This window comes from Roseibium algae (assembly GCF_037783265.1).
GTDB lineage: Bacteria > Pseudomonadota > Alphaproteobacteria > Rhizobiales > Stappiaceae > Roseibium > Roseibium algae.
Genome location: NZ_JBAKIA010000002.1, coordinates 1 through 230,686, shown reverse-complemented (window position 1 = coordinate 230,686; position 230,686 = coordinate 1). Strand labels below are relative to the sequence as shown.

Sequence of the window (230,686 nt, the reverse complement as noted above, 5' to 3'; positions counted from 1 at the left end):
CACAGTCCTCCGGGGGGAAACCGTCTCGGAAGTCGCCTGGCTGAGGCAACGTTTGCGGATCGTGTGTTCTTTACAAACTCTGGGGCTGAGGCGATGGAAGCTGCGATCAAAACCGCGCGCCGCTATCAGTATGACAAGGGACACCCTGATCGATATCACATCGTGACCTTTGAAGGTGCTTTCCATGGGCGGACCATCGCGACAATCGCAGCTGGTGGTCAGGCAAAGTATATGGAGGGTTTTGGCCCAAAGGCTCCTGGTTTTGACCAGGTTCCAGCTGGTGATCTGGAGGCCTTAAAAGAGATCGTTGGTCCGCAAACAGCAGCCATTGCAATTGAACCAATCCAAGGTGAAGGCGGCATCCGCGAGATCCCAACTGAGTTTTTACGTCAGCTTCGTAAGCTCTGCGACGATGAAGGCATCTTGCTGATCTTTGACGAAATCCAAACGGGTGTTGGTCGGACAGGTAAGTTGTTTGCGCATGAATGGTCCGGTGTGATGCCGGACATCATGGCGGTTGCCAAGGGCATCGGCGGCGGTTTCCCAATGGGTGCGTGTCTCGCAACGGAAGAGGCCTCGTCGGGCATGGTGCCTGGAACGCACGGCACGACCTTCGGCGGTAATCCTCTTGCGATGGCTGTCGGCAATGCAGTGCTTGATGTGATCCTGGCCGATGAATTCCTGGATACGGTGAAGTCGAAGGGTCTCAACTTCAAGCAGAAGCTGGCCGGTCTCGTCGATGGGCATCCTGATGTCCTGGAGGAAGTGCGCGGTTCTGGTTTGATGCTCGGTCTGAAGTGCGTTGTACCCGCTGGAGATTTCGTCGCAATGGCACGCGAACAAGGGCTTCTGGCGATCCCCGCTGGCGATAATGTGGTGCGGATCATGCCTCCGCTGACGATCTCGGATGAAGAGATTGCAGAGGCTGTTAAGCGGCTCGAGGCCGCTGCCACGTCACTTGAACAAACATTGAAACTTGAAGGGGCGGCAGAATGACCAGCACCGGTATGTCGCGGAATTTTCTGGATCTGACCGAATTTGGCGGAGACGAACTGCGCCACATTCTAGACGTCAGCAAGCGTCTTAAAAAAGACCGCAATGGTATTCGTCGGGGCGAGGGGCCTTTGGCGGGTAAAGTCCTGGCGATGATTTTTGAGCAGCCATCGACCCGTACACGTATTTCCTTTGACGTTGGCATGCGCGAGCTTGGCGGCGAAACCTTGATGCTCACGGGTGCAGAAATGCAGCTCGGGCGGGGCGAGACAATCGCGGACACAGCCAAGGTTCTGTCGCGATTTGTTGATGCGGTTATGATCCGGATCCTGAGTCATGACGATCTGACAGAACTTGCGGCCAATGCGACCATTCCTGTTATCAATGGTTTGACCAAAGTGTCTCATCCTTGTCAGATCATGGCAGATCTTTTGACGTTTGAAGAGCATCGTGGCTCAATCAAAGGCAAGTCGATTGCCTGGAGCGGCGACAGCAACAATGTGCTGGCGTCCTGGGTGCATGCGGCTCCGCGCCTCGACTTTGAACTGCGCATTGCAACACCTTCGGAATTGGCCCCGCCAACCGATCTGATTGAGAAGGCGCGCGCAGAAGGGGCGTCGATCGTTGTGACTGACGATCCATTTGAAGCGGTCAAAGGCACCGATTGTGTGGTGACAGATTGTTGGGTTTCCATGGGCGACGACGATGACACAACGCGGCACAATCTGCTTGGTGCCTATCAGGTCAACCAGCGTTTGATGTCGGAAGCCAATGACAAGGCACTCTTCATGCATTGTTTGCCCGCGCACCGCGGCGAAGAAGTGAGCACTGAAGTTATGGATGGTCCGAACTCAGTGGTTTTTGACGGCGCAGAAAATCGTCTACACGCACAAAAGGGCATTCTTGCCTGGTGTTTTGACGCTGTGTGAAAGGCGTAAGAACTTGGCATTAGATCTTGAGGAATTCGGCGTAACCCCTGCCGGGCAGGATGCGGTGCGCCCGTTTGCTGTCGAAGGGCTGGATGTTCGTGGCCGCGCGGTGACGCTTGGACCCGTCGTCGACGCCATTTTGGAACGTCATGGATATCCTGAGCCGGTCTCACGCCTTCTTGCAGAAGCGATTGTTCTGACAAGTCTGCTCGGCACCTCCCTGAAGTTTGAAGGCAGGTTTACCCTGCAGACACAGACGGATGGTCCGGTGTCGATGCTTGTGGTTGATTTCGTTTCGCCAGATGCAATTCGCGCTTATGCAAGCTTTGATGAGGCCAAGGTTGATGTCTTGGTCGAAGCCGGGCATGCCCGTCCCGAAGAGCTTCTTGGCCGGGGGCATCTGGCCATGACGATTGATCAGGGCAAGCACATGCAGCGCTACCAGGGGCTGGTTGAACTTGACGGCATATCGCTTGAAGAGGTGGCGCGGCGCTATTTTGCCAGATCCGAGCAGATCCCGACTGAAGTTCGCCTCGCTGTTGGCGAGCTTTTCACTCGCACTGACGGCAGTGCCCCAAACCACCGTTGGACGGCAGGCGGCATCATGGTGCAGTTTCTGCCAGAGGCCCCTGAGCGTATGCGACAGGCTGATCTTGACCCTGGTGATGCGCCCAAGGGCGCTAGGCCCCATGAGTTTGATATTGACGATGCATGGGTTGAAGCCCGTGCACTTGTCGAAACAGTCAAGGATGTGGAGCTTACGGATCCTGAAATTACCGTCGAGCAGCTTTTGTTCCGCTTGTTCCATGAACGTGGCGTGAGGCTCTTTGATCCTCAAGGGATCTCTGACAAATGTCGTTGCTCCCGGGATCGGGTTGCTGGGATTATGTCGAACTTCAGCGCGGAAGAAGTCGAGCAGATGAAGGTCGACGACAAGATTGTCGTGAAATGCGAGTTTTGCAGCGCAATCTACGAATTCGACGCGACTTGAGGTGCCGCATCTTGGGTAAGCTTTTGTTTCCATGTGTATCTAGGCTTCATCTTGCGACGGTTCGTTACAAATACCTACTTGCCAACGGCGCATAACCGTTGAATATCAGACTATGGTATATTGTGCGGTGCAAGGTGAGCCAGCAGGCTCCGTGAACCGTAGATGATACGTGTTTGATTTGAGGGAACTCTATGTTGCAGTCCGTTGAACCTACCGACAGCGAGAACAAGGCGCCCGTGGATTATGGAGAGCTGCCTGCTCAAAAAACTGCTGTTGGTCGCGCCAGATTGGTGGCAAAGGCAATTCTTCAGGCTGTTCTGGCTCTCGTTGTGCTGTTTGTGGCCTTCAAGGGTATGGATTATTTGGTAAATACAAAGCCAGAGGTCCCCAAGCGCCCAATTACCGAGAAGTCTTACGCGGTTGAAACTGAGGCTGTGGCGCAGAAGGACTATACGCCGCTTATCAATGTTTACGGTGAGGTCACAGCTGGCCGCCAAGTGGACTTGCGTTCACTCGTTGCCGGAGAAGTTGTCTCCGTAAGTGATCAGCTCAAGGCAGGTGGGATTGTCTCAAAGGGAGACGTGCTCGTCTCCATTGATCGGTTTGAATATGAAGGCGCGCTGACAGAAGCTGAGGCAAACTTGGCTGAAGCGAAGGCCGGTTTGATTGAAAATCGCGGCCGCGTCGAGTTGGAAAAGGCCAATGTTGTCCGCGCACGTGAGCAGTTGGAATTCGCTCAAAAGGATCTTGAGCGTGCACAGGACTTGCTGAAGCGGGGCTCTGTCACGGAACGGACGGCTGATGACCGCAAATTGCTCGTTTCGCAACGCCAGCAGATCATGGAGCAGCGGCTCAACGCACTTGCGCTTGAACAGGCGAACGTCGAGCAACAAGAGGCCGTGATTGAACGCTTGAATTGGCGTTTGGAAGATGCTCGCCGCAAGCTCGCTAATACAGTTTTGAAAGCGCCCTTCGATGCAGTCGTGCGCACAGAAGGCGCTCAGATTGGACGTCTCACAAATGCCAACGACGTTGTGGCTTCCATTTATAGTCGGGATGAGCTCGAAGTTCGCTTCACGCTGTCAGACAATCAGTACGGCCGTCTTGTTGCGGAAAATGGAACTGTGGTCGGACGACCCGTCGAAGTCATGTGGTATTTGGGCAATCAGCCACTGACATATATGGCTGTGGTTGACCGGGTGGGGGCTGATGTTGCTAGCAGTCGCGGCGGGGTTGATGTCTTTGCCCGGATTTCCGTAACACCAGAAAAAACGCCTCTAAGGCCGGGTGCGTTTGTTGAAGTAAGTGTTCCTGATAAGACTTATTCGGGCAGCTTTAGAATCCCTGAAACAGCGTTTTATGGGGATGGGTTGGTCTATGTTGTCGACAGCGAGAGTCGGCTCGCCGAACGCCAGGTCAAGCCACTTGCCTTTGATAATGGCTACATTATCGTCCAGGGCGACCTGAAGGATGGTGAGACCATATTGGCGACCCGAATCCCAGAAGCTGGAACCGGGCTTCTTGTTCGTCCGGTCGGAGGCGATGCGAAAGCTGCTGCTGCCCCACCTGCTTCTGCAAGCAATTAGGGGAACTGGATATGCCACTCAGAGCAGAGCCCCTAGGTTTCCTGCAAACCGTCGTTCGCCATCCCAATGCTGCCAATTTGATCATGGTTGTCATGATCCTGTTTGGCGCTTTTGGTCTGTCGAAATTGAACACGCAATTCTTTCCCACTGTCAAAACAGATCGCGTTACTGTGTCAATCAACTGGCCAGGTGCCAGTGCTGAGGATGTGACCTCCAATATTCTGGAAGTCATCGAACCGGAACTTCGCTTTATCGACGGTCTGGATGAGATCGTTTCTTATGGTCGCGAAGGTGCGGCGACTGCGATGCTCGAGTTTGTTGATGGCTCTGATATGCAAACCGCATTGTCCGATGTTGAGAAGGCTGTTGCGAATGTGACAACCTTGCCGGAGGATTCAGAAACCCCTGTCATTACAGCCTCAACCTTTACCGACAGCGTGGCGACGCTGGCGATTCGCGGACCATTCTCCGAACAGGCACTGAAAGTTTTCGCCAGACAAATTCGGGATGATTTGCTGGAGCGTGGCATCGACAAGGTTAGCTTGGGCGGGTTTCGTGCACCTGAGTTCGTTGTCGAAATTCCGGAACGAGAGCTAAGGCGTCTTGATCTGACCGTTGCGAAAGTGGCCGGGCTGGTTTCCGACAACACGGTGAATGTTCCTGCAGGCAACCTTGACGGTACTGTTGAGCGGCAGATCCGCGCTATGGTTGAGACGAAAACGCCGGAGAGCATCGGGCGGATTGAGGTTCAGTCTTTGGCGTCTGGTGAAAAAACCACGATTGCTGACATCGGGCGTGTCTATCGTGATTTCGATGATGGCGCTTTACAGGGCTTCTCTGATGGCACCAGAGCCATTGAGATTGAAGTTCAGCGTGTGGAAACAACCGATACCTTGAAGGCTGCCGCCATTCTTGATGATTATCTCAAGGAAATTCGGCTGCAGTTGCCACCTACGCTGGAAATTCTGAAGTATGACGTTAGGGCCGATGCGGTGAAAGGCCGTATTGCACTCCTTTTGGAAAATGGATTGTCGGGTCTTATTTTGGTTGTTGGGATACTGTTCTTGTTTCTCAACGCTCGTATCGCGCTTTGGGTTGCACTAGGAATCCCGGTTGCAATGATGGCGACGCTTGGCATCATGTGGATGGCGGGTGAGAGCATCAACATGATCTCCATGTTTGCTTTGATCATGATGTTGGGCGTGATCGTTGATGATGCTATTGTGGTGGGCGAGCATACAGCCACGCGTCTTGCGCTTGGAGATACGCCAGAAGAGGCCGCGATAAATGGTGCCAACACCATGTTCGCGCCGGTTATTGCCGCTGGTGCAACAACTGTTGCGGCCTTCCTGCCGATCTTGCTCATCAGCGATGTCTTGGGCCAGATCATGGGAACGCTGCCGATTGTGGTGATTGCCGTTGTCATCGCATCCTTGATCGAATGTTTCTTCATCCTTCCCGGTCATCTAGCGCATTCCCTGGGAAGTCGTTCGGGCTGGACCTGGTGGCGCGTGATAATCCTCGCCGGTGCGCCAGCGTTGTTTCTGTCAGGACTTGCAAGTCGCCCGGATCTTTCGGTTCCACCCTATCTTGATGCCTTCGCTGTACCTCTTCGTTCAATGCGCGAAGCGCTTGGCACCATTGGCTTCGAGAGTGTTCTCATTCTCCTTTGTTTCGCTGCCGCTGTGCTTGTCGAGGCTCTGTTGCAGCAGCTTCGCAGGCGCAAGCATAATAGAAACTCTGACGGAAAACCTGGTTGGTTCCGGCAGAACTTCGATGCCGGTTTTGACTGGGTGCGTGATTACCCGTTCCACAGCGTGATCAGGCTTGCCGTGAATTGGCGCTATGTCACACTTGCTCTTGCTGTGGCTTGTTTGATACTGACAGCAGGCCTCTTGCGCGGTGGCCGTGTTGGATTCACCTTCTTTCCGTCCCCAGAGGCGGAAAATCTGTCTGCGTCGATTTTCTTCCATGCTGGAATTCCCGAAGCCGATGCCATCGCGGCTGTTGACCGCATCGAGGCTGCCCTTAGGCAAGCTGAGGCTGAGATCTTTGAGAGAACGGGAGAAGATCTGGTATTGGCGAGCTATGTCACACTGGGACAGAGCGGCAACAACCGTGGAGACAATGTTGCCAGCATCAATGTGCAATTGACCCCTTCAGAAGAGCGAACCGTTCGCACACCTGAAATCGTTCGCGCATGGAGAAAAGCTGTTCCGGAAATTCCGGGCACTTCACGTGTGGCTATCGCAGAGCGACGCGGTGGCCCTCCGGGCCGAGATCTGGACATCCGCTTGTCTGGAGCATCGCTGCAGGAATTGAAGTTTGCAGCGCTTGAATTGCAGGAAGAGTTGTCGGGATATCCGGGCACTAGCGGCGTGACCGACGACTTGCCCTATGGAAAGCCAGAGCTTTTGATGGAGCTGACCCCACGTGGCCGTGCGCTTGGGTTCACAGTAGAAAGCGCAGCGCGCCAGATTCGCAATGCATTTCAAGGCATGATTGCCCGACGGTTTGCCGAAGGCGATGAAGAGGTGACACTCCGCGTCCGCCAGGACCTGGCTACCGGCGGCAGTGAGACCTTACGGCGCTTGTCCCTACGCACTGATGCCGGCGAGTTCGTACCTTTGACTGAGGTCGTAAAGCTGACGGATGCACAGGGCTTTTCTGTCATTTTGCGCCGCGACGGGAAAACGGTTGTGACCGTGGTCGCCGATGTTGATGCTAAAGTGACCTCGAACAATGAGATCGTTCAGGAATTGAGCAAAAAATTCTTGCCCAATCTGGCTGATAAATACGGGCTGACTTATTCCTTCGCGGGCAAGGCCGAGGAGCAGTCGACCGCATTTAACGATCTCATGACGGGCGTGGCGATGGCCGTTGTTGCAATTTACATCATTTTGGCTGCGATCTTTGCCAGTTATTCGCGCCCGATTGTTGTGATGTCGATCATTCCATTCGGGATCGTTGGTGCGATCACGGGGCACTATCTGATGGGCTTCAGCGTGACCATCTTGAGTCTGATCGGGCTGCTTGGGTTGGCGGGAATTCTGGTCAATAACTCGATCATTCTGGTGGCTCGCTTTGAAGAAAGGCGTGCAACGGGGGAGGACCTGACAGAGGCCGCGATCCGATCCAGCTGTGATCGCCTGCGCGCGGTGTTTCTGACGTCTCTTACAACGGTCGGTGGGCTTTTACCGTTGATGTTCGAGACCAGTCTTCAGGCCCAGTTCCTGCTGCCAATGGCGATTACCATTGTCTTCGGTCTGGCGACCGCGACCGTTCTTGTGCTGGTTTTGGTGCCCTCGCTCTTGAAGGTCGGTGACGATATTTCCAGTCTGATACTGCAGCGCAAGGCGCATAATGACGGCGGTCCAGATACCCATTCCACCGCGATCACGCCTGCAGAATAAAACCAATTATTCTCGTCTTATCTCAACGGCTCTCGGCACTTAGGTGACGAGGGCCGTTCTCGTTGATTTAAAATTTACCTGTATCTGCGAAAGCTTACGTCCGTTGAAGTATAATTTCGAGGCTAGGCATGTATTTGAGTTTATTATTTCTGATGCTCATGGTGACGTTGATCTGGGCAGCTTATGGCTCCTTGCGCGGGGCCAGCGTTTTGACAGCAGCAACGTTTGTTGTGGCTGTTCTCGTGTACTTGCATCATGCAACTGATACCCTTCCCCTGTCATTTTGAGGCGCGCCGTGATTTCTCAACGCAATGAATTGCTCTTGAATGCCTTTGGGCTATTGGGCATCTCGGTCACTCTGGCAGTGGCTTTTCTTTTTCAGATCCTTGGCGGCGAACTTCCCTGTCCCTTGTGCTTGCTGCAGCGGGCAGGCTTTCTGCTGTTGGCAGTTGGGCCTGTTCTGAATATCTGCAAAGGGCCAAAGTCCGCTCACTACGGGATCACAATTCTGGCCGCTATCGTGGGAGCTGGCTTCGCTGTACGACAGGTTCTGCTTCACATCGTTCCAGGTGATGGCGGATACGGGTCAACAGTTATGGGACTCCATATGTACACTTGGTCCCTGATTATCTTCTTGGGCGGGATTGTCGCTTGCGCTGTAATGCTGTTGTTCAGGTCGCCGGAAAATGATGCTGCTGTTGAAACGAAAGCAACAGTGCTGCGTGTTTCCGTTATCGGCAGCATTGCCGTTGCCAGTGTGATTGGTCTGGCAGGGCTGAATTTTGCAAGCACCGTCGTTGAATGCGGGTTTGCGACCTGTCCAGATAATCCAGTCAGCTACATTTTGCTGAAGTAGATCATTTCACGTTATATCCTGATAAAACGTGTGAAAGTACTCTGACGCGTTAAAACGATAAGTGAATTTGTCCGCCATTGTTGAAGCAGCAGATTCAACAATGGCGGGCTTTTCTAGATCCGTGCCTCAGGCACCTGTCAACTTCCTTGCGAAGGTCGCAGTCGCTTTCGCAGCGTCCTGGATGTTGCTGGCAAGCGTTGCTGGTGATTTTCCTCTTGGGCCAAAGTCATGGTTGCCGTCTTCCAGATAGTGAATGGCCACATGATCGGGCAGAGTGATCCCGTCGAGCTCTTTCTTTGAACCAAAGGGATCACGATCACCCTGCAGAAGCTGGATTGGACGTTTTGACTCTTGAAGGGGGGCAAGGCGCCATTCTCCCTCAGGTTTTCCATCCGGGTGGAATGGAAAGCCAAAACAGGTAACGCCAAGAACGCGGGGGGGCAGGGATGAGCCTCCAGCAAGCATGGCTGCAACACGTCCACCCATGGATTTACCACCAACCAAAATCGGACCCGGGGTATCCTTGAGGATGCCTTGCAGAGCCGTTTGGAATTCACCGATCAGTTTATCCGCCTTAGGGGGCGGGCGTTTTGCGCCTCCGGTCCGGCGGGCGGCCATATAGGCGAACTCGAAACGCGCCACCGCGATGCCTTCGGCTTCCAAAGACGTTGCCAGCCGTGTCATGAACGCTGAATCCATGGTCGCTCCGGCTCCATGGGCAAGCAGTAGGGTTGCCACTGGATCGCTGTCCGGTCGCGTCCAAAGGTAGTCAGTCATGGTGAGGTCATCCGTATGGGCAAATGGGTCGGCGGAAAGCCATCTTGATATCTTGTATGATTGTCTGGCGTAGTATGTTTCGTTCTCGACTGCAATGGCAGGCGCACCGCGAGCGCGACCGGGGCAAGTAACGAGGCACAGGAACAGGGTCAATCAACGGAAAAGGACCGACAGGTGGCAGAATTGGATGTTGGAACGCTTCGGCTGGTCTTTTTTCTCAGTATATTTACCGTAATGGCTTGCATTGAGCTTCTGCTGCCTTATCGCGAGCTCTCTGTTGATCGTGTCTCTCGCTGGCCGACCAATTGGGGCATCGTGGTTCTTGATGCAGTCCTTGTTCGCCTGATCTTCCCCATCGGCGGTGTTGGCCTTGCCTATTGGGCGCAGTCGCAAGGGTTTGGTGTTTTAAATTGGGTTGGTTGGCACGGTTGGAGCGCAGCAGTCTTGGCATTTCTGATCCTTGATCTTGCCGTCTGGTTTCAGCATTGGGCGGCGCACAAGGTTCCGTTGCTTTGGCGCTTGCACCAGGTTCATCACGCTGATGGAGACATGGACGTCACGACAGCGCTCAGATTTCATCCATTTGAGATCTTGTTGTCTTTTGTTTGGAAGGCACTTGTGATCGTTCTGTTGGGCGCGCCAGTGGAGGCAGTGCTGGTGTTCGAGATTGTCTTGAATGGTGCAGCTATGTTCAATCACGCCAACGCCTCCTTGCCCAAGGGGCTGGACCGTGTCTTGCGTTGGGGCATTGTGACCCCGGATATGCACCGGGTCCATCATTCAGCAGAACCGTGTGAAACAGATTCCAACTACGGCTTCAACCTTTCCATATGGGACAGAATTTTCAACACCTATACTCAACAGCCTGCCAAGGGACATCTCGGCATGACAGTTGGCCTGTCAAAGGATATGGCTGTTGGTGCGCGCAAGTTTCATTGGAGCTTGGCATTGCCGTTTCGACCTCTCGAAATGCGCAGACGCCGTAAATCCTCTGACGGCAAGTGAATACCGCTCAGTAAAAGCTCAGCGGGAAATAGCGCAAATAGAGTTCACGGAAGGTGCCTTTTTGAACCAGAAGCCTCAATGCATATTCAATGGCTTCTGCGCGTTCAATGTCTTGCTTGCGAACGGCGATCGACAAGCCTGTATCGAAATATCCAGGTTCCAACCACGGTCCTCCGGAGAAAGAACAACAATCCTGCGAGGTTTCGCTGTTCAGCCAGAAGGCGAGTGATAGGCCATCGCCAAAATGGGCGTCGGCCGTTCCATCCTTGACGGCTTTGCGCGCTTCCGTGGCCGTTTGATAGGATTGTAAAAGCGCGCTGGGGAAGAATTTCAAGGCAAAGGCTTCATGGCGGGAGCCCGCTGCGACAGAAATCCTGACGCCGGCAAGTGCGTTTTCATCGAAGGTGGAGGCGCCATCGCGCCTGACAATAAAGCGTGCGGGGAGTTTAAGATAATCCGGCGAAAACTGCACTGTGTCGCTCAAGGCTGTGGAGGGCCCCAGCCCGGAGATGATTGCATCGCCTTCGCCTTCCTCCAGTGCTGGCACAAGTGCGTCAAATTCTTTGATCCTCAGAGAACAGGAGCTGCCGAGCTCAAGGCAAATAGCTCTTGAGAGATCGACGTTGAAACCTGTGAGACGGCCAGTGGCATCGCGAAAGACGAAGGGCGGATAGGCGTCAGTTGCCAGGAACTGGATTTTCTCAGGGAAGCTCTCTGGCCTGTCCTGAATGCCCTTTGGATCACCAAAAACAGGAATGACTGGCTTATCTTGATTAGCCTGGGCATGTACGCTTGGAAATATATGCGCAACTATAAGTAATAATAATATTGAAATATATACTATTGCGAGAATTGCTTTCATGTGGCCAAATGTTCCCCAGGGGCAAAGATTTTGGCGAGCGCGAACTCGCATCAGTCAATAACGTGCTGGGGGTATGATAGTGCAAGAACAATATTCAGGCGAGTTAGAGATCCTGCGTTTAAGAGGGATTGCTGATGGTATTTTGCAAACGGCCAGCCGCGAGGCTGAGAAACTCGGTATCTCCCCCGCTGAATATCTGGTGAGCCAGTCAATCGTCAGCGAAGCTGCTGTCTATAGTGCCCTTGCAGAGCACTGCCGCGTTCCTTTCGTTCCGGAAATGGGGTTTCGGCCCCAGTCAGTGAACGGCATTCCGCTTGGCTTTGGCAGTCTGGATAATGGTCCGTTGTTGATTGGCATGAGCCCGACAAGTCCCCAATACATCATCGCGCCGGAATTCGATCAGTTCGAACAGGTGACAGCGCATTTACATAACAGCCCTGAATTGACAGATCAGGTTAGGATTTCGACACCGAACGCCATTCGATATGCAAGTACGGTTCTGAACGCGCCGTCGGGAGATCTTGAGAGCCGGTTTCCTGAATTCAGTGCGAAAGCAAGGTTTTCAAAGACGCAGCTGGGAACGCTGGTGGGTGTGGCTGCTGCCTTTCTTGTTGGTTTTTTAGTACCGAAAGATTTTCTTTTTTATAGCCTTTCCTCTTTATTTTCATTGGCTTGCGCCTTGGCTGGAATTGCAAGGTGGACGAGTGCGAAATCCACTGAACGGGATCAGATGGATCTTATCTTGCCTGTTGCATTCCAAGCTCCGGAAATTCGGTGGCCGACCTACACGGTCCTGGTGCCTCTATACCGGGAAGCGGCTAGTGTGTCTGACTTGGTCCAGGGGCTTCGCCAGATTGATTATCCGACAGATAAATTGGACATCAAATTCTTGCTTGAGTGCGATGACCTGGAGACGAGGAAAGCGTTTCGGGGAAATCTGGACGATCACATGGAAGTGGTGATTGTGCCGGAAGGCTTTCCGAGAACCAAGCCGAGGGCATTGGCCTATGGTTTGGAAAACGCTGCTGGTGAGTTCATCACCGTTTATGATGCAGAAGATAGGCCACAGCCTGACCAGCTTAAAAAGGCAGCGCTGTTTTTCACCCTGGGGCCTGAGAATCTGGCCTGCCTTCAAGCACGCCTTGCAATTGATAATGCCGATGAAAGCTTTTTCACGCGGCAGTATGCTCTGGAATACGCCTGCCTGTTTGATCAGGTTCTGCCTTGGTTTTATCAGCAGGAATGGCCATTTCCACTGGGAGGCACATCCAATCATTTCCGGCGTGCTGTGCTTGATAGCATTGGCGGTTGGGACAAGTATAACGTTACAGAGGATGCGGATTTGGGTATTCGGCTGGCCCGGTTTGGATATCTATGTGGCGTCTTTCCCAGCACGACTTATGAGGAAGCCCCGATAAGCTTCAAGGCTTGGCTTCATCAAAGGTCCAGGTGGTACAAGGGCTGGTTGCAAACCCTCTGTGTTCATCTGCGGGAGCCAGCCAGAACACTGCGTGAGGTCGGCGCAACGCGCTTTGCAGTTCTGACGGCCATGATTGGCGGAAGCTTCGTCATGATGGCCTCGCACCCGTTCATTGTGCTTGCATTCCTGGGATATATTTCAGGACTTCTTGCCTTTCCAAACAGCGACAATTTTGCACGGGATATTTTCTTGGCTCTGTGTCTTTGTGGAGCTGTTCTTGGCTATGTCGGCGCTGCAATGGCGATGATCAGAGCTGGGCGACGCCGTAATTACCGCCCGAACATCGCTGACTTGATCTTGCTTCCAGCCTATTGGCTTTGTGGAAGTGTTGCCTTCTACCGTTCTGTCTGGGAATTCTTCATGCAACCATATGTCTGGAACAAGACGGAGCATGGTGTATCTCAAGGAAGGCGAGATGACGCAACGTAGATTTCGCAGATCGCGTCTGTCAAACTTGAGGTTCTGGCGGTTTATTGAGTGATTTTGGAGCGGGTGAAGGGAATCGAACCCTCGTCATCAGCTTGGGAAGCTGCTTCTCTACCATTGAGATACACCCGCTCAGCTCTCAGCTTTTTTGCGCTCTTGCCCGCTGACTGTCAAGTTGGAACTCCCTGCAAAAGACCCTGTGCTTCTGTTAAAATGCTCTTGCGATTACGGCGTGAAAAGACCATTTTCCGCCAGTCGAACAACGAAGTGAAGCACGAGACCAAAGGGCAATGACGACCATGCGTGAAAGAATGCGGACGCTTATTGAATCGCAGGCATGGGAAACGGTAATCATCGCCATTATTGTCTTGAATGCGATCACTCTTGGACTGGAAACAGCGCCCAGTGTGACAGCCCACATCGGCGGCCTTTTGACATTGGCTGACCGGATTATTCTGGCCGTTTTCGTGGTCGAATTGCTGATCCGTATCTACGCTTATCGAGGGGCCTTCTTCAAGGATCCGTGGAGTCTTTTTGACTTTACCATCGTCGGAATTGCACTCCTGCCTGCCAGCGGGTCCCTGTCGGTACTCAGGGCGCTCAGGATCTTGAGGGCATTGCGCCTGATCTCCGTGGTGCCATCGTTGCGGCGCGTTGTGGGGGGATTGGTCGCCGCGCTGCCAGGCATGGGGGCCATTGTAATCTTGATGGCACTGGTTTTTTATGTTTTTGCCGTGATGGCAACCAAGCTTTACGGTGCGGCTTTTCCTGAGTGGTTTGGGTCGCTTGCGCTGTCCCTTTACACACTTTTCCAGATCATGACGCTGGAAAGCTGGTCAATGGGGATCGTTCGCCCGGTGATGGAAGTGTTTCCAAATGCCTGGCTCTTCTTTGTGCCCTTTATCCTATGCACGGCCTTCACGGTCCTCAACCTCTTTATCGGTATTATTGTCGCTGCCATGCAGGAAGAGCATGACCAGGACGCTGATGCGGAACGCAAGAAGATCCACATCGAAACGGAAATTATTCTCGCTGAAGTGCGTCAACTCAGGGCCGAGTTGGCCTCTTACAAACGCGATCTAGGCTGAAGGAATTTTGCTGCAATAAGCGAAATCGGATCACGCATTTGCAAGTCTGAACGTCCTGCTATGTGAAGCGGGTATGTGGATGCAAGTGGATGAGGGAACGCGAGCTTTCAAGACGATTACGCAGTATACTGGAAAGGGCGATGCGTGGGCTGATCCTTGCGCATTCGTTCTTGGTTGGCCTTAAGACATTCGAAGACCAATTCGTTGCCTGGCACGATCTGATTAACGCCCTCCAAACTGCAGTTCTTGCGATCTGTGTTCTGGAAATCATCTTACGAGTGGCGTTGGACCGGCTGCGGTTTTTCTATGATTTCTGGAATATCTTTGAAGCGTCAGTGGTGATTGTTGCTGTCCTTTCGAACACGCCAGCAGTGATTGTTCTGCGTCTGCTGAAGGAACTGCAAGCTCTTTCTGCCTGGGGGCCGTTGCCCGGATTTTTGCGCCGTACTTTAAGAGGGGCTCGACATGTCGGCATCGCACTCCTGCTGACAGCGCTTGTGTTTTATGTCTTTGCCATTCTGTCTCGTGAATTCATGAGTGAGACAATGCCTGACCGGTTCGGCAATGTCGCAGATGCGTTTCAAACACTGATGCGCATGGCTGTTTTGGAAATCCGGACCATGGATCTTCTGCAAGACATTGCGCAGCAGGAACCGTTGGTGTGGCTATTGATGCTCAGCCTCTGGGGATGCATGGCCTTCATCCTGCTGAATTTCCTTCTATCGCTGTTTCCACTGCCTGTTGCAGAACGTGTTGAAATTGAAGTCACAGAAGTCCAGGTGTCGCCAACGCAGTTGATGCAAATGGAGACCGAGCTGGTCGAGGAGGAGTTTGCAGTGGAAGCAGAGGCCGAGAGGCTGTTGATCCGCGCGGAGACTGCAAGGATACTCGACGAAGTGCGTGGCTTACGAGAAGAGATGATCAGTTATCGCGAACGTTACAGGCGTCGGATCTAAAAAAGCCGGTTAATAAAAGAATGTGAAAAAGGGCAGCTCTTGAGGCCGCCCCTTTGTCTGTCATTTCGTGCCATTGGCCGTTTTATACGACGAGGTCTTCCCTCAAAGCTTTTGCGATCAAGGCCCGCGTTTCTGTAATGCCGTAGAGTGCAACGAAAGACCCGAACCGTGGGCCACGCTCCTGGCCAAGCAGGAGTTGATACAGCGCCTGGAACCAGACCACTGAAACGCCAGGCCCACCGTCCGGGCTTTTCTTCTTCAGGTCCTGATAACGTTCAATGGCACGGGCAACATCCAGCGCCGCATCCTGAATTGTTGCACCGTCAGCATCTGCCGGAAGGGCGGCAAGGCTTGCGTCCAGTGTCTCCAGCGCAGTCCGCTCTACGTCATCCGGCGCGCGGAAAGATTTGGCGGGTTTGACGAAATCGTCGAAGTAGCGAATTGCATAGCCGACCAGGCCATCGAGCTGGGGGTGCGTCTGCGCAGTCACGCCCGGAGCATAGCGGGTGATGAATGCCCACAACACGTCCTTGTTCTCCGCGTTCGAGGCAGAGACAAGGTTGAGTAGCATGGCGAAAGGCACGGGCATGTCGATTGCTGGCACATTGCCGGAGTGGATATGCCAGGCCGGGTTTGTCAATTTTTGGTCGGGCGCCATGTCAGCGAACTTGGAGGCGAATGTATAATATTCGTCCACTGCCTTCGGAATGACGTCGAAATGGAGTTTCTTGGCCGACTTTGGCTTCTGGAACATGTAGAGAGACAAGCTCTCAGGCGCAGCATAAGTCAGCCACTCGTCAATCGTCAGGCCGTTGCCCTTGGATTTGGAGATCTTTGACCCGTCATCCGCCAGGAACAGCTCATAGACGAAATGGTCCGGTGCCTTGCCGCCGAGGATCTTGCAGATCTTGTCGTATATCGGCGCGTTCGTCATGTGATCCTTGCCGAACATCTCAAAATCAACGTCAAGAGCTGCCCAACGCGCGCTAAAGTCTGGCTTCCACTGAAGCTTCACATTGCCGCCGGTCACCGGCATGGTGATGTCGGTTCCGTCTTCGCCTTCGAATGTGATCGTGCCGTCCTTGGCATTCACATCCTTCATCGGCACATAGAGCACGCGACCTGATGTCGGGGAAATCGGCAGGAACGGGCTGTAGGTCGCCTGACGCTCTTCGCCCAGGGTCGGCAGCATCACATCCATGATTGCCTGGTACTTTTCGACCGCCTTCAGCAGGATCGCATCCAGTTTTCCGGACTTGTAGTATTCTGTCGAGCTGGCGAACTCATAATCAAAGCCGAAAGTATCCAGAAAACGGCACAGGATGGCATTGTTGTGATCGCCAAAGCTCTTGTATTCGCTTCCGAACGGATTGGGAACGACACTGAGAGGCTTGTGCAGGTGCGGTTCCAGGAACGATTTGTCTGGCACGTTGTCCGGGATCTTGCGCATGCCGTCCATGTCATCGGAAAAGCATAGAAGGCGCGTCGGGATCTTGTCCTCGGTCAGCAGCCGGAAGGCGGTGCGGACCATGGTCGTGCGCGCAACTTCACCGAAGGTTCCAATGTGGGGCAGGCCTGATGGGCCATAGCCTGTTTCAAACAGAACAGGCTGAGCCGGATCCCGCTTCTCGATCCGCTTGACCAGTTTTCGCGCTTCTTCAAAAGGCCAGGCTTTTGTAGTCTGGGCGGCTTCAATAAGGTCCGCAGAGAAGTCCAGCGATGGCAGAGAGCGGTCGGTCATGATTGGGATCTGTTCTTGTTATCTTGAAAATGAAAGATGGCGTGGATCACCGTGTCGGTAGATCTGCGACTTTGGGGCGACACTAGAAAAGCAGCAGCCTTCCGTCAACGAGGTTATGGGAAGATATGAGAAGTTGTGGCAGGCTTATGTCTTGAAGGTAAACACACAACAGCTTAACTGTCAGCGTGTTGGTCGTGAAATCGGCTGAGCGGCGTATGAAAGGCAATGGCAGACTATGAGCGATACAATCAGCATTCAGGAAGCCCTCATTTATGTGATGGTGATTACATCGGCTTCTGATGCCAGCATGACGGACAGTGAACTGGCGACCATGGGAGAAGTGGTCAAGACCCTTCCGGTGTTCAAAGGGTATGAAAGTGCCAATGTCCTGCCTGCAGCGCAGCGGTGCGGCGAGCGTCTTCAGGCGGAGACTGGCTTGACCGATGTCCTTGGGTTGATCGCCGACATTCTGCCTGTGCATCTGTTCGACACAGCCTATGCGCTGGCTGTGGAAGTTGCAGCTGCTGACTTGGGTGTGTCGAAGGAAGAGCTGCGTATCCTTCAGCTCCTGCGGGATCGCTTTTCTCTCGACAAGCTGACGGTCGCAGCTATCGAACGTGGTGCTATTGCCCGTCACAAGACGGCTTGATGGCCAAGCTTCACTCAGCCTAGTTCAGGCTTCTTATACCGTCTGGTAGATCCAGGGAAAATGCGGGAATGGCGATATCGAACGGGTCGCCTTCTTCCCGCTCCATGCCATAGCTGCCCTGCATGATGCCGGATGGCGTCTTCAGCGGACAGCCTGAGGAATATTCATAGGTTTCGCCGGGCTCTATCCAGGGTTCTTCTCCCACGACCCCGGCACCACGGACTTCTTCGACCCGGCCCAGAGCATCCATGATCTTCCAGTAGCGCGTGCGCAGTTGAACAGGAACATCTGAATCGTTGCGGATCTCGACCATATAGGCCCAAACGTAATGATGGCGGGCCGGATCGGATTCGTCGTCCAGATAGTAAGGTTCGACTGAAACCTCAATGCGGTTTGTGGTGGCGCGATACATGCCTGACAACTCAATTCACCTGTCTTTTTCTAGCCCGTAATGGCCAGCCTTTTGCGGAGCTTATAGAGCGGTTGACGCAGACGTGAAAGAGAAGAGCTTGCCGGGGCCGCTTAGTTTTCGCATTTAATGTGACCAATCCATCCGTTCCAGACAAGATGTCAGCCCAAATGTTCGATGCACGCCTTCGCCCTCTGATTGACCCTACCTTGAACAAGGGCGGGCGCTGGCTTGCCGAAATGGGGATCCGCGCCAATCATGTGACCTTCATCGGGTTCGGTTTTGGCGTCGCAGCCGCCTTGTTCATCGCGCTGGGCAGCCTATGGCTCGGTCTTCTATGCGTTGCGCTCAACCGTCTGTGCGACGGACTGGATGGGGCGGTCGCGCGGATCAACGGCAAGACGGATCTCGGCGGTTATCTTGATATTGTGCTGGACTTCTTTTTCTACGGTGCAGTGCCGCTGGCCTTTGCCGTGATGAACCCGGGTGCCAACGCATTGGCCGCGGCTATGCTTCTGTTCAGCTTCTACGCCAACGGATCAACCTTTCTGGCCTTTTCGACCATGGCTGAGAAACGTGGGCTTGAGACGGACCGGCAGGGATCAAAGTCTCTCTATTATCTAGGAGGTCTTGCCGAAGGCGGTGAGACGATCGCGGTGTTTTGTGTAATGTGCCTGTGGCCGTCCGGCTTTGCGATCCTGGCCTATGGCTTTGCTGCCATATGTGTCTTGTCGGCAGCGGCCCGCGTCATTGGCAGTGCGAAGCTGTTGTCCTGAAGGGGAGGATCACTAGCCGGTGGGTAACACCGACCATACCGCCAAGTCCTACCGTCGGCTATCGTGCGTAGAACCGGTGCTGATCAAATGTCTTCCTTTGCCTCAACCTCACCCGCAAGCAGATCCAGCAGACCAGGGAACTTCGTCTCCAGTTCGGAACGTCGCAATGTTGCGGCCCGGCTGTTGCCACGGTTGACCTGACGTACCAATCCAGCTTGTCTCAATATGCGGAAGTGATGGGTCAATGTCGCCTTGCTGACCGGCAAGTTGAAGGACGCGCAGGTTCGCTCCGTGCCAGCCTTTGCCAGAACAAGCTCTCTAATGACTTTACGGCGCATCGGGTCAGCCAGCGCCGATAAAACACTGCCGAGCGACATTTCTGCAAGCTCCGGATGGCCTTCCTCATCGGGCATGGTCTTCTTCCTGACGTGACTTGGAGGGAAATATTTAAGGTACGCCTTGCGTCATACCTTAAACTTCAATAGGTATGGTAAAAATCATACCATAGGAGTTACCCCATGTCGAACACGTCTTTTGATCTTCCGCTGCCTGAGGACGGAGAAACAGCGCCTTATTCACTTGTCGGATCTGCCCGTGCATTGCCTGGAAAGGCTGATGAGCTTGAAGCGGCTTTGCTGGCCATGGTGTCACCGACCCGCAAGGAAGAAGGTGTTTTGCAGTACCATGTTCATCGTGATCGCCATGACCCTGATCTCTTCATTTTTTATGAAGCCTGGCGGACGGTGGGCGATCTGAAAGAGCATCTCGCCATGCCCTACATACAGTCTTTCCTGTCCCGCCACAAAGAGCTGGTTGATGGCGATCTTCAGGTGACCTGGTTAAAGATGCTAAGTTCCTATGAGAGTTGAGTGATCGTCCGCCAACCCACTGATGGTCGAGACGGGTTGCAGACAAGGCATGGTATGTGAAGGCTCAGTGTCCAAAGTCGCAGCTTTCACAATACTTCCAGAACAACTCGGCAATGCTTGAGCGCAGGGCTGCTTGCGGGCGGGCAAAGAAAATCTGTCTCCGGGCCGGGGGATGGAGTGGGCATGCTGTCACACCGGATATCCAGGACGGGACAGCTAATTCAGCAATAACCGAGATCCCGAGCCCAGCCCGGACCGAGGCCACAATGGAGCTGACTTGCATGATCTGGTGGTGAATGCGGGGGACCTGACCGGAGTTGGCAAACCACTGCAGCACCTGCGGGGCGCTTCCACCTTTCGTTAGGATGAAGGGAAGACTTGCAAGCTCCTTCGCAGTCAGGTTCGCCTTAAGGGTCAGTGGATGGGTCTCGGGTAAAAGGGCAACAAGGCGGTCTGAGGCGATGGGTAGGACGTCCAGTTCTTCCTGGGGCGGATCAGACAGAACGGCGCAATCCACCAGTCCTTCGCGCAGTGCCTCCAGAACGTCCTGATCTGTGTATTCGTAAACCTCCAGGCCAATCTCGGAGTGTTTTGCAGAGAATGCCTTGAGCAGTCTTGGGAGGATGTGCGTGGACGCAGAGGCTCCGAATGAGCCGACGCGGACGACGCCTTTGAGGTTTCGCCGGACCTCTTCCAATTCGTGCAGGGTGTTGGCTCGAAGCTGATCCATCTTGACCGCATAGAGCGCGATGGTACGGCCTTCTTCGGTCAGCGTCAGGGGGCGTGTGCCTCTGCGCAGAAGAGGTAGCTTGAGGCGTTTTTCCAGCTGGGCAATGCCTTTGCTGAGTGCAGGTTGGCTGATGCCCAGCGATCTTGCTGCATCCGAAACACTGCCGGTCGTTTCGACCCGGTGAAGCCCGCGGGCCACCGAGGCAGGAATATCGCCGAATAGATCTTTGGGTATGGATTTGTCTGAATTCATAGCTTCAGGTTATTAGTCTATTCCCGCAGAGTTTTCTAGAGAGCACATGTATCGGAGCTTTTAGGAACACTCGTCATGACAATTGAAACATGGGCGGCCTTCGCCATCGCGTCGTTAATTCTGACGATGACGCCTGGGCCGAGTATTTTGCTGGGTGTGGTGCATGCCTTGAAATTCGGAGTTCGCCGAACGACCTTCACCGCTCTGGGAGATATCACCGCCAACATGCTGCAAATGCTGATCGTCGCCATTGGTTTGGGTGTGGTGATCGCCCATTCGCCCATGACGTTTCAGGCCATCAAATGGTCCGGAGTGGCCACTCTGGCTTACATGAGCGCGAAAATGATGTTCGGACGCCAAGCTCCTGTGGAGATGACAGAGCAGGGGCTCAATGTCTCACGGGCGCAGCTTTATTCTGAAGGTTTTATGGTGGCGTTCTGCAATCCGAAGGCACTTGTGTTTTTCACCGCCTTCTTTCCTCAGTTCCTGGATCCGGCAGAGCCAATCTGGTCACAGCTTGCGCTGATGTGCCCGACCATGGCCATTCTGGATTTTACTCTGGTGATGACCTATGCGTTGACTGCCAATCAGTTTTTAGGCTTTTTGCGCCGACATCCAAATGTTCTGAACAGGGCAGGGGGAACAGCCCTTCTGGGAGCCGCTGGCTATCTGTCGCTGGCATAGAAAGAAAAAAGGGAGGCCGTCTTGACCTCCCTCGATTTGATGGCTTTTTAGGAGACCGCCTGCATCGCTTGTTCAATATCTTCCAGAAGATCCAATGGGTCTTCAAGGCCGACCGAGAACCGAAGAAGACCGTCGGAAATGTCCAGCTCCGCGCGGGCTTCTTCGCCCAGAGACTGATGCGTCGTGGTGGCGGGGTGGGTGATCAGGCTTTTCGCATCGCCAAGGTTGTTGGAGAGCTGGATGATCTCCAAAGCATTGGCAAACCGGAAGGCTGCTTCCTTGCCGCCAGCCAATTCAAAGGCGAGCATCGTCGAACCGCCGGTCATTTGCCGTTTGGCAATTTCGGCCTGCGGATGGTCATCCCGTCCTGGGTAAATCAAACGCGACACGGCGCTCTGGCCTGCCAGGAAATCTGCAATCTTGCCAGCGCTTGATGTCTGACGTTCGACACGCAGGGGCAAAGTCTCCAGACCCTTGAGCAGCACCCAGGCACTGAAAGGGCTCATGTGCGGTCCGGTGTGCTTGACGAAAGGCATGACCTCATCAACGATCCAAGCCTCATCTGACAGCACGACGCCGCCCAGACAACGGCCCTGACCATCGATATGCTTCGTAGCTGAATAGATGACCACATCCGCACCAAGCGAGAGAGGGGACTGAAACATCGGCGTGGCAAACACATTATCAACGATCAGGCGCGCGCCGACGGAATGTGCAATGTCCGCAACTGCGGCAATGTCGATGATTTCCAGTGTTGGATTGGTCGGGCTTTCCAAAAACAGCGCGGCAGTGTTTGGCTTTACCGCAGCCTTCCATTGATCGAGGTCCGTACCGTCAACCAGAGTGGATTCAACGCCAAAGCGTGGCAGCAGCGTTTCAACGATATAGCGGCAGGACCCGAACAGAGCCTTGGCCGCGACCACATGGTCGCCAGCTTTGACAGATGCCATCAGCGCCAGATTGACGGCCGCCATGCCACTGGCTGTTGCACGGGCGGCTTCGGCGCCTTCCAGGATCCTGATCCTGTCTTCGAACATGGCAACGGTCGGGTTTGCGTAGCGGGAATAGACGAAGCCTGGCTCCTCGCCGTTAAACCGTGCTTCAGCGGCCTCGGCACTGCTGTAAACAAAGCCTTGGGTGAGGAACATGGCTTCCGATGTCTCGCCGTGCTGCGACCGTGTGGTGCCGCCATGGACAAGCTCTGTCGCCGGTCGCCGTGCCTTGCGAGAATTGTTCTTTTCTGTCATCGAATGGTGCTCCACATAGCAAAAAACCCCAGCATTGGCCGGGGTTTTGCAACCCGGCCTTTTTAGCTACTTGTTTAACGTAGCTGCAAGCCGGCCGGCCCAAATCACCACGAGTTCGCAGTTTAATTACGCCAAAATATTATAACGGTCAATATTTGCGGACGGAAACTGGTTGGCGAGTGAGGTCCGATCCGCTAATCACGTGGAAAGCATTTGAGATTAAGGGCGCGGTACAGGATATGACGCAAGCATCGACAGGCATTTTGCCAGCGCACACAATTGAGCAGATGTTCTCTGAGGGCACGATCTTTTCTGAGCTGCCCCCGGTGACTGGGCAGATCCAGCCGGCAAGTCTTGATCTGCGGCTTGGCCATTCAGCATACCGTGTCCGCGCCAGCTTTCTGACCGGTCCAAACAGCACGGTTCTGGACAAGCTTGAAAGCCTCAAGCTGCACCGTTTTGACCTTACAGAAGGGGCCGTGCTGGAGACCGGTTGCGTTTACATCGTGCCTCTGCAGGAAAACCTGGCATTGCCTGCCGATATATCGGCGACGGCAAATCCCAAAAGTTCGACTGGGCGGCTTGATGTGTTTACCCGTGTGATTACAGATCACGGGCTTGCTTTCGACACGGTGCCAGCCGGTTACAGCGGGCCGCTCTATGCTGAAATTTCACCGCTGACATTTCCGATTCTTGCACGCGCAGGGTCTCGGTTGAGCCAGATCAGGTTCCGCAATGGGGTGTCTGTCGTGAGCGATGCTGAGCTTGAAAAGGTTCACAAGGCTCACACGCTGATGAGTGGCGGAAATGAACGGATCGGCGGCGGTGTGCAATTGTCTATCGATCTGGAAGGGCAGGGCGATGGAAAGCTTGTCGGTTACCGTGCCAAACAGCACTCGGGTCTCATTGATGTTGATAAGCCTGGAGAGCACGAGCCGCTCGATTTCTGGGAACCAATTTATCGTCGCGGTGCTGCTGAACTGATCCTTGATCCAAATGAATTTTATATTCTGGTCAGCCAGGAGGCGGTCCATGTTCCGCCCGATTATGCTGCGGAAATGGTGCCGTTTGATGCGCTGGTTGGTGAGTTCCGCGTTCATTATGCGGGTTTCTTTGATCCCGGGTTCGGCCATGCTGGTGTCGGCGGCATAGGTTCGCGTGCGGTGCTGGAAGTCCGCTCTCACGACGTGCCGTTTATTTTGGAACATGGCCAGACGGTTGGCCGATTGGTCTATGAAAACATGGCCGAGCGCCCGCAGCAGCTTTATGGCGAAGGCATAGGTTCAAACTATCAGGGGCAGGCTCTCAAGTTGTCGAAGCACTTCAAGACGCCAGCCTGACCATTCATGGATTTCCAGACCATCGAATCTGAATTCTGCGGTGTCCTTGAAGATCGCAAGTCGCGGTTTCTGGCTCACCTTGTACCGATAGCTGAGTTTGAGGGCCGGTTGGAGGTGCTGCGCAAGGAGCATCGCAAGGCCAATCACTTTGTTACGGCACATCGGCGTTTGCTGGAAGATGACCGTGTTGAGGAGAGTGGCAAGGATGACGGCGAGCCGTCGGGTACGTCCGGCATGCCGACACTCAAGGTCTTGCAAGGCAACAGGCTGATCGAGGCAGCCGTTATTGTCGTGCGCTATTTCGGCGGCATAAAACTTGGCGGGGGTGGGTTGGCTCGCGGCTATTCAGGAGCGGCTGTTGACGCAATTGCTAAGGCTCAGCTTATTCCTTTCGTCAAGCGCGGTTCCAAAGTCATCGAGGTTGGTTTTCCTGAAAGTGCTGAGGCAGAGCTGCGCGTGTCAGCTTTAGGTCTGTCCGTTGCAGCACGAAATTACACGGAGAGCGGTGTCACCTTAACGGTGGAAGGTCCTGAAGCCGCGTTGCGGGAGCTATAGGATCAGCACCAAAATTGGATGGCTGAGTGACGTCGGTGTCTGCCGGTATATCAAACGGATTGTAAGGCTCGGGGCTGTCCGAGCCAAGGTCCAAGTCTGCCAGGCCGGGTAACAGGTCTTCCAGGTTTGTTTCATTGCGTAATTCGGCTGACGGCTCTGTCGATGGCTCTACGCGCCACTCAGATTGCCATTTTCCGATTTTTTGATCACGTGCGGCCTGAGCCAATTCGCGGTATTCTTCGGGGGCATCCTCGCTCGGATCGGCCCAGCCGTATTGGACCAGCCATGAGCCCAGACTGATGGTTCTGCGAGAGCATACAGCTGAAATCTCCCGAGGTCCAAGGTCGTCAACCTTGTCGCATGTAATGGTGTAAATTCGGACAAGCCCGCGCAGGGCTGTGCGGGCGCGTGCTCCGCAAGGCCATAGGCCGCCAAGTCTTGAAACGCAGGTCTCATCGGCCTTCAAGGCATTCACATAGGCAATACGGACTGTCAGGTCTTCGGTGCGCAAAGTGCCGGCATCCAGAACTTGCGGACGGCGCAATTCAAGAGGCCCATCGGGCAGCGCCTTGACTGGCGGATCCTTGAGTTCCAGATATCGTTTCGATGGCGCGACCCGTGTCAGGGGAGCCGTGATTTGTGGCGCCGTGACGCCTTCCGGCGAGACGTTCCTTAGTTGGTTAGGCAAAGGGACATCTGCGATTTCCCTGGACAGACCTGCCACCAAGTCGGGCGTTGCTTTGGATATTGCCGTGTCTGCCGTGCTGACTTTCTCATGAGACGGCTTAGGCCTGACGGGCGGCGCAGGAGGTTCTGCGAGGAGAAGAAACGCCACAGAACCGCCAGCAAAATTGAGCAGCAATAGAGGAACGAGGAATGGACGAAGCTGCATTCGGTCTCCGGTGGCAGGCTATTGGCTCGCCCAGATAATGCGGCCAACCCAATCAATATCTGCGTGCTTGAAGTGAAGGCGCGAGGCGCGCTTGTCAAGCGGTTGGAATTCCATGGCGCTGTCTGTGCGCTTATGCAACAGCAGAACCGATAGAGCCTGCAGTTTGGACTTGACCACCACCCGGTCGCCTCGCCGAATTGGAGCATCCGGGGCGACAATAATGATATCGCCGTCTCGGTATAGAGGGAGCATGTCGTCGCCTGTGACTTCCAGTGCAAAGATTTCCTTGGCTTTCGGATCAGGAAAAGACATCTGGTTCCAGGTCATGCCGGTTGGCGCGCCCAATTGATCAAAAGTGCCTTCGTGCCCAGCATCGCAGAGTCCTTTCAACGGTACAATCCGGCTTGCGGCCTCGGTTGAAGCGGTGGGTTCTTGAACGGTAATGCTGGCGACGAACGCGTTGAGTGTTTCGCCAGTGGCTTCGAGGATTTTCGCAAGCGATTCTGTCGAGGGCCAGCGTGGTCTCTCGTCAACGGAAAACCGCTTGGAGGGATTGAAGGTGGTTGGGTCCAGCCCGGCCCGCTTGGCCAGACCCGAAGGCGATAGCTCATGACGTTTGGCCAGTTTGTCGATGGCTGCCCAGACTTGCGCATGTGACAGCATACGGCGTCTCCGTTTCATGTGTGGCGGACAGGAACAAATTCCTCTCAAGGGATTATGTTCGGCGGAAAAATCTCTGTCAAAGCGTAATTCACTGGCCCATTGTCGTGGTTTTCTATTCTGGCCGCTTGTTCCCGTTTCTCACGGACGATAGGGTCCGCCACAAACGCATTGCCCTGTGCATTGCGCCTGTGATGCAGCTGATAGAAACGGACCTCCATGGCTTTGATTTACAAAATACTTCCGCGCGAGCTTTGGCAGACAGCGCAGGTCGAGGGTGTTTTCAAGGGAGCTCCGGTTGATCTGGCTGACGGATATATTCATTTCTCTACGGCTACGCAGGCCTTGGAAACCGCAGCCAAGCACTTCAAAGGCCAGGACAACCTGTTGCTGGCAGCGTTTGAAGCCGAGAGCTTTGGTGATGCGATGAAATGGGAGCCCTCGCGTGGGGGGGCGCTCTTTCCGCATCTTTATGACACCTTGCCGGTTGCATCGGCTCTGTGGGTTAGTGAGCTGACACTTGGCGAAGATGGCACTCATATTTTCCCGGATCTTGACCAATGACTTTTCCTTTTCTTGAAAAAATTGCCATGGCTGGCTTGCATCAACTGGACGCAGAGACAGCCCATGGCGTGACAATCAAGGCTCTGAAGTCCGGGCTGCTGCCGAAGTCGCGCGTGCCGAATGACCCGCGTCTTAGCTCAAGAATCTGGGATCTTGAGTTTGCAAATCCGCTTGGAATGGCTGCTGGCTTCGACAAGGACGGTGAGGTTCCAGATGCTGTCCTGAAACTTGGCTTTGGGTACACTGAGGTCGGGTCGGTGACGCCAAAGCCGCAGCCGGGTAATCCACGTCCGCGTGCTTTTCGTCTGTCAGCGGATCAAGCCATCATCAATCGGTATGGCTTTAACAATCAGGGCCATGCCGCCCTCAGACGACGTCTGGATGCGCGGCGTTCCCAAGTCGGGATTGTCGGCATAAATGTTGGTGCCAACAAGGACGCAACAGATCGGGTTGCCGACTACGTCGCCGGTATTCATGAGTTTTCTGATTTGGCGTCTTATTTCACTGTCAATGTGTCCTCGCCGAACACGCCTGGCCTGCGCAATTTGCAAGGGCGCGCGGCCTTGTCAGAGCTGTTGACTGCTGTCATCAGCGCCCGGGATGAACGGACAAATCTTGTCGGGCGCAAGGTGCCAGTGCTTTTGAAGATCGCGCCTGATGTAAGTCTCAGTGAACTTGAGGAAATTGTTGAAGAAGTGCTGGCAAAGGGTGTCGATGGCCTGATTGTCTCCAACACGACTCTTTCTCGGACAGGTTTGCGCTCAGCCTCACATTGCGATGAAGCGGGTGGGCTGTCCGGAACACCCTTGTTCCGTCGGTCGACGATTGTTTTGGCCAAGGCGCGAAAACTGGCGGGTGCTGATTTGCCGATCATCGGCGTGGGCGGCATCGACAGCGCCGAAACGGCCTGGGTCAAGATCACGGCTGGCGCTTCGCTCTTGCAGTTGTATTCCGCATTGGTGTTTCAGGGCATTGGCTTGGCCGGGCAGATTTTGAAAGGTCTGTCGCGTGAACTCGATAAGGCTGGACTGAACAGTCTGGAAGAAGCGCGAGGCGTTAATACCGAAGCTTGGTCAGGTCTGGATCCGGACTAGGCTTAGGCCCCATAAAATTGTATGAACTGGTCGATCTGGAACAGGTCGAATGCGAAGTGCTAAAAGGATGGAAACTTGGATGGTTTTCGAGTTCGAATCCAAAACCAAGCAGGTTAGGCAACGGCAAAGAACTGATCCGTGCGGCGTCGGCAAATGACCGTAAGGCTGATGCCGCGCAGACCCAGAAAGATCTCCAGTGATAACCACAGCCCGTGGTTCTGCAGCAGCGGAAACAGGCTGTAGTAGGCGGCAATAAAGACGGCCAGAGATAGCAACATCATGTTGCGCATGTCTTTGGACCAGGTCGCGCCGATGAAAATCCCGTCCATCTGAAATGCAAGCACTCCAAAGACCGGCGTCATGGCGGCCCATGGCAGGTAGATCCGGCCGATTTCCCGGACATTGGCCGAGACCGTCATGAGATCGAAAAGCGCTGGGCCGAATATAAAAAACACAACAGCCAGCGCCCCGGCCAGCAAAAAGCTCCACATTGCGGTGAGGCGGATTGTTTTCTCGAACGCAATGCGGCTCCGGGCACCAATTGCGCGGCCTGCGAGCTGCTCGGCAGCCGTTGCAATGCCATCGAGAAAGTACCCTCCAACGATGAAAAATTTCTGCAAAATAGCATTTGCGGCGAGCATGGTATCGCCTTGTTCTGCCGAGCGCGCCGTAAAAAAGGCAAAGGCAAACAGCAGCGAGAACGACCGGATCATGATGTCCCGGTTAACCGCCATCATGCGCATCAAAAGCCGCCTGTCGAAAACGACCTTAAAGCTCGGCCAGCGCGTTCCTCTGACGCTCAGAAGGATCATGATGAGTCCAAGGAGGGTGGCAGCCGCCTCACTCAGAACTGTGGCGACAGCAACGCCTTCAATGCTCCAGCCAGCCAATACGACGAGGAGGACCGATAAGCCGATATTGAGGCCATTCAGGAAAAGCTGGAGCAGTAGCCCGGTTCCGGCGCGCCCAAGGCCAAGGAACCAGCCAAGGATCGCGTAATTGGCCAGCAAAAATGGCGCGCTGTAAATTCGAATGTCGAAATAGCGTTGTGTCGCGGACTGAACGTCTGGGCTGCCGCCTAGAAAATTCAGCCCGATGCTGAGAAAGGGCCTCTGCAACAAGATCACGGCAAGTCCGGCTGCGGCAGCGATTATCAGAGCTCTGAGGAATGTCGCTTTGATTTCGCTCTGGTCATTTGCGCCTAGCGCTTGTGCGGTAAGTCCAGTGGTGCCGGAGCGCAGAAAACTGAAAGTCGCGAAGACCAGGTCAAAGATGACGCTGCCCACGGCAATTCCGCCCAAGAGGGCCGCGTTGCCAAGATGCCCGATTACAGCTGTATCCACCACACCCAGGAGCGGCGTGGAAAGATAGGCAAGTGTCATCGGGATGGCAATCACGAGCACGCTGCGGTGAGTAACGGAAAGCGCGTGTGTTTGGGAAAGGGCAGCTTTAGTCATTTAGATCCTTGGCGTTTTTTCCTGCTTGATCTTCAAAGTCGCTTTCGTCAAGGCTGTTAAAGCCATGTTTGGGGGGGCTTCCTCAATTGGCTTGACGAGCTATATGATCTTCTCATGTGTCCAGACATAAATATCCCGATTGTCCATCATCCTGCATATTGCGCGGATCTTCCCGCTGATCATCGGTTTCCTATGGACAAGTATCGTGCTGTGGCTGCGCAGGTCGTCTCAGAGGGCTTTCTGGGGGGCAAAGCCTTTCATCGGCCAAGACCTGCTCCGTTTGAATGGATCGCTTTGGCGCATGATTCTGCCTATGTCGATCAGGTGTTTACAAGCAGCGTGCCGTCTGTAATTACACGAGAAATTGGTTTTCCGATGAAGGAAGACATTGCGTTGAGAGCGCGTTGCGCGACAGGTGGAACCGTGCTGACCGGCTATCTAGCAATGGAGCATGGGCTTGCCTGCAATACAGCAGGAGGCAGCCATCATGCGCGCCGGGCTCATGGTGCGGGGTTCTGTGTGTTCAATGATGTGGCTGTCGCCATTCGGGTCATGCAGGCTGATGGCGTGATTCGGCGCGCTCTGGTGATCGACCTTGATGTGCATCAGGGCGATGGAACAGCTGATATTTTCAAGGACGACGAAAGCGTCTTCACGTTCTCCATGCATGCAGAAAAGAACTATCCCGTTCGCAAAGTGCCCTCGGATCTGGATGTCGCGCTTGCAGATAACATGGTTGATGCTGCCTATTTGGCGGAGCTAGTCGCAATTCTCCCAGGCCTTCTCAGATCGCAGGAGTTCGACATCGTCTTTTATAATGCTGGCGTGGACCCGTATGAAGGCGACCGCCTTGGGCGTCTTGCGCTCACGCGACAAGGCCTGGCCCAAAGGGATGAATATGTCATTCAGGCTGTGCGAGCGGCAGGCATACCTGCAGCAGGCGTGCTCGGAGGGGGGTATTCACGCGATATCGAAGATCTGACCCAACGGCATATGTCGCTTTTCAGGGCAGCTCAGAGTAGTTACGTGTTCGAAACCTAGCGGGTACTTAGCCGTTCTTTCCCATTTTCAGCAGACGGGATACGAGCCAGAGCGGCACCACGATCACGGCACCAAGCAGGAAGTAACGAATGATGTTGCCGAAAGCTGCAAAGCCCATTTCCCAGAGACGCTCCACAAAGCGAATGGCAATATTGACGATTTCCAGTGGGTCAAGGTTGAGGGCAGACAGAATGACGCCAACGACAAGAGAGAGAAAAATCAGACGCAGCACTACTTGTCCGGGGGATCCGCCCATGAATCGGCTTAAATTATGATCGGACATGGAAGCTCCTGTCGAGGCATGGTTATGTGTCTATTGCTTTACTTAAGGGCTGACAGGCAGTCCTACAACAGGGGATGATGTCTGCGCGCGGGTTGAGCGCGTTATGGTTCTATTTATTTTGTCTTAAGGCTTATTTCGAAAATTTATTGAAATCGACATTGAGAATGCTTACGCGTTCAAAATTGGCATGAATTGCAAAACTTACGACGACTAAGGGTAACTACATAGCACTAGGCCTCCTCTATAATTCTATCAAGAAGGGGTAAGTGTGAAAAGAACTCACTCTCAGAGCATCACATTTGATCCCTTTGGCCCAAGGAGCCGATGATCTCGACAGGGACTATTACAAATCAGATGCACGCGCCCCATCGACTGCCTTTGATTTTGTCCTGTTCGTAATCGTTTGGATCGATTTGGAACAGGCCGTTTGCAGTGTTGCAAAAACATGAAAACCATAAAGGTTTCCATCCTTTTCGCGCCTCTCATCCAGCCTGTTCCAGATCGATCAGTACATTAAATTTTATGGGTCTGAACCCTAAGGCAACATTGTTGGCGGACAAGACGTTGCGGGAAAGACCAGTTTTTGATGAAGATGATGGATCTCATTATGTTCAGTCCCTCGCTTGCTGAAGACGCAGGGGCGCCAAGAGGTCAATTTTGTTATTCCGTGTTTTCTAACCTGACTAAGAAAAGGCGACTGTTTGGCAGAAAAAAATTCTCTTCGCGGGTTGCTCGATTTGTAGTTCGACTATTTCCAACCGGATGTCTTGCCACTGGCTGTGGGGGCACTTTGGCTATGACGTTTGTCTGTCAGAGATTGCCGCTGTCTTCGTAGAGCGCTGACGAAGTGCGCGCGGGGCAACACCAAACCAATTTCTGACAGCGCGGGAAAATGCGCTGACTTCGGAGAAGCCCAGAAGGAATGCGATTTCTTTCATGGGTCTATCTGTATCCACCAAATGACGATGGGCAATCGAACGCCTGACGTCATCCAGAACTTTGCGATAACTGGTGCCTTCGCTTTCCAGGGTACGTTGAAGGCTCCGGTGTGACATTGCCATGGCAGAGGCGACGTAGTCCATTGAGCAATCGCCAGCGCGGAGCCCTTGGCTGATCTTGGCCGCGATAATGGAGGTCTGGGACTCTACTTGATCCATCTGGGTGAGCTCCTGCAAAGCGGCGATTTCTATAATTCTGAACAGGCTTGGGTCAGCGCCTTCTGGAATTCTATCCAGAAAACGCGATGGAACGAGGATGCGACTTTCGTCAGCATCGAAGGTGATCCGGTTTCCATGTCTTGCCTGAAACTTGGATGCCTTTTTGGGGCGTTTTGCGGCGATCTCAAGCTGAAACAAGATAGGATCTTCGCCGGTTGTCCGCTCTATTCGACTGCAAAGAAACCCCAGGGAGGCAAAAAGAAACTGTGACTGGGGCCCAAGATGATCCGGCAGAGAAAAATTAAGCATGCCGAATTGATCTGTCTCGCGGTAGCCAAAGTTCAGACAGTTGCTTCTGGTTTGATGGAACCGTGCCCAGTTTTTCATACCCTCTCGGAGGGTTGCTGCGCATAGGAATAAGTACTCAAAAATACTTCCATAACTAACCGGTGATTGACTGAAAACATCAAACGTCAGTGCGTCGTTTCCAGCCGCTGTGGCAAATAATTCGAAAACCTCTAGACAGGACCGAGCGTCGACCCTGCCTTCTGAATCGCTACAATCATCTTCAGTCATGCCTGCAGATTTGAGCAACTCGGTCCAATTGACGCCATGCTGGCTCGCGAGCTCACCCAAAACCATAACAGGTCTTGAAACGACCCATTCGCTTTCTTGTTGGTTGATTGCGAGTCTCTCCAAAGTCGTGGCCTCATTTCATGCTCTTTAAGATAAATACGAAATTTTATGATAAGTAATTACGTATATATGTCGAATATTTAGTTGAATATATTGTAGATAAATCACAATATTTGATGTTGAGTTGATATTTCCCTCAAGGTTATTTTTGTTAATTTATAATTAGGAATTACACTTGACAGTGCTTTTTATGCTGAAGATTCGAAATATTCGCTTCACCTGTTGTTATTGGGGTCCCGATTTATGGTGCCGTGTTGTTAAATTCATGATTGTCGAAACTAGGGTTCAACGCCAGAGGGTCGATCTAAAGCAAGCCGTCCACAGTGTTGCAAAAAATCGAAAACCATCCAGATTTCCATCCTTTTTGCGCCTGCATGCGCCGCCTCCCAGATTGACCAGTGCATACAATTTTATAAGCCTGAGCCTAGATTGAAGCCCGAGAGGCAGGGGTAACGAATTCATCTTCCCTAAGCGTGCGCCGGATTTCTTTTGGGGGGGATCCGAACCACGTTTTGACGGCGCGCGAAAATGTGCTGATTTCAGAAAAACCAAGCAGAAAAGCAATCTCTTTCATCGGAAGGTTGGTTTCTTTGAGGTACCGGTTCGCTGCAGCACGTCTGATGTCTTCCATCATGCTCCTGAACGATGTGCCCTCTTCAGTGAGTAGACGCTGAACGGACCTTTGAGACATGCTGAGATTGGCAGAGACCTGCGCCAGGCTGCAGGTGCCGGTTTTCATGGTTTCGGAAATTTCATCTGCGATTAAAAAGAGAGGTGAGTCTCTTCGAGCAAACAGATCAAGTTCCTCGATGGCAGCTTTCTGGATGATTGAGTAGAGGTTGCAGTCGTTTTTTTGCGGAGCTGTTGCCAATTGCTGTTTGGTGAAGAGGATGCGGTTTCCGGATTGTTCGAACGCAATGTTGTTGCGGTAAATGTTCAGAAAATTGGAAGGCGTTTTGGGTTTTGGAGAGGCCAGTTCAATGCGAACCGGAGCTGGGCTGATTCCCAATGCTGTTTCTACCCGTCTGATGGCCCAGCCAATTCGTGCGAAGGTGAATTGTACTGGCTGTTCCCGATGTGGAGGGGTTTTCCATTCAATGCTCCCACCATCTTCATGTTCGTTAAAAACCATCAAGGTCACGCTGTTCCGCATGGGCATGAATCTTTGCCAAGCCATGCATCCATCCCTGATAGATGGTGCGCAAACGAACAGGTAGTCGAAAAGCGTAAACTGGCCAAGTTTCATATTGTAAAAAACATCCAGCATGGCTGCGTCATCGTTCATGACTTGTGCCGCATGTTCGAAGGCGGCATGGACCGCTTCAATTGACAAAACCCCTTCTGGATCATCAATCACTCTGGTGTCATAGCCGTAACGTGCGGCAAAGGCTGGCCAGTCAAATGCGCCTTTGGGAAGCGCCAATTGAAGCCCTTTCACGATTTCAGAACGTGCCCATTCTGCGCTCTTCTTCATGATGTTCCTCTTTCGTCACGACCATAAAGTAATTATGTCGAGACTAAAGTCTCATGCTTGGCGTAAATCGTCAAATTTTTGGCTCATTTTGCTAAAAACATAAATTTAAGAGCACAGTTAGCAGATGTTGATGCCGTCAATCTTCTTGAGATCAGAAATCGATGGCAGCTCAGCAGTTGGCCCCGAATCCTAAGCAACTTGATCTTTTTCCTTGCGGCCATTGGGCGGCGGAAAGCGGCCATAGAAACTCTCGTCGGCCTTGGCCATTTCACGAAGGAGTTTGTTCGGTTTGAAGCGCGGGCCCCATTTGCGTGAGAACTTCCTGCAAGTCTCGACGAAAGTAGCCGTTCCCATCATGTCGATGTAGCTCAGTGTTCCGCCGGAATAAGGCGCAAAGCCGAAGCCAAGGATCGAACCAACGTCAGCTTCTCGAACGTCATTTAGGCATTTTTCTTCAAAAATGCGGGCTGTTTCGAGCGCCTGCATCACCAGAAGGCGTTGCTTGAGTTCTTCAATGTCGAAGCTCTCAGCGGGCTTTGGCTGTCCGACGACGCCTGGAATGCCCGGCCATAGTTTCTTGTCTCGGCCTGCGTAATCATAAAAACCCTTGGCATTCTTGCGGCCGAAGCGTTCCTGTTTGACGACCATCTCTTCCAGGATGCTGTCCAGTGGGCTTTCCTCGTATTTGTTACCCAGATCCTTACGGGTGGCCGATACGATTTTCCAGGCCAGATCCAGAGCGACTTCATCGCCAAGAGAAAGCGGTCCGACAGGCATGCCGGCCATGCGGCCAGCATTTTCGACCATCGCAGCGGGTACACCATCTGCCAACATCATCAGGCCTTCGCGGATGTAGGTCATCACAACACGGGATGTGTAGAAGCCTCGGCTGTCGTTGACGACTATCGGCGTTTTCTTGATGGCTTTGATGTAATCCAGGGCCATGGCAAGTGCGCCGTCGGAGGTCTTCTTGCCCAAAATCACTTCCACCAGCATCATTTTCTCAACCGGTGAGAAAAAATGAATGCCGACGAAATTCTTCGGTCGGCTGGATGCCTCGGCCAGGGAGGTGATCGGCAGAGTAGACGTGTTTGACGCATAAATCGCCGTGCTTTTCATCGCTGCTTCGGCTTTTTCGGTCACCGCTTTCTTGATGTCGCGATCTTCGAATACAGCCTCAATCACAAGATCACAGTCAGCCAGAAGGTCATAGTCCGGTGTGGCGTGGATCCGCGCCAGTAGCTGGTCTTTTCGCTCTTGTGTTGACCGTCCGCGCTGGATTTCCTTGGTCTGGAGGCCATCGGAATAGCTCTTGCCCTTGTCAGCGGCCTCTTGATCGCGGTCAATCAGAACAACGTCAATGCCGGCTTGGGCCGTGACATAGGCAATGCCTGCACCCATGAAGCCTGCGCCGAGAATGCCGACTTTCTTGATTTTGTTGGGGCTCTGGTCAGCGGGACGACGAGCCCCCTTGTTCAGCTCCTGCATCGAGATAAACAGTGAGCGGATCATGTTGGCAGCTTCCGGGCTCTTCATCACCTTCGCGAAGTAGCGGCTTTCCACCTGCAACGCGAGGTCCATCGGCAACTGCAGCCCCTCGACGACGGAATGCATCAGGTAGCGGGGCCCTGGGTAATTATCGTATGTTTCGCGGCGGTAAATCGCATTTGCAGCGGGCCAGAACTGAAACCCTTCCGGCGAGTAGATCTTGCCATTGGGGGCCCTGAACCCTTTTTTATCCCAGGGCTTGATCGGATCCACTCCGGCTTTCAGCATTGCCTTGGCAGACGCCAAAAGGTTTTCAGTGGCCGCAATCTCATCAACGAGTTTCATTTGCTTGGCTTGTGGTGCGCGCAATGTCCTGCCCTGCAGCAGGAACTGCATGCTTTGCTGGCCGTCGGTCATGCGCATGACGCGCTGGGTACCGCCAGCGCCTGGAAACAGGCCAACCTTGACCTCGGGCAGGCCCATTTTAAGGCCTTCATCGCCCACACGTGCGTGGCAGGCCAGCGCCAATTCCGTTCCGCCACCCATGCAGGTCCCAGGGATTGCTGCAACAAAGGGTTTGCCGCAGACTTCCAGCTTCCGGTAAATCTGGCTCAGTCTGCGGGACCCATCAAACAGGGCCTTCGCGGCAGCTTCCGGATCATTGTTACGCTGAGCGTGAAAGTCCTTCAAAAGGCCATCCAGCATGGTCAGGTCGGCACCGCCGGTAAAAGACGTCTTACCTGATGTGATGATGGCGCCTTTAATCGCTTCATCCTTGGCAACATGATCAATCAGCGCATCGAGTTCGTCCATCACCGACATATCAATGATGTTCATCGATTTTCCCGGCATGTCCCATGTGATGACGGCCAGGCCGTCGGCGTCGGCTTCGATGGTGAAGTTCTTGTAAGTCATTATGTTGTCTCCTCCGTCTGGCCTTAAACGCGCTCGATGATTGTTGCTGTGCCCATGCCTGCGCCAATGCACAGGGTGACCAGCGCCGTGTTGAGATCGCGTCTTTCCAACTCGTCCAGAACCGTGCCCAGGATCATCGCACCGGTTGCGCCGAGCGGATGCCCCATGGCGATCGCGCCGCCATTGACGTTGACCTTGTCGGCACCAAGCTCGAAGGCTTGCTGGTAGCGAAGCACGACAGAGGCAAAGGCTTCATTGATCTCGAAAAGATCAATATCACCCAGTGTCATTCTGGCGTTTTTGAGGAGCTTCTCGGTCACGTCCACCGGTCCTGTCAGCATCAGGGCTGGTTCTGAACCGATGTTGGCAAACGCCTTGATCCGGGCGCGCGGCCTCATGCCGATTGCCCGGCCAGCGGTACGCGAGCCGATCAGGACTGCAGCTGCGCCATCAACGATGCCGGAGGAGTTACCTGCGTGATGGACGTGGCTGATCTCTTCGATTTCCGGATGGGCCTGAATGCCGACCGCATTGAAACCGCCCATGCTTCCCATCAACCCGAATGACGGGTTCAAGGCGGCGAGAGACTGCATATCGGTTTCGGGCCGCATATGCTCATCCCGGTCCAAAATGGTGATGCCGTTGATGTCTTTGACTGGCACAACCGAATTTTTAAACCGGCCGTCAGCCCAGGATTTTTGAGCGCGCGTCTGGCTTTCAACTGCATAGGCGTCACACTCATCGCGGCTGAAGCCATATTTCGTGGCGATCAGATCCGCAGAGACGCCTTGAGGCATGAAATAGGACGGCAAAGCCACTTGAGGCTCAATCGGCCAGGCTCCGCCGGACGCGCCAAGACCAACACGGCTCATGCTTTCGACACCGCCAGCAATCACCAGCTTGTGCTGACCGGCCATGACCTGTGCCGAGGCCATATTGACCGCATCTAGGCCTGAGGCGCAGAACCGGTTGATCTGGATGCCTGGAACAGAGACATCATAACCCGATGCAAAGACGGCAGCGCGGGCGACGTCACCGCCGGCTTCCCCGACTGGGTCGACACAGCCAAGGACAACGTCGTCGACCTTGGCTGTGTCGAGGCTGTTGCGATCCCGGAGGGCTTCAAGCGCAGTCGCTGCGAGGCGCACGGTTGGCACCTCATGGAGCGCACCGTCTTTTTTTCCTCGTCCACGGGGTGTTCGAACGTGGTCGAAAATATAGGCTTCCGGCATCAGGTCCTCCTCAAGATCGAATTGTTGTCAGTTGGCATCCGGCATGGGATGGCCGGGCATCAAGTCGTAGGGGTGTTTCCAGCCGGGCAGGGATCTGATCCGTGCGAGCCAATTGGTAATCTCGGGATAGACCGACATGTCGATGCCGAGTTCACCGTCGTAATAGAGATAGCTGCACAGAGAGAAATCCGCCGTTGTAGGTTTGGTCTCAATCGCGAAATCACTCTGTTTAAAATGTTTGTTCAGGATTTCGAGTGAGCTTTTTGCTTTTCCATCCAGAAATTTGACGACCTCAGTCTCGCCTGTCTTGCTGAGCGTGCGCATGAACCGCAAAGGTCCGATGAAACCAGAGACCTTCTGGTTGTCGAAGATTGTCCAGCGCAAGATCTCCCGGCGCTCTTCTGTGGTGGTCCAGCCGTATTTGCCGAACTTTTCGGACAGCTCATCCATGATAACAGCTGACTGGGTCAGCATTCTGGAGCCTGTTTCCAGAACCGGGACTTCGCCCATTTCATTGTATTTGGTCCGGAAATCTTCTGTCCGCGCTTCGCCGTTGAAGAAATCTACCCAGCGGGTTTCCCAGTCAGCGCCGCACAACTCCAGCATTAAGGCGACTTTGTACGAATGCCCGGATTGGGCCATACAATGAAGGACGTATTCAGTCATAGTTTGAAAATCTCCGTGACAAATCAGTATCTGACCGAGACTATACTGGCCCGGATTAATTTGCGTGGGTGAAGTCTCCGTCAAATGACCCTGGCTGGAGCTGCATGGGCCGAAGCAAGAAACCTTCGCTAGAATGCATCTCCATCAAGCGCCATCATTGTATCAGCACCGGTTGAAATACGCGCCAGATGGGCCCCTGTTTCCGGCATAATGCGCTCCATATAGAACGTGCCGTAGACAAGCTTGGCTTTCAGCCAGTCTTCTTTGTCGCCAGCCCCTGCGTCCAGTTTGGAAACCACAGTTTTGGCGATCTTTGCCCACATGTAGCCCATGCCAACCAGTCCAAAGAGATGCATGTAATCGGTTGATCCAGCCCCAGCGTTATCAGGTTTGGCCATTGCGTTGTTCATGAACCACATGGTCGCCTGCTGCAGATGCTCGAGTCCTTGCGTTAGTGGTTTCGCAAAACCTGAAAGTTGTTCTTGTCCCTCGATCTCTTTCAGGAAAGCACCGACTTCGGCGAAGAAACTCATCACTGCCCGGCCACCGTTTGCAGGCAGCTTGCGGCCTACCAGATCAAGGGCCTGAATGCCGTTGGCACCTTCATAGATCATGGCAATGCGTGCATCGCGCACGAATTGCTCCATGCCCCATTCCGCGATGTAGCCATGTCCGCCGAGGATTTGCTGCGCGTCGACAGTATTGGCAAAGCCAGTGTCGGTCAGAACGCCCTTCAGAACCGGCGTCATCAGGCCCATCATGTCGTCGGCCTTCTGGCGGGTCTTTACATCGTCAGAGCGGTGCGAGACATCGCCCTTTAAGGCAGTCCAGAGCACGAGCGCTCTGGCTGCTTCGTTGAACGAGCGGATCTGAAGCAATATACGGCGAACGTCAGGATGAACAATGATCGGATCAGCCGCTTTGTCTGGTGATTTCGGTCCAGACATAGCCCTGCCCTGGAGCCGGTCTTTCGCGTAGGCTGCGGCATTTTGATAGGCGACTTCGGATTGGCCAAGGCCCTGAACGGCAACTCCAAGCCGTGCCTCGTTCATCATCGTGAACATGGCACGCAGACCTTTGTTCTCCTCGCCGATCAGCCATCCGGTGGCCTCATCATAGTTCATCAGGCAAGTGGCGTTGCCATGGATGCCCATCTTGTGCTCTAGAGCCCCGCAGGAAACGCCGTTGAGAGCTCCTGGGTTCCCATCTGCGTCCAGGCTGTGTTTGGGCACCACGAACAGTGAAATGCCTTTCGTGCCAGCCGGTGCGCCTTCGATGCGTGCCAGCACAAAGTGGATGATGTTCTCAGTCAGGTCATGCTCGCCTGCCGAGATGAAGATTTTTGTGCCGCTGAGCTTGTAACTCCCATCGTCCTGCGGAGCAGCCTTGGTTCGGATCAAGCCAAGGTCCGTGCCGCAATGTGGCTCGGTCAGATTCATCGTACCGGTCCATGAGCCGGCAATCATTTTCGGAAGATAGGTCTGCTTGAGCTCTTCTGTGCCATGCAATGTGAGCGCTGCAACAGCGCCTGCTGTAAGGCCCGGGTACATTGCGAAAGCCATGTTTGCGGAGGACAAATACTCGTTGAAGATCACAGCGAGCGTGTGGGGCAGACCCTGGCCGCCATAGGCCGGATCAGCCGAAAGCGTTCCCCAGCCAGCGTCGCAGAACGCCTGATAAGCTTCATTAAAGCCCTTGGGCGGCGTGACCGAACCGTCTTCAGCGCGGAAGCAGCCTTGCTGATCGCCGCTGAGGTTGAGTGGCTGTGCAATGTCTTCCGCAAATTTGGCAGCTTCTCGAAGAATAGCTTCCAGGAGATCGGGGCTGGCATCGGAAAAGCCTGGCAGACCTGAATACTGAGTGTAATCCAGCACGTCATTCAGAAGGAACAACGTATCATCCACAGGTGCGTTGTAGCTTGGCATGAAAACTCTCCCGGACAGGCCAGATTAATTTCTGCATGACGTTTCCGTAAACGTAACCTTTTATCTGTATACGCTTCTGTTGAAGCAGGGGCAAGCCCGGTCGTAGAGGAAGGTTGCAGGAAAAATTCACGCCAAAATGTGCTGACGTCCTGCAAAAAAATTACGAAGCACCGAAGGATGTTGTGGCCCTGAAACTTTAGGACGTTGCAACAGGCACTCAAAAGCCCACGCGAAAACGGAAAACACCGTCGTCGCGCGGGCTTGAAAAATGGAGTTTTGTCTCAGGTCTGACTGAAAGTGGGAAGCGCTTATTCTTCGCCTGCAGCTTCTTTCTGCTTCAACATGCCTGAAACGATTTCAACTGTCCGGGACAGTTCATCTATGGCTTGTTCGATGTCGCGGCGTTGTTCTTGAAGAACAGAAATTTGGCCGTTGAACCGTGATAGTGCGACCCGCAGTTGCGTGACCTGTCCGTCGCGAAGGTCATACAGATCAAGCATGTCACGGATTTCTGTCAGCGAAAACCCAACCCGTTTGCCCATGAGGACCAGCTTCAGGCGTGCGCGGTCGCGGCGGGTGTAAATCCTGTTCAGGCCGTCACGCTTTGGGTTCAGCAGACCTTTGTCTTCATAGAAGCGAAGAGTCCGCAGGGTACATTTGAATTCCTTTGAAAGATCACCAATGGTGAATTGGGTTTTCTTCGTGCTTTTGTCTTCAGCAGCCACGACATCGACGAGTTCGTTGTCGCTCAAAATGGACAGTGCTTCGCTCATTACGTATTCACCTTGCCCTCTGAGGGTCTTGTTTTTAAACGATTTGCGGTGTTCTGACTGTCGACTGGAATGCTGTTCTCAGTGTCCTGTCGGCCAAATCACATCGTTGAATGTGGATAACCTTGCATCCTTTGATGCTGAATTTCTGACATAAACCTCTAGCTTACGTGAAGGTAAAGGTCCAGTCTTTGCAACTGACTTGTGCGATATTCGTTAATTTTTGAGTGAGACAGGCCCTGGCTTTCCAATGTTGAGCAGGTTTTTAAAGTGAGCGGCCTTGCATTTGGCAAGTCTAATTAACGCGCTGTTTACCCTATCGGTACAAAGATTCCCCAATTGCTGTCGTGCCAAGTGCAATTTTTGCTTGCCAGTCGCAGCTCGTTAGAGATGAGCGGTCAGAAGACCGTCAGTTCAGGGTCAAAAGATGCCGGGTTGGAAGAACCGTGAAGCAGGACGCCGCGGGCGCATGAAAAATGTGCCGAACGAGGAGCGTTATTTCGATGATGGCTCCGAACGCGTGGGTCGAGGTGAACGTGTTCGCCAACGGGAACTTCCCGAACATCGGGCTGAACACCTGACACGAACCGCTACATCCTTGGGCAATCGTCGGACAATGACGGCTGGTCGGGCTGGCGAAGAGCATGAGCTAGAGGCAGTCGCCAGCGAGCTTGACCGGCTCTTGAGCGCACGGAGCGCTGAAGAGGCTCCACACCGTCGGCCTCGGCCACCAGAACAACGCCGCCGGTCTTCGCGGGATACTGCTGCAGACAATGGACGTTTGGATAAGGTGCTGGGTGCGCTTGGCAAACTTGACCGCAAGGTAGAAAATCTCATTGCCCGCCCGTATGGCGATGATGATTTCGATGAGTATCTTGATGAGCACCAGGACCTCAGGGAGCGTGAAGAACCCAGAGGACGCCGTGGTGTCGAACAGTATCGGGATAACAGCGGACACGATGATGACTATTCAGCTGATGATTATGATACCTATGACGATGAATTTGAGGCCGACGGTCGAGGACCGGATGCTTACGACGATTATGATGGCGAAGATGACTACGAAGTCGAGAGCTACGCACACGCCGAGCCTGTAGGGCGAGCTCCGACTGCAGCAAGATCTCGCCGCGCGCCCAATGATCCCGGCCTTGGTGTCTATAAGGACTTGGGTCGCCGGATTGACTCCCTGCGCAAGCCGCAGGTCGAAGCCTTCAATATGGTCCGTGAGGAAATTGGCTCCCTGCGCGATGCCATCGGCGGGCAGTCTTCTGTGACGCAAGAGCGGGCCGGAAAACAGAACGCCGAATTGCGCCGTCTGGCAAATATGGTGGAGCGCCTTCGGGTGGAGCGCAAGGACGACCGTTTTGCCAAGGACATCCGGAAGGAAATCTCCGAGCTCAAGTCATTGGTTGGCCGCACGAATGTTGACGGTACGCTCAAGACCCTGGAGCATGGATACGCCCATATTCTGCAACGTCTGGATGAGCTGAGCAGAGCGACCATTGATCCGAAAGTCCTGCGCGGCGTCACAGCGCGGCTGAACGAAATCGAAGATGCTTTCGCGTCCTTGCCGCGCGGCGATCATATGCTGGTGCTTGAGGATCGCATTGCCGAAATTGCTGAACGTATGGAGAAACTCCTTCATCGCAACAGCCAGGCAGAGATTGAGCCGCTTCGCTCTGAGCTTCGCGATGTGCGCAACTTTGTTGAGCAGATTGATGTTGGCGGACTTGTCGAGCGGATCGACGACCGCATGCAGTTCGTATCCGGCAGACTCGATGATCTCGAAATCTTGGCGCGTGAGCAACGCGGCCTTGATACCCGCATGGCGGCTGTAGAAGAGCGGCTTCCTGATACCGCGATGCTGAACCGGTTGCAGGGACGTCTTGAAGACATTGCCGGGATGATGTCCGACGAACGCTCTGTGCCTGCTGATCCAGCGCAATTTGGATCAATGGGTACCAAGCTTGAAGAAATTGTTGACCGTCTTGATCGGATGGAACAGATCCAGCCCGCCCCTGCGGACACTGGAGCATTCGCAGCCCTTGAGGAACGTCTATCTGCCATATCAGGTAAGATTGATTCCATAGGCCTGAAATCAATTCATCTGGCTTCAGCGGGTGGTTCCGTTGAAGCAGGCAGTGCGGACATGACAGCTCTTGGTGAGCTGCAATCCCGCATTGCGGATCTATCAAAACAGCTCGACAAGCCCCGCGATACTGTCACCACATCTGATCTTGATGCATTGCGTGTTGAGATCGGTGAAATGCGGAACTTTGTGTCCGCTCCGGCTTCGACGGAAGCTCTTGAACAGCGAATTAGCGATTTGGCTGAGGCGGTTGGTCGTGGCAGCGGACATTTGGGTGAGCCGCGTCTCGAAGATCTAGGCTCCAAAGTTGCAGCCCTTGCAGAGCAACTTGAAACGTCATCCCACCGCGATGAAGACATGGCACGCGTGACAACAGCTCTTGCCCGCATCGAAGATGGTTTGAAGGCAAACCGTGATGATGTGGTTTCAATTGCTCGTGATGCAGCAAAGGAAGCGATCTTTGCGCATCCTGCAGGCCGTGCTCCAGAATATGACCAGGCCATCGAAGGACTGCAGGCTGATCTGCGTCGGCTGCTGGATGCAGCAGAGGGAACGGAAGAGCGGACGCTCAACACGTTTACAGGCGTGCAGTCAGTGTTGGGATCATTGACGGATCGTCTTGAGCGCATCGAGAAAATGGGTTTGCCAAGAGATGAAGCCAACGATCTGGCCAGCAGGTCAGGTTTATCAGGCTTTCGCTCGAAAGGCCGCGATATGGGGCGTTCACGGTCACCGAAGCCCGGTCATGAAGAACGCCCTGCCGAGCGCGCACGGGATCGGAAAGCCGATTTCATTGCAGCCGCCAGACGTGCGGCTCAGGCCGCTTCTGAAGAAGCGGCGATGATGGAAACGTCAGCCAGGACCTCCGTGTCTGATGGCGAAGATGAGGGCAACAAGAGTTCTGCTCGTGCAGGATGGTTGCGCAATGTCCTCAAGCGTAATGCTGAAAAGAAGGCCGAGCCTGAAGCAAATCAGGAGAGTGCTGAAACGCTGATCGACGATGCTAAGGAAGCTATCGCAAGTCCGGTACTGCCTGGGGATCGGTTGACCCCGGAAGAGCCTGAAAGCACTGGCGGTGGTCGTCGCCGGGCATTGCTCTTTGCGGCTGCCGCGGTCGTGCTGACAATCGGTGCCCTTCAGGTGTTCAAGTTCGTGTCGGCCTCAGGTGACGCTGATACAGTGCCTGTAAAGGTCGCCACGTCAACGCAAGAGCCTGAAGCGCCTGTGTCGAGAAATGCCGAGACAACCGCGAAGGTCGCACTGCAGAATCCGGTTCCGGCTGATGGTCAGGGTAAGGTCGCACCGCCTGTCGGCACCGCACAGTCATTGGCAGCGCAAGAGCCCAAGGCAGAACAAGAGCCAAAGGCAACGACCCCGAGTCCGGCTCATAACGCTGAAGCTGTGCCGACCGCAGAGCCGATGGCAGCTCCTCAGCAAAATAGTGACGCAAGTCAAGCCTTGGCTTTTGCCGCACCAAGTGGCGTGAACAGTAGTTTTAGCGCCGAAGTTCCCAAAGTTGCGAACGAAATCGCACAGCCTGCTCCGCAGGCTCGACCAGTAAGTCTTGTTGCTGACTTGCCACCGGAGGCCATTGGACCGATGGCTTTACGCAGCGCGGCTGCAAGCGGCAATGCTGCGGCAGAGTTCCTGGTTGGTGTGAAGTATACCGAAGGTGGAACAGTGGCTGCTGATCTCACCGAGGCCGCAAAATGGTACGAGAAGGCAGCTGAAAAGGGCCTGGCACCCGCACAATATCGTTTGGCGAGCCTGTATGAAAAAGGCCGCGGTGTTGAGCGGAATTTGGATAAGGCACTTGAGCTTTATACAGAAGCCGCTGAAGCTGGAAATGCGAAGGCAATGCACAACTTGGCGGTTCTCTATGCGGAAGGCGCTGGTGGGGCACCCGATTTCACGAAAGCTGCCAAATGGTTTGAAGATGCCGCTAATTTTGGCGTAGAAGACAGTCTCTTCAATCTTGGTATTCTTTATGCACGCGGCCTTGGCGTGGAAAAAAATATGGTCGCGAGCTACAAGTGGTTCGCCATTGCGGCTGATCAAGGCGACAGGGATGCCGCCAAGAAGCGGGATGACGTTGCCAATACGATGGACCAGAAAACTCTGGCCGAAGCACGTTTGGCTGTCGAAACGTTCAAGCTGAAGACACCATTAGCCGGTGCAAACAAGGTTGTGACCGATCCGAAATGGGTCTCTGCGCAAAACTTGTCGACTAATGCGTCAGCCAAAATCGGCACCGTGGTCGATTATCAGGGCATGGTTCAGTCCGCACAGGAGAAATTGAACAAGCTGGGATTTGAAACAGGCACGCCGGACGGCGAGATCGGGCCGCGCACACGAAGCGCTATCCGTGCCTTTCAAAGAAGCCTTGGCAAACCTGAAACGGGCGATGTGGATGCCGACTTGATCGAACAGTTGGACAGTCAGGCAATTTGATCGACAAGCGCTTTGACGATGCCGTTAAATGCGGCCTGAAATGAAAAAGAAACGGTTCTGTCAGGCTTTGTAAGCAATGATGCAAGCTATCGGTTGACAGACCTTTCCAAGACGGTCTTAAACCGAAGTATGTTGTTCAACGGGCGCCAGACCGGTTGCCCCAAGCTCGGCCAAATATCGTGCAACTTTATCTGCCCATAGCCGAAATCCCGGTCAATATATTCGTCATATTTGGCATGGGCGGTGCTGTGGGGTTTCTCTCGGGCCTGTTTGGCATTGGTGGTGGCTTCCTGCTGACCCCGCTGTTGATTTTTTCCGGCATTCCGCCAGCTGTGTCTGTTGCAACGGTGACAACCCAGGTTGTTGCCTCCTCTGCTTCTGCTGTGGTGACCTACTGGCGGCGCAAGGCCATTGATTTCAAGCTTGCCTCCATGTTGCTGATTGGCGGCGTGGTAGGATCTTTGTTCGGCGTGATCCTGTTTGATGTGCTGCAATCGATTGGCCAGCTCGATCTGGTGATTTCACTGTCCTATGTGACATTTCTTGGCGCAATCGGCAGCTTGATGTTTGTGGAATCGGTCAGGGCCATTCGGCGGCGTAAGTCCGGAGCTGCCGTCAGCGCCCGAAGACCCGGACAGCACAATTGGATCCACGGCCTTCCGTTCAAGATGCGGTTCCGCCAGTCCAGGCTTTATGTCAGCGTTCTGCCTATCCTGGCGCTTGGTGGCATCATTGGCTTTCTAGGTACTGTGTTGGGCATCGGCGGCGGTTTCATGATGGTGCCTGCGCTGATTTATCTGCTGCGTGTGCCAACCAGCGTTGTGATCGGGACATCGCTTTTTCAGATCCTTTTCACGATGTCTGCGGCAACCATCTTTCACGCCATTGGAAACCAGACTGTCGACATCGTGCTTGCGATGACGCTTATGATTGGCGGTGTGATTGGAGCTCAGTTTGGCGCCCGGATGGGGCAAAACCTGCGTGGTGATCAGTTGCGCCTGTTGCTTGCCCTTTTGGTTTTGCTTGTCGGTATGCGTTTTGCTGTCGAGCTGCTCCTGACACCAGAAGATCTTTATTCAGCTATTCCATCGCGAGCATGAGGGAGGGGCGGTTCATGATTGTACACATCGCTACCCTCCTTGTTCTTGCGGCCAGTTTGGTTTGCAGCCAGGCGCGTGCGGAAGAGTTGGTGACGTCCCTGTCGTCTAACATGGTATCCATACAGTCGAACTTTACCGGAACTGAAATTGTCGTTTTTGGGCAAATTATTCGGGACGCTCACACTGTGGCCCGACCCGGCAACTACGACTTGGCGATTGCCATTGAAGGGCCGAAGCAGGATGTAACCACACGCCGGAAGAAGCGCTTTCTTGGTGTTTGGATCAATCGATACTATGAAATGTTCAAAGGTGTTCCGTCCTTCTATGCTCTGGCGACGACGAAGCGTGCAGGCGAATTGGGCGATCGTTCCATCCTGGATGAGAATGGTATCGGCCTCAATCATCTGAACTTGCCGGTATCGGGACATTCCCGTGTGCCCCTGTCCGATAGAGATGACTTCCGAAAGGCGTTTTTGCGTCTGCGTCAGGAAGAAGGGTTATATTCTGAGCGCCCGGAAACAATTGAGTTTCTGACGGCCACCATGTTTCGGACCTCAATACCTTTGCCAGCCAATATCCCGGTTGGCAATTACAAGGTCAAGAGCTACCTGTTTCAGGATGGAATTCTGCTGTCAAAACAGGAAGCTGAACTTGCCGTTGCCAAGATTGGTTTTGAGCAGCTCACCTATAATCTTGCGCAAAACCAGCCGTTTATTTACGGGCTTATGGCAGTGCTTATTGCCATCTTTACCGGTTGGCTTGCGGGTGTGATTTTCCGAAAAGACTAAGTGAACAATCGGCAAGGCTTGGCGGCAGATCTAATCATCAGAAGGCCTGACCAAGGTCTCAGTCACCGATCAGCCGTGCTGCGGTGAACGGGTAAAGCCGGTTGTCTCCAAGCAGGAAGGCAGAAAACCGTTTCGGCTCGAACAGAGGTGAGAACGCCTCGTCCATGATGTTGAGACCGCCGGTCAAAGCACCAAATGCTGGCAGAACCAGCCGGGATCCATCTGTGACAAAACAGGCGCGGCGGATCGAGCGCCCATAACGACGAACTTTGGCCGCTGGGTGTAAATGCCCGCAGATCTCTCCAGCCGCTTGCGCATTGTCTCCGGTGTGTGGCTCATGTCGAAGCGTAAGACTACCGATCTTTACCTCATCCATTGTCTCGCCGCATAGTCGAACAGGGGCGACAGGATCGTGGTTGCCAGTGACCCAAATCCATTCACGGTTGATTTGCAAGGTGGTCAGCATGGCCCGGTAGGCCGGAGGTAACCGGTCAGACCCGCTTGCATCATGGAAGCTGTCACCAAGGGCAACAACACGGGACGGGTCAAACGCGTCGATGACGGCGGCAAGTCTTTCGAGAGTCTCTGCCGTGTCATAGGGGGGAAGCATTACACCGCGGCGAGCATATGCGGAGCCTTTTTCCAAATGGAGATCTGCGACAACCAGTGTCGATTCCTCAGGCCACCAAAGAACGCCACTGTCATGGAGCCCAATGGTCTCTCCATTGATCTGAATGTCGTGGCAGACCGGCACAACCATGAAGTCTCTCATATGAGACGGTAAAAGCTTCATTGGTTGAAAGCCCCTATCACAAGATCATCGGCTGCGTCTTCCAAGATGCTTTCCATAGCCTCGCCATAAATAGGCTCACGCCCGATCTCCAGAAGAATGGGCACTGCAAGTGGTGATGCGTAACTCAAGCAACTATGCGTGATTCGACCCTCAATACGGGAAAGAAATTCACTCAAGCGAGAGATATCCAGAAGTCCTTCGCCTGCATCTTCCCAAGTTGCTCTAAGAAGGATGTGATTTGGTTCATGGGCGCGTAAGACATCATAGATCAGATCGGATGAAACCGTGACCTGCCGGCCGGATTTTTCTTGGCCCGGATGGCGACGTTCAATTAGGCCAGAAATCACGGCGCAATTGCGAAAGGTGCGTTTCATTAGATTCGAGCCTGCCAGCCATGCGTCCAGATCATCGCCCAGGATATCTTCTTCCAACAGCTCATCGAGAGACATACGACCGCTTGCGAATAGTTCCGAAAAGTCTCGCAGCCCCCAGATACTGAGCGCGTAGTCATTGGCAACAAACCCCATCGGTTTTGCACCAAGCCGCTCCAGCCTTTTGGTCAGGAGCATCCCCAGTGTCTGGTGGGCGAGCCGACCTTCAAATGGATAGCAAACCATGTAGTGTTTGGCGCCACGCGGGAACGTCTCAACGAGAAGTCCGTCTTTGTTCGGTAGTTGTGAGTGTTCCTGCTGAAGGAGGAGCCAGTCCCGGACTTGCTCTGGCAGCTGTTGCCAGCTTTCCGGAGTTGCCAACATGTGGCGGACACTGCTGGCCAGATAGGTAGAGAGGGGAAATTTTCCTCCCATGTAGGACGGGATCATGGGGGTGTCAGATTTGGCACGTGAGACGTAGGCCTCATTTTCACGCAGGGCTTCAAAGCGCAACATCTCGCCCGCGAAGATGAAGGTGTCACCAAATTGAAGCTGCTCAATGAAGGCTTCCTCAATTTCACCGAGCATGCGTCCGCCCCGGCCAACGGGCGTTCTGCGGCCTTGGGCCTTTGATTTGACAAGGCGCACTTTGAGCATGGGAGATTCGACGATGGTGCCGACGTTCAGCCGGTATTGCTGTGCTATCTTCGGATGAGAAATCCTCCAGTTCCCGTTCTCATCCTGCCGCAGCCTTGCATAGCGTTCATAACTCCTGAGCGCGTAGCCGCCGGTCGACACAAAGTCGAGTGTCTGGTCGAAGGTGGCGCGGTCCAGATATCGATAGGTTTCTGTTGAGCGTACCTCCGCAAATATCCCGTCGGCGTTCAAAGGCGCCGCGCAGGCAAGCCCGAGCAGGTGTTGGGCCAGCACATCCAAAGCGCCTTTTCGTAAGGGGGGCGTGTCCTGATCTCCGGCCTTGGAGGCAGTCAGAGCTGCCTGGCATTCCAAAACCTCGAACCTGTTAGCCGGAACGAGCACTGCTTTGGAGGGCTCATCCATGCGGTGATTGGCGCGGCCTATGCGCTGGGCAAGACGGCTTGCACCTTTCGGAGCGCCGATATTGACCACTAGGTCGATATCGCCCCAATCTATGCCCAGATCAAGCGAGGATGTTGCAACGACTGCGCGCAGACGCCCGTCCGCCATTGCAGCCTCGACCTTGCGTCTCTGGCCAACATCCAGCGACCCATGATGAAGGGCAATCGGCAGGTTGTCGTCGTTGATCCGCCAAAGCTCCTGAAAGACCGCCTCGGCCTGCGAGCGCGTGTTGACGAACAAGAGAGACACACGGTGCTGTTTGATCAGCTGATACATGTCTCCGAGTGCGTAGCGCGCCGAATGGCCTGACCAGGGAATGCGCTCGTCTGAGGTCAGGATTTCAATATCCGGCTCTGCGCCCCCTGCGACTTGCACGACATGGGAAAGCGCTCGAACGATAGGGTCCGGCTGGCCGACGAGATAGGCACGCAAATCCTCCGGTTGAGCAACTGTCGCCGACAGCCCAATTGTGCGCACATCCGGTGCAATTTTGCGCAGCCGGGCAAGGCCAAGAGCCAGCAAATCACCGCGTTTGGACGTAACAAGCGCATGCAGCTCATCAAGAATGACCGTCTTCAGCGATGTGAACATTTTCGCCGAGCCAGGGTCTGACAAGAGCAGTGCTATCTGTTCTGGGGTTGTCAGCAGCATCTCTGGTGGATTGGTTTTCTGCCGTTGTCGCTTGTGGGACGGCGTGTCGCCTGTCCTGGTTTCAATCCGAAGATCGAGCCCCATTTGAGACACGGGCGCATCCAGATTGCGGGCGATGTCGACGGCAAGTGCCTTGAGCGGAGATATGTAAAGAGTGTGAATGCCGCGTGAGCCTGGGGCTCCGGGCGGTTGCTTTTCTCTGTTGTCCAGCTCGACCAAGCTCGGCAGAAATCCTGCCAGCGTTTTTCCGGCTCCGGTGGGCGCAATCAGAAGCGTGGATTTACCCTGCTTCAAGTGTTCCAGCAACGCGATCTGGTGGGCTCGCGGTGTCCATCCGCGTGCCGCAAACCAGTCTTGAAAGCGCTGAGGAAGAAGGCTGGTGTCCATAGGCCTGTTTTAGCGGCGGTAATTTCAGAAGGCGAGGGGAAGAAATGTGCTCTTGATCACAAATAATGTGATTTTTGCTTCTGATACTCCCGATCATCGCGCACGTTTCTAGTGATCAACTGAAAGACAATGGAGCCATCTTCGTTCAATATGTTAATTGGACACGGATTTTGAGCCTCGGTTTTCAAACCGGCCAACGATGCAAGCACAGATATAAGGAGAGGTCATGTCTGAGGACACGGACCAGAACGCAGATATGGACATCACGGAGAATGGCCAGAGCGATGCAGAAGAAGCCATCGCGCAGCTGTTCGAGGATTACCTTGCAGGCTTCAATGACTTTGATGCCGATCGTATCTGTGATTGTTTCGCGCTCCCCACGACCATATGGCAGCACGAGAAGGGGCACGTCTTTAGCGATGAAGATGAGCTTTTGGAGAATGCCGAGGCTTTGCTGACAGCGCTAGACAAGGAAGGTGTGACGGGATCCGTGTTTCACGTTCTCTCCAGTCACATCAGCGGAAACTCCGCCCTTGTGACCCTGGACTGGACCCAGGAAACCTCGGACGGTGAAACGGCCCTTCAGTTCACCTGCCATTATCAGCTGATTTTGGACGGAGATGACTGGGTTATTGCCACGATCGTTAATGATTGAGCTATTGTTCGTCCGGGCCTGAATAAGGCTTCTCTAAAATAATGTAATATAAAAAAGCCCTCCCACTTCGCAGAAGTGAGAGGGCTTTTCCGTTTGAACAAAAACCAGCATTCAGACTGAAAATTGGCTGAGATCAGCTGTTCGTCGACTTCCGCTCTGCGCGGGAAGGCTTGTTCTTTGCAGGCTTTCTCTTTGCCGCAGTTTTGGATGGTGCCGGCTTCTTGCCCTTTGCAGGCTTCTTGGGAGCCTTTTCATCGACAATATGCGCAGCCCGTTCTTTTTTAGGACGGCCAATCGCCTGATTTGGATCCCGAGCAAGGCTCTTTTCATTCAATGGCTCATAGGCCGGATGAGATGGGGCTGGCTCATCCTTGTCGAAGTTGCGACGCTTCTTCGGCTTCTTGGAATAGTCGCGTTCTCCGCCGCCAGCACCTGAGCCATCACGATTTCCGCGTGGTGGTCCACGACGGCTGTCCTTGTCGAAGCGCTCGCCGCTGCGTTCGCGTGGCGGACCGCGACGGCTTGGATCTTCCACAGGCGGCGTTTTGGCCGCCTTGGTGTCCATCACGTGAATGGTGACGTTTTCTTCACCGCTGCCGTCCCGCTTGATAGCTTCAGCATAACTCTCGACATGGGAGCCATCGATTTCAAAACGGGTTTCATTCTGAAAGATCTTGATTGCGCCGACTTCACGCTTTGTCACGTTACCCGCACGGCAGATCATTGGCAGCAGCCAGCGTGGATCAGCGCGATGCTTGTGGCCAAGTGACAGGCGGAACCAGCCGCCGCTTTCGAATTTTCCGTTGATTTCAGCAACGCGGCCACCGCGTTCGCCAGGGCCGCGGCCCCTCAGGTTGTCTTCTGTTGCAGCCGATACGTCTTCAGCAGCAGGAAGGCGTGCCTGATGCAGCTTGACGAAAGCTGCTGCAATTTTCTCCGCGCCGTGTGCTTCAAGAAGCTCGCGTGCGATTTCCAGATCATCTGTTTCCAGTTCGGCAGACAAGGATGGATCTGCAAGCAGCCGCTCTTTGTCCTTGGCCCGAATGTCAGGTGCCGTTGGTGCCGGCTTCCATGTGACCTTGATGCCTGCGAACTGTAGTGTGCGCTCAGCGGCGCGGCGGCGCGGATGAGGCACCATCAACACGCAGGTGCCTTTTCTGCCTGCGCGGCCAGTACGGCCGGAACGGTGCAAAAGGGCCGCTTTGCCCGTCGGCAAATCAGCGTGAATCACGAGATCCAGGTTTGGCAGATCGATCCCACGTGCAGCGACATCGGTGGCGACACAAACACGTGCGCGGCCATCTTTCATGGCCTGTAGCGCGTTTGAGCGCTCTGCCTGGCTCAATTCGCCGGATAGAGACACAATCGAGAAACCACGATTGCCCAAACGACTGGTCAGCCGCTTGACGGCCTCACGTGTCGAGCAGAACAGGATGGCCTTCTCGGCTTCGTGAAGACGCAGGACGTTGATAATCGCGTTTTCACGTTCGACCGCTGCCACCGGATGGGCAATGTAATCGATGTCGCCGTGCTGTTCGCGCGAATTGACGCTCGACAGGCGGACAGCGTCCTTCTGGAAACGACGCGCCAGATCGGCGATCTGCTTTGGAACCGTTGCAGAGAACATGAGTGTGCGGCGCGTGGAAGGGGCAGCACCCAGAATGAACTCAAGATCTTCGCGAAAGCCCATGTCCAGCATTTCGTCGGCTTCATCCAGCACAACAGCGCGGATCTGTGTCAGGTCGAGTGCGCCGCGTTGAATGTGGTCTTTCAAGCGACCAGGTGTTCCAACAACGATATGAACACCGCGTTCCAGGTTCCGGCGTTCGGTGCGTGGATCCATGCCCCCCACACAAGATGCTGTCAGTGCGCCAGCGTCTTTATAAAGCCAAGTCAGTTCTTCTTTTACCTGAAGGGCAAGCTCACGTGTTGGTGCAATTGCCAGCGCAAGAGGTGCGCCCGCGCGGCCAATGGTCATCTGGTCGCCCAGAAGTGTCGGGGCGAGGGCCATGCCAAAAGCGACGGTCTTACCCGAGCCGGTTTGGGCGGACACAAGAAGATCTGCTTCCGGGGGAGCGTCGGTTATAACGCTCTTTTGCACGTCAGTGAGAGTTTCGTACCCGCGATTTGCCAACGCGGCCGCCAACGCCGGAGCGACGTTACTTAAGTCTGTCATAAAGCTCTTTCAAAAAGGAAACATGCGCGGCGCAATGGGCACATGTACCCTTAAATGCGATGAGGCGCTCCATTATTTTGCACCTGTATATGACGGAATTGTCGCTAGGTCTACCGAAACTGTGTTTGCAAGGGCTGTTCAAGCCGATTTAAAGCAAACCTGTCAATTTGATTGATGGTCAATAATTACAAGTAAAATGACGATTTTCAGTATATTAATGCTGTCATTACATGCGGAAGAAAATTTTATCATAATTTTATACAACCTATAAGGGTTTCATTAATAAAAATAAGGCGTAATTTTCAGCGAAAAGAACCTGAATTGAGGTAAGTTCATGCTGAAATCATTAAAAGTTCAAATTTTTTCTTTGATCATGATTCCTCTAACTGCAGTTTTACTCCTCGATTTTGTTTCTCTATATGAACATTATCAGGAAGCAAGTTTAGCTTCTGATCTTCTTCCTGTCGCTGAAGTGGCTAAACGTTCCGAAGGCGTTTTGCATGAGCTTCAAAAAGAGCGTGGCAGAACAGCTGTGCTGATTGCCTCGAAGAATGCTGACGGACCACGTAAGTTTGTCGAGGAACAGCGACAATTGTCAGATGCAGCGGTCGAGCATTTGAAAAGCTATGTAGAAAATATGACCTTGGCCAATCAGGTGCAGCAAAAGGAGATAAAAGCAGCACTGAAGGGGCTGGAGGATATCGCTGCCCACCGCGGCCGGGTGGATAGCAAGGACGTCACAGGTGCAGAAAACCTCAAGTTTTACTCCAACGAAATTCGTCAGTTGTTGAACGTTGTGCAAGTCGCAGTCCAGGCAAGCCCTGATTCTCAATATGTGAATTCCATGATGCCTTTTTACTATTTGGTGGAGGCTAAAGAGGCTGGAGGACTGGAACGCGCAATTGGAGGCCGGCTTTTCACTGGTGCTGGGATGAATGGTAACGTCAGCTACCCGCTTTTTTTGGCCTATTGGGATCGTTTGGCTGTTGAGCGCGCTTACTTGAGCAAGTTCCGCGAAACGGCAAATTCAGCGCAAGTCAGTAAATTTGATCAAGTGGTTTCAGGCCCTGCCGTTGAGCAGGTGGAAGCGTGGCGAAGCGTGTTGCGCACTCTGCCTGAAACAAAAGATGGTCAAGGCATCGATGGTTCAGTCTGGTTTGGCACGGCAACAGAACGTCTGGACCAGATTAGAGCGGCATCTCTGGACTTCATAGATGTGGCAGAGGCACGCGCTTCTGTTCTGGAAGCAGCGGCCTGGCGAAGTGTTTACGAAATTGCGGTGACCAGCGTCCTGATCGTTTTGCTCACTGTTGCGATGAGTGTCTGGCAAATGCGGAATATTATATCTGCACTGGATGCAATCCGGACCTGCCTGACCCGTATATCCCACTCAGACACTGATTTCGTCATGCCGATGACCGAGCGCTCTGATGTGATTGGGCATCTTGCCCGTGCCGGTGTCGTGTTTCAGGACAATGCCAAGGCGCGTCTGGCTCTCGAGAACGATGCGGTCGAGGAAAGAGCACGCGAAACATCGCGGCAAAATCACGTAAAGGCGATTATCTTGCATTTTCGTGAAGTCATTGAGAATGTGAACGCATCAGTTGCCGATAAAACAGGTGCAATGATACAGATTGCCTCCAAGGTTTCTGAAATTGCGACCTCAGCGTCCCATGCAGCCGAGGCAGCCCAGAACTCTTCAGCTGAATCGTCGACCAGCGTGCAGACCGTTGCATCTGCTGCTGAGGAGATGGCCAGTGCTATTGATGAAATTCTGGATCAATCCGGCCGCGCAAACGAGATCATTGGCACGGCAACTTCGGTCGCCAATGCAACGGACTCAAATGTTTCCAGTCTTGCAGCAGCTGCGCAAAACATTGGGGCCGTTGTTGAGATGATCCGTGACATTGCCGAGCAGACGAATTTACTCGCTCTTAATGCCACCATTGAGGCGGCTCGGGCCGGTGATGCAGGCAAGGGATTTGCGGTTGTTGCAGCAGAAGTCAAGGAACTGTCCAACCAAACTGCGAAGGCAACCGAGCAAATTTCTTCACAGATCGTGTCCGTTCAGGATCTGACTGGCAGCGCCGTTAGCTCGATACGTGAGATCTCCGATTCTATCGAAAGCATCAAGGATGTAACGACGGCAATTACCACTGCGGTTGAGCAGCAAAGCATTGCGACTAAAGAGATTTCCTATTCAATTACAAAGGCAGCTGATGGGACGGCTCAAACAGTTGAAGGTGCTGTCGAGGTGAGTAGAGCGATTCACGACACCTCAGAGGAAGCATTACATGTTGATCGTGTTTCCAGAGAAGTAAAAGACATCTCAACTGAGTTGCGTGAGGCGGTTGAGACATTTCTCGCAGACATGTCGGTTGATGTTGAGGAGCGTCGCCGGGCAATACGCAAACAGGTTAATGGAGAGCCTGTGAAAATTATGACGCAAGATGGCGAATTTGACAGCGTTCTGTTCGATGTTTCTGAGAATGGTTTGGGCGCAAGGTCAGTGCCAGGGCTCTCTAAAAAGGCGCAAGTGATTGTTCAACATGAGGACGGATCCCGATCCAAGTGCGTTGTGGCCTGGATTCGTGAAGATCGAATGGGCATGGAGATCTTGTCGAAGGTCGAAAGCGATGATCTCTCCGTCGCAGCCTGAGCTAAAGCCATCGGTCCTTACAGTATTTTCAATCGGAAAACGTTTTCCAGATTTTTCATCGCCGTAATCTTGCTTTGGCCATCTCAAAGCCCGAGTGCTCTGATAAGGTTCTGATCAATCAGAGATGCTCGTGGGAATGAGCTTTGCGGAGATACAGACAATGCGGGATGTAACACGGTTCAGCTGTTCAGGGATTGCTGTCGTCTTGGTTCTGGGAACAGGTGTCTGCGGATCTTTCATGGCGTCTGCTTCTTTTGCGCAAGCAATCAGCCCGGCTGGCAGTTCTGAAAGCAGCGCTATAGGGCAGGCAGAAGCACCAACGCCCTCCGGTCAGACGACAGGCCAGGTACCTGCCGACAAGCGATATGCTTTGGTGAAGTCAGGTGAGGATATTCTGAGGATTGACCGCGAGGCCGGAAGCGTGAGCTTTTGCAGCAAGTCCAACCAAATTTGGCGATGTGTTCCGGCCCCGCTGGCTGAAGAAGCCTATCAGGCCGAGATCGCTTCGCTCGCTGATGAGGTCGATGGTTTGAATGCGAGGATCAAAGAGCTGGAAGCGGAGAGATCCGGCGGTAATGTCTTGGACGATCAAGGCGCGCAGGGCGCCGAACCGCAGACAAAGAAGTCTAATCCCGCCTCTCCAGATGAAGGGATTTCAGCCAAACCGGTTGAGCCCGGCGTGAGCGAAAAGTCTGAGGATGGCCCGACGAAACTTTCCAATGAAGATGAAAAGCAATTGGATGAGATGCTTCAGTTTTCGGAAAAGGCCATGCGGCGGTTTTTCGGGCTGATGAAGGATCTCAAGGGGGAGTTCGAGCGCCCCACCAAATAGTGAGGCGCTATCTTATCAGTCCAGAATAAGTCTTGGAATGCGTTTGGCAGCTTCTTCAGGAAGAGCAACTGATTTGCGTGTTTCCAAATCCATCACCAAAGCAACAACATCACAGATGGCGGAAAGACGCTTGGTTTGGCTCTCGTAAAGATGATGTCGGATGTTCATCGTCTTGGAATTCACACTGGTTGGTGCGCTCACGATGACAAACATGTCGCCGGATTTGAGCGGGCTGACCCAGGTCAGTTTCATCTCTACAGCGACCCTGCCAAGATTGCGTTCGCTCATATAGGCATGTGTCATCGGGGTTTTTTGCCAGACATGCGGCACGGCATCTGTAAAGACTGACAGGGCAAATCCGTCATCAGCACGCCCATCTGAACATACATGACGAGGAAGAACCGTTCCGCGGAAGCAGATTTCAGCACCTGCAGCTAGCAGTCCGTCCAATGCGGCTCGAGATCCGGTTGGGGATGTTGAAATCCCGCGAGGGCTCGCCTCATCAGGCATTGGCGACAGCACGTTTTTGAAGCGTGACCTCAGAATTTTGGCCGACACAGAGCTCGGTTCGTAGCCGTCGATTGCAGTGGCGGAGAGCTCTCCGGTGCTTGTGTTATGCATTTCATGAACAACCGTCAGCATGTGAGGGCCATCGAAAGCAACACAGGACCGGATCGTTATCAGGTCTCCAGTCCGCAATTCCTTGTGGTAACGTACATGTCTTACACGCCGGGCGCCTACAACAGCGTCGCTCAAGCCACTAATGAGCCGGAATTGACGGTCCGCTTCTTCGAAACGGCTGAAATAAAATTGAACATTTAGGTGATCATTTTCATCGCATTCCCAGCGATTGACAAATGAAAATAGCGTGTCCTGAGCCGTCATCTATTCGATTGCCTATTGGTGTTTCATGAATTCAAAAGATCTATTGGGCCAAGGATTTGTAGAAATCGCGGTCAATAAGACGAGATTAGTATTAATGCCTACACAGCTTAACTGTCGAGAAACTGCAGATTGCATTCCGCTGCGGTAGATTGGCGCATGTGAGTTTATATGTTCTCAGACTGACGATCCGATACTGTCCGGCTATGAGGAACCCCAAACATCAGACTGTGTTCAGGTCATGGCATTTCGTGAAAGATGATTCTCAAGTATTTGAATAACAGACGGTTTCGATTTTTGTTGCTGCGTTTTAGCCATTGAAGGCACGTCTGAAAGACGCTTAAATTGCTTTGAAGGGTTTAGGGCTCGGGAGCATGAAAATGCATTTTCTGGCGTTGAGGCTACGGGAGAAATAGAGAATGTCATCGAAACCAGTGGGTGTATGGACCGTAGATAGCGAGGCTGGCCAAATCCGTCAGTTGATGGGTCGGATCGTCATCATGACGGACGGAGCTGGCTTTCAACCGGTAACTGAAACAATCAATGAATGGTTGTTGGAAAACGGTGCCGGAGACGGGCTTTTAACTCTGTTTCTCAGACATACATCTGCATCGCTTGTTATTCAGGAGAATACTGATCCAGATGTCCAGGCAGATCTACTGGATGCGCTTCACCGCCTGGCCCCTGAGGATATCAATTATCGTCATCATCTGGAGGGGCTGGATGATATGCCGGCTCATGTGAAGGCAATGTTGACGGGTGTTAGTGTGCAAGTTCCGGTTGTTGCAGGGCAGCTTGATCTCGGCACATGGCAGGCAATTTATCTTGTTGAACATCGAACACGCGGGCACCAGCGTTCAATTACCATGCATTATATCGGCGCCTAACGTCTTTCTGAGCTGTTTGAGCACGCCAGCTCGCAAATTGGTTGCAGTGCGGCCAATTCTGGCAGATTAACAAGATGAAGAATCTGCAAAACGGAAAAACGCTGTTAAATAAAACAGACTACCGAAACTTTTGTCAGGGTTGAACTTGTTAATTCGGGCATTTATTCGGCGATGCAATGTTTGGGGATGTGGCAGATCATGCTGAGGGATGAAGGCAGACTTGCAAGAAGTTGCCCGTCATTGCCATGATGCTTGAGCTTTGCAAAGAGCTCGTACTGCTGTGAGGGTATCCTCTGCAGGGTTAAGGCTTCGGCCTAATAGGGAGGAAATCAGTTTGCCGGATACAACAGCTTTTCATTTTATTATTGCGGATGACCATCCATTGTTTCGCGGGGCGTTGAAGCAGACTCTTGAGACACAGTATCCTGATGCCCGCATTGAGGAAGCTGGGGCGCTTGAGGATGTGACAGCCAAGCTGGAGGTCAAAGGCGATGTTGACCTTGTCCTGCTGGATCTGACCATGCCTGGTATGCGTGGTTTTTCCGGCCTGATGTATCTGCGCGCTCAGTATTCCAGTGTCCCGGTTGTTATTGTCTCGGCGAATGAAGATGCGCAGGCGATCCGGCGTTGCATTGAATTCGGAGCCTCGGGCTTTATTCCCAAATCTCATGGGATCGAGGTGATCCGGGAAGCAATTGCCTCGGTGATGGACGGTAACATGTGGACGCCACCTGAGGTTGACCTGACCGCTGATGATGGCAGTGCGGACCTGGTCCAGAGGCTGTCTACCTTGACACCTCAGCAGGTCAGGGTTCTGATGATGTTGTCGGAAGGGCTGTTGAACAAGCAGATTGCATATGAACTGACGGTTTCAGAGGCCACTGTGAAAGCCCATGTGTCCGCCATTTTGCAAAAGCTGGGTGTTGAGAGCAGGACCCAGGCGGTGATTGCAGCCGCTAAAATCGAAGCAGGGCAGTGGCGGCAGATAGGAAATGCGACTAATGAAAGTCAGCCCGCAGTTTAACATGCTGCGCGCTCTTATTTGCGCTGCGCAAAACCTTTGCATGTCCTTCTGGCCGTCGCCTCTGTTTTGACGCTTGTCTGCTACTCGGCGGCAGAGAGTTCTGCCCGGCACCGGGCAAGATGCGCGCGCAAGGCCGCAGGCTTTATGGGCTTGTTGAGCATGTCGATGGACTTCTCAGCAGCTTCTGCGCGCACTGCACGGGTTCTATCTGCGGTGATCAGGATCGCGGGCAGGTCGGCTCCAAATTTCCACCGCAGTCGAACCACAGCGTCGATACCGGTGCCATGATCGAGATGATAGTCGATCAAAACAATATCTGGCGTTTTGCCTATAGGCCCCAACATTTGCATCGCTTCGAGATCGTCTTTGGCTGTGATGACAACGCAGCGCCAGTTCTCCAAAAGATGGCGCATGCCGTTGAGGATATCCGGTTCGTTATCAATCGCCAGCACGCATAACCCGTCCAGTTGTCCTGCAACGGGTATGGCGACTGGGGCTGCGGTTTCGACCGGAACAGAGGCCGCCAGAGGCAATTCAACCCGGAAGCACGAACCTTTTCCGACTTCGGATGTGAGCTGGACCGGATGCTTCAGGACATTTGAAATGCGCTCTACGATGGACAAGCCAAGTCCAAGGCCTTTGGCAACGCGCATGCCATCGTCAAGGCGGCGGAATTCCTCAAACACCAGTTTCTGCTTGGTCGCCGGAATACCCATGCCGGTGTCGTGGATTTCTACAAAGACTTTGCCATTGCGCTGACGGCACCCGACGAGGACCTTGCCGGTTTCTGTGTATTTTACTGCATTCGAAATCAGATTTTGCAGCAGCCGTCGCAGCAGACGCCGATCGGAGCGAATAGACAGATTTGTTCGGACAAAGCGCAGAACCAGGCCTTTTTCTTTAGCAACGGGTTCAAATTCCATTTCAAGCGTATTGAGAAGAACGTCGAGACGGAAAATTGTCTGTTCTGGTTTCAATGCTCCGGTGTCGAGTCGCGAGATGTCGAGAACGGCTCCAATAATGTCCTCCACGGATTCAAGGGCTGCTTCGACGTTGCCGACCAGAGCTCCGGTCTCTCCGCCCTTAAGCTTTTCAACCAGCACAGATGAGTACAGACGGGCAGCGTTCAAGGGCTGCAAAATGTCATGGCCTGCAGCTGCGAGGAAACGGGTTTTGCCGATATTGGCTTCTTCTGAATCATGGGTCGCCTGGACCAACTGTTTGTTGACGTGCGTCAACTCTTCTGTGCGCTCGCGGACCCGGCGCTCAAGGGTTTCATTCGCCCGTGCCAGTGCGTCTTCTGCCATTACCCGTTCTGTGATGTCCGTGTAGGTCGTGACGATCCCGCCGCCAGGCATTGGGCTGATCCTGACCTCCAGCACGAGACCGGACGTGACCAACCGTTCTTGAAAGGTTTCCTGAGTGACGACAAGCCGCTCCAGGCGATCTGAGACAATAGCTTCTGTTGATCCGACACCATGTTCGCCGCGTTCTGCATTGAAGCGGATGATGGCGTCGAGAGTTGTTCCGACCTGGCCGTATTCTGAGGGCAATCCCAACAGGTCTCTGAACTGTCGGTTCCAGCAGATCAGCCGTAAATCGCGGTCGAACACGCCGATGCCCTGGCGAACCTGATCCAGCGCGGTTTGTAGCAAGTCACGATTGTATTGAATGGCAGCTGATGCATCATCCAGAAGCTTGACTGCACCTTTTGTGGAAGGGTCGTGCCGCTTGAGCATCAAGGACAGCACCAGCCGGGAGGATGCCGCGCCAATTGCGCTCGCCAGAAGTTGCTCGGAAAACCGCAGCAGGTTGGCATCGGCCGTCGCATCCGGGTCGAGTGTAATGCCTCTTTCGCGCGCATAGCGATTGAAGGATCTGTCTGTGCGTTCTTCGCCCAGGTAGCGCGCAATGGTGGCTCGTAGGTCGCCGCTTGTCACAGAGGTGCGCCAAAGTCGCAAACTTGGGGCCGGAGCAAGGTCGACCGGCACGAAAATATTGGCTTGAAGCTTTTCCGCAGGTTCTGGTTGCCGTGTCAAAGAGCCGAGGACAAAGAAGATGAGGTTGGCCAGCAAACTCCATGTAACGCCATGAATGAACGGGTCCAGCTCAAGGCCGAAGAGAGATTGTGGCTTCAGGAATTCAAGACCCAAAGGTCCGGTGACCAGAATCGTGTTGGAAATCAAACCGGATTCGGCAAACGTCGGGAGCAGCAATGTGTAGAACCAAAGCCCGAAGCCTATGGCCATGCCGGCGATCGCGCCTCGGGCGGTGGCGCGGCGCCAAACCAGCGCTCCAACGAAGGCAGGGGCAAACTGACCGATAGCCGCGAAGGAAAGCAGTCCGATGGAAACCAGAGCTGCCGTATCGCCCGCTGTGCGGTAATAGGCATAAGCCAGCAGCAGGATCACAAAAATTGCTGTTCTGCGGATATTCAGCAGAAGGCGGCTCATATCCTTGCCGCTGACGGCAACGATCTCGTCTTCACTGCGGCGGCGCAGGATCAGAGGCACAACGATATCATTTGAAATCATGATTGCCAGCGCAACGGTCGCCACGATGACCATGGCAGTGGCAGCTGACAAGCCGCCAATAAAGGCAAAAAGCGCCAACCAGTGCTGGCCATATTCAATTGGCAGGGCAAGAACGAACGTATCGGGATTGATGTCCTGACCAAACCGCAACAGGCCCGCAGCTGCGATAGGTACGACAAACAGGTTGATCAGGATTAGATAGAGCGGGAACAGCCAGACGGCCCGGCGTAGCTCGGATTCTGAGTTGTTTTCAGTCACAGTTACATGAAATTGGCGCGGCAGCAGGATGACGGCGAAGGTCGACAGAATGGTCATCACAAGCCAGTTGCCGTAGTCAACAGGCTGCTCAAAAACCGCCGTGACTTCCGGTGCACCGGAGATTGCGCGTACGAGATCGAAGGGGCCATCGTAAAGAGCGTAAGTCACCCAGATACCGACGGCCAAAAAGGCAATAAGCTTGACGACGGCTTCTGCGGCAATGGCCAGCATGAGGCCTTCCTGATGTTCGGTGGCATCAATATGCCGCGTGCCGAACAACCAGGTGAAAATGGCCATGCCAATGGCAATCAGTAAGGTGATGTCGTCGAAGACCGGGAAGTATCCAGCTCCCTCAGTGGGCGTCAAGGGGCCGATCATCGTGGTAATCGACTGGGAAACGGCTTTCAGCTGCAGGGCAATGTAGGGGATCACTCCGATCACTGCGATGATCGTGGCAACGGCGGCGACGGATTGGCTCTTGCCATAACGCGCGCCGATGAAGTCGGCGATGGAGGTGATGCGTTCTGCCTTCGCAAGGCGGATAATGCGTCGCAGGATCGGATACCCAAGGGCGAACACAAGCATGGGGCCAATGTAGATCGTCAGAAACTCAATGCCGCTGCGGCTGGCACTTCCAACGGATCCGTAGAACGTCCACGACGTGCAATAGACCGATAGAGACAGGGCATAGATGAATGGTCTGCCACGTCGTCCGGGCGTGAAGCGGCGCGGCATGCGATCACCATAACTGGCAATGGCGAAAAGCAGCAGGATGTATCCAACTGCGGCCAGTATCACGAGCCATCCATGCAGCATGTCCGGGCGGTATCCTCCTTCTCAAAATGCCAAAACTGTCGCGCCTTGTCTTCGCGTTATGCGCTTCGGCACTCAAGCAATCGGATCACATGCCGCCGGGCCTGTCTATTGGTCTTGCGGTTGAGGTGGCGTTCGTGTTCTCAATGACAGTTTATTCTTGTGGCTGATGTGTGTGTCACAGACTTTCATGTGTATTTGCAGCAGGCTGGCTGTATCGATGAGCGTGGTGAAAATGCATGTCGGAGAATCACTGAGTGTCAAAAATTGTAGATGGCTTGAGGCTTGCAGCTCGTAGCGCTCCTGAAAGCGGAATTGTGGAAGTGATTACCGCAGCAAGGGATGTTGAGCATCTGATCCCGTTATGGGTTGGTGAAGGCGATCTCCCGACCCCGGCTTTCATATGCGAGGCGGCCAAACGCTCACTGGATGATGGCGAAACTTTCTACACTTATCAGCGAGGAATCCCTGAGCTGCGCGAGGCGCTGGCTGGGTATCATTCAGGCCTCTACGGGCGTGATTTCTCGTCAAAACGCTTTTTCGTAACCGGGTCTGGAATGCAGGCGATACAGATCGCGGTGCAATGCGTTGCAGGCAGCGGGGATGAAGTGATTTATCCTTCTCCAGCCTGGCCAAATCTGGCGGCTGCGGTCGAGATCATAGGAGCCAAGGCTGTTCCCGTTGCGATGGATTCTACGGACAGTGGTTGGACGCTGGATATCGAAAAGCTGTTTGCTGCGGTCACACCGCGCACAAAAGCTTTGTTTTTGAATTCTCCATGCAATCCCACTGGCTGGGTCGCTGAAGAGAGCGTGCTTCGCAATATTCTGGATGAAGCCCGCAAGCGAGATCTCTGGATTATTGCCGACGAGGTGTACGGTCGTTTCTGCTACGGGGCAGGCGGCCAGGCACCGTCATTTTATGACTTTTGTGATGACGAGGACAAGATCCTCTTTGTGAATACATTTTCCAAGAACTGGGCCATGACCGGGTGGCGTGTCGGCTGGATATCGGTGCCACCTGTCATGGGGCAGGTCGTCGAAAATCTCATTCAATATTCCACGTCTGGTGTCCCGGTTTTCAGCCAACGGGCCGCATTGGCCGCGATGACGGAAGGTCGCCGGTTTCTCGATGAGCAGATTAAACGGGCGGAGTACGGGCGGCAGATTGTGCTTGAAGGTTTGGGGCAAGACAGCCGCATACATTTGTCTGCGCCTGATGGAGCGTTTTACCTATTCTTCGGTGTTGATGGTTTCGAAGACAGTCGCCAGCTGGCACTGGATCTCGTCCGGGGTGCGGGAGTTGGACTTGCTCCCGGCAGTGCGTTCGGCAAGGCAGGTGAAGGGTACTTGCGGCTTTGTTATGCCCGCAGCGCGGCTCATTTGGAAGAAGCTGTTGAGCGAATTGTCGGTTGGCTTAACGCGGCGAAGTAGTTCTTTGCTTTATGTTACTACGTGATTATCCTTAAACCACAGATAGCAGGCATTATATTGTGCCTTGGGGTTGAGGGTAATGAAACAAGGCACGACGGAGAATAACGAACGTCAGTCGACTGTATCCGAAGCGCGCCTTGCAAGCGTATTTGATACTGCGGCGGATGGTATCGTTGTGATAAATGAGCGTTGCAAAGTCTTGGCTTTCAACAAAGCTTGCGAAGAAATCTTCGGCTATACCGCTGGCGAATTGATTGGCAACAATGTCAAGAAAATCATGCCGAACGATTTTGCTGCTGCACATGATGGTTATGTTCAGCGCTATCTCGACACCGGAGAGAAGAAGATCATCGGCATTGGCCGAGAGGTGCGTGGGCGTCATAAGGACGGTACCGAATTTCCGGTTGAGCTGTCTGTCGGTGAGGCTTCGACCCCGGAGGGGCGACAATTTATTGGCATCCTGCGCGATTTGCGTTCGCGCAAGTCTGTCGAGGGGCGGCTCGCACGGGCTCAGGCGCAGCTGGTTCACATGACGCGCATTAGTGCCATGGATGAGATGGGAGCAGCGATTGCTCATGAACTCAACCAGCCCTTGACGGCCATTTTGCTTTATTTGCAATCTGTGACCCGCAAGGCCGGGGCTCAGGATACGCTGGACCCGATGATGCTCAGCGTTATCGAGAAGGCCATGAACGAGGCCGAGCGTGCTGGAGATATCATCCAGCGCATGCGGCAAATGGTTGAAAGAAAAGAGCCGGAGCGCGAGCAGATTGAAATTGAGGCTTTCGCCAAGGGGTGCATTGAACTCATCGAACTGGGGAGCGATGAATGTCGACCGGTGTTTTCCGTTTCCATTGAGCCCCAGTTGCCGCCCTTGGCCCTGGATCCCGTCCAGATCCGGCAGGTGCTCGTGAACTTGTTGAGAAATGCACGGGAGGCCATCGTTGGGAGACAGTCTCAGAACGTCAAAGTGGATATTGGCCTGAAGGATGGGTTTATTGAGTTTCGAGTGAGTGATACTGGCCCAGGTGTGCCAGCGGAAATGATGCCGGAACTGTTCAAGGCGTTTTCTGGGAAAAAACAGAAAGGTCTTGGATTGGGACTCGCGATCTCGCGATCCATTGCGCAAAACCATGGTGGAGATCTCATGCTGGGACCGAGTGCTCCTGGCTTAGGCGCGACCTTTATCTTGAAGCTGCCTGTCGGCGCCAAGGGTGACAGAAACGTGCCATAAGGAGCAGGTTGACGCCACATATCTTGCGAGAATGTATCTGGTACCGCAAGGCCAGCCTAGACTTGGCCGAAACGATTTGACCAGCATCGGCTGGCCAGCCTCGATTTGGAATGAACTTGAAGGAATGGAAACGGATGACAAACGAAGCAAAAGCCATCTACATCGTGGATGATGATCCTGCTGTCCGAGATGCGTTGTCCGTTGTCTTCAGCATGGAAGGCTTTGTTGTAGAAACCTTTTCTGACGGCGATACATTCGTGAAGTCTGCCAGCAAGACACATCCAGCCTGTGTGCTTTTGGATGTGCATATGCCGGGGCGTTCGGGAATTGAAATTCTCAAGGCTTTGAATGCTGAAGACTATTCAGCGCCAATTTTCATCATATCTGGTCAGGGCGATATCCCGATGGCTGTCGAGGCCATTCGCTATGGGGCTTTTGACTTTATCGAAAAGCCATTCAATGCGGAAACCGTTGTTAGCCGGATCAATGACGGCATTGCCGCGATGGAAAAGCGTCAGGCAAATAACGATCCTGCAAATTTCAAAGGGTCAGAATTGCTGACACGGCGAGAAAAAGAAGTCCTGCAGGAGATTACTGGTGGTGCATCCAACAAGGAAGTCGGTCGCATTCTGGGCATCAGTCCGCGAACGGTAGAAGTGCACCGCGCTCGTATTATGGAGAAGTTGGGTGCCCGTAATGCGGCAGACCTTGTTCGCATCGTCCTTGCTCGTGGATGAAGAGGTTTGCGGATTGTCGCCGAAGAATCAGTTCTGCACAGTTATGGCGGACGAAGATTGAGGGATCCTATCGACGGAAATGGCAGTGTTTCTGCGTACTGATTTGGTCGAAGACTTGATGTATGTTTTACGCAGTCATTTGCTAAAGCTGCGGGAAGCAGGTCTTGCGTATTCACATCATCGAAGATGACCCCGCGGTTTCAGATGCTCTCGCCATCGTGTTGAGTGGGTTGGGGCATGATACGCAGTGCTATTTTGACGCAGAGACATTTCTTTCTCAGCCCATCCCGGGAACTGATGACGTTGTGATTGTCGATCTTGGATTGCCTGGGATTGGCGGAGAGGAAGTCGCCAAAATGCTGAGCGGCCAATCCGAGCCGCCAAGGGTGATCGTTATTTCAGGTCGCTCGCAGGCGCTTCTGCAGCGTAGTTTGCCGGACATCGCGTCCCTTACGGTTTTGCGCAAGCCGCTATCGCTTTCGACACTCACCGAGCATTTGAATTAAATTACCACCTTGGTCCGACCACTTCATATTGATGGATTGGGGCAGTCACATGCTGTGAAGTGACGGATGCCATCGCGTGTCGTTCGGATCATGGGGTCGTTGTAAACCCCTACGAAAACATACGTATTTATCAAATTCGTATGTAGTTGACCTTACGCATTCGACCGAATGTTGTGTTCCCTCACATCTGTTTAGCTTGCACTTAGCAAAGGCGGTGGCAAGTCGGACGGGACATTGTCATTGGTGGAACCAGGTCAGCAATCAACGCGCGGCCCATTCCTCGCAGATCAGGCTCTTTGCATGTAACGGAGGGGTTTTCCCATGGCTTATCTGCAACATGACGTGAGTGGCCAATTTGGTGATGTTCGCGGAGGTCCGCGTCAATTGGCACGGGCTGTGCAAAGGACTTTCGAGGGTTTCGGATCGAAGGCCTCCAGATTCAAGGCGCATGATGTCGTTTATTATCAGGGTGATGAGGCAAAGCGCCTGTATCAGTTGGTCTCCGGAACGATAATGTTGTTCAAGCTGTTGCCGGATGGCCGACGCCAGGTTGTTGAAATGCTGCGAGCTGGCGATATCTTCGGCCTGGCCAGTGGTGAAGAATATGATTGCACGGCTGAGACGCTTACTGAAGCCAGCCTTCACGAGGTCAATCTCAAGCAGGTTGAAGGCTCCACCGAAATGCAGCGCCAGCTGATGAAGTGCCTGACGAACCAGATGAGCAGTCTACATGAACATACTGTTCTGCTGGGTCGAAAGTCAGCTGTTGAGCGGGTCGCATCATTCTTGATGTATCTGGTGCCGAACAGGGGCGGGGGTGTTGGCTGTCTTGGTCCAGATCCTGCCTTGGCGGAAGACACCTGTGATCTGCAGCTTCATATGACCCGGCAGGAAATCGCCGATTACCTTGGCTTGACTATTGAAACTGTAAGCCGTGTTGTCTCTGATCTGAAACGTCGGGGCGTGATCCGCATTGACCGTGCAGACAAGATCCACCTGAACCGAGTCTGCTCGCTTTGCCAGATGACGGGAATTCACTAAGACAACAAACTGTTTAAGTGTTTCCATCGACCCAAACGGCATTCATTGAAATCACACCGCCATTGAATGTCGTTTCGCCCCTGCCTCGGCGCCCGGTAAATAGGCGTCGAAGGCAGCTGCAATCAAGCGCACGTAGGGACGGCCTTTGGCCAGCACGGTCACTTTCCACTCATCAACTCTTACAAGCTTGTCTTCTATCAATGGCTTCAGGGTATCGATTGAAGTCATTAAAGCTTGCGGGGCTTCGGAGAACTGAGCGCAAACCTTCGACAGGTCGCAGGCGTGGTCCGTCATGAGCCGTTCGATGATCTGGCCGCGAAGCCGGTCATTCATCGAAAATGCGATTCCACGGGCTGTGGGAAGGTTGTTCTCTGAAATGGCCCGGCGCCAATTGCCAACGTCAGATATGTTCTGGACATAGCCCTGCTGGAGTTTCCCAATTGAGGAAACGCCCAAGCCGATCAAACTGTCTCCGCGATCAGTCGTATAGCCTTGGAAATTTCGTTTGAGATCACCAGATTTTTCGGCAATTGCCATGCTGTCGTCTGGTCTGGCGAAGTGGTCAAGACCAATGGCAACATATCCGGCGGCCTGCAATGCGCTTCGGGCAGTTTCAGCAAGCTCAAGGCGTTCTGATGTGCCAGGGAGCAGGCTTTCATCTATCAGCCGCTGGTGCTTTTTCATCCAGGGCACGTGGGCGTAGCCAAACAGCGCGATCCTGCTTGGCTGCAATGCGATGCTGCGCGCCACCGTTTCCTGGATTGTCTCGGGTGTTTGTCCCGGAAGCCCATACATCAGGTCAAAATTCAGGGCATTAAGCCCGGCAGAGCGCAGGTTCTCGACGGCAATTCTGACGAGCTCATAGGACTGGATGCGACCGATTGCCTTTTGGACGGCTGGATCGAAATCCTGAACGCCCAGGCTCGTTCGGTTGACGCCCATTCGTGCAAGTGTCTCGGCCAGAGAGCTTGTGACGAAACGTGGATCGAGTTCGATTGCATGTTCGATATCTGGTTCTGAATCGAACAAGGAACGAATCGAATTGGCCAGATTCAGCAAGCTTTCTTCTGGCAAGAGGCTCGGTGTTCCGCCTCCCCAATGGATATGTCGAACTGGACCTGAGTTCTTTATGTGGCCTGAGACAAGCTCAAGCTCTTGTTCAAGCGTTATACCATAGGCAAGCAGCGGACCGTCTTGCCGCGTCGCCTTCGTGTGGCAACCGCAATAATGGCAGATGTCTCGGCAAAACGGGACGTGAAGATACAGCGAGAGGCTGTCTTCAGGCGACAGTTTTGCCAGCCACTGCGCATAGGTGTCGCTGGTTATTCCACCATGAAAATGCGGTGCGGTGGGATAACTGGTGTAGCGCGGAACGTTGCGCATGGCATAAGATAAGGGTGCTTCGGTCATGTCGTCATATTTGGCAGGCGAGGCAAATGACGTCTTTGAGCAAGATCAAGTCAGTCGCATCTCGGCGGCTCGCGGCGCGGTTCACGCGGCTGTTCTTGCCTCACTTGGGAAAAACAGATGACAGATCTGCTGGATCCGGCCGACAATTCTTTGTGCCTCTATGGCTCTTTCGATAGCGCCAATCTGATTGTGCGCTTTGCGCTGGAAGAGCTTGGCCTGCCTTATCGGTTCGTCGAAATCAATCGGGCTAACCGGGCCAACCGGTCTGCGGAGTATCTCAAGTTCAATCCGCAAGGTTTGATGCCGGTTTTGGTTGACCCTAGCCAAAGCGCGCCGCTTTTTGAAACCGCTGGCATCCTTCTTTATCTGGCAGATCGTGAAGGACGCCTTGCACCTGAGCCACGTGCCTCTGATCGTGGTGCATTTCTAACCTGGCTGTTTTTCATGTCCAATACGCTGCATTCCGATATGCGGGTCTCTTTTCGTCCGCAGCGCTATGTCGAGGGCGATGCAAGCTGCAACGCTTTAAAAGTTGGCCTGGAAAGCCGGATCCGCGATGGGTTCGATCACTTGGAGACATGTGCCGTCAAGTCCGGTGGGCCATATCTGCTGGGAGCCGAGCTTTCTGTTCTGGACTTCTATGCCGCGACCCTTTGCAGGTGGTTTCAGCTTTATCCGCATCAAAGAGAGTTTGACGTCGAAAGATGGCCGAAACTCGTCGCGCTTATTGAGCTCTTGCAGCAGAGAGAGGCCGTGCTTCGGGCTCAAAGGCTGGAACTTATCTCCGGGACAGCATTCTTGAACCCGGTCAGGCCAGATCTGGATGAAGCAGCTTTGACCGGTGTTTGAGTTCTGTTTCCAAGGAAATGAGATCGTGTCGTTGGGAAAGGGATCATAAAATTGCTGCGTGACGCTCCATCAGCACAGACTATGTACAAGGTTGCGCTTACGCTTCTGATCGGCACCTTAGGCGGTGTCGCTTTGACGTTGGCTGGCTTGCCTGCGGCATGGATGTCGGGAGCGATGATTGCGGTTGCCGCTGCTGCGCTTGGCCGATTGCCTATTGCCTTGCCTGACCCGCTCCGAAACGGCTTGTTCGTCATTCTCGGTCTGTCCATGGGGGCAGGGGTGACACCGGATGTTGTTGTTCGAATTAGCCATTGGCCCTGGACCATGGCAGGGCTGATCCTGGTCGTGGTTCTGGTCACAGCGGCAACTTACACCTATCTGCATGGTTGGTTGAAGTGGGACCGGGAAACGGCTTATTTCGGTGCGATTCCGGGCGCTCTTTCTTATGTTTTTGCAATTGCTTCTGAACGCAATGTTGATTTGACCCGGATTGCGGCCTCACAATCGATACGCCTCTTGATCCTGATCGCGGTTTTGCCTCTGGTCATCACATCGACGGCTGAAAATCCTCCTCATGGACTGGAGCATGAGGTCATGCCAAGTCTTGCGCAAATGGCCGTGCTGCTTGGTCTTTGCATTAGCGCAAGTTTGATTGCTGTCCGTCTGGGCGTTCCTGGCGGTTGGCTCACCGGGGCGTTCTTCATGAGTTCGGCGCTGAATGCCTCAGGCACACTTCCGGTGGCCTTGCCGGAACCGGTCTTGATTCCGTGCTATATCGGCTTGGGATGTTTTGTTGGTAGCCGCTTTCAGTCGACAACAATTGGGGTTTTTCTATCGTTGCTGAAGGCAGGACTAGGCGCTGTGGCAGTGGGACTGGTGGTCTCCACGTGCATGGCGCTTGTCGTGTCTGTGGTGATGCAGATGCCGTTTGGCCAATTGCTGCTGGCCTATGCGCCCGGCGGGCTCGAAGTCATGACTCTGCTGGCGTTCATGCTCGATATGGACCCTGCCTTTGTGGCCGCTCATCAGCTCGTGCGATACATCGGGATGGTGTTGCTGCTGCCATTCGCCACCCGGATGATATTGGGAGCAATCAAACCTTCAGTTTCAGATGCTCCAGGCGTTTCCGGCAAATAATTGAATGAGCCGTATAAATCATCTGCGCTCCAGATCATGCCCGGCTTGTGTCCCTGCATGTGCGTCACATCACTGATTTATTGCCATTAAAGCTGCCTTTTGATTAGTCAGCCTGTCTGACTTGATTTGAATCAACGTCAGATCTTCTCTGCCATGCGCACTGTCTTTGTCATCGTTGGCACAGGTCAACGATAGAGATGACTGATGACTGGGGCGCGCATAATGGCACAGGTAAAGGCCCGATTGGTTTCGCTCGAGGAAGGCTTGTTTGCAGCTTTCCTTGTTGTGTTGGCTTTCGCCTGCTTGATCGTGGCAGGGAAAACATACGATCACGTGATGGCGTTTCACGCGAGCATCGGAGCATTCTTTGCTGCGGGCGGCGTGTTCGTTATTTTCAAGAATTACTTCGATGATGGCGGGATTGCGATCCCGCAGGAAATTGGCGGCAAGCCAAATTACAACATGGGGCCGATCAAGTTTGGCGTTGTTGCATCCATGGTCTGGGGGATTGCGGGTTTTACTGTCGGGCTGATCATTGCCTCGCAATTGGCCTGGCCAGCGCTTAACTTCGACCTTCCGTGGACGAACTTCGGGCGCCTGCGTCCTTTGCACACCTCCGCCGTGATCTTCGCGTTCGGTGGCAACGTGCTGTTGGCGACATCCATGTATGTGGTGCAGCGCACCTGCCGCGTGCGTATGCCGGGCCAGGTGCTGCCCTGGTTCGTGATCATTGGCTACAATGTCTTCATTCTGGTCGCAGGCACGGGCTACCTTCTGGGCGCAACCCAATCAAAGGAATATGCCGAACCTGAATGGTATGCAGATCTCTGGCTGACCATCGTATGGGTCGCTTATCTGATGCTGTTCCTTGGCACGCTGTGGAAGCGGAAAGAACCGCACATCTATGTGGCCAACTGGTTTTATCTGGCTTTCATCGTGACGATTGCCATGCTGCACCTGATCAACAATGCCACAATCCCGGTCTCGATTTACGGCACCAAGTCCTACATCGTCTGGTCTGGCGTTCAAGATGCCATGGTTCAGTGGTGGTATGGCCACAACGCGGTCGGGTTCTTCCTCACCGCTGGCTTTCTCGCCATCATGTATTACTTCGTGCCCAAGCGGGCAGAGCGGCCGGTCTATTCCTACCGCCTGTCCATTGTGCACTTTTGGGCGCTGATCTTCCTGTATATCTGGGCAGGCCCTCATCACCTTCACTATACGGCTCTGCCGCAGTGGGCGTCGACCTTGGGTGCGACTTTCTCGATTATCCTCTGGATGCCATCCTGGGGCGGCATGATCAACGGTCTGATGACCCTCTCAGGGGCATGGGACAAGCTGAGAACGGATCCGGTTCTACGCATGATGGTGGTGTCTGTCGCCTTCTACGGCATGTCCACCTTTGAAGGCCCGTTGATGAGCCTGCGGTCGGTGAACTCCCTGTCGCACTATACGGACTGGACCATCGGTCATGTGCATTCCGGCGCGCTGGGCTGGGTTGGTTACATTTCCTTCGGAGCGCTCTACTGCCTGGTTCCATGGCTCTGGAAGAAGAAGGAACTCTATTCGCTGAGATTGGTGAACTGGCACTTCTGGGTGTCGACCCTGGGTATCGTTCTCTACATCACATCGATGTGGGTGTCCGGGATCATGCAGGGCCTGATGTGGCGAGCCTATGATGCGCTTGGCTTCCTGGAATACTCCTTCATCGAAACCGTTGAGGCGATGTTCCCGTTCTATGTGATCCGAGCCCTTGGCGGAGCGCTCTTCGTTCTTGGAGCCCTGATCATGGCCTTCAATCTCTGGATGACCGTGCGCCATGGCGAAGCTGAAGAAGCCTCTCCTGCCGTTGGCGGCGCAATGGCTCCGGCAGAGTGAAGGGAGGAGAAAAAATGTCCCTATGGTCTAAACACCAAATCTTCGAAAAGAACTCCTTTATCCTGTTGATCGGTATTCTTGTGATGGTCGCCATCGGCGGCCTGGTCGAGATTGCACCGCTTTTCTATCTGAAGAGCACGATTGAAGAGACCGAAGGGGTTCGCCCTTACACGCCGTTGGAGCTTGTGGGTCGAAACATCTACATCCGCGAGGGGTGCTATCTGTGTCATTCGCAGATGATCCGTCCGATGCGGGATGAACTGGAGCGCTACGGCCACTTCTCTCTGGCAGCGGAATCCATGTACGACCATCCATTCCAGTGGGGGTCCAAGCGGACCGGCCCTGATCTGGCGCGTGTCGGCGGCAAATATTCCGATGACTGGCACGTCGGCCATCTGACAGATCCAAGATCTGTTGTGCCGGCCTCCATCATGCCCGGCTACCCATTCCTGTCAGAAGCTCGGGTCGATACGCGCGATATCGCGGATCACCTGAAGGCCAACGTCATTGTCGGGGTGCCCTATTCGCAAGAGCAGGTCGATGACGCAGCGCGGGATCTGATCGGTCAGGCGACGCCTGATACGGATGCAGCAGATGAGTTCATGGAGCGCTATCCGACAGCCCTTGTTAGGGACTTCGACGGCAACCCGAAATATGTGACCGAGATGGACGCTCTTGTCGCCTATCTCCAGATGCTTGGAACCATGGTCGATTTCTCGATCTATGACGACAAGGCCAACTTGAGGTGATGCGATGAACGAGACCTATTCTGCTGTCGCAGGCTTCGCCCAGGTTTGGGGCCTGCTCTACTTCATGATCCTGTTTGGCGTTGTGCTGGCCTATGTGGCCTGGCCGCAGAACCGCAAGGACTTCGACGAAGCCTCTCAGATCCCGTTTCGGGAGGATTGACCCATGACAGATGATTACAAAAAGGAAGTCGATCAGATTTCTGGCGTTGAGACCACCGGCCACGAGTGGGATGGTCTGAAGGAACTCAACAATCCTCTACCACGCTGGTGGCTCTACTCCTTCTATGCCTGCATCGTTTGGGCGATTGGATATTGGGTTGTCTATCCGTCCTGGCCGACGATTTCGAGCTATTCAGCCGGCGTTCTGGGGGATAGCCAGCGCGCCAATGCCCTTGCTGCCTATGATGCGGGGGTGGCAGCGCGGTCCGGAACTGGAGACAAGCTTGTGCTTGCTTCCTTCGAGGACATTCGCACCACACCGGACTTATTGGAGTTCGCGTCCGCCAACGGCAAGGCAGCCTTTGGTGACAATTGTGCCCCTTGTCATGGTTCTGGGGCGGTGGGGTCTGCGGGCTATCCAAACTTGCAGGATGACAACTGGATCTGGGGCGGCTCGTTCGACGACATCCACACAACGCTGCTTTACGGCATTCGTTCTGATCACGATGACGCGCGGATCGGAGACATGCCTGCGTTCGGTGTGGATGAGCTGCTGACCAAGGCGGAAATCTCGCAAGTCTCCAACTTCGTGGCGTCCAGGGTTGGCCTTGAGGCTCAAGAAGGTGTGGACCTTGCCGGGGGCGAGATCATCTATGCCGACAATTGTGCAGCCTGTCACGGCGATGACCTGAAGGGCGACGTTGAGCTCGGTGCGCCGAACCTGACGGCTGCAACCTATCTTTATGGCAGGTCAGTTGATGCCATCAAAGCCCAGGTTACGCGTCCTCGAAACGGTGTCATGCCAGCCTGGGTTGATCGTCTTGATGAGGCGACAATCAAGTCACTTGCGGTCTATGTCCACTCGTTTGGCGGTGGTCGTTAAGTCTTGGGTTGTGACTTAGGAAATGCCGTTCGAATTGATCAGGCGCAAAGCCAATGATCGTTGATTGGCATAATTTGACAAGAATTCAGGCCGGATAATTTCCGGCCTGTGATGCGCGAAGGATCCGGTGGGGGCGGGATCCGAAACATAAAAGGACGGGCGGAATGGCTGCCGAAGCCGAAAACGCGAAAGCCGAACACCCGGAAGAATGGTTCGCCTCGGCAAACAAGATCTATCCGATGTCCGTCAAAGGCACCTTTCGGAAGATCAAGTGGGCGATCTTGTTCGTGACTTTAGGGCTGTACTATTTTCTTCCCTTCATTCGCTACGATCGGGGCCCCAATGCGCCGGATCAGGCTGTTCTGATCGATCTGGCAGGCCGCCGAGGATACTTTTTCTTCATCGAGATCTGGCCTCAGGAGGTCTATTATATCACAGGTCTCTTGATCATTGCCGCCGTCGGGCTTTTCCTGATGAACGCTGTGGCAGGCCGGATTTGGTGCGGGTACCTTTGTCCGCAAACGGTTTGGACAGATCTGTTTCTGTACGTGGAGCGCAAGGTTGAAGGCGATCGCCGGGACCGTATAGCTTTAGACAAGGCTCCGCTGACGGCCAACAAGGTTGTGAGGCGCATTACAAAGCACTTCCTCTGGCTGATGATCGCCTGGTGGACGGGGGGAGCCTGGGTGCTTTATTTCTCCGATGCCCCAACGCTTGTTTATGATCTAGCGACGCTTCAGGCTCCATTCAGCGCTTATCTCTGGATCGGCATACTGACTGCAACGACCTATTTGCTGGCCGGGTTCATGCGCGAGCAGGTCTGCATCTATATGTGCCCATGGCCTCGCATCCAGGCTGCGCTGACCGATGAGAAGGCGCTCAACGTTGCCTATAAATGGGACCGCGGCGAGCCTCGTGGCTCGCTGAAACAGAACCTTGTTCTGGAAGGTCAGGGACTTCCAGCTGGCGACTGTATTGACTGCTATCAATGCCTTCATGTCTGCCCAACGGGCGTCGATATTCGCAAGGGCACACAGCTGGATTGCATTCAGTGCGGCCTGTGCATCGACGCCTGCGACAACATCATGAGCAAAGTTGGCAAGCCGACTGGTCTGATTGGTTATGACACTGACGAGAACATTGAACGGCGGATTGCAGGCAAAGAGTCTGTGTACGAGATTGTTCGTGCGCGTACGGTCATCTATGCGGCAGTGATCGCCATCGTTGGGGGCATCATGCTGTTTGCCCTGCTGACCAGAGACTTTGCCGGGATCAGCGTTGTGCATGACCGCAACCCGATTTTTGTCATCCAGACGGATGGATCCATTCGCAACGGTTATAGCGTTCGCATTTCCAACAAGCGCAACCATCAGCGCGATTTCATGTTGCATGTCGAGGGAATGCCGTTGGAAACGCGGGTTGATGTTGTTGGCATTGATACGGTTTTTGCCGGGCGGCCGATCATTGAAGTTGGCCCGGATACGACCCGTGAAGTTCGGGTTCTGGTGAACTCACCTGCCGGGGTCGAAATGCCCAAAAGCACAAAGGTCGTGTTTCGCGTCACCGAAGCTGTCATGGGCGAAGTTGTCATCGCCGACGATTATTTCAAGGCACCGTAGGAAGAAGACATGGCCATGATGCATTCCAATACTTCGCAGGTTGATCCGAAGGCCTTTACCGGACGCACTGTCCTCTTTTGGCTGATGGGCTTTTTCGCGGTGATCTTCGCTGCCAATGCAGTCTTCATCTGGCTGGCCCTCGGGTCCTTCCCAGGCGTGGTGGTGGAGAGTTCCTACCAAGCCGGTCAGGATTATAATCAGGAGATTGCAAACGCTAGAGCTCAAGCCGAACGCAATTGGCAAGTCAAAGCCGACTTGTCCCGCAGCCAGGGCGGATCAGGTTTTCTCAAAGTTCACGCACGCGACAGTACGGGTGCACCTTTGACGGGTCTGTCCTTCATGGCTCGGCTGCAAAACCCGACTCACGACGGGGACGATGTCGAAGTCGTGCTTCGTGAGAGCGAAAGTGGGCTTTACACGGGCGGCGCGGCTGGCTTGTCCGCCGGCAACTGGAACGTTGTGATTGAGGCAAACGGGGCTGACGAACGCTTGTTTCGCTCTGAAAGCCGTATTTTCTTGAAAGAATGAGGCGTCAAGTCATGGCCGCACATACACGTGACTGGGACGCGTTCGTGGTCCCTGCCGATGAAGGGGCAGTCCATATGGACCTGGCCGTTGATGGGATCACGTGTGCCGCCTGTATGGGAGAAATCGAACGAGGCCTTGCGAGACTTCCCGGTATACGAAAAGCGCGGGTTAATCTGACCAACCAGCGTCTGGCGGTCGATTGGCATTCGGACATGACTGGGGCTGATGAAATCGTCGCTGAGCTGTCCAGGCTTGGTTACACCGCGCACCCCTTTGATCCGGCCCGCCAGAAAGACCGCAGGGACCAAGCGGGGCAGGCCCTTTTGCGCGCGATGGCTGTGGCGGGTTTTGCAGGCATGAATATCATGCTGTTGTCGATATCTGTGTGGTCCGGGAACGCAACGGACATCACTCCTGAGACCCGTGATTTCTTCCACTGGCTGTCAGCGCTGATTGCATTGCCGACGATTGCCTATGCCGGGCGGCCGTTCTTTGTCAGTGCCGGCAGGGCTCTTCGCGCAGGGCGCCTGAACATGGATGTGCCAATTGTCATTGGCGTGTCTTTGGCCGCAGCCGTGTCTGTGGTGCAAACCATGCAGCATCAGCATCACGCTTACTTCGAGTCTGCGGTGATGTTATTGTTCTTCCTGCTGGTGGGCCGCTATCTGGATCACAACATGCGTGGGCGGACGCGGTCCTTTGCGGAAAACATTGCCGCATTGAAGGTCGAGGTGGCAGCCCGTATCGGACCTGATGGCTCCGTGCGGGAGGTCCCCTTGTCCAAGATTGCACCGGGAGATCTCGTTCTGGTGATGTCAGGGGATCGCATTCCAATTGATGGCGTCATCGAGGAGGGGACTTCCGAGATCGATCAAAGCCTGATTACCGGAGAAACGGTGCTTCACCCGGTTACAAAGGGCGAGCGGGTCTACGCTGGTACAGTCAACGGCGAAGGGACGCTGCAGCTCCGGGTCAGTGTGGCATCGGGGGCGACACTCCTTGATGAGGTCAATCGCCTTCTGGAAACCGCAGCGCAGGCCAAATCTCTTTATGTGCGGATCGCCGACAGGGCCGCCCAATTGTATGCGCCCTTGGTCCATGGAGCAGCCCTTCTGACCTTTGTTGGCTGGATTGCTTTCGGGCTCGACTGGCAAGCATCATTGGTGATTGCGATCTCGGTGCTGATCATCACATGCCCTTGTGCGCTTGGACTTGCAGTCCCTGCGGTCCAAGTGGTTGCCTCCGGTCAACTTTTCCGCTCTGGCGTATTGCTCAACTCGGAAGACGCAATCGAACGCTTGTCGGACGTTGATACGATCGTGTTCGATAAGACCGGCACATTGACGACCGCTGAACCTGTTCTTGTGGCAGGTGAGGCGGTGCCTCAAGAGCTTCTGGCCAACGCGGGCCGTCTTGCTCTTTCCAGCCGTCATCCCTTGTCGATGGCTCTGGTGAAAGCCAGTGGCTCGATTTTGCCCTTCAAGGATGTGACTGAGGTTCCAGGGGCTGGCGTTGAGGCCGTGATCGATGGCAAAGGCCTTCGGCTTGGCAGTCCAGCCTTTTGCGGGGTCCGTGAGGCTGATGTCGAGGCTTTGTTGAAGTGGTATCCGGGCTCTTCTATCATTGCAGCGAAACATGGAGACCAACCGGCTGTGCTTTTGCCTGTGCGCCAGAGCTTGCGCTCTGATGCGGCTGAAATCATCGAGCAATTGCGCCATGTCGGGTACAAGTTGGAAATATTGTCCGGGGATCGTCAAGGTGCCGTCATGGCGATCGCGGCGGAGCTTGGCATCACCAATTGGAAAGCCGGGATGAAGCCTGGTGACAAATATGCTCATCTCGAGGCTTTGAAACTGTCCGGACGAAAAGTCTTGATGGTGGGGGATGGTCTTAACGATGCACCTGCGCTTGCTGGCGCCTATGTATCACTCTCGCCCGTAACCGCGGTTCATCTGTCTCAAGCTGCAGCTGATGCAGTGTTTCTTGGGGGGCGATTACAGCCGGTCGCTGACGCTTTGTCTATTTCCCGGCGTGCTCGCAGAGCGATTGAGCAAAACCTTTGGATTTCGGCGCTTTACAATGTCGTGGCTGTTCCCGTGGCGGTCATCGGCCTGGTGACGCCCTTGATGGCAGCCGTTGCCATGTCTGCGTCTTCTATTGCGGTCACGGCAAATGCGTTGCGCTTGAGGTGGGGGCACAATGGTTCCCGAAAGCTGGAGCCCTGAATGGACGTTTTGATTTATTTAATCCCAGCCGCGCTATGTCTTGGGCTGCTTGGTTTGGCAGGCTTTCTCTGGTCACTCAAACACGGTCAATATGATGACCTTGAAGGTGCTAAATGGCGCATCCTGGAAGATGATGATCTTGAGAGCGTTCGTGAAGATGTGCCGGTGGCGTCTGCGAAGTGAAGCGGGTTCTCAGCGAAGGTGAGATAAGCCGGGCGTTAAATCAGCAAGGTTGAGGCAACCATGCTGGCAGCAACAATAACCAGGGCTAGCCCTGAAAGAAGCAGGGCATTTTCGCGCAATATGGAAGGATTATGCCGGGAGCTATTGACGTTTGTCAGTGACAAAGGGTCTTGCTCATCTTGTGAAATTCGTTTCGGAAGCATACCGATACCTGTCTACGCGGCTACAAAAGGAGGCGTTCGCCTCGCTGAAGACTGTGCCGGAAACAGCTGAAACTGAAGTTAATATGCTGCGCATCTTTGTGTTAATACGCAGCATCTTTACCAATGGGTAAATCTGCAATCCCAAATTGACAGAAGTCAGTTCATCCACCCGCCGCAGGGTAGATAGATTGTGCGACGTTGCCATTGGCATCAACGATGTTGCAATCAGCATCGACAGTTCCCTTTGGCAGTCCAAGGGTTTCCCAGACATCGACAAGCGCATCGCGCAGATGCGCAACCAATTCATCGTTGTGCAACGGTGTCGGTGTGATGCGCAGCCGTTCTGTCCCGCGCGGAACCGTCGGGTAATTGATTGGCTGAATGTAAATGCCGTGTTTGTCCAGCAACATATCGCTGGCTTTCTTGCACAGATCCGGGTTCGCGACCAGCACGGGGACAATGTGGGTTTCCGACAGCATAACCGGCAGTCCGGCCGCACAAAGGGCGTCTTTTGTTGTCTGCGCCTGTCGCTGGTGCGTGGTACGCTCGCTTTGGGATGATTTCAGATGCCGAATGGATGTACAGGCAGCAGCAGCCAGGCTCGGGGGCAGTGCTGTGGTAAAGATGAAGCCCGGCGCATAAGAGCGGACAGAATCAACGATTGCCTGGCTGGCTGTAATGTAGCCACCCATGACACCGAAGGCTTTCGCCATTGTGCCTTCGATGACATCGATACGATCCATAACGCCGTCGCGTTCGCAAATGCCCGCGCCGCGCTCACCATACATGCCAACCGCGTGAACCTCATCAATGTAGGTCATGGCGTTATATTTGTCTGCCAGATCTGCGATCTGCTCAATCGGCGCGACGTCTCCGTCCATCGAATAGACCGATTCAAACACAATCAGCTTTGCCCGGTCGTTACCAGCTGCCTTGAGCAGCTCTTCAAGGTGTTCGAGATCGTTGTGACGCCAGATCTGTTTCGCTGTTCCAGCTTCTCTTACACCCGCGATCATGGAGGCATGATTGAGCTGATCTGACAGGATCAGGCAGTCTGGAAGAAGCTTTGCAATTGTCGAAATGGCAGCTTCATTCGATACAAAGCCGGATGTGAAAACCAGTGCTGCGTCCTTGCCATGCAGGTCGGCCAGCTCTTCTTCCAACTGGACAAGCGGGTGGTTCGTGCCAGAAATGTTTCGCGTTCCGCCTGCACCAGCTCCCATTTTCTCAGCAGTCTCCGTCAGGGCGGAGATCACCTTGGGATTCTGGCCCATGCCGAGATAGTCATTCGAACACCAGACCGTAATGTCGCGCTCGAGTCCATTCTCGGCGCGCCATACAGCCTTGGGGAATTCTCCCGAGATCCGCTCTAAATCTGCAAAAACCCGATAGCGCTTTTCATCCCTGAGGGCATCAATGGCGCGTTCGAAGGTTTCTTCGTAGTTCATTCTAGGAACCTTGTTTTTCTGACATGTTGGCGGACTTTACCGATTAGAACACTTAAAGTCTAACGGCAGATTGCCGCGTCTACAGCCATGACTTTTCGCTCGGATTCGCCGACAATGTTCATCAGGCATACTCCGATGCAAGGATGAGAGAATTGATCGATCGCAATCTGGCGGCGAAAGTCCTGTTCGGTATCCAATAGATAATTCGTGTAAGAGCCTTCCAGATTATAGTTTAGAAAATTTGTTTTTCTTTCACGCGTTCATAACGCTATTTTCAGACTTTCATGTCACATTTAACGAAGACATGGAGGAATTCGGGTGAGTCTTGACCTTGCATCGCTGACATTCTTGGTGGTTGAGGACAGCGCCTACATGCGAACCATCTTGCGGACAATGCTGCAGGGGTTCGGTGCAAGGCGTATTGTTGAAGCTGAAGACGGTGCATCCGGTCTTGAGGCGATGGACCGCGCGAATCCTGATATCCTGATCATGGATTGGGTGATGCCCATTCTTGATGGTGCCGATATGGCGCGGATGATCCGCAGTCCGAACAATCCGTTTGCCTATATTCCAATTATCATGGTGACAGCACATACGGAGCGAAGCCGGATTGTCGAGGCGCGACGCTTGGGTGTTCATGAATTGCTGTCGAAGCCTATATCTGCAAAAGCTCTCTATCAGCGCGTGTCGAGTGTTGTTCTGCAGCCTCGGGACTTTATCAAGACAGCAAGCTATTTTGGCCCTGCACCGCGCGAAATTCGCAATCGCCAGAAAATTTGGCAGGGTGCGCCGGGTGAAGGTCCTAAACCTGAGACTGCCTCTATCGGTTAGACGGCTCGGCTCAGGCTTATTTGAACATCAAGCTTCCATAATAGAATGAAAGTAGTCGATTAGGCTGCAACTTGCTTGGCGGGTTCATGCGCGGTTACGGCAGTCTCTGCTTTGCAATCTTCCTGCAAAAAAGTCGACATGACGTCCAGGTCCACGGTGTAGTGAGCCAGGATAAATTTGGTCAGTGTTTCGTGCGGCAAGTGCTGGAAACCCGAAATTGCAGCGTTGAAAGCCTCAAGGCTATCAAGTCTTTTTCTGAGTTGGATCAACTGACTACTCCCATGCAGAGACACGCAGAAGAATGGTCCAACATGGTTAAATTTAGCTAAATTTTGCAAGTAACGACACAGGGAAATGCAATGATGTTGTTTTGGCCGCCTTTTTCAGCCGAATGCTTGCATATGCAGAGATACGATTAAATCAGGAAATGCGTCTTTCAGCTGGTCTGGTGTTCCAGGCGTTGTTGATGTACCCGTTTAAGAGGTGAAATTCGCAATCATGAGCGCAGTAAAATTGGGGTGGGGCACGTGAAAACCGTCTATATTTTGAATGGACCGAACCTCAATCTATTGGGCAAGCGTCAGCCTGATATCTATGGCCATGAGACTCTTCAAGATGTTGAAGTCGCGTGTTCGAAGCTCGTTGAAGCTGCCGGTTTAAGCTTAAGGTTTTTGCAGAGCAATGCTGAGCATCAGCTGATCGACTGGATCCATGAGGCCCGCGAGGGAGCTTGTGGTCTCATTATCAATCCTGCTGCCTACACGCACACGTCGATTGCAATTCTGGATGCCTTGAACGCTTGCGACATTCCCGTGTTTGAAGTGCATATCTCGAATGTGCACAAGCGGGAGGAGTTTCGCCACCAGTCCTATGTGTCTATGCGGGCCGATGGTGTGATTGCCGGTTGCGGGACTCAAGGCTATGAGCTGGCGCTGTCCCGTCTGATCCGTTTGCTGGGATGATTTTTTAGCGTTCCGGTTTATGTTCTCGGTGATGTGAGACAACCAAACGTCTGCAGCAGCTCTGTTGAGCGCGGTTCAATCGCCAGCCGTTAATTTTAGCTGCCGTTTCCCTTGATGAATTCACGGACCAAAGTGGCCATGATGATCTTGAAATCGAGCCATGTGGACCTTTTGTCGATATAGGTGAGATCGTAATAGAGGCGCATGTGAGCGGCATAAGGGTCCCGTGTTTCTCCACGAAATCCATTCGCCTGCGCCAGCCCGGTGATGCCGGGGCGGACCTGGTGGCGGCTCTGGTAGAGCGGGTCGAATTGCTCGTAAGGCATCCCATTGGCCAGCATGCCGGGAACGTGTGGGCGTGGTCCGACAATTGACATGTCGCCTTTCAGAACATTGAAAAGCTGCGGCAGTTCGTCAAAATTACTCTGCCGCAGGAACCGTCCAACCGGCGTAATCCTTCTGTCGCCTTTAACCGTTTGTTGCACCCCTGAGCGATCGCAACGATCAGCGTACATGGAGCGAAATTTATAGAGGATAAAGGTGTTTCCGTTCAGCCCGTGCCGCTCCTGGCGAAACAACACATGACCCTTGCTTGTCAATTTGATCGCAATCGAGATGCCGACAAGCAAAGGCGACAATAGAATCAAGCCGCTGACTGAAAGCGCGATATCAAGAGCTCGTTTTAGCGGGCGGCTTGGCTTTGCTTGGTACACGGCCTGTGGCAACTCGCCAGCAGATGGCTGCTGGCCAGAGCCTTCATGTGTCACTCTGGGGGGGAGTGTTACGGCGGGCACAATGCGGTTCCTATATTCCCAATTTCTACTAAGGGAAATATAGCTGGTCGATATGGTTAACCCAACGTTAATGTGATTTGATGGTAAACGGCGGCAGAGATCCGCCCTAGCCGCTGTTGATCAGTAAGCGCGCCCAATGCTTGTGTAACTGAAACCGCGTTCAAGCATGTCGTCGCTTTGATAAATATTACGCAAATCGATGACGTTTGGAGCCTTGAGAGTTGACTTGACCCGGTCAAGATCTAGGGCGCGGAACTGATCCCATTCCGTCACGATGACAACAGCATCAGCATTTTCGATTGCATGGTACGGGCCATCACAGAACAGGACATCGTTCATGAGGTGTGAGGCTTCTGTCATGGCGGCAGGATCATAGGCGCGGATCTTGGCACCGGCCGCCTGGAGTTTGGCGATAATCTCGATAGATGGCGCTTCGCGCATGTCGTCTGTGTTTGGTTTGAAAGCCAGGCCGAGAAGCGCGATTGTCTTGCCGGCAACATCGCCGTTCATATGCGTGATGACCTTGTCTGCCATCTTCTTTTTGCGGGCAGCGTTTACTTCAATCACAGCGTCTATGATCTTCAGCTCGGACCCGGCGTCGTGGCCGATGCGCGAAAGGGCCAAAGTGTCCTTTGGAAAACACGATCCGCCATATCCAGGTCCCGCGTGAAGGAACTTCGACCCGATCCGATTGTCCAGGCCTATGCCGCGAGACACCTCCTGAACATTGGCGCCTACGCTTTCACATAGGTCTGCGATTTCGTTGATGAAGGTAATCTTGACCGCGAGGAAACCATTGGCAGCATATTTGATGAGTTCTGATGTGCGCCGACGGGTCACGATGATAGGGGTCTCGTTGAGAAACAGCGGCCGATATAGTTCGCGCATGACCTTTTCCGCGCGCTCATCTTCTGTTCCGACAACAACCCGATCCGGCCGTTTGAAGTCTCTGATGGCCGCACCTTCGCGCAGGAACTCAGGGTTGGAGACAACCGAAAAGTCGGCACCTGGTTTGGTCTTTCGCATGATGGCGTCGACCTCATCGCCTGTGCCAACAGGGACAGTCGATTTGGTGACGATGACCGTAAAGCCTTCTATCAAACCTGCAATTTCTTCAGAAGCTGCGTAAACATATGACAGGTCAGCATGACCATCGCCGCGCCGTGTCGGGGTGCCAACAGCGATGAAAACCGCATCTGCTTCCCTGATCGCATCCTTGGGGTCGGTCGTGAAAAACAACCGTTTTTCTTTGACATTCTCAGCGACAAGCTGCTGCAGACCGGGCTCAAAAATTGGAATTTCACCAGCATTCAATGCATCGATCTTGGAAGCGTCCTTGTCGATACAGGTCACAACATGACCAAAATCTGCAAAACAGGCTCCTGAAACAAGACCTACATATCCGGTCCCGATCATTGCAACACGCATGGTTTCTTTCCGATCTACTTGGCAAACATGGCAATTTGGCTCCGCTCATGGCACGGAGCCTGAAATTTGGTTCACCCGCTAACAGTTGGATATTGCTTTAACATGACGACAGCATCAGTCGATAGTCGGAAGGCAAAACTCTTTAGCTGACAATTTTTATGCATTGTTCGGAACTGGATTGTCGCGCTCACATTTTGGTTTGGAATGAACAAAGATAGGTAGATAATCCTAATTGCGAATAATTCTTAATTGCATTGACAATTTTTAGTGCGCCTGCATATTTACGCTCGTTGAAAGTCGAAATGGAGAACCGTCATGAAACGGGTATGGAATGTTTGCATTGCTGCTGCCTTGGCAACTGCAGGGTCAATCAATGCGAGCAGCGTAATGGCCGCTGACAAATTCAAGGTCATCACAACCTTTACGGTTCTGGCCGATATGGCGCGCAATGTGGCTGGTGATGCTGCTGTCGTGGAATCCGTCACCAAGCCGGGCGCCGAGATCCATGGCTATCAACCGACCCCGCGAGACTTGATCAAGGCACAGGATGCCGATCTGATCTTGCGCAACGGCATGAACCTCGAACTGTGGTTCGAACAGTTTCTCAGCAACCTGAGTGATGTTCCATCTGCGACTCTATCAGACGGTGTTGTGCCGATATCGATCCGGGAAGGCAATTATGAGGGCAAGCCCAATCCCCATGCCTGGATGTCGCCGGACAATGCTCTGATTTACGTCGACAATATTCGTGATGCGATGGCAAAGCAGGACCCTGAACACGCAGACTTATATGCAGAGAATGCGGAGAACTATAAGGCCCGTATTCGTGAGACAATTGAACCCTTGAGACAGATGATCGCCGAGGTGCCTGAAGACAAACGCTGGCTGGTCACATGCGAGGGGGCCTTTTCCTATGTGGCCCGCGATCTTGGCATGAAGGAGGTTTACCTTTGGCCGATGAACGCAGATCAGACCGGAACACCGCAGCAAGTCCGCAAGGTCATCGATGCCGTGAAAAAATACAGCATTCCGGTGGTTTTTTGTGAAAGCACTGTGAACACGGACCCGGCTAAACAAGTGGCCCGCGAAACCGGCGCCGACTACGGCGGCGTTCTTTATGTCGATAGCCTGTCTGAAGCAGGTGGCCCTGTGCCGACATATCTTGATCTGCTCAAAGTGACGACGGAAACGGTTGCCCTTGGCCTGTCCGGTAAAATGAACGAATAGCTGCTGCCGAAACGGAACTTGGGAGTGTGTTCTCACTAGGTTTTAGCTAAAGAATGGGGCCCCGCGCCTCTGGTGTTTGAATTGGACGCATATTTTGACTTTGAGTGAAGTGAACAGTGCGGAGACTGCAGGGCTCTGGGCTGAAGGGGTGACAGTCACCTACCGCAATGGTGTGACGGCTCTCAGCAATGCAGGCTTTTCTGTTCCGCGTGGCTCTATTGCCGCTCTGGTCGGCGTGAACGGGGCTGGAAAGTCGACCCTCTTCAAAGCGATCATGGGTTTTTTGCCCTTGTCCGGTGGCGACATTCAGATCCTGGGTCAGACAGTCAAATCAGCCCTGAAAGATGGCGTCGTTGCCTATGTACCGCAGGCTGAAGAGGTCGACTGGTCCTTTCCTGTTCTGGTTGAAGACGTGGTGATGATGGGTCGCTTCGGACGAATGGGGTTTTTGAGGATCCCCTCTGCTGCGGATCGGGATGCTGTCACGCAGGCTCTGGCGCGTGTGGGAATGACCGACTATCGCAAGCGCCAGATTGGTGAATTGTCTGGCGGTCAGCGTAAGCGTGTGTTTCTGGCGCGGGCCTTGGCCCAGGACGGCTGGGTGATCCTGCTCGATGAACCTTTCACCGGTGTGGACGTTCAGACCGAAGAAGCGATCATCAAGCTGCTGCGTGAATTGCGAGACGAGGGCCGGGTCATGCTGGTCTCAACCCACAATCTGGGCTCGGTGCCGGAGTTCTGCGATCATACGGTTCTGGTCAAGGGGACGGTGCTGAATTACGGACCGACCGAGACCACATTTACCCGCGAAAATCTCGAACAGGCCTTTGGCGGGGTCCTGCGCCATTTCGTTTTGGGCGGGTCTGATCTTCACGATGATGATGATGCGCGCGCAGTGACCATCCTGACGGACGATGAGCGGCCGGTTGTCATGTATGATGACAAGACGCACACGCTTAAAAAGACGGAAGGCGAAGAAACTCCAAGTGAACCAAAACGGGGAGAACCGTCTTGATCGATGCTCTTCTCCAGCCGTTTAACTATGGCTATATGACAAACGCCATGTGGGTCAGCGCCCTGGTTGGCGGGGTCTGTGCGTTCCTGTCGGCTTACCTGATGCTCAAGGGATGGTCTTTGATTGGCGATGCCTTGAGCCACTCGATCGTGCCCGGTGTCGCAGGAGCCTATATGTTGGGGCTGCCTTTTGCCCTTGGTGCTTTCCTGTCCGGCGGGCTTGCTGCGGCCTCGATGTTGTTTTTGAACCAGAGAACTGGCCTGAAAGAAGATGCGGTCATTGGCATCATCTTCACGAGCTTTTTCGGGCTCGGACTGTTCATGGTTTCGGTCTCTCCGGTGCCCGTCAATGTGAACACGATCATCATGGGCAACATCCTGGCGATCACGCCGGAAGACACGCTCCAGCTGGCCATAATCGGTTTTGTGTCATTGGCTATTTTGCTGGTCAAGTGGAAGGACCTTATGGTGGCTTTCTTTGATGAGAACCATGCCAGATCGATTGGCTTGAATCCGACCCGCTTGCGGTTCATCTTTTTCGTGCTCTTGTCTGCCTCTTGCGTTGCGGCGCTTCAGACTGTTGGTGCCTTTCTGGTGATCGCCTTGGTGGTCACTCCCGGCGCCACGGCCTATTTGTTGACGGACCGCTTCCCGAAGCTCTTGGTCATGAGCGTTGCCATCGGTTCCATCACCAGTTTCCTGGGTGCTTATCTGTCGTTCTTTCTGGACGGGGCGACCGGAGGCATCATCATATGTCTGCAGACACTGATATTCCTTTTGGTGTTTGTATTCGCACCCAAACATGGCCTTCTGGCCGCAAAGCGCCGTGCGGCGGAAGCATTGCGGTTGGCCAAAGCGGGAGACCTGTGATGTACGATCTCTTGATGCCGTTCCAGTTTGGCTTCATGCAGAATGCCTTTTGGGTGGTTCTTCTGCTGGCACCGCCAACGGCAATGCTGTCCTGCTTTCTGGTGCTCAAGGGCTGGTCGCTCATGGGCGATGCGGTCAGCCACGCGGTTCTGCCCGGCGTTATCATAGCCTATTTGCTGAATATTCCGCTTTTGATCGGGGCGTTTTGTGCCGGCATGACCTGCGCATTGGCGACCGGTTATCTCAAGGACAACAGCCGGGTGAAACAAGACACGGTGATGGGCGTGGTTTTTTCCGGCATGTTCGGTTTCGGCATGGTGCTCTACACCAAGGTCGACACCAACGTACACCTCGATCATATCCTGTTCGGCAACATGCTGGGTGTTGGGGCTGAAGACCTTTGGACGGCTGGGCTTGTCGGGGCTTTTGTGACCCTGACGCTAGCCGTCAAATGGAAAGATCTGCTGCTGCATGCATTTGATCCGGCACAGGCGCGGGCCATCGGTCTTCCGGTCGGCGTTCTGCACTATGGTCTGTTGTCGATCCTGTCGCTCACCATCGTTGCGACACTCAAATCAGTAGGTCTCATTCTGGCCATCGGCCTGCTGATATCCCCCGGTGCGATTGCTTTTCTGCTGACCCGTCAGTTCTTGCCGATGATGTTGATTGCCATCCTGACAACGCTTGTAGCCATGTTCGGCGGTGTTTATCTTAGCTTCTGGATCGACAGCTCCCCGGCACCGACCATCATCCTGTTTCTGACAGGCCTCTTCATTCTGGCTTTTTCCTGGCGCCAGATGCAAAATAAGCGTTCGGACAGAATCCAGGCGGCGTAGACCACGCCCACAGTCAAGGGGAAAGCGGCTGTCGCGCTGCCATGTAATGCAGAGAAAGCCCGCTTCAGAATGGTTTGCTTGATAGGCTGATCACTCATTGTGGTTATTCAATTGACAAGAGGTCGCTGCCTCTCCGGTTGCCATAAGCAACAGCAAGAAGATGTAAAAACACAAAAATAAACATGCTTTGAAGATTTATGGTGCTGCCGGAGAGATTCGAACTCTCGACCTCTCCCTTACCAAGGGAGTGCTCTACCCCTGAGCTACGGCAGCATCTATAGTCCATGGTTGGGTCCTGCTTATTTGAACACTGTCCAAATAATAGTTCGGGGCGAACCTTACATCCAACGCACTTCATTTGTAACCGGCCAGAACACCCAACCGGATTTCGGGCTTTTGCCACAGTTGGCTTTAGCGTGCAAGCGGCAAGTTCCGGTTTTTCCGATTGAAGCCCAAGGCATGGCCCAAGGATCTGCGCTGGCACGTGGGGGATGTGGGAAAAGACGCTGAAACCGGTCGGCGGGCTGAAGTTCCTGGTCTGTCTATCGCCTGTGGAAAGTCAGCTTTTTTGAGCGGGGCGGTGATGGTCGCAATATGTCCGTCAAGCTTGCGCGGCCTGTATGGAGAGGCATATAGGAGAGTTAGCTCAGGCAATCTGTCAGCAACACCTTCTGAGGGCCGTGCCGGTTGAGGAAAGGGGGAATTTGCGTCAGGATGCAGACCTATTCAGCGACCTTGTTTGTTTTAGGCAGCGTATCGTTGGACAAGGCGATTATCGAGAATGTTGGAAGTTTGGGCGATTCATAATGCAGGATAAATCCGGAGAAGGTCCCGGGAACAATGGGGATGCAGCAGATGTGGCACAAGTGACACCGCCTGTTCCTGTGACCAAGGCCAAGTCTAAGAAGCCCGGAAAGGAAGAGCGCATGGCAGAAGCGCTGCGGGCAAACTTGCGCCGGAGAAAATCAGCAGCGAAGGTTCGCAAAGCCTTAGAGACCGGAAATGAATAAGCTCCGAGTGCGATCTGGATTTGGGGCGAGCTTATATAAATCCTGAAAGGCTGCTGCAGGCGCAATCGCCCTTGGCTTGCCGCCTTGTTGCCTTGCATGGGCCACATGTTGCGTGTAGATGCCGAGTTTACAAGATTTACAGCGCTGCGAAGCAAGCCTTTTGGGACTGCATTCGGGGGCAATTGACCATTAAGGTGGGATTATGGACAGCATAAAGGTTGTCGGGGGCGCGCAGCTCAACGGCATTATTCCGATTTCAGGCGCGAAGAATGCAACGCTGCCGTTGATGATTGCCTCGCTGCTGACCGATGAAACCTTGACGCTTTCCAACGTTCCGCGCTTGCGTGACGTGGCACAGCTGACACAGATCCTGTCGAATCACGGTGTCGATTATTCGGTCAACGGCAAGCGCAATGGCCAGGATGAGCTGGAAGGTCAAACCCTCAGCCTGACAGCTCGCGAGATTGTCGACACGACAGCCCCTTATGAGCTGGTGTCCAAGATGCGCGCCAGTTTCTGGGTGATTGGTCCGTTGTTGGCCCGCATGCATGAAGCCCGCGTGTCCTTGCCGGGCGGTTGTGCCATCGGCACCCGCCCCGTCGATTTCTTCATTGATGGCCTGGCAGCGCTTGGGGCGGATATCGAGATTGATGCCGGTTACGTTGTGGTCAAGGCTCCTGGTGGCCTGGTTGGCAATCGTGTTGAGTTTCCAAAGGTGTCCGTCGGGGCGACCCACACCATCATGATGGCAGCGACCCTCGCCAAGGGCGAGACGGAAATCATCAATGCTGCTTGTGAACCGGAAGTCGTTGATCTGGCCAATTGCCTGATCGCCATGGGCGCTAAGATCGAAGGGGCAGGAACACCAACCATTCGTATTCAGGGTGTTCATCGGTTGCATGGTGCTCATCATGCGGTGGTTGCTGACCGGATCGAGACCGGAACCTACGCTATGGCTGTGGCCATGACGGGGGGAGAGATCTTGCTCAAGGGCGCGCGCGCAGATCTGCTGCACAGTGCTCTTGATGTCTTGCGTCAGACAGGTACCGAGATCACCGAAACGCCTACCGGTTTGAAAGTCTATCGCAATGGCAACGGCATCCAGCCTGTGGACATCACGACGGAGCCTTTTCCGGGCTTTCCAACGGATCTGCAAGCTCAGTTCATGGCTTTGATGACCCGCGCAGGTGGCCAGAGCCGGATCACCGAAACGATTTTCGAAAACCGCTTCATGCACGTTCAGGAACTGGCCCGCCTTGGTGCGCAGATCCATATTGATGGCCGCACCGCCATCGTCGATGGTGTGTCTGCTCTTCAGGGCGCACCGGTGATGGCAACAGACCTTCGAGCTTCTGTCTCGCTGGTGATTGCCGGACTGGCAGCTGAAGGGGAAACATCGGTCAGCCGGGTCTATCATCTGGATCGTGGTTTTGAGCGGCTCGAAGACAAGCTGACCCGGTGCGGCGCGCAAATCGAGCGTGTCTCCAGCTAGTCATAGAGGGCCGTTCTCTATGATTGGGGAGCGGTCCAAGTCTTGAACTGCTGATGCATGCGAGCTGGCTTTGCTGATTGGCACATTGTCAAAAACGCATTTAGCAGTTAGGTCATCAGCCTGCCGATGGCCGTATTGTGCCAGAGGCTGAACAGGGGATGTGTCTTTGGCCACGGAACAGCTGAAACTTGCCGCTCTGGACGATGAAGATCTTCAGGTCGTGTCTGCTCACGTTCAGGATGCCGTCCTGACAGTTGGTGACATCCGCTTTTTGCCGAAAGAGCAGAGAGCTATCTTCGCGATGAACCGCTTTGTCTGGGATAAAGCCGCGGACAAGCGCACCAAGGAACATGAGCGCCGGCGTGCGGCTTTATCGGTCTCCCAGGTGACATCGATGAAGGCTGCTGGTATTCGCCAGGATGCAAAAGCCGCGGTGCTGGCTCTGCTGGCTGTGACGTTTGAAGAAACCGAGGCACCTGCGGGCCGGATAAGCCTCAGCTTTGCCGGTGGCGGAACTCTGGTTCTCGAAGTCAACTGTATTGAGGTTCAGCTTTCGGATCTTGGCGCTGCCTGGGGCACGCCCAATCAGCCGGACCACGAGCTGGACTAGGTTCCAATCCCTAGATAATCGCGGCGGGTGCGCCTGTCGGAACGAAGCCAAGGAGTGTCAGACGTGGCCATACGTCTTTCAAATCAGGATGCCGATTTCGAAACCCGTTTCTCCGAGCTTTTAGCTGGAAAGCGCGAAGTCTCTGAAGACGTTGATCACATCGTCAGGGATATTCTGGACGATGTTCGCGTGCGCGGTGATGCTGCTGTTCTGGAATATACTGCCAGGTTCGACCGGCTCGATGTCACCGATATGGCTGAGTTGAAAGTCTCCGAAGCACGCGTTGACGAGGCCATGAAGCAGGTGCCTCAGGCAACCCTTGATGCCTTGATCCTCGCGCGTGATCGCATTCAGTCTCATCACGCCCGGCAGATGCCGAAAGATGATCGGTATACCGATCCGATTGGCGTCGAGCTTGGTTCGCGTTGGACTGCTGTGGAATCCGTCGGGCTATATGTCCCAGGCGGATTAGCCTCTTATCCAAGCTCCGTTTTGATGAATGCGGTGCCAGCCAAGGTGGCGGGCGTCGAACGCATTGCCATGGTGGTGCCGAGCCCGGACGGACAGTTGAACCCTCAGGTTCTGGCAGCTGCGCGCATTGCTGGCGTTTCCGAAATCTATTGCATTGGCGGCGCTCAGGCCGTGGCCGCGCTGGCATATGGCACGGACACAATTGCACCGGTCAGCAAGGTTGTCGGCCCGGGGAATGCGTTCGTTGCAGCGGCCAAGCGCCGTGTTTTTGGCACCGTCGGCATCGATATGATCGCGGGGCCATCTGAAGTTCTCGTTGTTGCGGACGCGGACAATGATCCTGATTGGCTGGCCGCCGACCTTCTGGCGCAGGCAGAGCATGATGCGGTCGCCCAGTCGATCCTGATCACGGACAGTGCTGATCTGGCGACGGCGGTCGAAGAGGCTGTCGAACGTCAGCTCAAGATCTTGCCGAAAGCCGAGATCGCAGGAGCCAGCTGGCGGGACTTTGGGGCTGTGATCGTGGTCGATGACCTGGAACAGGCCTTTCCGCTTGTGAACCGGATTGCCGCAGAGCATTTGGAGCTTGCGGTGGCTGATCCAGAAGCCATGCTGGACAAGGTGCGTAATGCAGGTGCCGTATTCCTGGGGCGTTATACGCCAGAGGCGATTGGCGATTATGTCGGTGGATCGAACCATGTGCTGCCCACGGCGCGCTCGGCACGCTTTTCCTCCGGCCTGTCTGTACTTGATTTCGTCAAACGCACATCTATTCTGAAATGCAATGCTGAGAACTTGCGCCAGATCGGCCCGGCTGCAATTGCCCTTGGCGAGGCTGAAGGTTTGGCGGGTCATGCACGATCTGTTGCGATACGGCTGAATCTCTAACCAGGCGGGACAATGGGATGTTGGACGTAGAGGGCATGGATGCAAGCGGCGGAAAGCTGATCGATGTCGTTCTCGATGAGACGTCTATTGCCCGCTCGACTCCTGAGGTTGAAAATGATCGTGCAGTTGCGATCTACGATCTGATTGAGGAAAACAGTTTTCAACCGGTCGGGCATCCTGCAAGCAATTATGTTCTGCGCTTGTCCGTGATCGAGAAGAAGCTTGTGTTTGAAATTGCAGGCGAGGAGGGCGAGGTTATCGTGACACATGTCCTGTCGCTGACGCCTCTGCGCAAGATCGTCAAGGATTACGATTTCATTTGCGAAAGCTATTACGAGGCCATCCGTCATTCCAGTCCGAGCCAGATTGAGGCAATCGATATGGGGCGTCGTGGCGTTCATAATGAAGGATCCGAGATCCTGATGGAACGGCTTCAGGGGAAGGTGGATGTCGACATGACCACGGCACGACGTCTCTTTACGCTCGTCTATGCCCTTCACTGGAAGGGTTAGGCGTATTGACCGGGCCGGGCGCGCGTCCGAGTGCGGTATTGTTTGCTTGCGGCATGAACGCCGTGCGCTCCCCCATGGCCGCAACAATCGCGCGGAACTTGTTTCCAAATCAGATTTACGTCCGCTCCGCAGGAGTTCGTCAGGGGAAGCCGGATCCCTTTGTCGATGCGGTGATGGCCGAAATCGGTATGGACACCAGCAAGCATCAGCCCAAAACGTTTGAGGAGCTGCAGGAGTCTGGTTTCGACCTTGTGTTGACACTGGCACCAGAAGCTCACCACAAGGCGCTGGAGCTGACCCGGACCGAGGCGGTGGAAGTTGAATACTGGCCAACCATGGACCCGACACTTGCCACCGGAAGCCGGGAGCAGATCCTCGATTCGTATCGTGGTATCCGCGATCAACTGATGATGCGTATCAAGAAACGGCTTGCATGGACCCCTCCGCCGAGCGGTTAGAGGGGCGTTGATCGCTGTCAGCGAGCTTTAAGCTTCAATATCTGCCATTTTGTTGATAATGGACATGAAACAAAGGTTCACATTCGAGTCACGATCCGTTAGGTTCGCCGCTCATCTGAACGCCTTAATCAGGATACCACATGGCCAAAGAAGAAGCTCTGGAGTTTCCGGGCGTCGTCTCGGAACTGTTGCCGAACGCAACTTTTCGCGTAAAGCTTGAAAATGATCACGAAATCATAGCTCATACCGCCGGGCGCATGCGTAAAAACCGTATTCGCGTGCTTGCAGGCGATAAGGTTCTGGTCGAAATGACCCCGTACGACCTGACCAAGGGTCGGATCACGTATCGCTTCAAATAACACTGAGCGCGAGCAAAACGGCAGACGATGGCTGTGGCAGGCATGACAAAGGCTCCCTTATTGATCCTGGCTTCTGCCTCGCCGCGTCGCCTTGCATTGTTGCAGCAGATCGGGCTGGAGCCTGATCATCTGATGCCGTCTGATGTCGATGAGACGCCGAAGAAGCTGGAAACCCCGCGCGCTTTGGCGCTGCGGTTGGCAAAGGACAAGGCACAAGCTGTTCGCTCGCTCGTTAGTGACTCAGCGGATTTGAAGCAATCAGTCGTGATCGCCGCAGATACAGTCGTCGCTGTCGGACGTCGTTGCTTGCCGAAAACAGAGATGACAGATCAGGCTCTTGCCTGTCTGTCGTTGCTGTCGGGCCGTGGGCACCGCGTCTTTACAGGTGTGGCTGTTGTCGGCGAAGACGGGCGCATGAGGTCCAAAGTCGTTGAGACGCGGGTTCGTTTCAAACGCCTTTCTCGTCAGGACATTGATGACTATGTCGCGTCGGGCGAGTGGCGTGGCAAGGCCGGTGGCTATGCCATTCAGGGGCTTGCCGGAAGCTTCGTCGTGAAGCTTGTTGGCTCTTACCCAAGCGTTGTTGGTCTGCCTTTGGGAGAGACCGTGTCTCTTCTTTCGGCGGCCGGTTACCCTGTTCACCAAGCTTGGGCAACATCTGGGTCTTGAACGATCAGTTGTTGCGTCGAAGTTTGATCACGAGTGCGTCATGAGCAATCCCGATCAGCCTAGCAGTCGCCGTATGCGGCCTTGTCCGACATGCTCCAAGCTGTCGACTGAAGAGAATTATCCGTTTTGTTCAACCAGGTGTGCGCAGGTCGATCTTCACCGATGGTTGTCCGAAGGCTATTCGATCCCTGTTGTCGAGACTGACGAGTCAGAAGATCCTGACCTCGATGAGTTCCGGGACTAGGGCTCGGACCCATAAAATTGCATGCACTGGTCGATCTGGAACAGGTCGGATGCGAGGCGCAAAAAGGATGGAAACCTGGAAGGTTTTCGAGTTTTGGCAACACTGCAGACGGCTTGTTCCAGATCGATCCGAAGGACGATGAACCTGCTGCGGATGGCGGCGTCAAAGCTCTTGACCTATGCAAGGCATAGTTCTTCAAGCCTTTCCTACCCCTGCTTTGCAGGTTCAACGCCAGTGGATCCAATTTTATGGGTCCGAACCCTAGCTCCATAAATGCGATTGAGTTTAATAAGCCGGCCAATAATTTGGGCGGCTTTTTTGTTTTTGTATTGTTTTTGGGCGAATGAGTAAAAAAAATCTCTTGTCGTGAAAAAATATTCACTGTCATAATAGGCTCGTAAAGACGTCATGTAGGGCGCATAAAATACGCGCCAGGGGAAGTCTGACATTTCGCCGGGTTGGCGCGTCAGGCTCCCGCAGGATGACGAACAGCAGCACACACCTGTTTCGGCAGTGAAGCTGGAACGGGCAAGGATACCCAATCAGAGGCGACGCACTGATGAATAAGTTCCTTTTTGGCGCAGCCGCGCTTGCCATGACCACAGCGCTCTCCAGCGCAGCGATGGCCGACTATTCCCTGACGATCCTTCACACCAATGATGTGCATTCACGCATTGAGTCGATTAACAAATACGACTCAACTTGCGGTGCGGAGAACGAAGCCGAGGGCAAATGCTTCGGCGGCGTTGCTCGTATCAAGACCAAGATTGATGAACTTCGCTCGGCCTTGACCAGCGAAGGGAAGAATTTTGTCGTGGTGGACGCTGGTGACCAGTTTCAAGGATCGCTGTTCTATACGACCTACAAGGGCGCAGCAGCAGCCGATTTCATGAATGGCATCGGTTATGATGTGATGGCCGTTGGCAATCATGAATTTGATGATGGTCCCGCAGCCCTTGCAGGTTTTCTGGACAAAGTCACATTTCCCGTGATCTCCGGAAACCTGGATCTGGACAACGAGCCTCTATTGAAAGGGAGCGTTCCAGGCACATTGGTGCTTGAACGCGGCGGGGAGAAAATTGGCTTTGTGTCCAGTCTTGCGGAAGACACGGTTGAAACCTCTTCTCCAGGCGAGGGCGTCAAGTTCCTGAATTCGGAAGCATCGCTCAAGGCGCAGGTTGCCGAGCTGGAGGCAGCTGGCATCAACAAGATCATTGCGATCACCCATGAAGGTCTTCCAAAGGACAAGCTGATTGCAGCAGCCGTGCCGGGCATTGATATTATTGTTGGCGGTCATTCCCATACGCTTTTGTCCAACACACAGGACAGAGCTGAAGGGCCTTATCCTGTTCTGGTGAAAAACCCGGACGGCAAGGATGTTCCCATCGTCCAAGCCTATGCCTACAGCAAGTTTGTTGGCGATATTGAAGTCACCTGGGATGATGATGGCAATGTGATCAAGGCCGTCGGTGAGCCTATTCTTCTGGATGCTTCGGTCACGCCGGATGAGGAGTTTGCTGCGCGTATCACCGAATTGGCCGCGCCGCTTGATGAGATCCGCAAGGAAGTGGTTGCCGAGTCTGCCGCGATGATCAATGCAGACCGGACAGTCTGCCGTGCTCAACAGTGCGAAATGGGAACTCTTGTCGCTGATGCCATGCTTGCACGGGTCATGGATCAAGGCATCCAGATGGCCATTCAGAATGGTGGCGGTCTACGTGCTTCCATCGATGCTGGTGAGGTGACAATGGGCGAAGTTCTCACCGTCCTGCCGTTCCAGAACACCTTGGCGACATTCCAGTTGAAGGGCGCTGATGTGATTACTGCGCTTGAAAACGGCGTGTCTGAAGTCGAGGATGGTGCCGGTCGTTTCCCTCAGGTCGCAGGTCTGAAATACACCTTCACCAAGGCAAAGCCTGCTGGTGAACGCATCAGCGATGTTGAAGTCATGGAAGGTGGCGCTTGGGGCCCGATTGATCTGGAAAAGGTCTACGGTGTTGTTACCAACAACTACATGCGCGGCGGTGGCGATGGTTACAAGATCTTCGCGACGGCAGGCACAAACGCCTATGACTACGGTCCTGATCTGGCGGATGTCGTTGCGGAGTATCTCTCTGAAAAGACTGGTTATACGCCTTACACAGATGGCCGTATTACCGAAAAATAAGCCTGATTTGGCTTGAGGTGAACAGAAAGGCGTGCTGCGTATAGAGCACGCCTTTTTGGTTTTCATGATCAGTATGGCAGGTGATGGAACGTCGGGTTTGGTGGAATGCCTGGCCCGGTTTTGAGGCTTGGAATGTGGTCCGGTAAGCGCAATTCGAAGAGCTCAGCCCATGCTGGTGTGGAGCAGAGCTCAATTGGGGACAATGCAGCGCTTGGGGAATTGCAAGGCTGTTGTCTGTCTTGCACCGTCTTGCAGGAACGCATTGAATAAAAAGGATTTTTGAGTTTATACAGAGAACGCAAAAGAAGCTGGAAAAACTTTGCCAGGGCGCTGGACAAGCGTCATTTGAACTTCTATAAGACCCGAGCTTTCGGCGCACAGGGAACCCTGCAAAGCGCCGAGTTGCCCGGATAGCTCAGTTGGTAGAGCAGCGGATTGAAAATCCGCGTGTCGGTGGTTCGAATCCGCCTCCGGGCACCATTTATCCCTTTCAAACTTATGATGTAAATTTGATTGGCCTAATTGGTCGCCTCTAGGGCGTGACGCTTATGAGCTCAGCTCGTTTTATGCGTTTTCGCGCTGATGGCGTCATTCTCCCGGAACTTTGCCATATTATTTTCTACAGTTGAGCTTGGTCTTTTCCATTTTTGATCCCGATTGGGGATGACCATTGCACTGTTTCATATGTTCCCTCCTGCCGTCTTGCGGCAGAAGGGAGATCGTCAGGTGTCATTCGCGCTCAAAGGGCGAAATTTCAAGGTTTAAGCGCTTGGGCCGATCATGAGTTCAGGGCGGACAAGCGTATCGAATTGCTCTGCAGTGGTATATTTCAGCCGCAGCGCTTCCTCGCGCAGGGAAGTGCCGTTCTTGTGGGCATACTTGGCGATCTCGGTTGCCTTGTCATAGCCAATCGCAGGCGCCAGCGCTGTGACGAGCATCAAGGAGCGTTCCATCAAGCGGGTGATGTTGTCTTCATTTGCGGTTATCCCGGCCACGCAGCGGTCGGCAAAGCTGACGGAGGCATCTGCCAGAAGTTTGATCGACTGAAGCATCGCATTGGCCATCACCGGCTTGTAGACGTTCAGTTCAAAGTGCCCCTGACTTCCGGCAAAAGACATGGTCGCCTGATTGCCGTGAACTTGCGTACAGACCATCGTCAGGGCTTCACACTGGGTCGGGTTGACCTTTCCGGGCATGATGGATGACCCCGGTTCGTTTTCCGGCAGCGACAGTTCGCCAAGCCCGGAGCGTGGGCCGGATCCGAGAAAACGAATGTCGTTGGCGATCTTGAACAAGGACGTTGCGATCGTATTGAGCGCCCCGTGAGCGTAGACATAGGCATCGTGGGCGGCGAGGGCCTCAAACTTGTTTGGGGCCGTGCGGAACGGAAGGCCTGTGATGGAGGCAACTTCAGCAGCGAAGCTCTCGGCAAAACCCTGCTTGGTGTTCAGGCCTGTTCCGACGGCTGTGCCGCCCTGAGCGAGATCAAACAGCCCGTCAGAAGCTTCCGTGACACGGCGAATGCCAAGGTCCAGCTGCGCCATGTAACCGCTGAATTCCTGACCTAGTGTCAGCGGCGTTGCATCCTGGGTATGGGTCCGGCCGATTTTAACAATGTCGGTCCACGCCTCCACCTTTTTGCCCAGCTCATTCTTCAGATGCTTGAGGGCAGGCAGAAGAGACTCGTGGATCTCCCGGGCTGCTGCAATGTGCATGGCTGTCGGGAAGGTGTCATTGGAAGACTGGCTCATGTTGCAGTGATCGTTCGGATGCACTGGCGTCTTTGAGCCGATCTCGCCGCCCAGAATCTCGATGGCCCTGTTGGAGACGACTTCGTTCGCATTCATGTTGGACTGTGTGCCGGAACCTGTCTGCCAGACCACAAGGGGGAAGTTATCGTCAAACTGGCCATCAGCGACTTCGTGAGCGGCCTGGTCTATGGCTTTGGACAATTCCGCGTCCAGTTTGCCCTGCTTCAGGTTTACGCGGGCTGCGGACTGTTTGATGACGCCGAGAGCATGCACAAGCGGCTTGGGCATCGTCTCGCCGCCGATCGGAAAATTGATCAGGGAGCGGGCGGTCTGTGCGCCATAATATTTGTCGGCCGGGATTTCGAGTGGGCCGAAAGAGTCTGTCTCTGTGCGGGTGGTCTTCATCATTGTGTTCTCCGTCTGGCGTGTCGGGGGCATGTGCGCACGTCAGGCCCAAGACTTTGGGCTGTCTGCTGATAAATACAAGGCGTTACCACCTTGATCCGGCGTTTCAAGCGGTCTGAAAATACCGGTGCCTAGGACATGCGGGGTGATTTGTGTCAGTGGGAAAGCGAGGTGCTGCGTTCCGGGGCATTGTCAGCACCGCGTATGGCATTTTGGACCTGCGCGTCAAAGATCGGGTGAAGTCTGAGGCGCTGCATGGACAAGGCGGTTGCCAGCTGGAACGCGGATTGGGCCATGATGTCCTGCCCACTGACGGGGAACATGGCCTGAAGACATGTCTGAATGCAGGCATGATCGCGATGTTGGATCGAGGACATCAAGGAGAGGGATAGAAACTCATCGCGCGCAAGGCAGGGGCAATTCAGGCAATGATATCCGGTTTGACACAGCGCCCAATATCCATAGTTAGAGGAATAGAGCCACATGGCTTCAAGAACGCTTCTGGTGTCCGCGATGTCATTTTGCGAGGTGAGAAAATTGCAAATCTCCGGTCCGGCGCTCACATGGTCTTCCTCATAGCTGTTGAGGAGGCCTCTCATTCCAAGAATAAACAGCCGCTCAGGCTGATGCTGCCGCCAAACTTGTGTGTCGCCCTGACGTGATTGAGAGGTCATTGGCTCATCCTTGATACGCCGCCGTGAAAATTGCTCTGTCACCTGAAATATAAAATATGAATATAATATTCAAGTTTATTTTCAAGCCGGTTTCTTCACGGTTTGTGAGGGCGCGTTTTAGATCGGACGGTTAAGTCACCTGTTCGTTTCCAGGCATGTGCCACTGGGGCCGAACTCTGCGCGTCTGCGCACAATAACTGCGGGTGCCGGTTATTCTGAAAAGCTTCTAAGCGTACTGACGCCGCCGTCGACCGCGATGGTTTGGCCTGTGATAAAGCTCGCATCGTCGGATGTAAGCAGAGCGGCAGCACGGGCGACTTCATCGAGATGGGCGACCCTGTGGCTCGGGGTGGCCGAGATCCAGTTGGAGCGGGTGCCGGGATCTGGCCCCATTCCGCCATCGACAGCCCCAGGTGCCAAAACATTGATGCGAATGCGGTAGGGAGCAAGTTCAACAGCAATGACACGTGCCAGAGAGGCAATCGCCCCTTTGGATGCTGCATAAGCTCCCCGGTTCGCGACACCGACCTGACCATGGATTGAGGTGATGAAGACAATTCTGCCGCCGTCCTCCAACATCATTCTGGCGGCACTTTGAGCGATCCTTACGGCACCACGCACATTGGTGTCCAGATGGGCGGCCATGTCTTCTTCTGTGATTTCAAGGAAGCTGGCACTGCGCAGAATTCCCGCTGCATGCACCAGAACATCGAGCCCCCCGAGGCTGACCCGTGCGGCCTCCATGGCGTCCTTTACAGACTGCGGATCATTGATATCGACTTGAAAAAACGGCACCGGGGCATTGTCCGGAACAACGCGGTCAAGTCCGATCACCTGATCGCCGCGTGCCCTGAGCGTGTTGACGATGCGCTGCCCCAACGCTCCGGCGGCTCCGGTGACGATTGAGCGGAAGGCTGGGATCTCTGACATGGTATCAGTCCTGAAGTGGCAGTATCTGTAAGGACAAAAGCACGGCCATACGCTGAGCAGCGATCTTTGTGGCAGCCTGCAAATAGATGATGATTTGACCTACAGGTTTTACTGGCCCCATGTCCATTGCAAAGGGGCCAGTGAACAGTTTTCTATCCCGGCGGATGCGTCCGGGTTTTCTCTACAGACGGTCTATGATGGTTTCACAGTCGCGCCGAAGTAACCGCGCGGGATGAGCCCATTGTCGTAAGCATCGCGCTCCAGACCTTCCCGGTAATCAGGATGCGCCAGTGCGATCAGAGCCTTTGCCCGCTCGGCCATGCTCTTGCCCTTGAGGTTGGTGATCCCGTATTCGGTCACGACATACATCATGTCGGCGCGGGTGGTTGTCACTGCATTGCCAGGTGTCAGCCCCAGCACGATGCGGCTGCGTCTTTCGCCGCGACGTTCAAAGGTGGAGGACAGGCAGATGAAGGACTTGCCGCCCTTGGAGGCATAGGCCCCACGTGCGAACTGTGCCTGTCCGCCCGTGCCGGTCAGATGCCGATGGCCGTCGGTTTCGGAGGCCGCCTGTCCGCCGAGATCCATCTGGGTCGTGTTGTTGATCGCAACGACCTTGTCGTTTTGCATGATGTTCTGCGGTAGGTTTGTATAGTCCACCGCATGAAATTCGACGTCCGGATTGTGGTCAATCGCATCATAGAGATAGGTCGATCCCAGAGCGAAGGTGCAGACCATTTTGCCGGGGTTGATCTGTTTGCGCGCACCGGTAATCCGACCAGCGCGATACAGATCGATAATACCGTCGGTCAGCATCTCGGTATGGATGCCAAGATCTTCTGCAGTGCTGTCTTGCAACAGGCTGCAGACGGCATTCGGCATGCCGCCGATCCCGATCTGAAGGCATGAGCCATCCTCGATCTCGTCAATGATCAGGCGCGCCACGGCCTTGTCGACTTCACTCGGTGCCGGATTTGGCAGCTCAGGCGCAGCTGCATTGTCGCCTGCAATGACATAGTCGACTTCGTCCTTGTGGATCGAAACGCCATCGCCCAGCACATGGGGAATTCCGGTTGTTTCCTCAATGATGACCATGCGGGCGCGTTCGATCATGGCACGCAGCCAAAGGGTGGCGGCGCTGAGGTTGAAATTGCCATCGGCATCCATGGGCCGGGCTTTCACAACAAGGATGTCGATCGGCTCTATGAAGCGGCGGTAATAATCAGGGATTTCACCCAGATTGACCGGCATATAATTGGCCCGGCCTGCGTCATGCATTTTGCGGTCATAGCCTGAGAAATGCAGATTGACCCAGTGGAACACTTCTCCCTCTGGATCTGCTTCAAGCACGGCGCGTGGCTTCACGGATAAACAGGAACGAAACCCGACGTTGGAAAGCTCAGACTTGCGTTTCGCCAATGCCGCGTCAAAGACGTCCGGCTGACCGAAAATTGCTCCGTAGTCGAGCCACATGCCCGGGCGCACCAATCCAGCGGCCTCTTCAGCGGAGATCCGTTTCATGGGCGCGTTCGCTTGCCGTTTCATCATCTTGCTCATCCGTTGACCACATTATTGTCGCAAAAGCTAACAGGGGCGAAATCCGTTTGCACCCCTCTTTAGAAGGTGGCAACGAGATTTTGCCCCGCGCAACGGTACATGTGCGCAGGGACGTGACTGGATGGGGCATAAGCGCCAATCGGCCCTAAGGGAGCGCGCAATCAGGCGTGCAGCGTTTGGATTGACGTGAATTCCTTCAGGCCTTCGGTGCCGAATTCAGTTCCAAGGCCGGATTGTTTGACGCCGCCGAAGGGCGCGTTGGGATTGAGGCCACCGTGCCCATTGATCCAGACGGAGCCAGATTCCATCCGCAATGCCAGTTTTTTAGCTGCGGCAATGTCTTTGGACCAAACCGATGCGCCAAGACCCATGGACGAGGCATTAGCTGCCTTTATAGCGTCCTCGACATTGCTGTAGCGGATGATCGGCAGGACCGGACCGAATTGCTCTTCATCAACGATGCGCATGCCGTCCTTGGCATCTGCAATCAATGTCAGCGGGTGGATGTAGCCAGCTTCAGTGCTTCGTTTGCCGCCGAGAATTATACGTGCTCCCTGGTCGACTGCATCTGAAATAAGGTCTTCGACCTTGGCAAGTTGTGCTGCGTTTTGGATGGGGCCAAGCACACTGTTTGTATCCGCTCCTGAACCGACTTTGATGTTTGCGGTAAAGGCTGCAAATTCTTTGCAGACATCCTCATAAATGCTGTCGTGCACATAAAGACGCTTCATGCATGCACAGGTCTGACCACTGTTGATGAAGGCGGACCAGAACAGGCCTTCCGCGATCTGTCTCGGGTCAACATCGGGCAGCAGGATACCGGCATCATTGCCGCCGAGTTCAAGCGTCAGACGTTTGAGCGTACCGGCAGCAGAGGCCATGACTTTCTTGCCGGTCTCTGTCGAACCGGTAAAGGTCACCTTGGCGACATCAGCGTGGCCGGTTAAAACCGGGCCGAGGTCATCAGGGCCTGTAACAACGTTCAAAACACCTGCTGGCAAAACCGTGTTGAGGATCTCAACCATGCGCAACGTCGAGAGTGGGGTATAAGGCGACGGCTTGATCACCACGGTGTTGCCTGCGCGGATTGCCGGGGCAATGTGCCAGATGCCGATCATCAATGGCCAGTTCCACGGTGTGATCGAGGCCACGACACCCAACGGCTTGCGGTGGACTTCTATCAGGCCTTCATTGTCGTCCTTGATCACCTCAACCGGCAATTCCAGTTCGGCAGTGTTGCCGGCCCAGACCTGGCAGCCGCCGAGTTCAAAGTCGGCACCAAGGCCACCGCGGGGCTTGCCTTGTTCGGTGCTCAGCAGTGTTGCCAATTCATTAGCGTGTGCCGCAAGGACCGCCGCCATATCGCGGCAGGCCTGCTTTCGCACATCATCACTCGTGATGCTCCAGCTGGCATAGGCCGTTTTTGCCGCTGCGACAGCCGCGTTGACATCATCAACAGTGCCCGATGGACATTGACCCGCGCTGCCGCCGGTCGATGGGTTGATGACATTGAAGGTTTCGGTTTTGGTGACGACTTTGCCGTCAATCGTCATGGCGAATTGGGTCATGGTTCTGTCCTCAAAAATGTCTGATCAGGCGTGCGGCGCTGGATGCAGGAACTGCCAAGGCGATGTTTCTGATCCGCGTGGCACTGGCACCTCGATGAGGGCGGGACCGCCGCTGGCGAGCGCAGTTTCAATGGCTTTCTCCAGAGCTTCCGGCGTTTCCGCCTTCGTGGCAGACATGCCAAAGCTCTTGGCCAGAGCAACAAAATCCGGGTTGACCAGATCAGCGCCGAGCAGGCGACCATCAAAGACATTCATCTGGTCACGGCGGACATTGCCATAGGCATTGTTGTTGAACACGACGGCGACAACGCCAATGCCATGTTGGACAGCCGTTGCCAGCTCCTGGACACCAAACATGAAACCACCATCGCCATTGACGGAAACGACGGCTTTGTCCGGATTTGCGACCTTGACCCCAAGGGCGGTGTTGTAGCCAAAGCCCAGATTGTCCTGATAGGCGCAGGTCACATATTGGCGCGGTTCATAGACCGGAAACCCGAAGCGGGCGGTGAAGCCCATCTGGCTGACTTCTTCCACAAAAAAGCCGTCGCGGGGCAGGGCGCGGCGGATTGCGTCGAGATAGCTCATCTGTGGCTGGACGGCTTCACTCTCGGTCCGGGCGCGGGCTTTAATCTCGCTGAATTCTGCGGTGCGACTGGTGACCTTTTGGCCGGACAAAGCTGCGGTCAGCGCATCAGCGGCTTTCGCAGCATCGCCGACTACGCCGAGCTCTGGCTTCAGGCGGACCATTTCGGTCGGGTCGATGTCGATCCTGATCACTTTGAGGCCTGCCGGACGCCACTGCCAGCGCATGAATTGCAGCTCAAGCCGACTGCCAATCCCGATCAGAAGATCACAGTCCTTAAAGTAGTCGTAAGCGGCTATCAGGTTCATCGCGTGCGGATTGTCATCGGCCAAGATGCCTTTGCCTGAGCGGTGTGAGGCGACCGGTGCCTGGATTTTTTCTGCAAGAGCCAGAACCTCAGCAGCTGCATCAAGTGCTCCGCCGCCCACCATGATCATCGGGTTCTTGGCCGCCGCGATCATCTTGGCCGCAGCCTCGATGCTATCTGGATCAAGCGGGGTTTTGTGCTTGGGAGCAAGGGAGGCTGGCTCTGCGGGAGCCTGCTGGCCGAACACATCCCACGGCACTTCGACCGCCACCGGGCGCTGACGGTCCGATGTCATCTCGGTGAATGCGCGGGTCATTTTGTCAGGCGCTTCTGCTGGATGATCAATTCGGTCTGCCCATTTGGTCAGGCCGCGCAAGGTGGCAAGCTGATCTGGCAGTTCGTGCAGTTGGCCGCGTCCTTGTCCGATCAGGTGTGACATGATGTTTCCGGTCAGGCACATCACCGGCGCATTGCCGCCATAGGCCGTGCAGATAGCGGCTCCCGCATTCAGCACACCAGGACCGGGAACAACAGTGAAAACGCCAGGCTTGCCGCTCGACTTCGCATAGCCATAAGCCATGTAGCCAGCGCCTTGCTCGTGCCGTGTATGAATGAACCTGATGTCGTCAGACCGGCGGGCCAAAGCGTCTGAAAATTCATAGGAATGAGCACCGGGTATTCCAAAGAGGGTGTCAACGCCATTTGCAACGAGCGTATCAACCATGTGGTCCGCTGTAGATTTTTTCACGCGATTGCCCTTCGGTCCTGTGTGATTTGAAATTCTGTAAGAAACTAGTTGTTCGACGCGATGGACACATCAAGTAGGGATTGGCTTGAGAGTTCCTGTCGATAGGCTTCAATCAAATGGCTGATGTGGTTTTCCAGCAGTTGGGCTGCCATGTCAGCGTCGCCGCTTTGGCACGCATTGAGCACCTGGTTGTGCTCATCCAGCGAACGGTCCAGCGTGGCATTCATGATGGTGAACAAATGGGTGCGCAGGGCCATCAATGGGCTGATGGTCCGTTTGTAGGCGGAGGCAATTGAGCGGTTTCCGCTAAACTCTACGATGGTCTCATGAAAGCGCAGGTCGCACTTCGTGTAATCAACTGCGCTGCTCGCACGCAAGGCTGTATCCATGTCATCGACGCATTTTTGAAGCGCTGCAACCAGCCCATCCTTGTCCCGGGCGATGGCAAGCCGAACGGACCCGGTTTCCAATAGAGCCCGGTGCTCGCAGATGTCGTCGACGTCTTTGAAATCAGGTGTAAAGACGAATGAGCCGCGTTTCGGCAGAATGTTCACGAGACCTTCTGCCTGCAGGATTGCCAGCGCATCGTGGACAGGCGATCTGCTGATGCCGAGCATGTCTGCCAGACGCTGTTCCGACAGTTTTTGCCCCAACGGCAAATCGCCGGTGATGATGGCATCGCGAATTCTGTCTGCGGTCAGCTCCGTGAGGGATGTCAGCGGATGAATACGGTCGAAGATCTCTTTCATTGCACTGCCAATCAATTTCGTCGACGTAAAACTAACATGTTACATGTTGCTTGACAACTTAGATTGACATGTAACATGTTAGATTGTGGCCGGGAGGTGATGTTCTTCCGATCCGCAATTGTGAGGGTATCGGAGCGTGCACCTTGTCTGAAGCCGATCTTCTGGAAACTGAATGTGAAGCTGTGATTGAGAGCCTGTGTAAAATCGCGGGAGCTGCAAACACGCTGACGGAGCCGTCAGATATGGCGGCTTATCTGGAAGATTGGACGGGCCAGTATCATGGCGAGGCAATCGCCGTTGTAAGGCCGGCGTCTACCCATGAGGTGTCCGAAATCGTCAAGCTTTGCGCCGCGAAGGATATCGCGATTGTGCCGCAAGGCGGGCGAACCGGTCTTTGTGGCGGCGGTGTTCCTGTCCAGGGCAGGCACTCTGTCGTTGTGTCATTGTCGCGCCTGAATGCCATCCGGTCTTTGGACGTTGCCGGGCGCACCTTCGTTGTTGAAGCAGGCGCTGTGCTGGAAGTCTTGCAGGAAGAGGCTGCGAAGAATGGCCTGGTGTTCCCGCTGACTTTTGGTGCCAAGGGGAGTTGCACAATTGGCGGCAATCTGTCGACCAACGCGGGCGGCTCTAATGTGGTGCGTTATGGCAATACACGAGAGCTTTGCATCGGCATTGAGGCTGTGTTGCCCGATGGATCGATCATCAACGCCCTGACCGGCCTTCGCAAGGACAACACGGGCTATGACATTCGACACCTGCTGATTGGCGCAGAAGGCACGCTGGGGATTATCACGGCCGCAGTCTTCAAGCTTTTCCCAAAGCCAACGTCTCGCGCCACCGGATTTCTAGCGGTCTCGTCTCTGGATGCAGCTATTGGGGTTCTCAACAGGATCCAGGACCGCACAGGCGGTGCCGTCGAAGCCTTCGAATATATGCCGCAGCCTGCTGTAGATGTGATTTGCCGTGTTTTTCCCGACATTCGTCCTCCGCTTGAGGGGAATGTTGAAACCGGCATCATGCTGGAGGTCGCCTCAAGCAGGCCATCTGATGCAGCAGAGATGGAAGATGGATCAATCAAATTTCAAAACGAACTCATGGAGATCATGGGGGAGCTGATGGAAGACGGGTTGATCATTGACGCCATGGTTGCCCAGTCAGAACAGCAGCGCGGCGAACTATGGCGCTTGCGAGAGTCCATCCTGGAAGCGATCACCAAAGCCGGTCCAGTCTATCATCTGGATATCTCTTTGCCGTTGGCAAATATTGCGCCCTTTGTTGAGGAGATGGACCGTGAAGCGCTGCGCCTTGGCTTTCGGCCATTGACGGTCGGACATTTGGGCGATGGCAATCTGCATTATGCGTTGGCGTGTACGGACGCAGAGCGCTGGGCAGAGTTGCCGCTCGAAGAAGTGAAATCCTTCGCGTTTTCGCTTCTCAAGCGGTTCAATGGCTCATTCAGCGCCGAGCACGGCATCGGTCAAAGCAAGCTGGCCTTGATGGGGACCCTCAAGGAACCTTCACAACTTGCCATGATGCAGGTTTTGAAAAGCGCCATTGATCCGAAAAATATCATGAACCCCGGCAAGATGGTTGTGGTTTAGAAGAAATATACGCAGTGTTGAGCGTTGCTGATGGCTGTTTTGGAGTACGGAAATGACGAGATTCATCAAGATAGCCTTGCAGTGTTGTCGGTTGGTTATTGTCTCTGCCTTGGGAGGGGCTTCATTGGCTGGCGCGTCGGTTCAAGCGCAGCCGTTTGATGGCTGTCCATCTAGTCCGATCATGGAAAAATTTGCTGACTTTGGACGCACAGGTAAAATGCCTCCCGAGCTTGGGAAATGGCTCAATGACAGTGAGGGGCAATACGTTAAGCCATGGAAGCCATTCGATAATGTTGATTATGTCGGCATTTGCTGGGTGTCCGCGTGGTTGGTTCATACAGACGATGGCTCGGTTCTGATTGATACCCTTTATGGGCCATTCACCGATCAGCTGATCGACAATCTGAAATCAACCGGCGTCGATTTTGACGACATCAAATATGTCCTGATGACACATGGTCATTTTGATCATGTCGGCGGCGCTGCTGCTCTCAAGCCTCATTTGCCAAATGCAACATTTGTCATGACGCAGGGTGGTTGGGATGAAGCTGTGGAATCTGCTGAAGCCTCTCAGGGCACCCGGCGTGCCTGGAAAATGATCAAGCCGGAGATGGTGGTCAAGGATGGCGACCGGATAGAGCTGGGCGGCAATTCTTTCGAAGTTATTGAAACGCCTGGGCATACTTGGGGGACGGCGTCGTATCTTTATGATGTTCAGGACGGCGACCAGACATATCGGGCCATCACAATCGGTGGCCTCGGTCTGAATGCCATCGAAGGCCCGACACAGGTGGAGGCCTATATTGAGAGTGTGGATCGTGTTCGTTCGCTTGTGGAGGATGCGAACGAACATGTTCAGGTTCATTTGACCACGCATGGCTTTTCCAACAATCTGGATGAAAATCGCCAGATTTTGGCGGGCCGCAGTGCTGGAGAACCGAATGTTTTCGTCGATCCGGACGCGCTTCTGACCCAGGTCGGGTCATTGCGCGCAGGGGCGGAAAAGCGGCTCGCGAAAGAGCAGGAAAAGGCAAAGCAATAAACTGAAATTGGAAGTTCTTGGATCTGGGAGATCCACTTTGGGAGGAGATACTATGAGGAATACACTGACAACGCGCCGTGCGGTGCTGGCAGGCTTGGGTGCAACATTGGCTGCACCCGCCTTCATCCGCAATGCCAAGGCAGCGGAAGTGACGCTTCGCCTGCATCATTTTCTGCCGCCGGTCGCGCCGATGCACAGCAAGTTCTTCGTCCCTTGGGCGCAGGAGCTCATGGATGCCACGAATGGTGCCATCGAAGTTCAGATTTTCCCGGCGATGCAGCTTGGCGGCAAGCCACCACAGCTGGCGGATCAGGTGAAAAAGGGCATTGTCGACATTGCTTGGGCATTGCCGACCTATACGCCTGGTCGCTATCCGGTGGCTGAAACCATGGGCCTGCCTTTCATGGTGACCAATGCGGAAAAAACATCGGTTGCCGTGCATGAGTTGATGGATGAATTCGGTGGCGCTGAATATGCAGGCATGAAGCCGCTTGCCTTCTGGAGCCATGATGGCGGCAAACTGCACATGCGCGACACGGCAGTGCGCACCTCGGCGGACCTTCAGGGTAAGAAAATCCGCAGTCCGAACTCGGCGTTTGGTGAACTTCTAACGTCCCTTGGAGCAGAACCCGTCTTCTTCCCGGTCACCGAAATGGTTGTCGGTCTGAGCAACGGTGTGATTGATGGCTGCTGTCTTCCTTATGAAGTCGTCCCGCCGTTCAAACTGCAGGAACTGACCAAGTTTTCCTGTGAAGCGGCCCCTGCTGCACGCGGCCTTTATGCGAACACCAACACACTTCTCATGAACGAGCGGTCTTATGAAGGCCTATCCGATGACCTGCGCGGTGCCGTTGATGCTGCATCGGGTATTGGATTGTCACGGCGTATTGGCAAGACCTTCGATGAATTCGAGGCCGTCGGGCGGAATATCGTTGAGAAGAACGGCAATGAAATTGTCGAAATTTCCCTCGAAGAAATCGCAAAATGGGATGAGGCGGCACAGCCGGTCTATGCCAATTGGGAGACCAGACTCAACGATGCCGGTCATGATGGCGCTGCTGTCATTGCACGTGCAAATGAGCTGCTCGACAAAGGCGCATAAAGCATGTCGGTTTGGTCAAGCTTGTGGCCAGAACAAGGAGGGGGGATAGCTCCCCTCCAGGTCTGGTTTGAACGGTTGTCTCGCGTTTCTGCTGCTGCGGGTGGCGCGGTTATCTTCGGTGTTGCCCTGACGGTCGCGGTTTCAGTTGTGATGCGTAATGTCGGACTGCGTGGCGTGCGGGGAGATTTTGAACTGGTCGAAATGTCATGCGCATTTGCAGCCGGTTTCTTCTTGCCCTTGTGTCAGCTTAACAAGGGTCATGTGATGGTTGATCTTTTTACCGGATGGCTGCCTGTGGAGGCCAACCGTCAGATCGATGCATTCTGGACGCTGCTGTTTGCTGTCGGCTGGCTGTTGCTGAGCTATTTTACGCTGCATGGTCTGTTTGAGATCAAGGATTATGGTGATCGAACCATGCTGTTGTCCTTGCCTCTCTGGTGGGCATTTGTTCCGGCTGTCGTGGGAACTGCCTTGTCTGGCCTGATTGCGATTGCACAAGTATTTCTGTTGCGGGGCCTTGCCTCCACATCTGTTGGACGGTGACAATGGATCCCACCCTCATTTCAATTGTCATGATTGTCGTTCTTCTGGGCGCAATCATCTTGCGCGCGCCGATCGGCCTTGCCATGGCTATTGTCGGATCCGCTGGTTACATGGCGATTGGCAGTGTAGCTGGTTTGCAAGCTTATCTGACCACAGCCTGGCCGGATAAATTTCTATCTTATGATCTGGCTATTGTTCCGCTCTTTATCCTCATGGGGCACCTGGCCACGCGGACTGGCATTTCTGCTGCGCTGTTTTCGGCTTCCAATGCCTGGATTGGCCATTGGAGGGGCGGGCTGGCCATGGCTGCTGTGGCAGGCTGTGCGATGTTCGGCTCGATTTCCGGTTCGTCCATTGCAACAGCGTCAACCATGGCACGGGTCGCATTGCCGGAAATGCGAAAGCACAAATATGGTCGTGCGCTTGCTTCCGGCTCGCTCGCTGCAGGCGGTACGCTCGGGATTCTCATTCCGCCCTCTATCGTGCTGATCATCTATGCGCTGCTGACGGAACAGAACATCGTGAAGCTGTTTCTTGCGGCCACGATCCCGGGCCTGTTGGCTGTGCTTGGTTTTATCCTGGCCATTGCGATCTACGTGCGGCGCTATCCATCTGAAGCGCCTCTGCAGGAGCGTGCCAGTCTTGGCGAACGCATCAGAAGCCTTGGTGATATCTGGCACATCGTCAGTATTTTCATTATCGTCCTTGGCGGTATCTACGGAGGCTTCTTTACCCCGGCAGAAGGCGCATCAATCGGGGTTGTTCTGACTGCTTTCTCTGGCCTTTTGACCCGGACGCTAAATCTGTCGAACCTGGTGGACAGCCTGATTGATACGGCAGGTGCCAGCGCCATGATTTTCGTCATTATTTTCGGAGCGGATTTGTTCAATGTTGCGCTCGCTCTGTCCCGGATGCCGACGACCCTCGCAGACTGGTTTATTGCGGCGCAAATCACACCATTGGCTGTCTTGCTGCTGATTGTAGTCTTCTACCTGGTCATGGGGTGCGTCATGGACAGTCTGTCGATGATCGTTCTGACTGTGCCGGTGTTCTTCCCGACAATGATGAGCCTCGACTTTGGCATGTTGCCCGAGCAGCAAGCGCTTTGGTTTGGTATTTTGACCTTGGTCGTGGTTGAGGTCGGCATGATCACGCCACCTGTCGGAATGAACTTGTTCATCATTTCGGCAATCGCCAAGGACATTCCCACCAGAGACATCTTTCGTGGGACCGTCCCGTTCATCATTTCCGAAGCTGTTCGAATTGTCCTGCTGATTGCCTTCCCAATCCTGAGCTACGGTCTTGTGATGTTGTGGAACTGATTGAGTTATTTTGATTTCTTTGGCTTTGGCCTGACGAATTTCCCAAACTGTCTTCGGTACGGGCAAGGCAGCTTGAGGATATAATATTTGACATGTTAAATAATTTGATTAACATGTGAAGTAACAAGTGGGAGGCTTGGATGGCACATTTTCAAATTGATTATTCGGCCAATCTTGGAGAGCGGTTGGACATCTCCGGCCTCTGTCATGCGGTGGCAAAGGCTGCGCGAGATACGGGCGTCTTTCCAGTGGCAGGCATTCGCGTCCGGGCAACAGCCTGCGATCATGTCGTGATGGCTGATGGCAATCCGGATCACGCTTTTCTTGATCTATCGGTCCGGTTGCGGGTCGGGCGTCCCGAGGCTGCCAAAAAGGCTGCCACGGAGGCGATTTTCGCCGCGCTGGAGAGCTATTGCGCGGACGTGATGCAAAGCTCTTCTTTCATGCTGTCGATGGAAATGCGTGACATCGATCCTGAGTTGAGCCCCAAGGCCAGCTCCATCAGAAACTATCTTCCCGAGGACCTGAGATGACCGATCTGGCGACACATCTATCCAAACTCGATGGCCATCTGGCGCGCTTTCGCGGCACTGGCATCTTGAACCTGATCAATGGCAAGGATGTTGCCGGGTCACAGACTTTTGAAACCAGATCCCCGGTGGATGAAAGCCTGATTTGCACCGTTGCCAAGGGGGAGGCTTCCGACATTGATGCGGCTGCCAAAGCAGCAAAGGCAGCCTTTCCGGCCTGGGCTGCCATGAGCGGCGCTGCCCGTAAGAAAATTCTGCACCGGATCGCTGATTTGATCGTGGAGCGGGCTGAGGAAATCGCTCTGTGTGAATGCTGGGATACCGGTCAGGCCTATCGGTTCATGTCCAAGGCTGCGCTGCGCGGTGCTGAGAACTTCCGCTATTTTGCGGATTTGGCTCCAAGCGCCCGCGATGGTCAATCTTTGCCGACGCCAACGCATATGAACGTCAGCAGCCGCAGCCCAATTGGCCCGGTTGGTGTGATCACACCGTGGAACACGCCTTTCATGCTGTCGACGTGGAAGATTGCACCTGCGCTGGCAGCTGGTTGCACGGTGGTGCATAAGCCTGCCGAGTTCAGCCCGCTGACCGCCCGCATTCTTGCTGAAATTGCTCATGAGGCAGGTCTCCCAGAAGGCGTCTGGAACCTGGTCAATGGCTTTGGCGAGGGCGCAGGCAAGGCCTTGACCGAGCATTCAGACATCAAGGCGATTGCCTTTGTTGGAGAAAGCCGGACTGGCAGCATGATCATGAAGCAGGGCGCGGACACCTTGAAGCGCGTGCATTTTGAGCTGGGCGGCAAGAACCCGGTGATTGTGTTTGACGATGCAGATCTGGACCGGGCGTTGGATGCAGCCATCTTCATGATTTATTCGCTGAACGGCGAGCGCTGCACATCGTCCAGCCGACTTTTGATCCAGGAAAGCGTTGCCGATGAATTCGAGGCCAAGCTGGTGGAGCGGGTCAACAACCTGAAGGTTGGTCATCCGCTGGACCCGGCCACCGAAGTCGGTCCACTGATCCACAAGACGCACTTCGACAAGGTGACCAGTTATTTCGACATCGCGAAAAGCGATGGAGCCAAGATTGCTGCTGGTGGAGCTGCGTTGGGCGGCGATGGCTGGTATGTCAAACCGACGCTGTTCACGGGCGCGAGTAACGATATGACCATCGCGCAGGAAGAGATCTTTGGTCCAGTCCTGACTTCCATTCGGTTCAAGGATGAAGCAGAAGCGCTGACTGTCGCAAATGACGTCCAATATGGCCTGACGGGTTACATCTGGACCAACGATGTGACGCGGGCCTTGCGGTTCTCTGAAGCGCTGGAAGCTGGAATGATCTGGGTAAACTCGGAAAATGTTCGCCATTTGCCAACGCCATTTGGCGGTGTGAAAGCCAGCGGCATCGGCCGGGACGGCGGCCAGTGGTCATTTGAATTCTACATGGAACAGAAAAATGTGGCCTTCGCTTTGGGCCAGCACAAGATCGCCCGTTTGGGCGCCTGAGGAGGAGAGACTATGGCCATTCCCGCACCGAACCTGACCCCGCCGTTCAACATCGTTCGTCTCAGTCACACCGAGCTGCGCGTGACGGATCTGGCCTGGTCGCGTGGTTATTACGTCGATACGCTCGGTCTTCAGGTGACCTATGAGGACAGCGAGACCATCTATATGCGGGCCATGGAAGAGCGCGGTCATCATTGTGTCATCTTGAAAAAGGCGGATGTAGGCTCTGTCGGTGTCCTGGGGTTCAAGGTCTGGAGTGATGAGGATCTGGACAAGGCCGAGGCGTGGTTCAAGTCCCGCGACCTTCCGACCTGCTGGATTGAACGTCCGTTCATGGGCCGTGTGCTGAGCACCCGCGATCCATTTGGCGTGCCGCTGGAGTTTTACAACCAGATGGAGCGCCTTGAGCCAATCCATCAGAAGTACAATCTCTACCGCGGTGTGAAGCCGTTGCGGATTGACCACTTCAATCTGTTCTCGTCAAATGTTGACGACAGTGTGAAATTCTACGGCGACCTTGGCTTTCGCGTCACAGAATACACCGAGGATGCCATCACTGGCCGTACTTGGGCTGCGTGGATGCATCGCAAGGGCGGCGTACATGACATTGCTTTTACAAATGGCACTGGTCCGCGCCTGCATCACATGGCCTTTTGGGTGCCGACGCCGCTCAACATCATTGATCTGCTTGATCTGATGTCGACCACAGGCTATCTGGAAAATGTTGAGCGTGGCCCAGGGCGCCACGGCATATCCAATGCCTTCTTCCTTTATATTCGCGATAAGGACGGCCACCGGACCGAGATTTACTGCTCGGACTATCAGACGATTGATCCGGATCATGAGCCGATCAAATGGAACCTGACTGATCCGCAGCGCCAGACGCTGTGGGGCGCACCGGCTCCCAAAAGCTGGTTCGAACTTGGCTCCGTCTTTGAAGGGGCAGATCTGGTTGACAGCGAACTGAAATCCCAACCGATCATTGCGCCGTAAGATTGATCTCAAGCTGGCGCTGTAAGGAAAATAATATGACCAAGCCCATTCCCGCCCGCGTTGCGGCGTTTCATGTCAACGGCAAAGACCGGTTCGGCGTGGTCAGCGACGCTGGCGTCGTGGACCTGACGGACAAGGTTGCCTTCGGCAGCTTGAAACAGGTGATCGAGGCTGGAGCGCTGGCCGATCTGCTTACGGCAGTGGAAGGACAGCCTGCTGACTTTACCGAAGCCGAGATCACATATTTGATCCCGATCGCCGATCCTGAAAAGCTGATCTGCATCGGCGTCAATTTTCCGGATCGCAACGCAGAATACAAAGACGGGCAGGCGGCGCCTGGTCGTCCTTCCATGTTCATCCGCTTTCCGCGATCGTTCGTGGGCCACGGCGTCAACCTGGTTCGTCCGCCTGAAAGCGAGCAACTGGACTATGAGGGCGAGGTCACGATTGTCATCGGAAAGGGGGGGCGCCGTATTGCGCGTGAAGACGCTTACGATCACATCGCGGCGCTGACACTCTGTAATGAGGGCACAATTCGCGATTGGGTGCGCCACGCCAAATTCAATGTCACCCAGGGCAAGAATTGGGACAATTCAGGGGCTATTGGTCCATGGCTTGTGCCCTTCACCGATGCCGCCCAGCTGGATGACATTGCGCTGGAGACACGGGTCAATGGCGAGGTCCGGCAAAAAGACCGCACCGGCCGCATGATGTATGATTTCCGCTACATCGTGAATTACGTCTCAACCTTCACCACTTTGGTTCCGGGTGATGTCATCGTCTGCGGCACGCCGACTGGCGCGGGTGCCCGTTTCGATCCGCCGATCTGGCTGAAACCCGGTGATGTGATTGAGGTCGAGGCCGAAGGCATCGGCATTTTGAGAAACGGCGTTGAGGATGAAGCATGACCTTGACCTTTGAACAGGTTGAACAATGCGCAGTTGACTTGCTTGAGGCTGAAGTCTCGCGTCAGCAGATTGGCCTCATGAGCCTGCGCCATCCCGCAATGACCTTGGACGACGCTTATGCGATCCAGGCGCGTCAGATGGCGAAGAAGCTGTCTGGCGGACGGCATATTCTAGGCTGGAAGATTGGTCTGACCTCCAAGGTCATGCAGGATGCTCTGGGAATTGATACGCCAGACAGCGGTGTTCTTTATGATGATATGGACTTTGCAGATGGCTGCACCATTGCCGCAACCCGTTTCATTCAGCCGCGGATCGAAGCAGAAATCGCGTTCATCATGAAAGCCCCGCTGGAGGGGAAGGTCACTCGCGAGGAGGTTCTGGCGGCGACTGAGTTTGTCGCACCGGCCATCGAGATCCTGGACACCCGTGTTCTTCGGGCCGATCCTATGACGGGGCAAGTGCGCAGGATTGTTGACACCGTGTCGGACAATGCGGCCAATGGCGGCATTGTTCTTGGCGCGCAACGACACGCACCAGAAGACTTCGACTTGCGCTGGGTCGGCGCGATCGTTCAGAAAAATGAGGAGGTGGTTGCCACAGGCCTTGGAGCAGCTGTCCTCAATGATCCTGTCATGGGAATTGTCTGGTTGTCCGAACGCATGGGACAGTATGATCAGCGGATCGAGGCGGGGCAGGTGGTTCTTTCCGGGTCATTTGTGGCCCCTGTTGAATGTCCATCCGGTACGCGCATTCAAGCTGACTATGGAGCCTTTGGCTCAGTCTCTGTCAATTTCGCCTGAGGATCAAAAATGTCAGCACCTGTGAACACGTTCAAAGCGCGCCTGAAGTCCGGCGGCACCCAGGTAGGCCTGTGGATGGGGCTGGGAGAGGCCACCACGGCGGAGCTCTGCGCCGGAACTGGCTTTGATTGGCTGGTGATTGATGGTGAGCATGGCCCTAACCGGCTCCGGGATATTCTGGGGCAATTGCGCTCTGTTGGCGATGCCAGTCATCCGGTGGTCCGGGTTCGCGATGACAATCGTGCTGAGATCAAGCAAATGCTCGACATTGGCGCACAGACCATACTTGTTCCCATGATCGAAACCGCCGAGCAGGCCCGCGAAGTCGTGCGCTCGATGCTTTACCCGCCGCAGGGTGTGCGCGGTGTTGGAGCAGCTTTGGCGCGGGCGTCCGGGTTCAATGCCGTGCCTGACTACCTGCAGAGCGCCAATGATCAGGTGTGCCTTCTGCTTCAGGTCGAAAGTGCAGCGGGAATTGCTGCGCTGGATGATATCCTCGCGCTGGACGGCGTCGACGGAATTTTTATCGGACCAGCCGACCTTGCCGCTGACCTTGGGCATCTGGGCAATCTAGGTGCGCCGGAAGTGCAGGCGATCATCATAGATGCACTGAAGCGTATCCGCACTGCCGGAAAAGCCGCAGGTATTTTGACATCAGATCAGGCCTTGGCAAAAACCTATGCCGATCTTGGAGTTGAATTCCTGGCTGTCGGATCTGACGTTGGGGTGTTCCGATCCGGTCTTTTGGCCCTGCGCAAGAGTTTTAAATAGCGGCCGAACAGGTTTCAAAACTGCGTTTCTCCCGACGGGCTGATATCGAAACAACCCGTCGGGAAAATGCAATCAGGCTGCCTTTAAAGCCGTCAGCATGGCCTTTACACCGGAGAACAGCCCATCTGTTTGGACCGGACGTTGGTTTTTACCCTCGCCAACGAGAATGCCAGGGACACCGCCGATGCCAAACCGGCGCATTGCTGCCTGTCCATCCGCGATGCGTTTCTGGTAGGTGGAAGTCAAAGCCGTATCGCCGCTCAGCAAGTGGTCATGAGCTGCTTTGAGACCAAGACTGCTGAGAATATCCGCCAGAACGGTTTTGTCGGTAATGTCTCGCCCCTCCACATAACGGGCACGCTGGATCGCGGCCAAAGCGGCCAATTCCTGCTCTGGGGTGCTCATGGCGACAGCGGTCATGGCCAAGCCAGCAGGGCCTGAATCCAGCATCCGGCTGTGATTGCCCAGCACCTTGGTGCGGTAGTCTTCACTGAAGGTCTGCCCGCTCATCTGGGCTATGCGCTGGTCGTGAGGCCAGGCAAAACTGGCAAAGCCTGCATCTTGGGCACGTGCACCCGCGCCAGCAAAAAGGCCCGTGGGCTGAACTTTCAGCGTAATGCCGTCGTGCGCTGCCAGTTGTTCAACCACAGGCGCTGCGCCGTAGCACCAGCCGCACATTGGATCAGTCAGATATGTCAGATGAGTTGCATGTGCCATCAAGGTCTCCTTTGGAGACTATATGGCATGGGATTTTCGACAGTTAAACCTGCCAAGGCCGTTGTTTATACAAATACCCGTGCCAGAGACGCTACAGCCATGGCTGTGGCCGCACGTTCGGGGCCTTTCAGCTGTGCGTGAGCGTTGTTGGCAGAAAAACCTGCTGGCAAGGCAAACGAGATGCTGTTGAGATCGGTTGCTTGCAGATGATCGAGATCAGCTGTTTTGGCTGCATCTTCTGCGGCAAAACGGATGGAGTCGAATAACATCACGAGCGCTTTCCAGACCTCAATGGGAGGGCTGTCATCGGTTGTGCACCAGCGAACAACATCTGGCGTTTCAACATTCAAATAGCTTGCAGCCTCTTCGTTCGAGAGTCCGAAAAGGGTCAAAATATTCTGAAAATTGGTCATTCTCGTCACCTGTTGGCACCACTGACCGATGAGTGTCGGAGAGTGTGAAGGTTATATTGCACTGCAATATGGCGAAAAGTCGAGCAGTTAGCGGTAGATGGTTTTAATTATTTCCCGGCAAAGTAGTGGACTGTTCGAGGTCCCATAAAAAAAGCACGGCACAAAGTTGCGCCGTGCTTCAGGTGTCCATCGCAGAAACTGAACGGACGCGATGGATAGGGAGCGATGACCTGCTCCCGACTGCTCACATCAAAGCGGTCAGGCTTTGTCCTTGCCTGTAACCCCTTTTAAACTGTCGTCGATAGAAAGCCCCAGTTCCTCGCCGATCTTCTTCAAGGCAGGCAATTGCACTGCCATGTCGAGAATGGAGTCCAGTGCCTGGTTGATCGGTGTTTTGGTAGCGCCGCTGTCTGCGCTTCCAGAGGCCCCGCCACCGCCCGTCAGGCCGGTGACGTGATTGATCCGGATCGAGTCAATTTTTTCGGCAGGCTTGACCATTTGCTCGACGATTTTCGGGAAGGCTTCCAGCTTTGCAAGGTCGATTTTCAGCGCGATGATGTCCTGACTGAAGACATTCTCGGCTTCATTGAGGGCTTTCTGGCCTTCTGCTCTGGTGCCCATTTCAGCTTTCAGGCTGGCAATGCGCAGCTTGGCAGCTTCTGCTTCGGCTTTGGCATCTTCCAGGGTGGTCTTGGCCCGGGCAACAGAGGCCTCCGCTTCCGCCTTGGCCTGTGAGACAAGCTTATGTGCCGAGATCTCACTGTCCTGTTGGGCGTTTAGAACGGCAACATCCTTGCGACGCTGGGCCTCGGACAGGGCTCTGGCGGTGCCAATAGCCTCTGCAGCATTCACGGCCTCGGCCTTGGCAAGATCCGCCGCCGTCACGGCCTTGCTTTCTTCCTGGGTTTTCTTTGCGATGGCGATGGCGCGGTCCTGCTCGGCGATCTCCAGGGTCTGCGCCTGTCTGATTTCAGCTGTGCGAATGACCTCCTCACGGCTGATATCCGTCGCCCGGATCTCCTGTTCCATCTTGATGCGGGCCGCATTCACGGCCAACTCGCTGTCAGCCTTGCGTTCGGCGATCTCCGAGAGTTGGGCAGCTCTGAGACGCTCCAGTTCCTGAACCTGTGCGATGTGGGCCTGTTGCTCTTCCAGGTCGATCTCAAGCCGCCTTTTTGAGGCTTCCATGGCTGAGCGGTGAACCGCAACGTCCGACTCAGAATCGATTTCGGCTCGCTCTTTTTTGGATTTGGCGATGACCTCGGCCAATTTGCGCATACCGACTGCATTGAAAGCGTTGTTCTCATCCAGAGCGGAAAACGGCGTCTGGTCCATGGCCGTCAGCGACACGCTTTCCAGCGCCAGACCGTTGCGCGCAAGCGGGGCTTCCAGCATGACGGACACCTCACTGACGAATTCGGCACGCTTTTCGTGCAGCTCGTCCATGGTCATGCGCGCGGCAATGGCCCGCAAGGTGTCAATCAGCTTGCCCTCAATCAGGTCGCGCAGCTTGTCGGCCCCGAAGGTCCGGTTGCCGAGGGTCTGTGAAGCCCGTGCGATGGCATCTTCAGTTGGCTCGACGGAGACGTAGAATTCTACGCCAACATCAACCCGCAAACGGTCATTGGTGATCAGGGCCGCTTCGCCGTGGCGATGCACCTCCAGCCGCAGGGTCTGCATGTTGACCCGCGCAACATCATGCAGATAGGGCAGCACGAGTGTGCCCCCGTCCATAATCACCTTGCGCCCGCCGATGCCGGTTCGGATCAGGCTGATTTCACGGGTCGCGCGCTGGTAGAAGACCGCGAACACGACAACGATGGCAGCGATGATGATCGCGGCCAGAATGATAAGGGTGATAAATGTCGTCATGGCGCTCCTCCCTCAGAGCTGATGCATGTTGGCGAGGATGTGAGACGACATGCCGCCGTCGACGGGAATGTTCGTGCCCCGGATCCAATGAGTCATGTCGGAAAGAAGAAAGGCAACGACAGGCGCGATGTCTTCGGCGTGCCCGGGCCTGTCCATGGTCTTCATGTCTTCTTCAGCGCGGGCACCGAGAGTTTCGATAAAGTCCTTCAGGATGGGCGTGTCCACCGGGCCTGGCGAGACCGCGTTCATCCGGATGTTCCGGTCCCGCCATGTCCAGCGGTTCTGAAGAGTCCAGACAATCAGCGCTTCCTTGGAAAAGAAGTAGCTGCGCCCACCTTTGCTGCTGACATCGTGTTTGCCGACGAAATCCGCGATATCTTCGAAACTCAGGTTCTCGGCAGCCTTGGTGGTTGAGACGGTCTCTGGCCAGCCGAAACCTGCAAGAGACGCAAGATTGACGATGGAGGCGCCATCATTGAGCTTGCCGATCATCGCGTGGGTGAAGAACTTCAGGCCCACCAGATTAACCGCCAGAACCTTCTCCGCCGGGGCCGTCGGCGGCAGCCCGGCAATGTTGGCGATGCCATCTATGCCGGACGGCAGGGCGTTGACCAGCGCCTTGATCGACATCCGGTCGCCGAGGTCGGCGATATAGAGTTCATCGACATGATCTTCGGTCTTGTGAACGTCGATGCCAAGCACATCGCCGCCCAGTTTCTTGACCAGCCTTGCTGTCTCCCAGCCTATTCCGGAGGCACAGCCGGTCACGACAATTGTCTTGTCTTGAAGCAGCTTGCCGCCAGCCCATTTTGTCATAGCCATCGTTCCCTCCCAGAACCGGCAGTCAGTCTATTAGAACATCGGCGGGAAGTGACGTCCGCCTCGCTCCAGGGTGATCCAGCGTGTTTCCGTGAATGTGTCCATGGACCAGCGCCCGCCATGGCGACCAACACCCGATGCCTTCGCCCCGCCAAAGGGCACATGCGGCTCGTCATTGACCGACGAGCAGTTCACATGGCTGATGCCTGTTTCCAGCTTCGAGGCAATCTCCAGGCCGCGTCGTTCGTTCTCGGTCATCACGCCGGAGGACAGGCCGTATTCAGTGTCATTGGCAATCGCGATGGCTTCAGCGTCCGTGCGGAACGGGATCACCGGAACCACAGGGCCGAAGGTCTCGTTCTGATAGATCAGCATATCCGGGGTGACGCCCGTCAGGATCGTCGGCTCGACGAAGCGGCCCTTGATGCCACCGCCCAGTTCCACCTTCGCGCCCTTGGCGATAGCGTCTTCCAGTTGTTCCCTGACCTGGTTTGCCTGTTTGTCGTTGATCAAGGGACCGATGATGTTGGATTTGTCCGTTGTCGGATCTCCAACTTTCAGCTTGGACGCGCGGGCAACGAACATCGGCAGGAATGCGTCAAAGACGTCTTCGTGAACCAGAACCTTCTCGACGCTCATGCAGATCTGTCCCTGATGCATGAAAGCGCCGAAATTTGCGGTCTGGGCAGAGCGTTCCATATCCGCATCGTCGCAGATGATCAGGGAATCCTTACCGCCGAGCTCCACGCAGCACTTTTTCAGATGCGCGCCAGCCTTGGCCGCGACCATGCGTCCAACTGCAGTTGATCCTGTGAAAGAGATGCCCTTGATCTTAGGGTTCTCAATCAGTTCGTCGCCGATCTCGGCAATGTTGTCCCGCGAGCAGGTGATGACGTTGAAAGCGCCAGCGGGCAGGCCAATGGCCTCAAACACTTCGGCAAAGAAGATGCCGCCGGAATAGGGGGTTTCTTCTGAAGGTTTCAGAACGACCGTGTTGCCAGCCACCAGCGGGAAGGCAAAGCCACGTGAGGACAGGATGGCCGGGAAATTCCAGGGCGAAATGATGCTGACAACGCCCATTGGGCGGCGCACAGCCATGGAGACCTTGCCGTATTCGGACGGCATGACGTCGCCGATTGGCGCATAGGCGAGAGCGGCCGCAGCGCGGAAGACACCGGCCACATAAGTCGCCTCGAACATGCCCTTACCGAACCAGCCGCCGCCTTCGGCCTGAATGGCGGCCACGAGGTCGTCCTTACGGCGGTCTATTTCGTCTGCTGCCTTGAGCATGAACGCTGCACGTTCGGTAAACGGCAAGTCAGCCCAAGCCGGGAAAGCATCCTGTGCGGTCTGGATCGTCATGCGCACGTCGTTGATGTCTGCATCGGCAACATCGGCGAACAACTGATCGTTGGCAGGGTTCAAGTCCTTGAAGGTCTTGGCGGTCCGTTTCCAGCTGCCGCCAGCATAAAAGCCTTCAAATACGCGAGCCATCTATTTCTCCACTTTCACTAGATTTCCGAATTCATCTCGCCGGTAAATTTCCAGCGGGTTTTTCCGGTAGATTTCGATTTCCGGCAGCGTTTCGCTGACGTGATTGGGGTGGGCCTGAGGTCTGTTGCCCGTATGTTTGGGGTAACCGCTTGATATTCCTGAGCTACCACTCCTGGCGGATTTAGCAGCACTCTCCATTGTGTCCAGCAAATGCTTGATCTCGGGATCATCTGATACACGGTAATGTGCGGGATCGGGTCTCGGCGAGATGCTGGGCGCTGGATGAATTGGCTTGGTTTGCTTGACCTGCTGGACTTGCGCAGCCGGACGGGGCGTCGAGGATGCCCTTGCAACGAGAGCCGAGATTGCTTCGCCCGCAAGCCGGTCTGTTGATGCTTTGGCGCCTGAAGAACCGCGCGGTTGAACAAAGCTCTTTGTCGTGGCCGCTGGAGCTGTATCTGATCCAGTCCGGGACGCAGGTTTCCGGCTGCCGCCAGCCCCTCCAAGATAGGCCGCTTGCACGGCTGGATTGGTCAAAAGGGCCTTGGCATCGTCCTGACCTGTGATTTCACCGTTTTCCAGCAGATAGCCTCTGTCTGCAATGGCGAGACTTTGTTTGGCGTTCTGCTCGACCAGCAACACGCCAAGTCCGGTTTTGGAGATCTTCGCAAGGTTCTGGAACAGCTCCTTGCACAGCAGCGGCGACAGGCCGAGGGATGGTTCGTCCAGCATCAGGATCTTCGGATCGGCCATCATCGCACGGCCTATGGCGACCATTTGCTGCTCGCCGCCCGACATGGTCCGGGCCATTTGGCTCCGCCGCTCGCGCAGCTTGGGGAAGAGCTCATAAACACGGGCCAGGTTCTCGGCCTGTCGCGCCCTGGCATGTTTGGAATAAGCACCGAGCGCCAGGTTTTCAGCGACGGTCATTTCGCCAAAGATGCCACGGCCTTCGGGAACAAAGGCAATGCCTTGCTCCACGATCAGGTCCGGGGCAACGCCGGTGATGGGCGTGCTATCCAGATAGACATCGCCCTGGACTTGCCCCTCGCACATTCCGGCAACGGCGCGCAAAAGGGTGCTCTTTCCAGCGCCATTCGCGCCCAAAATAACCACGATTTCGCCCTTGGCTACGGTGATGCTGACCCCGGCAAGGGCGCGGTGCATTCCATAGGCGGCGGCAAGATTGCGAATATCCAGCATCATTCATCACCCAGATAAGCACGTATGACTTCCGGATCGGACAGCACATCGCTTGGCGTGCCTTCGGCGATCTTTGCACCGGAGTTCATCACGATGCAGCGGTCGCACAGGGACCGGATCGCATCCATGACATGTTCCACGAGAATGATTGTTCGTCCTTCCTGGCGCAATTGTGAAATCAGATCGATCCCGTCCTGCAGTTCGGTCGGATTGAGACCTGCCAGCCATTCATCCAGCAGCAAAACCTTCGGTTCGCTTGCCAGGGCGCGGGCCAATTCCAGACGCTTCTGATCGATGTAGGTCAAGGAGCCAACCGGCAGGTGGATCTGGTCGCCCAGGCCGATGCGTTCCAAAAGGTCACGCGCAAACTGTTCGGCCTCAAGACCCCAGCGCTTGCGATGACCAAAGGCTGCTCCTGCCACGACATTGTCGATCAGGCTGAGACCTGGCAGAATGCGAACCAGCTGAAAGGTGCGGGCAACGCCTTCCCGGGCGATCTTGTGCGCGGGCAGACCGCTGAGCCGTCGGCCATTCATCGTGATGGAACCGCTGCTCGGCGGAAATGCGCCGGAGATCAGGTTCATTGTTGTGGTCTTGCCTGAGCCATTGGGTCCGATCAAGCCGAGCACTTCGTTTTCGTGAACGTCGAAGGTCATGGTGTCGACCGCGACCAGACCGCCGAAGCGTTTGGTCAGGCCCTGAACCTTGAGAAGGGGGCGTCCCGGCTTGGTCATGCGTCCCTCCGCTTCCAGAATTTTTCAATCAGGCCAACGACGCCGTTCGGGATGAAATAGACAATCAACAGGAAGGACAGACCCAGAAACAATGTGGTTGAGTAGGGGAAGGAGACGGTGATCGTCTCCCACAGCAAAATGAACGGGATGACACCAATGATCGGCCCCCAGAGTCTCTGTGTTCCGCCGAGCAGCGCCATGATCACCACCATGAAGCTGAGCTCCGGTGAGAACACCAGGTTCGGCTCAATGTAGGAATAGCGCGGCGCGATGATGACGCCGACCAACGCTGTGAAATAGCCGGTGATCATGAACAGCATGACCTTGGCCGCAGCGGTGTTGATGCCCAGGTGTTTGGCAACACCTTCGTCATTGCCGATGATTTTCAGGGCGAAGCCAAGTTTGGAGCGCTCGATCAGCCAGCCGATCAGATAGACAATGGCGGCAACGCCCAGCAGCATCCAGTAGATGTGAGCCTCGGTAAAGTCGGTCAGCACATAAAGCCCGCGCGAACCGAGGAAGTTGTTCTGCACCCAGGACACCAGACCCCGGATCATTTCCGCCAGACCAAGGGTGAAAATCACGAAATAGATGCCTGACAGGCGCAAGGTTGCAGCACCGACCAAGGCGGCCAGAGCCACGGCTACCAGCGGCGCGACGGCGGCCATCGTCCAGAAAGAGATGTCATGGTCGCTCATGCCGGTGGCGACTAAATAGCCGCCGACACCGAAGAAGGCACCGGTTGCCAGCGAGATATAATGGGTCGGACCCGAGAACAGGGTCCAGGCGGTCGCCAGCGCAATATACATCATTGCAGTGACCGCGATGGTCAGCCAATAGCCGTCCGTCATGATCGGAACGAAGGCCGCAATCACGACAAGACCGGCGATCAGGCCGAGTTCTTTCCAGCCATTTTGGGTCATGAGGCACGCTTTCCAAACAGGCCCTGCGGGCGGAACAGAAGAATGCCGAGGAAGATCACATAGGCTGCCACCAGCGTCAGACCGGGATCGATCAGGGTCGCCACGGCGGTTTCCACAAGCCCAAGCAGGATGGCCGCGATGATCGATCCGCGAATGTCACCCACACCGCCCATGATCACGATGATCAACGCCTTCATGGTGAAGATGACGCCGATGGAGGCATCCAGTGTGATGAAGGTCGAGATCAATGTGCCGCCGACGACGGTGACCGCACCACCAAGGGCAAAGGCGATCGCCGATACTCTGGGAACATTGATGCCGACTAGTTTGGCAGCTTCCGTATTAACCGAGACGGCGCGCACGGCAGTGCCGGGGCGGGTGTAATTCAGCCACAAGACCAGACCGACACCGATCACGGCAGCCACCAGGAACGCGACCAGACGGTTGAGGGCAACGGTGGTGCCCAGAATATCAAACGGACTGGCGAGGAAGGAATAGGTGAAATACTCGCCGTGAATGGCAACCATGATGCCGACCAGAGCGAAGCTCATGCCGAAGGTCGCCAGGATGGAGTCCACTTCCAGCTGACCAGACGTCTTCGCACGTTTGACGAGCGGTCGCAGCAAGAGCTGGTAGATCAACCAGTTCCCGGCAAAGGCAACCGGAGCAATTACGATCATGGTCACAAGCGGGCTCAGCTCGGCCACACTGTACATCCAGAACGCGGCGAGCGCGCCGAGAACCAGCATCTCGCCATTTGCCAGATTCATAATGCGGGCGACGCCGTATTGCAGATTGAGCCCCATCGCGATGAGCGCGTAGGTGCCACCCAGCAACAGGCCGGAAATCAGAATATCCATCGGGGTCTGTCTATTTGAGCTTGGAGATGAGACCGGGAGTTGAGCTCCCGGTCTCGAAGGGTTCAGTCTCGAAGGGTCGGTCTGAGGTGTTTATTTCCAGCCGTCTTTCAGACGGACCGGAACAGCGCCTTCGACATTGACAGAAGCTACGCCGCGGAAAACGCCGTCTTGCCACTGACCAACAGTCCAGAACTTGTTGGAGTTCTGGTTATCGAAAGAGATGTCACCCATGATCGTGTCGAAAGTGTTGGCCTTGATGTAGGCCGTTACCTTTTCACGGTCGAGTTCACCGACACCTTCAATCGCCTGCTCCAAAATCTGCAGGCTGACATAGGTGTTGGCGGAGGCCCAATAGTCGGCGTCCTTGCCGGTGACTTCCTTGTGGGCGTCGCGATAGGCCTTCATCTTGGGCGTATCGGGATTAACGCCGCCAGCGCCAAGATTGTTGTTGATCTTGGAGCCGAACTTACCTGCATAGGCGGGGAAGCAGGTTGCGACCGCCGTGTAGAAAGCCTTTGGGCTGAAGTCCTCGATGATGGACTGTTCCGTCAGACCGAAGGTGTCAGGCGGATAGGACCAGGCAACAAATGCATCCGGATTCGAAGCTTTTGCGCCCTTGACGATCGGCGACAGGTCAGGCGTGCCGAGCGGGTAGGACTTATCATAGACCAGCTCGAAACCGGCTTCCTTGAAAATCGGGCGGGCAACCTCAGCAAGCTCGATGCCGAAGGCGTCAGCTACATTGACCATGGCGATCTTGTTGCCGATTTCACCCTTGTCACGCAGTCCTGTGAGGACATCACGCACGCCTTCAACGAAGGCTGTGGTCGACCCAAGTGTGAAAAACAGCGACGGGTAGCGCTCGGTCAGTTCGCCGATCTTGTCGGTGATGGCACTGACGGCGATCTGCGGGTAGCCGTATTTTGCATAGATCGGGGCGGCTGCGATGTTGAAGCCGGTGCCATAGGGCGCAACGATGAAGTCGACTTCATCCTGAGTGGCCAGGCGCTGAACCGCCTTGATGTGCTCGCCCGGGTTGGTCTTGTCATCATAGGCGATGAGTTCGATTTTCTTCTGACCGTCTTTCAGCTTCAGGCCGCCGCGCTCGTTCACCTGGGCAACCCACAGGTCAACTGTTGGCCATTGGGTGACCGTCGCGCCACCAGCCAGCGGGCCGGTTTTCGGAGCCACAGCGCCGATTTTAACAGTGTCGCTAGCAAGTGCGGAAAAGGTCAAAAGGCTGGCCGTACCAACGGTGGCCAGTGCCGTCGAAAGACGGGAAAGCATCTTACGTCTGTTCATGTCACTCCTCCCTGAGTGGTCTACCCCCATCTGGTTGATTCCCATGTGGGTTAGGGCTCCACTTCATCTCTCCCAAAACGAGAGTGGTACCTTCTTTAAATAATGCATTGTGTATCCAAAATAACAAGACGAAATGCATGGAGAAATTAAAATTGGCTAAAATAAAGGGCTTTCAATGAACTGCCTCTCTCGAATTGACATTTAATGGATCCAAAACTTATATTAATGGCATGAAAAGTTATGTAGGTGACCTGTCAGATGCCAATCCAGTGGATGATTGTCCGGCGAAAGTCAGTCCGGCAGACGCTGTGATGGCAGAAAAAAGCGGTAGCTCTGATGAGCGCGTTCTGATGATTCTTCGGCGGATGATCATGGATGGGGCGCTTTCGGCCTCGGACAAAATCACTGAAGTTGGTATTGCCAGCTTGCTGAATGTGTCTCGGACACCTGTCCGCCTGGCGCTGCGAACCCTTGAAGTTGAGGGATTGATCTGCAAGCGCGAAGGTCGCGGCTACGACGTGGTCAGTTTCGACTTTGATGATGTCTCCAAGGCTTATGAAGTGCGCGGCGTTCTGGAAGGACTTGCCGCTCGCTCCTTGGCGCAGCGCGGACTGTCGGACGACGTCGACGAGATCCTGCGTCAGGCTCTTGGCTTCACGCAGGACGCTTTGACACGCCTGGGCGACAAGTGTGAGAGCGGGGTCGAGCTCTATCTGAAGGGCAACAAGCTGTTTCATGAGACGATCATGCAGGAGTGCGGAAATTCCTTTGTGCCCTTCACCTACAATCGTCTGGAAAGCTTGCCGCTGTTGAAACTGGGCACCTTGGTGTTCAACCACAAATCACACGACACGGAAGTGCAGCGTTTGACCATCGGGCATGGCCAGCATCTGATTGTCTATGATGCGATCCGTAAAGGCGATACCGCCCGCGCAGAGGCGATGATGCGAGAGCACTCGCAGGCCACAGTCACCTATTCGATGTTGTTCTCCAGGTAACGGCTCACCGCGATCAGGGGTGAACAGTTATCTCATAGCTATGTTGTTGACTTGCCAGCAATGGCGTTGGAAATCTTTTCGGCTGTCTGTTTCAGGTCTTCCAGGTGCGCCTTTGCAAAGTCCGAGGGGGTCTTGTAAGCGCGCGGCCAGATCAGGGTGATGGCACCCGAGGGCCATTTGTTGACGAAAATCGGCACGGCAATCGCTGCCAGTCCGTCATCCAGGACGGTCTCGCCGAGGTAATTGGACAGTCTTGACCCAAAACCTTGCGTCCGGACATCTGCGATCCTGCTCATATAGTGCAGCAGTTCCATATCGAAACGTCTCAGGCCCCAGGTTGGATCGCCACGCGTCTGCTTGTGATACTCAGCAATGGCGTCATCCGGCATGGCAGCGAGGCAAGCTGTGCCGGTGGCTGAGCCGAATATGTTGATCACCCGGTTCACGAAGCCATGGTTCAATCTGTAGGGGCTCATCGGGCGTGTGGAATCGACGATCCGCATTTTTGCACCCGAGATAATGTGAATGTCCGAGGGCCAGCCGACTTTGCGGGTCAGCTCGGCCAGCACTGGCATGGCCCTGTCGATCAGCATCGTCAGTTCCAGAGCCTGTGGGGCGTCGCTTCCAGGTGGGAAAATGACATTCGAGCGGAACAACCTGTCCGTCGCAGATTGGCGGATGATATGCCGGTCCATCAAAGTCCCGAGCAATCGGCGCAGGGTTGATTTGGCAAGCCCTGTGTGTCGGTGAAGATCCGCCAGAGAGCAGGCCCCTTCTCGGGCCAATGTCTCCAGAACGTTGATTCCCCGATCCAGAGAGCGATTCTTGAGTTCTGCGATAGGTCGCCTCCCCAGACTGCGGGCAAATGCCCGTGCCACCAGGCGGTACGGTAACGGAGCCGTCTAACAAGTGCTAGGTATTTGTTGCCATTCAGTTTCTTGCAGGGAACCTTTTCAAACGCGGTTGGGGTTTTACATGTTCCCCATGTGTTCATTTTCTGTCGGTTCGGGCAATAACAGTGGAAAACGCTTGGTTTCCCGATAGTTTGGGCCAAGGAATGATACCTCTACTGAACTTCGTTGTCTCAAACCTTGAAAGTGTCGCGGGTCCCTTATGAAGTTCAAGGGTAAGTCCTTTATCGCCATCGTCCTGACGCCGGAAACGCCTTCTGACGTCTGGTTTGCTGAGCTCGACCGGATCATTTCCCGCACGCCCGGGTTTTTCATCGACCGGCCTATCATCCTGGATGTGCGCGGCACGAAGATGCCGATTGAAGATCTTGAAGGTCTGCTGGCCGGTCTTGGCGAACGCTCGATCCGGGTTATGGGGATTGATGGTGTTGCCGGTACCCGCTTGAAGCCGGGCATGCCACCGAGCTTTGCTGGCGGCCGTCTGGCCACAGATGTCGAGGTTCCAGATCCCGGCGCTGCTGCAAAAGATACGTCTTCTGCTGATAAGCCATCGAAAGAGGCGTCTTCCAAGGACGCGCCGGCCAAAGGGGGCGCTGCTTCTGGAAAGTCGGACAAGGACGCGAAGGCCAAAGCTGACAATGCAGAGCCGAATGCGCTCGCAGAAGGGCAGTCGCTCGTGATTACAGAGCCTGTCCGATCTGGCCAGAGCGTGATGCATCCCTCCGGGGACGTGACCATCATTGGCTCAGTGTCGTCCGGGGCCGAGATTATCGCAGGCGGATCCATACATGTTTACGGCGCATTGCGCGGCCGTGCGCTGGCTGGCGTGTCCGGCCATGAGAATGCCCGGATCTTCTGTTCAAAGCTGGAAGCAGAACTGATCTCGATCAACGGGCTGTATCAGATTGCAGATGATTTTACCGGCGATGTGCTCGGCAAACCGGCGCAAATCCGGTTCGAAGATGAAAAGCTGATTTTCGAGCCACTGGCTTAGACAATCGCTGAGATTGGGTTTTCCGGGGTCGCACCGGGAAAATTGGAAAACAGGAAAACACACCATGAGCAACGCCACAGTCGTCGTGGTCACATCGGGCAAGGGAGGGGTCGGAAAAACCACGTCCACCGCTGCCATTGCTTCGTCGCTGGCCAAGCAGGGATACAAGGTCTGTGCCATCGATTTCGATGTCGGACTTCGCAACCTTGATCTGATCATGGGCGCTGAGCGCCGGGTGGTCTTCGACCTGGTCAATGTCGTGCGCGGCGAAGCCTCGATCAAACAGGCCCTGGTGCGCGACAAGAAGGTTGAAAACCTCTATTTGCTGCCCGCCTCCCAGACCCGCGACAAGGATGCCTTGACCGACGAGGGCGTTGCCAGCGTGATCAATGAGCTGCGCATGTATTTCGACTGGATCGTCTGCGACAGTCCGGCGGGTATCGAGCGCGGCGCGACACTGGCGATGCGCTATGCGGATGAGGCCATCATCGTGTCCAATCCGGAAGTCTCGTCCGTGCGTGATTGCGATCGGATCATTGGTCTTCTGGATGCCAAGACCGTTGTGGCAGAAGAAGGCGGGCGGATGCCCAAGCATCTTCTGATCACCCGCTATGATGTGGAGCGTGCGAAGCTCGGCGACATGCTGGCAGTTGAAGATGTGGTCGACATTCTGTCCGTGCCGCTGATCGGCGTTGTGCCCGAGAGCAAGGACGTGCTGAAAGCCTCCAACGTCGGTCTTCCTGTTACGCTGGCAGATGAGAATTCACCTGCGTCAAAAGCCTATACGGAAGCCGTTCGGCGCCTTCTGGGCGAAGACCTTCCAGTGACAATCCCGACGGAGAAGAGAGGCCTGTTCGGCAAGCTCTTCAAAGGGAGGGCTGCATGAACATCATGAGCTTCTTCGGTAAGCGAAGCGACAGCGCTTCGGTGGCCAAGAACCGACTGAAAATCCTGCTGGCCCACGAACGCGGTGGCAATTCCAACACGGATGCCAAGCTGATTTCGTCCCTGCGCGAGGATATCCTGGCGGTTGTTGCCAAGCATATCAATGTTGACCCGGATTGCGTCCGCCTTGAAATGGATCGCTCCGGCGACACCACAACCCTCGGTATTGACATTGAACTGCCTGACGGCGAAGCCAAGTAACTGGCTTGAGGCCAAGCCTCGGCGGTGTCTGTCTCATGAGACCTTGCGATGGCGCGTAAGTGCCATCGCTGTGATTGTGGATGCTGCAGACGCCGCTTTGGGGCCTGCTCAAGAGAGCACTCCGTCGCGTGACCTGACTAAGAGCGAGGGGCTGTAAAGGTCGGGGCACCTCAAGATGGCGGATGAGCGCCATTGAGGCAGCATCCTTTTCTATACGGTAAACGATATAATGTAATTTTATCCGCTGTACCGTATAATTTTAATTTATACGCCATTGCGTATATTGCTTATTTATCTGCTTTGGCGTATAAATGGCCTAGGAGATCAGCATGAGCGACCTTGCACGCAGTCCGAAACAAATCGGCAATATCATCCGCAGCGCTCGCAAGAACCGGGGCATGAGCCAGGCGGAACTGGGAAATCATGCCGGTTTGCGGCAGGGCACTATTTCGCACATCGAAAGCGGCAGTTCTGGTGTCAAAGTGGATACACTTCTGGCTGTTCTGGGGGCCCTTGACCTGGAGCTTCGGATTGCGCCACGCAGCAAAAGCACAGCGTCCAACCTCGATCTTGAGGACCTGTTCGAATAATGGGACGCTCCCCTATATACCCGCCATTACGGATCTATCTGAACAATCGTTTGGTCGGTCATTTGATCAAGGAGCCAAGTGGCGCGATTGCATTTCGCTATGAGTTTGATTGGCTTGCTCAAAAAAATGCGATCCCGATATCCCTGTCTCTGCCTTTACGGGAAGATGCTTTTCGTGGGGAGCCGGTTTCTGCCGTATTTGAGAACTTACTTCCAGACTCTGATGTTGTGCGTCGCCGTGTTGCCGAGAAGGTTGGCGCTCGCGGCATTGATGCCTACGGCATGCTGGCGAAGATTGGCCATGATTGTGTCGGGGCAATGCAGCTCATTGTGGGCGATGATGCTCGGCAGGAGGAGGGGCGACACGTCGGCGAGGCCGTGGATGACATTGCCATTGAGAAAATCCTCAAGAACCTGGTGCAGGCACCACTTGGTTTGGACCGGGATGATGACTTTCGTATTTCAGTGGCGGGAGCGCAGGAAAAGACGGCACTGTTTCGCCATGACGGGACATGGTTCAAACCGCATGGGACGACACCAACCACGCATATTTTGAAAACCCAGATCGGCACGTTGCCCAACGGCATCGACCTGTCAAACAGCGTTGAAAATGAGTTCTATTGCCTGAAGCTTGCCGAGGCTTTTGGCTTGCCGGTGAATAACACCGAGATCATGACCTTTGGTACAACAAAGGCGCTGGTAATTGAACGGTTCGACCGGCGCTGGACAAGCAAGGGCAGACTGTTGAGATTGCCGCAGGAAGATTGCTGTCAGGCCCTATCGGTCCCGCCAACGCTCAAGTATCAAAACGAGGGTGGTCCCGGCATGGCAGCTATCCTTGACCTGCTCAAGGGAAGTGACACGCCTTTGGAAGATCAGGAAACGTTCCTTGCAGCGCAACTGTTTTTTTGGCTCATCGGCGCGACGGACGGCCATGCGAAGAACTTCAGCCTCTTTTTGCGGCCCGGTGGCGCGTTCCAGATGACGCCGCTCTACGATATTCTAAGCGCTCAGCCGAGCCTCGACAGCCAGGGCATAACGCGCAGGCAAATGAAACTTGCCATGTCAGTTGGCAGAAGGCGCCATTATCGGATCGATCAGATTCATCCCCGGCATTTCTTGCAAACCGCCACTATGGCCGGTGTGCCCAAAAGCCTGATGATCAGAGCGTTTAAAAGCATTGCCACCAGCGCTGAGCGTGCTTTCGAGGATACAGAAACCAGCCTCCCGGGTTATTTCCCCGAAATGATGCAGACGTCAATCAAGGCTGCTGCCTTGCCGCGTATTGAGGCGATCAAGAGCCTGCTGGAAGAGCGCTAAAGCAGGCAATTACGCCGCTTATCTGATCACCCGAACACCTTTGCCACGTCGCTCTCGCTGAGCATTTTCCACTCGCCTTCCGCAACGCCGGTAAGGTCGAGCTTGCCGATCTGGGTGCGTTGGAGTGTGTTGACGTGGTTGCCGATGGCGGCGAACATGCGGCGGACCTGATGGTAGCGGCCCTCGTGCAGGGTCAGGCGCACATGGGTGTCGTCGATGACGTCCAGTTCGGCCGGTTTCAACGGCTTGTGCTCGTTTTCCAGCATCAACTCGCCCGAGGCAAAGACCGCAGCTTCCGAGCCGTTCAGCGGACGGTCCAGCTCGGCTTCATAGATCTTCGGCACTTCGGCTTTGGGGGAGATCACCCGATGCAGCAATGCACCATCGTCGGTGAACAGCAACGCGCCGGAGGTTTCCTTGTCGAGCCGCCCGATTGTGGACAGCACCGGCTTGCGGACACGGTAGCGGTCCGGCAGCAGGTCATAGACCAGTTTGCCCTGATCCTTGATCGAACAGGTGTAGCCCAGCGGCTTGTTCAGCAGCAGCACCATGCCGATTGCCGGATCCAGCGGCTCATCATCAAACAGGATGTCTTCATGAGCGGTCTTGGCATCGGCCTTGAGCGCATTGCCCTCCCGGTCTGTCACCCAGCCGTGGCGGATCGCCTGTTGGATTTCCTTGCGGCTGCCGTAGCCAAGATTGGCAATGAGTTTGACAAGACGCATATCACTTGCCCTTCCGCTTGATGGCCCGGATCACCTTGTATCCGCCTTCATCGATGATCATCTCCACATGGGCGAAGACGTCTTTCAGCGTTTGCTCATAGGGCAGGTGGCGGTTGGCGACCATATAGAAGACCCCGCCGCTGCGCAGTCCGCCGGCTGCGGCCCGGATGAAGCCTTGCCCGATATCCGAGCGGTCTGCCTTGCTCATCTGGTGAAATGGCGGATTGGAGACGATGAAGTCGTAAGGGCCTTCAACACCCTTGGTGACATCGGCCCAGAAGCAGGTCATGGCCTTTTGCCCCTTGAAGGCGCTGAGGTTCTGCTGCGCCAGATCCAGAGCGCGTTTTTCGGCTTCATAAAGATCCATCGCGATGACTTTGGGGGCGCGTGTCAAAACCGTGCGGGCCAAATAGCCAAAGCCGCAGCCAAAATCGGCGCCCTTGCCAGCCAGCGTCGCGGGCAGGGCATCGGCCAGAAGTTTCGAGGCGGCATCGACCCGGTCCCAGGCGAACAGTCCGGGGCGGCTGACATAATCTCCGTCCAGAACATCGCGGGGCATGTCCAGGGCCAGCCATTCCTCGACCAGGGCGTCATTGACGGTGTCTGGCGAGATCCTGGCCCAGAACACGCGGCATTTGTTCTTCGACAGGTTGCCTGCCAGTCCGGCGAGGGCTTTCAGGTCGGCTTCGGCTGTCTTTGCCCCTTCTGTGTTCGGCGCACAGGCCAGAACGATGCCGCCGGTCTTCGCCTTGCGAACAGCGCGGGCCAGCAGGGCTCTGGCTTCCTGTTTCTGCCGGGTCGGCAAAGCCAGCACAACGTCAAAGCCGGTTGCCGCTGCATCTGGTGCTTCGGGCACGACCTTGTAGCCGCCGCGCTCCAGCGCATCCCGGTCCGGGGCAAAGCTTTGTTCGCAGATCAGATTGCCAGCGTTCAACTGGCGCAGGGCAGGGTCCATTCTGGCGCGCAGAAACAAAACAGTGTCACTGTCGGCAAGCTCCAGCGCCCCGTTTTCAATCGGCAGCAGCAGGGTTTCCAGAACGGGATCAGTCATGGCGGTCAAGGTCTTTCAAGAGAGGTGCCGCGCAAAGGCTCAATGCTTTGGGCGTTGTTTCAGCCCTCATACTCCCCAGCGCGCACAAGGTCAAAACGCAGCGTCGGATTTGAACGGCTTTCCGTCCACAAGCAGGCGCAAGGGCAGGGATTGGCCGTCTGGTGCGAGGGCGGCCACCAAATGGACGCGGGCGGTATCAAGGGTTTCAATGACCTTGCCGGTGCCTTCCGCAAGGTAGAACGCATCTATGCCGTAATCGATGGTCAGCGATGCGCTTCCAGTTGACGTCACACGACCTTCAATGGCCAGTGCGCCAAGGTCGGCGCGGTTGCGCGCAAGGCGCGTGGGTTGCGCAATGCCCTTGTCGTCCGGGACAAGCTCCAGATAGATCGTCTCACCGGAAACAGGATCTTCTAAGGTGGCTGCAATTTCAGAAGGCAGGCGAGTGATGGCCAGATTGATGATCACATAATCGCCGCGCAGAAGATCGCGCGGATCCACCGGTCTGATCGCGAGCGTTACCTCGGTGCCGGTCATCTGAACAGTCAACCGATTGGCCAGCGGAAGGGAAATCAACAGCAGCTGGATGACGGCGAGTAGGCCCCATTTGAACCAGGGCGAGCGCATGAAGCCGGGACTTGTCATGAGCGTGCCTCCTGTGCTGTGCCTTTGGCAGCGGTCTTGCGCGCTGATGAACGCCGCATCATGCGTGTGACGCCATAGGCAAGTGCGAGCAACACAAGTCCGGCAATCAGGAAGAACACAGATTGTCCGAGCAGACTGCCGACAGTGACATCGAGCAGCCAGAGCACGGCAACGGCCAATCCTGCATAGCCGCAGAGCGTCCAGAAGCTGTTGTTGTAGAGCGTTCCAAGCAGGCTCAGCGCAATCAGGGCAGCCAAGCTGAGTGCAGATGACAGGATGATATTGTCAACCGCAAGGGGGACAACAATAGATGCGATCATTAGCGCGATGGCCAGAAAGAAAGCCCGCGCCTTGCCGGTCTTGAACGAGAGAAGGAGGCCGATGGCACAGGCGAGAGCTGCAAGGCAAAGCGTCAGCAAGACGGGAAATTCTGTTATGGCCTGAGCAAATGCAAAGGCACTGTATTCGGACTGCAGCAGTAAGACGCTGACCACAATAATCGCCAGAAGCGCGATGCCCACGTCTTGCAGGGCTTGCAGCATCAGCCAGCGGCCATAGGTGCGTTGCGGCAGATAGCCCGACCACTTCACCACAAGATCGCTGATCTGGCCAAGCTGGACCATCACGGCGGCTAATCCGGCAAAGCCGAGGCAGGCGATGGCAAACATGGCGGCATCGGGAAGTGTGTCGTTGCCAGCTGTCGCATCTACAAGCCAGCGGCCATAGGTGACAAGCAGGAGACATGTCGCCGCCCAGCGCGACAGGCGGTTGGGATGAAGGACCGGATGAGCAAGGATGACTGCGACAAACCCCAGGCCAATCAGGGATTCCAGCGCAAAACCCGCGCCAACTTCGGCCCTGCCCGTTTGCCAGGAAATCGCGGCAACAGCAGCCAGCATCAGCGAGGCTTTCGATCCGGTGATCCAGGCAGCGGCCAAGGCCCCAAGGCAGACGAGGAAGGCGCCTCCGGCCCAATCGGATGGAAGATGAAAGATCTGTCCGACCAGCGCCATGCCGCAGATAAACACAAGCGTGGCGAAGGCCGTGGCCAGATCAGCCAGACCTTTGCGCTCCGAGGCTGAGGCCCAAGCCGCAAGCCCGTGAGAGGCAAGGACGCCAACCGCAATGCCGATCAGTTTGACCGCGCGCGGAACGGCATCCCAGTTTGCCGCCACAAAAGCCGCCAGTGCGAGCGCGATGCACAGCACCCCGATGCCGCCAAGCACCATGGGCAACCTCGAATGTCCATCGGAGGCATTGGTCGAGGCCAGAATCTTCGCCGCGCCCTCAGGGGGGATCCAGCCCTTCTCCGCCCAGATCTCAACATCCTGGCGCAATCGTTTTGTGTAGATCAGATCGAACATCTCAAAAGCCGCATTTTGGAACTGTCACAAAGACATAACCCAGAGCCCCTCAGGTTGACAGCCGCATTTGTTCCCGCTTCGATGGCGTCCATAACAAACGGGCTTCGCAAAGAGGCCTATGGGAGGACCATCATGAATTTAGCGCGTATGCTCGGCCAAAGGGCTGAAATAGGGCGGCCTGTCCGCGTGGGTTTGATCGGAGGCGGCAAGTTCGGCTCCATGTATCTGACCCAGGCTCGATTGACCAAGGGCGTTCATGTTCTGGGCATTGCGGATCTGAACCCGGCACGCCTTCGGGAAACCCTGAAGCGGGCTGGCTGGTCGGAAGAACAGACGGACACGTCATCTTTTGCAGCAGCCTTCCAGTCCGGCCGGACGTTCATCACGGAGACAGCCGATGATCTGATTGCAGCAGATGGGCTGGATGTGTTGATCGATGCCACAGGCGATCCTGCGGCGGGCATCCGCCATTGTCTGAAGGCCATCGAGCACGGTCGCCACATCGTTATGGTCAATGTCGAGGCTGATGCGTTGGCCGGACCCTTGCTGGCAAAGCGCGCCGAGGCGGCCGGTGTGGTGTATTCGATGGCCTGGGGTGATCAGCCCGCGCTGATTTCCGAGCATGTGGACTGGGCAAGGACCTGCGGCTTCAAGGTTGTGTGTGCGGGCAAGGGAACGCGCTATCTGCCGCGCTATCACGGCCTGACACCGGACACGGTCTGGTCGACCTTGCAGGGATATCTCGGCCTCAAGGATCCGAACCAGATCAACTTGAAGATGTTCAACTCGTTTCTGGATGGCACCAAGTCGGGCATCGAGATGACAGCAGTGTGCAATGCCACCGGTCTTGTGCCACAGGATGACGGATTGGCCTTTCCGCCTGCGAGCCGGTTCGAATTGTCATCGGTCTGCAAGCCGACAGAGAATGGCGGCACGCTGAGCCGGACGGGAACGACGGAAGTCACCTCGTCGCTGTATCGCGACGGCACCGATGTGCCGCATCACCTTGCCATGGGCACCTATGTGGTGATCGAGGCCGAAACCGACTACGCGCGCCAGTGCTTCAATGAATACCACATGCTGGAAGATGAGACCGGCCAGTTTGCCGCCTTGTACCGCCCGACTCATATGATCGGCATGGAACTGGGCGTGTCGGTTGCCTCCGTGGCCCTGCGCAAGGAGCCAACCGGATCAGCCATCGGCTTCCATTCGGACGTTGTGGCCACTACGAAGAAGGCGATGAAGGCCGGTGACATGCTGGACGGGGAGGGCGGTTTCACTGTCTGGGGCAAGCAGTGCCCGGCATCTGCCTCGCTTGCCGCAGGCTATTTGCCGCTCGGGCTGGCCAGCTATGTCTCGCTGACGCGGGACGTCGCCGAAGGTCAGATGCTGACCTGGGGCGATGTCAGACTCGACATGTCTGACCCGGCTTATCTGTTCCGTCGCGAGATGGAGCAGGTCTTCGGTTAGGCGCTGTTAGGGTGCTGTCAGTTCGCTGATGTGACATCTTCTGGCCGCTTGCGGGTGGCCAGAAGGACTGCCGCGCCGACAAAAGCCATGACCAGTGCAAGGGCCAGAATAACCCCTCTTGCGTCATCGCCGACGGCAAAAAGGGTCACCAGCAATCCGGCCAGGGGTTGGCTCAGATTGTTGAAGCAGACGATCATGCCGGTGGTCTTGCCGAAGTCTTCCAGCGGAATAAGTGTTTTGCGCAGGGTCCGGACGTAGACGTTGAACATCTTGTCGAAGCCGGTGATCAGCACGAACCCGAACGCATAAAACAGTGGCGAGGTGCCAAAGCTCGTCACGAAGGCCCCGGCGCAAATGGCTGCATATCCGACAAGGCCGAGAGTGTTCAGGCGCAGGGTAACATGGGCTGTGATCAGCAAGACGATGATGGTCGCCAGCGCTCCTGCCGTTTGCAGCAAGGCATAGGTCGCCTCGCTCTGCCCCTGAAGCCCGGTCACCATGGCAGCTGATGTTGCCAGCGTGACGCCAATGATGAGATTAACAGATGCTGCCAGAACGATCGGTCGCATCAGGCCCGGAATGGACCAGATCCGTTTCAGCGCCAGACTCAGGGAGCCGCCCCAACTGGCGTGTGCAACGGGAGGCATGATCAGGGACGGATCTGTCTTGCCGGACCACAGGAAAGAGGCGATGTCGGCCAGAACGAACAATCCTGCAGCCAGCACGACAATACCTTCCCAGGGCCAGATTTGCAGACAAAATGCCGCCACCAGCGGGCCAAGCACAGTGCCAAGCTGATCGGCAAGCTGGGTGTAGCTGGCAACGGTCTCGAACCGGTTGGCCGTGAAGGCACGCGGCAAAATGGCCTCGCGGGCCATCAGACCCTGCGTCGTGAGAACGCCGCTGACAGCGGACAGCGCAATCAGCCACCAGACGCCGCCGAACGCCATCTGGCAGCCTATGCCGACCGCGCATGCCAAGGCTCTGAGAACCTGGCTGATGCGCAGCAGCCTGTAGGCCGGATACCGGTCGCACAGGATCCCGCTCAACGGAAAGGCAATGTAGCGCGGCAGGGTTTCGAAAAAGAACGCCAGTCCGGACCAGCTGACGCTGCCGGTGATCTGGAACACGACCAGTGGCACCAGAAACAGAAGGATCTGGTCTCCCAGGCGTGTCAGGAAGAGAGAGGCGAAAAACGAACGATGTTGAAACAGCATGGTGAGTGAATGCCGCCTATTGGGCTAAAATCCAGTTCAGAACCAGCCGCCAGTCCGTCATGCGGATGGGCGTGCCATGGGTGCCTGTGTCGAACAATGTAAATCGCACAGGATAAGACGGTGCAGAACTTTTGATCTGCTTGAAAAACCTAGCCTGGGTTTCCCAATTGTACACCGTGTCGGCGCTGCCATAACCCATATAAAGAGGCACCCGGCGCTTGAGCGCACCGGAGGACAGAAAACCCGGGTCTTTCGGCGAGCCGAACAACATGATGCCGTTCAACAGGCCTGCGGTCTTGCTGCTTTTCAAAAGGTTCCAACAAATGATGCCGCCCATGGAGCCACAGGCAACCACCACTTTGGTTCCTGGAGACAGTTGCCTCTGGTAGCGGATCAGGGCCGCAATGTCCTGTGTGCCTTTCTTGCCAAAGTCGCTGATGTCGGCAGACAAAAATGCGCCGCCATTGCGCACCATCAGGTTCTTGATCCGGTTGAAGTTGCCGCCGAAGCTGACATCATTCATGCCCTGGAACCGATTGCCGCCCTGGCCGTGGATGTAAATCACGATGGCCTTCGCGCCACCCTTGGCCTTGCCGACGCCCATATATTTAACGGCCCGGCCATTTGCCTCCAGCACGTAATCTTTCTGGCTACGGCGTGGTTTGTAGGACACGAAATGGCCAAACACTTCCCGCTCGTCGACCTTGTCCCGGTCGCGCAGATCCCGTTGCTTGGAGTATTCCACCACTGTGAAATCGCCGTTGAACAGAGTCTCGGTGACCTTTGGGTATCGGAACAATTTGTCCTTGTAGGGCGCAAGAGCTTCCGCACTGGCCTGGCCTGAGGCTGCAACAAAGGCGCTGACGAGCAATACAGCCAGCGCTGCTCTTGTGGCTTGTGCCGAGGCCTGAACCAGGGTCATCATCATATGTGCCGACCGAACTGCCATCTACATTCTCCAGACCCTCAGGTCAGTTCGTTTCATTACAAGGTGTTCCAACGTCAACCTAGCGCCCCCGGTGTCCGCCTGCAATTGCACGGCAGCAGCGTTCAACAGGCGATATGGAGTTTTGCGCATTGCCCGGGACATTCAGGGCTGAAGCCTCGGAGCCCGCTCAACCTTGTCAATAATCTCCATGCCGAAACTGATAAAATCCCCGAAACCCCTAAGGGATTGATGCAAAAAGCAAATTGCAACACTGATTAAGAGATTGGTAACCATAAAGCAGAGACAATAACTTGAGCGTATACGGACCAGAAGGGCCGTGTTCTTGAGATCAGGAGAGACAAAATGCCGGTGATTTCCTTCGCAAATGCAAAGGGTGGGGCAGGTAAAACGACCGCAGCCCTTCTGCTGGCAACAGAGGTTGCAGAGCGCGGCAAGCGCGTCACGATCTTTGATGCAGATCCACAGAAGTGGATTTCACATTGGGCAGAGCTGCCAGGACGTCCGCGCAATATTGATGTCATCAGCCAGATCACGCCAGCTTCGTTGACCGAGCAGATCCTGGACGCTTCGGCTTCCTCCGATTATGTCATCGTCGATCTTGAGGGGACTGAAAATCTTATCGTTGCCAATGCCCTGTCTGTGTCTGATCTGGTGGTTATTCCAATCCAGGGATCAAGCATGGATGCGCGCGGTGGTGCAAAGATCCTGACCCTGATTTCGAAATTGGAAAAGATTGTCAAACACGACATTCGCCATTGTGTTGCACTGACCCGGACAAATGCCGCAGTCACGACCCGCGCTTTGAAAGCGGTTCAGGAAACTCTTGCCGTTCGAGGCATTGACGTGCTGATGACAGCCATCGTCGAGCGCGCAGCCTATCGGGACCTATTCGAATTCGGTGGTGGCCTGTGCAATCAGGACCCCAAAGCTGTCGCCAACCTGGGCAAGGCCCGGGAAAACGCGGCGATGTTTTCCGCCGAGGTGCTGCAACGTGCCGTGGTTGCGCCGCGCAGGCGCTGGTATGATGTCTTCAAGAAGGCATCATAAGCCTCTTCAAGGGAACATGCCCCGGACATGTCCGGGGGGGGGCGTTCTGAAGATCTGTCGGTCGCCTAGCTGCCTTGCCAGGCTTTGATGGCTTCGATCGGATGAAGGAGCATCAGGACATTTAGCGTCAGATTGTCCCGAATGATCCAGAGTGCCAGCAGCTCGAACGCGATTGCAACGGCAATGCTCATCCAGACCGGTGTGCGCCAGGCGAACCAAAACCCAAACAGCATCCAAACAATATCGAACACCGAGTTGAGAACACTGTCGCCGGTATAACCGATGGCAATTGTTGTTTCACGGTAACGCTCAATGATCCAGGGACTGTTTTCGACAATCTCCCAGGCGGCCTCGATCAAGGTCGCGATCAAAGCCCGTTCTCCCGCTGGACGGGATTTGAACGCAAGCCACAGAACAAGGTAAAACAGGAAGCCGTGGATGATATGCGACAGCGTGTACCAGTCGGCAACATGCTGTGAGGTTCCAGATAAATCTCCGACCGGTGTCCAGAACCGCACATAGCCACAAGTGCAAATCGGCGGGCGGCCCATTGCCAGCAGGATGCCAGCCGTTGCCGCGATGACGCCTAGAATGGCGACCCAGATCATGCGCCGTGTCACTTGTATTCCTCCTGCGTTCATGCCTAAAAGTTGCGGCCTTGTATGCAGGCGACGTCGTTGATGTCCATGCAATAATTGCAAGCATGCATTAAAAAGTTTCGCCGGGGAGAGTTGTGAACTCTCTCCGACGCTTAAACAGCTTATGATATTCGAGCCTGTCCGGCGGTCATCGACCTACGCAGGGTTTTCGACAGTCATTTGATTGAAAACGATGCTGTCTTCAACGGCCTTCAAGGCCAGGTTGGCGTTCTGGAATTTCTGGTCCTTCAAATCCTGCGCGGCCTTATCTACATTGGTCTTCAGCACGTCATAGGGGACAGAGACGTAGGTGTAGTTCACATTTTCGTCGACCAAGGCGGCATGCTGGATCGCCGCCTTTGTATCGCCTGCCTTCATGGCGGCATTTGCTTTCTGTAGATGGCCCGTGGCCTCAGGCTTCAGGGCATAATCATCTTCAACCGATATTTGTGCATTCAGCGGGATGAAACGCGCCGCAGCTTCTCCATTCGCCGGTATGTCGGTCTTTGTGATCTTGTCCAGCGTGGTGGCATCCTTTTCAGCATTGGCGGTGAGCGTCTGTGCTGTCTGGAGGAACTTTGCAGCTGCTTCAGTGTCACCATTATAGATCGCCATCCGGGCTGCATGAACATTGCCAACGGCCGCCATGCCATCATCAGATAAGGCCAGGAAGTCCTTGGCAATGGCCTTGTCGGTCGCCGCCTGGGCCTGCACGGTCTTCGCGGGTTGATGGGCGGCCTCAGCGGCATAAACGGCAGCTGAACTTGTGGCAATGCCTCCCAAAAGGGCAAGAGCGACGAGGGATGCTGTGGCTTTCTTCGTAGTCATTTTCATTCTCCATGGGTTCTTCGTGAAACCATCCGGCCCGGCCGTCGTATAAGCGGCTGCCTGCGTCGGAGTACATGACTTAAGTGGGGTGTCCATGGCCTATGCCAAGCCTTTGTTTTGTTAAAGATAAGTAATCTGAAAAGCGCTTTTCGACGTTTGAAAAATCGCGCTGGGCTGCATATTTTTGAAGATTGTTCTGTGGCTATGGTCTGGGCCTTCAAACCTTTAATTTCTGAAAAAGCAGCAAGCGCTCATGCGCGGCCCTTTTTCACTCTTATGCATGGCCTGTGGCAGCAGAAGCCCTGCGGCGGTGATGCAAGTGTTTTGGGAAACATGACAGGATGGTCGCTCCCGGACGTTCTCAAGAGCCCGTCAAGCGACTTCGGGCTTTCCTTTTCTGCTCTGCCGCTCTATGACCTTGCGCCAACGAACCATCAATCCGATCATGGGCGATGACACTGCGCGCCCGGGGAAAAAGCCCCGATGAGCGCCGGTTTCTGTGTCCGGATCCAAGGCTTTGCAAGGACCCCTGCATGAGCGCGCCCTATCTGACACGCCGCACCTTTGCCATCATCTCTCATCCGGATGCCGGTAAGACGACCCTGACCGAAAAGCTGCTGTTGTCGGGCGGCGCGATCCGGGCCGCTGGTCAGGTCCGTGCGCGCGGCGAGCGCCGCCGGGCCCGGTCGGATTGGATGAAGATTGAGCAGGAACGTGGCATTTCGGTCTCCTCCTCGGTGATGACCTTCGAGCGGAACGGCATCATCTACAATCTGCTCGACACGCCGGGCCATGAAGACTTTTCCGAAGACACATACCGGACACTGACTGCCGTTGATGCGGCCATCATGGTGATCGATGCGGCCAAGGGGATTGAAACCCAAACCCGCAAGCTGTTCGAGGTCTGCCGTCTGCGCGACATCCCGATCATCACCTTCGTCAACAAGATCGACCGCGAAGGGCGCCACGCGTTGGAAATCCTCGATGAAGTGCAGGAAGCGCTGGCGCTGGACGTCTCGCCAATGACCTGGCCCGTGGGCATGGGCTCGGATTTCTTTGGCGTCTATGACTGGCAGGCAAAGAAATTCCATACCTCCAGCGGCGAACGTGGTGGGCCTTACACCCAGACGAAGGATGTCACCGGTCTGGACGATCCGATCCTGACCGAGTTTGCCTTCGACCGCATCATGGATGAGCTTGAGGAAAACGTTGAACTGGGTGCTGAAGGCTATGAGGCCTTCGACAAGGACAGCTTTCTGGAAGGCCACCTGACGCCGGTCTTCTTTGGTTCTGCCTTGCGGGATTACGGCATTGAGGAGCTGCTGGATTTCATCGCAGCCTATGCACCGCCGCCGCATTCACAATCCGCAACGGGCGGGCGCACCATCACCCCGGACGAGGACAAGGTCAGCGGCTTTGTCTTCAAGGTGCAGGCCAACATGGACCCCAAGCATAGGGATCGCATTGCATTCTTCCGCCTGTGCTCTGGTACGTTCAAGCGCGGCATGAAACTGAAACATGTGCGTACCGGCAAGCAGATTGCTGTCACCGCGCCGATCCTGTTCTTTGCCGAAGAACGTGAGATCGCTGAAACAGCCTATCCGGGCGATGTCATTGGCGTGCCCAACCACGGCCAATTACGCGTCGGCGATACTCTGACCGAGGGCGAGGACATTCACGTCACTGGCCTGCCGGCCTTTGCACCGGAAGTCCTGCGCCGTGTTCGCCTCGGCGACACCATGCGCGTCAAGCAGATGCGTCAGGGTTTGCAGGATCTGGCCGAGGAAGGCCTTGTGCAAATCTTCAAGCCGGATCTGGGCTCCAACTGGATTGTCGGGGTTGTCGGTGGCCTGCAGCTCGATGTGGTGGTCGACCGGCTCAAGGCTGAATATGGCACGGAGATCGGTTTCGAGACTGTTCCCTATACAACCGCCCGCTGGATCGAATGCGACCACCCGACCCTGCAGAAGCTGATCGAGGCCCACCGCATGTCCGTTGCCAACGACCGGGATGACAAGCCTGTGTTCCTGTTCAAGAACGCCTGGGAAGTCAGCTACGTCAGCGAGAAATTCCCGGACGTGAAATTCCGCGAAACGAGAGAGATCGTGCACACCGGCTGAGGGGACAAGGACCGCGAGCGCTGCTTCATCTTGAAGAAGCCTGAAAGGCTGTCACGAAGGATGGGCTGCACACTCTTGGACTGCTGCCTAATCTCAGGATAAGAGGCTCCTTTCTGGATGCACAGCAGTCTGTTCCTGGAAGAGGGGTGGAGGCTTCGGCTGTCGCCATGGTAGGATGACCCATGCCGGGTAAAGGGCCTTTATCCCGCCCTCTCGAGACCTTGCCAAGGATCTGCATATGACGGTTGACAGCAACTCCGAGCCGGATGGCTTTGTGTCTTTGAAGCAAGGGCTGAAGGATCCCGATGCCATTGCGGACTATTACGATCAATGGGCCGTGTCCTATGACCAGACGCTCGCCACCTGGGACTACGCTGCGCCGGGCGAGGCAGCTGCTTTGATTGTGCCGCATCTTGTGAGCGAGGCAACGATCCTTGATGTCGGCTGCGGTACGGGGCTGGTGTCGGAGGCGCTTGGCAAACATGGCAGTTTTCATATTCACGGCATTGACCTGTCGGAGGTTTCGCTCAAACAAGCCGAGGCGCGTGGCACCTATGACCAGCTGCTGTGCCATAACATGGACAACCTGCCCTTGCCGTTAGGGCTGGATGCTTATGACGCGGCGCTCTCGGTGGGCGTTCTGACCTACATTGAGGACGCAGAACCCCTGCTGCGCGATCTATGCCGCTGTGTGCGCTCCGGCGGCGTCATCACTTTCACCCAGCGCACGGATCTTTGGGAAAAGCGTGACTTTGCGGCCTTGATTGAGGAATTTGCCGTCCAGAACCTCTGGACCGTCCTCCACACCAGTGAACCGCGCAGCTATCTGCCCGGCCACGAAGATTTCACCGATGAAATCAAGGTCATCCACACGCTCTGCCGGGTTGTGTAGGGTTGGGACCCTTAAAATTGCATGAACTGGTCGATCTGAAACAGGTCGGATGCGAGGCGCAAAAAGGATGGAAACCTGGATGGTTTTCGGGTTTTAGCAACACTGCAGACGGCTTGTTCCAGATCGATCCGAAGGACGATGAACCTGCTGCGAATGTCAGCGTCAAAGCTCTTGACCTATGCAAGGCATAGCTCTTCAAGCTTTTCCTACCCCTGCTTTGCAGTTTCAACGCCAGTGGATCCAATTTTATAAGTCCGAACCCTAGGGCCCTGGAATAGAGCGCTCGTAAGACCTCCATGATGTAGGGATGCCCCCGCATGGGGACTAAAGCGCGTGTTGAACAACAAAATGGAGGCCACACATGATCCGTCATTGCGTATTTCTAAATTTCAAAGACGATGTGACCGAAGGCGACAAGCAAAAGCATTATAATCAATTTGCCGCGCTGAAAGACATCATCCCCGGACAGATCGCAGATCACTATGGCCCCAGCGCCAGTCCTGAGGGCATGGAACACGGATTTACCGACGGTTTTATCATGGACTTCACAGATGCGGCTGCACGTGACGCATATTTGGCACATCCGGAACATCAAAAAGCCGGCGCGGCCCTCGTTGAGGCATGTAAAGACGGTGTGAGTGGTATTTTGGTATTTGATCTCGAGATTGCTTGATTGGGGGGCTGGCCCATAAGTGCGGGAAATCTATCCCGCTGCCAAAACATGTATGCCGCACTGATGCCCATCAAAAGCTCAAGTGAAAATGTCCAATGCAGAACAAAGCTCGATATCCAGTGAGTTTGTGTTGCGCCGCGTAGCCTCTTGCTCCGTCATCACCGGATCAAGTCCTGCAATGATGACTGGGAAGAGGTGGGGCATGGACTTTTCAACCGTGCGGGTGGGAATAAGAGCGCGTAAGGCCCTTAAAAGTCGACTTGTTTTGAGGGAAAGACGAAAACAATCCTCCCCTTTAAAACTCGGCGTACCCTTGGAACTGTTCCCATCACGCGGGGCCGAGTACGGACCGTCCGTTCGCGGTGGTGGGGACCGGGTTTCGAGGTGTCAGCTGGCGGTGTAACGGACCGTGGCTGGCACTGGTGACAAGCACACCTTGATGAGTGCGGCGGGATCTGGCGCCGGGGTCATTCGGGATGCGTCTCGTATCTGGCAAGCCAGCGGCCACACCCCACCGCTGGCAAGCAGAAAAGAGAAAGACGCCAGTGCTCGTCATTTCAGGGAAACGAACCCCGGGCAGGCGTGAGGCCTTGTCATTCCTATCTTCCCACCACCTTCGCCCGGCAAGTCCGGAGCGCTTGCCATCCCGTTTTTCGGGAGCCTTGCAACGCGTCAAAACGCCGGGGAGCCCCCTGCGGCGGGTTTTGTGCTGGCTCGTGCCTCAGCTGCCGTTCAACTCTTCCAGTTCCAGCCACTGTTCTTCGCACGCATCCTTTTTGTTGGTCAGTTCGGTGATCATTGCCGTCAGTTTGGCGAATTTGTCCGGGTTGCCGCTGTAGAGCTTTGGATCGGCCATTTCGATCTGCAGCTTGGCCAGCTTCTTCTCGATGTCCTCAATGGTCTTCGGCAGGGTCTTCAAGAGATGCTGCTGGGTGAAGCTGAGCTTTGATTTGGTTGCAGGCTTGGCGGCTGGCTTTTCACCGGCAAGGCCATCCTTTTGCTTCAGGGCTGCCTGCTTGTTGGCCTTGTCCGTCTTGCGGGCAGTAACGCCTTCGCCGCGCTGGATCAGCATGTCGGAATAGCCACCGGCATATTCACGCCATTCGCCCTTGCCCTCGGAGACAATGACGGATGTGGCCACCCGGTCGAGAAAGTCACGGTCATGGCTGACGATCAGGGCAGTGCCTGGATAATCGGACAGGAGTTCCTGCAGAAGGTCCAGCGTTTCAAGGTCTAGATCGTTGGTTGGCTCATCGAGCACCATCAGGTTCGACTTGTTGGCCAGGGCTCTGGCCAGCATGACGCGGGCGCGTTCGCCGCCGGACAGAACACCAACCGGGGTGCGTGCCTGTTCAGGGGAAAACAGGAAGTCCTTCATATAGCCGATGACATGCTTTGTTTCATCGCCGATCACCACCGTGTCGCCGCGCCCGCCGGTCAGGACAGAGGACAGCGTGTCGTTGGGATCTAGGTTCTCGCGCTTTTGGTCGAGGGTCACCATTTCCAGATTGGTGCCGAGCTTGACCGTGCCACTGTCAGGGGTAAGCTCACCAGTCAGCATCTTCAAAAGCGTCGTCTTGCCCGCACCATTGGCACCGACCATGCCGATCCTGTCGCCGCGCTGAATACGGCTGGAGAAGTCACTCACGATGGACCGCTCGCCGTAGGTCTTCTTGATGTGTTTGGCTTCGATCACCAGCTTGCCGGAGGCCTCGGCCTCGGTGGCCGCCAGTTTGGCGGTGCCTTGCGGACCGCGATGCTCGCGCTTTTCCTTGCGCAGGTCCGCCAGCTCGCGCACGCGGCGCATGTTACGCTTGCGCCGGGCGGTGACACCGTAGGTCATCCAATGCTCTTCGCGCTTGATCTTCTGCGCCAGCTTGTGCTGGTCCAGCTCTTCCTGTTCCAGCACTTCATCGCGCCAGGCCTCGAACTTGCCAAAGCCCTTGTCCATACGCCGGGAGGTGCCCCGATCGATCCAGACCGTGGCCCGCGACAGGTTTTCCAGAAAGCGTCTGTCGTGGGAAATGATCACCATCGCCGACTTCAGGCTCTTCAGTTCGGATTCCAGCCATTCAATGGCAGGCAAGTCGAGGTGGTTGGTCGGCTCATCCAGCAGCAGAACGTCAGGTTCAGGCGCCAGTGTGCGGGCAAGCGCAGCACGGCGTGCCTCGCCGCCGGACAGGTTCGATGGATCTTCCTCTCCGGTCAGGCCGAGTACATCAAGCAGATATTGCGCCCGGTAAGGGTCATCGCCTTCGGTGAGGCCCTCGTTCACATATTCCATCGTGGTGGTGTAGCTGGACAGATCCGGTTCCTGCGGCAGGTAGCGGATGGTGCGGCCCGGCTGAAAGAACCGTTCGCCATTGTCGGCCTCGATGATTCCGGCGGCAATCTTCAGCAGTGTTGATTTGCCAGAGCCATTGCGGCCGACGAGGCACAGCCGCTCGCCTTCGGAAACGGAAATGTCGGCACCGGTCAGAAGCGGTGTGCCGCCGAAGGTCAGGTGAATATCGCGCAGGATCAGAAGCGGTGGGGCCATAGGGGTCTTTGACTGTTACTTGATGCGCCGCAAAATGCAGGCATGAGGAGGTGTTGGCGTCAGGAAAACGATCCGCTCGCCAGTTGCAAGCCTTTTGATTGACCTTGGCCCAGATTTTGTCGTGTTTTCCGGGTATGGTTAAGTCTGGTTGCGGGAAGTGGGGGCTTCGGGATCCAATCTGTGGGGAGATCCGCATGTCAAAAATGCTTGAATTGCGAGTCACATCAAGTGTTGTCGCATCAATATCCGCCCTTGTGCTTCTTGTCTCCAGCATCAGTGCCGCTGATGCGGGTGGCCGTCATTTTCGTGGCTATTCTGGCGGAGTTTACATTGGAGATGGTGCAGCTGCAGCTGGCTTCATAGGTCTGGCGGCGGGAGCAATTCTTGGCTCGGCGCTCTCTACCCCCAGAAGTTACGGCCCTCGTTATTATGGCGCCGGTTATGATGGGGGGCCGATTTATTATGATCCACCCCGGCGCTACCGGCCGCCCGTTTATGCCCATCCTCGTATCGGGCCGCCCCGTTACGCGCCACGCCGCTATGGTCCTCGTCCCTATCCGCATCGGTCCCGGGTTTATGTGGCTCCGCCCCGTCAGCTCTATGCGCCTCCACTCGCAGCACCGCCTGTCAGATATCGCGCAGCGCCCTTTACGCCGGAGTGGATTGCCTATTGCGCCCGCAAATATAAATCCTTCAATCCCCGCACAGGAACCTATCTTGCCTACAGCGGTAAAATCCGCATGTGCCGATAATTTTCCCGTTTAAGATGCAGTGCAGTTGCACGGGGGAGGGTGAATTTTCCGTTGGATGGTCTGTTCTGGTAAAAAATAGCCTGATTCATATGCTGCACTGCATAAGATTTACAGTTTTGGAATTAATATCGAAAGATGTCCTAACGGCACTATTGCCATGTCGTTCAGAGCGTGAAATCGTCTCCTCATCGTTTCTGGTGTCAATAACAAGAGGGGAGATCGAAATGATGAAATCCATGCGTATGACAGCGCTGGCTGCAGTTCTGATGGCGACCACATCCGCCGCGGCTATGGCGGAAATGGTCTATCACCGTGGCAATGCGGCTGATCCGGAAACACTGGATCAGCACAAGACCTCCACCGTCTATGAAGCGCATATCCTGCGCGACATGTACGAAGGCCTGGTCGCTTATGGGGCAAACGGCCAGATCATTCCGGGCGTTGCGTCCGACTGGATGGTGTCCGAAGACGGCCAGACCTACACATTCACGCTGCGCGATGATGCCAAATGGTCAAATGGCGATCCTGTGGTTGCGGGTGATTTCGTTTATTCACTGCGACGGATCATGAAGCCGGAAACCGGGGCGAAATACGCCAATGTGCTCTATCCGATCCTGAATGCGGAAGCGGTCAACAAGGGCGAGAAGCCGGTTGAAGAACTGGGTGTTACAGCGCTCGATGACCATACGCTGGAAATCAAGCTGAAATCGGCCACGCCCTATTTCATCGATCTCCTGGGACACCAGACTGGCCTGCCAGTGCACCCGGCAACGGTTGAGGAATTCGGCACGGACTTTGTCAAGCCGGAGAACATCGTCACCAATGGTCCCTTCACGCTTGCCGAGTTCATTCCGAACGCCCATGTGAAGGCGGTCAAGAACCCGAATTTCCATGATGCAGCGGATGTCGCCATCGACACTGTCTTCTATTATCCGACCGAAGATCGTGGCGCTGCCCTCCGTCGGTTCCAGGCTGGGGAACTGGACACCAACAATGATGCGCCAACCGAACAGGTTGACTTCATGCGCTCCGAGTTGGGGGATCAGTTCCGCGTTGCACCGTATCTGGGCACTTATTATTACGCGCTGAACCATGAGTCTGAGGGGCTGTCCAATCCGGATGTGCGCCAGGCCCTGTCTATGGCGATTGACCGGGAGTTCCTGGCGGATGAAATCTGGGGCTCCACGATGGTTGCCGGATATTCCTTCGTTCCACCCGGCATCGGCAATTACGGCGAACCGGCCTATGCCAACTACAAGGACGTGTCGATCATCGATCGGGAAGACAAGGCACGCGAAATTCTGGAAGCTGCGGGCTACAGCGAGAGCAATCCGCTCAAGCTCAGGATCAATTACAACACTTCGGAAAACCACAAGAACACGGCTGTTGCCATCGCAGACATGTGGAAGCCGCTCGGCGTTGAAGTGTCCTTGATCAACACGGACACCAAGACCCACTACGCCATGCTGCGTGATCGTGGTGACTTCGATGTCGCCCGCGCTGGCTGGATCGGGGATTACTCAGATCCGCAGAACTTCCTGTTCATGGTCGAGAGCGACAATGACGGCTTCAACTATGCCCGCTACAACAATCCGGAATACGACAAGCTGATGGATGATGCCGCCGTCACGGTTGATCTGGAAAAGCGTGCTGCCATCCTGAAACAGGCGGAAGCCATTTTCATGCGGGATCTGCCCTTCATCCCGCTGATGTACTATGGCTCGATGAACCTTGTGTCCGACAAGGTTGCCGGATTTGAGGACAATCTTCTCAATATCCATCCAAGTCGCTGGATGAGCATTGCTGAATAAGCCATGTTGAAAAGCCGGTGGGACCTTGTTCCACCGGCTTTGACTTTTTGGGCAAAACCAAGGTGGCGACAGACCACCGGGAAAGAACAAAGGCCAGGTCATGCACCGCTATGTGCTGGGACGACTTCTGGGGGCCATCCCGACCCTCTTTCTCATCGTGACGATTTCATTTTTTCTCATTCGCATCGCGCCGGGAGGGCCGTTCGATCTGGAGCGTCCGCTTGAGGCCAAGGTGATGGAAAACCTCAACCGGATTTACCATCTCGATGAACCGCTCTGGCAACAATATGTGCTGTATTTGAAAAGCATTGCCGTGCTGGACTTTGGTCCGAGTTTCTATTTTCGTGATTTTTCAATCAATGAATTGTTCGCCCAAAGCCTGCCGATTTCCATCCAGCTGGGCATGACTGCCTTGTGTCTGGCGCTTGTTGTTGGTGGGGGATTGGGCATCATCGCCGCGCTGCGCCAGAACCAGATGACCGACTACACGGTCATGACGGCAGCAACTCTTGGCGTCACCATTCCGAATTTCGTCATCGCTCCGATTTTGACACTGACGCTCGGTGTCTGGCTCGGCTGGCTGCCGGTAGGTGGCTGGAACGGTGGGGCAGTCGTCAATATCATCCTGCCAGTGGTCACACTAGCCTTGCCGCAAGTTGCCGTGGTGGCCCGGCTGACACGTGGCTCGATGATCGAGGCCTTGCGCTCCAACCATGTGCGAACGGCGCGGGCCTATGGCCTGTCCAGCTACATGGTCGTTGTCGTCCATGCTCTGCGCGGCGCTGTCTTGCCTGTGGTGTCTTATCTGGGGCCAGCTGCTGCCGCGCTCCTGACCGGGTCTGTTGTGGTTGAAACCATTTTCGGCATACCCGGGATCGGGCGTTACTTCGTGCAAGGTGCCCTCAATCGCGACTACACGCTTGTGATGGGCACGGTCGTTGTCGTGGCCTGTTTCGTCATTCTGTTCAACCTCATCGTGGATCTGCTCTATGCGCTGCTTGATCCGCGTGTGCGCTACGATTGAGGAGAGTGGATATGACAATGACGTCCACTCCTTTGCCCCAAGGTCCGACTGGTGGCGAGGCTGAAGGCCCGATCAAGGGACGGTCGCTTTGGGATGACGCCAGAGACCGGCTCCTGGCCAACCGGGCTGCTGTCGCAAGCATGATTGTCCTTGCAACGATCACGCTCATTTCCCTGCTCGGGCCTCTGTTCTCACCGCATCCCTTCGACAAGGTCTATCGGGATTATGTCAAAGTTCCCGCCAGTCTGGCTTCCTATCCGAAGGCTGAACAAATCCAGCCTGCCTTTCAAAGCTTGCTGAAACGGGCAAGAGTGACGATCACCGATTATGCGCAAGAGGGAGATCAGGTGGTTGTCGATATCTCCTCGAAACGAGAAATCGACCCGCGCACGGTGCGCTATATTGACCGCAGCGACATGTTTGAAAATGCCGAGCTTATGGGCTTTTCCGAGGACAAGAAGTCAGCGGTTTTGCGGGCTGATATCAAGTCGGTGCATTTTTATTTCGGCACAGACTCCAATGGCCGGGACATGATGACTCGGACCTTCATCGCCGGGCGCGTGTCGCTGACAATTGGCCTGTTGGCAACAATCGTCGCGATCACCATCGGTGTGATTTACGGAGCAACATCTGGCTATCTGGGTGGGCGGGTCGATCAGACAATGATGCGCGTGGTTGATGTTCTGTATTCGTTGCCGTTCATTTTCTTCGTCATCATGCTGGTGGTGTTCTTCGGGCGAAATTTCGTCTTGATGTTCATTGCCGTCGGCGCAGTTGAATGGCTTGATATGGCGCGCATTGTCAGAGGGCAGACGCTGACCATCAAACGGCAGGAATACGTTCAGGCTGCTGAAGCCATGGGCGTGTCGGACGGCGGTATTCTGAAGCGCCATATCATTCCCAACACGCTGGGTCCGGTCGTCGTCTACATGACGCTGCTTGTGCCGAAGGTGATCCTGCTCGAGAGCTTCCTGTCGTTTCTGGGGCTGGGCGTTCAAGAGCCTATGACAAGCTGGGGCGTGCTGATTTCAGAAGGCGCACGCAACATGCAAGGGGCGGCCTGGATGTTGATTTTTCCGGCTGTTTTCCTGACCTCGACCTTGTTTGCGCTGAATTTCATCGGCGATGGTCTGCGCGATGCACTCGATCCGAAGGACAGGTGAGGGGATGACCATGAACAAGACAGATACGAAAGCAGTCGTTCTCGACATCGCAGACCTGGAAGTTGAGTTCCACACACCAACCGGCCCGGTTCATGCAGTGCGGGGTGTGAACATTCAAGTGAAGGCTGGCGAGACCGTGGGCATTGTCGGCGAGAGTGGTTCAGGCAAGAGCCAGACGATGATGGCTGCGATGGGGTTGTTGGCGTCAAACGGCCAGACATCAGGTCGGGTGACTTTTGAGGATCGCAACATTCTCGGCTTGCCGATCCACAAGTTGAATGAAGTGCGTGGCCGGAAGATCACCATGATTTTCCAGGAACCGATGACCTCACTGGATCCGCTTTATACCATCGCGCGTCAGCTGGCCGAACCCATGGTGGTTCACGGTGCCTTGTCGTGGAAGGCCGCGAAAGCAAAGGCTTTAAAGCTCTTGGAACTGGTTAATATTCCAGACCCTGAGCGCAAGATTCGGTCTTATCCCTATGAGCTTTCCGGCGGTCAGCGCCAGCGGGTTATGATCGCCATGGCTTTGGCGAATGACCCCGATGTCCTGATTGCGGATGAGCCGACAACCGCACTGGACGTCACCACCCAGGCGGAAATACTTGAGCTTCTAGCCGACTTGCAAAAACGCCTTGGCATGGCGGTGATTTTCATCACACATGATCTTGGAATTGTGCGTAAAATCGCGGATCGCGTCTATGTAATGAAAGACGGGGAGGTGGTTGAGACCGGCGCGACCGGGACAATCTTCGACCGTCCCGAGCATCCCTATACACGTATGTTGCTGGATGCAGAGCCAACCGGATCGAAAGCTCCTGTTGTCTCATCGGAACCTATCCTTCTTGAAGCTCAGAAAATCAGGGTGGAATTTGCCCTGGATAGCGGGTTCCTGGCAGCGCCATTTGTCTTGAAGGCAGTTGATGATGTCTCCTTCTCCCTGCGCCGTGGTCAGACTTTGGGCATTGTCGGCGAAAGTGGGTCGGGCAAGTCCACTCTTGGGCGAGCCATCCTGAACCTGCTTCCCGCTTATGGACGTGTTGTTTTTCAGGGCGATGTGATTTCAGGCAAGAGCCGTTCTGCCATGCGTGACCTGCGCCGCAACATGCAGCTTGTCTTTCAGGACCCTTTCGGATCTCTCAGTCCGCGATTGACTGTGGGTCAGATCATTTCCGAAGGGCTTTTGGTTCATGAGCCGAGCCTGTCCGCAAAGGACCGCGATGCAAGAGCCTGTCAGGCGCTGGAGGAAGTGTCGCTCACACCTGCCATGCGCAATCGCTATCCGCATGAGTTTTCCGGTGGACAGCGCCAGCGCATTGCCATTGCAAGGGCCATGGTTCTGAAACCGGACTTGGTGGTGTTGGATGAGCCCACCTCAGCGCTGGACAGGACAGTCCAGAAGCAGATTGTCGATCTCTTGCGTGATTTACAGACGGCCCACGGGCTGACCTATCTGTTCATCAGTCATGACCTGGCTGTTGTCCGGGCGATTGCCGATACAGTCATGGTCATGCAGAGAGGCAAGGTGATTGAGGCGGGGCTGACAGAAGATATTTTTGAAACCCCGCAGATGGATTACACAAGAGAGCTTATAGGGGCTGCCTTGATGGGGCAGCAGAACCTGGATGCTGGATGAGCCTCAGACGCCGTGAAGGCCGAGCCAGCCTATTGGTGTCCGAACCCTAAGCAAGCTGCGTGATGGCGTGGGTCGTTGTTGGATCTTCAAAAAAGATATCGTGAAGATCGGGCGCAAACAACGACAAGGCGAGGGTTATGTGTTTTGACATCAGCGTTTTGGCCGTGTCCGCATCGCCCTCTGCTATAGCATCAATGATGGGCTTATGTGGATCCCCAACGAATTTGTCCCACATGATGTGGCCCCGGTTGCGGGAAATCGTATATCGGTGCAAGTGCAGCAATGTTCTCTTCAAGATTGGCTGCAGCATGGGCATATCAGAAATACTGAAAATGCTCAGGTGGAAGGCCCGGTCGATCTCTGCGCATGCGAAAGTGTCGCAACGTGATCTATAGTCCAGATAGTCACTTGAGATCTCGCGTAAGCGTGAAATCTCACAGGGGGTGGCGAGAACGGTAGAGCGCTCAAGACCAGCGCACTCAAGATTGAGGCGAAGCCGAACCAGAACGAGCGCCTCTTCATCACTTGTTTGGGTGACATAGGTTCCCTGATACCCGCGCCGGTCCACGAGGCCGTGTTCCTGCAAAGACAGCAGGGCTTCTCTGACAGTACCCTGCGAACAGCAGTATTCAGCCGCCAGAGCTTGCTCCGTAATCGGGCTGCGGCTGGTCAATTCGCCAAGCAAAATCTGACGCTTGAGGTCCTGATATACGGTCCATGATTTGCGCGCACCATTTGGAGGCGTCAAAGGACTGTCAAAAATTTCTAATCTTAGCATGAGCCCAGTGGCCCCCCCGGCCCTAGGCACGTCTCATCGAATTTACAGGTCCACTTTATCGCAGATAGGCTCTCGCACGTAATCCAAAACGTGGCGTGAGATTTCGAACGTCATAAAGCTTACCCAAGTTGTTCTCGATGTTTCTGTCAACTTGGGCACCTCAGTACCGATGGGGCGTGCATTCCTCAGTATTAATTGCTGCATTCTTGAAATTGCAGTATCTTTTTTAACGTAATTGAGGCCTGAAAAAGACGATTTTGCCTTTCTATATTCCTCGATCTAACGTTCCAACTGTTCTATTTTCATGACGCAGCGTAAGATTTGTCTAAAGTTTAAGCGCAATTCAATAGATTGTGCTCAAATTGCATAAAAGTATTTTAGCAGGCGTTGATTGGCAGGCGAGCGAAACTTTCCGAAACAATTACGTATGCGTTCACAAATGCGAGAGCAAATGTATTGTATATCAATTTTGTGTGCAATCGAGAACAGATAGCCAGTTTTTGAAAGCGATCTTGGCGATAAGCTCCTCGCCAAATCCAGCTTGCCTGAATGATTCGATCAGCGCGGGCAAGGCCGCCGCGTCCGGTATGTCAGTTGGCGTCATGCATCCATCGAAATCCGAACCAAGTGCCACGCCATCTTCCCCAAGCCTGTCAATTAGATGGGACACATGTTTGACCATTGTCTCGAGCGGCGTCTGGCGGCTGTAGCCACCGTCTTCGCGCAGGAAGGCAGTGTGGAAATTGAGCCCAACCAAGCCGTTTGTTTCCCGAATGGCATCCAGTTGCCTGTCTGTCAGGTTGCGCGCATTCGGGCATATGGCATGGGCATTGGAATGACTGGCGACAAGGGGCTTGTTGCTTGTCGCTGCGACATCCCAGAAGCCTTTTTCTGTCAGATGGGACAGATCGATCAATATGCCAAGTTCATTGCAGGCCTTGACGAGTGCTTTCCCGGTATCGGTCAGACCGGGGCCTGTGTCTGGCGACGATGGAAACCGCATTGGAGCGCCATCTGCAAAGACATTCTTCCTGCTCCAGACTGGTCCGAGAGAGCGAAGGCCTGCATTGTATAGGACTTCCAGGGCATTGAAGTCTGTATCAATCGCCTCGGCCCCTTCGATGTGAAGCGATATGGCAAAAATACCTTGGTCTATACATTCGCGGATTTCGCGAACATTGTGGCAAATTCTGACCCGGCCATTGGATGATCTCTCCAGCCGAAAGGCTTCTGCGGCCATCTTGAGCGTAAAGTCCAGCGCTTGGCTTTGGTCAATCTCGTCGTAATTCTTTGTGTCGGACGGATTATAAGGCTTTGAAAAATCCTGACGAATGTTGGACGGGACGAACATGGCGAACAAGCCTCCGACAAGGCCGCCTTCCTGCGCACGGGGCAGATCGATATGGCCAAGAGTTGACCGTTCGAAAAAGTCAGTCTCCCTGTCAGTGCCTTTTGTGATGACCCTCTTGAGCAAAGTGTCATTATGACCGTCGAACACAGGGACGCGAGGAATTGTAGCAGTCATTTCAAATCCATCTCGGGAAAAGGAGGAGCGGCCACATTGGGCTTATTCGGTGTGTCTGAAAAGAGGCATTTGTCGAAAATTTGATGCTGTTGTCTTCGCATATCAACAAAGTCTCTTGCCAAGCTCCCCTCTTTTGCCCCATCACAGCTTCAAGATTGTTCTTGACCCTAAGTCAGCGGAGCTTCCATGCCGATTTATTCACCTGCCTCGGGCTTGTCTGATGATGGTGCAACATTAGAAACCTCGTCCAGCGGAGTTTCTCGTCGTTTTTTTGTGTCTGGTTGCTTTGCGGCAATGACGCTGCCTTTGGCCGGATGTTATACTGCTGGCCTGCCGGGGCAGCCGCCTTTGCCGGACGAGACTTTCGATTATGCGTCCGCCTATGCGGTCTGGCCTGATGGCGATTTCACCTGGCCAGCGATCAACTATCAGTCCTTTGATCGCAAATACTGGCGTCAGGTGGTGGATTACAAGTCTGGTGAGAAGCCCGGCACCATCATTGTCGACCCTTACAATTATTTTCTCTACTGGATTTTGACGCCTAAAACTGCTCTGCGCTATGGCATCAGCGTTGGCCGTTCCGGCTATGCCTGGTCAGGCGATGCGATGATCCGGGTCAAGCGTGAGCACCCAAGATGGCGTCCTCCACGGGAGATGATCGCGCGCAAGCCTTCTCTGGAGCGTTATTGGAAAGATGGCATGGGCCCTGGGTTGAAAAACCCTCTTGGAGCGCGTGCGATGGATCTGTGGCAGGGGTCAAGAGACACGCTGTTCCGTATCCACGGCACAAGCAGCCCAAACAGCATCGGGAAGAGTGTTTCCTCAGGCTGTATCCGGATGTGGCATCAGGACGTGATTGATCTGTTCGAGCGCGTGCCGCTGCGGACAAAGGTCATTGTCCTGAGCAAGGAAGACGCCGAAGCATAGAGCTTTGCGATCTGTCATCTTTGGTGAAGCGCAAGACGGGTGCCGAGAGGTGCCCGTTTTTTTGTTGCGGTTTCCATTCGTAAGCCGCAACTCACCCTAGTTCCGCTTTGCGTCGCCTTCTTGCCAATGGGCGGACACAGACGCGACGAAGTCATTGAAACGTTCACCCTGGATCAGAACGTGTTGGCGCAGGTGTTCTGCCGCTGCAACGGCATCTCCGGATGTGATCGCCTCGACGATGTTTCCATGCTCGGTAAGAGACATTGACACTCGGTTCGGCACCCGAAGCTGCAGGCGTCGATAGACTTTGAGTTGGGTTTGCAGGTGTTTGGCCTGTTCGGCCAGAAAGCCGTTGTGGCTGGCCTTGTAAATTGTGTCATGAAAAATCTGGTTGGCATGATAATAGGCGTCAGGATCTCCGCCTTGCTGAGCATTGCAGCAGGCCTCGTGCGCCGCCTTCAGGGCTTTGACTTCGTCGCTTGTGATGCGTCTTGCTGCCAGCCGCCCGCACATGGCCTCCAGGTCCGCCATGACCTCGAACATTTCCACCAGCCGGGCAATGCCAACATCACGCACGAATGTGCCTCGGCGGGGTTTGATGTCCACCAGCCCGGCAACGGACAGTTCAATCAAGGCCTCGCGGATCGGAGTGCGTGACACCTCGAATCGTTTCGCCAAGGTCACTTCATCCAGCCTGGAACCAGCCGGGTAAAAGCCTGTGACAATGTCATTCTCGAGGGCTTCACGCAGTGCCTGCGCACGCCGGGTTCTTGGCTGCTGTTTTGTCATCATTACAAATTATGCAAAGATAACCCTCTTGTATACAAAAACATTGACTTGATTGCGAACTCTGTGTTTGCCTGCATATCGGCGAACAATACGCTGAAAAAGTGCGCAGGGGACGGAGTGGAGCCGGAAGCCTGCGCTCATGGGAGGAAAACATGAAATATTTTGCCAAGACGGCGCTTGCTGTCACGGTCGCACTTGCTGCTGCTTTGCCAGTTGCTCACGCTGAAACAGTTCTCAAGGCCTCGCACCAGTGGCCGGGCGGTAAAGGCGATGTGCGTGACGAAATGGTCCAGATTCTGGCCCGTGAAGTCGCCAAGTCTGATGTTGATTTGAGAATTCAGGTCTATCCTGGAAAATCCTTGTTCAAGCCGCGCGAGCAGTGGGGCGCCATGGTCAAGGGTGTGCTGGACATCTCCGCATTCCCACTTGATTACGCCTCCGGTCGCCATCCGGAGTTCTCTGCAACCTTGATGCCAGGTCTGGTCCGCAATCATGACCGTGCACTGCGGCTCAATACATCGCCGTTCATGCAAGACATCAAGAAAGTCATCAATGACGCGGGTGTTGTGGTCCTGGCCGATGCTTGGTTGGCGGGCGCGTTTGCCTCCAAGAAGCAGTGCATCACCGGACCGGAAAGCATGAAGGGCCAGGTCACACGTGCAGCTGGTCCGGCGTTCGAGCAGATGCTGGTTGGCGCAGGCGCATCCATTGCGTCCATGCCGTCTTCTGAAATCTACACCGGCCTTCAGACCGGCGTTCTGGATGCAGCCAACACATCCTCAGGCTCTTTCGTGTCCTACCGGATTTACGAGCAGGCAACTTGCCTCACCAAGCCGGGCGCGAATGCCTTGTGGTTCATGTATGAGCCGCTTCTCATTTCCAAGCGCAGCTGGGACAAGTTGAACAAGGAACAGCAGGATGCGCTGATGGCAGCTGCAAAGGTTGCCGAAGACTATTTTGTCGGTGAAGCCAAGGGGCTGGATGACAAGCTGGTTGAAGCTTATTCTGACGCTGGCGTCGAAGTGGTCGAAATGTCCGGCGACGATTATCAGGCTTGGCTCGATATTGCCAAGGAGACTTCATACAAGGCTTTCGCTGAGAAAGTCGAAGGAGGTCAGGAGCTGATCGATAAGGCGCTTGCGGTTCAATAAACCCAGTTCCGCCTCCTTCGGGTGGGGGTTTGGCTATTTCAGTCAGCCTTCATCCGGAGGAGGTTCTTTAAGACACTCTGATTTTGTCCGGGCGCAGCAATCAGCGCCTGAAGAGCCTGACGTCGGACCATGTTCATGACTTTATATATCCGCTGGGTTTCGGCCCTGTCCCGCCTCGCTGCGGTGGCTGCCTTGCTGCTACTGGCATCGGCCATTCTGGTGGTGACCCAAATGGTGGTCATTCGCTATTTCCTGAATGCCTCCACCGTGTGGCAAACCGAATTTGTCATCTATGCGCTGGTCGCAATGACTTTCCTGGCCTCGCCCTTTGTGCTGATGGAAAAGGGCCATGTGAATGTTGACTTGATCTACATGCATCTTCATGGGCCATTTCTGAAAATTGTTCAGTCCCTGGCCGGTTTGTTCGGTCTCGTCTTTTGTGCGCTGCTGGCCTGGTCCGGCTGGACCTATTTCGAGGAAGCCTGGTCCTACGGCTGGACAACAGACACTGTCTGGGCTCTGCCGCTCTGGATTCCGCTTTTGCCTCTGCCTCTTGGTATTGGATTGATGACCCTTCAATATGTGGCGGAACTCGCCAAAATCTGGAGAGGAGAGCCCGCATGAGCCCGCTTTTTTCTGGCCTCCTCGTTCTGCTGGCGCTGTTAGCGCTCCTTGGCATAGGCACCCCGATCGCATTTGCCCTTGGGTTCGTTTCCATTGTCGCACTCTTGATCGTTGATGGTGCCGGTAGCCTTTCCATTCTGGGCGAAACCTTCTTCGGCGGACTGGCGTCCTTCGGTCTTGTGTCGATCCCCATGTTCATTCTGATGGGATCTGCTGTTGCCTCGTCTCCTGCCGGCAAGGACCTCTATGAAGCTCTTGATCGCTGGTTGAATCGGGTTCCGGGCGGGCTGGTTCTGTCCAACATCGGGGCATGCTCGATCTTCGCGGCATTGTCCGGATCTTCGCCTGCCACTTGTGCTGCCATCGGCAAGATGGGCATTCCGGAAATGACCAAGCGCGGCTATCCGAATGAAATCGCGTCCGGGTCTATTGCAGCAGGGGGAACCCTCGGAATTCTTATTCCGCCATCGATCACCATGATTGTCTATGGCATCGCAACGGAAACCTCTATTGGTCGGTTGTTCCTGGCTGGCTTGTTGCCAGGTGCCATGCTCACGGCCTTGTTCATGGCCTGGACAATCTACGACTGCCGCCGCCGGGGGATTGGCCTGTCCGCCCTGACCGAACGTTTCACCATGAAGGAGCGCTTCTCCGCGCTGCCAAGGGTTCTGCCGTTCCTGGCGATCATCGTTGGAATTCTCTACGTGCTTTATGGCGGGGTTGCGACGCCGTCGGAAGCTGCTGGTGTCGGTGCTTTGTTCTGCATCGTTCTGGTGGTTGTGATCTACCGGATGTGGAGCGTTTCCAAGGTGACCAACATGTTCCGGGATACCTTGAAGGAAAGCGTGATGATCATGATGATTATCGGGGCTTCAGAGCTGTTTTCCTATACGCTGTCATCGCTGTTCGTCACTCAGTCTATTGCCGAATGGATTGCAGCCCTGGACGTGAACCGCTGGGTGTTGATGGCGATCATCAATTTCTTCCTGCTGTTCGCCGGGTTCTTCTTGCCGCCGGTCGCCGTCATTCTCATGACTGCTCCGATCCTGCTGCCAATCATCTTGCAGGCGGGTTTTGACCCTTATTGGTTCGCGGTGGTGCTGACGATCAATATGGAAATAGGCTTGATAACGCCTCCGGTCGGACTAAATTTATATGTGATCAACGGAATTGCGCCGGACATTACATTGGGTGAAATCCTGCGCGGATCAATCCCCTATGTCATGTGCATGGTCGTTGGAATTGTACTTCTCTGCTTCATTCCCGGCATTGCCACCTGGCTTCCAGAATTGATGATGGGTCGATAACGATGAACACAAGCTTCTTTGGCGAGTTGCTAAACTCCATAACCGAGCAGGGACGAACCCTGCTCGACACCCGGCTTGGACGCTCTGGCGAGGTTCCGCTTGAGGATCTTTGCCAGGCGATTTTGTCCGGGCGGGGCGAAGCCTCGGGGGTCGCGCTCGCCGGAGAGGTTCTGTCCAGCTACAAGCAACTTGATGGGCCGCAAAAGCTGGCTTTCTTTCAAGCTCTGCGCGATCATTTTGGGGCCAATCTGGAAGTGGTCCGTGAAACGGTGGCAGCTCTCACTCAGCAACCGGACGATCCGCTCCTCTTGAGGCGCTTGCATTCAGCATCGGAGCCAAGACGGCAGGAGCTTATCCGTCGGTTGAACCTGGCCCCCGGGGGTACCAAGGCACTTGTGGCCATGAGGTCCGATCTGCTTGATCACCTGCGAACTTCGCCGGACCTCATTGAAGTCGACCGGGATTTCGAGCATCTCTTTTCGTCATGGTTCAACCGCGGCTTCTTGGTCATGAAGCGGATTGATTGGCAGACGCCGGCCAATATTCTGGAAAAGATCATCAAGTATGAAGCGGTTCACGAGATCGACGGCTGGGAGGACCTACGCCGCCGGATCGGGTTGGAAGATCGCCGCCTCTATGCGTTTTTCCATCCGGCCCTTGTCGACGACCTTCTCATCTTCGTTGAGGTTGCCCTGACCCGTGAGATCCCGGGTGCCATTGCTCCGATCCTGACTGAGGAACGGGCCGAAATCACGGCTGAAGTAGCCAATACGGCGGTGTTTTATTCGATTTCGAATTGTCAAAAGGGCCTGCGCGGCATTTCTTTCGGCAATTTCCTGATCAAACAGGTGGTTGAAGAGCTCCGCCGTGAGCTGCCCTCCCTGAAGACCTTTGTCACCTTGTCTCCGGTGCCAGGGTTTTCCCGCTGGTTGTCCGGGGCACTCAAAGACGAAGCAAGCCCGGCAAGCAGCTTGTTGACACCTGAAATGGCTGCGCACTTGCAAGAACAGGACTGGCCGCAGGATCTGGATGCCGCCAAGCAGCTTGAAGCGGTTTTGCCAAATCTGTGCGCCCACTATCTGACCCGGGAAAAACATCGTAATACCCGTCCCCTTGATCCGGTCGCCCGGTTCCACATTGGCAATGGTGCGCGCCTTGAACGCGTCAATTGGCAAGGTGATCTATCAGTGAACGGATTGTCGCAGGCCCATGGTTTGATGGTGAATTACCTTTATGACCTGAAGTACATAGAACGAAATCATGAGTCTTATGCAGCCAATGGCACGGTGGCGGTCAGTTCCGCCGTCGCCAAATTGGCCAAGGCTGTGCCCGAAGCTAAACAATTGACGTCCGCGAGTTGACGATGACCAATCATCTTTTTTCCGAAATCCATGCAAACATGCCGGACCCGGCCAAGACCTTTCTGGAAACTGCAGAAGGCCAGGTTCTCACATATGGCGACGTTGTTGGCCTGTCCGCACGTTATGCCAATGCGTTGGCTGGCCTTGGCGTCAAGCCCGGTGACCGCGTGGCCGTACAGGTGGAAAAAACGCCTGATGCATTGATGCTTTATCTGGCGACCGTGCGCGTCGGAGGCGTTTTCCTGCCGCTCAACACTGCTTATACACCTGCGGAAATCGATTATTTTGTCACGGATGCTGAGCCAAGTGTTTTTGTCTGCGATCCCTCCCGCGCGGATGCTTTGAAGGAGACAGCGAGTAAGGTCAATGCCAGTCTTCAAACGCTGGATGCGAACGGCAAGGGCAGCCTGCGGGATCTTGCCGAGGCAGCCTCCGATACGTTCGAGGATGTTGCCCGGGGTGCCGATGATCTTGCTGCGATTCTTTACACTTCCGGAACTACAGGGCGCTCCAAGGGCGCGATGCTGAGCCACGAGAACCTGGCTTCTAACGCCCGCACGTTGGTGAAATACTGGCAGTTCGGCTCTGGTGATGTTTTGCTGCACGCCCTGCCAATCTTCCACACTCACGGGCTGTTCGTGGCGACCAACTGTCTGCTGCTGGCTGGCGGCTCCATGCTGTTCCTGCCCAAGTTCGATCTGGATACTGCCTTGAAGTTGCTGCCACGGGCAACGTCCATGATGGGCGTCCCGACGTTCTACAGTCGCTTGCTCAGCTCTTCGGACTTTACACAGTCACTTGTCTCGCACATGCGGCTGTTTATCTCCGGCTCGGCGCCCTTGTCGGCAGAAACCCACAAGGAATTCAGCGCCCGGACCGGCCATGCGATCCTGGAACGCTATGGCATGACCGAGACCAACATGAACACGTCCAACCCTTATGACGGCGACCGGCGTCCTGGAACGGTTGGCTTTCCGCTGCCCGGCGTGGATCTGCGGATCACGGATCCGGAGACAGCCAAGGTGCTGGCCCAGGGTGAGGTTGGCATCATCGAGGTCAAGGGACCCAATGTCTTCCAGGGCTACTGGCGCATGCCGGAGAAGACGGCTGAAGAACTGCGCGTGGATGGCTTCTTCATAACCGGCGACATGGGGCGGATCGACGAAGAAGGCTATGTGGCCATTGTTGGCCGGTCAAAAGACCTGATCATCACCGGCGGGTTCAATGTCTATCCGGCCGAGGTTGAGGCCGCGATTGACGAGATCGCAGGTGTTGCGGAAAGCGCGATCATTGGCGTTCCCCATCCTGATTTTGGCGAAGGCGTAGTCGCGGTTGTTGCGCCCAAAAATGGCGCAAAGCTGGACAAGGCAGCAATCACGCCAGCCCTTGCCGACAAGCTCGCCAAGTTCAAACAGCCCAAGCAGGTGCACGTCATGGATGCCTTGCCGCGCAACACCATGGGCAAGATCCAGAAAAACGTCCTTCGGGACCAGTTCAAAGGCGACTTTGAAGGTTAGGTTCTGCTCAGGAGGCCAACCTTAAGCGGTTGCGTCTCCTGAACAAGCTGGTGAGATAAAACGCTGAAATGGCCAAATAGGCGCTTTCTTCGCAAACTCGCTGCGATAACCTAGCTAACATTGAACCTATTGATTTATATGGCAATCTGAACTGCATTGATTTTATTTGACTGTTCACGCTGATTGAACAGACATATCACTCACTTTGATGAGAAGCACCTTGATGCGCCTCACAGAATCCTCACATTGCAGATAGAACACGAAAAGTGCATTGGCCTTTGCCAGTGCCGCATATCCTATCAGGAGACCGTCATGACGGCTAATACAACAAAAGAATTTCAGGTATCAGATCACCGTACTGCAGATCATCCGGTAGATCCGAAGTTCGTCAACCGCTGGTCTCCACGCGCATTCGACGGATCAGAGATGCCCGAAGCAGATCTGAAAATCATGCTGGAAGCGGCCCGCTGGGCACCGTCCGCCTTTAACATGCAGCCTTGGCGCTTTGTTTACAGCCTGCGCGGCGATGCTAGCTGGCCAGTGTTTCCAGAACTGATGAACGAGTTCAACCGCAGCTGGGCCAGCAATGCGTCTGCCCTGATCGTTGTGTTGTCCGATACAGTGTTTGCCGGACCAGATGGCGAAAAGCCAGCCAGCCACAATTCGTTCGATGCAGGCGCTGCCTGTGCCCAGCTGGCGCTTCAGGCCTCTGCGCTTGGGTATCATTCCCATTCGATGGCCGGCATTCTGCCAGAGAAGATCCATGCTGATCTGAATGTTCCAGAGCGTTTCAAGGCAGAAATCATGATCGCTGTTGGGCGTCGGACCGAGCCGGACATCCTGCCGGAGTTCTTGCAGGCCAAGGAACTTCCAAGCCCACGTCGTTCGCTTGAAGAGACAGCGTTCAAAGGCAGCTTCAAAGGCTGACGATTACGACCGACATGAGTGAAGTTGCGGGGCGATTTGGCGCCCCGTTTTCGTTAGGTCTCGATTTGAAGCAAATGCCCGGTTTTGCGCCAGATGCGGGCTCCCGTTTCGCTGCTGATGGTCTGGGTACTGCCTGCGGGAAGCCGTAACCAGGTGCCTGGGCCATAGGGACCGCCTTCATCGGTAAAGCTGCCTGAGATCACGAAATATTCTGCGCCACCGGTCAAGGTCACGGGCTCAAAAGCGCTGCCTGCGGCCAACTCCAGCATGTCGACCCGTTCTTGAGCGTTGTTGAACAGGGGCAAAGAGGCCTCTCCGGGTCTGCCGTCTTGCCAGTCGCTTGAATCCGTCGTGTCGATCCGCACGAATGTATCGTCGTTCGGATCCATCTGGCGCAACTTCACCAGGATTGTGGCACCTTGTTTGGAAGAGGGAACGTGGGAAGAGCCGGGAGGGTTGCGCACATACATGCCCTTTGAAAAGTCTCCCGTCTCGTCTGAAAACACACCGTCCAGAACGAGAAACTCCTCGCCAAGGTCATGCTTATGCGCCGAGAATGACGATCCGGGGGCATAGCGCACCAGGGATGTTGCCCGAGCAACCTCAGTGCCATCGCGCTCCAGCATCCGTCGATCAACACCGGTCATCGGGGAGGCAATCCAGTCCAGGGAAGCGCTGTCGACAACAGCGCGTTTAGTGAGATCTGCGTGTATTTGCATGATGGTCAAGGTCCCGGTGTTGGTGGGCGTTGACGGGCTTCCGCCGCCTTGCTCTTGGTAGATAAGCCCTGTAGAGGAAACGTCAAAGGCCACCGGTGGAGAAAAACCTGTGACCAGTGTCGAAAGACTGTGGTTATTCTGCCCTGCGGTTTTGCGCTTTTGCGGGAATCATGATGACCTTATGTCTTCACACTAAGTGTTGCCGGGGTTGCAGGGTCGGATGTCAGGTCCGCTTTTACAGCGCCTTTCGGGATGATGAATGACGGTTAGTATCGACATCGGCGAAATGGCGGGCAAAGCCCGCGCTGGCATGGATCTGGAAGAACTCCTGGCCACCCGGCTCCTAGTCCAAGGCAACTCCGGGTCGGGAAAGTCGCATCTTCTGCGCCGTATTCTGGAGCAGTCTGCCCCTTGGGTTCAGCAAGCCATTGTTGATCCTGAAGGAGATTTCGTGTCGCTTGCCGAGAAATACGGTCATGTGGTTGTGGATGCGGTGGGGACCGAAAAAGACCTTCAGATGATCGCCGGGCGGGTGCGCCAGCACCGGGTGTCGGTGATCCTCAATCTGGAAGGTCTCGATGCGGATCGCCAAATGAAGGCCGCTGCAACATTCCTGGACGGGTTGTTCGATGCAGACCGGGATCTTTGGTACCCGATGCTTGTCGTTGTGGATGAAGCCCAGCTTTTTGCGCCCGCAGCGGCAGGCGAGGTGACCGAAGAGGCGCGTCGGCGCTCTCTGGGCGCAATGACGAACCTTATGTGCCGGGGCCGTAAACGCGGGCTTGCCGGAATTATTGCCACACAACGTCTGGCCAAGCTGGCCAAGAATGTGGCCGCTGAAGCGTCCAATTTTTTGATGGGCCGGACGTTTCTCGACATCGACATGGCCAGAGCTGCAGACCTGTTGGGCATGGAGCGACGCCAGGCTGAGACATTCCGAAATCTTGATCGCGGGCATTTCGTTGCTCTCGGGCCAGCGCTTTCCCGCCGTCCTGTTCCGGTCAAGATTGGTCCGGTGGAAACGGCAGGGCGGGGCGGTACGCATAAGTTGATGCCTTTGCCTGAGCAGGCCAAGGACGAAGCCAAGGATCTGATTTTCACGCGGGGAGCAGGCGAGGCGGTGCCAAGGCGCCCCCGTGCTGCCGAGCCAGTTGTCTCGACTTCTGATGTCCTGACCCAGCTTTCAAGTGCGGAAGATGCCGCTGATGCGTCCGTGGAACCGGCCGCCAATCTGTTGGATTACGGTGTGCGCACCGAGCAGATTGATGTCATTATTGGCGAAATCCTTGATGAGCCGGACGCCGCATTTCAACCGATTGCATCTCTTTATCAGGATTTTCAGGTGCGCTGCCGGATTGCCAAATTGCCTGGCGGAGCTCCTGACCTTCAGTTGTTCCGTGAAAAACTGTCTGTTGCCCGGGCCGGAGTGGAAAAGGGCGACATTGATGACACTGAGTGGAAGCAGGCGGAATTGATTGCAGGCGAGCTGCCCGAGGACATGCGCGGCGTGTATTTGCTGCTGGCCAAGGCGGCTCTGGCAAAATCCCCATGCCCCGGCAATATCGAAATCGCGACAGCCTATGGCACCCGCTCTCCGGGGCGGGCCCGCTGGCTGCTCAGCCATATGGAAGAGCGCGGATTTCTGGTCTGCGCAACGGATTTGCGTGGCAACCGCATTGTCACGCTGACCGACCTTGGCTGGCAAACCGCCCCCGGCGATGAAGCCGCCGCTTAAGGCGCTGTCTAAGAGCTCTATGGCCCGGTTCGACCTCTGGTTACTTTCTTCAATTCGCAGGGCGCATCCGGCGTGGCGGTGCTGCGTTGGGTCTGGGTGTATTCTCATCGGCCTTCAGCAGGTAGCGGAGCTGTGAAATTTCCTGATTGAGGCTGGCAATGGTCCGGGTGAGGGCACCGTCCAGATAGCTGCCGGCCGGAGAATTCGCCCGGATGGTTTCAGCCTTCTCCCGGGTTTTTCCCAGATACCGCAGCAATACATCGACTTCCGGCTTTTCAATTTCAGTCGGGCTTGGGTCTCCGGCGGCTTTTTGAGCTGCACGCTTTCTCAGATAGCCGCTGCAAAGAGCCGATTGCGCGGCATCAAGAGCGTTGTGTGTCGACGCTGTCTGTGTGACATCAATCGCTTGGAATGTCATATCTCAAACCTTCATGTGTTCTTATTTTGTTCTTTTAGCGCAATTGATATTCTCAGGCAAGTGGGATGAGTCCTGATCCATGTGTTCTGACGTTGCCTTGACCTCGGCAATTCATAAAGTTACATATGAAACTAATTTCAGTCATCCAGTCGGGAGGGCCATGTTGATGCGCCGCGACAAAAGCCAAAACACGCTCGATTACATGTCGGGCTTCGGCAATGATTTTGAGACCGAAGCGCTTCCAGGTGCCTTGCCGCAGGGCATGAACAGCCCGCAGAAATGCCCTTACGGACTTTATGCCGAGCAATTATCAGGCACCGCCTTCACCGCGCCAAGCCACCAGAATGAGCGCACCTGGTGTTACCGAATCCGGCCATCGGTGAAGCATTCCACCCGCTACACGAAGATCGATCTTCCGTATTGGAAGTCGGCACCTCATGTGGATCCGGACGTCATCTCTCTGGGGCAGTACCGGTGGGATCCGGTGCCGCATACCGAGCAGAAGCTGACCTGGCTGACGGGCATGCGCACCATGACCACAGCGGGCGACGTCAACACGCAAGTTGGCATGGCCAGTCACATCTATCTTGTTACCCAGTCCATGGTGGATGAGTATTTCTATTCAGCTGACAGTGAGCTGTTGATCGTACCGCAGGCAGGCAAGCTGCGCCTTGCCACAGAGCTTGGCATCATGGATCTGGAACCGCAGGAAATCGCCATCATTCCGCGCGGACTGGTCTATCGGGTCGAGCTGCTTGAGGGGCCTGCACGGGGCTTTGTCTGTGAGAATTACGGCCAGAAGTTCGAGCTGCCGGGCCGCGGGCCTATCGGCGCCAACTGCATGGCCAACCGGCGCGATTTCAAGACGCCGGTTGCAGCTTTTGAAGAGCGCGACGTGCCGTCCAAGATCACCATAAAATGGTGCGGTCAGTTCCATGAAACCAAGATCGGCCATTCGCCGCTGGATATCGTTGCATGGCATGGCAATTACGCGCCGGTGAAATACGATCTGAGAACCTATTGCCCGGTCGGGTCCATCCTGTTCGATCATCCGGATCCGTCAATCTTCACGGTGTTGACGGCCGCGTCCGGTGTTCCGGGAACCGCCAACATCGACTTTGTCCTGTTCCGGGAACGCTGGATGGTGGCGGAGGATACCTTCCGGCCGCCCTGGTATCACAAGAACATCATGTCCGAGCTGATGGGCAACATCTACGGTCAGTATGATGCCAAGCCACAGGGCTTTGTTCCCGGCGGCATGAGCCTGCACAACATGATGCTGCCCCATGGTCCAGACAGAAACGCCTTTGAGGGCGCGTCCACTTCGGAGCTGAAAGCGGAGAAACTGGACAACACCATGTCCTTCATGTTCGAGACCCGCTTTCCGCAGCATCTGACGAAATTTGCCGCCAGTGAAGCGCCCCTCCAGGATGATTACATTGATTGCTGGGACAGTCTGGAGAAGAAGTTCGACGGCACACCGGAAGGAAATTGGGACAAGTGAAGTCTTCTAAACGGGAAAAGACCCCAAAAAATCCCACAGAAAAGACCAATGAGGACCGTTTGGTCATTCTCGGCTCCAAGGGCGGCCCTGCCATTCGGCCAGGTGGTCCGTCGCCGACAAGCTGCCTGTTGGAAATTGCAGGGCGGACATGCGTCATCGATTGCGGGCTGGGCGTCACGCGCGGATTGGTCGAGGCGGGCGTGACGCTCAAGGACCTCGATCTGATTTTCATCACGCATATGCACTCAGATCATATGCTGGAGCTCGGGCCATTGCTTCACACCGCCTGGACCACCGGATTTCAGACCAAGGTGACTGTCTTCGGTCCTGAGGATCTCAAGGACTACTGGGATGGCTTCCTGGCGTCCATGCGCTACGATATCGACCTCAGAATTGAGGACGAAGGGCGTTTGGATCTGCGCGATCTGGTGGACATACGGGTGATTGAAGCTGGCCGGGTGATTGAGGACGGCGCGCTTGATTTGACAGGCGGAGACCTTCGCGTGTCCGCTCTTCGCGTCGATCATCCACCTGTCGTTGATTGCTTTGCCCTGCGGTTTGAAGTCGAGGATGAAAATGGCAATTGGTCAGTTGTCTTTGGCGCTGACACGGCTTTTTTCCCGCCGCTGGCGGAGTTTTCCTCCGGGGCTGACATCCTCGTTCATGAAGCCATGCTTGAACACGGCGTCGACCGGATCGTTGAAATCACCGGCTATGGGGAGCGGTTACGCCAGCATTTGATGGCCAGTCACACACTGGCTCCAAAGGCTGCAGAAATCGCGGCGCTGGCCAAAACACAGCATCTGGTGCTCAATCATCTGATCCCTGCGGATTTGCCGGGCTTTGAGGAACAGGACTGGCTGGATGCTTGCGCGCCGCAGTTCAAGGGAAAGACAACAGTCGGCTTTGACGGCCTGACGATATCAAGGGAACGCTCATGAAACTCGCATCGCTCAAGGACGGCAGCCGGGATGGCAAGCTGGTGATCGTCAATGACAGCCTGACCCGTTGCACGGAGGCGGTCCATATTGCGCCGACACTTCAGGCTGCCTTGGACAATTGGCACAAGGTGGCGCCGAAGCTGGAAGTTCTGGCCGAAAGTCTATTTCACGATGCTGTGCCATCGCTTCGGTTCCATGAGCATGATGCCATGTCTCCCTTGCCCCGCGCCTATCAGTGGGCCGATGGTTCTGCCTACGTCAATCACGTGGAGCTGGTGCGCAAGGCCCGCAATGCCGAGATGCCCGCAACCTTCTGGACCGATCCGTTGATGTATCAGGGCGGTTCGGACAATTTCCTGGCGCCCCGTGATCCGATCCGCATGGCCGATGAAGCCTATGGCATCGACATGGAAGGCGAGATCGCCGTGATTGTTGGCGATTTGCCCATGGGCGCCAACCTGGATCAGGCACGTGATGCCATCCGTCTTGTCATGCTGGTCAATGATGTCTCCCTGCGTGGCCTGATCCCGGCTGAACTCGGCAAGGGCTTCGGTTTCTTCCAGTCCAAACCCTCTTCAGCATTCTCGCCAGTGGCTGTCACGCCGGACGCTCTGGGCGATGTCTGGGATGGCGGCAAGCTGTCGTTGCCCCTGCGAGTTGACTACAATGGCAAGGCCTTCGGCCGGGCCGAAGCTGGCATCGACATGACCTTCGACTTCCCGACACTGATTGCCCATGCTGCCAAGACGCGCGCGCTCAGTGCCGGTACGATCATCGGCTCTGGCACGGTGTCGAACAAGCTGGAGGGCGGTCCGGGCAAGCCGGTCACAGATGGCGGCGTTGGCTATTCCTGCATTGCCGAGATTCGCATGATCGAGACCATCAAGGACGGCACAGCCAAAACACCCTTCATGAAGTTCGGCGACACGGTCCGCATCGAGATGATGGACAAGGCCGGTCATTCAATCTTCGGAGCGATTGAGCAAGTGGTCGAAAAATACGAGGGCGCGTAAGGGCTTTTCTCGGATAAAACCGCCCGCATACAGGACAAAGACATGAGCAAGAAATTCGCATCCGCAGGCGATATGGCGGAAAAGAAGATCTCTTTCACGGAAATCGGCCGTGACATATGGGCGTTCACCGCCGAGGGAGACCCCAACACTGGGGTGATTATCGGCGACGACAGCGTCATGATCATAGAGGCGCAGGCAACGCCTGAACTTGCCCACAAGGTGATTGAAAAGGTGCGCTCGGTCACCGACAAACCGATCAGTCATCTTGTCCTGACCCACTATCATGCTGTGCGCGTGCTTGGGGCAGCTGCCTATAAGGCTCCGACGATCATCATGAGTGAGAAGGCCCGTTCCATGGTCGTCGAACGGGGTGCGGAGGATCGTGCCTCAGAATTCATGCGCTTCCCCCGCCTGTTCCAGGGCTATGACAGTGTCGATGCCATCCCGAGCCTGACCTGGCCAACCTCCACCTTCACCGACCGCATGACCGTATATCTCGGCAAACGCCGGGTAGATCTGATGCATCTGGGCCGTGCGCATACGGCCGGTGACATTGTCGCCTATGTGCCGGACGAGAACGTCATGTTCACGGGCGATATCGTTGAATATCACTCAGCATGCTATTGCGGCGACGGTCACTTCCACGACTGGCCGGGGACGCTGGAACGGATCCGCAATTTCAATCTGGATGCCATTGCGCCAGGGCGCGGCGATGCTCTGATCGGCTCGGATATGGTCAATGCGGCATTGGATTCCACGGCGGACTTTGTGCGCTCGACGTACAGCCCGGTTGCGCGTGTTGCGCTGCGCGGTGGATCGCTCAAGGAGGCCTGGGACGCCTGTCGTGCGTCCTGCGATCCGAAGTTCAAGGACTATGCCATCTACGAGCATTGCCTGCCATTCAATGTCGCGCGCGCCTATGACGAAGCGCTCGACATTGACACCCCGCGCATCTGGACCGCTGAGCGCGATGCAGACATGTGGGCTCAGTTGCAGGGGTAACCAACATGTCAGCCGCATTGGAGCAGCTCTGTCTGATGGCGCGCAACAATGCTTGGGCGAATGGACGTCTGCTTGGGGCCTGTCTGGCCCTGAGCCAGGCGGAGTTTGAAGCCGAGCGCAGCGGGTTCTTTCCGTCGATCAGGGAAACGCTGAACCACAACCTCTCGGTGGATCGATACTATCTGGATTCTCTGGTCGAGGGCGGCAAGGGCCGTGCTGTGTATGATGAAGAACCAGCCAAGACGGTGGCTGCCTTGCTGCGGGAGCAAGCGGATCAGGACAGGGCGCTTATCGTGTTCTGTGAGGCTTTGATCGAGGACGATCTGAGTAGAGAGCTTATGCAGGATCGCGGGGAGCATGGCATGTTCTCAGAGCGTATCGATCGCACGTTGCTGCATCTGTTTCAGCATCAGACGCATCATCGTGGTCAGGCCCATGCGATGCTGTCCAGCACCCAAGTGGCTCCGCCGCAACTGGATGAATTCTTTCTTGAATTCGACAGACATCCAACAGCCATCAAGCTGTTCTGAAAACCTGACATGGGAGGAGAGCCAGTGTCGGAAATCTTCGAAACGCCGCTCTATCCGTATGTGCGCTCGCCAGATCAGGATGCCGCGACGCCGGTCAATCATCCGGTTGTTGTGATTGGTGCCGGGCCTGTCGGGTTGGCGACGGCGATTGATCTGGCCCTGTCTGATGTGCCCGTGGTGGTGCTGGATGAAAACGACAAGGTGAGCTTCGGTTCCCGCGCCATTTGTTTTTCCAAGCGCTCCTTGGAGATCATGGATCGGCTGGGTTGCGGCGATGCCTTCGTAGATAAGGGCATCTTGTGGAACGTTGGCAAGGTCTTCTTCGGTGATCGAAAGGTATATGATTTCAACCTTTTGCCAGAAGACAGCCACAAGCGGCCAGCCTTCATCAACCTGCAGCAATATTATGCCGAGATTTTTCTGGTGGAGCGGCTGCGCGAGCTTCAGGCCGAAGGCAAGCCCATAGAGATCCGTGGAAACAGCAAGGTTGTTGCACTGGAAACCTCAGATGCCGAAAATCGCCTGAGCGTGGAGACGCCGGACGGGCCTTATGACCTGACGTGCGACTGGTTGGTTGCCTGCGATGGGGCTGGTTCGCCGACCCGGTCCATGATGGGGCTCGATTTCGTCGGGCGCGTGTTTGAAGACAATTTCCTCATCGCTGATGTCACCATGAAGGCTGACTTTCCGACCGAGCGCTGGTTCTGGTTCGATCCGCCGTTCAACAAGGGCCAGTCGGCTCTGCTGCACAAACAGCCGGAGGGCGTCTGGCGGATAGATCTTCAACTCGGTTGGGACATCGACAAGGACGAAGAGAAAAAGCCGGAAAATGTCATCCCGCGCCTGAAGCAGATGCTGGGCAAAGAGGTGGAGTTCAATCTGGAATGGGTGTCCATTTACACGTTCCAGTGCCGCCGCATGGAGAAGTTCCGCCATGGGCGGGTGTTGTTTGCGGGCGACAGCGCCCACCAGGTCTCACCGTTTGGCGCGAGGGGAGCCAACTCCGGCTTCCAGGATGCGGAGAACCTCGCCTGGAAGCTCAAGTTGGTGATCGAAGGCCTGGCGCCAGACAGCCTGCTGGACAGCTATAATGAAGAGCGGGTCTTTGCGGCTGATGAGAATATTCTCAATTCCAGTCGCTCGACGGATTTCATCACGCCGAAGTCCGACATCAGCCGGATTTTCCGCGATGCAGTTCTGGATCTTGCTGAACATCAGCCCTTTGCCAGGCCGCTGGTGAACTCCGGCAGACTGTCACTGCCAAGCACTTATGATGGCTCGACGCTTGTTGGCAAAGACGCCGCTGATTTACCAGTCCGAACCCGGCCCGGAGCCCCGGCCTGCGATGCGTCACTTGCGTCTGGCTGGCTGCTGGATCAGCTGAAGAACAGCTTTGTCTTGCTGGGCCTTAATTGCGAAATTCCTGGCAGCTTTCAGCATCAGGGAATCCAGGTGGACGGCATCAGTCTGGCATCGTCTGACATCAGCGCAGACTTACAAGAACGCTATCTGGGCGAGGCTGCCTCTGCGGTTTACCTCTTGCGCCCGGATCAACATGTTGCAGCTCGCTGGACGGGATTTGATCGCAATGCTGTTGAAGCCGCGCTGGACCATGTGACCGGAAGAACAGGTGCTCAATGACAGAGAGTTCAAAGACCAAAGGACTGGACCGTCCGGATGATTTTTACGCCGAGCTTTTGGCGGCACACGAGGGCTTGAGCAAAGAGGAAAGCGATGCGTTCAATGCTCGGCTCATATTGGTTCTGGCCAACGAAATAGGAGACCATAAGAGGCTTGTAGAGGCTTTGGCCATCGTCAGGTTAAACGACGAGATGAAAGGTTGAGCCTTGGAATGGGACCAAGCCGCGTTCCTTAAGGAAGAATAGCTACGCCGCGTTGCGCAAAAAAATTGTGCAATGCGGCTTTCATCTCATTGAATTCGCTGCGGAATGCTGACTATTCTGACCACAAGGCGCTGATTTTATTGTCATTTTTCACTATTTATTTATCACAAGTGCTGTGTACTCCCGATATATTTAAGGTCAGGAGATACACTGTGAACTGGTTGACTAAGCCACTGGGCAATATGCGGTTTTCACTTAAAGTCGGTGGAGGTTTTGCGACTACGACACTTTTGACGGCCGCTGTGGGCATCGTCGGTACAATGGCAATTTTACGGCTGAATGAACAGTCTGAGCTAAATGCCAAGGCAACCTCGGTGATGGCCAGCCTGCAGCAGGCATCTGCTGATCAAGAGGCCTTTTTGAACGAGAGGACGCCTGAATTGGCGATCCGTGCCAAGAGCCAAATCAAGCAGCTTCGCAGTGACTTGGAAACCGTTGACAACAGTCTTGACCCATCAGCGGATGCCCGAGAGGGCGTTGCCACTGCGATTCAGTCCGTTGATGGGGTGAATGCCGAGTTTGAGGACTTGGTCGAAGCCCTCAGTCAACAGGAAGTCAGCAGCCAAAAATTATTGGGTGCATCGCGCAGTCTCGAACTTCAGGCCCAGGGGATCGTCGATAAAATGCGAGGGCTGCAGAGTGAAGCAGTCGAAAAAGCGGCTTTGGCAAATACGGAGCGTAACCATGCTGACAAGCTTGGCCGGATTGTCGCCTCGGTGCTAGAGCAGGTGATCACCCTTGAACAGCTGTATTCAGACAGTTCACAGTCCAAGAAGACTGGCCCCATGGCAGCTATGCAGGGGGGCTTTGTCGACAAGAAAACCAGCGCAAAAGCCATGCGCGTTGTCAACGGATTGATCGCCTTGACCAGGGAAGGCAAGTCGCTGAATGTGACGGGCGTGAATGTGGAGGCTATGAACGTGTTGAGCGATACGGCACTAAGGGCAAAGACGTCCCTTGAGCTTGCTATCAATGAGCTCAATCCGTTCACGCGCATTAAACATGACAAGGCCTTGAGAAAGGAAGTCAAGAGTATCAGTGCAAGTGCCAAGGGGCTTCGCGGTGTGATTTATCGCGCGGTCGATGGTGCGCGCAGCACGGCCGAAGCAAGCCAAGAGAAGCTCGCGGCAGTTGATAGCGTTGCCTATAATGGAAACGACTTCCTTCAAACGACGCTGGCAGTTCGCGCTGACACCATGGAACTGTTTGCTAAAATCGGATCGGGTTCTGACAAGAAGGTTATAAGCCGGATCAACAAACTGGTTGGTGCCCTTGGGGTGCTTAAAAGTGACGCTGCCACCTTCCCGGAGATTGGCGAAGCTGTTACCGAATTGTCTTCTGCTGTTGGTGAATACAGAGCCATCTTCCAAGCGATGGGAGAAAACAAAGAAGCTTACGATGAGCATCTCGATCGCCTGTCAGAGTTTTCGGAGCAGGTTCGTGAGCAGATCGCAGGAATGGCGGCCACTCAGTCGGAAACGGCTTCCATGAAGGCCCAAAATGCCCTGGTCTGGATTGGAGTGACTGTGTTGATCGCTATTGCTGCCGGAGTTCTGATAGCAATTGCTCTTTCCCTCGTCATTACACGTCCAACCCGGCGTCTGACCGATGCTATGGCACATCTGGCGGAAGGGAATACAGAGGTTGAAATTCCATCAACCGACCAGCGTGATGAAATTGGCGACATGAGCCGTACAGTCCAGGTGTTCCGAGACAATGCGTTGGAGCGCTTGCGCCTGGAAGAGGAAAGCCGAAAGGACCAAGCGCGACGTGAGGAGCGTCAGGCCGAAGTGAGCACTTTGATTTCCGCTTTCAAGGAAGATGTGCAGGGGCTGCTTGGCTCCCTGGATGAAACCGCACGTGATATGGACAATACAGCCAGCTCTTTGGGGGACATTGCGGCGCGAAGTTCTCAGCAGGCCAATGACACAGCTTCTGTCAGCCAGGACGCAAGCATGAGCGTGGAAAACGTTGCGGGTGCAGCAGAAGAACTATCTGCTTCGATTGCAGAGATCGGTACTCAGGTACAGCGAACGACTGATATTGTCAGCTCGGCAACTGAATCGGTTCGAGATACCAATGGCAAGGTGCATACATTGGCTGACGCCGCTAGCAAGATTGGCGAGGTTGTTACGCTCATCCAGGCGATTGCCGCCCAGACCAATTTGCTTGCGCTGAATGCGACCATTGAGGCAGCTCGTGCTGGTGATGCAGGAAAGGGCTTTGCCGTCGTTGCCTCAGAGGTCAAGGAATTGGCGACCCAGACATCAAAGGCAACTGAAGAAATCGGCTTGCAGGTTTCCACAATTCAGGACTCCACCACTGAGGCGGTTGACGCCATCGCAGGAATTTCGGCGACAATGGAGGAGGTCAATGGTTACACCCAGGCCATCGCGTCGGCGGTGACCCAGCAGGGCGCTGCGACCAATGAGATCTCTGGTAACGTGCAACGTGCCTCTGAGGGAACGCAGACTGTGCAGAGCAATATGCGCAACCTTGCCGAGACGGTGGAGCAAACTCAGCAGGCATCGGAAACCGTCCTGACATCTGCTGGTAACCTCGGTGCGCGCGGAACGGCGATCAAGGGGTCCATTGAGACATTTCTTGACCGGGTCGCAGCTGTTTAAAAACTGCAATTACATAATAATTTTAGAGTGAGAGCCCCGAGGTTTTTTTGCCTCGGGGCTTTGCATTTTTACCGTTGTTTGATTTCAGAGGGGTGCATTTGCGTCGTTGACGTCCCTCGGTTTAATTTTTTTCAAAAAAATTTTGTTTTTTGAGGATGTCTATCTAACTGTTTTATAAATCAATTTTGGAAAAGAAGTATAGCGCTTCTGCAGGTGAACTAATGCGTGTAATTTCTTCACTTTTTCTTCATGCCGATAAGAAACTCTCTGAGTAACTTGAGCTTTAGGAGTACGGCTGTGAACTGGTTGACGAAACCCCTTGGGAACATACGTTTCTCTGCAAAAGTTGGTGGCGGATTTGCGGCGATGGTTGTTTTGACGGCAGCTGTTGGCGGACTGGGAACCCTCTCGATCCTGGAATTGCGCAACCAGGCCGGTATCAACGCAGCTGCAACCTCGGCAATGGCCAGCCTGCAGCAGGCCTCTGCTGATCGGGAAGCATACTTGGGCGTGCGCGAGCATGAGCTTGCTGACGTTGCAAGGGAGCAGATTAAGGGCTTGGCGGGAAAGTTGGATGTCCTGGCTGGCGATCTTGATCCTTCTGGTCAGGCTTACGCAACTGTGCTGGCGTCCAAATCATCTGTCGAACAGTTCGAGGCGGAGTTTGCATCGGTGGTTGACGCTGTTGTTATACAGCAGGACAAAGTGACGTCCTTGGTGAAGTCCTCCGGTCGTCTTGAGTCTCTGGCGAAGGGCATCACGGAACAAATGATGAGTGTCCAGCGAGAGGCCTCAAGCGCGAATAAAAAGGCAACGAGCCTGCGTAACCGGTCCGATAAACTCGGTCGTTTGATCGTTGGTGCCCAGGATGACACACGCACTTTGGACGATACGTTCCAACGCATTTCGGCAGCCAGTATGTCAATGGATGAAAAGGCCAAGAAGGCTTCTGCAGACCTCTTTGCAAAGGCTGTTGAAACGGCTGTTGGATTGGCGAAACAGACCAAAAAATCAGCAAAACTAAAAGTCGATGGTGTTTCGCCTGAGCAGTTGAAAGACATTGCTTCAAAGGCTGGCGAACTCAATGAGGTTCTTGCTGCGTCTGCCGCTGAAACGTCACCTTCTAAAAGAATGCGATTGCGCCAACAGGCAAGTGCTCTTGCTGCAGAAATCGGAAGCGCAGCAGACGTTGTGCGAACGGACGTCTATGCAGCCTCGGATGCCGCGCGCAAGATTGCTGGCACCAGCGGATCCAAACTGAACGTTGTTGAACTGATCTCTACGAACGCTGAAAAGTTCCTTCGCGAAACATACAGCTTGCAATCCGGTACAATGAGCCTTTTCTCCGGCCTTGGCACAGTCACACCACAGGACGTCGGCAATCGGTTAGGCATTTTGCAGAATATCGCGAACACGCTCCTGGCAGACTCTGCTGCCTTTCCTGAAATAAAAGCGCCGGTCGAGAGTATTTTGGCTGAAATGTCCATCTATGAGGCCGAGTTTGCGGCCATGATGGATGCGCGCAAGGTCTTTGATGAAACCAATCAAACGCTGGCTCAGCTGTCCGATCAGGTTCGCACCCAGATTACCGATATGGCTGCTGATCAGTCCAGCTCCACGACGAGCCAGGCGAACAGTTCTTTGATCCTGATTGCCATTGCTGTTCTGGCAAGCGTCGGTTTTGGAACGCTCATGGCTGTTGCATTGTCTTTGGTGATCACTCGCCCAACCCAAAAGCTGACCGACGTGATGGCGCAGCTGGCAAATGGCGACACCAATGTTGAAATTCCATCTACAGATCAGAAAGATGAAATCGGCAATATGAGCCGCACGGTGCAAGTCTTCCGCGACAATGCTGTTGAGCGTCGCAGGCTCGAGGGTGAGAGCGAGCTCGCTCAAGCCCAGCAGGCCGAACGTCAGGCTGAAGTTGATGCTCTGGTTTCCGGTTTCCGGGACAGTGTCCAAGATTTGCTTGGGTCCATGGATGAGACCGCACGGGAGATGGATGTTACGGCCAATGCGCTTGGGGATATCGCATCGCGCAGCGCGCACCAGGCATCCGACACAAGTCAGGCAAGTGAAAACGCCAGCATGAGTGTTGAAAATGTCGCCGGGGCGGCTGAAGAACTCTCTGCATCGATCGGGGAAATAGGTTCTCAGGTTGGCCGCACGACAGACATTGTGTCTTCTGCAACAGGGGCCGTGCGTGATACCAATGGAAAGGTCACTTCGCTGGCCGAAGCTGCTGCTAAGATTGGAGAAGTGGTTAACCTCATACAAGCCATTGCAGAGCAGACGAATTTGTTGGCCTTGAATGCGACAATTGAAGCAGCCCGTGCTGGTGACGCTGGCAGAGGGTTCGCAGTGGTCGCAGCGGAAGTCAAAGAACTGGCAACACAGACCTCCAAGGCAACCGAGGAAATCGGGGCTCAGGTCTCGACCATTCAGATGTCAACGGGCGAAGCGGTCGATGCCATTTCGTCAATCTCTTCTACAATGGAAGAGGTCAATGGTTACACGCAGGCGATTGCTTCGGCCGTCACCCAGCAGGGCGCAGCGACCAATGAGATTTCCGGCAATGTTCAGCGGGCTTCGGAAGGGACATCTGCGGTCAGAACCAACATGCAAAGCCTTGCCGAAACAGTCGAGCAGACGCAAGCTGCTTCCAGTTCGGTGCTGACAGCAGCTGGCCAGCTTGGCGAGCGCAGCGCTGCCTTGAAGGGCGAAATCGAGACCTTCCTGAACCGTGTCGCCGCAGCCTGACCTGACCAAGGTAATGGCTGCGCTTCGAAGGGCCCCCGGCAAGTCTCTTGCCGGGGGCTTTCTCATTGTGAGACCTTAGAAAGCGACCTTGTCAGCCCCTTTGAGTGACAGGATTTTCCGGGCTTCGTCCGGAGTTGCGACTTCCAGTCCGAGACCCTCGATGATCTTGCGCACCATGGTCACCTGATCGGCGCTGGATTCGGCCAGTTTTCCCTTGCCCGCCCACAGGCTGTCTTCAAGGCCGACGCGGACATTGCCGCCAAGCGCTGCGGCCTGAGCCGCAATGCGCAGTTGCGCAGATCCAGCCCCCAGAACAGACCAGCGATAGGCATCTCCAAACAGCCGGTCAGCGGTCCGCTTCATGTGCTGAACGTCCTCAGGATGGGTGCCTATGCCGCCCAGAAGGCCAAACACGGACTGAACGAAGAACGGCGGTTTGACCAACCCCCGCTCGACAAAATGAGCCAGATTGTAAAGGTGGGAGATATCGTAGCACTCGAATTCAAACCGTGTGTCATTCTCGTAGCAAGTCGAGAGAACATACTCGATGTCCTTGAACGAATTGCGGAAGACCAGATCCTTGGTCGATTCCAGGAACGGCTTTTCCCAATCGTGTTTGTAGGTCTCAAATTTATCCGCCAGATGAAACAGACCGAAGTTCATGGAGCCCATGTTCAGCGAGGCAACTTCCGGCTTGAACTGCGCTGCTGGTCGCACGCGCTCTTCCACCGTCATGTAAGGGCTTCCGCCGGTCGTCAGGTTGAGGGCTGCATTGGTCAACTGCTTGATGCGCGGGAGAAAACGGGCGAACCCCTCAGGGGTCTGGTCGGGCTTGCCGGTCGCCGGGTCCCTTGCATGAAGATGCAGGATGGCAGCCCCGGCCTCTGTTGCCTTGACTGCTTCTGCCACGATCTCATCCGGGGTGATCGGCAGGTGGGGCGACATGGTGGGCGTATGGATCGAGCCGGTGAGGGCGCAGGTGATGACCACCTTTCCCTTGAGCGGATTGGCTGTGTTGGTCATGGTCATTTGCCTGTCTCCTCGTCCTGAGTGCGCTTGTGGGCGGCGAGGGCCATCAAACGCCTGTCGCGCCACTTCTGCCGTGCTTCAAGCTGATCCACGGGCAGGCGTGCCCGCCGGTCATCCTCGATCCGGTCAAGCACAGGGCCTGCCCAATCGACGCGAGTTTTCATCTGCTCAAACATATTGGCGAACATGCCTTGATAACGGGTGGCATAATCGCGGACGCCTGCTGGAGCATTCAAGTCGATGGTCTCGAATGGACCCATGAAGGCCCAACGGGCAGCAAGCCCCTCGCGAATGCCGATGTCGACGTCTTCGGCACTGGCATGTCCGCCCTCAACAAGGCGGAAGGCCTCTTCCAGAAGCGCTGCCTGCATCCGGTTCATGATGAAACCGTCAATTTCCCCGGTCATCATGATCGGGGACTGACCGGCCTGCAGCATCAGGAGGCGGGTCGCCTCCATGGCGTCGGGCGCAGTCCAGGGGGAGGGGACGACTTCCACGGCCTTGATCAGATACGGCGGGTTGATCGGATGCGCGACGAGGCAGCGCTCCCTGCCTGCGATGTGCTCGGTGAAGCGTGATGGCAGAAGTGCTGATGTGGAACTGGCGATGATCGTCTCCGGATCCGCCAAGGCATCAAGCTGCGTGTAGAGCTCTTGTTTGATTTCCAGTTTTTCCGGAGCGTTCTCCTGAACGTGGATGGCATCTTTCAGGGCGGCTGCCATATCTGTCTCTGTCGACAGGCGCGCAAACACCTCGCCCGGCGTCTGGCCATTCAAGAGGTCGTTGTCTTCAAGGTCTTTCAGCACCTCGCCAATGTAGGACAGGGCAGCATTCGGCGCTCCCGGGTCCACGTCCCACAAGCAGACGTCATATCCCGCCCGGGCAAAGCTGATGGCCCAGGCCCGGCCGATAAAGCCAGACCCGACAATTGCAATTTTCGACATGCAGTGCATCCTCCCAAATGACATGCGCTTGCCGACCCACATGGTTGACCCAAGTGGCGCAGGCAAACGGTGCAATGGAAAAAGACAAGCAAATTCAGAGATAAAAGGGAAGGCCGAACAGCTGCAAATGTGGCGTGTCCGGTAAATCAGTGACTGTTGGTGTTTACGCTTGCTCCGTATCAGAAACTCAGCCGGAGGGTTCCCTTGAGGCCGTGGTCCTGCGCATGTGCGCCCAGTTGGCCGGAATAGCGCAGGTCTAAGAGGGTGCTGTTGGAAACGGCCATGTCGATTCCAGCGTCGAAGACGACAGTGTCACGCTCCAGGGGCAGTCCGGAGATGGAAAAGCTACTGGAGCCGGAGGCATAGGACATGACGCTGTCCGGCGCAGTGTCGCCAAAGGCGTGACGCCAGCCCAGTGATCCGCTTACCCGAAACGAAGCGGTGTCTGACAAGTCGATCTCGTGCCCGAGGCGAACGCCAAGGGTCGAGAAGAGGTTGGTCTGATGGCTGGCCCCCACGTTGAGTGCGGCGGCATTGCCTTTTTCGGTAAAGCTCTCGGAGTGGTTGCTGACAAGGCTCAGTCCGGCGAAGGGCTCGACGGTGGAGGCAAGGCCGATGGGAGCGGTGTAGGCCCCTTCCAGCCAGGCCTGACCGGTCCAGCCGGTGTAATCGGCAGTCAGGTTGCCGGGCAGGCCAGCGATGCCGGTCGCGCGGCTGACATCGATCTGGTTGTAGGTGGCCCCGAGGCCCGCCTGCAGGCCGAACAGTCCGAACTGTGCATTGCCGTAGACAAAGCCATGGTAGCCGTCCATCCGCGACTTGGACTGGCGATCGGACGTATTGGAAAAGCTGCGCGAATACCCGAAGGCGACGCCCAGACGTGCTGCGTCGCCAGCCAGCGCATCGATGCCAGCCATCATCCCTCCGGTGGACGTATCGGTATCCGCTGCCGATCCACTGCCCTCGACACTTAGGACATTGCCATAGCCCCGGAACCAGATCTCCGGCGCACTCAGGAATGGCGTGTGGCCGTCACCCTTGCCATGGAAGGCCGTTGAGCTGCCGGACCCGAGCGACTGCTGGGTGCCGAGCATGCGGTTGGACACCACACCGGAGGAGGCGAAGGCAGCATGGAAGGCGCTGCTGGTTGCACTGGCATGGGTCTCGCCGGTCAGGCCATTATAGGCCGAGCTTGCCGACTGGCTGCTGGGGGTGCTGATGAAAGCGTCATGGATGGCATTTCCCGTGCCGAGTTTCTCGATAGTGCCGGCGACAGCCTTCTCGTTGCCGGTCACGGCCTTGGCCGTCACAGCGTTCGCGCTTTTGGTCAGGGTCAAGTAGCCCTTTTTGCCATCAAATCGGGCGCTGGTATCCAGGAAATTGTAACCGGATTTGACCTTGATCTCATCGGTGTCGAACGCCCCGGTGGATGACGCCTCAATGATGGTGAACTCTGTGTCGAGTACCGGAATGAAGCCGGCCTTGTTCGCGTTCACGGAGATGGTTGTGACCAAATAGGTTTGATAGTCGTGACCGGCTGTGTAGGTTGGATTTACAAGATCCTTGGTGATCTTGAGGTCTGCATGTTGGTCAAGGGCAGTTGCGTCAAAACTCAGTGTGGAATCATAACCGAAAACCAGCTGACCGTTGACCGTCGTCGACGGTGATTTGCCGTTGTCCCTGTCCATCATATGCAGCGTTCCGCCATAAAACCAGAGCGTCGTGTTGTTGAAATAGGGGTTGGTGTTGGTTGTCAGATGGATGTTCTCAGCTTCCAAAATGCCGCCACTGTTGACTTTGAAAACATCATATATATTTGCGCTTGGGTCCGGGGTGATATTGAGTGTGCCGACATTGAGAGTAGAATTCTCGATTGAGACGACAGGCTTGTAGGCATAGCCGCTTGGGTAAGGGGCACCTCTCGTGTCTACAATGAAGGTGGTTGCGCTCGCATAAGCTCCGTCGGACATTTTGAAAGTCTGGCCGGTGGAACTTGCCACGCCCAGAACAATCTTTTTCGCATGAAGGGCGCTTCCTGACCCCGAAATATTGACAGTGGCGGTTCCGGATCCTCTTGCATCCGTTTCTGCGCTGTCGTGGTAGTAGCCGCCAGTCAGCAAGCGATCTGTCCAGACCCTGGCTCCATCTTCGATTGTTAATGTGCCATTGCCGCCCTTCTTGCCCAGGAAAATATGGGATTTGACCTTTAAGCCTGCCTTGTCTCCGGCCACTCGAAGGGAGCCAGAAGCAGGAACGACATCGTAGTTCGAGATTGCCTTGAAGTTTTCCCCGATCGTGATTGTATTGACCGGCATGATGGTGACCCCATAATAGGGATCGACAGCGTCATTTGTGATGCTGATCTCGTAGTTCTTGGTGTTTTGACCGGAGCGATCTAAAACCGGATTCTGCCCTATGACGACGTCGCTCCCACCGCTGTGATCTGGACGGTGCCGGTCATGCCAGCAATTCTTGTCAGTCCAATTGCTGTCTTTGCTCGTGCATTCGACGAAGTGGTCAGCGCGGGCCGGACCTTCGGAAAGCGTCAAAAGCCCAAATGAGACCGGAAGCGAAGCAAGGGTCAAAATAAATGGTGAGGCAGATGTTAAGAGCGCATTCTTGGCAAATGATGGCATCGGCTTGACTGCTTCTCACGCTGAAAATATTTAATTCTGAGAAATAACCTAGTCAATGATTGCATATTTTATGGTTAATATAATGATAACGTATGGGTATTTAAGCCTGTTTATCTATTGATCAACCTTTGGATTTTTCCCAAGCGATTTGATTTACTTGTTTCCAAGGGGGCTGAGCCCTAATCACTGAACTTTGCGATTTCGGCATTTAGCTCTGCGCCGATAAGAACCACATAGGTGGACAGGAAAATCCAGATCATCAGGCCGATCATTGCGCCCAGCGAACCATAGGTGGCGCCATAGTCGCCGAAGTTCGATAGAAAATAGGCATAGGCGGTTGAGACAAGGACAATGCCCAGGGCACTGGCAATCGATCCTGCACTGAACAGGCGCCAGCCAACCGGAGCTTCACTTGGCCCCCAGCGGTAGAGTGCACTGATGCCAACAATTGCGCTCAAGACAACGGTCAATGGCAGAAGAAATCCGGCCAGGATCTTGTAGATGCTGCCCAGCCCGACCAGCTTGAACGCGAGCGGCACAAAGACCGCAGAATTGATCAGTATGACGCCGAAGACAATGGTGCAGAATGTGAACATAAGCGTGAGGAATTTGATGTGCAGAAAACTGCGTGTCTCCTCAGCGTCGCTCACGACATTCATGGCCTGAAACAGGGCGGTGATTCCTCTGTTCGAGCTCCAGATTGCAAAGGCAATGGAGGTTGCGAAGGACAGCCCAAGGCTTTTGTCGGGACGGTTGGTCAGACGAACCAGCTCTTCACGAATGATCTCCAGGCCACCTGAGGGCATCATGCCCTTGAGGTTGTCGACTTGCTGCGCCAGAGACGTGGGATCGGTTAGCAGGCCGTAGAGAGATACAAGTGCAGCCAGGGCCGGCACAATGGACAGGATGATGAAGAACGCGGACCCTGCGGCAATCATGGCGACCCGGTTTACCTTCAGCCGTTTGGATATTCGCACGCCAATCCCGGCCCATCCACGAGGCGGGATCTTACGCATTGTGCCACCTAACTTACGGGCTTTTGGCGGTGTTCCAGATTCGGCGGCTGCCGGAGTTGAGATGTCGAGGGCCGATGGTGTGGCCGAGCTGTCCTTCGTCATAAGGTGTCCCGTGGCAGTCTGGCGTCTGAAGCTAGCGTCTGAAATAAAGTTGCGCATATAGCCTAAGTCGTCCCTCGTTACTTTTCGCCTTACAGCGCAGCAGATATGCGCATTTTTGACGATTTTATCGAAAACGGCACATTTTCTACCGTTGCGATTTCTGAAGCATAGGTGATCTTTCAAGCGTAGCTGTTATGATGCATTGCACAATTTAAACGCATGCGCATAATAGCGCCATGACGCCGCAGCTCTCCATCTTGGTCATTGACGACAATCGGATCCGTGCCTCCATTATTGAGCAGGGATTGCGCGATGCTGGCCATGATCAGGTGATCATCATTGGTGAGATTGAAGGGCTTGTCCGGCAAATCACCACCATTGAACCGGATGTGATCGTGATTGATCTGGAAAATCCCAATCGCGATCAGTTGGAGCATATCTTTCAGGTTACCCGTGCGGTCCAGCGTCCGATTGCCATGTTCGTCGACAAATCAGAGAGCGGATCGATTGAGGCGGCTGTTGATGCGGGCGTGTCGGCCTATGTGGTTGATGGCCTTAAGAAGGAGCGGGTCAAACCGATCCTCGATATGGCTATAAGTCGGTTCCGCGCTTATTCCCGTTTGAACCGGGAGCTGGCGGAGGCAAGGACGGAATTGGCTGATCGCAAGACGATTGACCGGGCAAAAGGCATCCTCATGAAGTCCAAAGGCGTTTCTGAAGACGAGGCCTACCGCCTCTTGCGCAAGACGGCGATGAACCAGAGCCGCAAGATTATCGAGGTTGCGCAAGGCCTCGTGATCGCCAGTGGCTTGCTGGAGGATTAAATGATGCCATGCCTCCGATACACCCAAGAGATTTCGATCAGGAAAAACCTATGAGCTTGCGGTCTCGCGACACGATCATTGCCGGATATATTCCGCTACTCGACAGTGCACTGCTGGTGGCTGCGGCAAGGCTCGGATTTGCCGCAGATGAGGGCATTGACCTGAAGTTGGTGCGCGAAACATCCTGGGCCAATATTCGGGACCGCATTTCTGTCGGGCATTTCGACGTGGCGCACATGCTTGGCCCTATGCCGATTGCGGCCTCACTGAACATCACGAGCCTGGCGGTTCCCATGAAAACCGCGATGACGCTCGGCCTGGGCGGCAATGCGATCACTGTTTCCAGCTCTGTCTGGAGCGCCATGGATGGGGCAGGTGCCTCTGGTGACGGGGATCCGGCCTCGACAGGTGTCGCTCTGGCGAAAGTGATTGCCATTCGAGTGCGGACTGGCCAACCTCCCTTGCGGTTCGGTGTCGTACATCCGTTTTCAGGCCATGCCTATGAATTGCGCTATTGGCTCGCGGCGGCGGGTATTCATCCCGACCTTGATGTCGAGATCACTGTTTTGCCGCCGCCTTTGATGCATGATGCACTCGCCGTCGGTCAAATTGATGGCTTTTGTGTTGGCGAACCATGGAACACCGTTGCCATTCAGGCCGGTACCGGGCGCATCGCGACCTTCAAGGAAGTCATCTGGCCGAAAAGCCCGGAGAAGGTGCTGGGCGTTACCGAGCGTTGGGCAGATCGTAACCCGGAAATTTTAAGCCAATTGATCAGGGCTCTGGTGAAATCGGCTGAATGGTGCGGCAATGAAGACAATGCACCGCAGCTGGCCGCGCTTCTGGCGAATGAAGAGTTTCTCGATTGCCCAACGGAGGCCTGCCTGCCAGCGTTGGCAGGACAGATGCGGCTGGCGGACAACGGTCCGTTGCTTGGCGCTTCCTTTATGACGCTCAGTGGTTTTGCCGCTCATTGTCCGCGTGTCGAGCACGGCCTCTGGTTTTATTCGCAGATGGTGCGGTGGGGGCAGGCAGTCTATGCGCCCGCAGATCTGGACATCGTCCGTAAGACCTTTGGCAGTGAGCTTTATCAACGGGCAGTCGGTCAGACTGAGCAAGGCGGTGCTGCCGCTGGACACCAGGCTTCATTCTTTGATGATGTACCGTTTGATGCGGCCCTTCTTGAGGACTATGTCGCCGGGTTTGATCTGAAGTCCTGATGTTCGCAGACTTATTGCATGTGCGTAAAAAATAGTCGGTTGCGAAAATAATAGGCCGAATAATGCTGCGCTGCCAAAAAATGAATTTAAAGATTTTTTCAATTAAATTACTGATAAATAACAAGTATATTGAATAAATTGAAACTGGCACGAAGCCTGCATTGTTAAGCACTAAGAGCCAACGAAGGCCTTCCAGAGTAATTGCCCAAAAGTGGGCACACGGCAAAGCCGCCGATGTGATCTGATCATGCCCCTCCCGCATGAAAGGATCCGTCGGCGGCTTTTTTTATGCGTTTTTCGGTCTTGGGCCCGTCTCCCCGGGTGCTTGCCAGAATGAGGGAACAGCAAGTTGAAGAAGAAAACAGCCACATTCAATCTTGGACGCCGCCTGGTGCTCAGCACCATGCTGGCAGCAGGGCTCTCCGCTCCTTTCGCGTCAGCACAAGCAGAGATGCTTGATGTTGAAAAGGATGAGCTGAAATTCGGCTTCATCAAATTGACCGACATGGCGCCGCTCGCCGTTGCCTATGAGAAGGGCTTCTTCGAGGACGAAGGCCTGTTCGTGACGATTGAGCCGCAGGCGAATTGGAAGGTTCTTCTTGATCGTGTGATCACGGGCGAGCTGGACGGCGCGCATATGCTGGCTGGTCAACCGATTGCCGCCACCATCGGCTTCGGCACCAAGGCGCATATCGTGACGCCGTTTTCCATGGATTTGAACGGCAACGGCATCACCGTTTCCAACGAGATCTGGGAAATGATGAAGCCGCACGTTGAAATGCAGGCCGACGGCAAGCCGGTGCATCCAATTCAGGCGAGTGCGTTGAAGCCGGTTGTCGATCAGTTCATCGACGAGGGCAAGCCGTTCAATATGGGCATGGTGTTCCCGGTCTCCACCCATAACTATGAGCTACGGTACTGGTTGGCGTCTGGCGATATTCATCCGGGCTTTTATTCCAAGACGGACATCTCCGGCCAGATTCAGGGTCAGGCTCTCCTGTCGGTGACACCGCCGCCGCAGATGCCGGCAACCCTCGAAGCCGGAACGATTTATGGCTATTGCGTGGGTGAGCCATGGAACCAGGCTGCAGTGTTCAAAGGCATCGGCGTTCCGGTCATCACCGATTACGAGATCTGGAAGAACAATCCTGAAAAAGTCTTCGGCCTGACCCAGGAATTCACCGAGAAGTACCCGAACACCACCTTGGCTTTGACCAAGGCCTTGATCCGTGCCGCTCAGTGGTTGGATGAAAATGACAACGCCAACCGTCCGGAAGCCGTCGAGATCCTGTCGCGGTCCGAGTATGTCGGTGCCGATGCCGAGGTGATCGCAAATTCCATGACGGGCACCTTCGAGTATGAAAAGGGCGACAAGCGCGACGTTCCAGATTTCAACGTCTTCTACCGCTACTACGCGACCTATCCCTATTACTCGGACGCTGTCTGGTACCTGACCCAGATGCGTCGCTGGGGCCAGATCACCGAGTACAAGCCGGACAGCTGGTACGACGAAGTTGCCAAGTCCGTCTATCGCCCGGACATCTACCTCAAGGCCGCCAAGATGCTGGTTGAGGAAGGCTATGTCGCGGAAGTTGATTTCCCTTGGGAAACAGATGGTTACCGCGCACCAACTCCTGCTGCCGACATCATTGACGGCATTGCCTACGACGGTCGCACTCCCAACGCCTATATCGACAGCCTGCCAATCGGCCTGAAGGGCAAGCAGATCGTAGAAGGCAGCGAAGTTGTTGGCGGCTAACGGCTCCCTCAACTTTTGGAGCGGCGGGTCTTCCTCTCTGCCGCTCCGCACCAGGCCAAAACAAAGCAAAGCAAAGCAATAAAACAGACGTTTCCAGACGAAGGACCATTTCAATGGCCAATGCGGATACAGCCACAAATGGTGAGATTGCCAAAGCGGAGCGCCGTGAACGGCTTTTCACGCGCATCAACAAGGCATCAAGCTGGTTGGAGGCGTTGGGCTTTTCTTGGCTGACGCCCATTTTAAAGATTGCAGCTGGCGACAGTGTCAAGGAGCAACTGGGTGAGCTGAAACGCGTCCTGGTCATTCCGCTGCTTGGCATTGCAACGTTTCTGGTGCTCTGGGGCGTTTTGGCTCCACAGGTGCAAACGTCTCTCGGTGTTGTCCCAGGTCCTGCACAAGTCTGGACCCAGACCGTCAATCTCTGGGAGGATCATGTCCGCGAGCGCGAAAAGGCTGATGCCTTTTATGAGCGCCAGGATGCGCGCAACGCCAAGCTTGTTGCAGCCGGCAAAAGCGATAAGGTCAAATATCGGAATTACACCGGAAAGCCGACCTACATTGATCAGATCGGCACGTCTCTTGTGACCGTCGGGCTCGGGTTTTTGATCGCGACCATGATCGCCGTGCCGCTTGGCATCGCCTCTGGCCTGTCGCGCACGGTCAACGGCGCGATCAATCCGCTGATCCAGATTTTCAAACCGGTGTCGCCACTGGCCTGGTTACCGATTGTCACCATGATTGTCTCGGCGCTCTATGTTGATCCGGTGGGGTGGATGTCCAAGTCGCTGCTGATCTCGGCCGTGACTGTCACGCTTTGCTCCATGTGGCCGACGTTGATCAACACGGCGCTGGGCGTTGCATCCGTCGACAAGGATTTGATGAACGTTGGCCGTGTGCTGCAACTGCCGACTTGGAAAACAATCACCAAGCTGGTTCTGCCATCTTCATTGCCGTTGATTTTTACCGGTTTGCGCTTGTCATTGGGTGTGGGCTGGATGGTTCTGATCGCAGCGGAAATGCTTGCGCAGAACCCGGGCCTTGGAAAATTCGTCTGGGATGAATTCCAGAACGGGTCATCCCAGTCGCTGGCCAAGATCATGGTTGCTGTTTTCACCATCGGCATCATCGGTTTCATGCTGGACAGACTGATGTTTGCCCTGCAGCGCGCCTTCACCTTCTCGGCGAACCGATAGGGAGCGGCACATGGCATTTCTTGAAATCTCCAATGTGTCCAAATCCTACGGCGAAGGCGCGAACCGCTCCGACGTTTTGGACGATATCAACCTGAAAGTGGACGAGGGTGAGTTCATCGCTATCGTCGGCTTCTCGGGCACCGGAAAGACCACACTGATCTCACTTCTGGCCGGTTTGATCGAACCGGACAGCGGCGGGATCATCTTCAAGGACAAGGAAATCAGCGGGCCAAGCCCGGAGCGCGGCGTCGTCTTCCAGTCTTATTCCCTGATGCCCTGGCTGACGGTTGCCGGCAATGTCAGTCTGGCCGTGGACAGCGTGTTCAAGAAGAAGCCGTCTTCCGAGCGCAAGGCGATTGCCGACAAATACATTCAGATGGTGGGTCTGGGCCATGCCAAGGACCGCAAGCCGACCGAATTGTCCGGCGGCATGCGCCAACGGGTGGCTGTCGCACGGGCGCTCGCCATGCAACCGGAGTTGCTGCTCATGGACGAGCCGCTATCAGCTCTGGATGCGCTCACCCGCGCCAAACTACAGGACGAGTTCGCAGCCATCTGCGAACAGGAGAAAAAGACCATCGTGCTCATCACCAATGATGTGGATGAGGCGATCCTTTTGGCTGACAGGATCATTCCGCTTAAGCCCGGAACTCCGGCAACTTTGGGACCTGAATTCAAGGTGGCGTTCAACCGCCCGCGGAACCGTTCGGAAATGAATTCCGATGATGACTTCATCAAGCTGCGTGCTGAAATCACCGAATATCTGATGTCAGTCGGGGCTGAACGTGGAGCCGATGCCGAGCGGGACATCGTGTTGCCAAACATCGTTCCGATCACACAAAGGTTGCCAAAGAAGCAAGACAAATTGCCAGCTGCCTATGAGCGGGCGGCGCAGGCGACATTGAAGCAAGACCGGTTCCTGGACTTCAGCCAGCTGAAGAAGGTTTACCCAACGCCCAAAGGTCCGCTGACCGTCGTCGATGGCTTTGACCTGAAGATGAAAAAGGGCGAGTTCATCACGCTGATCGGCCATTCCGGTTGTGGCAAGTCCACGGTGTTGTCCATGGTGGCTGGTCTGAACCCGATCACCGAAGGGGCGATTGTTTTGGATGGCACCCACGTCACCCAGGCGGGGCCGGACCGGGCGGTGGTGTTTCAGGCCCCAAGCCTGATGCCCTGGTTGACCGCCTATGACAATGTGGCTCTTGGTGTCGACAAGGTCTATCCGGACGCCAGCCGCGCAGAAAAGACCGATGTCATTGAATACTACCTGTCCAAGGTCGGTCTTGGGGATGCCATGCACAAGGCCGCATCCGACATGTCAAACGGTATGAAACAGCGGGTTGGCATTGCGCGGGCCTTTGCCTTGTCACCGAAGCTTCTGTTGCTCGACGAGCCCTTCGGCATGCTCGACAGTCTGACCCGCTGGGAACTGCAGGACGTTCTGATGGATGTCTGGAAAAGGACCCAGGTGACTGCTGTCTGTGTGACCCACGATGTGGACGAGGCCATCTTGCTGGCCGACCGGGTGGTCATGATGTCCAACGGCCCGAATGCCCGCATTGGCAACATCATGAAGGTGGATCTGCCGCGCCCACGCTCCCGCAAGGAGCTGTTGGCGCACCCGGATTACTACGCCTATCGCGAAGAACTGCTCGATTTCCTGGAAGCCTATGAGGGCGGCGCGGATCCGAGCGAGGAACAGCTTCAGTCCATTCAGCAAAAGCGTGCAACGCGGCTCGCGCGCCAGAAGGCCGCCGCTCAAGCCGCCGAGTAGGCGCGAAACTCAGGTCGGGAGAGGGCCAATGACAAAACAGAAACTGGTTATCATCGGAAACGGCATGGCCCCGGGGCGTATGTTGGAATTCCTGTTTGAAAAGGATCGCGACACATACGACGTCACGATCTTCAATGCAGAGCCCCGGGTGAATTACAATCGTCTGATGTTGTCGCCGGTGCTGTCTGGTGAAAAGACCTACGAAGACATCATCACTCATGACGAGGACTGGTACACCGAGCATGGCGTGACCCTTCACAAGTCCGCCCGCGTGTCGGAAATCGACCGCGAAGCCAAGACGGTCACCTCTGAAAGCGGCCTGACTGTTGCTTATGACAAGCTTGTTGTGGCGACCGGCTCAAACCCCTTCATCATTCCACTTCCGGGCAAGGATCTGAACGGTGTTTTGACCTACCGGGATCTGGATGATGTCGACAAGATGCTGCTGGCTGCCAAGGGCGGAGGACGCGCGATTGTCATCGGCGGCGGTCTGCTTGGTCTTGAAGCCGCAGCTGGTCTCAAGATGCAGGGCATGGAGGTCACGGTTCTTCACCTGATGCCTACCCTGATGGAGCGGCAATTGGATCCGGCGGGTGGCTATCTTCTGGAAGAAGAATTCAAGCGGATGGGCATTGATGTCCGCACTAAGGCCAACAGCCACGAAATCCTTGGCGATGAGGCGGGCAATGTTGCCGGTATTCGTCTGGATGATGGAACGGAAATTGAAGCCAGCATTGTTGTCATGGCCGTTGGCATTCGCCCGTCAGGCGATCTCGCCAAGGGTGTAGGTCTCGATGTGAACCGGGGCATTGTCGTCAGCGATGACATGCGCACATCTGATCCGGATATCTTTGCGCTGGGCGAATGCGTCGAGCACAGAAGCATGTGCTACGGCCTTGTTGCTCCGCTCTATGAGATGGCAGGCGTCATTGCCGACAATCTGCTCGGCGGATCGTCCGAATACATCGGATCTGTGACGGCGACCAAGCTCAAGGTCACCGGCGTTGATCTTTATTCGGCAGGTGATTTTGCCGAAGGCGATGATCGCGAGGAAATCGTCCTGCGCGATGCGACGGCAGGGGTCTACAAGCGACTGGTGCTGAAGGACAACAAGATCATCGGAGCAGTGCTCTATGGTGAGACCTCTGATGGTCCCTGGTTCTTTGACCTTCTGAAGAAAGGAACCGACGTCTCCGAAATGCGCGAGACGCTGATATTCGGCCAGGCGTATCAGGGGGGCGCCCCCCTGGACCCTACGGCGGCCGTTGCAGCCTTGCCGGATGATGCAGAAATCTGCGGCTGCAACGGCGTATGTAAAGGAACAATTGTCAATGCCATCACCTCCAAGGGCCTGACCGGCCTGGATGCTGTGCGGGCACATACCAAGGCATCTGCCTCCTGCGGCACATGCACCGGATTGGTTGAGCAACTGCTCGTGGCGACGCTTGGCGATGCCTATAATCCGGCAGCGGTCCAGCCCATGTGCGGCTGTACGGACCTTGGCCACGGCGATGTTCGCCGCCTGATCAAGGCAAAAGAACTCAAGACAATCCCGGAAGTGATGCAGGAGCTGGAGTGGACCTCTTCAGGCGGCTGCGCCAAATGCCGTCCGGCGTTGAACTACTATCTCGTGTCCGACTGGCCCAATGAATATGCCGACGACTACCAGTCGCGTTTCATCAACGAGCGGGTTCACGCCAACATCCAGAAGGACGGTACTTACTCGGTCGTTCCGCGCATGTGGGGCGGCATGACGTCGTCCAAGGAACTGCGCGCAATCGCGGATGTGGTCGACAAGTTCAACATTCCGGCGGTCAAGTGCACCGGCGGTCAGCGCATCGACATGCTGGGCATCAAGAAGGAAGATCTTCCCGCTGTCTGGGCCGACCTTGGCGAAGCAGGCTTCGTCTCCGGCCAAGCCTATGCCAAGGGCCTGCGCACAGTGAAGACCTGCGTTGGAACAGACTGGTGTCGCTTCGGCACGCAGGATTCCACCGGCCTGGGCATTCGCCTGGAAAAATTCATGTGGGGCTCCTGGACGCCTGCCAAACTCAAGCTGGCTGTGTCCGGGTGTCCGCGCAATTGCGCAGAGGCAACTTGCAAGGACATTGGCATCGTCTGTGTCGACAGCGGCTTTGAAATTCACTTTGCAGGTGCTGCCGGTCTCGACATCAAGGGAACGGAAGTCCTTGGCCAGGTGAAAACCGAAGACGAAGCGCTGGAGCATGTGGTGGCTCTGGCTCAGATGTACCGTGAGCAGGGTTACTACCTGGAGCGGATCTACAAATGGGCCAAGCGGATCGGCGTCGAGGAAATTCGTCGTCAGATCATGGACGACACCGCCAAGCGCAAAGCCTATTTCGACGCTTTCGTCTTCTCCCAGAAATTTGCCCAGGTTGATCCCTGGTCGGAACGTGTGTCCGGCAAGGACAAGCATGAGTTCAATCCGATGGCGACCCTTTCACTGGAGGCCGCAGAATGAACGTCATAGCAAAAGATTGGATCGCCATTGGCGAGCTGACCGACATTCCGCGTCAAGGGGCGCGGGTGGTCAAGACCGAGGCTGGCTGCATTGCGGTGTTCCGCACGGCCAATGACGAGGTCTTTGCGCTGGATGACGGCTGTCCGCACAAGGGCGGCCCACTCAGCAACGGGATTGTCCACGGCACCTCCGTGACTTGCCCATTGCACAATTGGGTTTTCGATCTGGCAACGGGCATTGCGCAGGGCGCGGACGAGGGCGCGGCCAGAACCACGCCTGTCAAAGTCGAACAAGGCCGGATCCTGATGTCCATCGAGGCCATCAGGGCCAGAGCATAACAAATAAGCGGACGGGGCAACGGGTCCGCAACAAGGTCAAAAGACCGCGCAGAACAACAGTACACGGGGAAACGTCCAGGGAGCTAAACGGCAAAAAGTCGTGAGAAACCAGGACAACAGAGGGGTCTGAAATGTCATACGTAGCACCACAGGAATTCGCCGCGAAGATGATCGACGCGGGTGAATCCAAGATTTTCATGTCCACCAAGGACACTTTGATCCGCTCCTATATGGCGGGTGCTATTCTGGCTCTGGCTGCCGCTTTCGCAGTCACCATCGCCGTCAACACCGGCAATTTTCTGATCGCCTCGGTGTTGTTTCCCGTCGGCTTCTGCATGCTTTATCTGCTGGGCTTTGACCTTCTGACCGGCGTCTTCACCCTTGCGCCTCTGGCAGTAATTGCCAAACGTCCAGGGTGTACCTGGAAAGGTGTGTTCCGCAATTGGGGTCTGGTGTTTTGCGGCAACTTCGCAGGCGCGATGACGACGGCTGTCTTCATGGCGATCATCTTCACCATGGGCTTCAGCCAGGAGCCGAATGCAGTTGGTCAGAAAATCGGACAGATCGGTGAAGCACGGACGCTCGGCTATGCAGCAGCTGGCTGGGCCGGTTTGCTCACCGTCTTCATCCGCGCCGTAATGTGCAACTGGATGGTCTCGACTGGGGTTGTGTCTGCGATGATGTCGACCACGGTGTCCGGCAAAATCATGGCCATGTGGATGCCGATTTTGGTCTTCTTCTACCTGGGTCTCGAGCATTCCATCGTCAATATGTTCCTGTTCCCGTCAGGCATCATGCTGGGTGGTGATTTCACCTGGTTTGATTACCTCGCCTACAACGAACTTCCGGTGATTCTGGGCAATCTGGTCGGTGGTCTGACCTTTGTCGGTGGCATGATCTACGCGACACACTACAGGACATCTCCGAAACGCAACGCTGGCTATGAAACAGCCAAAGTTGCCGCTCCGGCTGAATAAGCAGCTGACCGCATTGGCCCTGTCATTTGGGCAGGGCCGATGCACAACAGAGCCGATGCCAAAGGGAAACCTCCGTGCTGATGCAAGTCCAGAACGCTGATTTGAAAGCTGATCAAAAAGCAGAGCTGTCCGTCTCAATCGGTCAGCACTCGTCGGCTGGCCTCAAACAGCAGAACCAGGACTTTCACGGGTCGGTTGCTTCCACGGGACAGACGCTGGTTCTCAAAGGCACGGCACTGGCATTGGCAGATGGTATTTCGTCCAGTGACGTGAGCCATATAGCGGCTGAAACAGCTGTAAAGTCATTCCTCACCGATTTCTACTGCACCTCGGACGCCTGGTCGGTAAAGATGGCCGGAACGCGGGTGGTCTCTGCCTGCAATTCCTGGCTCCATGGGCAGAAGAAACCCGGCGCGTCCGATGATCGTGGTCATGTCTGCACCTTTGACGCCTTGGTATTCAAAGGGCGACTGGCACATCTGTTTCATGTCGGGGATGCACGGATCTGGCGGCTGTCCGGCGAAACTCTGGAGCAACTGACCACCGACCACAGGGTGCAGTTGTCTGCCTCTGAAAACTACCTCGGCAGAGCGCTTGGCCTCTCCAACACGCTTGATATTGATTACCGGGAAATAGGCCTGTCTTCCGGCGATATTTTTATCCTGACGACAGACGGCGTTCATGAATTCGTCTCGCCGAAGGAGATCGCCAGCCATATTGCGTCTGCGGCGGATCTTGATGCCGCTGCACGCACGATTGTTGCTGCTGCTTTGGAGAAGGGCAGCGACGACAATCTCACCATTCAGATCGCCCGCATTGATCACCTGCCGGGCCGTGAGGCCATCAGCATCTTGGATGGCGCGGATATGCTGCCGCCAGCGCCGCTTCTGCACATACCATCAGAATTTGAGGGATATCAGATCCTGCGCGAGCTGCATGCCAGTCACCGCAGTCATATTTATCTTGCCTATGATGCAGAAACAGATCGCAACGTCGCTCTTAAGGTGCCGTCAGCAGACTTGCGCGGTAGCGCGGATTATCTGCGCCGCTTTGCCATGGAAGAGTGGGTGGCCCGGCGGCTAAACTCACCGCATGTGTTGAAGGCCGGACAATCCAGCCGCGAGCCGGAGAAGCTGTATGTGGTGACCGAATTTGTTGAAGGTCGCACCCTGCGCCAATGGATGAACGACACACCGCAGCCTGACCTGGAAACCGTGCGCGGTATTCTTGAACAGGTCGTCAAGGGGCTGCGGGCCTTTCACCGCCACGGCATGCTGCATCAGGATCTGCGGCCAGAGAACATCATGATTTGTAACGACGGTGTTGTGAAGATCATCGACTTCGGGTCTGTTTTGATTGAAGGGGTTCTGGAGGCTGTCCCCGGTCTGGATGACACCGAGATCCTTGGAACCCATCAGTACGCTGCGCCGGAATATTTCCTGGGCTACCGAGGCACCGAGCTGTCTGACTTTTTCTCGTTGGGTGTGATTGCCTATGAGATGCTGACCGGCAAGCTGCCCTATGGCGACAAGGTGTCCCGTGCCAACACGCAGAAGGCGCAGAGTGCTCTTACCTACATATCAGCGGCGTCTTTGACCCAGCGCGTGCCCGATTGGGTGGATGGTGCGCTTGCCCGTCTCGTCCACATTGAACCGGTCAAACGCTACGAGGCGTTGAGCGAATTCCTCGAGGATATCCGGCGTCCGAACGCTGCCCTACGCCCGGATGTCAAAGCCTCGTTTGCAGAGCGGGACCCAATTCGCTTCTGGCAGGTCGTCAGCCTGTCCCTCGCCATCCTCGTCATCGTGCTGCTCTATCAACGGATGCCCGCATGACGTGCCCATGTGACCTGGAAAGCCCATCAATACGCCAAATTGGCGTCGCCAAGAGATCCGGAGAGACCATTTGACCGACCCCGCTCAGGCATCAACGATCAAAACGACCTGCCCTTATTGCGGCGTTGGCTGTGGCGTGCTTGCAACGACTGCTGCGGACGGCAGTGTTAGCGTCAAAGGCGATCCGGAGCATCCGGCAAATTTTGGCAGGCTTTGCTCAAAAGGCTCCGCTCTTGCGGAAACCCTGTCGTTGGATGATCGCCTGCTTTATCCGCAAATCAACGGCAAGCGCGAGAGCTGGGACACGGCGCTTGATCTGGTCGCGGACCGGTTCGCCCAGACGATTGCGGAGCATGGACCGGACAGCGTTGCATTTTATGTTTCCGGCCAGATCCTGACAGAGGACTATTACGTCGCCAACAAGCTGATGAAGGGCTTCATCGGGTCGGCGAACATCGACACCAATTCACGCCTGTGCATGGCGTCTTCTGTTGCCGGTCATCGCCGGGCCTTTGGCTCTGATACGGTGCCAGGCACCTATGAAGATCTGGAAAAGGCGGATCTTGTGGTGCTGGTCGGCTCGAACCTTGCCTGGTGTCACCCGGTTATCTTCCAGAGAATTGAAGCGGCCAAAGCAACCAACCCGGCTCTGCGCGTGGTCGTGATTGATCCGCGTCGAACGGCGACCTGTGAGCTGGCGGATCTGCATCTGGGGCTGAAGCCAGACACGGATGTCGCGTTGTTCAATGGCTTGCTGGCCTATCTGGCGGAAGCCGATTGTCTTGATCAGAGCTATATCGATCAATACACGAATGGCTTTGACGGCGCTTTGGCGAAAGCAGGGCCCGTCGATATGGCGAAGATCGCCGGGCAGACTGGCCTGTCGGCTCAGGATATTGCGCTGTTCTATACCATGGTGGCGCGGACTGAGAAAACGGTGACGGTTTACAGTCAGGGCGTGAACCAGTCCGTTGTCGGCACGGACAAGGTCAACGCTATCATCAACACGCACCTTGCCACTGGCCGCATTGGCCGCGCTGGCATGGGACCATTTTCGATCACCGGCCAGCCGAATGCCATGGGCGGGCGTGAGGTAGGCGGTCTTGCCAATATGCTCGCCGCGCACATGGCCATCGAAAACCCGGACCATCGGGAGCTGGTGCAAAGCTTCTGGCAAAGCCCCTCAATGGCGACCCGTCAGGGCCTGAAGGCCGTCGATATGTTCCGGGCGGTCGGTGAGGGCCGGATCAAGGCGATCTGGATCATGGCCACCAATCCGGTCGACAGTCTGCCTGATGCGGATGATGTGGCGATGGCTCTGAAAGCTTGCCCGTTCGTGGTGGTCTCCGATGTCTCCACTGCCGTAGACACGCTGGCCTATGCCGATGTGGCGCTTCCTGGCGCAGCGTGGGGCGAAAAGGACGGCACGGTGACCAATTCAGAACGGCGGATTTCCCGCCAGCGTGGCTTTCTGGATCTGCCCGGCGAAACACGGCCCGATTGGTGGGCATTGTGCGAAGTGGCAAAGCGCATGGGCTTTGCGGAGCGCTTTGACTATGCGGATGCCTCCGAGATTTTTGCCGAACATGCGTCCTTGTCAGCCCATGACAATGATGGTCAGCGGGATTTTGACATTGGCGGATTGGCTGATCTTGGACGATCAGGCTATCAAGACCTTGATCCGGTTCAATGGCCAGTGCGGGCAGGGCAGCCACGTCGCGACAGTCGGTTCTTTGCTGGAGGCGGCTATTTCACGCCAGACCGAAAGGCGAATTTTATTGCCGTTGAAGCGGTTGCGCCACGCAAGCGTGAAAGAACCTATCCCTTTGTCTTGAACACCGGTCGTGTGCGCGATCATTGGCACACCATGACCCGCACCGGCAAAACCGCTCGCCTGTCAGCTCATATGGCTGAGCCCTATGCGGAAATACACCCGGATGATGCGGCTTCCATCGGCCTGGCGGACGCTGAGCTTGTCGAGGTCAAAAGCCCTCATGGCCGCGTTGTGGTGCGGGCATTGGTCAGCGACAAGGCGCAAAAAGGCTCTGTTTTTGTGCCATTGCACTGGACTGATCAATTCGCCTCAACGGGGCGGGTTGATGCGGTGGTAGCGCCTGAGACAGACCCCGTATCAGGCCAGCCTGGCTCCAAGTTCACACCCGTTGCGCTCTCGCGGGTTTCTTCCAGCTGGTACGGCTTTGCCATACTGCGCGACAAGCCGAACAGCATTCTGAGCGACTATTGGGCGCTGGCACCGGCACCCGGCGGATGGCGTCTGGAGCTGGCCGGTCTGGAATCTACGGATCTGCAACATCTGGCCCAAGAGCTAGGAGGCAGCGCGGCATCTGAGGCGCAAATCTTGAGCTATGAAGACAGCGCGGGCGGCACCAGCCGCTTTGCCATCTGGGACGGTGTACATCTTGTCGCTGCTTTCTTCTTTGCCGCCCAGCCTGTTGAAGTGTCGCGCCAGTGGGCCGCAAGTCTTCTTGAAACACCTGCCATGACGGGTGTTGATCGCTACCGTGTTCTGGCCGGACGTCCGCCTGCGGACAGGCCGGACCCGGGCGCCATCGTTTGCTCCTGCTTCCAGATCGGAGCCAATCAGATTGCTGACGCGGCCAAAGGCGGCGCGGACAGTGTGGAGGCAATTGGCAAGGTTTTGAAAGCCGGAACCAATTGCGGCTCTTGCCGGTCCGAAATCAAAAGCCTGCTCGGTGCCCTCAACGAAAAGGAGACAGCCAATGTCGACATCGCGAAAGCCGGTTGAGGTTAAGGCACCTTCAAGACCGCGTGGCCGTCCGGCCCGTATGGGCGCGCTTGCCAGCCTGCCTGTGTTCTTCCCGTTATCTACGCGCAAGATCCTGCTGGCAGGCGGAACGGAAGCTGCAGCCTGGAAAGCCGAGCTTCTGGCGGCAACCGGTGCTGAAGTTCACATCTACGCCATTGATCTTGATCCGGTGATGGCAAAGCTGTTGGAGGCCGGAAGCATCAAGGGCAGCTTCGTTCATCACGCGAGGCCCTGGGCAACAGACAGCTTTTCGGGCATGACGCTTGCCATTGCAGATGCGGCAAGTGATGGTGAGGCGCAGGCGTTTTATTGTGCTGCCAAGGCTGCCGGACTGCCGGTCAACGTTATCGACAATCCGCCATTCTGTGAGTTCCAGTTCGGCTCCATCGTCAATCGCTCGCCAGTTGTCATTGGCATCTCGACCAATGGCGTTGCGCCAATTCTGGGTCAGGCGATCCGGCGTCGCATTGAAACGCTCCTGCCTTTGACACTGACTGGCTGGGCTGGTCTTGCAGGCAAGGTGCGTGGTGCTGTCATGGACCGCCTGGCACCCGGCCCGCAGCGTCGCCGGTTTTGGGAACGGTTCACCGAATTCGCTTTCTCAGAGCGCGAAGCACCGGGCTCGGAAGCGGACATTCAAGACTTGGTCGAAGCCACAGGCCTGGCGCAGGCCGCAGGCGAAGGCAGAGTGACCCTGGTGGGATCCGGTCCGGGAAGTGCCGAGCTGCTGACCCTCAAGGCGGTTCGCGCATTACAAGCTGCTGATGTCATCCTGTTTGATGATCTGGTGGCCGATGAAGTGCTGGAACTGGCCCGGCGCGAAGCCAAGCGGATGATGGTAGGCAAGCGGGGAGGGCGCGATAGTTGCAAGCAGGAAGACATCAATGATCTGATGGTGGATCTGGCCAAGAAGGGCAAGAATGTCGTGCGCCTGAAGTCAGGCGATCCGATGATTTTTGGACGGGCTGGCGAGGAGATTGATCGCCTGACTGCAGAAGGCATTCCGGTCTCGGTCGTTCCGGGTGTGACGTCCGCGTCAGCGATGGCCTCGGCTCTGGGCATCTCGCTGACACACCGTGATCATGCCCAGGCTGTTCGCTTTGTCACCGGTCATTCGAAGAAGGGTGATCTGCCCGAAAGCGTGGACTGGCACGGACTGGCGGATGCGGCAACAACAACGATCTTCTATATGGGCGGGCGCATGGCAGGTCGTATCTCCAGCCGTCTGATGGACGAGGGCAGATCCCCGTCTACGCCCGTCGTTGTCATGGCGGGCATTGCACGTGCTGATGAAAAACGCTGGTCCGGGCTGCTTTGCGATCTGGAAGCCGGTGTCTCCGGGCTTGAAACCTCCGAGCCGGTTTTGATCGGTGTCGGTGAAGTGTTTCACACGGTGCAAGCGAAAGCTGTTCTTTCGCCAGTATCCCAATCGGTTTCAATGGTTGGTTGAGAAGCATCTGATTATACAGCGCGATGCTGACTTGCGGCTGTCATCATGATGGCAATAATGATGATTGTTATTCATTTTATGCGCGTGTCTTGAACCTGATATCCAAACGAGGTTGAAGTCTTGCGGCCGGAACAAAGACCAATAGGATCATGGCATTGCTAAATGTAACCGTCGGAGGGCTTTTTTGCGGCTCCGTTGCCGAGCTCTGGCCGGGCAGACCCACATCCGGAATTCAAAAGGACCCTGTCAGCGGACCACAGCATCTTGGTCTGGAGGGATTCGACAGGGACGCGCAGGCGGACTTGAGCGTTCATGGCGGTCCCGACAAAGCCCTTCATCACTATCCGGCGGAGCATTATTTGCTCTGGCAGGCAGAAGGGCTGATGGAGGCAGGAACCCAGCCGGCAGCATTTGGTGAAAACATCTCGACCGAGGGAATGACAGAAGAAACAGCCTGCATTGGCGACATTTTCACGCTTGGCAGCGCGACTGTGCAGATCTCTCAGGGGCGGCAGCCATGCTGGAAGCTGAACGCTCATACCGGCCATGACACGATGGCGTATCTGTTTCAAAAGACCGGACGCACCGGATGGTATTACCGTGTTCTGGTTCCAGGTAAGGTCGAGGTTGGAGATCCGTTGACGCTGTTGGAGCGACTGCATCCGGATTTATCGGTTGAAATGGTCACAAGGGCGCGCTTGACGAAGAAGATCGCGAGTGCTGATGCGGTCCGTTTGTCTGAGATTCCGGAATTGGCTGAAAACTGGCGTGCTGCTTTCGGCAAGATGGCCGCGGGCAATTTGAATGAGAACACCAGCGCGCGATTGACCGGGAAGTCTTAGGTTTTAATGGACCTTGGGTGCGCGATATCCGAGCGCACTGGACGCCTCAAGTCCGCAGGTGGTCAGCAAGTTGACGTATTCGTCTTTGCGGGCTTCATCGAAGCGAAACAGGGGAAAGGCGATCGAAATGGCCGCGATTGGCTTGCCCAAATGGTTGAAGACGGGAGCCGCCATGCAGCGCACACCGGCTTCACTTTCTTCAATCTCTTCTGAATAGCCGCGTTGCCGGGTGACTTTGAGCTGCTCAAGCAGCTCGTCTGGCTCGGTGATCGTGCGCGGCGCGAGCGGCTGCATGTCCATGCCGGAAATGCGGTCCTGAATTTCGTCTTCATCGCGCCAGGCCAGTAGAGCCTTCCCAAGCGACGTGCTGTAGAGCGGATTGCGCAAGCCGAGTGTGGATTTCATCGACAGATTGTAGAAGGAATCATACTTGTGAATGTAGCTGACCCGTTGGTCACGCTCATCCAGAATGCCCAAATTGATAGATTCACCAGTGGCCCGCGACAACTTTCCCATCGCCTTGTCGGCAGCTCTCAGCAGGTCGGATTGTTCATTCAGCAAACGGGCGCCCAGGCTGAAAAGCTTCAGTGTCAGGCCATATTTTTCCGTGTCTGGATCTTGTTCCACATAGCCAAGTTCCACCATCGTTTGCAGCAGTCGGTGCGCGGTGGCTTTGGACGTCATGGCCCGTTGCGCCAGGTCGGCAAGGCTCATGCGCTGTTCGTCAGCGAGGGTCTCCAGAACGGCGAATACCTTGAGGACGGATGCAACATTTTCCGTTTTGGGCTTCGGGTCCCGCATTTTTGATCCGTTCTGTTTATTATGAAACGGCATTCTGAATTTTGCACTTGGGCCTGTCAAGGCACCTGCTGCGCCATTTCGTGTTTCAAGTTCGAAAGTGAATAATTGTTTTTCTTGCTGTCAAAACAGCATTGAAATCTGTTGGAGAGTGTGGTTGCATAAAAAATGAAACTTAATTCCGAAAAACTGAAATACGGATAAGGGATTGGAATATGCATCCTCTGCTGAGGCAAAAAGACCGTTTCATTCAGCGGGATGGTGTTTGCGATCTGATCGACCGTTTGACGGACAACCTGATCAACATCGAGGACAAGACCGGTGAATTCCTGCTGCGTCTGGAAGATGGTCGTGTCATCGACACCAAGGGCTGGGCAGGCTGGGAATGGACCCACGGGATCGGGCTTTATGGACTGTTTCAATATTGGCAGCTGACTGGCAGCCAGAGCGCTATGAAAATCATCACCGAGTGGTTTGACGCGCGTCTGGCAGAAGGTACGCCGACCAAGAATATCAATACGGTCGCGCCGTTCCTGACCCTGGCCTATCTGCATGAACAGGCCCCGGACCCGCGCTGGGTACCTTATCTGGAAACATGGGCCGAATGGGTGATGTATGAGATGCCGCGCACCCGCGAAGGCGGCCTGCAGCACATCGTCTACAACAGCGTCAATGATCAGCAGATGTGGGACGACACGCTGATGATGAGCGTGTTGCCGCTGGCCAAGATCGGGCTGATCCTGAACCGTCCGGAATTCGTCGAAGAGGCGAAGTATCAGTTCCTTTTGCATGCTCAGTATCTGTGTGACACACAGTCTGGACTGTGGTTCCACGGCTGGACCTTTGACGGTGATCACAATTTCGCCCGTGCGCTCTGGGCACGTGGGAACAGCTGGATCACGATTGCGATCCCCGAGTTCATCGATCTTCTGGATCTGGCAGAAACAGATCCGTTACGGCGTCATTTGGTTTCGCTGCTGAACCGGCAGGCCGTATCCCTCAAGAAATATCAGCATGAAACCGGGCTCTGGCATACGCTCATCGATGATCCGGACAGCTATCTGGAAGCATCCGCAACGGCTGGTTTTGCCTATGGTTTGATGAAAGGCGTTCGCAAGCGCTACCTCGGACCGGAATATCTGGACGTTGCGGAGCGCGCGATGAAGGGCGTGATCGACAACATCAATCCGGAAGGAGAGCTTCAGCAGGTGTCCTTCGGTACGGCCATGGGCAATGATCTGGACTTCTATCGGCAGATCAAGAGGACTTCGATGCCTTATGGCCAGGCCATGGCCATGCTGTGTCTGACGGAGCTTTTAAGAAGTTACATTTAAGCGCCGGGGGAGGGAGCCCCTGAACGCTGGAATGCGAGCGAGAGTATGAGATCCGCCAGAAAATGGCGGGCACTATTGGGAGGAGAATAGCATGAAAATGAACCGCAGAACCGTATTGGGTGGCATTGGCGCGGCAGCTGCCGCATCCGCGTTGCCCTTTTTGCCTGCCATGGCAGCAGACCGGTCCATCCGGCATTTTTGGTGGGGCAATCCGGAGCGTGACAAGCGCACATTCGCCGTGATTGACGTGTTCCAGAAGAACCATCCTGAAATCGAGGTCTCTGGCGAGACCATTGGTTGGGGCGACTACTGGACCAAAATGGCGACCCAGACGGCTGGCAGGAACATGGCCGATCTCGTCCAGATGGACTATCGCTTCCTGTTTGAATACGTGCGCCGTGGGGCGCTTAAATCGCTCGACGATCACATTGGCAAAGGGCTGGACCTGTCGAATTTTGACAAGGGGCCACTCTCTGGTGGCATGGTCGACGGCAAGCTCTATGCCTTGAACATCGGCTCCAATTCTCAGGTAATTCCTTACAACACCCGCATCTTCGAAGAAGCTGGCATTGACGCAGATGTCATCAACTGGACACGTGACGATTTTGCAGGTGTCTGCGAAAAGATCACGTCTCATTCTGGCGGTGCCATCAAGGGCTCAGACGATCTGTCTCTGTTCATTGAGAACTGTGAAGCCTGGATCCGGCAGAACGGCCGCAATTTCTACGATGAAGAAGGCAACGTTCAGGCGACGGCAGAGGATGTCGCAGGCTTCTGGCAGTTCTGGACGGATCTTCGCGAAGCCGGTGTCGTGCGCGGCAAGGACAAGACGCTGATCCTGGATGCGCCGATGGCTGAAAGCGGTTTGATTACCGGTGAAAGTGCCATGGTGCTTTATTGGTCGAACCAGCTGGTTGGTCTGCAGTCCTTGACCAAGGACAAGGTTGGCGCGGCGATGATCCCGCATAAACCGGGCGGAGCCTTTGGCCAGTTCATCAAGCCTTCCATGTTCATGGCCTTGACCCGCGATGCCAAGGACGTTGATGGCGCTGTCGCCTATATGAACGACTGGATCAACGAGCCTGAGACCACGGCGATCCTGGGGCTGGAACGCGGAATTCCGGCAAATGCCAATGTTCGCGCTGCCCTTGCTCCGAACTTCTCAGAAGTTGAAAGGGAGTCTGTCGATTATTTCAACGCCATTCAGGACAAGGTCGGCGCATTGCCTCTGCCAGCTCCAAAAGGGGCAGGCGAAGTGCGCGATGCCTACATGCGGATTGGCTCGGATGTGGTGCTGGGCAACATGACATCGCAGGATGCAGCGGCCATCTTCATTGAAGATGCCCAATCGATTGTCGATCGGGCTCGGTAAGCAAGGTCTTCGCGTTTAAGCTACCTCACTCAGCACTGGATCCCGGGCTTCTTGCTCGGGGTCCTTTCCGGGACAGGATCGTTTTATGAGACGTTTCATCGCCCGAAATGCGCCAGGCTATGTGTTTCTCCTGCCGTGGTTCATCGGGTTCTTTCTGCTAGCGCTTGGGCCGATCCTCGCCTCGCTTTATCTGTCGTTCACCCGTTACGACATGGTGGCCGATCCAAGGTGGGTCGGGCTCGATAATTTTGAGTATATGTTCACGCGCGACCGCCGGTTCTGGAAGGCGCTGGAGGTGACATTCACCTTTGTCGCCCTATCGGTGCCCGCCCGTCTGGCGATGGCGCTGGGCGTTGCCATGCTGCTGGACAAGGGTCTGCGCACCATTGGTCTTTATCGGGCGATCTTCTATCTGCCGTCTTTGCTGGGAGCCTCCATCGCCATCGCAATCCTGTGGCGGCAACTCTTCACCGCTGATGGTGTGGTCAATCAGGTGCTCGCCGTTGTGGGCATTCAGGGGCCAGGCTGGATCACGGATCCCGAGACGTCGCTCTACACTCTGGTCGCCCTTGCCATGTGGCAGTTCGGATCGCCGATGCTGATCTTCCTGGCGGGCCTCAGGGGCATCCCGCGCGATCTCTATGAGGCCGCGGAAATCGACGGCACGCCAAGGTGGCGCCGGTTCACCCGCATCACGCTGCCGCTGCTGGCGCCGGTGATCTTCTTCAACCTGGTGCTTCAGACCATCGAGGCGTTCAAGACATTCTCCAGCGCCTTCATCATTTCAAACGGCACCGGCGCGCCCGCAGACAGCCTGCTTTTCTACACGGTCTATCTTTTCAATGAGGCCTTCAAGTTCTTCCGGATGGGCTATGCGTCCGCACTGGCTTGGGTGCTTCTGGTGATCATCGCGGTCTTTACGGCCATTGCCTTTTTCACCTCGAAATATTGGGTGCACTATGAAAACGACCGCGACTGATCTGGAGCTCGCCCTGGAGGTGGATGAAGCCGCGCGCGTGGCTCATCAAATGCGCCTGGCTCGTGAAAAGCGGGACCGCACGGCGCGGATCATGAAGCACATCTTCCTGATCATCGTGTCCTGCGTGATGCTGTATCCGCTGTTCTGGCTGGTGGCGTCGTCGTTCAAACCGGAGAACGAGATTTTCGGCAATCTCGGCTTGTGGCCATCCCAGTTCAATTTCGACAACTATACCAAGGGCTGGAATGCCCTGCCAAAGCCCTTCACCATCTTCTATATCAACTCGGCCATCGTCACCGTGTTGTCGGTGATCGGCAATCTCATCTCCTGCTCGTTCGCGGCCTACGCGTTTGCTCGGCTGAAGTTCAACGGGCGAACGCTGTTTTTCGGCCTGATGATGATGACCCTGATGATCCCCTATCATGTGGTCCTCATCCCGCAATATGTGCAGTTCTTGGCGCTTGGCTGGGTCGATACCTATCTCCCGCTCGTTGTGCCGCGCTTTCTGGCTTCCGATGCCTTTTTCATCTTTCTGATGGTGCAGTTCTTCCGGCAGTTGCCAAGGGAACTGGATGAGGCGGCCATGATCGATGGCTGCTCGCCCTACAAGATCTACTGGGCCATCATCTTGCCGCTGTCTCTGCCTGCCATGGGAACCGCGGCCATCTTTTCGCTGATTTGGGTGTGGGAAGATTTCCTCGCGCCGCTGATCTACCTCAACGATATCAAGAGCTATACGGTTCCGCTCGCGCTTCGCCTGTTCCTGGATCAGGAAGGCCAGTCTGCCTTTGGGCAGATGTTCGCGATGTCGGTTCTGTCGCTGGTGCCGGTCGTGATCTTCTTCGTTCTGTTCCAGAAGTTGATTGTTCGCGGCATAGCCACCTCCGGAATGAAATAAGGATACACAGATGTCAGGTTTGACGCTGCGAAACGTTGGCAAAAGCTACGGCACGCTCAACATCATTTCGGAACTGAATCTCGATGTGCACGACGGCGAGTTTCTGGTTCTGGTTGGCCCCTCCGGCTGCGGCAAGTCCACTTTGCTGCGCATGATTGCCGGATTGGAAGATATCACGGACGGAACGATCTCGATCGGCGACAGAATCGTCAATGATCTGCCAGCCTCCAAGCGTGAGCTGTCCATGGTGTTCCAGAGCTACGCGCTTTATCCGCATATGAATGTGCGCAAAAATCTGGCGTTTGGGCTGCAAAATCTGAAGATGCCACGTGTGGAAATCGAGCGCCGGGTCGCCGATGCTGCGCGTATTCTTCAGATCGAGCCCTTGATGGACCGCAAGCCTCGCCAGCTCTCTGGTGGCCAGAAACAGCGGGTTGCCATTGGCCGTGCCATTGTTCGAGAGCCAAAGCTGTTCCTCTTCGATGAGCCCTTGTCGAACCTGGATGCAGAACTGCGCGTTCAAATGCGCGCCGAACTGGCATCGCTCTACAATCGGCTCGGTACGACGATGATCTATGTGACCCATGATCAGGTGGAAGCCATGACCATGGCCAGTCGGATCGTGGTGTTGCGGGCGGGCAAGGTCGAGCAGGTGGGAACGCCGCAGGAGCTTTACAACCGACCGCAGAACCTCTTTGTGGCAGGCTTTATTGGCTCGCCGAAAATGAACACGTTCCCAGCGTCCATATCCAGTCAGGCTGGCCAGAGTATTGCCAGCATTGACGGTCTGCCAGATGTTGTCCTGCCGGGTCTTCCGACGGATGATACGTCACTTACCCTGTGCGTCCGTCCGGAAGCCATGAAGATCATCAGTGGCGATAGCAAAAGTCAGAGCGATGGCGTTCGGATCGATGGTGAAATCCGTCTTGCCGAATATCTTGGCAGTGAAACCCTGCTGCATGTTGCCTTGCCGTCCGGCCAGATCATTCTGGTGATGGGCAGTGGTCATGATCAAGTCCGGCCGGGGCAAGCTGTCACTGTAGGGTTTGATATGACCGAGCTTCATTATTTTGACAGCGCCGGATTGCGCCTGGACCCCATGACAGATTCCCTAGAAACGAGAGCCAGCTAACGTGAAGATAGCCATCGTTGGATGCGGATCGCGGCACAAGATGTTCAGCGGCTCCGTTGTCGAGGATTATGCCGACAAGCATGAAATCGTCGCCTTGTGCGACAGCAATGCACATCGTTTGGGTTTGGCGTCAAAAGCCGTTCCCAAGCCCGGCACCAATGGCGTTGCAACTTATCTGGCGCCCGATTTTGATCGGTTGATCGAGGAGCAAAAGCCAGACACAATTGTGGTTGCAACGCCGGACTTTTTGCATTCTGATTATATTGTGCGAGCATTTGAAGCTGGCTGTGATGTTATCTGTGAGAAGCCGCTGACAATCGACTTGACCCGGCTGAAACAGATTTTGGAGGCGCAGGAACGAACCGGCCAGAAGGTCATGGTGACCTTCAACTACCGCTATTCTCCAGCACGTACCCAGATCAAGCAACTGCTTGCTTCCGGCACTATCGGAACGGTGACCGCCGTGGATTTCCGCTGGCATCTCGACCGGGTCCATGGCGCTGATTATTTCCGCCGCTGGCATCGCCAGAAGGAAAACTCCGGCGGATTGCTGGTTCATAAATCGACCCACCATTTCGACCTGCTCAATTGGTGGCTGAACTCCGCTCCCAGTGATGTCTATGCCTCCGGGCGTCGGGCCTTCTATCATCCGGAAATGGCGGTTGAACTTGGCCTGTCTGACCGTGGTGCCAGGTGTGCGGACTGTCAGGTGTCTGACAAATGCGCGTTCCATCTTGACCTGGAGGGCGATGCGGAGCTGGCCAGCCTTTACCGCGAGGCCGAGGCGGACGATGGCTATTATCGGGATTTGTGTGTTTTCGACGCGGAGATCGGCATTGAAGATACGATGCAGGCGCACATCCGTTATGCCTCAGGTGTCACCGCCAATTACACATTGACAGCCTACTCCCCTTGGGAAGGGCTGGAGATCAAGTTTCAGGGCACAAAGGGCGATATCACCCATCGACATGTTGAGGTCCATGGTGTCTTTGGCGGTGAGCGTGCTCACGCGGGTGACGAGGCCGTGACGACGGAATTGCATCTGGCTGGTGAAGAGCCACGGATGCTCGACGTCCCCCTTGGTGAGGGGCACCACGGCGGTGCAGATCCCGTCATGCTCGGTTATATTTTTGACCCGGACAACATGGAACCGGATCAATATGGCCGGGCGTCGGATCATGTGGCCGGTGGCTGGTCGATCCTGACCGGCATTGCGGCCAATGCCTCTATAGAGACCGGATCTGCTGTCAATGTGCAGTCCATGCTACGAGCTCGAGGCATCCGGCTCGCAGCGCTGGGAACTTGAATTGAACGATCATGCCCGGAGCTTTCTCCACACCGGGGCATGATGATGTCAAGGTCCGTCAGAAAAGAGTGATCAGCGCCGCAACGGCGAGGACTGCGTTTGCGGTCATTGCTCCTATAAAGCACATTGACCTTGGACCTCCCGAGGCGCGGCCGATGCCTGAATAATAGACTGCCCAATAGAGCAACCTGAAGGCCAGGTAGATCCCCGCAAGCCAGTTGACGAGAGCTGGCGATGTTCCGGCCGCACTTGCAGCCAGAAGAGCAAAGCCAAAGATCGGCAGGGTCTCAACGGTGTTCGAATAGGTGCGCATGACCCGAAAACTCAAACTGGAGTGATCCAGCTTGAGTGGCAGTCCGGGAGTTTGTTCCTTTTTGAGGAAGGCCAGTGGCACGCATAGAATGGCTTGCACGATTGTAACGATAACGAGGAGAGCCAGAATGGCAAAGGAAGGCCGATAGGCTGCAAGATATGGCACGGCCTCAAACAGGGATGTCATGTTTTGAAAACTCCGTAGGTATTCAATTACATTTCTATGTTCATGGCTTCGGCGACTTCAATGGTTCCGCCCGCCGACAAATGCGGGCAGCCCTGAACCATTGTGATGGCCTCGCTCATGGAAGGTGCCTCAAGGATCGTAATACCGACCGCAGGATTGGCTCCGCCGCCCTCGCTCACGCTGCCATCGGACAAGACCGTCATTGAGGGACCAACCGGCATTCCCGGATCAATAAGCGCATCGCCAAGCCCCTGGCTCCAACTGCGCCATTGAACCATGTGATTTTCTCCCGCTTCCTTCGTCTCGAACCGAGGTGAGCCGTGATAGACAAGAACGTATTTCGGCATGGGAAGTCCCTTTCAAGAGTCCGTATTTCGTGACGTGGACATCATGACAGCGATCTAAATATGTTAAAGAACATAATTAGAATGTTGATACAGTTCCGATAAACGGGAGACGCGATGTGCCCTATACCAGTGTTCACAAGGAAGAGACCCGCTTGCGCATTGTTGAAGCCGCTCGCATGTTGTTCAACCTGCATGGCTTCAATGGGGTCTCCATCGATATGGTCATGGCCAAGGCTGGTCTGACGCGGGGCGGGTTTTACAATCACTTCAAGAACAAGGAAGCGCTGTTCAGCGCAGCCGTCTCTGGCTTTTTGATGGGGCGAGGTGCTCAGTGGCGCGCAGAGGCGGGAATAGATCAGACCTGCCCGGAGGGGCTGATGGCGCAGCGCATGATCGACAGTTATCTGTCGAGCAAGCATCTGGGCGATATGGAAAACCAATGCCCCATGATCGCCTTGCCGTCCGATGTCGCCCGCTCAAGCCAGGATGTTCAAAGTGCCTATCAGGAACTTTTGACCGCCATGGTCGGGTTGTTTGAAAAGAGTCTGTCGGACAAGGACACGTCGTCTAACCACGATGAAGAGAAAGCATCAGAAAGCGCTGCGCAAACACCTGAGAACGGCAATCTGAAAGATGCACCTAACAGTGCCGAAGAGATTCGACAGCAGGCTCTGTCACTGGCGGCCCTATGTGTCGGCGGGATGGTTCTGGCCAGAACACTGCCCGGATCCAGGCTGGCCGAGGATCTGCGCATGGCAGCCCACGCGACAGCCAGAAGAATGGCCTCCGGTGCGCCGACAGCCTGACATGCAAAGCTTCGCATGGTGAGTTTGCAGCTATGGCTGTTTCGTCCAACACCCGTCATGTGACCGATTATCTTGATCACAGCCGCGTTCTCGCGTTTGGCGCTGAGCTGAAACCATCGCTGTGATCGTTCCTGTCTTGACTGGAAGTGCCAACAATGGACACAGGGTCAGTCACGCCGCCCACAAATGCATGATGAGAACCATGCCAGCCGATATCCATGTGAATTGCTCTGCCCGCCTGCCATCCCAAGGCGTGAAACGACCTGCCAGGACCGTCAGCTTTGAAGGCAGGTAGGGCAGGGGAGGTGGTCAAAAATCAAGGATGGCAGGCCCAGGTGAAGACAGGTTGGGGAAAACCAGCAAAACGCACCCCACACAATGGCCATGAAGGTCTTGCACTCGGCAGATGCGACAGTTATACACCGTCCTCACATCAATGGGGTGTAGCCAAGCGGTAAGGCAGCGGTTTTTGGTATCGCCATGCGAAGGTTCGAATCCTTCCACCCCAGCCATTCTCCCGATTTCTGCCAAATACGCGTTTGTTTTCCTGATATTCGTTCGGATTATCAGAGCTTTACGCTGTCTCTGTTTTATAGATGAGAGCAATCAGTGCGGATACTTATGTGATTTGCCCCGTTTTTCTGCGTTTGCGTTTTCCGCGCATGGGGTTTGCCATGACCGGGCTTACCTGAGCGAGTTGATAAGGTCCCGCTGGTCTTGAAAGTCACTGGGCAGCGTCTGACGCAATAGCCAGTCAGAGGTGAGAGCGGTTGGTTGTTCGCCTTGCAGAATGTCCCGGACAATGTCGGGCGCCAGGAACGCCAGTGAGATTACCCGCTGAACCGTGTTGGACGAGGTGTTCTCGTTTGCGGCAATCTCGGCAAAGCTCTGACCTTTTTGAGCAGCCCTGTACCACCGGTTCGCGGCCTGGATATTCTTGATCAGTATTGTGTCTTTTGAGGTCTGCGTCCCTTGCGACGATGCCTGACCCTGGCCCTCATGGGTTCGGATGATCAGCCTGGCTTCCACACCGCGTTTGCGCCGGGTGAACGGAACAATGATCTTGTGTATGTCCGAACTGATGTCCGACGGGCCTATGCCGAAGTGTGTGGCGAGCGCCTCAACATCCAGCTCAATCGTTATTTGGCCCGGCTGCAGTGTGCAGCGTTTGAGCAGATGAAGGGTGTTTGCCGGGATGGCGCTTTCTATTTGCATCTCCGCGAGCCGGTGGTCGACCTGATCAATCCTTGCTACATCCGGAGCCGCGCCGTCAAGAATACCGATCGCACCTGCACGTTTCAGCAACCGAACGACCGCCGCGTAAAGGCTTGCTTCCAGATCGGCTGCTGGCAGCCGCCAGCCGTCCTTTAGACCTGGTTTGATCAGGCCAGCGGAGACGTAATAGCGGTAATGCTTGCCTTGTTTCCTGGCGTGACTGGGAACAAGACGCTGACCAGCCTCATCGAACAGCTTGCCCATCAACGGCGAGGGGGCTGTTGCTCGTGTTGCCGTACCGCGTTGGTATGGCGCTTTGCCCGCCAGTTGCTGTTGAACTTTCTCCCAGGTTGCTTGATCGACAATGGCCGGATGCAGCCCTTGATGGATCTGTGTCTTGTGCCGGATATTGCCGCAGTAAAGCGGGTTGGTAAGAATGGCGTGCAGGTGCGACGGATCAAATGGCTTGCCGCCAAAAGATTTGCCTGCTTTGGTAACGCGCTTTCGGGTTGTGAACAGCAGGCGGTCAGCATGGTTTTTGACCGCGGCAACCGACCCATGCTCCAGATAGAGTTCATACAGCTGACGAATGATGCTGGCTTCCCTGTCGTGGATCTGAAGTGTTCTGCCATTTGGCCTATAGCCCAGCGGCACGGCTCCTCCCATCCACATTCCCTTTTTCTTGGAGGCTGCAATCTTGTCCCGGATCCGTTCTGCGGTGACTTCCCGTTCGAATTGGGCGAAGGAGAGAAGAACGTTCAAGGTGAGCCGCCCCACGCTGGTGGCCGTGTTGAAGCTCTGCGTCACCGAGACAAAGGAAGCGTCATGCCTGTCCAGCCGGTCAACAAGCCTGGCAAAGTCGGTGAGAGACCGCGTCAAACGATCGATTTTGTAGACGACGATTTGATCCACCAGACTTGCGTCGATGTCTGCAAGGAGACTTTGCAGCGCAGGACGGTTCATGTTGCCCCCAGACAGACCGCCATCGTCATAGGTGGTGGGTAACAGCACCCAGCCCTCATGCTTCTGGCTGGCAACATAGGCACTACAGGCTTCCCGCTGTGCATCCAGCGAGTTGAAGTCCTGATCGAGGCCTTCCTCGGAGGATTTTCGGGTATAGATGGCGCAGCGGACTTTCTTCATGCTTCATCCCTCGCCAGTTGCGCAGTTCGTGTAGATCGCGAAGGTGACGGCATCCGCTTGCGCAGCCCAAAGAACGACGGTCCGGACCAGGTGGTTCCTGTGATGGTTTTGGCGATGGCAGACAGAGACCGATAGGAACGCCCATCCATGGCAAACCCATCTTCCTTGACTTCAACCTGGTAGGTGCGGCCGTTCCATTCACGGATCAGATGCGTTCCCGGTGCGATACGCGTCGATGCAGATTTTCTTCGGTGAGCTCGTAAGCTGCCTTTAAGCTCCGTTTGAACGGCCTTTGAAAGCCGTTTGAGGGCAGGGGTGCCTTTGCATTGTCGCTCAAATGACAAGGCACGGCGCATGAATGTCAGGGAGGCGTTTCTGGGTGGTGCGGTCCTGAACAAGGCGATCCAATCACGAACAACCTGTTCCCGCTCGCAGAGATGTTGGCCAGTTTGTTTGCCGTTTTTGGGTCCGCTGCGGCATTTGGCACAGGCTGCCATGATCGTCATGACGTCTTCTCGCAGCCCTTGCCAGCCGGAGGCTTGCATGAACGATAGATGGTCTCTTTATACTTGGGCGAGAAGACCGTTTCGTTCCCGTGCCCGGAAGCCCGCAATCTGCAGATGGCAGCCCTGACGCTGGGGATCTTCCAGCCAAGTTTGGAAGCAAGCACGGAACATCTGATGCCATTCGGCAAAGCCAGAAGCTGCAACATCTCGCGTTGTCTGACTGAGGGCGCAGATGGATTGCAGCCGGATTTAAGGAAGCGGCCAGCTTCTAGGTTTGCGGACACGGCAGGCCCTGGATCAGACAAGGCCGCAGCATTGTCTGGGCGCACCTGCTCCGTGAATGCCGACGCAGTCATACAGCTGCTGGTATCCAATGTTCTTTCAGCGTCCAAACGAGCAAACCTTGCCCTTTGGCTCTGCAGCAAATCAATCAGGTTGGTTTTGAAAGTCATTCCGTTCTCCGCTCAAGGGTAAAAACCCTGGGCCCGACCAACGTGGTCGTCGTCCCACTGAGCGAAGCCCGCACAATTCGGCGGGCAGAAGGTGTCCTATCGGTTGGCGCCCCGGGAGCCGGAAAACACTCCCGGAGAAGAAGGCCACAGCAGTCTCGGTCTCGCACCGCACATAAAGCGGAGCTATCCGATGCATGAGCGCCGAAAACACCCATAGCTTCCTTGCCATGGGGATTACAAGTCCAGCGCCAAAATGTTGTCGGCCATTTTCCGGTGGACGGTATTTGTCATAAGCTCACCCCCGCCCCTAAGGATCGCAGGGTTCTTCTCACAGAGGTGGCAAACTATCCTGAAATTTTGCGACAAAACCGCCTAGTGGCCTAAGTCAATAACGAACGATTTTTTGCAACCCGTTTCTTATAGGCATGGCCGTCCATATCGCGGATGTCGACGCTGATGGCATTGATGTCGGGGCAAAGACTGACCAAGGTCTCACGGCACGTGAGGGCCAGTGCAGCCTTTTGCTGCGGCGTGCGTCCTGCCAGAAGAGACACAGTCAGATGAAGGAAGCTTTGCGAACCATCGTTGAGCCTGAACGTTTCGAAGGGAATTGAACGAAGTTTGATGTCCTCAAGCTTCATCACTCCGGTGTCCGCGGCTGCCTGGCCGAGCTGTTCCATAAGAACGGCGAAGTCGATTGCAGGAGAGGTTTCCGATGGGGCGGAATATTCAATGACAAAATGGGGCATGGTTTAAAACAACGAGAAATATTCGCGCTGCTCCCATTCTGAAACGGTCATCAGGTATCGATCCCATTCTGCGTGTTTGATGCGCGACAGATAGGCACAGAGATCAGCCCCTATCGCCTCAGGATAGAAAGTACTGGCATCGAAGCGCTCCAGAGCAGCAATCAGGCTTTTCGGCAAGTTGACAGCATCGCTTGCGTAGGGGTTCTCCACCGGGGCTGGAGCCTGCAGGTTTCGCTTAATCCCGTCATGGCCGGAGAGGATCTGAGAGGCGATAAAGAGATAAGGGTTAGCTGTGGGCTCGCCAATTCGGTTCTCGATCCGTGAGGCCTTGTCGCCAGGCGCCATCAACCCGCGCACCATTGCACCCTTATTGTCGCGTCCCCACTGAATACGGTCAGGCGCCAGCTGGTAGGGTTGATATCGCTTGTATCCGTTGACCGTTGGTGTGGTAAGGAGGCAGCTTTCTGCCGCGTGTTCCAGCAAGCCAGCGATCCAGTTGCTGGCGATCGGTGAAAGGCTGGAGGCGCTGTCAGGGATCATCAAGTTGGCGCCGGTTTTCAGATCAATAATCGACTGGTGCATATGCAGGCCGCTGGGAACGATGCCTTCCAGTTTCGGCCTGCACATGAAGGTCGCGTGCAGGCCTTTACGGGCGCAGATTTGCTTGACTGCTGAGCGGAACAGAACCGTGTGGTCCGCATTCGCAAGCGGAGTGGCGGGCTCGAAGGTGAACTCGCACTGACTTGGTCCAAACTCAGCCTCCATGGAGCGCACTGGTAGGTCCAACGCTTGGCAGGCCCGGCGCAGGTCGTCCATGATGTCTTCCAGCGCGTCGTACCGGGCTTCGGTCAGATACTGGTAGCCATGAGAAACAAGGCTGGTTTCCGGTGGTGTCGAAGGCATCCCGGCATCGCCATGGCCAAGGTGGGCATTTTCCATACGGAAGACATAGAACTCGAATTCCAGGCCGCACATCATGGCATAGCCGTCTTTGGCGAGACTGGCCTCAGCCTTCTTCAAGGCCGTGCGGACACAGAAGGGCATCTTGCTGCCGTCCTTGTAACGCACGTCACAGAGCATCCAGCCGCTGTGCGGGGACCAGGGTAGGATCTTGAAGGTTGATGGATCTGGAAGGATGAGGACGTCGCCGGCTCCGGTAAGATTGTTGGCGCCAAAGCCAATATCGTCTTCCCAGACGGGAAAGACCGTTCGGTGGGATGTGTCTTTAAGCAGCAATGTTGAGGTCATTGCCATACCGTTTCGGAAGGCAGAGGCAAGACCTGCCGCAACAATGGTTTTCCCGCGCAGAACGCCATGCTGATCAGCAAAGGCGAGGCGAATGGTCTCCACGCCATTGGCTCTGATTTCATCAAGAATGTCAGCTGCCATCTGCAGCTCTTCGTCGCTGTACCAGGACTTGCCAGACTTCAAATCCGCCGGCGTGAATTTGGAAGGCTCATCCACGATCTACATTTCCTTCGAGTTCAGGGGAAATTGGTTGAGGATCTCGGAGATCCACGGCACTGCCACGTCTTCCGGCGGGCAGTCGCCAGAAGCATCATGAGTCATGCGTTCTCCCACCTGTGTGGCGCCGCATGACTTGAGCATATCTGCGAGCTTCAGGGAACCATGTGTGAATGTCTCGGCATATTCTGCGTCTCCGAGCCCAAAGACGGCAAATTGAATGCCAGATAAGCTATTTCCGGTTTTTGCCAACTCCTCGGCAAAGGGTTTGGCGGAGGTCGGAAGTTCACCGTCGCCATAGGTCGAGCACACAATTACGTGGAAGGTTTCGTTGCTGAGGGCGCCAGGATCGACGTCGGCCAAATTGATGCAGTCGATGTCATGCTCGTCATTCAGCGCCGACTGTATGTCTTCAGCCAGCATTTCCGCGTTCCCGGTTTCGGTGCCGTAGAGGACGGAAATTTTCATAGTTTTTGGCCCCGCTGTTTCGCCACGTTTATGAGTTTTTTTATTGAGGTGATTTTCTGCCTGCAGCGACCGGGGAGGCTCTGACCTCGCTCCACTCGATCGATCTGCTGCCAACCCGGATAGTCGGTGCAATTGGGTAACTCGGCAAAGATGGTCGCCCCCGTACGAGCAGGATCGATGGCGAGCTCGCTCAGGATCAAAGCCGCCGTGTCTTGGACATCCGTTCGGCTCTGTGGGATCGTTCCGCGCGGTCCATGGCGGAACCAGCCTGCTGAATAAAGCCGCTCAGCAAGCTTCCCACCCTGCTGGGTCGCTGCTTTGGTGATCAGAGCGTCCCGGTTGAGGTCGCCATCAGACATGAAGCCAATGGCAGTGATGAGCGACGTCGCGCCAATAATTTCATCACTTTCTACGCTTGCAACGCGCAGGCCGGTAACCTGACTGTCACCTTCGACGGCCAAAGGCTGTGCTCCGAAGCGGAAGTCGACGCGGATCGAACCTGTCCCATGACCGTTCAGGTCGTGTAGCGCCTGGAGCTTCTTTTGCTCTTCCGGGTCGGAAGACGGCTCTGATTCCTCCATCGTAACGTGAACGTTTTCCAGTTTCCCCAGTTCGCGTACCATCACAGGGTCAAACTTGACTTTGGCAGCAGGTGAGCGCCCGACAATGGTGATGGTCTCGATGTTATTCGCCGCGAGCCATGCAGTTGGACCGGGACCAAGATCGGACCCTTCAAGTTCGGCTGGGGTTTTGCACAGAATACGTAGCAAATCGACGGCAACATTCCCATTTCCCAAGATCACCGGATGGGCGCCGAGGTCAGGTAAGTCTGCAGCGTCGGGATGCTCGTAGAGCGCGCGGGTCAGGCGGGCAGAGCCATAGACTTGTGGTAGGTCACCACCTGGAATATCGAGAGGCCGGTCCGAGCTAAGGCCTGCAGCCAGCACGGTCGCATCGTAGGCCGAGCTGATCTGAGCGAGCGATAGATCGCGGCCAACCCTAACATTGCCGAAAAAACGAGCGCCCTGCCGTTCGAAAATGCGTGCAAATTGCCGTGTGACAGCCTTTGTACCCTGATGATCGGCAGCCACACCGTATCGCGTTAAGCCAAAGGGAACGGGTAGGGCATCTATCAGATCTACTTTCAGATCTGGCGCGAGCTTTAAAAGAGTTTGCGCTAAATAACATCCGGAAGGCCCGGCGCCTACGATCGCTATCTGTCCCGACATTATTCTATAGGCCCTTCGCTTAGCCGCCTTTGTTGAAAGGTTCCTGTTGTTGGTCCACGTCCTCTATTCAGCAACCGGCAGAACCCATTTCTCTCTCAAGCCGTTCCATCAGGCCCATTTGACTTCATTAGGAAATGAAGTATGTTCGATAGTAGTTCATATGTTCATATAACGCACAAAATCTTAATCGTAAAGCGGGCCAAAAAGAGCAGGTTAGACCCTGGCTTCGAGGGAGAGTGGAAATGAATGGGGGCCAACGGGACTGGAATGATGAGTGAGAGCAACTCGACTGCACCGGACGCCTGGGTAAAGGCAGCGCTTGTGAGCGAACTCGACGGGACACGCCCGGTAATGCCGGTGACCCTCTATGGTCAGTCGCTCGTCCTATTTCGCGATGACGAAGGCGAACTTGGCCTGATCGGTCGGCACTGTCCCCATCGTGGCGCGGATCTGTGTTTCGGTCGCCGTGAAGATAATGGCCTGCGATGTCCGTTCCATGGGTGGCATTTTGATCGCACAGGTCAATGTCTGGAGCAGCCCGCCGAGCCAGAAGATTCAACAATGTACAAGACGATAAAGCTCCCCAGCTATCCGCTAGCGGAAAAAGACGGCGTCATTTTTGCGTATATGGGCGAGGGAATGCCGACCGCCGATACGGTTTTTGCAGAACCACCTCTTTCCTGAGGCACACACATCAGTGCGTCCGATCTCACTATGGCGCGACTTCCAGTTGAAAGGACATCCAGATGATTTCTCAAAAGCTGAACGATCAGATTACACGCATCGGACCTGGAACCTCTGCCGGAGAAGTCTTGCGCCGCTATTGGCAGCCAGCAGCTTTGACGGATGAATTGACTGAGGCGCGGCCGATGGTGCCGGTAAACCTGTTGGGAGAACGGCTGGTTCTACTTCGTCAGTCAAATGGTGAATTCGTTCTCATGACCCGGGAAGCATGCCCGGACGAACCGCCGGCCTATTATCCGGAGTCGGATGCTCTTGAAGTGGTGCAGAATGGCCCGCGCTATCCGGTCGTTGAGATGAAGGGCATGTATTTCGCCTATATGGGTCCAAGTGCGGCGCCAGCTTTCCCGAAGTTCGATTGTTTTCGAGCACCCGACAGCCATGTCTTTGCCTTTAAGGGAATTTGGGAGTGCAACTGGCTGCAAGCTCTCGAAGTCGGAATCGATCCATCACACGCTTCCTTCTTGCACCGCTTTCTGCAGGACGAAGATCCTGAAGACAGCTACGGTAAGCAGTTTCGCGACAAGGCAGCCCATACGAACATGCCGATGACCCAGGTTCTGAGGGAATACCCGCGCCCGGACATTGAGGTTGAGGAAACCGATTTTGGCCTCAAAATCACTGCGCTGCGTCATCTGGAAAACGATTTTACCCATGTCCGGGTGACCAATCAGATTTTCCCGGAAGCGATTTGCATCCCGATGTCGCGGGAGATGACCATTACCCAGTGGCATGTGCCAATCGATGACGAGAATTGCTATTGGTACACGCTCTTCACGAGCTTCGCCAAGCCGGTCGATAAGCCGCTTATGCGTGAACAGCGACTGAAGGAACACCGGTTGCCGGACTACGCTCCGCTGAAGAACCGTTCGAACGATTATCGCTTCGATCCAGAGGAGCAAAAGACCCTGACCTACACAGGCATGGGGCTCGATATCAATGTTCATGACCAATGGGCCGTGGAGAGCATGGGGCAGATCCAGGACCGGACACGCGAGCATCTCGGGCGAGGGGATGCAGCCATCGTTCGCTACCGGCTGATGCTTCGCAAGGCGATCAAGGCTGTCGAAAGCAATCGGGAAGGCGCTCTTCTCATGCGTGACGAGGCAGCAGCCACGATCGTAGGCCCGCTGTCAAATGATGCCATTACCGCCACGGGCGACTGGAAAGAGGCAAGCTGGGAGGCGGATAAGCAGCGTCGGGCTGAATGTCCATGGGACGCCACTGTCTGAGCTTTACTGAGGCAATGGGTGTGAAATGAACAGTGTGGTTCCATTTCTCCGCCCTAAACGGACGATGTAGGCGGACCAATGACTATAATTAGCGACATGGGTATCCGCCGAATGGAGGGGCGCCCCTTCGAGGACATCCTAGATGGGTATTTCCCCTTGCGCGAAAGCATTCGGCAGCTTCTGCAACGCCAAGGCTTCAGCGCTATGTGGATTACACTCTTGCATGCGCCTTTCATGCAAATTGGAGGGCTTGCGGAAGATGCGCCAGTTCCTCTCCATTTGCGTAAAATCTATTCGGGAATGATCGACCATATGCTGTTGCTGGCCTTCAGTACGCCTGACGGCATGGTCCTTGCCGGAACGGGTGACTGGATCTTCGTCGATAGCCGGGAAGAGAATGACTTATTTCCAGATAGCATCCGTCTCGGCGAGCCGGCCTTCGTGCGTGGCGTTGGTCTGATCGAAGACTGCAACACGTTTGATGAAGAAAATGACTTTACTCCCCTAGCATTTCTGCAACCTGAAGCGCCTTCGCCGTCAGGAGATGAGGTTCGGCTATCTGCGGTCCATCACCTTGGATGGCAAGCTGGAAAATGCTTCGCGCTGAAGCCGGCTGACCTCGGTATTCGGCGGCAGGTAGGCAGAGATGTCCAGACACTGCCTTTCGGGTCTGACCATAGCGGCAGAGAAGCCTCTTGGGACGATTGGCCTCTTCCGATGCCCGGACACCTGCGGCCAGCAGATTGGCTCCTTGTGAATGCAAGTCCGGACCAGGTTCGGCGTGAATCTCTGGAGGTGGCGCTGCGGCTATAACCACGTTCCGCCCGTCAATTGATTGGCTATGCCGTTTTCTTGCGTTTTTACAGATCGTTCGATTTATAGTCGCGCAAATCGTGATTATTCAGAGATGCGTGACATTGAAAACGCAGAAGCAGGCGGGGCGGTGGTTAAAGGTTTCATCGGCCCTCCAGGCGGGGGAGCTAAAATGACGGCCAACGGCATGGAGCGCAAGATTCAGGATCGTGACATATCGCTGACCTTTGCTAAGGGTATGAGCGTACTCAAGGCCTTTGATACATCCTCGACTCATTTGACTTTGCCACAAATCGCAAGGACGACTGGACTAGACCGAGCCACGACAAGGCGGCTGGTGCTGACCTTGGTGCATCTGGGCTATGTGAAGCAGGAAGACCGGGTGTTCTCATTGACCCCTCGTATTCTGGTTCTGGCAGGCGGCTTCCTGCAGGGGCGGCAGTTTGGCAAGACTATCGAGCCTGTAATCCGCAGTTTCTCCAACCAGATCTCTGAGCCGATCTCCATGGCGATGGTGGATGGTGATCAGGCGGTCTATGTCGCTCATGCGGGGGCGAGGGCTAATTCTGTAAGCATTGGCTTTACCGTTGGCTCCAAGCTGTCCTTGTTGAGCAGCGCGATTGGCAGAGCCTTGGTGGCAGGTTATCCCGCCGGTGAGGCCGAAAAGCTTATCGCTACAGCACCGCTCGTACCATTCACAAACGCTACCAGCATGGACCGGGATGCAATTGCGGCGGATATAACCGCAACTACGCAGCGTGGATACGCATATGTGGTCGGCGAATTCGAGGCGGGTGTCGCAGCGGTTGCGGTTCCCGTGCGTCCAGACAACGCCGAACCCAATGCGATTGGGGTCTCCGGTGATGCTTCCCGGTTTGAGGATCCGAAAGTACGGCAGAACATCATCGAAACGCTTCGGGAATGCGCGAAGGTGGTCGCAGAACTTCTTTGATCAATTGGCACGCAGATGCCCTAAAATTCATCTTGCCCATAATGGCGGCATTTGCCTGAAGGTTTTGTTTGACAGTGAGGGTCTCTGCAGTAACAATTGCTGTATAAAAAAAACTTGGTGCGATAATCGCACAATTTAATGCAGCTAGCTATCGCCAAGCGGGGAACCTTCCATGAAATCCAAACTCCTGTCTGCAACTCTTCTAGCCCTCGGTCTGACCACTACAGCGTCCCAGGCCGAAACCATTCGCTATGCTCACTTCATGCCGGCGCAGAGCTGGCAGCAGAGCATCATGTTTGAAGCCTGGGCCGACGCGGTCGATGAGGCGTCTGGCGGCGAGCTGGACGTGAAGATCTTTCCAGCTCAGACGCTCGGTAAAGCACCCGCCGGTTATGATAATGCCAAGAACGGTGTCGCTGACATCGCCTGGACTGTCCAAGGCTACACCGCCGGCCGCTTCCCGTTGAGCCAGATTATGGAACTGCCGGGCCTGTTCAAACGCGCTGAGGTTGGGTCCTGCGCCTTCCAGAAGCTTTATGATTCCGGTGCTCTCAACGAAGAGTATAAGGATACCCATGTGCTCTTCGTTCACACTCATGGCCCCGGTCAGCTCCACATGGGCGACAAGCCGGTCAAAGCACTCTCAGATTTGAAGGGGATGAAGCTACGCCGCCCGACCGCGGTGATCGGTACTCTTCTTGGAGAACTGGACGCTGAGCCTGTGGGACTTCCTGCCCCGGCAATTTATGAGAACCTCGAGCGTGGTGTAATTGATGGCTACATGCTTACTTGGGAGTCGGTAGAAGCATTCCGCCTTGCGGAATTGACCAAATACCACACCGACTTTGGTTTCTATTCGCTCGCCTTTGTCACCACAATGAACAAACGCAAGTATGAAGGCCTGTCGGAAAAGGAAAAGGCGGCCATTGATGCCAATTCTGGCATGAAGTGGTCTCTGATTGCCGGTAAGGGCTACGACGAAGCGGATGCGGAGGCAATCAAATCTCTTGAAGCCAGCTCTGAAATCTTCGAGATTCCGGAAGCGGAAATGACCGAATGGCAGGCTGCTGCGGACCGCGCCAAGGCAATCTATCTGAGCGAACTTGACGGAAAGGGTCTGCCAGGCACCGAAACCTATGAAACGATCAAGGGTTACGTCAGCGATTGCCAGACAGAGCTGAACTGATCTCGGTAATTGAATAAGGGCAGGAGCCCGGCGATCAGCGTCGAGCTCCCGTCAATTTCAACTTGGAATACACAGGGCGGCAGATGAGCAAGTCGGCACACCAATCCAGCCTGACATCACAGATGGCGAAGGTCACCTCACGCGGGTGCGAAGTCGTTGCCATCACTGCCATTCTAAGTCTCTTTATTGTGGTCGCAGTCAACATTCTCATGCGGGCAGTTTTTGATGTCTCGGGAACGCAAATCAATCTCATGATCCCGGGCGCAGTAGAATTGGCCAGCTATGCCTTGCTGATAGCGGTTTTTGCTTCCTTGCCTGCTGCGCTCGAAAAAGGGCTGATCCGGGTGGATGTTCTGACCGGGATGATGCCGAAAGGTTTACGCGAAGCACTTGACCGCTTTTGGTATCTCGTTCTCTTCCTGTTTGCCGCCGCACTTGCCTGGCTTTTCACTGGTCAGGTCGCAGAGACTTTTGAACGTGGAGAAGTGACGCAGGACTGGGCCATCCCGCTTTGGATACCCTATTTGGTCATTACGATGGAATGCGTTGCATTTGCCGTGGTGTCTTGCGCCATCACCGTCAATCCGGCCGTTATCAAACCGGAGTCGGTGTAATGGAGCCTTTGACTATCGGCCTGATCTCCATCTGCCTGTTGTTTCTGACTGTTCTGATCGGCGCGCCAGTCGGGCTCGCGATGGCTTTGGTGGGTGTTGGTGGTTTCGGCATGATTGTCGGCTTCGAAGCGGCTCTCTCGGTGTTACAGACGGCTGCCTTCGAGACAGCATCAAGCTACTCCTTTACCCTCGTGCCGTTGTTCATGCTCATGGGAAACCTGATTTCCCAATCTGGTATGGCATCCAATCTCTTCCGTGGTGCCGAACGCCTTACTCAAGGGCAACCTGGCGGTCTTGGGGTGGCAGGTGTAACTGCAAGTGCGGTCTTCTCTACCGTATCCGGCTCGTCCCTTGCCACCGCTTCTACCATGACCAAGGTCGCCTATCCGGAGATGCTGAAGCGCGGTTACGATACGCGTCTTGCTGCTGGATCGCTTGCGGCCGGCGGGACGCTCGGTATCATGATCCCGCCCTCGATCGCGCTATTGCTTTATGCGCTGATCACTGAGCAATCGGTCGGTGAGATGTTCCTCGCCGGCATTCTTCCAGGTTTGCTTGGATATGTGCTTTATGTGATTACCGTTTTTATCATGGCGCGGTTCTGGACTAGCACGCAACAGGAAGACCTGGAAGCCTCTTCTGGTCTGGCTGGATGGTTGGATTGCTCTCGGCTGTTCGCGCCCGCCTTCTGCCTCTTCGGACTTGTTATGGGTGGGCTTTATGGTGGTTTCTTTACACCGACTGAGGCGGGCGGTGCCGGTGCTGCCTTTGCCTTGATCTATGCGTTGTGGAAGGGGATGCGGTGGACAGGTTTCCTTCAGGCGTTGCGTGCGACCGTTGAAACCACGGCGACCATTTTCTTTATCCTGATTGGCGCGGAGGTGTTGGGTTTCCTGATTTCCACATCACAGGTGTCATTTGCCATGGTCGATCTGATGCGCGACATGGGGCTTGGGCCTTGGCAAGTGCTGATCGCAATAATGGTTTTCTATGTGGTGTTGGGCTGCTTCATGGAAAGCTTGGCGATGATCCTGCTGACTGTTCCGATCTTCTTTCCTGTCATCATGGAAAGCGGCTTTGACCCTGTGTGGTTCGGCATTATCGCCGTGGTGACTGTGGAGCTCGGCCTGATTTCGCCGCCTGTTGGGATGAACCTCTTTATGGTGAAGTCAGTTGCCATCGAGCTGCCGCTTCGCAAGATCATGGTCGGGGTGGTCCCGTTTATCTTCGCTGATATTATCCGCCTCGCAATTCTAATTGCCTTTCCGGCGATCGTTCTGCTGCTACCCGGACGTATTTAGTAAAAATACATGGGTGCTCCTCCCCCTTTGAATTGGTCCTCACCTGTAGTTAGGAAACTGGAGGACCAGAGATGGCTATGAAGCGACCAAAACCGGAAGAGATTGTCGTTAAGTTGCGACAGGTTGAAGTGCTGATGGGGCAAGGCATGACCCGGATTGATGCGATCAGACAGATCGAGCAGATGGGCCGATGTGACCGAGC

General features: G+C 55.1%; 206 protein-coding genes, 4 tRNA genes and 1 riboswitch (1 of these 211 cut by a window edge). Of the genes, 133 read left to right on the top strand and 77 right to left on the bottom strand.

Annotation, left to right across the window (positions count from 1 at the left end; genetic code table 11):
- From V6575_RS04725 to V6575_RS04700, 7 genes are all read left to right on the top strand, one after another.
- A protein-coding gene (locus tag V6575_RS04725; protein ID WP_340272958.1) for an aspartate aminotransferase family protein crosses the window boundary here: on the top strand, window positions 1-996 show its 3' portion. It extends 207 nt beyond the left edge of the window; 996 of the gene's 1,203 nt are visible here — the last part of the coding sequence; the start codon falls outside the window, past its left edge; its stop codon occupies window positions 994-996.
- Window positions 993-1,922, top strand: a complete 930-nt coding sequence (gene argF, locus V6575_RS04720; protein ID WP_340272957.1) for an ornithine carbamoyltransferase — start codon at window positions 993-995, stop codon at window positions 1,920-1,922. Before V6575_RS04725 ends, argF begins: the two co-directional genes overlap by 4 nt.
- 13 nt (window positions 1,923-1,935) lie before the next feature.
- Entirely contained in the window at window positions 1,936-2,913 is a 978-nt protein-coding gene (locus V6575_RS04715; protein WP_340272956.1) for an Hsp33 family molecular chaperone, read from the top strand.
- Window positions 2,914-3,104: 191 nt separating this feature from the next.
- Window positions 3,105-4,499, top strand: a complete 1,395-nt coding sequence (locus tag V6575_RS04710; RefSeq protein WP_340272955.1) for an efflux RND transporter periplasmic adaptor subunit — start codon at window positions 3,105-3,107, stop codon at window positions 4,497-4,499.
- A gap of 11 nt (window positions 4,500-4,510) precedes the next feature.
- Window positions 4,511-7,912 (top strand): efflux RND transporter permease subunit, encoded by a 3,402-nt coding sequence (locus tag V6575_RS04705; protein ID WP_340272954.1) that lies wholly within the window; start codon window positions 4,511-4,513, stop codon window positions 7,910-7,912.
- Between the two features lie 128 nt (window positions 7,913-8,040).
- The gene (locus V6575_RS23305) at window positions 8,041-8,199 is read left to right on the top strand and encodes a DUF5993 family protein (protein ID WP_422785518.1); all 159 of its coding nucleotides are present in this window, start codon (window positions 8,041-8,043) and stop codon (window positions 8,197-8,199) included.
- A gap of 8 nt (window positions 8,200-8,207) precedes the next feature.
- A complete protein-coding gene (locus V6575_RS04700) occupies window positions 8,208-8,768 on the top strand; it encodes a disulfide bond formation protein B (protein WP_340272953.1) in 561 nt (186 codons plus the stop codon).
- A gap of 126 nt (window positions 8,769-8,894) precedes the next feature.
- On the opposite strand, the gene V6575_RS04695 is transcribed toward V6575_RS04700, so the two are convergent.
- Complete coding sequence (locus V6575_RS04695; RefSeq protein WP_340272952.1) at window positions 8,895-9,545, bottom strand: alpha/beta family hydrolase; 651 nt, start codon at window positions 9,543-9,545, stop codon at window positions 8,895-8,897.
- 234 nt (window positions 9,546-9,779) lie between these two features.
- Between V6575_RS04695 and V6575_RS04690 the strand changes: the two genes are divergently transcribed.
- The gene (locus tag V6575_RS04690) at window positions 9,780-10,550 is read left to right on the top strand and encodes a sterol desaturase family protein (protein ID WP_422785527.1); all 771 of its coding nucleotides are present in this window, start codon (window positions 9,780-9,782) and stop codon (window positions 10,548-10,550) included.
- A gap of 7 nt (window positions 10,551-10,557) precedes the next feature.
- Here the strand turns inward: V6575_RS04690 and V6575_RS04685 are convergent, their stop codons facing one another.
- Window positions 10,558-11,412, bottom strand: coding sequence for a transporter substrate-binding domain-containing protein (locus V6575_RS04685; protein ID WP_340272948.1), 855 nt, complete (start codon window positions 11,410-11,412; stop codon window positions 10,558-10,560).
- Window positions 11,413-11,491: 79 nt separating this feature from the next.
- On the opposite strand from V6575_RS04685, the gene V6575_RS04680 reads away from it, so the two are divergent.
- Complete coding sequence (locus V6575_RS04680) at window positions 11,492-13,321, top strand: glycosyltransferase family 2 protein (RefSeq protein WP_340272946.1); 1,830 nt, start codon at window positions 11,492-11,494, stop codon at window positions 13,319-13,321.
- A gap of 55 nt (window positions 13,322-13,376) precedes the next feature.
- On the opposite strand, the gene V6575_RS04675 is transcribed toward V6575_RS04680, so the two are convergent.
- Window positions 13,377-13,450, bottom strand: a tRNA-Gly gene (locus V6575_RS04675).
- Window positions 13,451-13,617: 167 nt separating this feature from the next.
- On the opposite strand from V6575_RS04675, the gene V6575_RS04670 reads away from it, so the two are divergent.
- The gene (locus tag V6575_RS04670) at window positions 13,618-14,406 is read left to right on the top strand and encodes an ion transporter (protein WP_340272945.1); all 789 of its coding nucleotides are present in this window, start codon (window positions 13,618-13,620) and stop codon (window positions 14,404-14,406) included.
- A gap of 140 nt (window positions 14,407-14,546) precedes the next feature.
- Window positions 14,547-15,362, top strand: coding sequence for an ion transporter (locus V6575_RS04665; protein WP_340272944.1), 816 nt, complete (start codon window positions 14,547-14,549; stop codon window positions 15,360-15,362).
- Window positions 15,363-15,444: 82 nt separating this feature from the next.
- Here the strand turns inward: V6575_RS04665 and V6575_RS04660 are convergent, their stop codons facing one another.
- A complete protein-coding gene (locus tag V6575_RS04660; RefSeq protein ID WP_340272943.1) occupies window positions 15,445-17,103 on the bottom strand; it encodes a lysine--tRNA ligase in 1,659 nt (552 codons plus the stop codon).
- A gap of 235 nt (window positions 17,104-17,338) precedes the next feature.
- On the opposite strand from V6575_RS04660, the gene V6575_RS04655 reads away from it, so the two are divergent.
- Window positions 17,339-17,752, top strand: coding sequence for a tellurite resistance TerB family protein (locus tag V6575_RS04655; protein ID WP_340272942.1), 414 nt, complete (start codon window positions 17,339-17,341; stop codon window positions 17,750-17,752).
- Window positions 17,753-17,771: 19 nt separating this feature from the next.
- Here V6575_RS04655 and apaG read toward each other — a convergent pair whose 3' ends face one another.
- Window positions 17,772-18,164 (bottom strand): Co2+/Mg2+ efflux protein ApaG, encoded by a 393-nt coding sequence (gene apaG, locus V6575_RS04650; RefSeq protein ID WP_340273345.1) that lies wholly within the window; start codon window positions 18,162-18,164, stop codon window positions 17,772-17,774.
- A 167-nt stretch (window positions 18,165-18,331) separates the two neighbouring features.
- Between apaG and V6575_RS04645 the strand changes: the two genes are divergently transcribed.
- The gene (locus V6575_RS04645) at window positions 18,332-18,937 is read left to right on the top strand and encodes a CDP-alcohol phosphatidyltransferase family protein (RefSeq protein ID WP_340272941.1); all 606 of its coding nucleotides are present in this window, start codon (window positions 18,332-18,334) and stop codon (window positions 18,935-18,937) included.
- A gap of 83 nt (window positions 18,938-19,020) precedes the next feature.
- Here V6575_RS04645 and V6575_RS04640 read toward each other — a convergent pair whose 3' ends face one another.
- Window positions 19,021-19,350 carry an ArsR/SmtB family transcription factor gene (locus V6575_RS04640; protein ID WP_340272940.1) on the bottom strand — a complete coding sequence of 110 codons (330 nt, stop codon included), beginning with the start codon at window positions 19,348-19,350 and terminating at the stop codon, window positions 19,021-19,023.
- A 105-nt stretch (window positions 19,351-19,455) separates the two neighbouring features.
- Between V6575_RS04640 and V6575_RS04635 the strand changes: the two genes are divergently transcribed.
- The gene (locus tag V6575_RS04635) at window positions 19,456-19,806 is read left to right on the top strand and encodes a putative quinol monooxygenase (RefSeq protein WP_340272939.1); all 351 of its coding nucleotides are present in this window, start codon (window positions 19,456-19,458) and stop codon (window positions 19,804-19,806) included.
- Between the two features lie 64 nt (window positions 19,807-19,870).
- Here V6575_RS04635 and V6575_RS04630 read toward each other — a convergent pair whose 3' ends face one another.
- On the bottom strand, window positions 19,871-20,788 hold the full coding sequence (locus tag V6575_RS04630) for a LysR family transcriptional regulator (RefSeq protein ID WP_340272938.1): 918 nt from the start codon (window positions 20,786-20,788) through the stop codon (window positions 19,871-19,873).
- Window positions 20,789-20,863: 75 nt separating this feature from the next.
- Between V6575_RS04630 and V6575_RS04625 the strand changes: the two genes are divergently transcribed.
- Window positions 20,864-21,472 (top strand): LysE family translocator, encoded by a 609-nt coding sequence (locus V6575_RS04625; RefSeq protein ID WP_340272937.1) that lies wholly within the window; start codon window positions 20,864-20,866, stop codon window positions 21,470-21,472.
- A gap of 47 nt (window positions 21,473-21,519) precedes the next feature.
- Here the strand turns inward: V6575_RS04625 and V6575_RS04620 are convergent, their stop codons facing one another.
- Window positions 21,520-22,719 carry an O-succinylhomoserine sulfhydrylase gene (locus tag V6575_RS04620; protein WP_340272936.1) on the bottom strand — a complete coding sequence of 400 codons (1,200 nt, stop codon included), beginning with the start codon at window positions 22,717-22,719 and terminating at the stop codon, window positions 21,520-21,522.
- A gap of 41 nt (window positions 22,720-22,760) precedes the next feature.
- Window positions 22,761-22,840: riboswitch (SAM riboswitch) on the bottom strand.
- Between the two features lie 118 nt (window positions 22,841-22,958).
- On the opposite strand from V6575_RS04620, the gene V6575_RS04615 reads away from it, so the two are divergent.
- Both V6575_RS04615 and V6575_RS04610 read left to right on the top strand, forming a co-directional pair.
- Window positions 22,959-24,059, top strand: a complete 1,101-nt coding sequence (locus V6575_RS04615; protein ID WP_340272935.1) for a 2'-deoxycytidine 5'-triphosphate deaminase — start codon at window positions 22,959-22,961, stop codon at window positions 24,057-24,059.
- Window positions 24,060-24,065: 6 nt separating this feature from the next.
- Entirely contained in the window at window positions 24,066-24,614 is a 549-nt protein-coding gene (locus tag V6575_RS04610) for a YigZ family protein (protein WP_340272934.1), read from the top strand.
- Here V6575_RS04610 and V6575_RS04605 read toward each other — a convergent pair.
- On the bottom strand, window positions 24,568-25,506 hold the full coding sequence (locus tag V6575_RS04605) for a thermonuclease family protein (protein WP_340272933.1): 939 nt from the start codon (window positions 25,504-25,506) through the stop codon (window positions 24,568-24,570). The two genes, V6575_RS04610 and V6575_RS04605, sit on opposite strands and share 47 nt — an antisense overlap.
- Window positions 25,507-25,524: 18 nt before the next feature.
- A complete protein-coding gene (locus tag V6575_RS04600) occupies window positions 25,525-26,169 on the bottom strand; it encodes a S24 family peptidase (protein ID WP_340272932.1) in 645 nt (214 codons plus the stop codon).
- A gap of 216 nt (window positions 26,170-26,385) precedes the next feature.
- On the opposite strand from V6575_RS04600, the gene V6575_RS04595 reads away from it, so the two are divergent.
- Both V6575_RS04595 and V6575_RS04590 read left to right on the top strand, forming a co-directional pair.
- Window positions 26,386-26,730 (top strand): DUF952 domain-containing protein, encoded by a 345-nt coding sequence (locus tag V6575_RS04595; RefSeq protein WP_340272930.1) that lies wholly within the window; start codon window positions 26,386-26,388, stop codon window positions 26,728-26,730.
- Window positions 26,727-27,824 (top strand): quinone-dependent dihydroorotate dehydrogenase, encoded by a 1,098-nt coding sequence (locus V6575_RS04590; RefSeq protein WP_340272928.1) that lies wholly within the window; start codon window positions 26,727-26,729, stop codon window positions 27,822-27,824. The genes V6575_RS04595 and V6575_RS04590 overlap by 4 nt, the downstream gene beginning before the upstream one ends.
- Before the next feature lie 113 nt (window positions 27,825-27,937).
- On the opposite strand, the gene V6575_RS04585 is transcribed toward V6575_RS04590, so the two are convergent.
- Window positions 27,938-29,281 (bottom strand): MATE family efflux transporter, encoded by a 1,344-nt coding sequence (locus V6575_RS04585; protein WP_340272926.1) that lies wholly within the window; start codon window positions 29,279-29,281, stop codon window positions 27,938-27,940.
- Between the two features lie 114 nt (window positions 29,282-29,395).
- Here V6575_RS04585 and V6575_RS04580 point away from each other — a divergent pair, with 114 nt between their 5' ends.
- Window positions 29,396-30,322, top strand: coding sequence for a histone deacetylase family protein (locus V6575_RS04580; protein ID WP_340272924.1), 927 nt, complete (start codon window positions 29,396-29,398; stop codon window positions 30,320-30,322).
- 7 nt (window positions 30,323-30,329) lie between these two features.
- Here V6575_RS04580 and V6575_RS04575 read toward each other — a convergent pair whose 3' ends face one another.
- The 8 genes from V6575_RS04575 to V6575_RS04540 all read right to left on the bottom strand — a co-directional run bounded on the left by V6575_RS04575 (window position 30,330) and on the right by V6575_RS04540 (window position 40,931).
- On the bottom strand, window positions 30,330-30,605 hold the full coding sequence (locus tag V6575_RS04575; RefSeq protein ID WP_340272922.1) for a DUF6460 domain-containing protein: 276 nt from the start codon (window positions 30,603-30,605) through the stop codon (window positions 30,330-30,332).
- Window positions 30,606-31,399: 794 nt separating this feature from the next.
- Window positions 31,400-32,404, bottom strand: coding sequence for an AraC family transcriptional regulator (locus V6575_RS04570; RefSeq protein ID WP_340272920.1), 1,005 nt, complete (start codon window positions 32,402-32,404; stop codon window positions 31,400-31,402).
- Window positions 32,405-32,882: 478 nt separating this feature from the next.
- Window positions 32,883-33,932, bottom strand: coding sequence for an AraC family transcriptional regulator (locus tag V6575_RS04565; RefSeq protein WP_340272919.1), 1,050 nt, complete (start codon window positions 33,930-33,932; stop codon window positions 32,883-32,885).
- Between the two features lie 189 nt (window positions 33,933-34,121).
- Window positions 34,122-36,335, bottom strand: coding sequence for a 3-hydroxyacyl-CoA dehydrogenase NAD-binding domain-containing protein (locus V6575_RS04560; RefSeq protein ID WP_340272917.1), 2,214 nt, complete (start codon window positions 36,333-36,335; stop codon window positions 34,122-34,124).
- Between the two features lie 23 nt (window positions 36,336-36,358).
- The gene (locus tag V6575_RS04555) at window positions 36,359-37,567 is read right to left on the bottom strand and encodes an acetyl-CoA C-acetyltransferase (protein WP_340272916.1); all 1,209 of its coding nucleotides are present in this window, start codon (window positions 37,565-37,567) and stop codon (window positions 36,359-36,361) included.
- A 27-nt stretch (window positions 37,568-37,594) separates the two neighbouring features.
- On the bottom strand, window positions 37,595-38,233 hold the full coding sequence (locus V6575_RS04550; RefSeq protein WP_340272915.1) for a glutathione S-transferase family protein: 639 nt from the start codon (window positions 38,231-38,233) through the stop codon (window positions 37,595-37,597).
- Between the two features lie 128 nt (window positions 38,234-38,361).
- Window positions 38,362-40,158, bottom strand: coding sequence for an acyl-CoA dehydrogenase C-terminal domain-containing protein (locus V6575_RS04545; protein ID WP_340272914.1), 1,797 nt, complete (start codon window positions 40,156-40,158; stop codon window positions 38,362-38,364).
- A gap of 308 nt (window positions 40,159-40,466) precedes the next feature.
- Entirely contained in the window at window positions 40,467-40,931 is a 465-nt protein-coding gene (locus V6575_RS04540) for a MerR family transcriptional regulator (protein ID WP_340272913.1), read from the bottom strand.
- 424 nt (window positions 40,932-41,355) lie between these two features.
- Between V6575_RS04540 and V6575_RS04535 the strand changes: the two genes are divergently transcribed.
- From V6575_RS04535 to V6575_RS04525, 3 genes are all read left to right on the top strand, one after another.
- Entirely contained in the window at window positions 41,356-45,468 is a 4,113-nt protein-coding gene (locus V6575_RS04535) for a peptidoglycan-binding protein (protein WP_340272912.1), read from the top strand.
- Between the two features lie 179 nt (window positions 45,469-45,647).
- Window positions 45,648-46,568: a sulfite exporter TauE/SafE family protein gene (locus V6575_RS04530; RefSeq protein ID WP_340272911.1), complete on the top strand. Its 921-nt coding sequence runs from the start codon at window positions 45,648-45,650 to the stop codon at window positions 46,566-46,568.
- 14 nt (window positions 46,569-46,582) lie between these two features.
- On the top strand, window positions 46,583-47,356 hold the full coding sequence (locus tag V6575_RS04525) for a TIGR02186 family protein (RefSeq protein WP_340272910.1): 774 nt from the start codon (window positions 46,583-46,585) through the stop codon (window positions 47,354-47,356).
- Between the two features lie 58 nt (window positions 47,357-47,414).
- On the opposite strand, the gene pdeM is transcribed toward V6575_RS04525, so the two are convergent.
- On the bottom strand, window positions 47,415-48,149 hold the full coding sequence (gene pdeM / locus V6575_RS04520; protein WP_340272909.1) for a ligase-associated DNA damage response endonuclease PdeM: 735 nt from the start codon (window positions 48,147-48,149) through the stop codon (window positions 47,415-47,417).
- Window positions 48,146-50,656 carry a ligase-associated DNA damage response DEXH box helicase gene (locus V6575_RS04515; protein WP_340272908.1) on the bottom strand — a complete coding sequence of 837 codons (2,511 nt, stop codon included), beginning with the start codon at window positions 50,654-50,656 and terminating at the stop codon, window positions 48,146-48,148. The genes pdeM and V6575_RS04515 overlap by 4 nt, the downstream gene beginning before the upstream one ends.
- 226 nt (window positions 50,657-50,882) lie before the next feature.
- Here V6575_RS04515 and V6575_RS04510 point away from each other — a divergent pair, with 226 nt between their 5' ends.
- Window positions 50,883-51,311 (top strand): DUF4440 domain-containing protein, encoded by a 429-nt coding sequence (locus V6575_RS04510; protein ID WP_340272907.1) that lies wholly within the window; start codon window positions 50,883-50,885, stop codon window positions 51,309-51,311.
- Window positions 51,312-51,444: 133 nt separating this feature from the next.
- On the opposite strand, the gene V6575_RS04505 is transcribed toward V6575_RS04510, so the two are convergent.
- The gene (locus V6575_RS04505; RefSeq protein WP_340272906.1) at window positions 51,445-53,487 is read right to left on the bottom strand and encodes a DEAD/DEAH box helicase; all 2,043 of its coding nucleotides are present in this window, start codon (window positions 53,485-53,487) and stop codon (window positions 51,445-51,447) included.
- A 472-nt stretch (window positions 53,488-53,959) separates the two neighbouring features.
- Here V6575_RS04505 and V6575_RS04500 point away from each other — a divergent pair, with 472 nt between their 5' ends.
- Both V6575_RS04500 and V6575_RS04495 read left to right on the top strand, forming a co-directional pair.
- Window positions 53,960-56,146, top strand: coding sequence for a methyl-accepting chemotaxis protein (locus V6575_RS04500; RefSeq protein WP_340272904.1), 2,187 nt, complete (start codon window positions 53,960-53,962; stop codon window positions 56,144-56,146).
- A 160-nt stretch (window positions 56,147-56,306) separates the two neighbouring features.
- Entirely contained in the window at window positions 56,307-56,978 is a 672-nt protein-coding gene (locus V6575_RS04495) for a hypothetical protein (protein ID WP_340272903.1), read from the top strand.
- Between the two features lie 15 nt (window positions 56,979-56,993).
- Here the strand turns inward: V6575_RS04495 and V6575_RS04490 are convergent, their stop codons facing one another.
- The gene (locus V6575_RS04490; RefSeq protein WP_340272902.1) at window positions 56,994-57,620 is read right to left on the bottom strand and encodes an acyl-CoA thioesterase; all 627 of its coding nucleotides are present in this window, start codon (window positions 57,618-57,620) and stop codon (window positions 56,994-56,996) included.
- A gap of 659 nt (window positions 57,621-58,279) precedes the next feature.
- On the opposite strand from V6575_RS04490, the gene V6575_RS04485 reads away from it, so the two are divergent.
- Both V6575_RS04485 and V6575_RS04480 read left to right on the top strand, forming a co-directional pair.
- Window positions 58,280-58,747 (top strand): secondary thiamine-phosphate synthase enzyme YjbQ, encoded by a 468-nt coding sequence (locus V6575_RS04485; RefSeq protein ID WP_340272901.1) that lies wholly within the window; start codon window positions 58,280-58,282, stop codon window positions 58,745-58,747.
- A gap of 328 nt (window positions 58,748-59,075) precedes the next feature.
- Complete coding sequence (locus V6575_RS04480; protein ID WP_422785526.1) at window positions 59,076-59,771, top strand: response regulator; 696 nt, start codon at window positions 59,076-59,078, stop codon at window positions 59,769-59,771.
- An 80-nt stretch (window positions 59,772-59,851) separates the two neighbouring features.
- Here the strand turns inward: V6575_RS04480 and V6575_RS04475 are convergent, their stop codons facing one another.
- Window positions 59,852-63,379 carry a PAS domain-containing hybrid sensor histidine kinase/response regulator gene (locus V6575_RS04475; RefSeq protein ID WP_340272899.1) on the bottom strand — a complete coding sequence of 1,176 codons (3,528 nt, stop codon included), beginning with the start codon at window positions 63,377-63,379 and terminating at the stop codon, window positions 59,852-59,854.
- A 254-nt stretch (window positions 63,380-63,633) separates the two neighbouring features.
- Here V6575_RS04475 and V6575_RS04470 point away from each other — a divergent pair, with 254 nt between their 5' ends.
- The 5 genes from V6575_RS04470 to V6575_RS04450 all read left to right on the top strand — a co-directional run bounded on the left by V6575_RS04470 (window position 63,634) and on the right by V6575_RS04450 (window position 68,327).
- Complete coding sequence (locus V6575_RS04470; protein ID WP_340272898.1) at window positions 63,634-64,809, top strand: pyridoxal phosphate-dependent aminotransferase; 1,176 nt, start codon at window positions 63,634-63,636, stop codon at window positions 64,807-64,809.
- A gap of 79 nt (window positions 64,810-64,888) precedes the next feature.
- The gene (locus tag V6575_RS04465) at window positions 64,889-66,043 is read left to right on the top strand and encodes a two-component system sensor histidine kinase NtrB (protein WP_340272897.1); all 1,155 of its coding nucleotides are present in this window, start codon (window positions 64,889-64,891) and stop codon (window positions 66,041-66,043) included.
- A 134-nt stretch (window positions 66,044-66,177) separates the two neighbouring features.
- Window positions 66,178-66,780: a response regulator transcription factor gene (locus V6575_RS04460; protein WP_340272896.1), complete on the top strand. Its 603-nt coding sequence runs from the start codon at window positions 66,178-66,180 to the stop codon at window positions 66,778-66,780.
- A 164-nt stretch (window positions 66,781-66,944) separates the two neighbouring features.
- Entirely contained in the window at window positions 66,945-67,286 is a 342-nt protein-coding gene (locus V6575_RS04455; RefSeq protein WP_340272895.1) for a response regulator, read from the top strand.
- A 321-nt stretch (window positions 67,287-67,607) separates the two neighbouring features.
- Window positions 67,608-68,327: a Crp/Fnr family transcriptional regulator gene (locus V6575_RS04450; RefSeq protein WP_340272894.1), complete on the top strand. Its 720-nt coding sequence runs from the start codon at window positions 67,608-67,610 to the stop codon at window positions 68,325-68,327.
- A 51-nt stretch (window positions 68,328-68,378) separates the two neighbouring features.
- Here the strand turns inward: V6575_RS04450 and hemN are convergent, their stop codons facing one another.
- On the bottom strand, window positions 68,379-69,737 hold the full coding sequence (hemN, locus tag V6575_RS04445) for an oxygen-independent coproporphyrinogen III oxidase (protein ID WP_340272892.1): 1,359 nt from the start codon (window positions 69,735-69,737) through the stop codon (window positions 68,379-68,381).
- A gap of 117 nt (window positions 69,738-69,854) precedes the next feature.
- Between hemN and V6575_RS04440 the strand changes: the two genes are divergently transcribed.
- The 10 genes from V6575_RS04440 to ccoS all read left to right on the top strand — a co-directional run bounded on the left by V6575_RS04440 (window position 69,855) and on the right by ccoS (window position 79,947).
- Window positions 69,855-70,586, top strand: a complete 732-nt coding sequence (locus tag V6575_RS04440) for a glutathione S-transferase family protein (protein ID WP_340272891.1) — start codon at window positions 69,855-69,857, stop codon at window positions 70,584-70,586.
- Window positions 70,587-70,637: 51 nt separating this feature from the next.
- Window positions 70,638-71,723 (top strand): AbrB family transcriptional regulator, encoded by a 1,086-nt coding sequence (locus V6575_RS04435; protein ID WP_340272889.1) that lies wholly within the window; start codon window positions 70,638-70,640, stop codon window positions 71,721-71,723.
- Between the two features lie 222 nt (window positions 71,724-71,945).
- A complete protein-coding gene (ccoN, locus tag V6575_RS04430) occupies window positions 71,946-73,601 on the top strand; it encodes a cytochrome-c oxidase, cbb3-type subunit I (protein ID WP_340272888.1) in 1,656 nt (551 codons plus the stop codon).
- Window positions 73,602-73,615: 14 nt separating this feature from the next.
- Window positions 73,616-74,350, top strand: coding sequence for a cytochrome-c oxidase, cbb3-type subunit II (gene ccoO / locus V6575_RS04425; protein ID WP_340272887.1), 735 nt, complete (start codon window positions 73,616-73,618; stop codon window positions 74,348-74,350).
- Window positions 74,351-74,354: 4 nt separating this feature from the next.
- Window positions 74,355-74,510, top strand: a complete 156-nt coding sequence (locus V6575_RS04420) for a cbb3-type cytochrome c oxidase subunit 3 (protein WP_340272886.1) — start codon at window positions 74,355-74,357, stop codon at window positions 74,508-74,510.
- Between the two features lie 3 nt (window positions 74,511-74,513).
- Entirely contained in the window at window positions 74,514-75,392 is an 879-nt protein-coding gene (gene ccoP, locus V6575_RS04415; RefSeq protein WP_340272885.1) for a cytochrome-c oxidase, cbb3-type subunit III, read from the top strand.
- Window positions 75,393-75,556: 164 nt separating this feature from the next.
- Window positions 75,557-77,011, top strand: coding sequence for a cytochrome c oxidase accessory protein CcoG (gene ccoG, locus V6575_RS04410; RefSeq protein ID WP_340272884.1), 1,455 nt, complete (start codon window positions 75,557-75,559; stop codon window positions 77,009-77,011).
- A gap of 9 nt (window positions 77,012-77,020) precedes the next feature.
- Entirely contained in the window at window positions 77,021-77,539 is a 519-nt protein-coding gene (locus V6575_RS04405; protein WP_340272883.1) for a FixH family protein, read from the top strand.
- 11 nt (window positions 77,540-77,550) lie between these two features.
- Entirely contained in the window at window positions 77,551-79,764 is a 2,214-nt protein-coding gene (locus tag V6575_RS04400; RefSeq protein WP_340272882.1) for a cation-translocating P-type ATPase, read from the top strand.
- Window positions 79,765-79,947, top strand: coding sequence for a cbb3-type cytochrome oxidase assembly protein CcoS (gene ccoS / locus V6575_RS04395; protein WP_340272881.1), 183 nt, complete (start codon window positions 79,765-79,767; stop codon window positions 79,945-79,947).
- A 364-nt stretch (window positions 79,948-80,311) separates the two neighbouring features.
- Here ccoS and hemA read toward each other — a convergent pair whose 3' ends face one another.
- Window positions 80,312-81,598: a 5-aminolevulinate synthase gene (gene hemA / locus V6575_RS04390; RefSeq protein ID WP_340272880.1), complete on the bottom strand. Its 1,287-nt coding sequence runs from the start codon at window positions 81,596-81,598 to the stop codon at window positions 80,312-80,314.
- Between the two features lie 318 nt (window positions 81,599-81,916).
- Here hemA and V6575_RS04385 point away from each other — a divergent pair, with 318 nt between their 5' ends.
- Entirely contained in the window at window positions 81,917-82,429 is a 513-nt protein-coding gene (locus V6575_RS04385) for a response regulator (protein ID WP_340272879.1), read from the top strand.
- Between the two features lie 59 nt (window positions 82,430-82,488).
- On the opposite strand, the gene V6575_RS04380 is transcribed toward V6575_RS04385, so the two are convergent.
- Complete coding sequence (locus V6575_RS04380) at window positions 82,489-82,698, bottom strand: hypothetical protein (RefSeq protein WP_340272878.1); 210 nt, start codon at window positions 82,696-82,698, stop codon at window positions 82,489-82,491.
- A gap of 258 nt (window positions 82,699-82,956) precedes the next feature.
- On the opposite strand from V6575_RS04380, the gene aroQ reads away from it, so the two are divergent.
- On the top strand, window positions 82,957-83,391 hold the full coding sequence (gene aroQ, locus V6575_RS04375) for a type II 3-dehydroquinate dehydratase (protein ID WP_340272877.1): 435 nt from the start codon (window positions 82,957-82,959) through the stop codon (window positions 83,389-83,391).
- Between the two features lie 95 nt (window positions 83,392-83,486).
- Here aroQ and V6575_RS04370 read toward each other — a convergent pair whose 3' ends face one another.
- Both V6575_RS04370 and V6575_RS04365 read right to left on the bottom strand, forming a co-directional pair.
- The gene (locus tag V6575_RS04370) at window positions 83,487-84,185 is read right to left on the bottom strand and encodes a sugar transferase (protein WP_340272876.1); all 699 of its coding nucleotides are present in this window, start codon (window positions 84,183-84,185) and stop codon (window positions 83,487-83,489) included.
- A gap of 120 nt (window positions 84,186-84,305) precedes the next feature.
- Window positions 84,306-85,613 carry a UDP-glucose dehydrogenase family protein gene (locus tag V6575_RS04365; protein WP_340272875.1) on the bottom strand — a complete coding sequence of 436 codons (1,308 nt, stop codon included), beginning with the start codon at window positions 85,611-85,613 and terminating at the stop codon, window positions 84,306-84,308.
- 315 nt (window positions 85,614-85,928) lie between these two features.
- Between V6575_RS04365 and V6575_RS04360 the strand changes: the two genes are divergently transcribed.
- From V6575_RS04360 to V6575_RS04345, 4 genes are all read left to right on the top strand, one after another.
- Window positions 85,929-86,840 carry a metal ABC transporter substrate-binding protein gene (locus V6575_RS04360; protein ID WP_422785516.1) on the top strand — a complete coding sequence of 304 codons (912 nt, stop codon included), beginning with the start codon at window positions 85,929-85,931 and terminating at the stop codon, window positions 86,838-86,840.
- 94 nt (window positions 86,841-86,934) lie between these two features.
- Window positions 86,935-87,855 carry a manganese/iron ABC transporter ATP-binding protein gene (locus tag V6575_RS04355; protein ID WP_340272874.1) on the top strand — a complete coding sequence of 307 codons (921 nt, stop codon included), beginning with the start codon at window positions 86,935-86,937 and terminating at the stop codon, window positions 87,853-87,855.
- Complete coding sequence (locus tag V6575_RS04350) at window positions 87,852-88,724, top strand: metal ABC transporter permease (protein WP_340272873.1); 873 nt, start codon at window positions 87,852-87,854, stop codon at window positions 88,722-88,724. Before V6575_RS04355 ends, V6575_RS04350 begins: the two co-directional genes overlap by 4 nt.
- Entirely contained in the window at window positions 88,724-89,560 is an 837-nt protein-coding gene (locus V6575_RS04345) for a metal ABC transporter permease (RefSeq protein ID WP_340272872.1), read from the top strand. Before V6575_RS04350 ends, V6575_RS04345 begins: the two co-directional genes overlap by 1 nt.
- Before the next feature lie 198 nt (window positions 89,561-89,758).
- Here the strand turns inward: V6575_RS04345 and V6575_RS04340 are convergent.
- Window positions 89,759-89,833, bottom strand: a tRNA-Thr gene (locus V6575_RS04340).
- A gap of 533 nt (window positions 89,834-90,366) precedes the next feature.
- Here V6575_RS04340 and V6575_RS04335 point away from each other — a divergent pair.
- From V6575_RS04335 to V6575_RS04280, 12 genes are all read left to right on the top strand, one after another.
- A complete protein-coding gene (locus V6575_RS04335) occupies window positions 90,367-90,570 on the top strand; it encodes a hypothetical protein (protein WP_340272871.1) in 204 nt (67 codons plus the stop codon).
- Window positions 90,571-90,772: 202 nt separating this feature from the next.
- Window positions 90,773-92,062: a UDP-N-acetylglucosamine 1-carboxyvinyltransferase gene (gene murA / locus V6575_RS04330; RefSeq protein ID WP_340272870.1), complete on the top strand. Its 1,290-nt coding sequence runs from the start codon at window positions 90,773-90,775 to the stop codon at window positions 92,060-92,062.
- 166 nt (window positions 92,063-92,228) lie between these two features.
- Window positions 92,229-92,672 carry a DUF2948 family protein gene (locus V6575_RS04325; RefSeq protein WP_340272869.1) on the top strand — a complete coding sequence of 148 codons (444 nt, stop codon included), beginning with the start codon at window positions 92,229-92,231 and terminating at the stop codon, window positions 92,670-92,672.
- Window positions 92,673-92,735: 63 nt separating this feature from the next.
- Entirely contained in the window at window positions 92,736-94,031 is a 1,296-nt protein-coding gene (gene hisD, locus V6575_RS04320) for a histidinol dehydrogenase (RefSeq protein ID WP_340272868.1), read from the top strand.
- Between the two features lie 17 nt (window positions 94,032-94,048).
- Window positions 94,049-94,543: a UPF0262 family protein gene (locus V6575_RS04315; RefSeq protein ID WP_340272867.1), complete on the top strand. Its 495-nt coding sequence runs from the start codon at window positions 94,049-94,051 to the stop codon at window positions 94,541-94,543.
- 5 nt (window positions 94,544-94,548) lie between these two features.
- Window positions 94,549-95,001, top strand: a complete 453-nt coding sequence (locus V6575_RS04310) for an arsenate-mycothiol transferase ArsC (RefSeq protein ID WP_340272866.1) — start codon at window positions 94,549-94,551, stop codon at window positions 94,999-95,001.
- A gap of 140 nt (window positions 95,002-95,141) precedes the next feature.
- Entirely contained in the window at window positions 95,142-95,360 is a 219-nt protein-coding gene (gene infA, locus V6575_RS04305; protein ID WP_340272865.1) for a translation initiation factor IF-1, read from the top strand.
- 42 nt (window positions 95,361-95,402) lie between these two features.
- The gene (locus V6575_RS04300) at window positions 95,403-96,029 is read left to right on the top strand and encodes a Maf-like protein (RefSeq protein WP_340272864.1); all 627 of its coding nucleotides are present in this window, start codon (window positions 95,403-95,405) and stop codon (window positions 96,027-96,029) included.
- A gap of 40 nt (window positions 96,030-96,069) precedes the next feature.
- Window positions 96,070-96,273 (top strand): DNA gyrase inhibitor YacG, encoded by a 204-nt coding sequence (gene yacG / locus V6575_RS04295; RefSeq protein ID WP_340272863.1) that lies wholly within the window; start codon window positions 96,070-96,072, stop codon window positions 96,271-96,273.
- 17 nt (window positions 96,274-96,290) lie between these two features.
- Complete coding sequence (locus V6575_RS04290) at window positions 96,291-96,464, top strand: hypothetical protein (RefSeq protein WP_340272862.1); 174 nt, start codon at window positions 96,291-96,293, stop codon at window positions 96,462-96,464.
- 368 nt (window positions 96,465-96,832) lie between these two features.
- Complete coding sequence (locus V6575_RS04285; protein WP_340272861.1) at window positions 96,833-98,440, top strand: bifunctional metallophosphatase/5'-nucleotidase; 1,608 nt, start codon at window positions 96,833-96,835, stop codon at window positions 98,438-98,440.
- A gap of 404 nt (window positions 98,441-98,844) precedes the next feature.
- A tRNA-Phe gene (locus V6575_RS04280) sits at window positions 98,845-98,920 on the top strand.
- 281 nt (window positions 98,921-99,201) lie between these two features.
- Here V6575_RS04280 and fumC read toward each other — a convergent pair.
- The 7 genes from fumC to V6575_RS04245 form a co-directional block, all read right to left on the bottom strand.
- Window positions 99,202-100,596: a class II fumarate hydratase gene (fumC, locus tag V6575_RS04275; RefSeq protein WP_340273342.1), complete on the bottom strand. Its 1,395-nt coding sequence runs from the start codon at window positions 100,594-100,596 to the stop codon at window positions 99,202-99,204.
- A 155-nt stretch (window positions 100,597-100,751) separates the two neighbouring features.
- The gene (locus V6575_RS04270; protein ID WP_340272860.1) at window positions 100,752-101,270 is read right to left on the bottom strand and encodes a hypothetical protein; all 519 of its coding nucleotides are present in this window, start codon (window positions 101,268-101,270) and stop codon (window positions 100,752-100,754) included.
- A 210-nt stretch (window positions 101,271-101,480) separates the two neighbouring features.
- The gene (locus V6575_RS04265; RefSeq protein ID WP_340272859.1) at window positions 101,481-102,200 is read right to left on the bottom strand and encodes an SDR family NAD(P)-dependent oxidoreductase; all 720 of its coding nucleotides are present in this window, start codon (window positions 102,198-102,200) and stop codon (window positions 101,481-101,483) included.
- A 192-nt stretch (window positions 102,201-102,392) separates the two neighbouring features.
- Window positions 102,393-103,748, bottom strand: coding sequence for an acetyl-CoA hydrolase/transferase family protein (locus tag V6575_RS04260; protein WP_340272858.1), 1,356 nt, complete (start codon window positions 103,746-103,748; stop codon window positions 102,393-102,395).
- Between the two features lie 170 nt (window positions 103,749-103,918).
- Window positions 103,919-105,325 carry an aldehyde dehydrogenase family protein gene (locus tag V6575_RS04255; protein WP_340272857.1) on the bottom strand — a complete coding sequence of 469 codons (1,407 nt, stop codon included), beginning with the start codon at window positions 105,323-105,325 and terminating at the stop codon, window positions 103,919-103,921.
- Window positions 105,326-105,349: 24 nt separating this feature from the next.
- Complete coding sequence (locus V6575_RS04250; protein WP_340272856.1) at window positions 105,350-106,966, bottom strand: thiamine pyrophosphate-dependent enzyme; 1,617 nt, start codon at window positions 106,964-106,966, stop codon at window positions 105,350-105,352.
- A gap of 44 nt (window positions 106,967-107,010) precedes the next feature.
- Complete coding sequence (locus V6575_RS04245; RefSeq protein WP_340272854.1) at window positions 107,011-107,715, bottom strand: GntR family transcriptional regulator; 705 nt, start codon at window positions 107,713-107,715, stop codon at window positions 107,011-107,013.
- A gap of 143 nt (window positions 107,716-107,858) precedes the next feature.
- Between V6575_RS04245 and V6575_RS04240 the strand changes: the two genes are divergently transcribed.
- The 11 genes from V6575_RS04240 to V6575_RS04190 all read left to right on the top strand — a co-directional run bounded on the left by V6575_RS04240 (window position 107,859) and on the right by V6575_RS04190 (window position 118,832).
- A complete protein-coding gene (locus V6575_RS04240) occupies window positions 107,859-109,316 on the top strand; it encodes an FAD-binding oxidoreductase (protein ID WP_340272853.1) in 1,458 nt (485 codons plus the stop codon).
- Between the two features lie 52 nt (window positions 109,317-109,368).
- On the top strand, window positions 109,369-110,358 hold the full coding sequence (locus tag V6575_RS04235) for an MBL fold metallo-hydrolase (RefSeq protein ID WP_340272851.1): 990 nt from the start codon (window positions 109,369-109,371) through the stop codon (window positions 110,356-110,358).
- Between the two features lie 52 nt (window positions 110,359-110,410).
- Complete coding sequence (locus V6575_RS04230) at window positions 110,411-111,460, top strand: TRAP transporter substrate-binding protein (RefSeq protein WP_340272850.1); 1,050 nt, start codon at window positions 110,411-110,413, stop codon at window positions 111,458-111,460.
- Between the two features lie 3 nt (window positions 111,461-111,463).
- Window positions 111,464-112,003, top strand: coding sequence for a TRAP transporter small permease (locus V6575_RS04225; RefSeq protein ID WP_340272849.1), 540 nt, complete (start codon window positions 111,464-111,466; stop codon window positions 112,001-112,003).
- Between the two features lie 2 nt (window positions 112,004-112,005).
- Window positions 112,006-113,325, top strand: a complete 1,320-nt coding sequence (locus V6575_RS04220; RefSeq protein WP_340272848.1) for a TRAP transporter large permease — start codon at window positions 112,006-112,008, stop codon at window positions 113,323-113,325.
- A gap of 140 nt (window positions 113,326-113,465) precedes the next feature.
- Window positions 113,466-113,858: a 5-carboxymethyl-2-hydroxymuconate isomerase gene (locus V6575_RS04215; protein WP_340272847.1), complete on the top strand. Its 393-nt coding sequence runs from the start codon at window positions 113,466-113,468 to the stop codon at window positions 113,856-113,858.
- Window positions 113,855-115,360 (top strand): 5-carboxymethyl-2-hydroxymuconate semialdehyde dehydrogenase, encoded by a 1,506-nt coding sequence (gene hpaE, locus V6575_RS04210; protein WP_340272846.1) that lies wholly within the window; start codon window positions 113,855-113,857, stop codon window positions 115,358-115,360. Before V6575_RS04215 ends, hpaE begins: the two co-directional genes overlap by 4 nt.
- 12 nt (window positions 115,361-115,372) lie before the next feature.
- Entirely contained in the window at window positions 115,373-116,353 is a 981-nt protein-coding gene (gene hpaD, locus V6575_RS04205; RefSeq protein ID WP_340272845.1) for a 3,4-dihydroxyphenylacetate 2,3-dioxygenase, read from the top strand.
- A gap of 35 nt (window positions 116,354-116,388) precedes the next feature.
- Window positions 116,389-117,261, top strand: a complete 873-nt coding sequence (locus V6575_RS04200; protein ID WP_340272843.1) for a fumarylacetoacetate hydrolase family protein — start codon at window positions 116,389-116,391, stop codon at window positions 117,259-117,261.
- Window positions 117,258-118,061, top strand: coding sequence for a 2-oxo-hept-4-ene-1,7-dioate hydratase (hpaH, locus tag V6575_RS04195; protein ID WP_340272842.1), 804 nt, complete (start codon window positions 117,258-117,260; stop codon window positions 118,059-118,061). The genes V6575_RS04200 and hpaH overlap by 4 nt, the downstream gene beginning before the upstream one ends.
- A gap of 9 nt (window positions 118,062-118,070) precedes the next feature.
- Window positions 118,071-118,832 carry an aldolase/citrate lyase family protein gene (locus tag V6575_RS04190; protein WP_340272841.1) on the top strand — a complete coding sequence of 254 codons (762 nt, stop codon included), beginning with the start codon at window positions 118,071-118,073 and terminating at the stop codon, window positions 118,830-118,832.
- 72 nt (window positions 118,833-118,904) lie between these two features.
- On the opposite strand, the gene V6575_RS04185 is transcribed toward V6575_RS04190, so the two are convergent.
- The 10 genes from V6575_RS04185 to V6575_RS04140 form a co-directional block, all read right to left on the bottom strand.
- Window positions 118,905-119,549 carry a DsbA family protein gene (locus V6575_RS04185; RefSeq protein ID WP_340272839.1) on the bottom strand — a complete coding sequence of 215 codons (645 nt, stop codon included), beginning with the start codon at window positions 119,547-119,549 and terminating at the stop codon, window positions 118,905-118,907.
- 65 nt (window positions 119,550-119,614) lie between these two features.
- On the bottom strand, window positions 119,615-119,962 hold the full coding sequence (locus tag V6575_RS04180) for a hypothetical protein (RefSeq protein ID WP_340272837.1): 348 nt from the start codon (window positions 119,960-119,962) through the stop codon (window positions 119,615-119,617).
- A 258-nt stretch (window positions 119,963-120,220) separates the two neighbouring features.
- Complete coding sequence (locus V6575_RS04175; protein ID WP_340272836.1) at window positions 120,221-121,834, bottom strand: flotillin family protein; 1,614 nt, start codon at window positions 121,832-121,834, stop codon at window positions 120,221-120,223.
- A gap of 12 nt (window positions 121,835-121,846) precedes the next feature.
- Window positions 121,847-122,656, bottom strand: a complete 810-nt coding sequence (locus V6575_RS04170; protein WP_340272835.1) for a coniferyl-alcohol dehydrogenase — start codon at window positions 122,654-122,656, stop codon at window positions 121,847-121,849.
- Window positions 122,657-122,686: 30 nt separating this feature from the next.
- Window positions 122,687-124,147, bottom strand: coding sequence for an aldehyde dehydrogenase family protein (locus V6575_RS04165; protein ID WP_340272834.1), 1,461 nt, complete (start codon window positions 124,145-124,147; stop codon window positions 122,687-122,689).
- Window positions 124,148-125,353 carry an ABC transporter ATP-binding protein gene (locus V6575_RS04160; RefSeq protein WP_340272833.1) on the bottom strand — a complete coding sequence of 402 codons (1,206 nt, stop codon included), beginning with the start codon at window positions 125,351-125,353 and terminating at the stop codon, window positions 124,148-124,150.
- On the bottom strand, window positions 125,350-126,084 hold the full coding sequence (locus V6575_RS04155) for an ABC transporter ATP-binding protein (protein WP_340272832.1): 735 nt from the start codon (window positions 126,082-126,084) through the stop codon (window positions 125,350-125,352). Before V6575_RS04155 ends, V6575_RS04160 begins: the two co-directional genes overlap by 4 nt.
- Entirely contained in the window at window positions 126,081-127,007 is a 927-nt protein-coding gene (locus V6575_RS04150; protein ID WP_340272831.1) for a branched-chain amino acid ABC transporter permease, read from the bottom strand. The genes V6575_RS04155 and V6575_RS04150 overlap by 4 nt, the downstream gene beginning before the upstream one ends.
- Window positions 127,004-127,867 carry a branched-chain amino acid ABC transporter permease gene (locus V6575_RS04145; protein ID WP_340272830.1) on the bottom strand — a complete coding sequence of 288 codons (864 nt, stop codon included), beginning with the start codon at window positions 127,865-127,867 and terminating at the stop codon, window positions 127,004-127,006. Before V6575_RS04145 ends, V6575_RS04150 begins: the two co-directional genes overlap by 4 nt.
- A gap of 90 nt (window positions 127,868-127,957) precedes the next feature.
- Window positions 127,958-129,169, bottom strand: coding sequence for an amino acid ABC transporter substrate-binding protein (locus tag V6575_RS04140; RefSeq protein ID WP_340272829.1), 1,212 nt, complete (start codon window positions 129,167-129,169; stop codon window positions 127,958-127,960).
- Window positions 129,170-129,399: 230 nt separating this feature from the next.
- Between V6575_RS04140 and V6575_RS04135 the strand changes: the two genes are divergently transcribed.
- Window positions 129,400-130,167 carry a GntR family transcriptional regulator gene (locus V6575_RS04135; protein ID WP_340272827.1) on the top strand — a complete coding sequence of 256 codons (768 nt, stop codon included), beginning with the start codon at window positions 129,400-129,402 and terminating at the stop codon, window positions 130,165-130,167.
- Window positions 130,168-130,205: 38 nt separating this feature from the next.
- On the opposite strand, the gene V6575_RS04130 is transcribed toward V6575_RS04135, so the two are convergent.
- Window positions 130,206-131,045, bottom strand: coding sequence for a helix-turn-helix domain-containing protein (locus V6575_RS04130; protein WP_340272826.1), 840 nt, complete (start codon window positions 131,043-131,045; stop codon window positions 130,206-130,208).
- Between the two features lie 235 nt (window positions 131,046-131,280).
- Between V6575_RS04130 and minC the strand changes: the two genes are divergently transcribed.
- The 5 genes from minC to V6575_RS04105 all read left to right on the top strand — a co-directional run bounded on the left by minC (window position 131,281) and on the right by V6575_RS04105 (window position 135,127).
- The gene (minC, locus tag V6575_RS04125; protein ID WP_340272825.1) at window positions 131,281-132,072 is read left to right on the top strand and encodes a septum site-determining protein MinC; all 792 of its coding nucleotides are present in this window, start codon (window positions 131,281-131,283) and stop codon (window positions 132,070-132,072) included.
- Window positions 132,073-132,136: 64 nt separating this feature from the next.
- Window positions 132,137-132,958, top strand: coding sequence for a septum site-determining protein MinD (gene minD, locus V6575_RS04120; protein WP_340272824.1), 822 nt, complete (start codon window positions 132,137-132,139; stop codon window positions 132,956-132,958).
- Complete coding sequence (gene minE, locus V6575_RS04115; RefSeq protein ID WP_340272823.1) at window positions 132,955-133,218, top strand: cell division topological specificity factor MinE; 264 nt, start codon at window positions 132,955-132,957, stop codon at window positions 133,216-133,218. Before minD ends, minE begins: the two co-directional genes overlap by 4 nt.
- Before the next feature lie 329 nt (window positions 133,219-133,547).
- Window positions 133,548-133,808, top strand: coding sequence for a helix-turn-helix domain-containing protein (locus V6575_RS04110; RefSeq protein ID WP_340272822.1), 261 nt, complete (start codon window positions 133,548-133,550; stop codon window positions 133,806-133,808).
- Entirely contained in the window at window positions 133,808-135,127 is a 1,320-nt protein-coding gene (locus V6575_RS04105) for a type II toxin-antitoxin system HipA family toxin (RefSeq protein ID WP_340272821.1), read from the top strand. The genes V6575_RS04110 and V6575_RS04105 overlap by 1 nt, the downstream gene beginning before the upstream one ends.
- Window positions 135,128-135,153: 26 nt before the next feature.
- On the opposite strand, the gene V6575_RS04100 is transcribed toward V6575_RS04105, so the two are convergent.
- The 4 genes from V6575_RS04100 to V6575_RS04085 form a co-directional block, all read right to left on the bottom strand.
- Complete coding sequence (locus tag V6575_RS04100) at window positions 135,154-135,852, bottom strand: pseudouridine synthase (protein ID WP_340272820.1); 699 nt, start codon at window positions 135,850-135,852, stop codon at window positions 135,154-135,156.
- Window position 135,853: 1 nt separating this feature from the next.
- On the bottom strand, window positions 135,854-136,903 hold the full coding sequence (locus V6575_RS04095; RefSeq protein ID WP_340272819.1) for a class I SAM-dependent methyltransferase: 1,050 nt from the start codon (window positions 136,901-136,903) through the stop codon (window positions 135,854-135,856).
- 90 nt (window positions 136,904-136,993) lie between these two features.
- Window positions 136,994-137,548 carry a GDYXXLXY domain-containing protein gene (locus V6575_RS04090; protein WP_340272818.1) on the bottom strand — a complete coding sequence of 185 codons (555 nt, stop codon included), beginning with the start codon at window positions 137,546-137,548 and terminating at the stop codon, window positions 136,994-136,996.
- Window positions 137,545-138,912, bottom strand: a complete 1,368-nt coding sequence (locus V6575_RS04085) for a DUF2157 domain-containing protein (RefSeq protein WP_340272816.1) — start codon at window positions 138,910-138,912, stop codon at window positions 137,545-137,547. Before V6575_RS04085 ends, V6575_RS04090 begins: the two co-directional genes overlap by 4 nt.
- A 132-nt stretch (window positions 138,913-139,044) precedes the next feature.
- On the opposite strand from V6575_RS04085, the gene V6575_RS04080 reads away from it, so the two are divergent.
- Entirely contained in the window at window positions 139,045-140,382 is a 1,338-nt protein-coding gene (locus tag V6575_RS04080) for an NAD(P)H-dependent oxidoreductase (protein WP_340272815.1), read from the top strand.
- Window positions 140,383-140,399: 17 nt separating this feature from the next.
- On the opposite strand, the gene V6575_RS04075 is transcribed toward V6575_RS04080, so the two are convergent.
- A complete protein-coding gene (locus V6575_RS04075) occupies window positions 140,400-141,599 on the bottom strand; it encodes an MFS transporter (protein WP_340272814.1) in 1,200 nt (399 codons plus the stop codon).
- Window positions 141,600-141,615: 16 nt separating this feature from the next.
- Window positions 141,616-142,548, bottom strand: a complete 933-nt coding sequence (locus V6575_RS04070; RefSeq protein WP_340272813.1) for an alpha/beta hydrolase — start codon at window positions 142,546-142,548, stop codon at window positions 141,616-141,618.
- 342 nt (window positions 142,549-142,890) lie between these two features.
- Here V6575_RS04070 and V6575_RS04065 point away from each other — a divergent pair, with 342 nt between their 5' ends.
- Window positions 142,891-143,595: an AAA family ATPase gene (locus tag V6575_RS04065; RefSeq protein ID WP_340272812.1), complete on the top strand. Its 705-nt coding sequence runs from the start codon at window positions 142,891-142,893 to the stop codon at window positions 143,593-143,595.
- A gap of 65 nt (window positions 143,596-143,660) precedes the next feature.
- Here the strand turns inward: V6575_RS04065 and V6575_RS04060 are convergent, their stop codons facing one another.
- The gene (locus V6575_RS04060; RefSeq protein WP_340273341.1) at window positions 143,661-144,203 is read right to left on the bottom strand and encodes a DUF2585 domain-containing protein; all 543 of its coding nucleotides are present in this window, start codon (window positions 144,201-144,203) and stop codon (window positions 143,661-143,663) included.
- A 186-nt stretch (window positions 144,204-144,389) separates the two neighbouring features.
- Window positions 144,390-145,061 (bottom strand): YfdX family protein, encoded by a 672-nt coding sequence (locus tag V6575_RS04055; RefSeq protein WP_340272811.1) that lies wholly within the window; start codon window positions 145,059-145,061, stop codon window positions 144,390-144,392.
- Between the two features lie 533 nt (window positions 145,062-145,594).
- Here V6575_RS04055 and V6575_RS04050 point away from each other — a divergent pair.
- The 4 genes from V6575_RS04050 (at window position 145,595) to V6575_RS04035 (ending at window position 148,746) form a co-directional block, all read left to right on the top strand.
- Window positions 145,595-147,181: a peptide chain release factor 3 gene (locus V6575_RS04050; protein ID WP_340272809.1), complete on the top strand. Its 1,587-nt coding sequence runs from the start codon at window positions 145,595-145,597 to the stop codon at window positions 147,179-147,181.
- A 238-nt stretch (window positions 147,182-147,419) separates the two neighbouring features.
- Window positions 147,420-148,073 carry a class I SAM-dependent DNA methyltransferase gene (locus tag V6575_RS04045; protein WP_340272808.1) on the top strand — a complete coding sequence of 218 codons (654 nt, stop codon included), beginning with the start codon at window positions 147,420-147,422 and terminating at the stop codon, window positions 148,071-148,073.
- A 17-nt stretch (window positions 148,074-148,090) separates the two neighbouring features.
- A complete protein-coding gene (locus V6575_RS04040) occupies window positions 148,091-148,264 on the top strand; it encodes a hypothetical protein (RefSeq protein WP_340272806.1) in 174 nt (57 codons plus the stop codon).
- A 170-nt stretch (window positions 148,265-148,434) separates the two neighbouring features.
- Window positions 148,435-148,746, top strand: a complete 312-nt coding sequence (locus V6575_RS04035) for a Dabb family protein (RefSeq protein ID WP_340272804.1) — start codon at window positions 148,435-148,437, stop codon at window positions 148,744-148,746.
- A 78-nt stretch (window positions 148,747-148,824) separates the two neighbouring features.
- Here the strand turns inward: V6575_RS04035 and V6575_RS04030 are convergent, their stop codons facing one another.
- Both V6575_RS04030 and V6575_RS04025 read right to left on the bottom strand, forming a co-directional pair.
- Window positions 148,825-148,950, bottom strand: coding sequence for a hypothetical protein (locus V6575_RS04030; protein ID WP_340272803.1), 126 nt, complete (start codon window positions 148,948-148,950; stop codon window positions 148,825-148,827).
- 517 nt (window positions 148,951-149,467) lie between these two features.
- On the bottom strand, window positions 149,468-151,285 hold the full coding sequence (locus V6575_RS04025) for an ABC-F family ATP-binding cassette domain-containing protein (RefSeq protein ID WP_340272802.1): 1,818 nt from the start codon (window positions 151,283-151,285) through the stop codon (window positions 149,468-149,470).
- A gap of 194 nt (window positions 151,286-151,479) precedes the next feature.
- Between V6575_RS04025 and V6575_RS04020 the strand changes: the two genes are divergently transcribed.
- From V6575_RS04020 to V6575_RS04000, 5 genes are all read left to right on the top strand, one after another.
- Complete coding sequence (locus V6575_RS04020) at window positions 151,480-152,037, top strand: BA14K family protein (RefSeq protein WP_340272801.1); 558 nt, start codon at window positions 151,480-151,482, stop codon at window positions 152,035-152,037.
- A gap of 224 nt (window positions 152,038-152,261) precedes the next feature.
- Entirely contained in the window at window positions 152,262-153,848 is a 1,587-nt protein-coding gene (locus V6575_RS04015; protein ID WP_340272800.1) for a peptide ABC transporter substrate-binding protein, read from the top strand.
- A 100-nt stretch (window positions 153,849-153,948) separates the two neighbouring features.
- Window positions 153,949-154,872 (top strand): oligopeptide ABC transporter permease OppB, encoded by a 924-nt coding sequence (gene oppB, locus V6575_RS04010; protein WP_340272799.1) that lies wholly within the window; start codon window positions 153,949-153,951, stop codon window positions 154,870-154,872.
- 11 nt (window positions 154,873-154,883) lie between these two features.
- Window positions 154,884-156,035, top strand: coding sequence for an ABC transporter permease subunit (locus V6575_RS04005; RefSeq protein WP_422785515.1), 1,152 nt, complete (start codon window positions 154,884-154,886; stop codon window positions 156,033-156,035).
- 10 nt (window positions 156,036-156,045) lie between these two features.
- On the top strand, window positions 156,046-157,671 hold the full coding sequence (locus tag V6575_RS04000) for an ABC transporter ATP-binding protein (protein ID WP_340272798.1): 1,626 nt from the start codon (window positions 156,046-156,048) through the stop codon (window positions 157,669-157,671).
- A 46-nt stretch (window positions 157,672-157,717) separates the two neighbouring features.
- Here V6575_RS04000 and V6575_RS03995 read toward each other — a convergent pair whose 3' ends face one another.
- Together V6575_RS03995 and V6575_RS03990 are read right to left on the bottom strand one after the other, a co-directional pair.
- A complete protein-coding gene (locus tag V6575_RS03995; protein ID WP_340272796.1) occupies window positions 157,718-158,449 on the bottom strand; it encodes a GntR family transcriptional regulator in 732 nt (243 codons plus the stop codon).
- 463 nt (window positions 158,450-158,912) lie between these two features.
- Complete coding sequence (locus V6575_RS03990; RefSeq protein WP_340272795.1) at window positions 158,913-159,974, bottom strand: dipeptidase; 1,062 nt, start codon at window positions 159,972-159,974, stop codon at window positions 158,913-158,915.
- Window positions 159,975-160,160: 186 nt separating this feature from the next.
- Between V6575_RS03990 and V6575_RS03985 the strand changes: the two genes are divergently transcribed.
- The gene (locus V6575_RS03985) at window positions 160,161-160,901 is read left to right on the top strand and encodes a L,D-transpeptidase (protein ID WP_340272794.1); all 741 of its coding nucleotides are present in this window, start codon (window positions 160,161-160,163) and stop codon (window positions 160,899-160,901) included.
- A 96-nt stretch (window positions 160,902-160,997) separates the two neighbouring features.
- Here the strand turns inward: V6575_RS03985 and V6575_RS03980 are convergent, their stop codons facing one another.
- Window positions 160,998-161,693 (bottom strand): GntR family transcriptional regulator, encoded by a 696-nt coding sequence (locus tag V6575_RS03980; protein ID WP_340272793.1) that lies wholly within the window; start codon window positions 161,691-161,693, stop codon window positions 160,998-161,000.
- A 149-nt stretch (window positions 161,694-161,842) separates the two neighbouring features.
- Here V6575_RS03980 and V6575_RS03975 point away from each other — a divergent pair, with 149 nt between their 5' ends.
- From V6575_RS03975 to V6575_RS03950, 6 genes are all read left to right on the top strand, one after another.
- Complete coding sequence (locus tag V6575_RS03975) at window positions 161,843-162,841, top strand: TRAP transporter substrate-binding protein (protein ID WP_340272792.1); 999 nt, start codon at window positions 161,843-161,845, stop codon at window positions 162,839-162,841.
- A gap of 135 nt (window positions 162,842-162,976) precedes the next feature.
- Window positions 162,977-163,465: a TRAP transporter small permease subunit gene (locus V6575_RS03970; RefSeq protein WP_340272791.1), complete on the top strand. Its 489-nt coding sequence runs from the start codon at window positions 162,977-162,979 to the stop codon at window positions 163,463-163,465.
- A complete protein-coding gene (locus V6575_RS03965; protein WP_340272789.1) occupies window positions 163,462-164,772 on the top strand; it encodes a TRAP transporter large permease in 1,311 nt (436 codons plus the stop codon). The genes V6575_RS03970 and V6575_RS03965 overlap by 4 nt, the downstream gene beginning before the upstream one ends.
- A gap of 2 nt (window positions 164,773-164,774) precedes the next feature.
- The gene (locus tag V6575_RS03960) at window positions 164,775-166,133 is read left to right on the top strand and encodes a malonyl-CoA decarboxylase (protein WP_340272788.1); all 1,359 of its coding nucleotides are present in this window, start codon (window positions 164,775-164,777) and stop codon (window positions 166,131-166,133) included.
- A 2-nt stretch (window positions 166,134-166,135) separates the two neighbouring features.
- On the top strand, window positions 166,136-167,650 hold the full coding sequence (locus V6575_RS03955) for a malonate--CoA ligase (protein ID WP_340272787.1): 1,515 nt from the start codon (window positions 166,136-166,138) through the stop codon (window positions 167,648-167,650).
- 312 nt (window positions 167,651-167,962) lie between these two features.
- A complete protein-coding gene (locus tag V6575_RS03950; RefSeq protein ID WP_340272786.1) occupies window positions 167,963-168,577 on the top strand; it encodes a nitroreductase family protein in 615 nt (204 codons plus the stop codon).
- A 53-nt stretch (window positions 168,578-168,630) separates the two neighbouring features.
- Here the strand turns inward: V6575_RS03950 and V6575_RS03945 are convergent, their stop codons facing one another.
- On the bottom strand, window positions 168,631-169,296 hold the full coding sequence (locus V6575_RS03945) for a cupin domain-containing protein (RefSeq protein ID WP_340272785.1): 666 nt from the start codon (window positions 169,294-169,296) through the stop codon (window positions 168,631-168,633).
- A gap of 259 nt (window positions 169,297-169,555) precedes the next feature.
- Here V6575_RS03945 and V6575_RS03940 point away from each other — a divergent pair, with 259 nt between their 5' ends.
- A complete protein-coding gene (locus tag V6575_RS03940; protein WP_340272784.1) occupies window positions 169,556-171,031 on the top strand; it encodes a helicase HerA domain-containing protein in 1,476 nt (491 codons plus the stop codon).
- Between the two features lie 49 nt (window positions 171,032-171,080).
- Here the strand turns inward: V6575_RS03940 and V6575_RS03935 are convergent, their stop codons facing one another.
- Window positions 171,081-171,449: a hypothetical protein gene (locus V6575_RS03935; protein ID WP_340272783.1), complete on the bottom strand. Its 369-nt coding sequence runs from the start codon at window positions 171,447-171,449 to the stop codon at window positions 171,081-171,083.
- 166 nt (window positions 171,450-171,615) lie between these two features.
- Between V6575_RS03935 and hmgA the strand changes: the two genes are divergently transcribed.
- The 9 genes from hmgA (at window position 171,616) to V6575_RS03890 (ending at window position 183,733) form a co-directional block, all read left to right on the top strand.
- A complete protein-coding gene (hmgA, locus tag V6575_RS03930; RefSeq protein ID WP_340272782.1) occupies window positions 171,616-172,953 on the top strand; it encodes a homogentisate 1,2-dioxygenase in 1,338 nt (445 codons plus the stop codon).
- Complete coding sequence (locus V6575_RS03925; RefSeq protein WP_340272781.1) at window positions 172,950-173,894, top strand: MBL fold metallo-hydrolase; 945 nt, start codon at window positions 172,950-172,952, stop codon at window positions 173,892-173,894. The genes hmgA and V6575_RS03925 overlap by 4 nt, the downstream gene beginning before the upstream one ends.
- Window positions 173,891-174,907, top strand: a complete 1,017-nt coding sequence (locus V6575_RS03920; RefSeq protein WP_340272780.1) for a fumarylacetoacetate hydrolase family protein — start codon at window positions 173,891-173,893, stop codon at window positions 174,905-174,907. The genes V6575_RS03925 and V6575_RS03920 overlap by 4 nt, the downstream gene beginning before the upstream one ends.
- 42 nt (window positions 174,908-174,949) lie before the next feature.
- Complete coding sequence (locus V6575_RS03915) at window positions 174,950-175,909, top strand: MBL fold metallo-hydrolase (protein WP_340272779.1); 960 nt, start codon at window positions 174,950-174,952, stop codon at window positions 175,907-175,909.
- Between the two features lie 5 nt (window positions 175,910-175,914).
- On the top strand, window positions 175,915-176,439 hold the full coding sequence (locus V6575_RS03910; RefSeq protein ID WP_340272778.1) for a DinB family protein: 525 nt from the start codon (window positions 175,915-175,917) through the stop codon (window positions 176,437-176,439).
- 9 nt (window positions 176,440-176,448) lie between these two features.
- Window positions 176,449-178,080: an FAD-dependent oxidoreductase gene (locus V6575_RS03905; RefSeq protein WP_340272777.1), complete on the top strand. Its 1,632-nt coding sequence runs from the start codon at window positions 176,449-176,451 to the stop codon at window positions 178,078-178,080.
- Entirely contained in the window at window positions 178,077-178,283 is a 207-nt protein-coding gene (locus tag V6575_RS03900) for a DUF2783 domain-containing protein (protein ID WP_340272776.1), read from the top strand. Before V6575_RS03905 ends, V6575_RS03900 begins: the two co-directional genes overlap by 4 nt.
- Before the next feature lie 212 nt (window positions 178,284-178,495).
- On the top strand, window positions 178,496-180,970 hold the full coding sequence (locus V6575_RS03895) for a methyl-accepting chemotaxis protein (protein ID WP_340272775.1): 2,475 nt from the start codon (window positions 178,496-178,498) through the stop codon (window positions 180,968-180,970).
- Window positions 180,971-181,267: 297 nt separating this feature from the next.
- The gene (locus V6575_RS03890; protein ID WP_340272773.1) at window positions 181,268-183,733 is read left to right on the top strand and encodes a methyl-accepting chemotaxis protein; all 2,466 of its coding nucleotides are present in this window, start codon (window positions 181,268-181,270) and stop codon (window positions 183,731-183,733) included.
- 75 nt (window positions 183,734-183,808) lie between these two features.
- Here the strand turns inward: V6575_RS03890 and kce are convergent, their stop codons facing one another.
- The 4 genes from kce to V6575_RS03870 form a co-directional block, all read right to left on the bottom strand.
- On the bottom strand, window positions 183,809-184,762 hold the full coding sequence (gene kce / locus V6575_RS03885; RefSeq protein ID WP_422785514.1) for a 3,5-dioxohexanoate:acetyl-CoA acetone transferase: 954 nt from the start codon (window positions 184,760-184,762) through the stop codon (window positions 183,809-183,811).
- Complete coding sequence (locus V6575_RS03880) at window positions 184,759-185,706, bottom strand: 3-hydroxyacyl-CoA dehydrogenase (RefSeq protein ID WP_340272772.1); 948 nt, start codon at window positions 185,704-185,706, stop codon at window positions 184,759-184,761. The genes kce and V6575_RS03880 overlap by 4 nt, the downstream gene beginning before the upstream one ends.
- Before the next feature lie 179 nt (window positions 185,707-185,885).
- Window positions 185,886-188,342 carry an autotransporter family protein gene (locus V6575_RS03875; RefSeq protein WP_340272771.1) on the bottom strand — a complete coding sequence of 819 codons (2,457 nt, stop codon included), beginning with the start codon at window positions 188,340-188,342 and terminating at the stop codon, window positions 185,886-185,888.
- A 179-nt stretch (window positions 188,343-188,521) separates the two neighbouring features.
- Complete coding sequence (locus V6575_RS03870) at window positions 188,522-189,460, bottom strand: YihY/virulence factor BrkB family protein (RefSeq protein WP_340272770.1); 939 nt, start codon at window positions 189,458-189,460, stop codon at window positions 188,522-188,524.
- A gap of 236 nt (window positions 189,461-189,696) precedes the next feature.
- Here V6575_RS03870 and V6575_RS03865 point away from each other — a divergent pair, with 236 nt between their 5' ends.
- The 12 genes from V6575_RS03865 (at window position 189,697) to V6575_RS03810 (ending at window position 206,948) form a co-directional block, all read left to right on the top strand.
- On the top strand, window positions 189,697-190,284 hold the full coding sequence (locus V6575_RS03865; RefSeq protein WP_340272769.1) for an ANTAR domain-containing response regulator: 588 nt from the start codon (window positions 189,697-189,699) through the stop codon (window positions 190,282-190,284).
- Window positions 190,285-190,334: 50 nt separating this feature from the next.
- On the top strand, window positions 190,335-191,504 hold the full coding sequence (locus tag V6575_RS03860; protein WP_340272768.1) for a CmpA/NrtA family ABC transporter substrate-binding protein: 1,170 nt from the start codon (window positions 190,335-190,337) through the stop codon (window positions 191,502-191,504).
- 403 nt (window positions 191,505-191,907) lie between these two features.
- Window positions 191,908-193,263, top strand: coding sequence for a CmpA/NrtA family ABC transporter substrate-binding protein (locus V6575_RS03855; protein WP_340273338.1), 1,356 nt, complete (start codon window positions 191,908-191,910; stop codon window positions 193,261-193,263).
- A gap of 113 nt (window positions 193,264-193,376) precedes the next feature.
- On the top strand, window positions 193,377-194,459 hold the full coding sequence (locus V6575_RS03850; RefSeq protein WP_340272767.1) for an ABC transporter permease: 1,083 nt from the start codon (window positions 193,377-193,379) through the stop codon (window positions 194,457-194,459).
- Window positions 194,460-194,469: 10 nt separating this feature from the next.
- Window positions 194,470-196,236 carry an ABC transporter ATP-binding protein gene (locus V6575_RS03845; RefSeq protein ID WP_340272765.1) on the top strand — a complete coding sequence of 589 codons (1,767 nt, stop codon included), beginning with the start codon at window positions 194,470-194,472 and terminating at the stop codon, window positions 196,234-196,236.
- A 28-nt stretch (window positions 196,237-196,264) separates the two neighbouring features.
- Window positions 196,265-198,718, top strand: coding sequence for a nitrite reductase large subunit NirB (nirB, locus tag V6575_RS03840; protein WP_340272764.1), 2,454 nt, complete (start codon window positions 196,265-196,267; stop codon window positions 198,716-198,718).
- Window positions 198,715-199,056, top strand: a complete 342-nt coding sequence (gene nirD / locus V6575_RS03835) for a nitrite reductase small subunit NirD (RefSeq protein ID WP_340272763.1) — start codon at window positions 198,715-198,717, stop codon at window positions 199,054-199,056. The genes nirB and nirD overlap by 4 nt, the downstream gene beginning before the upstream one ends.
- A 131-nt stretch (window positions 199,057-199,187) precedes the next feature.
- On the top strand, window positions 199,188-200,033 hold the full coding sequence (locus V6575_RS03830; RefSeq protein ID WP_340272762.1) for a formate/nitrite transporter family protein: 846 nt from the start codon (window positions 199,188-199,190) through the stop codon (window positions 200,031-200,033).
- 80 nt (window positions 200,034-200,113) lie between these two features.
- A complete protein-coding gene (locus tag V6575_RS03825) occupies window positions 200,114-201,868 on the top strand; it encodes a bifunctional protein-serine/threonine kinase/phosphatase (RefSeq protein WP_340273337.1) in 1,755 nt (584 codons plus the stop codon).
- 70 nt (window positions 201,869-201,938) lie between these two features.
- Complete coding sequence (locus tag V6575_RS03820) at window positions 201,939-204,635, top strand: nitrate reductase (RefSeq protein WP_340272761.1); 2,697 nt, start codon at window positions 201,939-201,941, stop codon at window positions 204,633-204,635.
- On the top strand, window positions 204,610-206,106 hold the full coding sequence (cysG, locus tag V6575_RS03815) for a siroheme synthase CysG (protein ID WP_340272760.1): 1,497 nt from the start codon (window positions 204,610-204,612) through the stop codon (window positions 206,104-206,106). Before V6575_RS03820 ends, cysG begins: the two co-directional genes overlap by 26 nt.
- A 149-nt stretch (window positions 206,107-206,255) precedes the next feature.
- Entirely contained in the window at window positions 206,256-206,948 is a 693-nt protein-coding gene (locus V6575_RS03810; protein WP_340272759.1) for an MOSC domain-containing protein, read from the top strand.
- 3 nt (window positions 206,949-206,951) lie between these two features.
- Here the strand turns inward: V6575_RS03810 and kdgR are convergent, their stop codons facing one another.
- Entirely contained in the window at window positions 206,952-207,749 is a 798-nt protein-coding gene (gene kdgR, locus V6575_RS03805) for a DNA-binding transcriptional regulator KdgR (RefSeq protein ID WP_340272758.1), read from the bottom strand.
- 212 nt (window positions 207,750-207,961) lie between these two features.
- On the opposite strand from kdgR, the gene bglB reads away from it, so the two are divergent.
- The 6 genes from bglB to V6575_RS03775 all read left to right on the top strand — a co-directional run bounded on the left by bglB (window position 207,962) and on the right by V6575_RS03775 (window position 214,767).
- Window positions 207,962-209,080: a beta-galactosidase BglB gene (gene bglB, locus V6575_RS03800; RefSeq protein WP_340272757.1), complete on the top strand. Its 1,119-nt coding sequence runs from the start codon at window positions 207,962-207,964 to the stop codon at window positions 209,078-209,080.
- A 91-nt stretch (window positions 209,081-209,171) separates the two neighbouring features.
- Complete coding sequence (locus tag V6575_RS03795) at window positions 209,172-210,452, top strand: ABC transporter substrate-binding protein (protein ID WP_340272756.1); 1,281 nt, start codon at window positions 209,172-209,174, stop codon at window positions 210,450-210,452.
- Between the two features lie 85 nt (window positions 210,453-210,537).
- Window positions 210,538-211,431 (top strand): carbohydrate ABC transporter permease, encoded by an 894-nt coding sequence (locus V6575_RS03790; protein WP_340272755.1) that lies wholly within the window; start codon window positions 210,538-210,540, stop codon window positions 211,429-211,431.
- Between the two features lie 49 nt (window positions 211,432-211,480).
- On the top strand, window positions 211,481-212,329 hold the full coding sequence (locus V6575_RS03785) for a carbohydrate ABC transporter permease (RefSeq protein WP_422785525.1): 849 nt from the start codon (window positions 211,481-211,483) through the stop codon (window positions 212,327-212,329).
- Window positions 212,330-212,339: 10 nt separating this feature from the next.
- A complete protein-coding gene (locus V6575_RS03780) occupies window positions 212,340-213,461 on the top strand; it encodes an ABC transporter ATP-binding protein (RefSeq protein ID WP_340272754.1) in 1,122 nt (373 codons plus the stop codon).
- A gap of 1 nt (window position 213,462) precedes the next feature.
- Window positions 213,463-214,767: a Gfo/Idh/MocA family protein gene (locus V6575_RS03775; protein ID WP_340272753.1), complete on the top strand. Its 1,305-nt coding sequence runs from the start codon at window positions 213,463-213,465 to the stop codon at window positions 214,765-214,767.
- A 58-nt stretch (window positions 214,768-214,825) separates the two neighbouring features.
- On the opposite strand, the gene V6575_RS03770 is transcribed toward V6575_RS03775, so the two are convergent.
- Both V6575_RS03770 and V6575_RS03765 read right to left on the bottom strand, forming a co-directional pair.
- Window positions 214,826-215,266, bottom strand: coding sequence for an MAPEG family protein (locus V6575_RS03770; RefSeq protein ID WP_340272751.1), 441 nt, complete (start codon window positions 215,264-215,266; stop codon window positions 214,826-214,828).
- Between the two features lie 26 nt (window positions 215,267-215,292).
- A complete protein-coding gene (locus V6575_RS03765; protein ID WP_340272750.1) occupies window positions 215,293-215,613 on the bottom strand; it encodes a YciI family protein in 321 nt (106 codons plus the stop codon).
- Between the two features lie 116 nt (window positions 215,614-215,729).
- On the opposite strand from V6575_RS03765, the gene V6575_RS03760 reads away from it, so the two are divergent.
- Both V6575_RS03760 and V6575_RS03755 read left to right on the top strand, forming a co-directional pair.
- Window positions 215,730-216,419 (top strand): TetR/AcrR family transcriptional regulator, encoded by a 690-nt coding sequence (locus V6575_RS03760; protein ID WP_340272748.1) that lies wholly within the window; start codon window positions 215,730-215,732, stop codon window positions 216,417-216,419.
- A gap of 437 nt (window positions 216,420-216,856) precedes the next feature.
- Window positions 216,857-216,931 (top strand) — tRNA-Gln (locus V6575_RS03755).
- A 172-nt stretch (window positions 216,932-217,103) separates the two neighbouring features.
- Here the strand turns inward: V6575_RS03755 and V6575_RS03750 are convergent.
- The 7 genes from V6575_RS03750 to V6575_RS03720 form a co-directional block, all read right to left on the bottom strand.
- Complete coding sequence (locus tag V6575_RS03750) at window positions 217,104-218,777, bottom strand: recombinase family protein (RefSeq protein ID WP_340272747.1); 1,674 nt, start codon at window positions 218,775-218,777, stop codon at window positions 217,104-217,106.
- Window positions 218,774-219,283 carry a DUF2924 domain-containing protein gene (locus tag V6575_RS03745; protein WP_340272746.1) on the bottom strand — a complete coding sequence of 170 codons (510 nt, stop codon included), beginning with the start codon at window positions 219,281-219,283 and terminating at the stop codon, window positions 218,774-218,776. Before V6575_RS03745 ends, V6575_RS03750 begins: the two co-directional genes overlap by 4 nt.
- Window positions 219,280-219,735, bottom strand: coding sequence for a hypothetical protein (locus V6575_RS03740; RefSeq protein ID WP_340272745.1), 456 nt, complete (start codon window positions 219,733-219,735; stop codon window positions 219,280-219,282). The genes V6575_RS03745 and V6575_RS03740 overlap by 4 nt, the downstream gene beginning before the upstream one ends.
- Window positions 219,736-220,115: 380 nt before the next feature.
- Entirely contained in the window at window positions 220,116-220,484 is a 369-nt protein-coding gene (locus V6575_RS03735) for a 5-carboxymethyl-2-hydroxymuconate Delta-isomerase (RefSeq protein WP_340272744.1), read from the bottom strand.
- A gap of 3 nt (window positions 220,485-220,487) precedes the next feature.
- Complete coding sequence (locus V6575_RS03730; RefSeq protein WP_340272743.1) at window positions 220,488-221,948, bottom strand: glutamine synthetase family protein; 1,461 nt, start codon at window positions 221,946-221,948, stop codon at window positions 220,488-220,490.
- A gap of 3 nt (window positions 221,949-221,951) precedes the next feature.
- Window positions 221,952-222,416, bottom strand: coding sequence for a flavodoxin domain-containing protein (locus V6575_RS03725; protein WP_340272741.1), 465 nt, complete (start codon window positions 222,414-222,416; stop codon window positions 221,952-221,954).
- A complete protein-coding gene (locus V6575_RS03720) occupies window positions 222,413-223,645 on the bottom strand; it encodes an FAD-dependent oxidoreductase (protein ID WP_340272740.1) in 1,233 nt (410 codons plus the stop codon). The genes V6575_RS03725 and V6575_RS03720 overlap by 4 nt, the downstream gene beginning before the upstream one ends.
- A gap of 270 nt (window positions 223,646-223,915) precedes the next feature.
- Between V6575_RS03720 and V6575_RS03715 the strand changes: the two genes are divergently transcribed.
- The 7 genes from V6575_RS03715 to V6575_RS03685 all read left to right on the top strand — a co-directional run bounded on the left by V6575_RS03715 (window position 223,916) and on the right by V6575_RS03685 (window position 230,484).
- Entirely contained in the window at window positions 223,916-224,329 is a 414-nt protein-coding gene (locus V6575_RS03715; RefSeq protein WP_340272738.1) for a Rieske 2Fe-2S domain-containing protein, read from the top strand.
- A 62-nt stretch (window positions 224,330-224,391) separates the two neighbouring features.
- A complete protein-coding gene (locus tag V6575_RS03710) occupies window positions 224,392-225,618 on the top strand; it encodes an aromatic ring-hydroxylating oxygenase subunit alpha (RefSeq protein ID WP_340272737.1) in 1,227 nt (408 codons plus the stop codon).
- A gap of 78 nt (window positions 225,619-225,696) precedes the next feature.
- Entirely contained in the window at window positions 225,697-226,431 is a 735-nt protein-coding gene (locus tag V6575_RS03705) for a hypothetical protein (protein WP_340272736.1), read from the top strand.
- Between the two features lie 94 nt (window positions 226,432-226,525).
- The gene (locus tag V6575_RS03700; protein ID WP_340272735.1) at window positions 226,526-227,383 is read left to right on the top strand and encodes an IclR family transcriptional regulator domain-containing protein; all 858 of its coding nucleotides are present in this window, start codon (window positions 226,526-226,528) and stop codon (window positions 227,381-227,383) included.
- A gap of 172 nt (window positions 227,384-227,555) precedes the next feature.
- Window positions 227,556-228,569, top strand: a complete 1,014-nt coding sequence (locus V6575_RS03695) for a TRAP transporter substrate-binding protein (protein WP_340272734.1) — start codon at window positions 227,556-227,558, stop codon at window positions 228,567-228,569.
- Between the two features lie 83 nt (window positions 228,570-228,652).
- The gene (locus V6575_RS03690; RefSeq protein ID WP_340272733.1) at window positions 228,653-229,183 is read left to right on the top strand and encodes a TRAP transporter small permease; all 531 of its coding nucleotides are present in this window, start codon (window positions 228,653-228,655) and stop codon (window positions 229,181-229,183) included.
- Window positions 229,183-230,484: a TRAP transporter large permease gene (locus V6575_RS03685; RefSeq protein WP_340272732.1), complete on the top strand. Its 1,302-nt coding sequence runs from the start codon at window positions 229,183-229,185 to the stop codon at window positions 230,482-230,484. Before V6575_RS03690 ends, V6575_RS03685 begins: the two co-directional genes overlap by 1 nt.
- Window positions 230,485-230,686 lie beyond the last annotated feature (202 nt).

Bases quoted from the DNA above. Each gene is read 5' to 3' on its own strand.
- argF (WP_340272957.1), top strand. From the start codon at position 993: ATGACCAGCACCGGTATGTCGCGGAATTTTCTGGATCTGACCGAATTT.
- V6575_RS04710 (WP_340272955.1), top strand. From the start codon at position 3,105: ATGTTGCAGTCCGTTGAACCTACCGACAGCGAGAACAAGGCGCCCGTG.
- V6575_RS04705 (WP_340272954.1), top strand. From the start codon at position 4,511: ATGCCACTCAGAGCAGAGCCCCTAGGTTTCCTGCAAACCGTCGTTCGC.
- V6575_RS23305 (WP_422785518.1), top strand. From the start codon at position 8,041: ATGTATTTGAGTTTATTATTTCTGATGCTCATGGTGACGTTGATCTGG.
- V6575_RS04695 (WP_340272952.1), bottom strand. From the start codon at position 9,545: ATGACTGACTACCTTTGGACGCGACCGGACAGCGATCCAGTGGCAACC.
- V6575_RS04690 (WP_422785527.1), top strand. From the start codon at position 9,780: ATGGCTTGCATTGAGCTTCTGCTGCCTTATCGCGAGCTCTCTGTTGAT.
- V6575_RS04685 (WP_340272948.1), bottom strand. From the start codon at position 11,412: ATGAAAGCAATTCTCGCAATAGTATATATTTCAATATTATTATTACTT.
- V6575_RS04670 (WP_340272945.1), top strand. From the start codon at position 13,618: ATGCGTGAAAGAATGCGGACGCTTATTGAATCGCAGGCATGGGAAACG.
- V6575_RS04665 (WP_340272944.1), top strand. From the start codon at position 14,547: ATGCGTGGGCTGATCCTTGCGCATTCGTTCTTGGTTGGCCTTAAGACA.
- V6575_RS04660 (WP_340272943.1), bottom strand. From the start codon at position 17,103: ATGACCGACCGCTCTCTGCCATCGCTGGACTTCTCTGCGGACCTTATT.
- V6575_RS04655 (WP_340272942.1), top strand. From the start codon at position 17,339: ATGAGCGATACAATCAGCATTCAGGAAGCCCTCATTTATGTGATGGTG.
- apaG (WP_340273345.1), bottom strand. From the start codon at position 18,164: ATGTATCGCGCCACCACAAACCGCATTGAGGTTTCAGTCGAACCTTAC.
- V6575_RS04645 (WP_340272941.1), top strand. From the start codon at position 18,332: ATGTTCGATGCACGCCTTCGCCCTCTGATTGACCCTACCTTGAACAAG.
- V6575_RS04640 (WP_340272940.1), bottom strand. From the start codon at position 19,350: ATGCCCGATGAGGAAGGCCATCCGGAGCTTGCAGAAATGTCGCTCGGC.
- V6575_RS04635 (WP_340272939.1), top strand. From the start codon at position 19,456: ATGTCGAACACGTCTTTTGATCTTCCGCTGCCTGAGGACGGAGAAACA.
- V6575_RS04630 (WP_340272938.1), bottom strand. From the start codon at position 20,788: ATGAATTCAGACAAATCCATACCCAAAGATCTATTCGGCGATATTCCT.
- V6575_RS04625 (WP_340272937.1), top strand. From the start codon at position 20,864: ATGACAATTGAAACATGGGCGGCCTTCGCCATCGCGTCGTTAATTCTG.
- V6575_RS04620 (WP_340272936.1), bottom strand. From the start codon at position 22,719: ATGACAGAAAAGAACAATTCTCGCAAGGCACGGCGACCGGCGACAGAG.
- V6575_RS04615 (WP_340272935.1), top strand. From the start codon at position 22,959: ATGACGCAAGCATCGACAGGCATTTTGCCAGCGCACACAATTGAGCAG.
- V6575_RS04610 (WP_340272934.1), top strand. From the start codon at position 24,066: ATGGATTTCCAGACCATCGAATCTGAATTCTGCGGTGTCCTTGAAGAT.
- V6575_RS04605 (WP_340272933.1), bottom strand. From the start codon at position 25,506: ATGCAGCTTCGTCCATTCCTCGTTCCTCTATTGCTGCTCAATTTTGCT.
- V6575_RS04600 (WP_340272932.1), bottom strand. From the start codon at position 26,169: ATGCTGTCACATGCGCAAGTCTGGGCAGCCATCGACAAACTGGCCAAA.
- V6575_RS04595 (WP_340272930.1), top strand. From the start codon at position 26,386: ATGGCTTTGATTTACAAAATACTTCCGCGCGAGCTTTGGCAGACAGCG.
- V6575_RS04590 (WP_340272928.1), top strand. From the start codon at position 26,727: ATGACTTTTCCTTTTCTTGAAAAAATTGCCATGGCTGGCTTGCATCAA.
- V6575_RS04585 (WP_340272926.1), bottom strand. From the start codon at position 29,281: ATGACTAAAGCTGCCCTTTCCCAAACACACGCGCTTTCCGTTACTCAC.
- V6575_RS04580 (WP_340272924.1), top strand. From the start codon at position 29,396: ATGTGTCCAGACATAAATATCCCGATTGTCCATCATCCTGCATATTGC.
- V6575_RS04575 (WP_340272922.1), bottom strand. From the start codon at position 30,605: ATGTCCGATCATAATTTAAGCCGATTCATGGGCGGATCCCCCGGACAA.
- V6575_RS04570 (WP_340272920.1), bottom strand. From the start codon at position 32,404: ATGGTTTTGGGTGAGCTCGCGAGCCAGCATGGCGTCAATTGGACCGAG.
- V6575_RS04565 (WP_340272919.1), bottom strand. From the start codon at position 33,932: ATGAAGAAGAGCGCAGAATGGGCACGTTCTGAAATCGTGAAAGGGCTT.
- V6575_RS04560 (WP_340272917.1), bottom strand. From the start codon at position 36,335: ATGACTTACAAGAACTTCACCATCGAAGCCGACGCCGACGGCCTGGCC.
- V6575_RS04555 (WP_340272916.1), bottom strand. From the start codon at position 37,567: ATGCCGGAAGCCTATATTTTCGACCACGTTCGAACACCCCGTGGACGA.
- V6575_RS04550 (WP_340272915.1), bottom strand. From the start codon at position 38,233: ATGACTGAATACGTCCTTCATTGTATGGCCCAATCCGGGCATTCGTAC.
- V6575_RS04545 (WP_340272914.1), bottom strand. From the start codon at position 40,158: ATGCCAAGCTACAACGCACCTGTGGATGATACGTTGTTCCTTCTGAAT.
- V6575_RS04540 (WP_340272913.1), bottom strand. From the start codon at position 40,931: ATGAGCGAAGCACTGTCCATTTTGAGCGACAACGAACTCGTCGATGTC.
- V6575_RS04535 (WP_340272912.1), top strand. From the start codon at position 41,356: ATGCCGGGTTGGAAGAACCGTGAAGCAGGACGCCGCGGGCGCATGAAA.
- V6575_RS04525 (WP_340272910.1), top strand. From the start codon at position 46,583: ATGATTGTACACATCGCTACCCTCCTTGTTCTTGCGGCCAGTTTGGTT.
- pdeM (WP_340272909.1), bottom strand. From the start codon at position 48,149: ATGAAGCTTTTACCGTCTCATATGAGAGACTTCATGGTTGTGCCGGTC.
- V6575_RS04515 (WP_340272908.1), bottom strand. From the start codon at position 50,656: ATGGACACCAGCCTTCTTCCTCAGCGCTTTCAAGACTGGTTTGCGGCA.
- V6575_RS04510 (WP_340272907.1), top strand. From the start codon at position 50,883: ATGTCTGAGGACACGGACCAGAACGCAGATATGGACATCACGGAGAAT.
- V6575_RS04505 (WP_340272906.1), bottom strand. From the start codon at position 53,487: ATGACAGACTTAAGTAACGTCGCTCCGGCGTTGGCGGCCGCGTTGGCA.
- V6575_RS04495 (WP_340272903.1), top strand. From the start codon at position 56,307: ATGCGGGATGTAACACGGTTCAGCTGTTCAGGGATTGCTGTCGTCTTG.
- V6575_RS04490 (WP_340272902.1), bottom strand. From the start codon at position 57,620: ATGCTGACGGTTGTTCATGAAATGCATAACACAAGCACCGGAGAGCTC.
- V6575_RS04485 (WP_340272901.1), top strand. From the start codon at position 58,280: ATGTCATCGAAACCAGTGGGTGTATGGACCGTAGATAGCGAGGCTGGC.
- V6575_RS04475 (WP_340272899.1), bottom strand. From the start codon at position 63,379: ATGCTGCATGGATGGCTCGTGATACTGGCCGCAGTTGGATACATCCTG.
- V6575_RS04465 (WP_340272897.1), top strand. From the start codon at position 64,889: ATGAAACAAGGCACGACGGAGAATAACGAACGTCAGTCGACTGTATCC.
- V6575_RS04460 (WP_340272896.1), top strand. From the start codon at position 66,178: ATGACAAACGAAGCAAAAGCCATCTACATCGTGGATGATGATCCTGCT.
- V6575_RS04450 (WP_340272894.1), top strand. From the start codon at position 67,608: ATGGCTTATCTGCAACATGACGTGAGTGGCCAATTTGGTGATGTTCGC.
- hemN (WP_340272892.1), bottom strand. From the start codon at position 69,737: ATGACCGAAGCACCCTTATCTTATGCCATGCGCAACGTTCCGCGCTAC.
- V6575_RS04440 (WP_340272891.1), top strand. From the start codon at position 69,855: ATGACAGATCTGCTGGATCCGGCCGACAATTCTTTGTGCCTCTATGGC.
- ccoN (WP_340272888.1), top strand. From the start codon at position 71,946: ATGGCACAGGTAAAGGCCCGATTGGTTTCGCTCGAGGAAGGCTTGTTT.
- ccoO (WP_340272887.1), top strand. From the start codon at position 73,616: ATGTCCCTATGGTCTAAACACCAAATCTTCGAAAAGAACTCCTTTATC.
- V6575_RS04420 (WP_340272886.1), top strand. From the start codon at position 74,355: ATGAACGAGACCTATTCTGCTGTCGCAGGCTTCGCCCAGGTTTGGGGC.
- ccoP (WP_340272885.1), top strand. From the start codon at position 74,514: ATGACAGATGATTACAAAAAGGAAGTCGATCAGATTTCTGGCGTTGAG.
- ccoG (WP_340272884.1), top strand. From the start codon at position 75,557: ATGGCTGCCGAAGCCGAAAACGCGAAAGCCGAACACCCGGAAGAATGG.
- V6575_RS04405 (WP_340272883.1), top strand. From the start codon at position 77,021: ATGGCCATGATGCATTCCAATACTTCGCAGGTTGATCCGAAGGCCTTT.
- V6575_RS04400 (WP_340272882.1), top strand. From the start codon at position 77,551: ATGGCCGCACATACACGTGACTGGGACGCGTTCGTGGTCCCTGCCGAT.
- ccoS (WP_340272881.1), top strand. From the start codon at position 79,765: ATGGACGTTTTGATTTATTTAATCCCAGCCGCGCTATGTCTTGGGCTG.
- hemA (WP_340272880.1), bottom strand. From the start codon at position 81,598: ATGAACTACGAAGAAACCTTCGAACGCGCCATTGATGCCCTCAGGGAT.
- V6575_RS04365 (WP_340272875.1), bottom strand. From the start codon at position 85,613: ATGCGTGTTGCAATGATCGGGACCGGATATGTAGGTCTTGTTTCAGGA.
- V6575_RS04360 (WP_422785516.1), top strand. From the start codon at position 85,929: ATGAAACGGGTATGGAATGTTTGCATTGCTGCTGCCTTGGCAACTGCA.
- V6575_RS04345 (WP_340272872.1), top strand. From the start codon at position 88,724: ATGTACGATCTCTTGATGCCGTTCCAGTTTGGCTTCATGCAGAATGCC.
- V6575_RS04335 (WP_340272871.1), top strand. From the start codon at position 90,367: ATGCAGGATAAATCCGGAGAAGGTCCCGGGAACAATGGGGATGCAGCA.
- murA (WP_340272870.1), top strand. From the start codon at position 90,773: ATGGACAGCATAAAGGTTGTCGGGGGCGCGCAGCTCAACGGCATTATT.
- V6575_RS04315 (WP_340272867.1), top strand. From the start codon at position 94,049: ATGTTGGACGTAGAGGGCATGGATGCAAGCGGCGGAAAGCTGATCGAT.
- infA (WP_340272865.1), top strand. From the start codon at position 95,142: ATGGCCAAAGAAGAAGCTCTGGAGTTTCCGGGCGTCGTCTCGGAACTG.
- V6575_RS04300 (WP_340272864.1), top strand. From the start codon at position 95,403: ATGACAAAGGCTCCCTTATTGATCCTGGCTTCTGCCTCGCCGCGTCGC.
- yacG (WP_340272863.1), top strand. From the start codon at position 96,070: ATGAGCAATCCCGATCAGCCTAGCAGTCGCCGTATGCGGCCTTGTCCG.
- V6575_RS04285 (WP_340272861.1), top strand. From the start codon at position 96,833: ATGAATAAGTTCCTTTTTGGCGCAGCCGCGCTTGCCATGACCACAGCG.
- fumC (WP_340273342.1), bottom strand. From the start codon at position 100,596: ATGAAGACCACCCGCACAGAGACAGACTCTTTCGGCCCACTCGAAATC.
- V6575_RS04270 (WP_340272860.1), bottom strand. From the start codon at position 101,270: ATGACCTCTCAATCACGTCAGGGCGACACACAAGTTTGGCGGCAGCAT.
- V6575_RS04265 (WP_340272859.1), bottom strand. From the start codon at position 102,200: ATGTCAGAGATCCCAGCCTTCCGCTCAATCGTCACCGGAGCCGCCGGA.
- V6575_RS04260 (WP_340272858.1), bottom strand. From the start codon at position 103,748: ATGATGAAACGGCAAGCGAACGCGCCCATGAAACGGATCTCCGCTGAA.
- V6575_RS04255 (WP_340272857.1), bottom strand. From the start codon at position 105,325: ATGACCCAATTCGCCATGACGATTGACGGCAAAGTCGTCACCAAAACC.
- V6575_RS04245 (WP_340272854.1), bottom strand. From the start codon at position 107,715: ATGAAAGAGATCTTCGACCGTATTCATCCGCTGACATCCCTCACGGAG.
- V6575_RS04235 (WP_340272851.1), top strand. From the start codon at position 109,369: ATGACGAGATTCATCAAGATAGCCTTGCAGTGTTGTCGGTTGGTTATT.
- V6575_RS04230 (WP_340272850.1), top strand. From the start codon at position 110,411: ATGAGGAATACACTGACAACGCGCCGTGCGGTGCTGGCAGGCTTGGGT.
- V6575_RS04225 (WP_340272849.1), top strand. From the start codon at position 111,464: ATGTCGGTTTGGTCAAGCTTGTGGCCAGAACAAGGAGGGGGGATAGCT.
- V6575_RS04220 (WP_340272848.1), top strand. From the start codon at position 112,006: ATGGATCCCACCCTCATTTCAATTGTCATGATTGTCGTTCTTCTGGGC.
- V6575_RS04215 (WP_340272847.1), top strand. From the start codon at position 113,466: ATGGCACATTTTCAAATTGATTATTCGGCCAATCTTGGAGAGCGGTTG.
- hpaE (WP_340272846.1), top strand. From the start codon at position 113,855: ATGACCGATCTGGCGACACATCTATCCAAACTCGATGGCCATCTGGCG.
- hpaD (WP_340272845.1), top strand. From the start codon at position 115,373: ATGGCCATTCCCGCACCGAACCTGACCCCGCCGTTCAACATCGTTCGT.
- V6575_RS04200 (WP_340272843.1), top strand. From the start codon at position 116,389: ATGACCAAGCCCATTCCCGCCCGCGTTGCGGCGTTTCATGTCAACGGC.
- hpaH (WP_340272842.1), top strand. From the start codon at position 117,258: ATGACCTTGACCTTTGAACAGGTTGAACAATGCGCAGTTGACTTGCTT.
- V6575_RS04190 (WP_340272841.1), top strand. From the start codon at position 118,071: ATGTCAGCACCTGTGAACACGTTCAAAGCGCGCCTGAAGTCCGGCGGC.
- V6575_RS04185 (WP_340272839.1), bottom strand. From the start codon at position 119,549: ATGGCACATGCAACTCATCTGACATATCTGACTGATCCAATGTGCGGC.
- V6575_RS04180 (WP_340272837.1), bottom strand. From the start codon at position 119,962: ATGACCAATTTTCAGAATATTTTGACCCTTTTCGGACTCTCGAACGAA.
- V6575_RS04175 (WP_340272836.1), bottom strand. From the start codon at position 121,834: ATGACGACATTTATCACCCTTATCATTCTGGCCGCGATCATCATCGCT.
- V6575_RS04170 (WP_340272835.1), bottom strand. From the start codon at position 122,656: ATGGCTATGACAAAATGGGCTGGCGGCAAGCTGCTTCAAGACAAGACA.
- V6575_RS04165 (WP_340272834.1), bottom strand. From the start codon at position 124,147: ATGGCTCGCGTATTTGAAGGCTTTTATGCTGGCGGCAGCTGGAAACGG.
- V6575_RS04160 (WP_340272833.1), bottom strand. From the start codon at position 125,353: ATGATGCTGGATATTCGCAATCTTGCCGCCGCCTATGGAATGCACCGC.
- V6575_RS04155 (WP_340272832.1), bottom strand. From the start codon at position 126,084: ATGACCAAGCCGGGACGCCCCCTTCTCAAGGTTCAGGGCCTGACCAAA.
- V6575_RS04150 (WP_340272831.1), bottom strand. From the start codon at position 127,007: ATGACCCAAAATGGCTGGAAAGAACTCGGCCTGATCGCCGGTCTTGTC.
- V6575_RS04145 (WP_340272830.1), bottom strand. From the start codon at position 127,867: ATGGATATTCTGATTTCCGGCCTGTTGCTGGGTGGCACCTACGCGCTC.
- V6575_RS04140 (WP_340272829.1), bottom strand. From the start codon at position 129,169: ATGAACAGACGTAAGATGCTTTCCCGTCTTTCGACGGCACTGGCCACC.
- V6575_RS04135 (WP_340272827.1), top strand. From the start codon at position 129,400: ATGAAAAGTTATGTAGGTGACCTGTCAGATGCCAATCCAGTGGATGAT.
- minC (WP_340272825.1), top strand. From the start codon at position 131,281: ATGAAGTTCAAGGGTAAGTCCTTTATCGCCATCGTCCTGACGCCGGAA.
- minD (WP_340272824.1), top strand. From the start codon at position 132,137: ATGAGCAACGCCACAGTCGTCGTGGTCACATCGGGCAAGGGAGGGGTC.
- minE (WP_340272823.1), top strand. From the start codon at position 132,955: ATGAACATCATGAGCTTCTTCGGTAAGCGAAGCGACAGCGCTTCGGTG.
- V6575_RS04110 (WP_340272822.1), top strand. From the start codon at position 133,548: ATGAGCGACCTTGCACGCAGTCCGAAACAAATCGGCAATATCATCCGC.
- V6575_RS04105 (WP_340272821.1), top strand. From the start codon at position 133,808: ATGGGACGCTCCCCTATATACCCGCCATTACGGATCTATCTGAACAAT.
- V6575_RS04100 (WP_340272820.1), bottom strand. From the start codon at position 135,852: ATGCGTCTTGTCAAACTCATTGCCAATCTTGGCTACGGCAGCCGCAAG.
- V6575_RS04095 (WP_340272819.1), bottom strand. From the start codon at position 136,903: ATGACTGATCCCGTTCTGGAAACCCTGCTGCTGCCGATTGAAAACGGG.
- V6575_RS04090 (WP_340272818.1), bottom strand. From the start codon at position 137,548: ATGACAAGTCCCGGCTTCATGCGCTCGCCCTGGTTCAAATGGGGCCTA.
- V6575_RS04085 (WP_340272816.1), bottom strand. From the start codon at position 138,912: ATGTTCGATCTGATCTACACAAAACGATTGCGCCAGGATGTTGAGATC.
- V6575_RS04080 (WP_340272815.1), top strand. From the start codon at position 139,045: ATGAATTTAGCGCGTATGCTCGGCCAAAGGGCTGAAATAGGGCGGCCT.
- V6575_RS04075 (WP_340272814.1), bottom strand. From the start codon at position 141,599: ATGCTGTTTCAACATCGTTCGTTTTTCGCCTCTCTCTTCCTGACACGC.
- V6575_RS04070 (WP_340272813.1), bottom strand. From the start codon at position 142,548: ATGGCAGTTCGGTCGGCACATATGATGATGACCCTGGTTCAGGCCTCG.
- V6575_RS04065 (WP_340272812.1), top strand. From the start codon at position 142,891: ATGCCGGTGATTTCCTTCGCAAATGCAAAGGGTGGGGCAGGTAAAACG.
- V6575_RS04060 (WP_340273341.1), bottom strand. From the start codon at position 144,203: ATGATCTGGGTCGCCATTCTAGGCGTCATCGCGGCAACGGCTGGCATC.
- V6575_RS04055 (WP_340272811.1), bottom strand. From the start codon at position 145,061: ATGACTACGAAGAAAGCCACAGCATCCCTCGTCGCTCTTGCCCTTTTG.
- V6575_RS04050 (WP_340272809.1), top strand. From the start codon at position 145,595: ATGAGCGCGCCCTATCTGACACGCCGCACCTTTGCCATCATCTCTCAT.
- V6575_RS04045 (WP_340272808.1), top strand. From the start codon at position 147,420: ATGACGGTTGACAGCAACTCCGAGCCGGATGGCTTTGTGTCTTTGAAG.
- V6575_RS04035 (WP_340272804.1), top strand. From the start codon at position 148,435: ATGATCCGTCATTGCGTATTTCTAAATTTCAAAGACGATGTGACCGAA.
- V6575_RS04030 (WP_340272803.1), bottom strand. From the start codon at position 148,950: ATGCCCCACCTCTTCCCAGTCATCATTGCAGGACTTGATCCGGTGATG.
- V6575_RS04025 (WP_340272802.1), bottom strand. From the start codon at position 151,285: ATGGCCCCACCGCTTCTGATCCTGCGCGATATTCACCTGACCTTCGGC.
- V6575_RS04020 (WP_340272801.1), top strand. From the start codon at position 151,480: ATGTCAAAAATGCTTGAATTGCGAGTCACATCAAGTGTTGTCGCATCA.
- V6575_RS04015 (WP_340272800.1), top strand. From the start codon at position 152,262: ATGATGAAATCCATGCGTATGACAGCGCTGGCTGCAGTTCTGATGGCG.
- oppB (WP_340272799.1), top strand. From the start codon at position 153,949: ATGCACCGCTATGTGCTGGGACGACTTCTGGGGGCCATCCCGACCCTC.
- V6575_RS04005 (WP_422785515.1), top strand. From the start codon at position 154,884: ATGACAATGACGTCCACTCCTTTGCCCCAAGGTCCGACTGGTGGCGAG.
- V6575_RS04000 (WP_340272798.1), top strand. From the start codon at position 156,046: ATGAACAAGACAGATACGAAAGCAGTCGTTCTCGACATCGCAGACCTG.
- V6575_RS03995 (WP_340272796.1), bottom strand. From the start codon at position 158,449: ATGCTAAGATTAGAAATTTTTGACAGTCCTTTGACGCCTCCAAATGGT.
- V6575_RS03990 (WP_340272795.1), bottom strand. From the start codon at position 159,974: ATGACTGCTACAATTCCTCGCGTCCCTGTGTTCGACGGTCATAATGAC.
- V6575_RS03985 (WP_340272794.1), top strand. From the start codon at position 160,161: ATGCCGATTTATTCACCTGCCTCGGGCTTGTCTGATGATGGTGCAACA.
- V6575_RS03980 (WP_340272793.1), bottom strand. From the start codon at position 161,693: ATGATGACAAAACAGCAGCCAAGAACCCGGCGTGCGCAGGCACTGCGT.
- V6575_RS03975 (WP_340272792.1), top strand. From the start codon at position 161,843: ATGAAATATTTTGCCAAGACGGCGCTTGCTGTCACGGTCGCACTTGCT.
- V6575_RS03970 (WP_340272791.1), top strand. From the start codon at position 162,977: ATGACTTTATATATCCGCTGGGTTTCGGCCCTGTCCCGCCTCGCTGCG.
- V6575_RS03965 (WP_340272789.1), top strand. From the start codon at position 163,462: ATGAGCCCGCTTTTTTCTGGCCTCCTCGTTCTGCTGGCGCTGTTAGCG.
- V6575_RS03960 (WP_340272788.1), top strand. From the start codon at position 164,775: ATGAACACAAGCTTCTTTGGCGAGTTGCTAAACTCCATAACCGAGCAG.
- V6575_RS03955 (WP_340272787.1), top strand. From the start codon at position 166,136: ATGACCAATCATCTTTTTTCCGAAATCCATGCAAACATGCCGGACCCG.
- V6575_RS03950 (WP_340272786.1), top strand. From the start codon at position 167,963: ATGACGGCTAATACAACAAAAGAATTTCAGGTATCAGATCACCGTACT.
- V6575_RS03945 (WP_340272785.1), bottom strand. From the start codon at position 169,296: ATGCAAATACACGCAGATCTCACTAAACGCGCTGTTGTCGACAGCGCT.
- V6575_RS03940 (WP_340272784.1), top strand. From the start codon at position 169,556: ATGACGGTTAGTATCGACATCGGCGAAATGGCGGGCAAAGCCCGCGCT.
- V6575_RS03935 (WP_340272783.1), bottom strand. From the start codon at position 171,449: ATGACATTCCAAGCGATTGATGTCACACAGACAGCGTCGACACACAAC.
- hmgA (WP_340272782.1), top strand. From the start codon at position 171,616: ATGCGCCGCGACAAAAGCCAAAACACGCTCGATTACATGTCGGGCTTC.
- V6575_RS03920 (WP_340272780.1), top strand. From the start codon at position 173,891: ATGAAACTCGCATCGCTCAAGGACGGCAGCCGGGATGGCAAGCTGGTG.
- V6575_RS03915 (WP_340272779.1), top strand. From the start codon at position 174,950: ATGAGCAAGAAATTCGCATCCGCAGGCGATATGGCGGAAAAGAAGATC.
- V6575_RS03910 (WP_340272778.1), top strand. From the start codon at position 175,915: ATGTCAGCCGCATTGGAGCAGCTCTGTCTGATGGCGCGCAACAATGCT.
- V6575_RS03905 (WP_340272777.1), top strand. From the start codon at position 176,449: ATGGGAGGAGAGCCAGTGTCGGAAATCTTCGAAACGCCGCTCTATCCG.
- V6575_RS03900 (WP_340272776.1), top strand. From the start codon at position 178,077: ATGACAGAGAGTTCAAAGACCAAAGGACTGGACCGTCCGGATGATTTT.
- kce (WP_422785514.1), bottom strand. From the start codon at position 184,762: ATGACCATGACCAACACAGCCAATCCGCTCAAGGGAAAGGTGGTCATC.
- V6575_RS03880 (WP_340272772.1), bottom strand. From the start codon at position 185,706: ATGTCGAAAATTGCAATTGTCGGGTCTGGCTTTATCGGCCGGGCCTGG.
- V6575_RS03875 (WP_340272771.1), bottom strand. From the start codon at position 188,342: ATGCCATCATTTGCCAAGAATGCGCTCTTAACATCTGCCTCACCATTT.
- V6575_RS03870 (WP_340272770.1), bottom strand. From the start codon at position 189,460: ATGACGAAGGACAGCTCGGCCACACCATCGGCCCTCGACATCTCAACT.
- V6575_RS03865 (WP_340272769.1), top strand. From the start codon at position 189,697: ATGACGCCGCAGCTCTCCATCTTGGTCATTGACGACAATCGGATCCGT.
- V6575_RS03860 (WP_340272768.1), top strand. From the start codon at position 190,335: ATGAGCTTGCGGTCTCGCGACACGATCATTGCCGGATATATTCCGCTA.
- V6575_RS03855 (WP_340273338.1), top strand. From the start codon at position 191,908: ATGCTGGCAGCAGGGCTCTCCGCTCCTTTCGCGTCAGCACAAGCAGAG.
- V6575_RS03850 (WP_340272767.1), top strand. From the start codon at position 193,377: ATGGCCAATGCGGATACAGCCACAAATGGTGAGATTGCCAAAGCGGAG.
- V6575_RS03845 (WP_340272765.1), top strand. From the start codon at position 194,470: ATGGCATTTCTTGAAATCTCCAATGTGTCCAAATCCTACGGCGAAGGC.
- nirB (WP_340272764.1), top strand. From the start codon at position 196,265: ATGACAAAACAGAAACTGGTTATCATCGGAAACGGCATGGCCCCGGGG.
- nirD (WP_340272763.1), top strand. From the start codon at position 198,715: ATGAACGTCATAGCAAAAGATTGGATCGCCATTGGCGAGCTGACCGAC.
- V6575_RS03830 (WP_340272762.1), top strand. From the start codon at position 199,188: ATGTCATACGTAGCACCACAGGAATTCGCCGCGAAGATGATCGACGCG.
- V6575_RS03825 (WP_340273337.1), top strand. From the start codon at position 200,114: ATGCAAGTCCAGAACGCTGATTTGAAAGCTGATCAAAAAGCAGAGCTG.
- cysG (WP_340272760.1), top strand. From the start codon at position 204,610: ATGTCGACATCGCGAAAGCCGGTTGAGGTTAAGGCACCTTCAAGACCG.
- V6575_RS03810 (WP_340272759.1), top strand. From the start codon at position 206,256: ATGGCATTGCTAAATGTAACCGTCGGAGGGCTTTTTTGCGGCTCCGTT.
- kdgR (WP_340272758.1), bottom strand. From the start codon at position 207,749: ATGCGGGACCCGAAGCCCAAAACGGAAAATGTTGCATCCGTCCTCAAG.
- bglB (WP_340272757.1), top strand. From the start codon at position 207,962: ATGCATCCTCTGCTGAGGCAAAAAGACCGTTTCATTCAGCGGGATGGT.
- V6575_RS03795 (WP_340272756.1), top strand. From the start codon at position 209,172: ATGAAAATGAACCGCAGAACCGTATTGGGTGGCATTGGCGCGGCAGCT.
- V6575_RS03790 (WP_340272755.1), top strand. From the start codon at position 210,538: ATGAGACGTTTCATCGCCCGAAATGCGCCAGGCTATGTGTTTCTCCTG.
- V6575_RS03785 (WP_422785525.1), top strand. From the start codon at position 211,481: ATGCGCCTGGCTCGTGAAAAGCGGGACCGCACGGCGCGGATCATGAAG.
- V6575_RS03780 (WP_340272754.1), top strand. From the start codon at position 212,340: ATGTCAGGTTTGACGCTGCGAAACGTTGGCAAAAGCTACGGCACGCTC.
- V6575_RS03770 (WP_340272751.1), bottom strand. From the start codon at position 215,266: ATGACATCCCTGTTTGAGGCCGTGCCATATCTTGCAGCCTATCGGCCT.
- V6575_RS03765 (WP_340272750.1), bottom strand. From the start codon at position 215,613: ATGCCGAAATACGTTCTTGTCTATCACGGCTCACCTCGGTTCGAGACG.
- V6575_RS03750 (WP_340272747.1), bottom strand. From the start codon at position 218,777: ATGAAGAAAGTCCGCTGCGCCATCTATACCCGAAAATCCTCCGAGGAA.
- V6575_RS03745 (WP_340272746.1), bottom strand. From the start codon at position 219,283: ATGACGATCATGGCAGCCTGTGCCAAATGCCGCAGCGGACCCAAAAAC.
- V6575_RS03740 (WP_340272745.1), bottom strand. From the start codon at position 219,735: ATGACTTTCAAAACCAACCTGATTGATTTGCTGCAGAGCCAAAGGGCA.
- V6575_RS03735 (WP_340272744.1), bottom strand. From the start codon at position 220,484: ATGCCCCATTTTGTCATTGAATATTCCGCCCCATCGGAAACCTCTCCT.
- V6575_RS03725 (WP_340272741.1), bottom strand. From the start codon at position 222,416: ATGAAAATTTCCGTCCTCTACGGCACCGAAACCGGGAACGCGGAAATG.
- V6575_RS03720 (WP_340272740.1), bottom strand. From the start codon at position 223,645: ATGTCGGGACAGATAGCGATCGTAGGCGCCGGGCCTTCCGGATGTTAT.
- V6575_RS03715 (WP_340272738.1), top strand. From the start codon at position 223,916: ATGAGTGAGAGCAACTCGACTGCACCGGACGCCTGGGTAAAGGCAGCG.
- V6575_RS03710 (WP_340272737.1), top strand. From the start codon at position 224,392: ATGATTTCTCAAAAGCTGAACGATCAGATTACACGCATCGGACCTGGA.
- V6575_RS03705 (WP_340272736.1), top strand. From the start codon at position 225,697: ATGACTATAATTAGCGACATGGGTATCCGCCGAATGGAGGGGCGCCCC.
- V6575_RS03700 (WP_340272735.1), top strand. From the start codon at position 226,526: ATGCGTGACATTGAAAACGCAGAAGCAGGCGGGGCGGTGGTTAAAGGT.
- V6575_RS03695 (WP_340272734.1), top strand. From the start codon at position 227,556: ATGAAATCCAAACTCCTGTCTGCAACTCTTCTAGCCCTCGGTCTGACC.
- V6575_RS03690 (WP_340272733.1), top strand. From the start codon at position 228,653: ATGAGCAAGTCGGCACACCAATCCAGCCTGACATCACAGATGGCGAAG.
- V6575_RS03685 (WP_340272732.1), top strand. From the start codon at position 229,183: ATGGAGCCTTTGACTATCGGCCTGATCTCCATCTGCCTGTTGTTTCTG.